The 225432-nt window shown below is 66.4% G+C and carries 200 protein-coding genes, 1 tRNA gene and 6 pseudogenes (1 of these 207 only partly in view); 89 read left to right on the top strand and 118 right to left on the bottom strand.

Translation table 11 applies throughout. The features are described 5' to 3' along the window. Window positions 1-354 carry the beginning of a sensor histidine kinase gene (locus QTI68_RS01025; RefSeq protein WP_286519050.1) on the bottom strand. The gene continues 1857 nt to the left of window position 1, outside the view, so the window shows 354 of its 2211 coding nt (coding positions 1-354); its start codon is at window positions 352-354; its stop codon lies off the left edge, out of view. Between the two features lie 289 nt (window positions 355-643). Here QTI68_RS01025 and QTI68_RS01020 point away from each other — a divergent pair, with 289 nt between their 5' ends. Then, window positions 644-1507 carry a bile acid:sodium symporter family protein gene (locus QTI68_RS01020; RefSeq protein WP_286519049.1) on the top strand — a complete coding sequence of 288 codons (864 nt, stop codon included), beginning with the start codon at window positions 644-646 and terminating at the stop codon, window positions 1505-1507. 3 nt (window positions 1508-1510) lie between these two features. Here the strand turns inward: QTI68_RS01020 and QTI68_RS01015 are convergent, their stop codons facing one another. From QTI68_RS01015 to QTI68_RS00985, 7 genes are all read right to left on the bottom strand, one after another. Further along, window positions 1511-3613 carry a site-2 protease family protein gene (locus QTI68_RS01015; RefSeq protein ID WP_286519048.1) on the bottom strand — a complete coding sequence of 701 codons (2103 nt, stop codon included), beginning with the start codon at window positions 3611-3613 and terminating at the stop codon, window positions 1511-1513. A gap of 208 nt (window positions 3614-3821) precedes the next feature. Then, complete coding sequence (locus tag QTI68_RS01010) at window positions 3822-11753, bottom strand: DUF4347 domain-containing protein (RefSeq protein ID WP_286519047.1); 7932 nt, start codon at window positions 11751-11753, stop codon at window positions 3822-3824. A gap of 47 nt (window positions 11754-11800) precedes the next feature. Beyond that, window positions 11801-12283, bottom strand: a complete 483-nt coding sequence (locus QTI68_RS01005) for a YidH family protein (protein WP_286519045.1) — start codon at window positions 12281-12283, stop codon at window positions 11801-11803. Then, complete coding sequence (locus QTI68_RS01000) at window positions 12280-12663, bottom strand: DUF1622 domain-containing protein (protein WP_286519043.1); 384 nt, start codon at window positions 12661-12663, stop codon at window positions 12280-12282. The genes QTI68_RS01005 and QTI68_RS01000 overlap by 4 nt, the downstream gene beginning before the upstream one ends. A gap of 38 nt (window positions 12664-12701) precedes the next feature. Next, on the bottom strand, window positions 12702-13085 hold the full coding sequence (locus QTI68_RS00995) for a response regulator transcription factor (protein WP_286519041.1): 384 nt from the start codon (window positions 13083-13085) through the stop codon (window positions 12702-12704). A 47-nt stretch (window positions 13086-13132) separates the two neighbouring features. After that, on the bottom strand, window positions 13133-13753 hold the full coding sequence (locus QTI68_RS00990) for a response regulator transcription factor (protein ID WP_286519039.1): 621 nt from the start codon (window positions 13751-13753) through the stop codon (window positions 13133-13135). Between the two features lie 14 nt (window positions 13754-13767). Further along, the gene (locus QTI68_RS00985) at window positions 13768-16005 is read right to left on the bottom strand and encodes a sensor histidine kinase (RefSeq protein ID WP_286519037.1); all 2238 of its coding nucleotides are present in this window, start codon (window positions 16003-16005) and stop codon (window positions 13768-13770) included. Between the two features lie 318 nt (window positions 16006-16323). On the opposite strand from QTI68_RS00985, the gene QTI68_RS00980 reads away from it, so the two are divergent. Then, window positions 16324-17835, top strand: a complete 1512-nt coding sequence (locus QTI68_RS00980) for an arylsulfatase (RefSeq protein WP_286519036.1) — start codon at window positions 16324-16326, stop codon at window positions 17833-17835. 33 nt (window positions 17836-17868) lie between these two features. On the opposite strand, the gene QTI68_RS00975 is transcribed toward QTI68_RS00980, so the two are convergent. Beyond that, complete coding sequence (locus tag QTI68_RS00975; protein ID WP_286519035.1) at window positions 17869-18888, bottom strand: methyltransferase; 1020 nt, start codon at window positions 18886-18888, stop codon at window positions 17869-17871. Next, window positions 18878-19627, bottom strand: coding sequence for a gamma-glutamylcyclotransferase (locus tag QTI68_RS00970; protein ID WP_286519033.1), 750 nt, complete (start codon window positions 19625-19627; stop codon window positions 18878-18880). The genes QTI68_RS00975 and QTI68_RS00970 overlap by 11 nt, the downstream gene beginning before the upstream one ends. Window positions 19628-19871: 244 nt before the next feature. Here QTI68_RS00970 and QTI68_RS00965 point away from each other — a divergent pair, with 244 nt between their 5' ends. After that, window positions 19872-20660, top strand: a complete 789-nt coding sequence (locus QTI68_RS00965; RefSeq protein WP_286519032.1) for a DUF2189 domain-containing protein — start codon at window positions 19872-19874, stop codon at window positions 20658-20660. A 34-nt stretch (window positions 20661-20694) separates the two neighbouring features. Here QTI68_RS00965 and QTI68_RS00960 read toward each other — a convergent pair whose 3' ends face one another. From QTI68_RS00960 to QTI68_RS00925, 8 genes are all read right to left on the bottom strand, one after another. Then, on the bottom strand, window positions 20695-21441 hold the full coding sequence (locus tag QTI68_RS00960; protein WP_286519031.1) for a FadR/GntR family transcriptional regulator: 747 nt from the start codon (window positions 21439-21441) through the stop codon (window positions 20695-20697). A gap of 72 nt (window positions 21442-21513) precedes the next feature. After that, complete coding sequence (gene arfA / locus QTI68_RS00955; RefSeq protein ID WP_286519030.1) at window positions 21514-23034, bottom strand: arabinosylfuranosidase ArfA; 1521 nt, start codon at window positions 23032-23034, stop codon at window positions 21514-21516. A gap of 41 nt (window positions 23035-23075) precedes the next feature. Beyond that, on the bottom strand, window positions 23076-24413 hold the full coding sequence (locus QTI68_RS00950; protein ID WP_286519028.1) for an extracellular solute-binding protein: 1338 nt from the start codon (window positions 24411-24413) through the stop codon (window positions 23076-23078). A 20-nt stretch (window positions 24414-24433) separates the two neighbouring features. Then, window positions 24434-25774 (bottom strand): extracellular solute-binding protein, encoded by a 1341-nt coding sequence (locus QTI68_RS00945; protein ID WP_286519027.1) that lies wholly within the window; start codon window positions 25772-25774, stop codon window positions 24434-24436. A gap of 35 nt (window positions 25775-25809) precedes the next feature. Then, window positions 25810-26646, bottom strand: a complete 837-nt coding sequence (locus QTI68_RS00940) for a carbohydrate ABC transporter permease (RefSeq protein WP_286519026.1) — start codon at window positions 26644-26646, stop codon at window positions 25810-25812. Window position 26647: 1 nt separating this feature from the next. Further along, complete coding sequence (locus tag QTI68_RS00935; RefSeq protein ID WP_286519025.1) at window positions 26648-27574, bottom strand: carbohydrate ABC transporter permease; 927 nt, start codon at window positions 27572-27574, stop codon at window positions 26648-26650. After that, a complete protein-coding gene (locus QTI68_RS00930; RefSeq protein WP_286519023.1) occupies window positions 27571-28677 on the bottom strand; it encodes an ABC transporter ATP-binding protein in 1107 nt (368 codons plus the stop codon). Before QTI68_RS00930 ends, QTI68_RS00935 begins: the two co-directional genes overlap by 4 nt. 55 nt (window positions 28678-28732) lie before the next feature. Beyond that, window positions 28733-30475 carry an IlvD/Edd family dehydratase gene (locus QTI68_RS00925; RefSeq protein WP_286519022.1) on the bottom strand — a complete coding sequence of 581 codons (1743 nt, stop codon included), beginning with the start codon at window positions 30473-30475 and terminating at the stop codon, window positions 28733-28735. A 156-nt stretch (window positions 30476-30631) separates the two neighbouring features. Here QTI68_RS00925 and QTI68_RS00920 point away from each other — a divergent pair, with 156 nt between their 5' ends. Genes QTI68_RS00920 through QTI68_RS00900 form a run of 5 tightly spaced genes read left to right on the top strand, consistent with a single transcriptional unit; the run spans window position 30632 to window position 35743 of the window. Next, a complete protein-coding gene (locus tag QTI68_RS00920; RefSeq protein ID WP_286519020.1) occupies window positions 30632-31393 on the top strand; it encodes an SDR family NAD(P)-dependent oxidoreductase in 762 nt (253 codons plus the stop codon). Then, on the top strand, window positions 31384-32268 hold the full coding sequence (locus QTI68_RS00915; RefSeq protein ID WP_286519019.1) for an SMP-30/gluconolactonase/LRE family protein: 885 nt from the start codon (window positions 31384-31386) through the stop codon (window positions 32266-32268). The genes QTI68_RS00920 and QTI68_RS00915 overlap by 10 nt, the downstream gene beginning before the upstream one ends. Continuing rightward, window positions 32265-33365 carry an aldose epimerase family protein gene (locus QTI68_RS00910; RefSeq protein WP_286519018.1) on the top strand — a complete coding sequence of 367 codons (1101 nt, stop codon included), beginning with the start codon at window positions 32265-32267 and terminating at the stop codon, window positions 33363-33365. The genes QTI68_RS00915 and QTI68_RS00910 overlap by 4 nt, the downstream gene beginning before the upstream one ends. Further along, window positions 33362-34291 (top strand): dihydrodipicolinate synthase family protein, encoded by a 930-nt coding sequence (locus QTI68_RS00905; protein ID WP_286519016.1) that lies wholly within the window; start codon window positions 33362-33364, stop codon window positions 34289-34291. Before QTI68_RS00910 ends, QTI68_RS00905 begins: the two co-directional genes overlap by 4 nt. 15 nt (window positions 34292-34306) lie before the next feature. After that, the gene (locus tag QTI68_RS00900) at window positions 34307-35743 is read left to right on the top strand and encodes an aldehyde dehydrogenase family protein (RefSeq protein WP_286519014.1); all 1437 of its coding nucleotides are present in this window, start codon (window positions 34307-34309) and stop codon (window positions 35741-35743) included. A gap of 94 nt (window positions 35744-35837) precedes the next feature. On the opposite strand, the gene QTI68_RS00895 is transcribed toward QTI68_RS00900, so the two are convergent. Beyond that, the gene (locus QTI68_RS00895) at window positions 35838-37079 is read right to left on the bottom strand and encodes an MFS transporter (RefSeq protein WP_286519013.1); all 1242 of its coding nucleotides are present in this window, start codon (window positions 37077-37079) and stop codon (window positions 35838-35840) included. A gap of 152 nt (window positions 37080-37231) precedes the next feature. On the opposite strand from QTI68_RS00895, the pseudogene QTI68_RS00890 reads away from it, so the two are divergent. The 11 genes and pseudogenes from QTI68_RS00890 to QTI68_RS00840 form a co-directional block, all read left to right on the top strand. Next, window positions 37232-37654, top strand: a pseudogene (locus QTI68_RS00890) (aldehyde dehydrogenase family protein); the annotation flags it as partial. 392 nt (window positions 37655-38046) lie between these two features. Then, complete coding sequence (locus QTI68_RS00885) at window positions 38047-38514, top strand: Ohr family peroxiredoxin (protein WP_286519011.1); 468 nt, start codon at window positions 38047-38049, stop codon at window positions 38512-38514. A 113-nt stretch (window positions 38515-38627) separates the two neighbouring features. Beyond that, complete coding sequence (gene msrA, locus QTI68_RS00880; RefSeq protein WP_286519010.1) at window positions 38628-39131, top strand: peptide-methionine (S)-S-oxide reductase MsrA; 504 nt, start codon at window positions 38628-38630, stop codon at window positions 39129-39131. A gap of 36 nt (window positions 39132-39167) precedes the next feature. Next, window positions 39168-39920: a response regulator transcription factor gene (locus QTI68_RS00875; RefSeq protein WP_353506386.1), complete on the top strand. Its 753-nt coding sequence runs from the start codon at window positions 39168-39170 to the stop codon at window positions 39918-39920. 124 nt (window positions 39921-40044) lie between these two features. Further along, window positions 40045-40437 (top strand): response regulator transcription factor, encoded by a 393-nt coding sequence (locus QTI68_RS00870; protein WP_286519008.1) that lies wholly within the window; start codon window positions 40045-40047, stop codon window positions 40435-40437. Next, window positions 40434-45941, top strand: coding sequence for a trifunctional serine/threonine-protein kinase/ATP-binding protein/sensor histidine kinase (locus QTI68_RS00865; protein WP_286519007.1), 5508 nt, complete (start codon window positions 40434-40436; stop codon window positions 45939-45941). The genes QTI68_RS00870 and QTI68_RS00865 overlap by 4 nt, the downstream gene beginning before the upstream one ends. 218 nt (window positions 45942-46159) lie before the next feature. Further along, entirely contained in the window at window positions 46160-46621 is a 462-nt protein-coding gene (locus QTI68_RS00860) for a lecithin retinol acyltransferase family protein (RefSeq protein ID WP_286519006.1), read from the top strand. A gap of 234 nt (window positions 46622-46855) precedes the next feature. Further along, window positions 46856-48166 carry an epoxide hydrolase family protein gene (locus QTI68_RS00855; protein ID WP_286519004.1) on the top strand — a complete coding sequence of 437 codons (1311 nt, stop codon included), beginning with the start codon at window positions 46856-46858 and terminating at the stop codon, window positions 48164-48166. 63 nt (window positions 48167-48229) lie between these two features. Continuing rightward, entirely contained in the window at window positions 48230-49384 is a 1155-nt protein-coding gene (locus QTI68_RS00850; RefSeq protein ID WP_286519002.1) for an epoxide hydrolase family protein, read from the top strand. Between the two features lie 194 nt (window positions 49385-49578). Then, a complete protein-coding gene (locus QTI68_RS00845) occupies window positions 49579-50862 on the top strand; it encodes an epoxide hydrolase family protein (protein WP_503011627.1) in 1284 nt (427 codons plus the stop codon). Between the two features lie 106 nt (window positions 50863-50968). Next, window positions 50969-51151 (top strand): annotated as a pseudogene (locus QTI68_RS00840) (SDR family oxidoreductase); the annotation flags it as partial. 106 nt (window positions 51152-51257) lie between these two features. Here the strand turns inward: QTI68_RS00840 and QTI68_RS00835 are convergent. Further along, complete coding sequence (locus tag QTI68_RS00835) at window positions 51258-51644, bottom strand: helicase SNF2 (RefSeq protein ID WP_286519000.1); 387 nt, start codon at window positions 51642-51644, stop codon at window positions 51258-51260. Window positions 51645-51964: 320 nt separating this feature from the next. Here QTI68_RS00835 and QTI68_RS00830 point away from each other — a divergent pair, with 320 nt between their 5' ends. After that, window positions 51965-52435: a DUF6130 family protein gene (locus QTI68_RS00830; protein ID WP_286518998.1), complete on the top strand. Its 471-nt coding sequence runs from the start codon at window positions 51965-51967 to the stop codon at window positions 52433-52435. A 111-nt stretch (window positions 52436-52546) separates the two neighbouring features. Beyond that, window positions 52547-52966: an organic hydroperoxide resistance protein gene (locus QTI68_RS00825; protein ID WP_286518997.1), complete on the top strand. Its 420-nt coding sequence runs from the start codon at window positions 52547-52549 to the stop codon at window positions 52964-52966. A gap of 122 nt (window positions 52967-53088) precedes the next feature. Here QTI68_RS00825 and QTI68_RS00820 read toward each other — a convergent pair whose 3' ends face one another. Together QTI68_RS00820 and QTI68_RS00815 are read right to left on the bottom strand one after the other, a co-directional pair. Next, window positions 53089-53229 carry a hypothetical protein gene (locus QTI68_RS00820; protein WP_286518996.1) on the bottom strand — a complete coding sequence of 47 codons (141 nt, stop codon included), beginning with the start codon at window positions 53227-53229 and terminating at the stop codon, window positions 53089-53091. 13 nt (window positions 53230-53242) lie between these two features. Beyond that, the gene (locus QTI68_RS00815) at window positions 53243-53812 is read right to left on the bottom strand and encodes a thioredoxin family protein (RefSeq protein ID WP_286518995.1); all 570 of its coding nucleotides are present in this window, start codon (window positions 53810-53812) and stop codon (window positions 53243-53245) included. Window positions 53813-54080: 268 nt separating this feature from the next. On the opposite strand from QTI68_RS00815, the gene QTI68_RS00810 reads away from it, so the two are divergent. From QTI68_RS00810 to QTI68_RS00795, 4 genes are all read left to right on the top strand, one after another. Further along, window positions 54081-54839 carry a phospholipase D-like domain-containing protein gene (locus QTI68_RS00810; protein ID WP_286518994.1) on the top strand — a complete coding sequence of 253 codons (759 nt, stop codon included), beginning with the start codon at window positions 54081-54083 and terminating at the stop codon, window positions 54837-54839. Beyond that, complete coding sequence (locus tag QTI68_RS00805; RefSeq protein ID WP_286518993.1) at window positions 54815-55612, top strand: phospholipase D-like domain-containing protein; 798 nt, start codon at window positions 54815-54817, stop codon at window positions 55610-55612. Before QTI68_RS00810 ends, QTI68_RS00805 begins: the two co-directional genes overlap by 25 nt. 134 nt (window positions 55613-55746) lie before the next feature. After that, entirely contained in the window at window positions 55747-57534 is a 1788-nt protein-coding gene (locus tag QTI68_RS00800; RefSeq protein ID WP_286518992.1) for a cytochrome c biogenesis protein DipZ, read from the top strand. A 160-nt stretch (window positions 57535-57694) separates the two neighbouring features. Then, window positions 57695-58546 (top strand): ATP-binding protein, encoded by an 852-nt coding sequence (locus QTI68_RS00795; protein ID WP_286518991.1) that lies wholly within the window; start codon window positions 57695-57697, stop codon window positions 58544-58546. A 19-nt stretch (window positions 58547-58565) separates the two neighbouring features. On the opposite strand, the gene QTI68_RS00790 is transcribed toward QTI68_RS00795, so the two are convergent. Continuing rightward, window positions 58566-59876, bottom strand: coding sequence for an ATP-binding protein (locus QTI68_RS00790; protein WP_286520179.1), 1311 nt, complete (start codon window positions 59874-59876; stop codon window positions 58566-58568). A gap of 400 nt (window positions 59877-60276) precedes the next feature. Here QTI68_RS00790 and QTI68_RS00785 point away from each other — a divergent pair, with 400 nt between their 5' ends. The 3 genes from QTI68_RS00785 (at window position 60277) to QTI68_RS00775 (ending at window position 63360) form a co-directional block, all read left to right on the top strand. Continuing rightward, window positions 60277-60648: a response regulator gene (locus QTI68_RS00785; protein WP_286518990.1), complete on the top strand. Its 372-nt coding sequence runs from the start codon at window positions 60277-60279 to the stop codon at window positions 60646-60648. Window positions 60649-60685: 37 nt separating this feature from the next. Next, a complete protein-coding gene (locus tag QTI68_RS00780; protein WP_286518989.1) occupies window positions 60686-61360 on the top strand; it encodes a response regulator transcription factor in 675 nt (224 codons plus the stop codon). Window positions 61361-61443: 83 nt separating this feature from the next. Beyond that, window positions 61444-63360 carry a sensor histidine kinase gene (locus QTI68_RS00775; protein ID WP_286518988.1) on the top strand — a complete coding sequence of 639 codons (1917 nt, stop codon included), beginning with the start codon at window positions 61444-61446 and terminating at the stop codon, window positions 63358-63360. Here QTI68_RS00775 and QTI68_RS00770 read toward each other — a convergent pair. Together QTI68_RS00770 and QTI68_RS00765 are read right to left on the bottom strand one after the other, a co-directional pair. Next, complete coding sequence (locus QTI68_RS00770) at window positions 63338-64060, bottom strand: SDR family oxidoreductase (protein ID WP_286518987.1); 723 nt, start codon at window positions 64058-64060, stop codon at window positions 63338-63340. The genes QTI68_RS00775 and QTI68_RS00770 overlap by 23 nt on opposite strands. Window positions 64061-64084: 24 nt before the next feature. Continuing rightward, window positions 64085-64825 (bottom strand): response regulator, encoded by a 741-nt coding sequence (locus tag QTI68_RS00765; RefSeq protein WP_286520178.1) that lies wholly within the window; start codon window positions 64823-64825, stop codon window positions 64085-64087. A 293-nt stretch (window positions 64826-65118) separates the two neighbouring features. Between QTI68_RS00765 and QTI68_RS00760 the strand changes: the two genes are divergently transcribed. After that, entirely contained in the window at window positions 65119-65520 is a 402-nt protein-coding gene (locus QTI68_RS00760) for a cupin domain-containing protein (RefSeq protein ID WP_286518986.1), read from the top strand. Between the two features lie 74 nt (window positions 65521-65594). Here the strand turns inward: QTI68_RS00760 and QTI68_RS00755 are convergent, their stop codons facing one another. Continuing rightward, window positions 65595-66620 (bottom strand): alpha/beta fold hydrolase, encoded by a 1026-nt coding sequence (locus tag QTI68_RS00755; RefSeq protein ID WP_286518985.1) that lies wholly within the window; start codon window positions 66618-66620, stop codon window positions 65595-65597. A gap of 119 nt (window positions 66621-66739) precedes the next feature. Beyond that, window positions 66740-67594 carry an AraC family transcriptional regulator gene (locus QTI68_RS00750; RefSeq protein ID WP_286518984.1) on the bottom strand — a complete coding sequence of 285 codons (855 nt, stop codon included), beginning with the start codon at window positions 67592-67594 and terminating at the stop codon, window positions 66740-66742. A gap of 378 nt (window positions 67595-67972) precedes the next feature. Here QTI68_RS00750 and QTI68_RS00745 point away from each other — a divergent pair, with 378 nt between their 5' ends. Further along, the gene (locus QTI68_RS00745; RefSeq protein ID WP_286518983.1) at window positions 67973-68299 is read left to right on the top strand and encodes a hypothetical protein; all 327 of its coding nucleotides are present in this window, start codon (window positions 67973-67975) and stop codon (window positions 68297-68299) included. 21 nt (window positions 68300-68320) lie between these two features. Here the strand turns inward: QTI68_RS00745 and QTI68_RS00740 are convergent, their stop codons facing one another. The 3 genes from QTI68_RS00740 to QTI68_RS00730 all read right to left on the bottom strand — a co-directional run bounded on the left by QTI68_RS00740 (window position 68321) and on the right by QTI68_RS00730 (window position 72611). Further along, window positions 68321-69352 (bottom strand): glycosyl hydrolase, encoded by a 1032-nt coding sequence (locus tag QTI68_RS00740; protein ID WP_286518982.1) that lies wholly within the window; start codon window positions 69350-69352, stop codon window positions 68321-68323. Next, complete coding sequence (locus QTI68_RS00735; RefSeq protein ID WP_286518980.1) at window positions 69352-71724, bottom strand: di-heme oxidoreductase family protein; 2373 nt, start codon at window positions 71722-71724, stop codon at window positions 69352-69354. Before QTI68_RS00735 ends, QTI68_RS00740 begins: the two co-directional genes overlap by 1 nt. Window positions 71725-71927: 203 nt before the next feature. After that, window positions 71928-72611, bottom strand: a complete 684-nt coding sequence (locus QTI68_RS00730; RefSeq protein WP_286518978.1) for a type 1 glutamine amidotransferase domain-containing protein — start codon at window positions 72609-72611, stop codon at window positions 71928-71930. 232 nt (window positions 72612-72843) lie between these two features. Here QTI68_RS00730 and QTI68_RS00725 point away from each other — a divergent pair, with 232 nt between their 5' ends. Together QTI68_RS00725 and QTI68_RS00720 are read left to right on the top strand one after the other, a co-directional pair. Then, entirely contained in the window at window positions 72844-74196 is a 1353-nt protein-coding gene (locus QTI68_RS00725) for an MBL fold metallo-hydrolase (RefSeq protein ID WP_286518977.1), read from the top strand. Window positions 74197-74212: 16 nt separating this feature from the next. Then, window positions 74213-75718, top strand: coding sequence for a thymidine phosphorylase family protein (locus QTI68_RS00720; protein ID WP_286518976.1), 1506 nt, complete (start codon window positions 74213-74215; stop codon window positions 75716-75718). Window positions 75719-75722: 4 nt separating this feature from the next. Here the strand turns inward: QTI68_RS00720 and QTI68_RS00715 are convergent, their stop codons facing one another. Beyond that, window positions 75723-76499, bottom strand: a complete 777-nt coding sequence (locus QTI68_RS00715) for a Rossmann-fold NAD(P)-binding domain-containing protein (RefSeq protein ID WP_286518975.1) — start codon at window positions 76497-76499, stop codon at window positions 75723-75725. A gap of 135 nt (window positions 76500-76634) precedes the next feature. Between QTI68_RS00715 and QTI68_RS00710 the strand changes: the two genes are divergently transcribed. Continuing rightward, window positions 76635-77366, top strand: coding sequence for a Crp/Fnr family transcriptional regulator (locus QTI68_RS00710; protein WP_286518973.1), 732 nt, complete (start codon window positions 76635-76637; stop codon window positions 77364-77366). Here the strand turns inward: QTI68_RS00710 and QTI68_RS00705 are convergent. From QTI68_RS00705 to QTI68_RS00685, 5 genes are all read right to left on the bottom strand, one after another. After that, complete coding sequence (locus tag QTI68_RS00705; RefSeq protein ID WP_286518972.1) at window positions 77360-79405, bottom strand: PAS domain S-box protein; 2046 nt, start codon at window positions 79403-79405, stop codon at window positions 77360-77362. The two genes, QTI68_RS00710 and QTI68_RS00705, sit on opposite strands and share 7 nt — an antisense overlap. Further along, entirely contained in the window at window positions 79405-80133 is a 729-nt protein-coding gene (locus tag QTI68_RS00700; protein ID WP_286518970.1) for a winged helix-turn-helix domain-containing protein, read from the bottom strand. Before QTI68_RS00700 ends, QTI68_RS00705 begins: the two co-directional genes overlap by 1 nt. Before the next feature lie 63 nt (window positions 80134-80196). After that, window positions 80197-80571 carry a TraR/DksA family transcriptional regulator gene (locus QTI68_RS00695; protein WP_286518968.1) on the bottom strand — a complete coding sequence of 125 codons (375 nt, stop codon included), beginning with the start codon at window positions 80569-80571 and terminating at the stop codon, window positions 80197-80199. After that, window positions 80568-81602 (bottom strand): zinc-dependent alcohol dehydrogenase family protein, encoded by a 1035-nt coding sequence (locus QTI68_RS00690; protein WP_353506401.1) that lies wholly within the window; start codon window positions 81600-81602, stop codon window positions 80568-80570. Before QTI68_RS00690 ends, QTI68_RS00695 begins: the two co-directional genes overlap by 4 nt. Before the next feature lie 14 nt (window positions 81603-81616). Continuing rightward, window positions 81617-82276 (bottom strand): BON domain-containing protein, encoded by a 660-nt coding sequence (locus QTI68_RS00685; RefSeq protein ID WP_286518966.1) that lies wholly within the window; start codon window positions 82274-82276, stop codon window positions 81617-81619. 164 nt (window positions 82277-82440) lie between these two features. On the opposite strand from QTI68_RS00685, the gene QTI68_RS00680 reads away from it, so the two are divergent. After that, a complete protein-coding gene (locus tag QTI68_RS00680) occupies window positions 82441-83283 on the top strand; it encodes a universal stress protein (RefSeq protein WP_286518964.1) in 843 nt (280 codons plus the stop codon). Window positions 83284-83291: 8 nt separating this feature from the next. On the opposite strand, the gene QTI68_RS00675 is transcribed toward QTI68_RS00680, so the two are convergent. Next, window positions 83292-84734 carry a trypsin-like peptidase domain-containing protein gene (locus QTI68_RS00675; protein WP_286518963.1) on the bottom strand — a complete coding sequence of 481 codons (1443 nt, stop codon included), beginning with the start codon at window positions 84732-84734 and terminating at the stop codon, window positions 83292-83294. A gap of 3 nt (window positions 84735-84737) precedes the next feature. Then, entirely contained in the window at window positions 84738-85265 is a 528-nt protein-coding gene (locus tag QTI68_RS00670; RefSeq protein ID WP_286518961.1) for a flavodoxin family protein, read from the bottom strand. Between the two features lie 203 nt (window positions 85266-85468). On the opposite strand from QTI68_RS00670, the gene QTI68_RS00665 reads away from it, so the two are divergent. Both QTI68_RS00665 and QTI68_RS00660 read left to right on the top strand, forming a co-directional pair. Then, window positions 85469-86290, top strand: coding sequence for a universal stress protein (locus tag QTI68_RS00665; RefSeq protein WP_286518959.1), 822 nt, complete (start codon window positions 85469-85471; stop codon window positions 86288-86290). 13 nt (window positions 86291-86303) lie between these two features. Next, complete coding sequence (locus QTI68_RS00660; protein ID WP_286518957.1) at window positions 86304-88676, top strand: phosphoketolase family protein; 2373 nt, start codon at window positions 86304-86306, stop codon at window positions 88674-88676. Between the two features lie 204 nt (window positions 88677-88880). Here the strand turns inward: QTI68_RS00660 and QTI68_RS00655 are convergent, their stop codons facing one another. The 3 genes from QTI68_RS00655 to QTI68_RS00645 all read right to left on the bottom strand — a co-directional run bounded on the left by QTI68_RS00655 (window position 88881) and on the right by QTI68_RS00645 (window position 91439). Beyond that, window positions 88881-89708 carry a universal stress protein gene (locus tag QTI68_RS00655; protein WP_286518955.1) on the bottom strand — a complete coding sequence of 276 codons (828 nt, stop codon included), beginning with the start codon at window positions 89706-89708 and terminating at the stop codon, window positions 88881-88883. Between the two features lie 51 nt (window positions 89709-89759). After that, the gene (locus tag QTI68_RS00650) at window positions 89760-90413 is read right to left on the bottom strand and encodes a BON domain-containing protein (RefSeq protein WP_286518952.1); all 654 of its coding nucleotides are present in this window, start codon (window positions 90411-90413) and stop codon (window positions 89760-89762) included. Window positions 90414-90557: 144 nt separating this feature from the next. Further along, entirely contained in the window at window positions 90558-91439 is an 882-nt protein-coding gene (locus QTI68_RS00645) for an MBL fold metallo-hydrolase (protein ID WP_286518951.1), read from the bottom strand. 86 nt (window positions 91440-91525) lie between these two features. Here QTI68_RS00645 and QTI68_RS00640 point away from each other — a divergent pair, with 86 nt between their 5' ends. From QTI68_RS00640 to QTI68_RS00630, 3 genes are read left to right on the top strand one after another with little or no spacing between them, the layout of a single operon-like run. Next, window positions 91526-91852: an ArsR/SmtB family transcription factor gene (locus tag QTI68_RS00640; protein ID WP_286518950.1), complete on the top strand. Its 327-nt coding sequence runs from the start codon at window positions 91526-91528 to the stop codon at window positions 91850-91852. Next, window positions 91849-92283 carry a YeeE/YedE family protein gene (locus QTI68_RS00635; RefSeq protein WP_286518949.1) on the top strand — a complete coding sequence of 145 codons (435 nt, stop codon included), beginning with the start codon at window positions 91849-91851 and terminating at the stop codon, window positions 92281-92283. Before QTI68_RS00640 ends, QTI68_RS00635 begins: the two co-directional genes overlap by 4 nt. 10 nt (window positions 92284-92293) lie before the next feature. Beyond that, complete coding sequence (locus QTI68_RS00630; protein ID WP_286518947.1) at window positions 92294-92734, top strand: YeeE/YedE family protein; 441 nt, start codon at window positions 92294-92296, stop codon at window positions 92732-92734. Window positions 92735-92752: 18 nt separating this feature from the next. Here the strand turns inward: QTI68_RS00630 and QTI68_RS00625 are convergent, their stop codons facing one another. Continuing rightward, the gene (locus tag QTI68_RS00625; protein ID WP_286518945.1) at window positions 92753-93175 is read right to left on the bottom strand and encodes an Hsp20/alpha crystallin family protein; all 423 of its coding nucleotides are present in this window, start codon (window positions 93173-93175) and stop codon (window positions 92753-92755) included. Window positions 93176-93386: 211 nt separating this feature from the next. On the opposite strand from QTI68_RS00625, the gene QTI68_RS00620 reads away from it, so the two are divergent. Beyond that, complete coding sequence (locus QTI68_RS00620) at window positions 93387-93899, top strand: universal stress protein (protein WP_286518942.1); 513 nt, start codon at window positions 93387-93389, stop codon at window positions 93897-93899. Between the two features lies 1 nt (window position 93900). Next, complete coding sequence (locus tag QTI68_RS00615) at window positions 93901-95457, top strand: bifunctional aminoglycoside phosphotransferase/ATP-binding protein (RefSeq protein WP_286518940.1); 1557 nt, start codon at window positions 93901-93903, stop codon at window positions 95455-95457. A 9-nt stretch (window positions 95458-95466) separates the two neighbouring features. On the opposite strand, the gene QTI68_RS00610 is transcribed toward QTI68_RS00615, so the two are convergent. After that, entirely contained in the window at window positions 95467-95991 is a 525-nt protein-coding gene (locus QTI68_RS00610; RefSeq protein WP_286518938.1) for a universal stress protein, read from the bottom strand. 136 nt (window positions 95992-96127) lie between these two features. Between QTI68_RS00610 and QTI68_RS00605 the strand changes: the two genes are divergently transcribed. Beyond that, a complete protein-coding gene (locus QTI68_RS00605; RefSeq protein ID WP_286518935.1) occupies window positions 96128-96550 on the top strand; it encodes a universal stress protein in 423 nt (140 codons plus the stop codon). Window positions 96551-97069: 519 nt separating this feature from the next. Here QTI68_RS00605 and QTI68_RS00600 read toward each other — a convergent pair. Further along, the gene (locus tag QTI68_RS00600) at window positions 97070-97633 is read right to left on the bottom strand and encodes a hypothetical protein (protein ID WP_286518933.1); all 564 of its coding nucleotides are present in this window, start codon (window positions 97631-97633) and stop codon (window positions 97070-97072) included. Between the two features lie 292 nt (window positions 97634-97925). Between QTI68_RS00600 and QTI68_RS00595 the strand changes: the two genes are divergently transcribed. Together QTI68_RS00595 and QTI68_RS00590 are read left to right on the top strand one after the other, a co-directional pair. Beyond that, window positions 97926-98216: a DUF1488 family protein gene (locus QTI68_RS00595; RefSeq protein WP_286518931.1), complete on the top strand. Its 291-nt coding sequence runs from the start codon at window positions 97926-97928 to the stop codon at window positions 98214-98216. Window positions 98217-98282: 66 nt separating this feature from the next. Continuing rightward, the gene (locus tag QTI68_RS00590) at window positions 98283-98612 is read left to right on the top strand and encodes a cytochrome C (RefSeq protein ID WP_286518929.1); all 330 of its coding nucleotides are present in this window, start codon (window positions 98283-98285) and stop codon (window positions 98610-98612) included. Window positions 98613-98620: 8 nt separating this feature from the next. On the opposite strand, the gene QTI68_RS00585 is transcribed toward QTI68_RS00590, so the two are convergent. After that, window positions 98621-99379 (bottom strand): acetoacetate decarboxylase, encoded by a 759-nt coding sequence (locus QTI68_RS00585; RefSeq protein WP_286518927.1) that lies wholly within the window; start codon window positions 99377-99379, stop codon window positions 98621-98623. 143 nt (window positions 99380-99522) lie between these two features. Between QTI68_RS00585 and QTI68_RS00580 the strand changes: the two genes are divergently transcribed. Then, a complete protein-coding gene (locus QTI68_RS00580) occupies window positions 99523-100224 on the top strand; it encodes an SDR family oxidoreductase (RefSeq protein ID WP_286520177.1) in 702 nt (233 codons plus the stop codon). On the opposite strand, the gene QTI68_RS00575 is transcribed toward QTI68_RS00580, so the two are convergent. The 6 genes from QTI68_RS00575 to QTI68_RS00555 all read right to left on the bottom strand — a co-directional run bounded on the left by QTI68_RS00575 (window position 100182) and on the right by QTI68_RS00555 (window position 104965). Next, on the bottom strand, window positions 100182-100415 hold the full coding sequence (locus tag QTI68_RS00575; RefSeq protein WP_286518926.1) for a hypothetical protein: 234 nt from the start codon (window positions 100413-100415) through the stop codon (window positions 100182-100184). The two genes, QTI68_RS00580 and QTI68_RS00575, sit on opposite strands and share 43 nt — an antisense overlap. 74 nt (window positions 100416-100489) lie before the next feature. Beyond that, on the bottom strand, window positions 100490-100930 hold the full coding sequence (locus tag QTI68_RS40325; RefSeq protein ID WP_503011613.1) for a tripartite tricarboxylate transporter substrate-binding protein: 441 nt from the start codon (window positions 100928-100930) through the stop codon (window positions 100490-100492). Further along, window positions 100927-101475 carry a Bug family tripartite tricarboxylate transporter substrate binding protein gene (locus QTI68_RS40320; protein ID WP_503011612.1) on the bottom strand — a complete coding sequence of 183 codons (549 nt, stop codon included), beginning with the start codon at window positions 101473-101475 and terminating at the stop codon, window positions 100927-100929. The genes QTI68_RS40325 and QTI68_RS40320 overlap by 4 nt, the downstream gene beginning before the upstream one ends. A gap of 29 nt (window positions 101476-101504) precedes the next feature. Then, entirely contained in the window at window positions 101505-102362 is an 858-nt protein-coding gene (locus tag QTI68_RS00565) for a fumarylacetoacetate hydrolase family protein (protein WP_286518924.1), read from the bottom strand. Next, complete coding sequence (locus QTI68_RS00560) at window positions 102359-103321, bottom strand: VOC family protein (protein WP_286518923.1); 963 nt, start codon at window positions 103319-103321, stop codon at window positions 102359-102361. Before QTI68_RS00560 ends, QTI68_RS00565 begins: the two co-directional genes overlap by 4 nt. A 12-nt stretch (window positions 103322-103333) precedes the next feature. Continuing rightward, window positions 103334-104965 (bottom strand): FAD-dependent monooxygenase, encoded by a 1632-nt coding sequence (locus QTI68_RS00555; RefSeq protein WP_286518922.1) that lies wholly within the window; start codon window positions 104963-104965, stop codon window positions 103334-103336. Window positions 104966-105097: 132 nt separating this feature from the next. Here QTI68_RS00555 and QTI68_RS00550 point away from each other — a divergent pair, with 132 nt between their 5' ends. The 4 genes from QTI68_RS00550 (at window position 105098) to QTI68_RS00535 (ending at window position 108609) form a co-directional block, all read left to right on the top strand. Then, on the top strand, window positions 105098-106024 hold the full coding sequence (locus QTI68_RS00550; protein ID WP_286518921.1) for a LysR family transcriptional regulator: 927 nt from the start codon (window positions 105098-105100) through the stop codon (window positions 106022-106024). Between the two features lie 190 nt (window positions 106025-106214). Continuing rightward, a complete protein-coding gene (locus QTI68_RS00545; protein WP_286518919.1) occupies window positions 106215-106538 on the top strand; it encodes an aldehyde dehydrogenase family protein in 324 nt (107 codons plus the stop codon). Window positions 106539-106570: 32 nt separating this feature from the next. After that, window positions 106571-107596 (top strand): amidohydrolase family protein, encoded by a 1026-nt coding sequence (locus QTI68_RS00540; protein WP_286518917.1) that lies wholly within the window; start codon window positions 106571-106573, stop codon window positions 107594-107596. A 26-nt stretch (window positions 107597-107622) separates the two neighbouring features. Continuing rightward, window positions 107623-108609 carry a Bug family tripartite tricarboxylate transporter substrate binding protein gene (locus tag QTI68_RS00535; protein ID WP_286518915.1) on the top strand — a complete coding sequence of 329 codons (987 nt, stop codon included), beginning with the start codon at window positions 107623-107625 and terminating at the stop codon, window positions 108607-108609. Here the strand turns inward: QTI68_RS00535 and QTI68_RS00530 are convergent. Next, entirely contained in the window at window positions 108596-109240 is a 645-nt protein-coding gene (locus tag QTI68_RS00530; protein ID WP_286518914.1) for a GntR family transcriptional regulator, read from the bottom strand. The two genes, QTI68_RS00535 and QTI68_RS00530, sit on opposite strands and share 14 nt — an antisense overlap. Before the next feature lie 228 nt (window positions 109241-109468). Between QTI68_RS00530 and QTI68_RS00525 the strand changes: the two genes are divergently transcribed. The 8 genes and pseudogenes from QTI68_RS00525 to QTI68_RS00490 all read left to right on the top strand — a co-directional run bounded on the left by QTI68_RS00525 (window position 109469) and on the right by QTI68_RS00490 (window position 115815). Beyond that, the gene (locus QTI68_RS00525) at window positions 109469-110050 is read left to right on the top strand and encodes a VOC family protein (protein WP_286518912.1); all 582 of its coding nucleotides are present in this window, start codon (window positions 109469-109471) and stop codon (window positions 110048-110050) included. A gap of 156 nt (window positions 110051-110206) precedes the next feature. After that, window positions 110207-110761, top strand: coding sequence for an NADPH-dependent FMN reductase (locus tag QTI68_RS00520; RefSeq protein ID WP_286518910.1), 555 nt, complete (start codon window positions 110207-110209; stop codon window positions 110759-110761). Then, window positions 110758-111195, top strand: a complete 438-nt coding sequence (locus tag QTI68_RS00515) for a nuclear transport factor 2 family protein (RefSeq protein WP_286518909.1) — start codon at window positions 110758-110760, stop codon at window positions 111193-111195. The genes QTI68_RS00520 and QTI68_RS00515 overlap by 4 nt, the downstream gene beginning before the upstream one ends. 158 nt (window positions 111196-111353) lie before the next feature. Beyond that, window positions 111354-112319, top strand: a complete 966-nt coding sequence (locus QTI68_RS00510) for an ABC transporter substrate-binding protein (RefSeq protein WP_286518907.1) — start codon at window positions 111354-111356, stop codon at window positions 112317-112319. A gap of 131 nt (window positions 112320-112450) precedes the next feature. Further along, window positions 112451-113610: pseudogene (locus QTI68_RS00505) on the top strand (IS30 family transposase). A 241-nt stretch (window positions 113611-113851) separates the two neighbouring features. Next, window positions 113852-113936, top strand: a tRNA-Leu gene (locus QTI68_RS00500). 112 nt (window positions 113937-114048) lie between these two features. Next, a complete protein-coding gene (locus tag QTI68_RS00495; protein ID WP_286518906.1) occupies window positions 114049-115281 on the top strand; it encodes an alpha/beta fold hydrolase in 1233 nt (410 codons plus the stop codon). A 393-nt stretch (window positions 115282-115674) separates the two neighbouring features. Further along, complete coding sequence (locus QTI68_RS00490; RefSeq protein ID WP_286520176.1) at window positions 115675-115815, top strand: LamB/YcsF family protein; 141 nt, start codon at window positions 115675-115677, stop codon at window positions 115813-115815. 108 nt (window positions 115816-115923) lie between these two features. Here the strand turns inward: QTI68_RS00490 and QTI68_RS00485 are convergent, their stop codons facing one another. Together QTI68_RS00485 and QTI68_RS00480 are read right to left on the bottom strand one after the other, a co-directional pair. Further along, window positions 115924-117093: a serine hydrolase domain-containing protein gene (locus tag QTI68_RS00485; RefSeq protein ID WP_286518904.1), complete on the bottom strand. Its 1170-nt coding sequence runs from the start codon at window positions 117091-117093 to the stop codon at window positions 115924-115926. Between the two features lie 163 nt (window positions 117094-117256). After that, window positions 117257-118204: a helix-turn-helix domain-containing protein gene (locus tag QTI68_RS00480; RefSeq protein ID WP_286518903.1), complete on the bottom strand. Its 948-nt coding sequence runs from the start codon at window positions 118202-118204 to the stop codon at window positions 117257-117259. Between the two features lie 769 nt (window positions 118205-118973). On the opposite strand from QTI68_RS00480, the gene QTI68_RS00475 reads away from it, so the two are divergent. Both QTI68_RS00475 and QTI68_RS00470 read left to right on the top strand, forming a co-directional pair. After that, window positions 118974-119528 carry a hypothetical protein gene (locus QTI68_RS00475; protein WP_286518902.1) on the top strand — a complete coding sequence of 185 codons (555 nt, stop codon included), beginning with the start codon at window positions 118974-118976 and terminating at the stop codon, window positions 119526-119528. A 312-nt stretch (window positions 119529-119840) separates the two neighbouring features. Then, window positions 119841-120278, top strand: a complete 438-nt coding sequence (locus QTI68_RS00470) for a nucleoside deaminase (protein ID WP_353506385.1) — start codon at window positions 119841-119843, stop codon at window positions 120276-120278. A gap of 446 nt (window positions 120279-120724) precedes the next feature. On the opposite strand, the gene QTI68_RS00465 is transcribed toward QTI68_RS00470, so the two are convergent. Both QTI68_RS00465 and QTI68_RS00460 read right to left on the bottom strand, forming a co-directional pair. Next, window positions 120725-121081, bottom strand: a complete 357-nt coding sequence (locus QTI68_RS00465; protein ID WP_286518901.1) for a hypothetical protein — start codon at window positions 121079-121081, stop codon at window positions 120725-120727. Window positions 121082-121590: 509 nt separating this feature from the next. After that, window positions 121591-122835 (bottom strand): cation:proton antiporter, encoded by a 1245-nt coding sequence (locus tag QTI68_RS00460; RefSeq protein WP_286518899.1) that lies wholly within the window; start codon window positions 122833-122835, stop codon window positions 121591-121593. A 304-nt stretch (window positions 122836-123139) separates the two neighbouring features. Between QTI68_RS00460 and QTI68_RS00455 the strand changes: the two genes are divergently transcribed. From QTI68_RS00455 to QTI68_RS00435, 5 genes are all read left to right on the top strand, one after another. Continuing rightward, on the top strand, window positions 123140-123634 hold the full coding sequence (locus QTI68_RS00455; protein ID WP_286518898.1) for a hypothetical protein: 495 nt from the start codon (window positions 123140-123142) through the stop codon (window positions 123632-123634). An 881-nt stretch (window positions 123635-124515) separates the two neighbouring features. After that, entirely contained in the window at window positions 124516-124914 is a 399-nt protein-coding gene (locus QTI68_RS00450) for a hypothetical protein (protein ID WP_286518896.1), read from the top strand. Between the two features lie 66 nt (window positions 124915-124980). Further along, a complete protein-coding gene (locus tag QTI68_RS00445; protein WP_286518894.1) occupies window positions 124981-125292 on the top strand; it encodes a hypothetical protein in 312 nt (103 codons plus the stop codon). A gap of 80 nt (window positions 125293-125372) precedes the next feature. Further along, on the top strand, window positions 125373-125693 hold the full coding sequence (locus tag QTI68_RS00440) for a hypothetical protein (RefSeq protein ID WP_286518892.1): 321 nt from the start codon (window positions 125373-125375) through the stop codon (window positions 125691-125693). 426 nt (window positions 125694-126119) lie between these two features. Next, window positions 126120-126608, top strand: a complete 489-nt coding sequence (locus QTI68_RS00435) for a SixA phosphatase family protein (protein ID WP_286518891.1) — start codon at window positions 126120-126122, stop codon at window positions 126606-126608. A 653-nt stretch (window positions 126609-127261) separates the two neighbouring features. On the opposite strand, the gene QTI68_RS00430 is transcribed toward QTI68_RS00435, so the two are convergent. The 8 genes from QTI68_RS00430 to QTI68_RS00395 form a co-directional block, all read right to left on the bottom strand. Beyond that, the gene (locus QTI68_RS00430; RefSeq protein WP_286518889.1) at window positions 127262-130030 is read right to left on the bottom strand and encodes an Hsp70 family protein; all 2769 of its coding nucleotides are present in this window, start codon (window positions 130028-130030) and stop codon (window positions 127262-127264) included. A gap of 25 nt (window positions 130031-130055) precedes the next feature. Then, window positions 130056-131930 carry an Hsp70 family protein gene (locus QTI68_RS00425; protein WP_286518887.1) on the bottom strand — a complete coding sequence of 625 codons (1875 nt, stop codon included), beginning with the start codon at window positions 131928-131930 and terminating at the stop codon, window positions 130056-130058. Continuing rightward, window positions 131927-132511 carry a DUF2760 domain-containing protein gene (locus tag QTI68_RS00420; protein WP_286518885.1) on the bottom strand — a complete coding sequence of 195 codons (585 nt, stop codon included), beginning with the start codon at window positions 132509-132511 and terminating at the stop codon, window positions 131927-131929. The genes QTI68_RS00425 and QTI68_RS00420 overlap by 4 nt, the downstream gene beginning before the upstream one ends. 277 nt (window positions 132512-132788) lie before the next feature. Beyond that, window positions 132789-136220, bottom strand: coding sequence for an adenylate/guanylate cyclase domain-containing protein (locus tag QTI68_RS00415; RefSeq protein WP_286518883.1), 3432 nt, complete (start codon window positions 136218-136220; stop codon window positions 132789-132791). 227 nt (window positions 136221-136447) lie between these two features. After that, window positions 136448-136612: a hypothetical protein gene (locus QTI68_RS00410; RefSeq protein ID WP_286518881.1), complete on the bottom strand. Its 165-nt coding sequence runs from the start codon at window positions 136610-136612 to the stop codon at window positions 136448-136450. A gap of 440 nt (window positions 136613-137052) precedes the next feature. Further along, window positions 137053-137355, bottom strand: a complete 303-nt coding sequence (locus tag QTI68_RS00405; protein ID WP_286518879.1) for a hypothetical protein — start codon at window positions 137353-137355, stop codon at window positions 137053-137055. A 41-nt stretch (window positions 137356-137396) separates the two neighbouring features. Then, complete coding sequence (locus tag QTI68_RS00400; RefSeq protein WP_286518878.1) at window positions 137397-137633, bottom strand: hypothetical protein; 237 nt, start codon at window positions 137631-137633, stop codon at window positions 137397-137399. Window positions 137634-137676: 43 nt separating this feature from the next. Next, window positions 137677-138525: a hypothetical protein gene (locus tag QTI68_RS00395; protein ID WP_286518876.1), complete on the bottom strand. Its 849-nt coding sequence runs from the start codon at window positions 138523-138525 to the stop codon at window positions 137677-137679. 313 nt (window positions 138526-138838) lie between these two features. Here QTI68_RS00395 and QTI68_RS00390 point away from each other — a divergent pair, with 313 nt between their 5' ends. From QTI68_RS00390 to sorU, 3 genes are all read left to right on the top strand, one after another. Further along, window positions 138839-140050, top strand: a complete 1212-nt coding sequence (locus tag QTI68_RS00390) for a rhodanese-like domain-containing protein (RefSeq protein WP_286518874.1) — start codon at window positions 138839-138841, stop codon at window positions 140048-140050. A 67-nt stretch (window positions 140051-140117) separates the two neighbouring features. Then, the gene (sorT, locus tag QTI68_RS00385; RefSeq protein ID WP_286518872.1) at window positions 140118-141320 is read left to right on the top strand and encodes a SorT family sulfite dehydrogenase catalytic subunit; all 1203 of its coding nucleotides are present in this window, start codon (window positions 140118-140120) and stop codon (window positions 141318-141320) included. After that, the gene (gene sorU / locus QTI68_RS00380; RefSeq protein WP_286518870.1) at window positions 141317-141667 is read left to right on the top strand and encodes a SorU family sulfite dehydrogenase c-type cytochrome subunit; all 351 of its coding nucleotides are present in this window, start codon (window positions 141317-141319) and stop codon (window positions 141665-141667) included. The genes sorT and sorU overlap by 4 nt, the downstream gene beginning before the upstream one ends. 351 nt (window positions 141668-142018) lie before the next feature. On the opposite strand, the gene QTI68_RS00375 is transcribed toward sorU, so the two are convergent. Then, window positions 142019-142654: a Crp/Fnr family transcriptional regulator gene (locus QTI68_RS00375; protein WP_286518868.1), complete on the bottom strand. Its 636-nt coding sequence runs from the start codon at window positions 142652-142654 to the stop codon at window positions 142019-142021. Between QTI68_RS00375 and QTI68_RS00370 the strand changes: the two genes are divergently transcribed. Next, the gene (locus tag QTI68_RS00370) at window positions 142629-144695 is read left to right on the top strand and encodes a lipoxygenase family protein (protein ID WP_286518867.1); all 2067 of its coding nucleotides are present in this window, start codon (window positions 142629-142631) and stop codon (window positions 144693-144695) included. The genes QTI68_RS00375 and QTI68_RS00370 overlap by 26 nt on opposite strands. A 28-nt stretch (window positions 144696-144723) precedes the next feature. Here QTI68_RS00370 and QTI68_RS00365 read toward each other — a convergent pair whose 3' ends face one another. Beyond that, window positions 144724-148527 carry a serine/threonine-protein kinase gene (locus QTI68_RS00365; protein WP_286518865.1) on the bottom strand — a complete coding sequence of 1268 codons (3804 nt, stop codon included), beginning with the start codon at window positions 148525-148527 and terminating at the stop codon, window positions 144724-144726. Window positions 148528-148648: 121 nt separating this feature from the next. On the opposite strand from QTI68_RS00365, the gene QTI68_RS00360 reads away from it, so the two are divergent. The 4 genes from QTI68_RS00360 to QTI68_RS00345 all read left to right on the top strand — a co-directional run bounded on the left by QTI68_RS00360 (window position 148649) and on the right by QTI68_RS00345 (window position 151637). Then, a complete protein-coding gene (locus QTI68_RS00360; RefSeq protein ID WP_286518864.1) occupies window positions 148649-150382 on the top strand; it encodes an adenylate/guanylate cyclase domain-containing protein in 1734 nt (577 codons plus the stop codon). 163 nt (window positions 150383-150545) lie between these two features. Next, complete coding sequence (locus tag QTI68_RS00355; RefSeq protein ID WP_286518863.1) at window positions 150546-150818, top strand: hypothetical protein; 273 nt, start codon at window positions 150546-150548, stop codon at window positions 150816-150818. A gap of 65 nt (window positions 150819-150883) precedes the next feature. Beyond that, window positions 150884-151309 carry a hypothetical protein gene (locus QTI68_RS00350; protein ID WP_286518862.1) on the top strand — a complete coding sequence of 142 codons (426 nt, stop codon included), beginning with the start codon at window positions 150884-150886 and terminating at the stop codon, window positions 151307-151309. 106 nt (window positions 151310-151415) lie between these two features. Next, entirely contained in the window at window positions 151416-151637 is a 222-nt protein-coding gene (locus QTI68_RS00345) for a transposase (protein ID WP_286520173.1), read from the top strand. A gap of 84 nt (window positions 151638-151721) precedes the next feature. On the opposite strand, the pseudogene QTI68_RS00340 reads toward QTI68_RS00345, so the two are convergent. The 4 genes and pseudogenes from QTI68_RS00340 to QTI68_RS00325 all read right to left on the bottom strand — a co-directional run. Continuing rightward, a pseudogene (locus QTI68_RS00340) lies at window positions 151722-152591 on the bottom strand (DUF4158 domain-containing protein); the annotation flags it as partial. Between the two features lie 252 nt (window positions 152592-152843). Next, window positions 152844-154910, bottom strand: coding sequence for a S8 family serine peptidase (locus tag QTI68_RS00335; protein ID WP_286518861.1), 2067 nt, complete (start codon window positions 154908-154910; stop codon window positions 152844-152846). 3 nt (window positions 154911-154913) lie between these two features. Continuing rightward, window positions 154914-156038 (bottom strand): phosphatase PAP2 family protein, encoded by a 1125-nt coding sequence (locus QTI68_RS00330; protein WP_286518860.1) that lies wholly within the window; start codon window positions 156036-156038, stop codon window positions 154914-154916. Window positions 156039-156091: 53 nt separating this feature from the next. Further along, window positions 156092-157876 (bottom strand): adenylate/guanylate cyclase domain-containing protein, encoded by a 1785-nt coding sequence (locus tag QTI68_RS00325; RefSeq protein WP_286518859.1) that lies wholly within the window; start codon window positions 157874-157876, stop codon window positions 156092-156094. A gap of 271 nt (window positions 157877-158147) precedes the next feature. Here QTI68_RS00325 and QTI68_RS00320 point away from each other — a divergent pair, with 271 nt between their 5' ends. Beyond that, on the top strand, window positions 158148-158384 hold the full coding sequence (locus QTI68_RS00320; RefSeq protein WP_503011611.1) for a hypothetical protein: 237 nt from the start codon (window positions 158148-158150) through the stop codon (window positions 158382-158384). 106 nt (window positions 158385-158490) lie between these two features. Here the strand turns inward: QTI68_RS00320 and QTI68_RS00315 are convergent. The 3 genes and pseudogenes from QTI68_RS00315 to QTI68_RS00305 form a co-directional block, all read right to left on the bottom strand. Continuing rightward, a pseudogene (locus QTI68_RS00315) lies at window positions 158491-159231 on the bottom strand (IS3 family transposase); the annotation flags it as partial. Window positions 159232-159647: 416 nt separating this feature from the next. Next, on the bottom strand, window positions 159648-160052 hold the full coding sequence (locus QTI68_RS00310; protein ID WP_286518856.1) for a hypothetical protein: 405 nt from the start codon (window positions 160050-160052) through the stop codon (window positions 159648-159650). Window positions 160053-160230: 178 nt separating this feature from the next. Beyond that, entirely contained in the window at window positions 160231-161316 is a 1086-nt protein-coding gene (locus QTI68_RS00305; RefSeq protein WP_286520171.1) for a site-specific integrase, read from the bottom strand. Between the two features lie 207 nt (window positions 161317-161523). Here QTI68_RS00305 and QTI68_RS00300 point away from each other — a divergent pair, with 207 nt between their 5' ends. Next, on the top strand, window positions 161524-162630 hold the full coding sequence (locus QTI68_RS00300; protein ID WP_286518854.1) for a DNA-binding protein: 1107 nt from the start codon (window positions 161524-161526) through the stop codon (window positions 162628-162630). Between the two features lie 1013 nt (window positions 162631-163643). Here the strand turns inward: QTI68_RS00300 and QTI68_RS00295 are convergent. The 6 genes from QTI68_RS00295 to QTI68_RS40100 all read right to left on the bottom strand — a co-directional run bounded on the left by QTI68_RS00295 (window position 163644) and on the right by QTI68_RS40100 (window position 169457). Beyond that, window positions 163644-164732, bottom strand: coding sequence for a methyltransferase, TIGR04325 family (locus tag QTI68_RS00295; RefSeq protein ID WP_286518852.1), 1089 nt, complete (start codon window positions 164730-164732; stop codon window positions 163644-163646). A gap of 109 nt (window positions 164733-164841) precedes the next feature. Then, entirely contained in the window at window positions 164842-165186 is a 345-nt protein-coding gene (locus QTI68_RS00290; RefSeq protein WP_286518850.1) for a copper-binding protein, read from the bottom strand. A gap of 63 nt (window positions 165187-165249) precedes the next feature. Next, entirely contained in the window at window positions 165250-165756 is a 507-nt protein-coding gene (locus tag QTI68_RS00285) for a cupredoxin domain-containing protein (protein ID WP_286518848.1), read from the bottom strand. Window positions 165757-165787: 31 nt separating this feature from the next. After that, window positions 165788-167206, bottom strand: coding sequence for a multicopper oxidase family protein (locus tag QTI68_RS00280; RefSeq protein WP_286518847.1), 1419 nt, complete (start codon window positions 167204-167206; stop codon window positions 165788-165790). Between the two features lie 23 nt (window positions 167207-167229). After that, window positions 167230-168657, bottom strand: coding sequence for a TolC family protein (locus QTI68_RS00275; protein ID WP_286518846.1), 1428 nt, complete (start codon window positions 168655-168657; stop codon window positions 167230-167232). A gap of 449 nt (window positions 168658-169106) precedes the next feature. After that, entirely contained in the window at window positions 169107-169457 is a 351-nt protein-coding gene (locus QTI68_RS40100; RefSeq protein ID WP_353506400.1) for a DUF2946 family protein, read from the bottom strand. A gap of 267 nt (window positions 169458-169724) precedes the next feature. Here QTI68_RS40100 and QTI68_RS00270 point away from each other — a divergent pair, with 267 nt between their 5' ends. Next, window positions 169725-170135 carry a hypothetical protein gene (locus QTI68_RS00270; protein ID WP_286518844.1) on the top strand — a complete coding sequence of 137 codons (411 nt, stop codon included), beginning with the start codon at window positions 169725-169727 and terminating at the stop codon, window positions 170133-170135. 357 nt (window positions 170136-170492) lie between these two features. Next, a complete protein-coding gene (locus tag QTI68_RS00265) occupies window positions 170493-171305 on the top strand; it encodes a methyltransferase, TIGR04325 family (protein WP_286518843.1) in 813 nt (270 codons plus the stop codon). Window positions 171306-171523: 218 nt separating this feature from the next. Here QTI68_RS00265 and QTI68_RS00260 read toward each other — a convergent pair whose 3' ends face one another. Beyond that, on the bottom strand, window positions 171524-173119 hold the full coding sequence (locus tag QTI68_RS00260; protein ID WP_286518842.1) for an FAD-dependent monooxygenase: 1596 nt from the start codon (window positions 173117-173119) through the stop codon (window positions 171524-171526). Window positions 173120-173285: 166 nt separating this feature from the next. Between QTI68_RS00260 and QTI68_RS00255 the strand changes: the two genes are divergently transcribed. The 4 genes from QTI68_RS00255 to QTI68_RS00240 all read left to right on the top strand — a co-directional run bounded on the left by QTI68_RS00255 (window position 173286) and on the right by QTI68_RS00240 (window position 175131). Beyond that, the gene (locus QTI68_RS00255) at window positions 173286-174092 is read left to right on the top strand and encodes a transglutaminase-like domain-containing protein (protein WP_286518841.1); all 807 of its coding nucleotides are present in this window, start codon (window positions 173286-173288) and stop codon (window positions 174090-174092) included. Between the two features lie 246 nt (window positions 174093-174338). After that, window positions 174339-174764: a S1/P1 nuclease gene (locus QTI68_RS00250; protein ID WP_353506384.1), complete on the top strand. Its 426-nt coding sequence runs from the start codon at window positions 174339-174341 to the stop codon at window positions 174762-174764. Further along, window positions 174739-174879 (top strand): hypothetical protein, encoded by a 141-nt coding sequence (locus QTI68_RS00245; RefSeq protein ID WP_286518840.1) that lies wholly within the window; start codon window positions 174739-174741, stop codon window positions 174877-174879. The genes QTI68_RS00250 and QTI68_RS00245 overlap by 26 nt, the downstream gene beginning before the upstream one ends. After that, complete coding sequence (locus QTI68_RS00240; protein WP_286518839.1) at window positions 174880-175131, top strand: phospholipase C/P1 nuclease family protein; 252 nt, start codon at window positions 174880-174882, stop codon at window positions 175129-175131. A 70-nt stretch (window positions 175132-175201) separates the two neighbouring features. Here QTI68_RS00240 and QTI68_RS00235 read toward each other — a convergent pair whose 3' ends face one another. Then, window positions 175202-177724: an LPS-assembly protein LptD gene (locus QTI68_RS00235; RefSeq protein WP_286518837.1), complete on the bottom strand. Its 2523-nt coding sequence runs from the start codon at window positions 177722-177724 to the stop codon at window positions 175202-175204. Window positions 177725-177923: 199 nt separating this feature from the next. Continuing rightward, window positions 177924-178847 carry an autotransporter outer membrane beta-barrel domain-containing protein gene (locus QTI68_RS00230; RefSeq protein ID WP_286518835.1) on the bottom strand — a complete coding sequence of 308 codons (924 nt, stop codon included), beginning with the start codon at window positions 178845-178847 and terminating at the stop codon, window positions 177924-177926. Window positions 178848-179152: 305 nt separating this feature from the next. Here QTI68_RS00230 and QTI68_RS00225 point away from each other — a divergent pair, with 305 nt between their 5' ends. Then, window positions 179153-179896, top strand: coding sequence for a helix-turn-helix domain-containing protein (locus tag QTI68_RS00225; RefSeq protein ID WP_286520166.1), 744 nt, complete (start codon window positions 179153-179155; stop codon window positions 179894-179896). Window positions 179897-180053: 157 nt separating this feature from the next. On the opposite strand, the pseudogene QTI68_RS40315 reads toward QTI68_RS00225, so the two are convergent. The 6 genes and pseudogenes from QTI68_RS40315 to QTI68_RS00195 form a co-directional block, all read right to left on the bottom strand. Continuing rightward, window positions 180054-180098, bottom strand: a pseudogene (locus QTI68_RS40315) (hypothetical protein); the annotation flags it as partial. 252 nt (window positions 180099-180350) lie between these two features. After that, window positions 180351-180854: a hypothetical protein gene (locus tag QTI68_RS00215; RefSeq protein WP_286518833.1), complete on the bottom strand. Its 504-nt coding sequence runs from the start codon at window positions 180852-180854 to the stop codon at window positions 180351-180353. 284 nt (window positions 180855-181138) lie between these two features. Next, window positions 181139-182212: a 3-isopropylmalate dehydrogenase gene (gene leuB, locus QTI68_RS00210; protein WP_286518832.1), complete on the bottom strand. Its 1074-nt coding sequence runs from the start codon at window positions 182210-182212 to the stop codon at window positions 181139-181141. Window positions 182213-182243: 31 nt separating this feature from the next. After that, window positions 182244-182837: a 3-isopropylmalate dehydratase small subunit gene (gene leuD / locus QTI68_RS00205; RefSeq protein WP_286518830.1), complete on the bottom strand. Its 594-nt coding sequence runs from the start codon at window positions 182835-182837 to the stop codon at window positions 182244-182246. 27 nt (window positions 182838-182864) lie between these two features. Then, complete coding sequence (leuC, locus tag QTI68_RS00200; protein WP_286518828.1) at window positions 182865-184289, bottom strand: 3-isopropylmalate dehydratase large subunit; 1425 nt, start codon at window positions 184287-184289, stop codon at window positions 182865-182867. A 26-nt stretch (window positions 184290-184315) separates the two neighbouring features. Then, window positions 184316-185296 carry a Bug family tripartite tricarboxylate transporter substrate binding protein gene (locus QTI68_RS00195; RefSeq protein ID WP_286518826.1) on the bottom strand — a complete coding sequence of 327 codons (981 nt, stop codon included), beginning with the start codon at window positions 185294-185296 and terminating at the stop codon, window positions 184316-184318. A gap of 103 nt (window positions 185297-185399) precedes the next feature. On the opposite strand from QTI68_RS00195, the gene gcvA reads away from it, so the two are divergent. The 4 genes from gcvA to QTI68_RS00175 all read left to right on the top strand — a co-directional run bounded on the left by gcvA (window position 185400) and on the right by QTI68_RS00175 (window position 188689). Further along, on the top strand, window positions 185400-186305 hold the full coding sequence (gene gcvA, locus QTI68_RS00190; protein WP_286518824.1) for a transcriptional regulator GcvA: 906 nt from the start codon (window positions 185400-185402) through the stop codon (window positions 186303-186305). Window positions 186306-186441: 136 nt separating this feature from the next. Then, window positions 186442-187347: an SMP-30/gluconolactonase/LRE family protein gene (locus QTI68_RS00185; protein WP_286518822.1), complete on the top strand. Its 906-nt coding sequence runs from the start codon at window positions 186442-186444 to the stop codon at window positions 187345-187347. A gap of 57 nt (window positions 187348-187404) precedes the next feature. Continuing rightward, window positions 187405-188373, top strand: coding sequence for a Bug family tripartite tricarboxylate transporter substrate binding protein (locus tag QTI68_RS00180; RefSeq protein WP_286518821.1), 969 nt, complete (start codon window positions 187405-187407; stop codon window positions 188371-188373). 16 nt (window positions 188374-188389) lie between these two features. Continuing rightward, the gene (locus QTI68_RS00175; RefSeq protein WP_286518820.1) at window positions 188390-188689 is read left to right on the top strand and encodes a YciI family protein; all 300 of its coding nucleotides are present in this window, start codon (window positions 188390-188392) and stop codon (window positions 188687-188689) included. A gap of 59 nt (window positions 188690-188748) precedes the next feature. On the opposite strand, the gene QTI68_RS00170 is transcribed toward QTI68_RS00175, so the two are convergent. Genes QTI68_RS00170 through QTI68_RS00140 form a run of 7 tightly spaced genes read right to left on the bottom strand, consistent with a single transcriptional unit; the run spans window position 188749 to window position 194858 of the window. Beyond that, window positions 188749-188937, bottom strand: a complete 189-nt coding sequence (locus tag QTI68_RS00170) for a hypothetical protein (protein WP_286518819.1) — start codon at window positions 188935-188937, stop codon at window positions 188749-188751. Beyond that, entirely contained in the window at window positions 188934-189917 is a 984-nt protein-coding gene (locus tag QTI68_RS00165) for a Bug family tripartite tricarboxylate transporter substrate binding protein (protein WP_286518817.1), read from the bottom strand. The genes QTI68_RS00170 and QTI68_RS00165 overlap by 4 nt, the downstream gene beginning before the upstream one ends. After that, window positions 189914-190435, bottom strand: a complete 522-nt coding sequence (locus QTI68_RS00160; protein WP_286518816.1) for a DUF302 domain-containing protein — start codon at window positions 190433-190435, stop codon at window positions 189914-189916. The genes QTI68_RS00165 and QTI68_RS00160 overlap by 4 nt, the downstream gene beginning before the upstream one ends. Window positions 190436-190446: 11 nt before the next feature. Continuing rightward, window positions 190447-191445, bottom strand: coding sequence for a tripartite tricarboxylate transporter substrate binding protein (locus tag QTI68_RS00155; protein WP_286518815.1), 999 nt, complete (start codon window positions 191443-191445; stop codon window positions 190447-190449). A 58-nt stretch (window positions 191446-191503) separates the two neighbouring features. After that, window positions 191504-192847, bottom strand: coding sequence for a fumarylacetoacetase (gene fahA, locus QTI68_RS00150; RefSeq protein WP_286518814.1), 1344 nt, complete (start codon window positions 192845-192847; stop codon window positions 191504-191506). A gap of 20 nt (window positions 192848-192867) precedes the next feature. Further along, window positions 192868-194097, bottom strand: coding sequence for a CaiB/BaiF CoA transferase family protein (locus tag QTI68_RS00145; RefSeq protein WP_286518813.1), 1230 nt, complete (start codon window positions 194095-194097; stop codon window positions 192868-192870). 2 nt (window positions 194098-194099) lie between these two features. After that, complete coding sequence (locus tag QTI68_RS00140; RefSeq protein ID WP_286518812.1) at window positions 194100-194858, bottom strand: enoyl-CoA hydratase/isomerase family protein; 759 nt, start codon at window positions 194856-194858, stop codon at window positions 194100-194102. Between the two features lie 168 nt (window positions 194859-195026). Here QTI68_RS00140 and QTI68_RS00135 point away from each other — a divergent pair, with 168 nt between their 5' ends. Continuing rightward, window positions 195027-195785: a TetR/AcrR family transcriptional regulator gene (locus QTI68_RS00135; protein WP_286518811.1), complete on the top strand. Its 759-nt coding sequence runs from the start codon at window positions 195027-195029 to the stop codon at window positions 195783-195785. A gap of 60 nt (window positions 195786-195845) precedes the next feature. On the opposite strand, the gene QTI68_RS00130 is transcribed toward QTI68_RS00135, so the two are convergent. Continuing rightward, on the bottom strand, window positions 195846-196730 hold the full coding sequence (locus QTI68_RS00130; protein ID WP_286518809.1) for a LysR family transcriptional regulator: 885 nt from the start codon (window positions 196728-196730) through the stop codon (window positions 195846-195848). A 154-nt stretch (window positions 196731-196884) separates the two neighbouring features. Between QTI68_RS00130 and QTI68_RS00125 the strand changes: the two genes are divergently transcribed. Beyond that, window positions 196885-197754 carry an NAD(P)H-binding protein gene (locus tag QTI68_RS00125; RefSeq protein WP_286520165.1) on the top strand — a complete coding sequence of 290 codons (870 nt, stop codon included), beginning with the start codon at window positions 196885-196887 and terminating at the stop codon, window positions 197752-197754. 34 nt (window positions 197755-197788) lie between these two features. Here the strand turns inward: QTI68_RS00125 and ggt are convergent, their stop codons facing one another. The 10 genes from ggt to deoC all read right to left on the bottom strand — a co-directional run bounded on the left by ggt (window position 197789) and on the right by deoC (window position 210215). Beyond that, window positions 197789-199381, bottom strand: coding sequence for a gamma-glutamyltransferase (ggt, locus tag QTI68_RS00120; RefSeq protein WP_286518807.1), 1593 nt, complete (start codon window positions 199379-199381; stop codon window positions 197789-197791). Then, entirely contained in the window at window positions 199374-200297 is a 924-nt protein-coding gene (locus QTI68_RS00115; protein WP_286518805.1) for a ribokinase, read from the bottom strand. Before QTI68_RS00115 ends, ggt begins: the two co-directional genes overlap by 8 nt. After that, on the bottom strand, window positions 200294-201142 hold the full coding sequence (locus QTI68_RS00110; RefSeq protein WP_286518803.1) for a BtpA/SgcQ family protein: 849 nt from the start codon (window positions 201140-201142) through the stop codon (window positions 200294-200296). Before QTI68_RS00110 ends, QTI68_RS00115 begins: the two co-directional genes overlap by 4 nt. Before the next feature lie 17 nt (window positions 201143-201159). Continuing rightward, window positions 201160-202293, bottom strand: coding sequence for an ABC transporter ATP-binding protein (locus QTI68_RS00105; RefSeq protein ID WP_286518802.1), 1134 nt, complete (start codon window positions 202291-202293; stop codon window positions 201160-201162). Then, window positions 202290-203321: an ABC transporter ATP-binding protein gene (locus QTI68_RS00100; protein ID WP_503011626.1), complete on the bottom strand. Its 1032-nt coding sequence runs from the start codon at window positions 203319-203321 to the stop codon at window positions 202290-202292. Before QTI68_RS00100 ends, QTI68_RS00105 begins: the two co-directional genes overlap by 4 nt. Before the next feature lie 15 nt (window positions 203322-203336). Then, the gene (locus QTI68_RS00095) at window positions 203337-204848 is read right to left on the bottom strand and encodes an ABC transporter substrate-binding protein (RefSeq protein WP_286518800.1); all 1512 of its coding nucleotides are present in this window, start codon (window positions 204846-204848) and stop codon (window positions 203337-203339) included. 33 nt (window positions 204849-204881) lie between these two features. Continuing rightward, complete coding sequence (locus tag QTI68_RS00090) at window positions 204882-205745, bottom strand: ABC transporter permease (RefSeq protein ID WP_286518798.1); 864 nt, start codon at window positions 205743-205745, stop codon at window positions 204882-204884. Beyond that, the gene (locus tag QTI68_RS00085) at window positions 205742-206686 is read right to left on the bottom strand and encodes an ABC transporter permease (RefSeq protein ID WP_286518796.1); all 945 of its coding nucleotides are present in this window, start codon (window positions 206684-206686) and stop codon (window positions 205742-205744) included. The genes QTI68_RS00090 and QTI68_RS00085 overlap by 4 nt, the downstream gene beginning before the upstream one ends. A 78-nt stretch (window positions 206687-206764) precedes the next feature. After that, complete coding sequence (locus QTI68_RS00080) at window positions 206765-209170, bottom strand: aldehyde dehydrogenase family protein (protein ID WP_286518794.1); 2406 nt, start codon at window positions 209168-209170, stop codon at window positions 206765-206767. Window positions 209171-209174: 4 nt separating this feature from the next. Continuing rightward, window positions 209175-210215, bottom strand: coding sequence for a deoxyribose-phosphate aldolase (gene deoC, locus QTI68_RS00075; RefSeq protein WP_286518793.1), 1041 nt, complete (start codon window positions 210213-210215; stop codon window positions 209175-209177). Window positions 210216-210312: 97 nt separating this feature from the next. Here deoC and QTI68_RS00070 point away from each other — a divergent pair, with 97 nt between their 5' ends. Continuing rightward, a complete protein-coding gene (locus QTI68_RS00070; protein ID WP_286518792.1) occupies window positions 210313-211095 on the top strand; it encodes a DeoR/GlpR family DNA-binding transcription regulator in 783 nt (260 codons plus the stop codon). A 70-nt stretch (window positions 211096-211165) separates the two neighbouring features. Here QTI68_RS00070 and QTI68_RS00065 read toward each other — a convergent pair whose 3' ends face one another. Both QTI68_RS00065 and QTI68_RS00060 read right to left on the bottom strand, forming a co-directional pair. Continuing rightward, a complete protein-coding gene (locus QTI68_RS00065) occupies window positions 211166-212002 on the bottom strand; it encodes an alpha/beta fold hydrolase (RefSeq protein ID WP_286518791.1) in 837 nt (278 codons plus the stop codon). A 162-nt stretch (window positions 212003-212164) separates the two neighbouring features. Further along, window positions 212165-213133 (bottom strand): helix-turn-helix domain-containing protein, encoded by a 969-nt coding sequence (locus QTI68_RS00060; RefSeq protein ID WP_353506383.1) that lies wholly within the window; start codon window positions 213131-213133, stop codon window positions 212165-212167. Window positions 213134-213465: 332 nt separating this feature from the next. Here QTI68_RS00060 and QTI68_RS00055 point away from each other — a divergent pair, with 332 nt between their 5' ends. Next, on the top strand, window positions 213466-214170 hold the full coding sequence (locus tag QTI68_RS00055) for a DUF1275 family protein (protein WP_286518789.1): 705 nt from the start codon (window positions 213466-213468) through the stop codon (window positions 214168-214170). Window positions 214171-214417: 247 nt separating this feature from the next. Here QTI68_RS00055 and aroE read toward each other — a convergent pair whose 3' ends face one another. The 10 genes from aroE to QTI68_RS00005 form a co-directional block, all read right to left on the bottom strand. Next, the gene (aroE, locus tag QTI68_RS00050; protein ID WP_286518788.1) at window positions 214418-215275 is read right to left on the bottom strand and encodes a shikimate dehydrogenase; all 858 of its coding nucleotides are present in this window, start codon (window positions 215273-215275) and stop codon (window positions 214418-214420) included. Further along, a complete protein-coding gene (zwf, locus tag QTI68_RS00045) occupies window positions 215275-216738 on the bottom strand; it encodes a glucose-6-phosphate dehydrogenase (protein ID WP_286518787.1) in 1464 nt (487 codons plus the stop codon). Before zwf ends, aroE begins: the two co-directional genes overlap by 1 nt. Window positions 216739-216792: 54 nt before the next feature. After that, a complete protein-coding gene (locus tag QTI68_RS00040; RefSeq protein ID WP_286518786.1) occupies window positions 216793-217422 on the bottom strand; it encodes a bifunctional 4-hydroxy-2-oxoglutarate aldolase/2-dehydro-3-deoxy-phosphogluconate aldolase in 630 nt (209 codons plus the stop codon). Continuing rightward, window positions 217419-219320, bottom strand: a complete 1902-nt coding sequence (gene edd, locus QTI68_RS00035; RefSeq protein WP_286518785.1) for a phosphogluconate dehydratase — start codon at window positions 219318-219320, stop codon at window positions 217419-217421. Before edd ends, QTI68_RS00040 begins: the two co-directional genes overlap by 4 nt. Window positions 219321-219329: 9 nt before the next feature. After that, window positions 219330-220745: a pyruvate kinase gene (gene pyk, locus QTI68_RS00030; protein WP_286518784.1), complete on the bottom strand. Its 1416-nt coding sequence runs from the start codon at window positions 220743-220745 to the stop codon at window positions 219330-219332. Between the two features lie 11 nt (window positions 220746-220756). Next, a complete protein-coding gene (locus tag QTI68_RS00025) occupies window positions 220757-222394 on the bottom strand; it encodes an NADP-dependent glyceraldehyde-3-phosphate dehydrogenase (RefSeq protein ID WP_286518783.1) in 1638 nt (545 codons plus the stop codon). Between the two features lie 48 nt (window positions 222395-222442). Beyond that, the gene (locus tag QTI68_RS00020; RefSeq protein ID WP_286518782.1) at window positions 222443-223666 is read right to left on the bottom strand and encodes an ROK family transcriptional regulator; all 1224 of its coding nucleotides are present in this window, start codon (window positions 223664-223666) and stop codon (window positions 222443-222445) included. Then, window positions 223663-224118, bottom strand: coding sequence for an RbsD/FucU family protein (locus tag QTI68_RS00015; protein WP_286518780.1), 456 nt, complete (start codon window positions 224116-224118; stop codon window positions 223663-223665). The genes QTI68_RS00020 and QTI68_RS00015 overlap by 4 nt, the downstream gene beginning before the upstream one ends. Before the next feature lie 10 nt (window positions 224119-224128). Beyond that, complete coding sequence (locus tag QTI68_RS00010; protein WP_286518778.1) at window positions 224129-224923, bottom strand: ATP-binding cassette domain-containing protein; 795 nt, start codon at window positions 224921-224923, stop codon at window positions 224129-224131. A gap of 1 nt (window position 224924) precedes the next feature. Then, window positions 224925-225432: ABC transporter permease (locus tag QTI68_RS00005; RefSeq protein ID WP_286518777.1), on the bottom strand; the 508-nt coding region annotated here is incomplete at its 5' end.

Below are 225432 nucleotides of genomic sequence, written 5' to 3'. Positions count from 1 at the left end.
AAACAGGTCGCGGTGTCGAACGAAGAACTCCAGGGCAGACTGGCCCGCTGCCACGATGACGTCGGGTCGCTGAGCCTGGTACTTGCGCAGCAGATACGCGCTCACGGCCTGCTCGAAGTCCGGACCTGAGAAAACCGGCTGGTCAAGAAATTCCGAAAACAGCGCGACTTCGCGCCCGGTCGGCAGGGCAAGCCCTTCGCGCAGGCCCCGATCGAACTCGACGTTGGCCGGCAGCAGCCTGTCGTTGGCGAATACGACCAGCACGTTGCGCAGGGGAGCCGCTTGCGCGCCCGCCATGAGCAGGCAGAACAAGGCGATCGCTGCGCGGCAGGCTCGCACGACGATGCGCCTCATGGACGTGCCGGCGCGAGGGTGGTCAGGAATCCGAAAGGCATATGGGTACGGACTGGACGGCGGCTGCACATTCGGGCGGACAGCGGCAACGTCGAATCATGGCGAAGGCGGCGCAATTTCCTTGTAAGCCACGGTCTACTTCTGCGGTGCCGACTGCACCAAAGGACAGTAGCCGGAGTTCGGTGCCGCTCGTATTCTGCGGGGGCGCCGGTCGCGGCGCTTCAACTGCCATCGAGAGCGCGTCATCCAGGAGATCGCCCATGCGCGGACCGTTTCATCTGCCCCCGCCATGACCGCCCAGGAAATGATCATGCTCGCCGTGCAGGCGAGCATCGTGATCACCGTCTTCAGCTACGGCCTGGATGCCACGCTCGACGACGTGCTGTACGTGGTGCGCCGTCCCCGGTGCTTCCTGCGTTCCTTCGTGGCGATGTTCCTGGTCATGCCGCTGCTGGCCGTCGGGCTCGACATGGCCTTCGACCTGCACCACGAGATCGAGGTCGCACTGGTGGCGCTGTCGCTGTCGCCGGTGCCGCCCTTGCTGATGAAGAAGCAGGGCAAGGCCGGTGGACGGGAGTCCTATGGCCTGGGCCTGCTGGTGACCATGGGGATACTGTCGGTCGTGATCACGCCGATCGGCATGATGCTCATGACCCAGGCTTTCGGCCGCCAGTTCGACCTGCCCCTCGGCGCCATCGCGCTGGTGATCCTGAAGGCGGTGCTGCTGCCGCTGGCTGCCGGCATGGTGGTACGGGCCCTGCTGCCCCGGGTGGCCGCGCGCATCGCCCGCCCGGCCGCCGTCATCGGCACCGTGCTGCTGGCCGTCGTGGCGCTGCTGATCGTGTTCGCCAGCCGGCATGCGATCCTGGCGCTGATCGGCAACGGCACCCTCGTGGCGCTGGTCGGCTTCATCGTCGCCGGGCTGGCCGCCGGCCACTGGCTGGGCGGCCCCGACGCGCGGGATCGCGTGGTGCTCGCGCTGTCGACCGCGTCGCGCCATCCGGGCATCGCGCTGGCGCTGGCGACCTTCAACTTTCCGAACGAGCCCGGCGTGACTGCGGCGATCCTGCTCTACCTGCTGGTCAACCTGCTGGTGTCGATGGTCTACGTGATCTGGCAGCGCAAGCGCGCCGGTTCGACGGCCGCCGCCTGAACATCAGAATCCGCTCTCGCGCAGCAGCACCGCGAACACGCGGGTCAGTCCCTCGCCGAGCAGGCTGCGCCGCGCGGCCTCGATCTGCAGGTGGCCCCGGGTTTCGCGCAAGGCCGGCGGCGGCGCTTCGAGTTGCACCAGCACATGGAACAGCGCCGGGGTCGGCACCAGCGCCTCGCCGTGCGGCGCGACGCCGAGCGGGCCGCCGAAGCGCGACGCCAGCGCCGGCTGCTCGAGCTGGTTGATGCGGGTGCTGCCGACGTCGATCACGCGGCCCTCGATCGGAGTGGGCTGCCCTTCGGGGTAGAAGCGCACCTTGCCGCCCGGCGCCAGGCGCTGCACCTCGTCCTGCCGGACATAGGCATCGACCTGCCAGCGCGACGGATCGACCAGCACGCCGATCTGTTCGCGGCTTCCGATCCACTGGCCGCCACCGCGCTCGGGATCGAGGTCCAGCCACTGGCCGGCGAACGGCGCCTGCAGCTGCAGCCGCGCCATCTCGGCACGGGCCGCGCGCGCCTGCTCGACCTGCACGCCCAGCCGCTGGCGGAGGCCGGCCTGCCGCTCGAGGCCGGAAGGGTCGGCGATCAGTCCCGCCAGGCGTTCCTGGTAGCCGCGGATGCTGGCCTCGCTGGCCTGCGAGCGGGCCATGATGTCGGGCTCGTCGAGCACGGCCAGCGTCTCGCCCGCCCGCACCGGTCCCGCGGGGCGCACCTGCTGCAGCAGGGCGGGGTAGGGCGCATAGACGCGCATCTGCACCTCGGCGCGCGCCAGCCCGACGGCATGGACCTGCGTGCGCCAGGGCACGGCGAGCAGCAGCAGCATGCCGAGCAGCACGGCGCCGAGCAGCAGCCGGCGCCCGCGCACCACCTCCTTGCGCCGCGCCCACCAGTGCCGGAGTTCGCGCCAAACCGGCATCGCGATGAACCACGAGATCTCGACCGCGAACAGGAGAACCCCGAGCGCCTTGAAGAAGAACAGGTAGACCGCCACCGCGATGCCGAGGAAGACCACCAGGCGATAGAGCCAGGTGAGCATTGCGAAGGCCACCAGCAGCCGCCGGCGCGGCGGCGCGAAATCCTCCGGCCAGGGCTCCGGCAGGCCCAGCAGGGTGCGCCGCAGCGCGACCCGGGCCAGGGCCGAGGAGCGCTCGTGCAGGTTCGGGAAGTCGAGCAGGTCCGACAGGATGAAGTAGCCGTCGAAGCGCATGAAGGGACTCGCATTGAGCCCCAGCGACAGCACCCAGCTGGTGGTCGCGAGGTAGAGCAGCGCATTGCGCAGAGGCCCCGGATCGCTGAGCGCCCAGCCCAGCGTCGCCAGCCCGGCAAGCCCGAGCTCGGTGAGGATGCCGGCCGAGGCGATCGCCAGCCGCTGGCGCGAGCGGCTCAGCTTCCAGCTCTCGCCGGTGTCGGTGTAGAGCATGGGCCACATGACGACGAAGGCGACCCCCATGTGGGCCACGCGCAGGCCGAGCCGCGTCGCCACCAGCGCATGCCCGAGCTCGTGGAGGGTCTTGGCGACGATCAGGGCCAGCGCGAAGCTCAGCAGGCCTTCGGTCGTGAAGGATTCCACCACCGCGCCCGCGAAGGTGTCCCATTGGTGCAGCACCATCACGATGCCGGCCAGGCTCAGCAGGATCACGGCCCAGGCCATGAACGGATGGAACAGCCAGTCGAGATGGCCGGCCAGGCGGGCCAGCAGCCGCTGCGGGCGCAGCAGCGGAATGCGGAAGAACAGGTAGTGGTGCAGCCACCAGCGCCAACTCGTCCAGCGCCGCGACGGGCTGCCGTGCTGCAGCCGCGCGACGCCTTCGGGTCCGGGGCGCAGCAGCTGGTTCTGCTCGAGAAAACGACGGAAGTCGAGCACCTGCCCCACCTCCGGCCGGAGCGCCGTCTGGTCCGCGATCTGGCGGCTGATCTGGCGCGGCGACTGCTCCCAGCGCAGCAGGCATTCGAACTCGAGCCAGCCGATCCGGTAGAAGCGGTTGACGACGGTGTCCTGGATCACCCAGGCCGGATCGCCGCCTGGGCCCGGCGCGGCTTCGCGCAGCCGCAGGTCTTCGCGCAGCGGCGGCGTCGGCTGGTCGGCGGCGTCGTCGTTCACCATCCGGTCCAGGCGCGCAGCGCAGCCAGCGGCCGGCGCAACAGGTAGTAGCCCAGCATCACCCGCTCGCCCTGCAGCTTGGCCGTGCCATGGAGGCCGAGCCGCGCATGGGCCGGCGTGCCCTCGATGCTGGCCAGCAGCGAGCCGTAGAGGCCGGCGAAGGGCGTGCCGATGACCCCGTTGATGACGCCGCGCGCGATGCCGGACGCGATCAGCAGCTCGCCGGAGCCATCGACATCGTGCCGTACTGGCCGACGATCACCGCGCCGGCCGCGCCGACCGGCGTGTCGGTCCCGCCGGCGGCCTCGGCGCCAGCCCGCACGAAGCTCACGGTCAGCGGATCGCCGTCGGGGTCGAAGGCGACGCTGGTGACGTCGCCCGCCGGATCGACGCCCGGCGTGGCATTGGCCACGCCGCCGCGTTCGGTGGCCACGGCCACGACGTTCTGGGCCACCGGCGGATCGTTCACGCCGCGCACCGTGATCACCAGTTGCGCCGTGTCGGTGAGGCCGCTGATGTCGGTGAGCTGGTAGGTGTAGATGACGTCGACCGTCTGCCCCGCCTGCAGGGACTGCAGCGTGAGGTTGTCGCTGTTGACGTCGAAGGTGTAGGCGCCATCGGCGCCGATGACCAGCAGGCCGAAGTCGCCCGCCACCGGCACGCCGCCGAGCAGCGCGTAGCTGCCGGCGATCGCGGTGCCGTTGCCCAGGCTGGTGCCGGGGGCGACGCCCGACAGCACCACGCCCGGCCCTTCGGGCCCGGCGCCGATGCCGCTCACGACCAAGAGCGAATTGGGCGTGTCGGTGCGGTCGACGTCGAGGTCGACGCCATTGCCGCCGGGCTGGCCGATGCTGCCGGGGCGGCTCGGGAAGAGGATGACGTTGCCGGCCGGGTTGCTCTCCGCGGCATTGCCGTTGGTGGAGGCGGCCTGGGCGTCCGCATGGTCGTCGCTGGCGACCGGGTTGTCGTTGGCCCCGGTGATCAGGATGCGTAGTTCGGCCAGGGCGTTGAGGCCGCCGGCGTCGGTGACCTGGTAGCTGAAGAACTCGGTCAGCGTGTCGCCCGGCACCAGGCGCTGCACGGTGGGGTCGTTGTCGAACACGGTGTAGCTGTAGCTGCCGTCGGCGCCCAGGGTCAGGGTGCCGTAGACGCCGATCACGACGGTGCCGTTGCCGCTGGTGGTCCCCGGATTGACGACCGACAGCGGGCCCTGCGCCAGCGGGGCCACGTTGCGCACCCCCGTCACCTGGCGCGTCTCGCCGTTGGCGGCGCTGTCGACATCGGTGTCGTTGGCCAGCACGTTGCCGGTCGCGTTGCTGCCCGGCGTGCCGTTGTTCACCCCGCCGGCCTCGACCGCGTTGCCGACGTCGATGACGCCCACCGGCGTGTCGTTGGCGCCGTGGATGGTGACGGTGAGCACGGCACCGTCGCGCAGGCCCTCGATGTCCGAGAGGGTGTAGTCGAAGCGCTCGACCAGGGTCTGGCCCGACAGCCGCAGCGCCTGGACGGCCGGGTTGTCATTGTCGACCACGTACTGGTAGCCGCCGTTCAGGTTGACGGTCAGCGTGCCGTAGAGGCCGGCGAACGAGCGCGCGCCGATCGATGGCAGTACGCCCTGCGGCGTGCCTTGCAGGCCCACCGAGATCACGCGCAGCCGGTCGGCGTTGGTGGCGATGTCGACGTCGGTGTCGTTGGCGAGCAGGTTGCCCGCCGGGTCGAGGCCGACCAGCCGGTTGGCGTTGCCGCCGGCTTCCGTCGCCGAAGCGCTGTCGTCGATCGCATCGGGCTGGTCGTTCACGGGCGCGAGGACGATCTGCAGCGTGTCCTGGTCGCTGAGGGCGTCGGCCGGGTTCTGGGTCGGGATGCCGTCGCCGTTGGCATCGCCGGTGTTGCCGCGGTCGTTGGTGAGGATGGTCAGCGTGTCGGCGCCGTTGTAGTTCGGGTTGCCGAGGTACTGGAGGCCGGCCAGCGCGAGGTTGAGCGACGCGAGGTCGCCGCTCAACCTCAAGGTGGCCGTTGCCGAGCCGGTCACCGTGACCCCGGCCGGAATGCTCGCCAGCGTCAGCGTGCCGTGCAGCACCGAGAGCGTGATGTCGAGCGTGCCGCCGGCCGCATCGACGTCGGTCACGGACAGCCCCGTCAGCGCCAGCGCCAGGTCCTCGAAGCCGCTGGCCGCGACCGCGGGCAGCTGGTTCTGCGGCGCATCGTTCTGCTCGACATAGCCGGCATCGGCGGCGGCGGTCGCGCCTTCGCCGAGGGTGACGACGATCTGGCCGAGCGGGCTGCCGGCCTCCGTGTCGATGCGCACCCGCAGGTCGCCGATCGGCTGCGGATAGCCGATGGTGCCGCTCGGCGTGTCGATGCGGAACACGCCCGACGGCAGCACGCCGAAGCGGTACTGGCCGCTGGCGTCGGTCGTGGTCGTGAAGACGTGGTTGTCGGCCGCCGTGGCGAGGTCGCCGTCGGCGCCGCCCCAGGTCAGGGTCACGCTCTGCCCGGCGAGCGCCGGGCCGTCCGGAACCGCGCTGGCGGTGGCGCTGGCGGTGTCGTTCCAGAGCGTTCCCTGGATCACGCCGAGGCCCGCGCCTTCGGCCAGCACGTAGGTGTTCGGCGTGCCGCCGATGCCGGTGCGCTCGCCGTCGCCCGCGCCATCGGTGCCCACCGGCGAGCCGCCCCAGCCGGTGAAATCCTCGGGCAGGCTGGTCCAGGTCAGCACCGCGTTGCTGCTGGCGATCGCGGTGCCGTTCGGCAGCGTGACCTGGTAGATCACGCGCACCTGCGCGCCGGGGTCCAGCTGCTCGAAATCGACCGTCAGGCCGCCGTTGGTGCCGACGGTGATGCCGGCCGGCAGCGTCGCTGCCGTGTAGAGGGTGCCATTCAGTTCGAGGCTGACGAAGGTGTAGCTGCTGCCGGTCGGGAATGAATCCACGAGATGCGTGTTGAAGGCCGCCAGGCTGCCGTTTTCGGTGAAGCTCACCGCCACGGTGGCCGTGCCGGTGCTGCCCGCCGGGTTCGGATCGAAGTCGATCACGCGCTTGTCGACACCGCTGAAGCTGGGCTCGACGATGCGCTCGCTCACGGTGTTGCCGACTGCGCGCTGGGCACCGCCGACGAGTTCGCGGGCCGTCACATCGAGCACCGTGCCGGCCGTGTTCGACGCTTGGTTGAGCACGCGCGCGTTGAACTCCAGCGAGATCCCCTCGAGGTCGGCATCGTCGCCGTTGCCGTTGACCAGGTTGCCGAAATTGAAGGTGATGGTCTGGCTGCCGTCCGCATTGACGACCACCTGGATCAGCGACGGATCGAAGACGCCGGTCGGGGCGGGACCGGACAGATCAGCCGTGATGTCCCGGGCTTCGGGGCTGTTCTCGTTGCCGTTGATGGCCAGCGTGCCGCCGACGATCAGGTTGATGTCGCTGCTCAGCTCGTTCTGCGAGATGAGGGCGACCCGCACCGCGTTCGCGAGCGCATCGGGCGTGATGAAGCCGAGGCCGTTGGGCAGCGTGACCTCGATGTGGTAGTCGGGATTGTTGCCTTCGGGCACCAGCACCAGCACCCGGTAGCGGATCACCTCGCCCACGGCGACCTGCTCCAGCGCACCCGAGGTGGGCGACGGCGCCGCCGTGTCCGGCAGGCCGCCGACGCGGGAGATCTGCATCGCCTGGGCGACGTCGAACACCAGCAGCGCGTTGCTCCGGTAGTCGTTGAGCACGCCGGTGTTGAGCGGGCCGTCGACGCCGGTGCGCTCGCCCGCGGGATCGGCGCCGCCTGCGGTGCTGCCGTCGAGGCTGGTCCATTGCACCGTCGCCAGGTTGGTGAACGAAGACTCGGCGGCGGCCGAGGCGTTGACCACGCCCGTGATGCGCAGCACGATGCTGCCGCCCTTGCCGATGTCGATGTTGGCGCCGGCGGCGGTGCGCAACTGGCCGCCGACGATCTCGAAATCGACGCCGCCGTGGTTGCTGGCGGCGCCCTGGTAGGCCACGCCGGCCAGCGTCAGGTTGTTCAGCTCGGTCGGCAGGGTGTCGAGCAGGCTGATGTCGAAGGCGTCGAAGTCGTTGCCGCCATTGCCGTTGCTGATCGTGATGGTGAATTCGACCGCATCGCCGTCGTCGAAGCCCAGTCCCGGATCGGTGACCAGGGTCTGCGCGATCTGCAGTGTGGGTTCGCGCACGGTCACCGTGGGCGTGCCGCCGGTCAAGGCGACGTTGCGGTCGACCGGCGCGGCGCCGTTGGGCGTGTCGCCGTCCGGGTCGCTGAAGGTGATCTGGGCATTGTTCTGCAGCGAGCGGGTGGCCTGGTTGCCGCTGACGTTGCTTGCCACCAGCCGCACGCGGATCACGAAGCTGTTGTTGCCGACGAGGTTGTCAGCCGCGGCGCCGGTTGCGGTGAAGGTCAGCCGCGCGCCGACGCCGTCGTTGCCGAGGGTGCCGGTGGTGCCGCCGAGCGCACTGGGCGTGACCGTGCCGTTGAAGTTCGCGGCCAGCGCGGCGCTGCCCGCCGTTGTCGTGATGAGTTCGTAGCCGAGCCCGCCGTTGAAGCCCGTGTCCAGGCGCAGGCCCGGCGGAATCAGGTCGTCCAGCCGCAGGGACTGGGTGTTGCCTTCTGGCAGCGTGACGATGATGTCGTAGAGCATGCTCTCGCCGACCACGAGGTCGCTGCCCGTGGTGTGCGGGGCGCTCGAATCGCCGTTGTCCAGGCTGCCGCCGGCGAAGTTCTTGCTGACCTCGGGCGCGGCCACCTGCTGGCCCGCGATTTCCACGATGTCCGTCGGCGCGAAATCGGTGCCGCCCTCGACGCTGGCGTAGCGGGTCAGCGCGGCGCTGCTCTGCAGGGTGCGCGCCGCGTCGATGCTGCCGCTGACCACCACGTCGTAGGTGATGACGACCAGGTTGGCGCCACTGGCATCGGCGGCCGTTCCGGGGCGCCCGGGCGCCAGCGTGGGTATCGCGTTGGCGTCGAGGAAGGTGATCTCGTTGCCCGACACGCTGTAGTCGACGCCGGCCACCAGCAGGCTGCCGTCGCCGCGATAGATCCGCAGGTTCGCCGCCGCCAGGCTGTTGCCGACGAAGCTCAGGCCGGCGGGCAGGGTGACGGTGGTGTGGACGTCGAAGGCGCCGCCGCCGCCGCGGTTCTCGATGGCGGTGGCCAGGCGCAGCGTGTCGCCGGCGTCGATGCCGGTGACGCTGCCGTCGACGGCCGCGAGATCGGTGACGCTGCCCTGGAAGGGCACGCCGGCCGAGCCGGGCGCGCTCCAGCTGCCGGTGGTGCCGCTCACCGTGCCGTGGCTGGTCGACACCACGCCGTGGCGGATGTCGAGCACCGGTTCGGCCACCGACACGATCACCGCCACGTCCGACGAGACCAGGTGGTTCTTGGCGATGGTCGCCTGCTGGTCGGACTGCGCGAGCACGTCGAGCGAACGCTGGTCGGCAAAGGGCTGGTCGCCCACGCGCAAGGTGAACTGGACCTCGACGCGGCTGCCGTTGACGGTGGAATTGACGTAGTTGCCGAAGTCGAAGATCACCGAATTGCCGGGGCCGGTGCTGACCGAGTCGATGCCGTCGGGGTTGGTGTTGCCCGGCCCCAGCGTCCACTGGCCGACGCCGCTGCCCTGGCTCCACGTGACACCAGCGAGATCGAGCAGCGGCAGCGGCAGGTAGGCCGAGAGCCGGAAGCCTTCGTAGTCACCCGTGACCAGGTCGTAGCTCAGGCGAAAGGTGACGACGTCGCCCGGGTGCAGCTCGGGCGTGGCGGCCGGCGAGCCGCCGTTGACCGTCACCAGTTGGATGTCGACCTGGCGCGTAGCGATGGTGCTGGTGGTCGTCGAACCATCGGATTCGTCGAACCCGGTCAGATTGAAGGCATCGACGAGCAGGGTTCCGGTCACCGCCGCGCTGTTGCCGACGGCGTCGCCTTCGTTGATCTCGCCGTGCGGCGGATGGGGCGTGGTGTAGCTCTGTGCGATGGTGGCGCCATAGCTGATCACCGCCGTGGTGGCACCGTCGCGGGAGTCGTCGAAGGCCAGGTCGCCGATCAGCGCGCCCAGTTGGAGGGCGCCGGGCGTGGCCCGCAGCGACGCGCCGATATCGAAGACCAGGGTCGTCGTGCCGTCGGCATTCGGGGTGCTGCTGACGATCAGGTTGAGGGTCTGCGTCACGCCGCCGCGTGTGACGCTGAGCGTCGCCGGGCCGTTGAAGGCCTGGCCGTCGCCGAGCGTATCGGTGATCGTGAAGCTGCCCTGGCCGAAGAAGTCCTCGCCGACGGCGAAGAAGTCGGAGATCGCCACGTTGAGCGTGTAGCGCAGCGTGTCGCCGGGACTGAGGCCTGTCGAGCCGACGTCGGTCTGCACGGTGGCCTGCTTGATGAGGCCGACGGACTTGGCGACGAAGCTCGCGTTGGCGCCGTTGCCGGTGCTGGTGAAGGCGATGTCGGTGGCCGGTGCGACGACGTCGCGCGGATCGATCGGCGTCCATCGGCCGCTGACCGTCGGCGAGCCGAAGACGATGGTCGTGTCGTCGCCGGTCAAGGGGGCCACGATCGCCGAGCCGTCCGCGCGCGTCTCGGGCACGTAGAAGTTGACCACCGTGTTGGTCGGGCCGCTCAGCGCCGCGTAGGTGATGGTGTAGGACGAGAGGAACACGGTGTCGCTGGCGATCGCCGCCGCGATCGCCGCCGGGTTGGTGATCACGCTGCCGTCGCTCAGCGTGATCGCGCTCAGCGTGCCGCCCGCGCCGGGGACGATCGACGTGACCTGCACCTCGCCCGGCAACTGCTGCGTGACCGATACGTTGGCGAGTGTCTGGCCAGGCGCCGGCGTGACGGTCACCGTCTGCGAATGCGGGTAGTTCGGTCCGGTGACGGTCTCGCCCTCGGGCATGTTGATCGACTGGTCGATCGTCACCAGCGTCGGATGAACGACGAAGTCGTGCAGCGATGCCTCGACCAGGCTCGGGTCCACGATCGGGTTGTCGAGCGCGTCGTTGCCGAACTCGAACCCGCCGCGGGCCCGGATCGTGAGGTCCGGCGTGCCGTTGGACAGGCCGGTGTCGGCCAGGTTGCTGAGCTGGGCCGTGACTTGCACCGCGATCGTCGGCTGGTCCTGCGACAGGCTGCCGTAGGGCAGCTGCAGCACCACCAGCTGGTCGCCGGGACGCATGCCGACGCTGGCCGCGCTGATGACCAGGGGATTGCCGTTCGCATCCCGGGCCAGCGGATGCGTGGCATTGCCGGCCGCATCGAAGGTCACGACGAAGGACTGCACCGGCTGCCCGAGGTAGCTGGCCGCGATGAAGGTGGCGCCGTCGTTGCCGTCCTTTCCGGTTGCCGGCATGAAGAGGTCGATGTACGGGGCATAGCCGACGTCCGCCGAGGTGTTGCTCATGTTGACCGTGAAGCTGAACTGGCCGCCGAGCAGCGCGTCGGTGCCGCCCGATGCGAGGCTGACGCTCGGGCCGGCGGCCAGCAGGCCCTGGAAGCCGGCCAGCGACGCGGCGTCGATCGCGATGGCCTTGTCGACGTCGCCGCTGCGGACCTCGAGCGTCCAGTTGCCGCCGGCGGCTGCGTTGCCGGTGTCGTCGGACGAGGCGCCCACGTCGGCGCCGGTCCAGTGCGCCAGCTCGCCCACGAGCATCTGGCCTGCCGGCCCTTCGCCAACCCTGCAGCCATAGAGCTGGATGTCCGCGCCGGCGATCAGTTCGCCGCGCCAGCCGCTCAGGATTTCACCGGCCTGCGCGATGTTGTCGCTCGAGAGCGTGCGGCTGCCCAGCGTGAACTGGCCGGAGGCGCCGTGCGAGAAGATCTGGATCGAGTCGACCGGACCCATCTCGGCCAGCGCTGCGGAGATCGCTGCCAGGCCGTCGGTTCGGCTGTCGATCACCAGCAGCCGGGCATCGGCGGGAAGGTGCGCCGCCAGTTGCTCGCGGTTCTCGACGCGGCTGTCGATCACGACCAGCTGATGCGCGACCGGCGCTGCCGGAACGGGCGTTGGCGGGGCTTCGGTCGCGCTGGGCATGCGGGGCCCGGCATCGGCCGGATGCGACGGATCGGCGTGCTGCTGCTCGGTGGCGGCCGCCGCGGCGGCGTCGAACAGGATGCGCGGCTCCAGCGCCAAGGCGTTGCTTTGCGGAGTGAATGCGTTCATGAGGGAGGAATCCAGATCGTCAACCTGTCATGCGTGGCCCCGCGTCCTCAGGTGAGCAGAAGCCAGACGGCGCTGACCGCGCCCATCACGATGATGGCGAGCGTCAGCAGCGTCACCGACAGCGAACTCGGCTCGAAGCGCTCTTCCACGATCTCCCGATGCACCCGGCGATAACGCAGCAGCGCCCACAGCAGCACCACCACGCCGACGATGACCATGCCGAGCCCGACCGTGGCGGCGTCGCGCAACGGGAACGAGTCCTGGTTGAGCTTCTCGGCGCTCCCGCTCTGCTGCAGGTAGATGCTGAAGCGGTTGATCGTGATGCCGAAGCTCATCAGCGACAGCGCCGTGCGCAAGTAGGCGAGGTGGGTGCGTTCGTTGGCCAGGTGCGATCGCGCGTCCGACAAGGCTGTCCGGTGCTCGGCCATCTGGGTTCGGAAGCCGGACAGCTCGGTGGCCGTGTTGGTGGGCTCCTTGCCGACCTTTTGCGCGAGGTCGGGCGGCAGGTCCGGCAGGTGCGGGGTGGTCATGACGGCCTTCTTCGCGAGGCACCGGCTGCCTCTTCGGTCTCGAGCGAGATCCGGCGCGCCAGTTCGAGGTCGCGTCCGAGGAAGAAGCCCAGCAGCGTGCGGATCGCGGCGATGGTGGCGAGGCGGCCGAGTTCGTCCCAGGTCGGCGCCACCACCGTCGAGACCAGGTCGGCCGCCAGCATGAACTCCAGCCCGACCATCAGCCAGCGCGACATGCCCTGCCACACGCTGAGGGACAGCGCGCTGGCCGACGCCCCCGTGAACGCGCCGACCAGCAGATTCTTTGTTGCCAACAGGGCGCCCACGGCGAGCAGCACCAGGGTCGCTGCCTCGAGCAGCTGGGACAGGATGATGGCCGAGGCATGCAGCAACTGTTCCATGGCGATCTGGTTGTACCGGCAAGCGACTCTGCCCGGAACTAGCCTTTGGTTAAGGTGCTGCCGTGCCGGCGGATCGCCTCCAGCAGTTCGTCGCTCGAGAAGGGCTTGCGCAGCAGGCACGACCCGTTCGCCTCGATCGCCAGCCGGGCCAGCGCGGCATCGTCGCTGGCCGTGATGAACACCACCGGGACCCGGATGTCGGCCGCCTGCATGCGCATCTGGACTTCGAAGCCGGACAACCCCGGCATGTGGATGTCGAGGATCACGCAGGCCGGGCGCTGGGTGTCCAGCGAGGCCAGGAAATCCTCCCCCGATTCGTAGGCGCTGACCCGATAGTCGGCCAGCCGCAGGACTCGCCCGAGCATCGTCCGCATGGGCGACTCGTCGTCCACCACGGCGATGAGCGGATCGATGGTGTGCACGGCTGGAAGGTACCGCGTTGCCGCCGCGGCGGGGACTGGTCTTTGGTTCAGTCCCGGGGCGCCGCCGGGATGCCGAGCCGGGCCGCGATGTGCATCAGCTCGGCCGCGGTCCGCACCTGCATGCGCTCCATGATGCGGGCCCGGTGGAACTTGACGGTCTGCTCGACGATGCCGAGGTCGGCCGCGATCTGCTTGTTGAGCCGGCCCTTGACCACGCCCGCGAGCACCTCGCGTTCGCGCGGCGTGAGCGTGGCCAGCCGCTGCTCGCAGGCCTTGTCGTCGCTCCTGGCCCGGCGGATCGCTGCCGATTCCGCGAAGGCGGCCCGCACGGCGCTCGCCAGCGCCGGCGCGCCGACCGGCTTGGTGAGGAAATCAGCGGCGCCGGCCTTGATCGCCTTGACCGACATCGGGATGTCGCCGTGGCCGGTCAGGAACACGATCGGCCAGGCTTGTCCGGATTCGGCCAGGCGCCGCTGCAGTTCGAGCCCGTCGAGTCCGGGCATGGTCACGTCCAGCACCAGGCAGCCTTCGGTGTCGGGGTCTGGCCGTGCCAGGAAAGCCTCGGCCGAGTCGAAGGTCCGCACCTCCCATTCGTCTTCCTGGCGCAGCATCCGCGCCAGCGCCCTTCGCACCGCGGGGTCGTCGTCGACGAGGAAGATGGTTGCCATGCGACGCTCCATGATCAGGCGGTCTGGCGCGCCGGCCAGGTGGCGCAGAAGGCGGCGCCGCCGTCCGGCGTATTGGCAACGGTGAGCGTGCCCCGGTGGCCCTCGACGATCGACCGGCAGATCGCGAGTCCCATGCCCGTACCGCCGGGCTTGGTGCTCCAGAAGGGGTCGAACAGGTGGGGCATGTCGGCCGCAGCGATGCCGCAGCCCTGGTCGATCACGCACAAGCGGACATCCGTGCCCCGCATCTCGGTGCGCACGACCAGCCTGCGGCTCTCCGGCGCGATGTCGACCATGGCATCGGCGGCGTTCAGGATCAGGTTCAACAGCACCTGCTGCAGTTGCACCCTGCCGCCGTCGACCAGCGCGAGCCCAGGGGCGAACTCGGTCGCCGCCTCGACGTGCCGCGTCGTCAGCTCGGTGCGCACCAGCTCCAGGGTCTCGGACACCAGCTCGTTGAGATCCAGCGGCGCCAGCGTCATCTCCCCGCGCTTGAAGAGGGCGCCCAGTCGGCGGATCACTTCCGCCGCGCGCCGGTCCTCGCTGATGATGTCGTCGCAGATGGCCCGCAGCTCGACCAGGTCGAGTGGCGCCTTCCCGAGCATCTTGCGTGCCGCCTCGGCGTTGCCGAGGATCGCTGCCAGCGGCTGGTTGAGCTGGTGGGCGATCGATGCCGAGAGCTGTCCCAGCATCGACACGCGGGTCATGTGGGTGAGCGCCGACCGGTCCTTCTGGGCCTGGAGTTCGGCTTCCTTGCGGGCCGTGATGTCGAGCGCCACGCCGGTGATGCGCTTGCCGCCATCTTTTTCGGCCCGGCCCCGTGCGGCAATCCACCGCACCTCGCCGCCGGGTTCGACAACGCGGTACTCGACGTCGAGTTCCTGGTCACGTTCGACGGCCTGCTGTGCAGCCTGGTGCAGGTCTTCTCGATCCGCCGGGTGCACGGTGTCGAGCACCTCGTCGAGCGAGCTGGCCTCGGCGCTGGCGCCGGGGGGCGTCCGGTCGACGTCCCAGCTCCAGGTCGAAAGCCGCGAGGCGCGCGCCGCCAGACTCATGCGGTCCTCGCTGCGTTCGAGCGCCAGAGCGGTGTGCCGGCGGCGGCGCCGTTCGATGAACAGGGCGGCGATCAGCAGGGCCTGGATCAGGAACAGCGCCATCGCCAGCAGCGCCTGGGTGCGATACAGGTCCCAGAAGGTCGGCTCCTTGAAGAAGACGGCCGCGTCCGGCGGAATATCGGCCTCGGCGATGCCCCATCGGCGCACCTGCCGCCAGTCGACCTGCAGGACCGCCGGCAGGACCGCGGGCTGGGCGACGGCCTGGGGCGCAACCCCATCGAGCAGCGCGTTGATCGCGTCGGCCGCGAGTCGTCCCATGTCGCGGTTCGCGGGCATGCGCCCGCCCACGATGCCGGTGCCGATGAAGGCGCTGAACGGCCCGTAGACCGGCGCGCCGGTCGATGCGGCGGCGATCTCCGCGATCGCATCGCGAGGCGAGTAGTCGCGCCCCGTGCCGTCCCGGTAGTAGCCGGGCGAGAACACCAGGTCGCCGGCTCCGAGCCCCCGGAGCCGCGCCTTCAGTGCCTCGGCCGAGAGGCCGGCGAGGTACTCGACCATCGCGGGCTTGACCGCAAGGTCGGCGAACTCGGCTCGGGCCTTGGCCTCCCAGATGCGGTCGCGCGGGCTGGTGCCCGTGATGACCAGCAGCCGGCGGGTGTCGGGATGCCAGCGCAGCGCCTGCTCGACGGTGCCGCGGAAGTCGTATTCGACCGGCACGCCGAGCAGCGGCGTCTGCGTCGGCCGGAGGGTCTGCACATAGGCCTTGTCGATCCCCACATGGACCACCGGTGTGCCCGGGAACAGTGCCGGGCGATGGAAGAGGATGAAGTTCAACGCCGGGTCGCCGATGACGACGATGGCCCGCGGCGGCCGGTCGGCATACTTCTCGTGAAGGTAGGTGGCGAGGTTCCGGTCGAATGCCTCGCCAGAGAAGGTGGGCCGGTCGAGGAATTCCTGGAAGACCTCGACCGGCCGCGCCTCGGTGCGCGCGATCCGTTCGCGCATGGCGCGATCGACTTCGATGTTGGCCGGCAGCAGGCGGTTGTTGGAAAACAGCACCAGCACATCCCTGGGCGTGACCTGCGCGATCGTGCCGGCGGAGACGCAGAGGCCGGCCATCAGCACCGCCAGACCGATGGTCGGCGGACGCTTTGCGATGGCGTCGAGGGGGGCGTGCGCGTAGGTCCGGAACGGCAAGGAAGGGTCTCGTCGAGGCGCGTCTGAATGGAACAGATCATGAGATCGCCCCGGCTTGCCGCACAGTGGCCCAAGGTGCAGCGCCCCCTGCACCTTGGGGCAATCATGCGACGGATGTCGCCGGCATTGGCGCCATGCTGGCGCGTGTCGCAGCTGGCCCGCAAGCTGGTTTTCCTGGGGTCGACGCGGGCGTCTGCTCGGGCCCTCGGGTCGTCTATACCAAAGGTCAGTTGCGTCGGGTAGCGCCACGCGGATGATCGCCCTCTCCGCAACCTGCACCCTGCAGGGCGTCGGTCGACGAATACAAGGAGTTACGGTATGGCGAAGAGCAAGAAGCCGAATATTCTGGTGATGTGGGGCGACGACATCGGCCAGTCGAACCTGAGCTGCTACACGAAAGGGATGATGGGCTACCGCACGCCCAACATCGACCGGATCGCGAAGGAAGGCATGATCTTCACGGATGCCTACGCCGAGCAGAGTTGCACGGCGGGCCGCGCATCCTTCATCACGGGCCAGTGCGGCCTGCGCACCGGCCTCACCAAGGTCGGCCTGCCCGGCGCCGAGCTCGGCCTCAAGGCCGAGGACATCACCATCGCGGAGGCGCTCAAGCCACTCGGCTATCGCACCGGCCAGTTCGGCAAGAACCACCTGGGCGACCGCGACGAGCATCTGCCGACGATGCACGGCTTCGACGAATTCTTCGGCAACCTGTACCACCTGAATGCCGAGGAGGAGCCCGAGGAGGTCGACTACCCGAACGTGAAGGACTTCCCGGACTTCAAGAAGAAATACGGTCCGCGCGGCGTGCTGCACTGCTATGCCGACGGCAAGGGCGGGCAGAAGATCGAGAACACCGGCCCGCTGACCAAGAAGCGCATGGAGACCTGCGACGACGAGTTCCTGGCCGCGGCCAAGAAGTTCATCCAGGCTGCGCACGATGCCGACGAACCCTTCTTCGTGTGGTTCAACACCTCCCACATGCATGCGTGGACCCATGTGAAGCCCGAGAGCCGCGGCCAATCCGGTCGCTGGCAGTCGGAATACCACGACGTCATGATCGACCATGACAAGTGCATCGGCGAGCTGCTCGACTTCCTGGATGAACTCGGCATCGCCGACAACACCTTCGTGAAGTACAGCACCGACAACGGCCCGCACATGAACACCTGGCCGGACGCGGGCACCACGCCCTTCCGGAACGAGAAGAATTCGAGCTGGGAAGGGGCGTACCGCATTCCCCTGATGGTCCGCTTCCCCGGGAAGATCGCCGCGGGTTCGGAGTCGAACGAGATCGTCAGCCATCTCGACTGGTTCCCCACCATCCTGGCGGCGGCCGGCGAGCCCGACATCAAGGAGAAGCTCAAGAAGGGCTACAAGATCGGCAAGACCACCTACAAGGTGCATCTCGACGGCTACAACCTGGTGCCCTATCTCACGGGCAAGGAAGCCAAGAGTCCGCGCCCGGGCTTCATCTACTTCACCGATGACGGCGATGTCGCCGCACTGCGCTACGACCACTGGAAGATGCTGTTCATGGAGCAGCGCGTCACCGGCACGCTCAAGATCTGGCAGGAGCCCTTCGTGGTTCTGCGCACGCCCTACATCTTCAACTTGCGCATGGACCCGTACGAGCGCGCGCAGATCACGTCGAACACCTACTACGACTGGATGTTCCGCCACATCTACCTGCTGGTGCCTGCGCAGGCCATCGTCGGGGAGTTCCTCGCGACCTTCAAGGAATTCCCGCCGCGCCAGAAGGCGGCGAGCTTCAGCCTGGACCAGGTGATCGAGAAGATGACCGAAGCGTCTGGCGGAGGGGGGCACTAGCGGGGCCTTGGTCGAGAATTGCCTCGACCCTGGTCATCTGGAGCCCGCCTCGATGATCCACACCGGCGACGCGGTTTCGATGGCGCGCTCGAGAGCAAACCCCGAGCTCTGCAGCAGTTCGCCGAATTCGGTTTCGGTGCGCTCGCGCGCGGCACCGAACATGGCCATCATGTGCGTGTCGACCAGGTAGCCCGATGGCCGCCCGAGGGCCGGGTCGGGCTCGATGATCTGCTCCACGATCAGCAGGCGGGCGCCGGGTTTCGTCGCGTTGCGGCAGTTGCGCAGGATTCGAATGCAGTCGTCGTCGCTCCAGTTGTGCAAGACCCGGATCAGCAGGTAGATGTCCGCGTCCTCGGGAACGCCATCGAAGAAGCTGCCGCCTCGGACTTCGATCCTTCCGTCCAATCGGGCATCGGGCGGTATGGCCGCCACGACATCGTCCCGGTCGAAGACCATCCCGCGCGGCCCGGGGAACCGTTCGAGTATTTGCCGCAACGCCTCCGCATTGCCGCCGCCGATGTCGACGATCAGCTTCGCACCGGAGAAGTCGTAGCTCACGGCCAGTGTCTGGTGCCTGCGGTCCGGAAAGTTCGCCATGAAGGCATCGAAGATGCGAGCCTCGGCGGGGTGCTCACGAAGATATTGGAAACGGTCCATGCCCCAGGCGGCTTGATTCGGATCGCCACCCGCCAGCGCGGCATCCAGGGCCCCCCATGCCTTCCACGAGCCGGGTGCCGTCCAGAACCGGGCGCCATGGTGCAGGCTGTTCGGCTCGTCCATCCGCAGGAGCAGGGAGCGCGGAGAGTGCGCGACGCTCCCGTCCTCCCCGACGCGAAAGACGCCGAATGCCGCAAGGGCCCGCAGGACCCGGATCAGTGGCGTCGGAAGAACCGAACAGGCCGTTGCCAGATCGCTCACGTTGCGGCTGCCGTCCCTCGGAATCTTGTCCGCGAGCGCGAGGTCGGCGACCAGCCGGAGCATCCGGGAGACCTGGAAACCTCGAATGAGCAGATCGAGTGCCTCTCGATCGCTGTCGGTTCCGTCATGGGACATGGCAGGTCTCCGCAGCAGGTTGGCCACTCTGCGTGAGTCGTCGGGCGACGATCTGCTGCAAGCGCCAGAGATTGGCGTCCCTGATGTCAAGGCGTTCCAGTTGGTCGATGGTCTGCAAGAGGTAGTCGGCGCCCGATCCCCAGTGTCCCGCCGCCTTGCACAGGATGTCCGCGACTTGTTCCTGCGTCAGGCCGCCCACGAAATTCGGCCCCTTGCGATTGGCGGCGAAAACGATGGCGCGCACCTCGGTGCCGCTCGCCTTGGCGGTCACCCATCGCGGCGGGGTGTTCGGCGGCTTGACGGTCATTTCCCTTCGCCAAAGCTTGCGCAGGCTGGACTGGACCGAGGCCGCATCGATGCGAAGCAGGGCGCCACGGCAACTTCCCCCAGGCGTGAGCGACATCATCAAGCCCGGCTGGTCGGGGGTGCCTCGAAACCGAGTGAGCCGGATGCAGAACGATCGATGCCAGCCGGGCAGAACCGCGGCCACCTGCTCGGCGACATCGAAGGCCGGATTCCAGAGCAGGGACCCGTACCCGAAGACCCAGACATCCTCGCCACGGCACGGGCCGCTTGCAAGAAATTGCTCCAGCGAGGCCTCGTAGTCGGCATCGCTGTGGACCACCATGCCCGGGGGCGGGCCGCTGTCCGCGACTTCACGGGCGATTCGAGAGACCAACTCCGGGGTCAGGCGGAGAGGCCTGCGCCGCCCGCCATCGGCCCCACGAAGGGAAGTCATTGGATGCTCCTGTTGGGGCAGTTGCCGCGAGCCGGTGCCGCGCGCGGAGGGGCCGGAAGGCTTCGCCGCGCCTGAGCCCTGTGGATGCGATTGGGCTCCTTATCGGCTGTTGGCGCAATCCTCGCCGCACCGTGGCGTCGGAACCTTGATCGACGTCAAGCCGCCGGCGCTGCGCGCGTCTATGCTGGCGGCAGCGCTGGCGCCGTTGGGTGTCCAGCGCGGGCTTCACGAAGGAGTGTGCGCCATGGAACACCCGCTCGGCAGTGAATCTCCTGCGCCGTCAATGGTGGCGCCCACCGTGCGCCGGGTCGGCGCGCTGCGGCCCTTGACCTGGCTGCGCTGGGGGGCACGCGATCTGGCGTTCCTGCCAGGCTTGAGCCTCGGCATCGGCGTGCTGGTCGCAGTCGCGGGCCTGGCCCTGACGGCCGCGACCTGGGAGGCCACCTACCTGGCGCCGACGTTGCTCGGCGGCTTCTTGCTGGTGGCCCCCTTGGTTGCCATCCCCCTGTACGCACTGTCGCGCCAGCGGGAGCAGTCCGCCGCGCCCGACTCCGCATCGGCTCTTGGCGCCTGGCTCGGCAACGCCGGCTCGATCGCGCTGTTCGGGTTGCTGCTCACGCTGGCCTACTTCGTCTGGGAGCGCCTGGCAGCGATCGTCTTCGCACTGTTCTTCACCGAGCAGCTGCGGCACGCGCCGCACCTGCCTGCGGCGCTGCTGCTGTCGGGCCAGTCGGTCGATCTCGTGGCGGCCTTCTTCGTGCTCGGCGCCGCGGTGGCCGCGTTGGTGTTCGCGCTCGGCGTCGTCAGCGCGCCGCTGCTGGTGGACCGCCCCGTGGACGTGATCACCGCGGTACTGACCAGCCTGCGCTGCTGCGCCCGCAATCCGCTCGCCATGGTGCTGTGGGCCGCGTTGATCGCCCTGCTGACGGCCCTCGGTTTTGCGACGCTCATGCTCGGGCTCATCGTCATCTTCCCGTGGCTGGCACACGCGAGTTGGCACGCCTACCGCGACATGGTGGACGGCGGCCGGTAGGACCGCACCGGGTCGCCGCGCGCAGCGACCGGACTCACACCGGATCGAGGTCGGAATCGAGAATGCGCGAGATGTCCTCGCGCGTCTCCTCCAGCTGAACCAGCGTCGCCTGGCGCGCCCCCAGCGGGTCCCGGTTGAGCAGGGCCGTGAGGATCGCCTTGTGCCGGGGCAGCGACAGGGCGTGGGTGTCCGGCAGCTGGCTGCTGAGCTTGATCGACTCGCGCAGCGCCAGGGACAGCATGTTGCCGATGTAGGCCAGCAGGTCGTTGTTCGTGGCCTCGGCGATGCGGCGATGGAAGGCGAGGTCGGGCTCGAGGAGTTCCTCCGGCGTCGTCGCGCGCTCCATGCCCTTGTACGCCTCGGCGATGGCCTTGAGCGAATCAGGACTCGCCACCTTGGCAGCCAGCGCAGCCGCCGCCGGCTCGAAAATGCGCCGCACCGTCAACAGCGTCTCGACGAATTCGGGTTGCGGCTTGGTCTGGATCAGCCAGTACAGCACGTCGGGATCGAGCAAGTGCCAATTGCTGCGGGCACAGACGATCGCGCCGGCGCGTTGCTTCGAGATCACCAGGCCCTTGGCGACCAGCACCCGGGTCGCCTCGCGCAGCACCGACCGGCTGACGTCGTAGGCCGCGCACAGGGACGCTTCCAGGGGCAGCCTCTCCCCGGGCTTGTATTCGCCGGAAACGATGCGCAGGCCCAGGTCTCGCACGATCTGCGAGTGCATGCTCTTGCGATCGGGCGGTTGGCGATAGCCCGGGTCTCGGTGCGATGCTTTCATCTGCGAGGTAGTCCCATGGGAGGTTGCGGTCTGCACGGGATTGTCACATCCCGTCCGCGACGGCGAAAGCGATCAGGATGGTTTGACGTTCGAGGTGACGATCAGGTTCCAGGAACCCGGCTTCAGGCGCGCCGTAATCCGGTGGCCGTCGATCTCGACTGCCGTGAGGCTGCTGGGCGAGACGTTGTCGGGTGACTCCTGGGTGTTGGTTGCCTTCATGTCCGCATGATGGAGCTGCAGCGCCTCGACCAGGTGTTGGCGGTCGCCCAGCCCGCGCAGCTCGATGCTGATCTCCTGCTCGTCGCTCAGGTGGCGGTTCAGCGCGAAGATCGCGGTCTGGCCCGTGCTGTCGTCGTGCACCACGCTCGCGCACAGGTACGGCACCTCGGGAAAGGTCTTGGCCTGGTAGGTCGGCGAATGGATCACCGGCCGCAGCACCCGGCCCCGGGCATAGCGGGCCGCCTGGGCGAACGGGTGGAAGATGGTCTGGCGCCAGGCCGGTCCGCCCGGCTCGGTCATGATCGGGCCGATCACGTTCACCAGCTGCGCCATGCAGGCGGTCTTGACCCGGTCGGCGTTGTTCATCATCACGATCAGCGCGCCGCCGACGGCCAGCGCGTCCTCGTGGTTGTAGACCTCCTCGATCAGCCGGGGCGCCTGCGGCCAGCCGGGCTTGCGCCGGTCGTCCAGCGTGCGGGCCTTGTACCAGACGTTCCATTCGTCGAAGGACAGCATGATCCGCTTGTGCGAATGCTTGCGCGCCGCCACGCTGTCGGCGACCGCCGCGATCTCCTTGATGAACAGGTCCATCTGGTCGATGTTGCCGAGGAACTCGGCCGTCGACGCGTGCGGGTTCTCGAAGTAGGCATGCAGCGAGATGAAGTCCACGTCGTCGAAGCAGTGGTCGAGCACCGTGTCTTCCCATTGGCCGAAGGTCGCCATGTCGTGCTTGGACGAACCGCAGGCGGCCAGCACCACCGTCGGGTCGACCCAGCGCATGACCTTGGCGGTCTCGTGCGCGAGGCGACCGTACTCGTCGGCCGTCTTGGCGCAGATCTGCCAGGGGCCGTCCATCTCGTTGCCCAGGCACCAGAACTTGATGTCGTGCGGCTTCTCGTGGCCGTGTTCCTTGCGCAACTCGGAGAGCGTGGTGCCGCCCGGATGGTTGCAGTACTCGAGGAAATGCCGCGCCTCGTCCGGCCCGCGGGTGCCGAGGTTCACCGCGAACATCGGCTCCACACCCGCGTCGCGGCACCAGTCCATGAACTCGTTGGTGCCGAACTGGTTGGTCTCGGTCGACAGCCAGGCCAGGTCGAGCCGCGTCGGGCGCTGGTCCTTCGGGCCGACGCCGTCTTCCCAGTTGTAGCCCGACAGGAAATTGCCGCCGGGGTAGCGCACGATGGTCGTGCCAAGCTCCCGCGTCAGCGCCATCACGTCCTGGCGGAAGCCGCGCGCGTCGGCGCTCGGATGGCCGGGCTCGTAGATGCCGGTGTAGACGCAGCGGCCCATGTGCTCGACGAAAGTGCCGAACACGCGGCGGTCGAGTTCGGAGATGACGAAGTCGTTGTCGACGACCAGGCGGGTGGAGATCATGATTTCGTGTGTTGGGAAGCGTGATGGATGGGAGCGTTGCGTCAGCGCACCGCGTCGAGCAACTTGTTGACCCGCGTCTCGGCGGCGTCCTGGGTTTCGCGCACGGTCTTCTTGCTGAGCTGCATGGTGACCAGTTCTTCGTTGATCGCCTGCTGGACCGCCGCCGCGCGCGGCACGTTGTGCGCCAGCCCGCGGCCGATGGTCGAGATCTCGATGATCTTCCCGCGCATCGGCAGCGCCTTGAACTCGGCGCTGTCGTAGACCCGCTTGTTGGCCGGCAGATGGCCGGTGCGCGACCACTCGAACTCGTTGTCCCAGAGGAACTTCATGAAGGCCAGCGCGGCCTTGCGGGTCTTGTCGTCCTTGGCGCCGCCCTTCAGCATGACCCAGGCATGGCCGTCGGCGAAGGTGGCCCGCTTGGCGAACAGCTGCGGGAACGGGATCACCAGATAGCCGTCGTGGGCCGGGGAATCGGCCTTCTCGGAGGCCGCCATGAAGTCGTCGATGCGCCAGGTGCCGGTCAGCGCCACGGCGGCGTCGCCCTTGAACCAGGCCTGGTTGACGGCACCGGAGTCGACGCCCTGCACCACCAGCCCCTCGGTGTACAGGGTGCGCATCAGCTCCAGGATGGCGGTCACGTCGGGCGTGTGCATGTCGATGCGCGGCTTGGCGCCCGGTGTGAACAGGTTGCCGTTCTGCTGGAACATCATCGAGAAGAAGGTCCAGGTGTTGGTCGGCACGCCGCCGGCGGTCGGCCAGGCGAAATAGGCCTTGCCGGTGGCCTGCTTGTACTTGCGCGCCTGGGCCAGCAGCTCGGCCGGCGACTTCGGAATCTGCACCGAACCATCGGCATTCACCAGGCCCGCCTGCTTGAGCAGGTTGGTGTTGATGTGCCACAGCCACGACCAGGTGTCGAACGGCAGGCCGTAGGTCTTGTCGTTCATGGTCACGCCGGCGCGCGCGGTATCGGTGAAATCGGCCGGGCTGATGCCGACCGATTTCAGGTCGGCGTCGATCGGCTCGATCAGCTTGCGATTGACGTAGTCGCCGATCGACGACTGGTGCATGACGGCGATGGTCGGCACGTCGCGCGCCACGATCCGCGCCGTGAGCTGGTCGTAGTACGGCCCCCATTCGGCGATCTGCGGCTTGACGACGACGTTGTCCTTGTTGGTCGCATTGAACTTGTTGACCAAGGTCGTGATGACGCCGCATTCGCCGCGCGCGGCCCGCACGTCGGTCGACTTGCCGAAGTCGGCCTCGCAGGCGCCGAAGAAGCGCGCCAGCGTGATCTCGGTCTTGTCCTGTGCATGCACGGGCTGCAGGGTGGCCGCCGCGAGGGCCAGGACCGACGCGGTCTTGAGGAAGGTTCTGATCATGGTGCTGTTTCGGTGGGCGCTCAACGCACGGAATCGAGCAGCTTGTTCACGCGCGATTCCGCGGCGTCCTGCGTCTCCGCCAGCGGCTTCTTGCTGACCATCATGTTGCCGATCTCCTGGTCGACCGCGATCTCGATCGCGCGCTGGCGCGGGATGCTGTGCGGCATGCCGCGGCCGGTCGACGACAGCTCGACGATGTTGCTGCGCATCGGCAAGGCCTTGAAGGCGGCGCTGTTGAGCGCGGTCTTGTTGGCCGGCAGGTGGCCGGTGCGGGCCCATTCGCCGTCGTTGTCCCAGAGGAACTTCAGGAAGGTGAGCGCCGCCTTGCGCTGGGCTTCGTCCTTGGTGCCGCCCTTCAGCATCACCCAGGTGTGGCCGTCGGCGAACTCCGACTTGCGGTCGAGCAGCTTGGGGAAGGGGTACACCGCGTAGCCATTGCTGAGCGCCGTGCCGGGCTTCTCGGCCTGGGCCACGAAGTCGTCGATCTTCCAGGTGCCGACCACCACCACGCCGGTCTCGCCGTTGACGAAGGCCTGGTTGGCCGCGCCGTAGTCCAGCCCGGTCATGACCAGGCCTTCGCTGTACATCTGGTTCATCAGGGTCAGCGCCTTGGTCGCCTGCGGCGACTTCATGTCGAGCTGCGGCTTGGCGCCGCCCTTGAACAGCTCGGCGCCGTTCTGCTGGTAGAACAGCGACAGGAAGGTGCGCATGTTGGGCGAGGTGGAATTCACGGTGGTCCACGAGAAGTACGGCTTGCCCGTGGCTTCCTTGAACTTGCGCGCCTGCGCCAGCAATTCATCGGGCGTGGTCGGCATCACGGGCGTGCCGTCGGGCTTGGTGAGGCCGGCCTTCTTCATCAGGTTGAGGTTGAAGTGCCAGAGCCAGCCCCAGGTGTCGAAGGGCAGGGCATAGGTCTTGCCGCTGAACTGCGTGCCGGCCTTGGCATGGTCGCTGTACTCGGCGGTGTCGATGCCGGCCGCCTTGAAGCTGTCGTCCACCGGCTCGATCAGCTTGCGGCTGACGAAGTCGCCGAGCGACGATTCGTGCATCACGGCGATCGTCGGCACGTCGCGGGCCACGATGCGGGCCGTCAGCTGGTCGTAGTACGGGCCCCATTCGACGATCTGCGGCTTGACGACGATGTTGTCCTTGTTGGTGGCGTTGAACTGGTTCACCAGCGTGGTGATCACGCCGCATTCGCCGCGCGCGGCCTTGACGTCGGTCGACTTGCCGTAGTCGGCCTCGCAGGAACCGAAGAAGCGCGAGAGCGTGATCTCGGTCTTCGGCTGCGCCTGCACGGCGCCCGAGAATGCGGCGCAGAGGCCGAGGCCGATGAGTGCGCGGGTGGCTGTCGTAGTCATTCGAGTCTGTCTCCTGGGGATGGTGGTCTGGGGGGTCACTTCGCGGCCGTGCCGGACACGGCCGCGATGATGTATTTCTGGAAGAACAAGTAGAGGATGAACACCGGGAGCCCGGCGAACACGGCCTGCGACATCAGGTAGCCGATGCCTTCGGACTGGCCGAAATTCGATTGCGTCGAGGCCAGCCCGAGGGTCAGCGTGTACATGTCGGGCTTGGACGCCGAGATCAGCGGCCACAGGTAGTCGTTCCAGGCATGCAGGAAGGTGAAGATGCCGAGCGTGGCCTGGGCCGGGATCGACAGCGGCAGGATCACCTTGAAGAAGATCTTCAGGCGCGACGCGTTGTCGAGCATGGCCGCCTCCTCGATGTCGCGCGGTATGGCCTTGAAGTACTGCGTCATCAGGTAGACGCCGAAGGGCGTCGCCAGGCGGGGCAGGATCAGCGCCGTGTAGGTGTTGTGCATCTCGAGGTCGGCGAACATCAGGTGCAGCGGCACGATGATGGCCTGCTCCGGCACCGTGAGGCCGGCGAGCACCGCGAAGAACAGCAGGTTCTTGCCGGGGAACTCGGTGCGCGCGAAGCCGTAGCCCGCGAGCGAGGCCAGCACCAGCATCGCGAAGGTCTGCACTACGGAAACGATGACGCTGTTCATGGTCCAGCGGAACACCGACGAGGTGCCGATGATGTCGGTGTAGTTCTTCAGCGTGAAAGGCCCCGAGAAGATCACGTCGGTGCGCACGGTGAGGAACTCGTTCGGCTTGAACGAGAGCGCGAAGACCCACACCAGCGGCGCGATCCAGACCACGGCCAGCGCGATGACGGCGCCGAGGACCAGGCGGTTGCCGAGGCTCTTGCCTACGATGTTCTGCATGTCAGTAGCTCTCTTTGCGGCTGGAGATGTAGACCTGCACGGCCATCGCGATCAGCATGATGCCGAACAGCACCTGCGACGCGGCGGCCGCGGCGCCCAGCGTCCAGTGCTGGAAGCCGGCCTCGTAGATGAACTGGACGATCGGCCGCGAACTGTTGTTCGGGCCGCCCTGCGTCAGCAGCTGGGCCTGGCCGAACAGCTGGAACTGCAGGATGACCTCGATCACCGCGACCAGCGCCACCGTGCGCCGGATCGCCGGCAGCGTGATGTGCCACAGGGTGCGCCAGCGGCTGGCGTTGTCGAGCGCGGCGGCCTCGTAGACCTCGCCCGGCACCTGCTGCAGGGCGGCGAGGAACAGCATCATCGGCAGGCCGATGATCCACCACACGGTGACGGCCGCGACCGTCGGCAGCGCCCAGGCCTCGGAGGTCAGCGGCGACAGGTCGGGCAGCCCGGTGGCATGCGTCAGATTGGCCAGCAGGCCCTGGTGCGGCATCAGCACCAGCTTCCACACCAGCGTGACGATGGTGACCGACAACACCGAAGAGCCGAAGAAGATCGCGCGCAGTGCCGCGGCCGTGCGGCCGGGCCGGTTCAGGGCCAGCGCCAGGCCCAGGCCGAGCGCGACGAAGACCGGCGTCGACATCGCCACGAAGGCGAAGGTGTTGCGCACCGCGCCGCGGAAGATGTCGTCGTGCCAGAGGTCGCTGTAGTTCTTGAAGCCGACGAAGTCTGCCGTCTGCGACAGCATGTCCACGTCCTGCAGGCTCATGTAGATGCCCTTGAGCAAGGGCAGCACCAGCAGCAGCAGGTAGACCACGAGAAAGGGCACGATGAACAGCGCGTTGCTCCAGCGCGATCCGCTGCGGGCCCCCGTGGCACGCCGGCGGGCGGGCGCCGGGGTGGCGGCCGAAAGGGTCGCGCTCATGGAGCCCTCCGCGCCGCCGCGTGGTGCGCGGCGCCCGAGGGATCGAACAAGTGCACCGCTGCGGGGTCGAGGCGCAGGCCGATGACGTCGCCGGCCATGATCTCGCTGTCGCGTGCCGCATGCGCGACCACGGTGCCGCCCGAGCGCAGCGCGATGTGCGCATGGGTCTGGTCGCCAAGCCGCTCGACCACTTCGGCGGTGCCGACCAGCACGCCGGCGGCGTCGGAGCGTTCGATGGCCAGCGATTCGGGGCGCACGCCCATCTCGAGGGTCGCACCGGCGGGCAGCGAGCCCGCGTCGACCGAGGTCTGCACCAGCGTGCCGTCGGGCAGGCGCACGGCCGCGCGGCCATCGGCGCCGTCGGCCCGCGTCACGTCGATGAAGTTCATCGCCGGCGAGCCGATGAAGCCGGCCACGAAGCGCGAGGCCGGATGGCGGTAGATTTCCATCGGGCGGCCGATCTGTTCGATGCGGCCCTGGTTCATCACCACGATGCGGGTGGCCAGTGTCATGGCCTCGACCTGGTCGTGGGTCACGAACACCATGGTGGATTTGAGGCGCTGGTGCAGGCGGGCCAGTTCGATGCGGGTGCGGGCGCGCAAGGCGGCGTCGAGGTTCGACAGCGGTTCGTCGAACAGGAAGGCGGCCGGCTCCTTGACCACCGCCCGGCCGATCGCCACGCGCTGCCGCTGGCCGCCCGACATCTGCACCGGCTTGCGCTGCAGCAGCGGCACCAGCTCGAGCATGCGCGCGGCTTCCTGCACCCGGCGATCGATCTCCGCCTCGGCCACGCCGACGTTGCGCAGGCCGAAGGCCATGTTGTCGTACACCGTCATGTGCGGGTAGAGCGCGTAGTGCTGGAACACCATCGCAACGTCGCGCGCACCGGGCGGCAGGTGCGTCACGTCCCGGTCGGCGATGCGGATCTCGCCGCCGGAAACCGGCTCCAGGCCCGCGATCATGCGCAGCAGGGTGGATTTCCCGCAGCCCGAAGGGCCGAGGAAGACGAGGAACTCGCCCGGCTCCACGGCCAGTGCGAGGTTCCTGATCACATCGACGCTGCCGTAGCGCTTGTCGATGCCCGTGAGTGTGATGCCTGCCATGCTTGTCTCCAGTGTTCGGGTCGTGTGCGCCGGGTCCCTCGGGGCCCCGGCAAGTTCAGTGGGAATGCCGCGGCACCCCGGCGCCGCGACTGCCCACGAGGAAGTCGAAATCGCAGCCTTCGTCGGCCTGCATGACGTGTTCGACGTAGAGCTTCCGGTAGCCCGAGCCGTCGGCCGGGTCCGTCTGCTGCCCGGCGGCCCAAGTCGCGAGCCGGTCGGCGAGCTCGGCGTCGCTCACCTCGAGGTGCAGGCGGCCGGTGTCGGCATCGAGCTCGATCCAGTCGCCTTCGCGGACCACCGCCAGCGGGCCGCCGGCGCGGGCCTCGGGGGCGACGTGCAGAACCACCGTGCCGTAAGCGGTGCCGCTCATGCGCGCATCGGAGATGCGGACCATGTCGGTCACGCCCTGCGCCAGCAGTTTCGGCGGCAAGCCCATGTTGCCGACCTCTGCCATGCCCGGGTAGCCGCGCGGGCCGCAGTTCTTGAGCACCAGGATCGAGTCGGCGGTCACGTCGAGCTCGGGATCGGCGATCCGCGCCTTGTAGTCGTCGAGGTTCTCGAAGACGACCGCGCGGCCCCGGTGCCGCAGCAGGCGCGCGGTGGCGGCCGAGGGCTTGAGCACCGCGCCGCGCGGCGCGAGGTTGCCGCGCAGGACGCGGATGCTGCCGTCCGGGACCAGCGGGGTGTCCCAGTCGCGGATGACCTCGGGGTTGTAGGAGGGGGCGTCCTTGACGTTGTCCCAGAGCGACTGCCCGTTGGCGGTGAGCGCATCGGGATGCGGCAGGCGGCCGGCCTCGCCCAGGCGGCGCAGCACGGCCGGCAGGCCGCCCGCATAGTAGAAGTCCTCCATCAGGAAGCGGCCCGAAGGCATCAGGTCCACCAGGGTGGGCGTGCCCTGGCCGATGGTCGTCCAGTCGTCGAGCGCGACCTCGACGCCGATGCGCCCGGCGATCGCCTTCAGGTGGATCACGGCGTTGGTCGAGCCGCCGATGGCGGCGTTGGTGCGGATCGCGTTCTCGAACGCCTGGCGTGTCAGCAGCTTCGACAGCCGCAGGTCCTCGCGCACCATCTCGACGATCCGGATGCCGCTCATGTGGGCCAGCACGTAGCGCCTGGAATCGACCGCCGGGATGGCCGCGTTGTGCGGCAGCGTGACGCCCAGCGCCTCGGCCATGCAGGCCATGGTCGAGGCCGTGCCCATGGTGTTGCAGGTGCCGGCCGAACGCGACATGCCGGCCTCGGCCGACATGAACTCGTGCAGGGTGATGGTCCCGGCCTTGACCTGCTCGGAGAGCTGCCAGACCACCGTGCCCGAGCCGATGTCCCGGCCCTGGTGCTTGCCGTTGAGCATCGGGCCGCCGCTGACCGCGATGGCCGGCACATCGACGCTGGCCGCGCCCATCAGCAGGGCCGGCGTGGTCTTGTCGCAGCCGACCAGCAGCACGACGCCATCGATCGGATTGCCGCGGATGGATTCCTCGACATCGATGCTCGCGAGGTTGCGGGTGAACATCGCGGTGGGGCGCAGGTTCGACTCGCCGTTGGAGAACACCGGGAACTCGACCGGAAAGCCGCCCGCTTCGATGATGCCGCGCCGCACGTGCTCGGCGAGCTTGCGGAAGTGGGCGTTGCAGGGCGTCAGCTCCGACCAGGTGTTGCAGATCCCGATGACCGGCTTGCCCTGGAATTCATGGTCGGGGATGCCCTGGTTCTTCATCCAGCTGCGGTACATGAATCCGTTCTTGTCGGCGGTCCCGAACCATTCGGCGGACCTGAGCTTGACGGGCGACTTCGACATGGATGCTTTCGTGGGGATTGAACGAAGCCGCAAATATAGTAAGACTATTAATGCCTATTGCCTCGGGGAAACCCCTAGATTTACCCATTTTCTTGTCATTAAGTATGACTACATAATCGGCTGACTGAAGCATTTCCCGCTTTCGCGGGCACCACCATGACCGCCTTTGCCCACTATCCGAGCCTGGCCGACCGCACTGTCCTGATCACGGGCGGTGCGACCGGCATCGGCGCCACCCTCGTCGAACAGTTCGCGGCGCAGGGCGCCAGGGTCGGCTTCATCGACATCGACACCGCGGGCGCCGCGCTCGCCCAGCGCCTGGCCGGTGCCCGGCACGCGCCGCTCTTCGTCGCCGCCGACCTGACCGATGTAGCCGCGCTGGAAGCCGCCATCGAGGCCGTGCGGCGTCGCCACGGCCCGATCGCCGTGCTGCTCAACAACGCCGCCAACGATCGCCGGCACCGCATCGAGGACACCACGCCCGAGACCTGGGATGCGGGCATCGCGGTCAATCTCCGGCACCAGTTCTTCGCCGCCCGCAGCGTGGCGCAGGACATGCGCCAGCTCGGCGGCGGCTCGATCGTCAACTTCGGCTCGATCAGCTGGAAGCTCAAGCAGGGAGGGATGCCGGTCTACACGACCGCCAAGGCGGCGGTGCAGGGGCTCACGCGCAGCCTGGCACGCGATCTCGGTGCTTTCAACATCCGGGTCAACACGCTGGTGCCGGGCTGGGTGATGACGGAAAAGCAGCTGAAGCTGTGGGTCGATGATGCGGCGCGCGCCGAGATCGCGCGCGGCCAGTGCATCAACCAACCGCTGATGGCGGAGCACATCGCGCGGATGGCGCTGTTCCTGGCGGCCGACGACAGCGCCATGTGCACGGCCCAGGACTTCGTGGTCGACGGGGGATGGACCTGATGAAGGCGCAGCTGCTCGTCGATGCCCGGGCCCGGCTGGGCGAATGCCCGCTGTGGTGCGAGCGCACGGGCGCGCTCTACTGGACCGACATCGAGGGCACCACCCTGCATCGCTGGGACGCCTCGCAGGGCCGGACACGGCAATGGACCCTGCCGGAGCGCCTTGGCAGCTTCGCCCTGTGCGAGGGCGGCTCGCAGCTGCTGCTGGGGCTGGCCTCCGGCATCGCGCTGTTCGACCTGGCGCAGGGGACGCTGTCGCCGATCCTGCCGGTCGACGCCGCGCAGCCCGAGACCCGCATCAACGATGGCCGCTGCGACCGCCAGGGACGTTTCGTGTTCGGCATGTTCAACCCGGCGGAGGCGCCGGTCGGGCACTTCTATCGCGTCCATCCCGACCTGCGGATCGAGCGCCTGGCGCTGCCGCCGGCGGGTGTCGGCAACAGCATCGCCTTCAGCCCGGACGGCAGCACGATGTACTACGCCGATTCGCCGACGCGGACGATCTTCAGCGTCGACTACGGGGCCGATGGCCGCATCGGGACGCCCCGGGTCTTCGTCCGGCTGCGCGAGAGCGATGGCTTCGCCGACGGCTCGGCGGTGGACGCCGACGGCGGCCTCTGGAATGCGCAGTGGCGCGGCAGCTGCGTGGTGCGCTGGGACGCCGCCGGCCGCGAGTCGGCCCGCTTCGAAGTGCCGGCGTCGCAGGTGACCTGCGCGGCCTTCGGCGGCGCGGACCTCGACCAGCTCTATGTGACCTCCGCACGGGCCGGCCTCTCGGCTGCCGAGCTGCAGGCGCAGCCCGAGGCCGGCGGCGTGTTCGTCCTGCAAACGGGTTGGCGCGGCCTGCCGGAATCGCGCTTCGCGGGGGCGCCGTGAACGTGACGGCGCGGACCGACCGGCGCGAATTCGGCACGCTGGCCGATGGCCGCGAGGTCTTCGAGTACACCCTCGACAACGGCGCGGGCCTGTCGCTGAGTGCCATCAACCTGGGCGGCATCGTGACCGCGCTGCGCGTGCCGGACCGCCACGGCAGGGCCGAGAGCATCGTGCTGGGGCTCGCATCGCTCGCGGACTACGAGGCGCGCAATCCGCACTTCGGGACCATCGTCGGCCGCCATGCCAACCGGATCGCCCACGGCCGGTTCTCGATCGACGGCGAGCCGTTCCAGCTGGCGCTCGACGCCGGCAGCCCCCACGCGCTGCACGGCGGCCCCGGCGGCTTCGGCCGCTGCTGGTGGGACATCGAGCCTGTGCCTCCCGCGGGCGACGGCAGCGTGGCGCTCGCGCTCTCACTGGTGAGCGCGCACGGCGACCAGGGCTACCCCGGGCGCGCAGAGATCCGGGTGCGCTATACGCTCACCGCGGACAACGAATACCGCATCGACTACGAGGCCCGCAGCGATCGCGCGACCATCGTCAACCTCACGCACCACGACTATTTCAACCTCGCGGGCCAGGGCAGCATCCTGGGTCATCGGCTCACGATCGCGGCCAGCCGCTATTGCCCGGTCGACGAGGGGCTGATCCCGGAGGGCATTGCCGGGGTGGCTGGAACCCCCTTCGATTTCCGCTCGGCGACGACCATCGGCGAGCGCATCCGCGACGGACATCCCCAGCTGCTGCGCGCACGAGGCTACGACCACAACTGGGTGCTGGACCCGGCCGACAGGCCCGGCCTGCGATTCGCCGCCCGCCTGGCCGACCCGGTGTCGGGCCGCGTCATGGACATCGAGACCACCGAGCCCGGCCTGCAGTTCTATTCAGGAAACTTCCTGGACGGCAGCCTGCCGGGCGCGAACGGGCAGGCCATCCGGCAGGGCGACGGCCTGTGCCTGGAGACCCAACACTTTCCGGATGCACCGAACCAGCCCGGCTTCCCCTCGACCCTGCTGCGCGCGGGGGAGATCCATTCGAGCACGACGGTGCACCGCTTCGGGCTGTGCGCCCCCCATCCCACCGAGAGAACCCCATGACTGCAACCACGACTCCCCGCTACCAAGGCCTGTTTCCGGTCGTCCCGACCCCCTTCACCGAAACCGGCGAGCTCGACCTCGAGAGCCAGAAGCGCTGCGTCGACTTCATGATCGATGCCGGTTCCAACGGCTTGTGCATCCTCGCCAACTTCTCGGAGCAGTTCCTGCTCGCGGACGACGAGCGCGAAGTGTTGACGCGCGCGATCCTCGAGCACGTCGCCGGGCGCGTGCCCGTGATCGTGACCACCACGCACTTCAGCACCCGGGTCTGCGCCGAACGCAGCCAGCGCGCGCAAGCCATGGGCGCATCGATGCTGATGGTCATGCCGCCCTACCACGGCGCGACCTTCCGGGTCGGCGAGCCGCAGATCCACGAGTTCTATCAACGGCTCTCCGATGCGGTGACGATTCCGATCATGATCCAGGACGCTCCGGCGGCGGGCACGCCGCTGTCGCCGGCCTTCCTGGCGCGCATGGCCAAGGAGATCGAGAACGTGGCCTATTTCAAGATCGAGACCGCGGGCGCCGCGGCCAAGCTGCGCGAGCTGATCCGCCTCGGCGGCGATGCGATCGAAGGGCCCTGGGATGGCGAGGAGGCGATCACGCTGGTGCCCGATCTCGATGCCGGTGCGACCGGCGCCATGACCGGCGGCGGCTTTCCCGACGGCATCCGCCCGATCCTCGACGCCTGGCGCGAAGGCCGGCGCGACGAGGCGATCGCGGGCTACGAGCGCTGGCTGCCGCTCATCAACATCGAGAACCGCCAGTGCGGTCCGCTGGCCGCCAAGTCGCTCATGAAGGAAGGCGGCGTGATCGCCTGCGAGGCGCCGCGGCATCCCTTCCCGGCCATCCAGCCGGCCGCGCGCAAGCTGCTGATCGAGACCGCGCGCCGGCTCGACGCGCAGGTCCTGCGCTGGGCGCGCTGATCGAAGGAGCGAACCATGCAGAACTTCGACAACCTCATCAACGGCGAATGGCGCGCAGCGGCCAGCTACAGCCCGAACGTCAATCCGAGCAACCTGGGCGACGTGCTGGGCCAGTACGCGCAAGGCGACGCGGCCCAGGTCGACGCCGCGGTGGCGGCCGCCACCGCCGCCTTCCCGGCCTGGTCGACCGGCGGCATCCAGGCGCGCTCCGAGGCGCTGGACAAGATCGGCAACGAGATCCTGGCGCGCAAGGAAGAGCTGGGCACGCTGCTGGCGCGCGAAGAAGGCAAGACCAAGGCCGAAGGCATCGGCGAAGCCACCCGCGCCGGCCAGATCTTCAAGTTCTTCGCCGGCGAATGCCTGCGCCTGTCGGGCGAGGTGCTGCCGTCGGTGCGCCCGGGCATCGGCATCGAGATCACGCGCGAGCCGGTGGGCGTGGTCGGCCTGATCACGCCGTGGAACTTCCCGATCGCCATCCCGGCCTGGAAGATCGCCCCGGCGCTGGCCTTCGGCAACTGCGTGGTGATGAAGCCGGCCGACCTGGTGCCGGGCTGCGCCTGGGCGCTGGCCGAAATCATCAGCCGCTCGGGCATTGCGCCGGGCGTGTTCAACCTGGTGATGGGCCGCGGCAGCGTGATCGGCGATGCGCTGGTCAACCACCCGGGCATCCACGCGATCAGCTTCACCGGCTCGGTCGGCGTGGGCCGCAACATCGCGGTGCAGTGCGCGACGAACCACAAGAAGGTGCAGCTCGAGATGGGCGGCAAGAACCCGCAGGTGGTGCTGGACGACGCCGACCTGAACCAGGCGGTGGAGCTCAGCGTGCAGAGCGCCTTCTATTCGACCGGCCAGCGCTGCACGGCGTCGAGCCGGCTGATCGTGACCGAAGGCATCTATCCGAAGTTCATCGAGGCGATGAAGGCCCGGATGGCGAAGATCAAGGTCGGCGATGCGCTGGCGCAGGGCACCGACATCGGTCCGGTGTCCTCGAAGTCGCAGCTCGACCAGGACCTGGAGTACATCGCGATCGGCCAGGGCGAGGGCGCCACGCTGGCCGCGGGCGGCGAGCGGCTGAAGCTCGAGACCGACGGCTACTACATGTCGCCGGCGCTGTTCAGCGAATCGGCGGCGTCGATGCGCATCAACAAGGAAGAGATCTTCGGTCCGGTGGCGAGCGTGATCCGGGTGAAGAACTACGAAGAAGCGCTGGCCACCGCCAACGACACCGAGTTCGGCCTGTCGGCGGGCATCGCGACCACCTCGCTGAAGCACGCGACGCACTTCAAGCGCCACAGCCAGGCGGGCATGGTGATGGTCAACCTGCCGACCGCGGGGGTGGACTACCACGTGCCCTTCGGCGGGCGCAAGGGGTCGAGCTACGGGCCGCGCGAGCAGGGCAGGTATGCGCAGGAGTTCTTCACGGTGGTGAAGACTGCGTACACCTTGGCCTGACCCTGCGGCCTCACGCTGCTCGATGCCGAGCAGGTCGGCACCGTGGGCGGCCTGACCGATGGCAAGGATGTCATCGGCAAACTGCGCGACAGCCTTAGGAACCGGGCTGAACCGTTTCCGCCGCCCGCACCGGATACAACCGCGGCAGCCACACAAAGGCGATCATTACCAGCACAACGCCCGCCAGCGCCATGGGCAACACCATCGGCCATGCACCATGGCGCATCGTCGGGTCGACAAAGCCCGCCGCCAACTGGCCGGCGCAGAAGGCCACGCACATCATCACGAAGCCCGAAAACGACACGGCCCGCCCGGCCAGCTGCGGCGGCAGGTCACCCACCGCGCCCGCTTGGCCGCAAGGCTGGTGAATGCCATTGCCCAGTGCGTACACCGCGTGCCCTACCAGCAATGGAACGGGCGAGGTCGGCGCCAGCACGCAGCCGGCAATCTGGATGCACGGCCCCAGCAGGCTGAGCGAGGCGCCCAACTGCACCGTGCGCACCGGCCCGCGCCGCGATAGCAAACGCCGGCACCATGTGATGCTGAGGATGTAGACCAGCGAGCCGCCCGCTGGAATCCAGCCGTAGAGCGCAGGCGACAGGCCAAACAGGTCGACGTACACCATCGGCGACAGCAGCAAAAAGCAAAAGATGCCGCCGTAGGTGGTCGCGGTCAGCGCCGTCCAGGCGCGAAAGCTGGGGCTGGCGAACACCTGGCGCATACCGCCAGTGGATACGGATGCGAGGACCGGGGCCGGCCCCGCCGCCATTTGCCGCGTCTCGCCGAAAGTGCGCCAGCACAACGCCAGCAACGCGAGCGAGTAGACGCCCATCGCCGCCAGCACCCAGCGCCAGCCTGCGGTCTGGACTCCCCACGCACCGGCTATCGGCCCCACCAGGGCCGCGATGCCCAAGCCCCTCAGGCCGTGGGCCATGACGTGCGGCCCTTCATGGGCCGGATACAGGTCGCGCACCGCGGCCCGAGCGCACACCAGGATGGACGCCATGGCCGCGCCCTGCACGGCGCGCCAGGCCACCAGAGCGTCCGCGCTGCCCGCCAGCGCGCAGCCGGCCGCCGCTACCGTATAACAGGCCAGCCCCGTCAGCAGCACCGGCCGGCGTCCGAAGCGGTCGGCCAGCGGCCCGCACACGAGCTGGGCGATGCCGAAGGCCAGCACGAACACGGTCAGGCTGCTGCTGGCCGAGCCGAGGTCGCGGGCGATCTCAGGCAGCGCCGGCAGATAACTATCGGTGGCGACCGGCTGCGCGGCCAGTAGCAGCGGCAGCAGCAGAGCGAAGGAGACGGCGCGGCGCGGGCCGTGATCGGAGCAGCTCATCTCAATGGAGCTTGGTCGGCACCGCCAGCGGGTGGCGCAGGTCGATCATCTCGACCAGGAGGGGGCGGAAGAAATCGGGAGTGTCGGCAGACTCGGGCATGCGGGAATCTCCCAGGAATCAGCACCCCGGGCAATCAGATCTGGGAGATTTAGGCGGCGGAAATGTCGCTCGGATCCAGCGTTCATGCGGGAGAGGAAAGATTTGCAGGGGCGACTACTACATGTCGCCGGCGCTGTTCAGCGAGTCGGCCGCGTCGATGCGCATCAACAAGGAAGAGATCTTCGGTCCGGTGGCGAGCGTGATCCGGGTGAAGAACTACGAGGAGGCGCTGGCCACCGCCAACGACACCGAGTTCGGGCTGTCGGCGGGCATCGCGACCACCTCGCTGAAGCACGCGACGCACTTCAAGCGCCACAGCCAGGCCGGGATGGTGATGGTCAACCTGCCGACGGCGGGGGTGGACTACCACGTGCCCTTCGGCGGCCGCAAGGGATCGAGCTACGGGCCGCGCGAGCAGGGCAGGTATGCGCAGGAGTTCTTCACGGTGGTGAAGACGGCCTACACGTTGGCTTGAAGAAAGGTTTGGCAGCGCTTCTCGGGTCGGACGCCGTGCCGGCTCGCCTGGTGTCGAGTCGTTCGTCCGCCCGAGCACCGCACTGAAATCTGCGCTGCCTTCCTGCGCGCCTCCTCTTTGCAAGTGGCGATCCAGACCGTCGCGTCTTTGGAATTTTCCCCCGTCAGCTCCCACTGAACCAAGGTTCAGTTCGCACAATCTTGCGCACGGTTTTCCGGCTGATGGTTGGCGACCTCCTGCATTTCGCGTGCGGCAGTCACGCTTGTCGATACCGAGGGACCGACTTGCCTGACCAGGGCGCAATACAAGCCAACCACGATGCCCGGCATCCTTGCTCCCGGGTTGTGAACATTTGCAGCCCCGCCTTCCAACCAACCGAAGAGGACTCCGCAATGACTACCAAGATCCAGACCGTGCTGCTCACAGGCAAGACCCATACGACGGCCAGCCGCCGTGAAGGTGCCCCACGCGGCGATGAACGCGTCGACATTCAACTCTCGATTCCCGGAAAGGCCGGCAACGAGATCGAGTTCAACGCGATCCAGATGCATCCGACCGCGGAGCAACTGTTCGCCGGCGCCTGGTCGGCCTGCTACACGGGCGCACTCGGCCTCGTGGCCAAGACGAAGAAGGTGACGCTCCCCACCGACATGTCGGTCGACATCGAAGTGGATCTCGGCATGACCGGCGCCGCGTACTTCATCCAGGCTCGAATCGACGTCCGCATGCCGGGCGTTGCGCCCGAGGTGGCCGATGCGATTGCGCGCGCGGCGCACAACGTCTGCCCGTACTCGAAGGCCGTTCACGGCAACATCGACGTCGTCACGAGCGTCGTTTCGACGGACGCCGTGGCGGTGTAAGGCCACCGCGCGGCCCGTTCGCCTTCTCCCGGAGCGCCGAACGGGCCGCCAGCCCGTGCCATCCCTTGCCCAACAGGCAAGCGAAGGCGAAACCACTGACCGAAAGAACTGTAATGACCACACGATCCGAAACCGCGATCCTGGCCGGCGGATGCTTCTGGGGCATGGAGGCACTGCTGAGGCGCCATCCCGGCGTGCTGTCCACGCGCGTGGGCTACACCGGAGGCGACGTGTCCAACGCCACCTACCTCGACCATGGCACCCACGCTGAGGCGCTCGAGCTCGTGTTTGATCCGCGCCAGGTGTCGTTTCGCCAGATCCTGGAATTCTTCTTCCAGATCCATGACCCGACGACGGTGGACCGCCAGGGCAACGATGTCGGCTCCAGCTACCGTTCAGCCATCTTTTATCTCGACGACGCGCAGAAGCAGGTGGCCGAGAACACCGTGGCCGACGTCGACGCATCGGGCCTGTGGCCCGGCGATGTCAGCACCGACATCGTTCCCGCGGGCCCGTTCTGGGAGGCCGAGCCGGAACATCAGAGCTATCTCGAGCGCTATCCGAGCGGATACACGTGCCACTATGTTCGGCCGGATTGGAAACTGCCCAGCCGCTAGCGAGAGCGGCGGTGGTCCCATGACCGAGACGGCACCGTGGTCATTGCCTGCCAACGCGGATTGCGTGGGAGGATCGGGCTCGAACAAGCCCCGGCCGTACAACCTGCAAGCCTGGAGCGCTTCCTGGTGGAACTTCAATCGCTGACGAAACTCGTGCCGGACTCGGATGCCTGCGTCGTGGTCATCGACGACGACACGGAATTTCGCGATTCGCTCGAACGACTGTTGCGGTCGGCGGGGCTGCACGCCCGGGCGTTCGCGTCGATTGCCGAGTTCGTGAGTTCCGAGCCGCCCGACAGCCCTACATGCCTGGTTCTCGACGTGAGGATGCCGGGAAGGAGCGGGCTTGAGTTTCAACGCGATCTTGCCGCCGCGGGTGAAACGCTGCCCATCGTCTTCATCACCGGACACGGAGACATTCCGATGACCGTGCAGGCGATGAAGGCCGGCGCCATCGAGTTTCTGACCAAGCCATTCCGGGATCAGGAACTGCTGGACGCAGTGAACGTGGGGCTCAGTCGAGACCGCGCACGCCGCGAGAACCAGCAATCGCTGGGCGCGCTCAAGGCCCGATTCGAAGAACTGACGCCTCGAGAGCGCGCCATCCTGATCCAGGTCGTGCAGGGCCGCCTGAACAAGCAGATTGCAGGCGACCTGGGCATCACCGAGACCACGGTGAAAGTTCATCGAAGCAACATGATGCACAAGATCGAAGCCGCATCTCTTCCGGAACTCTGCCGGATGGCGGACAAGCTCAACCTGTTGCCGAAGAAGGCCGAGCGCCCCTAGTCCCGCCGGCTGCCTAAACCAAGGCTTAGAGATCCGGGCACGCTTCGGCAGTATTCTTTGCTGGCGCGGTGCTCGGCCTCCTGTCGGTCAGGTTGACGCGACTGCGAATCCACCGGAGGCAGATTTGGTTGAGCCGTCCCTAGTTTCCGTCGTCGATGACGACGAGGCCTTTCGCGACTCGCTGCGAAGACTGCTCAAATCGCACGGCTATGCAGTCGCGGTGTTTCCGTCGGCTGGCGAGTTCCTTGCGTCGTCCCTCCTGCCAGCTACCGCTTGCCTGGTCACTGACGTTCATATGCCGGACATGACGGGTGTCGATCTGTGCGAGTACCTGATCGCGATGGGGCGCGCGATCCCGACGATCCTGATCACGGCCCACGCGGAAGAAGGCGTCCGGCAACGCATGTTGGGCCTGGGCGTCGCATGCTACCTCCACAAGCCGTTGGACGAGGCCGTCTTGATGGATTGTCTTCGCCGTGCCGTCGCCGGCGGCTCCAAGCCGCGAGTTGCACCATGAATGCGCTCGGCCGCGATTCCGGCGATGTCTGCTCAGAAGTGCTGTGGAAAGACGCCGAGCGCGCCTTCTGCAGACTGATCAGCGATGGCGCCGACCGCGACCGACACGCCTTCATGCCTGTGGTTTCCGGCACCGGGCATTCGAATCAAGGACAGATCCTTCGTCTCGCACACGAGTACGAACTCAAGGATCATCTCGACGCGGCATGGGCATTGCGCCCGGTAGAACTGGTGCGTGAGGCCGGACAGACGATGCTGGTCGTCGACTTTGCAGGTGGTGCGCCTCTGGATCGCCTGATGCACCAAGCCATGGAAATCGGCCTGTTCCTGCGAATTTCGACGGCGATGTCGGCCGCACTGGGTCGACTTCATGGACGTGGGCTCATCCACAAGGACCTCAAGCCCGCCCATGTGATCGTGGATTCAACGACCGAGCGCGTCTGGCTCACCGGTTTCGGCATTGCATCGCGCCTGCCGCGCGAAAGGCAGGCGCCCGAACCTCCCGAATTCATCGCGGGAACGCTCGCTTACATGGCGCCCGAGCAGACCGGTCGGGTGAATCGCTCCATCGATTCCCGGAGCGACCTGTACTCGCTCGGAGTCACCTTCTATGAGATGCTGACCGGCCGTCTTCCGTTCACGGCAACCGACCCGATGGAGTGGGTGCATTCCCATATCGCGCGGCAGCCGATCAACCCCAGCGAGCGATTGGCGAGCATTCCGGCCGCGGTCTCCGGCATCGTCATGAAGTTGCTGGCCAAGACCGTCGAGCAGCGCTATCAGTCAGCGGCCGGCGTCGAGCGCGACCTCCGCCGCTGCCTCACGGAATGGAACACGCACGGCCGCATTCATGATTTCGCGCCAGGAGGTCACGACGCGCCAGATCGCCTCATGATCCCCGAGAAACTGTACGGGCGCGAATCGGAGGTCGCCTCTCTGCTCGCGGCCTTCGATCGCACCATCGCCGGCGGCGGGCCCGAACTGGTGCTCGTCTCCGGGTACTCGGGCATCGGCAAATCCGCGGTTGTCAATGAGCTGCAAAAGCCGCTCGTCCCGCCGCGAGGCCTGTTTGCGGCGGGCAAGTTCGACCAGTACAAACGCGACATCCCCTATGCCACGCTCGCGCAGGCCTTTCAGGGGCTGATCCGGCCGCTTCTGGCAAAGGACGAAAAAGAGCTGGGCGGATGGCGCGAAGCGCTTCACGAGGCGCTCGATCCGCACGGACTCCTCATGGTCGAGCTGGTCCCGGAACTCAAGCACATCATCGGGGAACAGCCGCCTGTGCCCGAACTTGCCGCGCAAGATGCGCAAGGGCGCTTTCAGCTGGTCTTGCGGCGCTTCATCGGGGTGTTCGCACGGCCCGAGCATCCGCTCGCACTTTTCCTTGACGATCTGCAATGGCTGGACTCGGCCACCCTCGACCTGATCGAGAACCTGCTGACGTCCTCCGATGTCAAGAACCTTCTGCTGATCGGCGCCTATCGAGACAACGAGGTCAGCGCCACCCACCCCCTGGTGCGCAAGCTGGACGCCATCCGCCAGGCCGGTACTGCGTTGCAGGAAATCGTGCTCGCCCCGCTGGACCGCGACCATTTGACCCACCTGCTTTCGGATTCCTTTCGCTGTGGACCTGAGCGCGTCGCCCCCTTGGCGCAATTGATCCACGAGAAGACGAGTGGCAATCCATTTTTTGCGATCCAGTTCATATCCGGCTTGGCAGACGAGGGTCTGCTGGCCTTCGACTACGAAGAAGGTCGATGGTCGTGGGATCTGGGTCTCATCCATGCGAAGGGCTACACCGACAATGTCGTGGCGCTGATGCTCGGGAAGCTGAACCGCCTGCCGTCGGCAACTCAGAAGACCCTGCATCAGTTTGCCTGCCTGGGAAGCAGCGCCGGGTTCGACGTGCTGCGAATGGCTTGCCAGGAGTCAATCGAGGAACTGCACGATCATTTGTGGGAGGCGGCGCGGGCCGGATTGATATTCCGGTCGAACGACGGCTACCGCTTTCTGCATGACCGTGTGCAAGAGGCGGCCTACCTGCTCGTTCCCCAGGAACTGCGTGCCGCGACGCACCTGCGCCTTGGCACGCTTCTGGCCGAACATACGCCCCCCGAGAAGCGCGAAGAGGCCATCTTCGAAATTGTCAATCAGCTGAACCGCGGCGCCCACCTCATCGATTCGCTCGCGGAGCGCGAGCGCGTCGCCAACCTGAACCTGATCGCGGGCCGGCGCGCCAGGCTCTCGACGGCGTTCGAGTCGGCTCTCAAGTATCTCCATGCCGGCCTCGGCTTGCTGAGCAAGAAGACCTGGGAACGCAACTACGAACTCATGTTTTCCATCGAGTATCTGGTCGCGGAGTGTGAGCTGTTGACTGGGGACCTGCCTGCCGCCGAGATGCGACTCGCGCACCTGGCTCAACGCGCAAGCTGCCGCCACGACCACATCGCGGCCACGCGTTTGAGGATCGCGCTCTACACCACCTGGGACAAGAGCGACCAAGGGCTCGGGGTATTCCTTGACTGGCTCCGCGGCGACGGCACCGTCTGGTCGATTCATCCAACGCGCGAAGATGCGATGCGCGAGTACGAGCGGACGCGGACGCTCCTTGGCAGTCGCCAGATCGAGGATCTGCTGGACCTCCCTCTGATCACGGACTCCGAGGTGCTGGACACCTTCGACGTCTTTCTGGAAGCTGCCCTGCCGTCCTTCTACTTCGACGAGCACCTGGCGTCGCTCGTCGTCTGCCGCCTCGTCGGTCTCAGCCTCGAACACGGAAATTGCGATGCGTCGTGCTTCGGCTACGTCTGGATGGCGTTCTTTTCAGGGCCTCGCTTCGACAACTACGAGGATGGATTCCGCTTCGGCCAGCTGGGATATGACCTGGTCGAGAAACGCGGCCTGGTCCGCTACCAGGCACGGACCTATCTGTGCGTGGGTTCACTGGTCATCCCGTGGACGAAGCATCCAGCAAGCGGGCTCGAGCTGGTGCGCCGAGCGTTCGATGTCGCGTACCGAAACGGCGAGATCGCATTTGCGGGGTATAGCCTGGAACGATCGATCACAATCAGGCTGGCGGTGGGAGATCATCTCGCCGAAGTCCAGAAAGAAGCCGAGGACGGTCTGGCATTCTCGAGCAAAGCCCAGATGGGTCTTGTCCATGCGACTTGCAGCGCGCAGCTCGGGCTGGCACGGACGCTGCGCGGCTTGAACACGCGCTTCGGCCTGCTGGATCACGAGGGGTATAGCGAGCGTGAAGCCGAGCACCGCCTGGCCAGCGAGCCGAATCTGGGGCTTCCCGAGTTTTACTACTGGGTTCGCAAGTTGCAGGCGCGATGTCTTGCGGGCGACCATTCTTCCGCAATTGACGCGGCGCTGAATGCGCAACGGCTGCTCTGGCGCGCGGCGGCCAACTTCGAAGCCGCCGACTTTCATTTCTATGCCGCGCTTGCTCGCGCTGCGGCTTGCGAGTCCGCCGCGCCCGGCCAGAAACAGCTGCATCTCGATGCCTTGGCGGGTCACCACAAGCAGATCGAAGTGTGGTCCGAGCACAACCCTGTCACCTTCGAGAGTCGAGCAGCGCTCGTCGGGGCGGAGATCGCCAGGATCGGCGGCCACGTGCTCGAAGCCCAGGACCTCTACGAGCGCTCCATTCGCTCGGCGCACACCCACGGTTTCGTCAACAACGAAGCGATCGCCAATGAGCGTGCCGGGTGCTTCTACGCGGCGCGCGGCTTCGAGAAGATTGCGATGGCCTACCTGAGGGATGCCCATGACTGCTACCTCCGCTGGGGCGCCGACGGCAAGGCTCGACAGCTCGAGCAGTTGCATCCGCGGTTGCAGGCGGGCAAGGCGATCCCCGAGCCCGGCGCCTCGATTCAGACCACGGTCGAACACCTCGACCTCGCAACTGTGATGAAGGTCTCCGAGGCGCTGTCGGGCGAGATCGTCCTGGAGAAGCTGATCGACACCCTGGTGCGCACGGCCATCGAGCATGCCGGCGCCGAACGGGGTGTGCTGATCCTTGCGCGAGGGGACGATTTTCGGATCGAGGCGGAAGCGACGATCCGCAGCGACAAGGCGCAGGTCGAAATCCGGCGGACCAACGTCACCGCAGCAGACCTGCCGGGTTCGGTCTTCCGCTACACACTGCGTACCAAAGAGAGCGTACTGCTGCACGACGCCTCGGGCGAGAACCCGTTCTCGGCCGACGACTACATCCGGGAGCACCGCGCGCGGTCATTGCTCTGCCTGCCGATACTCAAGCAGACCAGGATGCTTGGGATGCTGTACCTGGAGAACAACCTGACGATCGGCGCTTTTACCCCCGCTCGAATGGCGGTCCTCAAGCTGCTGGCGTCGGAGGCCGCCATCTCGATGGAGAACGCGCGCTTGTACCGCGACCTTGCCGAACGAGAGGCCAGGATTCGACGCCTGGTGGACGCCAACATCATCGGGATCTTCTTCTGGGACCTCAAAGGCAGGATCCTGCAGGCGAACAGGGCTTTTCTTCTCATGCTGGGATACGACGAGGAAGATCTGTCGTCGGGGCGGATCCGCTGGACGGACCTGACGCCGCCAGAGTGGCGCGAGCATGAAGATCAGACCCTGGTCCCGGAGCTGAAGGCGACGGGTCGGGTGCAGCCTTATGAAAAGGAATTCTTCCGGAAGGATGGCGGACGCGTCCCCGTCCTGATCGGCGCCGCAACATTCGAAGAGGACGCGTACCAAGGCGTCGCATTCGTACTCGACTTGACGGAGCGAAAGCGCGCCGCGGACGACATGCGCGAGGTGCAGACGGAATTGGCACACGCGAACCGCTTGGCCACCCTGGGGCAACTTGCCGCATCCATCGCGCATGAAGTCGATCAGCCGATCGGTGCGGCACGCAACAACGCTCACGCGGCATTGCGCTTTCTCGCCAGGGATCCCCCGGAGCTTGCGGAAGTCGCTGAGGCTCTGGAGTGCGTGGTGAGCGACACTTACCGGGCTGGCAGCATCGTCGGGAGAATCCGCGATCAAGTCAGGAAGGCGCCTCCCCGGAGGGAAAGCGTGGACCTGAACGATGCCATCGACAACGTCATCGCACTCGTGCGGGGAGAGCTATCGAAGAATCAGGTCCTGGTAGAGACGCATCTCGCGGAGGGACTGCCGCAGATCCGCGGCGATCGGGTGCAACTGCAGCAGGTGATGCTGAACCTCATCCTCAACGCGATCGACGCAATGGGCGGCGTCGACGCGAATGAGCGGAAGCTCGTCATCTGCACCGAATCGACCCCGTCGGAAGGCCAACAACTCGTCACGGTCGGCGACTCGGGCCCCGGCATCGCGCCGGCCGATCTCGACCGGGTTTTCGACTCCTTCTACACCACCAAGGCCAGCGGACTGGGGATCGGCCTTCCGATCTGCCGCTCCATCATCGATGCCCACGGTGGCCGGCTCTGGGCAGGCGCCGATCAACCGCGCGGCGCAACCTTCAGGTTCACGCTGCCAGTGCTTCCCTGAACCAAGGTTCAGTTCGCCCAACCCTTTGTGCGGGTTCCTGGCACCCTTGTTGAAGACACCCGCGATTTGCGTGCAGCCATCGCGTGCGTCGATACCAGCAGGTCGAAGCGCTCGACCACGGCGCAATACAAGCCAACCGCAGTCCTCGGCATCCTGACTCCCGGGTTGTGAACATTTGCAGTCACACCCGAATGCAGCCAGGGGTTGCCGAGGAGTTCATGATGCAAACGACCGTTTGGCCAGACGTGGACTTTCCGCTCGGCGCGCACATCGTGACGCCTCGCCGCTGGTACACGCACCACGGCATCTACGTCGGAGCAGGCCAGGTTGTCCACTACCAGGGTCTGTCCTCGTCGCTGCGCCGCGGCCGGATCGCGAAGGTCAGCCTCGCGGAGTTCGCCGGTGGCCGCTCGGTTCATGTGCACGATGAGGCTCAAGCCGTGTTCGCCGACTTCGAAGTCGTGGCGCGTGCCTGCTCTCGCCTGGGCGAAGGCGCGTACGACGTACTGCGCAACAACTGCGAGCACTTCTGCTCCTGGTGCGCCGTCGGAGTCGCCCGCAGTTCGCAAGTGGAGCGCCTGCTGTCGAATCCGCGCGCGCTGACCTTCGCCGCTCAACTCCTCACGGCACTCATCAACGGGTGGACGTCCACCCGCGACGCACTGCCATTGCTCAATTGAAGGCGTGCCTTGAACCAAGGTTCAGAGCCTCCAACCATGTACGCATGCAATCGCTTCGCTGGTTGGAGACATCCAGCAATTCGCGTACGGAAGTCGTGCCTGTCGATACCCAAGGCCGGAACCGCACGACCACCGCGCAATACAAACCAATGGCAATGCCCTGCATTCTCACTCCCGGGTTGTGAACATTTGCAGTCACACCCGATTGCAGCCACCGGTTGCCAAGGAGTTTGCATGCATCAGGAACCCGATCTCGGTCGCCGTCTCTTTTGCGGGGCTACAGCGGCAACCGCTGCAAGCACGCTAGGTCTCTTCAGTCTTTCAGAAAGGTCTCAAGCCATGAACCAAGTCACCCAAGCCGGCACGGACGGCGTTGCCATCCGGCCCTTCCACGTCAACTTCCCGGAGTCGGACCTTGCCGAACTGCGCCGGCGAATCAAGGCGACACGCTTCCCGGAACGAGAGCCGGTCTCCGACTTCTCGCAAGGCGTGCCGGACGCCACGATCCGCAAGCTCGCCAGCTACTGGGCCACCGGGTACGACTGGCGAAAGGTCGAATCGAAGTTGAATGCCTACCCGCAGTTCATCACGGAGATCGATGGTCTCGACATCCACTTCATGCACATTCGCTCGAAACACCCGAATGCGCTGCCGCTGCTCGTCTCTCATGGCTGGCCCGGCTCGGTCGTGGAGCAGCTCAAGATCATCGAACCGCTGACGAATCCGACGGCGCATGGCGGTAGTGCGGCGGACGCCTTCGACCTCGTGATCCCGTCCATGCCAGGCTATGGATTCTCCGGCAAGCCCAGCCAGACCGGCTGGGGCCCGGAACGCATTGCGCGTGCATGGGACGTGCTGATGAAGCGCCTCGGCTACAAGCGGTACGGGGCCCAAGGCGGCGACTGGGGCGCGATCGTGGTCGACCAGATGGGCGTGCAGGCGCCCGCGGGCCTGGTGGGCATCCATACCAACATGGCATGCACGGTTCCGCCCGAGGTCGACGCAGCGGCTTTTGGTGGCGCAGCGGCTCCCGCCGGACTCTCGGTGGACGAGAAGAAGGCTTTCGACGAGCTGTCGGCTTTCTACAAGAAGGTCTACTATGCCTTCCTCATGGGGACGCGCCCGCAGACGCTGACCGGGCTGGCTGACTCGCCGGTCTTCCTCGCCAGCTTCATGATCGACCACGATGCGAAGAGCCTCGAACTGATCTCCCGCACTTTCGACGGCAAGCCCGAGGGACTCACGCGGGACGATGTGCTCGACAACATCACGCTCTTCTGGCTGACGAACACCGGCGTATCCGCCGCAAGGCTCTACGGGGAAAACAAGTTGCCCTTTTTCTCGCCGAAGGGCGTCAAGGTGCCGGTGGCGGTCAGCGTGTTCCCCGATGAGCTTTACCCTGCTCCGCGCAGCTGGACCGAGCGTGCGTATCCGAGGCTCGTTCACTACAACCGGGTTGAAAAGGGTGGCCACTTCGCGGCTTGGGAGCAACCGAAGATCTTCTCCGAAGAACTTCGCGCTGGTTTCAGATCGCTGCGCGGCTGAGTAGCTTCCAGAGGGATCCAAGGACAGTGTCCTTGGATCTCGCACCGTCCAAGGAGAAAGAAAATGGAACCGTTTCGCATCAACGTAGCCGACCAGGTCCTCGATGACCTGCGGACTCGCCTCAAGCTCACGCGCTGGGCCGATGACTTCGCCAACGACGACTGGCAGTACGGCACCAACACCGCATACCTCAAGGAGCTCATCGCCTACTGGATCGACGGCTACGACTGGCGAGCGCACGAACGCAAGATCAACTCGTACCCGCAGTTCCGCACCGAGATCGACGGTGTGCCGATCCACTTCATGCACGTGCGTGGGAAGGGTCCCAAGCCAAAACCGCTGATCCTTTCGCATGGCTGGCCCTGGACGTTCTGGGAATACCACAAGGTGATCGGCCCTCTGAGCGACCCCGCCTCCTACGGCGGCGACGCTGCCGATGCCTTCGACCTGGTGATTCCCTCCCTGCCGGGCCACGGCTTCTCCACGCCGCTGCGCAAGACCGGCGTCAACTTCTGGCGCACCTCCGCACTGTGGGTGGAGCTCATGGAGCGACTCGGCCATGCGCGCTTCGCCGCGCACGGCGCCGACTGGGGCGCGTTGATCACGGCCGATCTGGGGCACCGCTATCCCGAGCGCATGATGGGCGTGCACTTCACGATGACGCTTCCGCTGGACCTGTTCACCGGCGGCATGCCGGCGCCCGGGGACTATGACCCCGACGAGGCGCACGTCGCCGCTCGGCTGCAGAACTTCTTCGCGACCGAATCGGCCTATTCGGCGCTGCAAAGCACCAAGCCGCAGACCATCGCGGCAGCGCTCAACGATTCGCCTGCCGGACTGGCCTCCTGGATTGTCGAGAAGCAACGCAGCTGGAGCGATTGCAACGGCAACGTCGAGACCCGCTTCACCAAGGACGACCTGCTGACCACGATCATGATCTACTGGGTCACCCAGAGCTACGGCACCTCGGCGCGCTACTACTACTCGGCCGCCCACGATCCCTGGACCCCGGTCCACGACCGCCTGCCCGTGGTCGAATCGCCAGTCGGCATCTCCGTGTTGCCAGAGGAGGTTTGCAGCGCACCGCGGCGCTGGGCCGAGCGCTACTACAACCTGCGGCAGAAGCGGCTTCACCCGAGCGGCGGCCATTTCGGCGCCTGGGAAGAACCGCAAGCCATCGTCACTGACCTGCGTGATTTCTTCCGTGCGCTGAGCTGACACGGCAGGCCGGCATCAATTTGCCTTGATGGCTGATACCAAGGTATCGACGACACCTTCGTGCAATGGACCGCGATGCACCCGCCTGATCTGATGGCCTTCCGTCTGATTGGATCCGGCCACACCGGAGTTCGCAACCTCGTGGAGAGTGCTCCGTGTCAACCACATCTTCTTCTGCCTGCCCCGGTCGTCGCATGGCCATTTCAACATTTGCGGTGGCAATGAGTCTGGCATGGCTCATCGGCCCGGCTTGTGCTCAAAATGGCGTGCCGCCAAGCGACGCGAGTGCCGCACAGGAGGGAGCGATTCACCCCTTCAAGGTGAACGTGTCGGAAGAGGCGCTCGCCGACTTGCGCAAGCGGGTGCTGGCGACTCGATGGCCCGACAAGGAGACGGTGGCTGATCAGTCGCAAGGCGTACAGCGGGCCAGGCTGCAAGCACTCGTGCAGCATTGGGGTACCAGCTATGACTGGCGCAGGGTCGAGGCCAGCCTGAACTCGCTGCCGCAGTTCACGACCGAGATCGATGGGCTGAACATCCACTTCATCCATGTGCGGTCGAGGCATCCCAACGCGTTGCCGATCATCATCACGCACGGCTGGCCGGGCTCGGTGCTGGAACTGCTGAAAGTCATCGACCCGCTGACCAACCCCACCGCACACGGCGGGCGTGCCGATGAAGCCTTCGATGTGGTCATCCCCTCCATGCCCGGCTACGGCTTCTCGGAACGGCCCGCCGTCACGGGCTGGGGTCCCGACCGCATGGGGCGCGCTTGGGATGTGCTGATGAAGCGCCTCGGCTACAAGCGCTACGTCTCGCAGGGCGGAGACTGGGGTTCGGTGGTCGCCGATGCGATGGGTCGCCAGGCACCGCCCGGCCTGCTGGGCATTCACGTGAACATGCCGGCCACGGTGCCGAAGGACGTGGCCAAGGCGCTGGGCGACGGCGGTCCGGCGCCGAAGGGGCTCAGTGCCAAGGAGAAGGCGGCATTCGACTCGCTGGACACGTTCTTCAAGAAGAACGCAGGCTACGGGGCCATGATGGTGACACGGCCGCAGACCGTGGGCTACGCGCTGTCGGACTCTCCGGCGGGACTCGCAGCCTGGATGTATGACAAGTTCACCCAGTGGACCTACAGCGGCGGAGAAGCCGAGCGTTCGCTGACAAAGGACGAGATGCTGGATGACATCACGTTGTACTGGTTGACGAACAGCGCAGTTTCCTCGGCAAGGCTCTACTGGGAGAACAACAACAACAACTTCAGCGCGCAGGCGCAGCGCACCAGGGAGATCACCGTGCCGGTGGCGGTCACCGTGTTTCCCGGAGAGATCTATCGGGCACCAAAGAGCTGGACGCAGCGGGCCTATCCCCAGCTGATCTACTTCAATGAAGTCGACAAGGGGGGCCACTTCGCAGCCTGGGAAGAGCCGCAGCTCTTCGCCGCCGAGATGCGTGCGGCATTCAAGTCGCTGCGATAGCGCCGCGACGACGACGGCGCCATCGAGCCGCGCCGTCCTCGCTTTCTCACCGCTCGAGGGCGAGCGAGCGCGAGTCCGTTGAGGACCGCGATGCGTGCGCGGGCAGGGGAGCGGTCACATCGTGCAGATCACGACGAGTCTCGCCGACCAGCCGATCAACGGGGTGCCCTCGGTGCTTGCCTCGCTGACGAAGGGCGGTCTGAACGCGGCAACGAAGTCGCTCGCCATCGAGTACGCCGCACGCGGCCTGCGGGTGAATGCCGTCTCGCCCGGAATCATCAAGACACCAGATCCTCCATGTCGATGGCGGACAAGCCGCCGGCCATTGGTGAGATCGGCCGTGGCGCGCGCGATGCGAAGGTCGCACGCGCGCTCCGCGGGCCCCTGCGGAGCAACTACAGCGTGCCTTCGGTGGTGCCGCGTGAAGCTGTCGCCCTCGCTTCGGCGCGAACCGCCTGACGGTCGACCTTCCCGGTCGTGGGAGTCGTCACGCCCGCGAAAGACCCGTCGGAGTAGATGTTGCCGGCGATGGCGGCGGCCAGAGCCTCGGCGCGAATGGTCGCACGATCGCGGTGACCGATGAACGCGCTGACGCCAGCCGATGCACTTTCACGATAGGGGTCGGCGCTGCGCGCCACGGCGATGGCCTCGCTCTGAAGTTCGGCGCGGCTGGCATTCGATTCGAGCTTCAGCACACCCTGGTACTGCTCTGCACTCGCGCTGGCGCTGAATGCGACGAGCGAGGAGATTGCCGTGACGGTCAGGAGGGTAGAGATCTTCATGATGGTTCCTTTGGAGATGGAGTTCGCGCAATGGTGGCCGATGCGCCATCCGTCATTGGCTCTTGTTGGCGGACGGGTGATTGTTGGCCGCCAGCGTCGCATCCGACCCAGTCGCCGTATGGTTGTGTATCGACGGGGAGCGTTCGCCACACTACTTTTCATTCCCACCCATGCACTGTCGCGGGGTCGGTCCGCGGCAATGAAACGTAGTGTCGTGTTTCAGCAGGCTGATACAGAGGCATACATGGGTTGCGCCGGCGCACCCGTCGCGGGCCCAGAATTCCGCCGTCACCACTCATCGAACCTCGACGGAGACCTCCATGAAGCTGTCCCTCATCGCCGCCGCCAGCCTGCTCGCCGGGCTTGCGTTGGCATCGTCAACTGCCGGGGCGCAGACCGGTGCGACGGACGTCGGTCGTCCCGCGGCGGTCATTCCGCTGGCATCGGAACCGGCCGCGAAGCTCGTCGTGTATCCGCCCTTGGCCGATCCCCTCGCACGCGGGGTCGTCATCCTCCAGTATCGAACCGAGAACGTCCGGATCATTCCGGTCTTCGGCGATGGCGCCCGCGGCGTCTCGCCGCGTGTCGGCCATCTTCACGTGACGGTCGACGATCGGCCGGGCACCTGGGCTCACACCAGTGGAGATCCCATCATCGTGGTCGGACTGACGCCGGGCGTCCACAAGATGCTGATCGAGGTCGCCGATCCGACCCACAAGATCCTGACGGCCGAGAGCATTGCCGTGACCGTCCCGGAGCGTCCGGCGGCGTCCCAGCCCCACACGCATTGAGGCGATCGCCTGCCCTCATTCCCCCTTACTCCCCCTCACTCCCCCTCACTCCCCCTCACTCCCCCTCACTCCCCCTCGCATCCCCGAACCACCCACCACGGAAAAATCACCATGTCCCAAATCAACAAAATCGTCTACACCGGCAAGACCCACACGACCGGCGGCCGTCACGATGGCGCGTCGCGCAGCGACGATGGCCGTCTCGACATCCAGCTTTCCACGCCTGGCTCGACCGGCACCGGCACCAACCCCGAACAGCTGTTCGCGGCGGGCTGGTCGGCCTGCTTCATCGGCGCGATGGGCAAGGCAGCGCTGGGGATGCAGGTCACCCTTCCGAAGGATCTGGCGGTCGACACGGAGGTCGACCTCGGCCTCGGCGATGCAGGCTATCTGCTGCAAGCCCGCCTCAACGTCTCGATGCCCGGCATCGACCGCACGGTCGCGAAAGCGATCGTCGATGCGGCGCACCAGACCTGTCCTTACTCGAAGGCCACACGCGGCAACATCGAGGTGACGCTCAATCTCGCCTGAACTGTGCGGCGTGGGTTCGCCCACGTAGCCTTCGTGCTACTTGGACGCGGCAGCGAACGATGCTCAAGGTCTCGCGGCGCCATGAGCGCGCGAGCCGGGCGCGGCGCCGAAGATCTGACTTCTCAGGATCCGTCCGGCAGGTCGCAGCGCCGGCGCCTGCCGCGCTCCGCACCGATCACCTGGCGCGCCGAGATGCACTGGCAGCTCAGCGGATTGCGCCACTCGTGTGCCACGCCGCCCGCCAGGAACAGGAGCGAGAACAACAGCCTCCTCATGTCAGGAACCGACCGCGGGTTGCTCTGCGAGAAGCTGCTGGATCTTCTTCTCGGTGGCGCCGTAGCTGCCCTCGCCGAAGTGCGAGTAGACGATGCGGCCCTGTTTGTCGATCAGGTACACCGCGGGCCAGTAGCTGTTGCTGTAGGCCTTCCAGGTGGCGTAGCTGTTGTCCTGGGCGACGGCGTGCTTGATGTGCAGCCGATTGATGGCCGACTGCACGTTGCTGGTGCTCTTCTCGTAGGGAAACTCCGGCGTATGCACGCCGACCACCACGAGGCCTTGGTCCTTGTACTTTTCATGCCAGCTTTGAATGGATGGAAGGTGGTTGAGGCAGTTGATGCAGGTGTAGGTCCAGAAATCCACCAGCACGACCTTGCCGCGCAGTTGATCGAGGGCCAGTGGCTTGGAGTTCAGCCAGGTGTCGATGCCCTGGAACTCCGGCGCGGGCCTGGGCGCGTCGGTCGCACTGGCATTGCCGGCGGGGGGCGCAGCATAGGAAAGCGCACCGGCTGCAGCAAAGGCGGAAGCAACCAGGAAGGTGGAGACGATGACGTTGGATCGAATGCGCATGGTGTTCATTCATTGGGGTGGATGGCAGAAGCATGGTTTTTAGCCCCGCGATCGGCCATCGCCGGCCGGGATGTATGGTTTCGTACATTGCGCGGCTTTCGACACGATCCGATTCAATGCCCGACCAGCGGCTTGCAACTTGGTGTGTTCGGGACGCCTCCGGATACTTGTCGGTACAAGCTGTCGCGACATCCGGTGTCGAAGGTCTAAAAGTCGACTCATGCACTCCGGCCACGTTGCCTCACTCCTGTTCCATGCTGCGCTCGCGATGGCGCTGGCCGTCCTGTGCGCCTGTGGCTCGTTGCCGCCCGCGCGAGAGCGGACGCCGGACCTGGCGGGCCGGTCCGATCCCGCCACTGCCCTCGCACGAATCGCGGCAGCCTCGACGCCGCCCGGGGAGCATTCGGGCTTCAGGCTGATGCCGCTGGGCGTCTATTCGCTGGACGCCAGAATCCAGCTTGCGGCACGTGCGGAGCAGACGCTCGTCGTGCAGTACTACCAGTTCGAAAGCGATGCGACGGGGCGGCTGTTGATGCGAGCCTTGCGTACGGCCGCGGCGCGCGGCGTGAAGGTGCGCGTGCTGGTGGACGACCTCTACACGACCAGGAGCCAGCAACCCCTGCTCGCACTCTCGCAGGTGCCCAATATCGAGGTTCGGCTGAACAACCCGTTCTGCTGCGGCCGCGAAGGCTTCCTGTCGCGCTTCGCGGCATCGCCTCACGAGATTGCGCGACTCAACCATCGCATGCACAACAAGCTGCTGATCGCCGACGGAGCGATGGCGGTGGTGGGCGGGCGCAACATGGCGGACGACTATTTCCTGCTCGCCGCGACACACAATTTCATCGACATGGATGCGCTGGTGGTCGGCAAGGTCGTGCCCCAGCTGGAAGCGATCTTCGATGCCTTCTGGAACAGCGAGGAGGTCTGGTCGATCGCCGACATCGTGGCGACCGAGGGGGGCCGCGAGCCGCAGCGGAGGACTTCGACCACTGGATCGGGATGGCCGGGCCAGCCGCAAGCTTGATGCTGCCACCGTCGGACATCCTGGGGTACGGCCCCATCGCCGAGGAACTCGACGACGGGCGCATGGGCCTGCTGTGGGGCGAGGCGCTGGCGATCGCGGATCCGCCCTCCAAGCCACGCACCATGTCCGCCGAGGAGGCCCTCGCGAGCAGCGTCACGATGAAGGTCTGGCGCCTGATCCGTGATGCCAGGAGTGAGGTGTCGTTGACTTCGCCCTACCTGGTGCCGGGCGAGCGGGGGATGGAAATACTCGGCGATCTTGCCGGGAAGAAGGTCAAGCTGACGATGCTGACCAACTCGCTCGCCGCCAACGACGTGCCGCTGGTCCACACGGGCTACGTGCGATACCGGAGGCGGCTGCTGGTCAGTGGCGTCGAGCTCTTCGAACTCAGCCCCGGGCGGACCATGTCCAACCAGCGTTTCGGCGAGTTCGGTTCCTCGTTGGGGCGACTGCACGCCAAGACGCTGACGATCGATCGCCGCCAGGTCTTCATCGGTTCCATGAATCTCGATCCGAGATCGGCGACGCAGAACACCGAGATGGGGATCGTCGTCGACAGCCCCGAACTCGCGACGGAGACGCTGCGGATCATCAGCGTCAGCAAGCTCCAGAATTCGTATCGGCTGCGGCTCGCCTCCGAGACGGGCGATCTGGAGTGGTTGACGAACGACGGCGGAAAAGAGGTCGTGCTGACCTCAGAGCCCGAAACCACGTATTTCCAGCGGTTCTACATCCCGCTCGTCGCGCCGTTCGTGCCCGAATCGCTGCTGTGAAAGCGCTCCGGAATGAAATGAAATGTGTGCCCAGGCCCTTCTGACACAGAGGCGTACAGAAGGCGCGCCTGCCGGCATTCCGGCGTCTATAACCACGCCATGCGACATCCCGCATGCCCTGTGGAACGACGATCATGCTCTTCTTGATAGCTGCCTATCTGGGCGGTGTACTGACCATCCTGAGCCCTTGCATCCTGCCGGTGCTGCCCTTCGTCTTCGCGCGTGCCGATCGGCCGTTTCGCTCGCACGGGCTGCCCCTGCTGATCGGCATGGCGCTTGCGTTCGCGGCGATCGCCTCGCTGGCGGCGGTGGGCGGCGGCTGGGTGGTCGAGCTCAATGCGTACGGCCGCTACGCAGCGATCGCGGTCCTTGCGTTGTTTGGCGTCACGCTGCTTTTTCCGAGCCTGGCCGACCGGTGGAGCAGGCCGCTCGTGGCGCTCGGACTTCGGCTCTCGGAGTCCTCTCCCGGCGGGCGGCCCGCGCAAGGGTCGGTCTTTTCGCCGCTGCTCCTGGGCGTCGGCACCGGATTGCTTTGGGCGCCGTGCGCGGGCCCGATCCTGGGCTTGATCCTGACCGGAGCGGCTCTCAACGGGGCCAGCGCGGGCACCTCCCTGCTTTTGCTCGCCTATGCGTCGGGTGCCGGCACCTCCCTGGCACTGGCGTTGCTCTTCGGCGGACGGCTGATCGCGCTGCTCAAGCGATCGCTGCCCGTGGGCGACTGGATCCGCCGCGCGGCGGGCGTGGCGGTGCTGGTGGGCGTCGGCGCGATCGCACTGGGCCTGGACACTGGTGCGCTCAGTCGACTCTCGCTGGCCACCACCTCGGAGCTCGAGACTCGCATCCTCGATCGCAGCGGGCTTCGGCTGCCCGGTGGCCTGCCTTCGGACACGGGTGCCAGAGCAGATGATGCCTTCATGAAGGTGGCCGAAGTCCGGCCCGCCAGCGCCCGCGCGCTCCCGATCGAGGGCGTTCTGCCTTCGCTCGAAGGGGCGACCGAGTGGATCAATTCGCCGGCCCTCAGCCGCGAGGATCTGCGCGGCAAGGTGGTGCTGGTCGACTTCTGGACCTATTCCTGCATCAACTGCCTGCGAACGGTGCCCTATGTCCGTGCCTGGGCGGAGAAGTACAGGGCTGCGGGCCTGGTGGTCATCGGGGTCCACTCGCCCGAGTTCGCCTTCGAGAAGCGCGCTTCGAACGTACACCGGGCAGTCAAGGATCTGGACATCGGCTTTCCGGTCGCAGTCGACAGCGATTTCGCGCTCTGGCGCGCCTTCGGCAATCAGTACTGGCCGGCGTTCTATTTCGTCGACGCCCAGGGGCGTATCCGCCATCACGAGTTCGGCGAAGGCCAGTACGGGCAATCGGAACAAGTCATCCAGCAGCTTCTCGCGGAAGCAGGAAAGGACGCGGTCCCGCGAGATCTGGTGGCGCCTGTCGGGAAGGGCACCCAGGCGGCACCGGGGCCGTCGCGGGCGCTGTCGCAGGAAACCTACCTCGGGCACGAGCGGGCGAGCAATTTCGTGCCCCGCGGAGGCATCGTGCGCGATGTCGCGCATCGCTACCAGGGCGCCGCCTCGCTCGATACCGATCAGTGGTCGCTCCAGGGTGAATGGAACGTGGAACGCGAGCGGGCGGTGGCCGGCGCTGCCGGCGGTCGCATCGCTTATCGCTTCGAGGCGCGCGATCTGCACCTGGTGCTGGGCCCCGGCGCCGACGGAAAGCCGGTGCGCTTCAGGGTGCTGGTGGACGGCAAGCCGCCGCTTGCCGACCACGGCGCAGATGTCGACGCCGAGGGCCACGGAACGATCGATGCGCAGAGGCTGTATCAGCTGGTACGCCAGTCCAGGCTGCACGGGGCGCGCCTGTTCGAGATCGAGTTCGAGGACCCGGGCGCCCAAGCCTATGTCTTCACCTTCGGCTGAGGAAGGGCCGCCTGGCGACACCATCGTCCAATGGTCTCCCTGTCGCAATTGCGTTCAGATCATGCCCGTGCATCGCATCCGCAAGCCATGGGGCTCCGGGTCGCGCGATGCCCGAACAGGATCGGAGCGTGCGATGAACATCTCTCAATGGCTTCCCGCCATGCTGCTCCTGCCGCTGGCATCGTTCGCGATCGGAGCCGGTCTGGCCCTGCGGGTCGCGAACCGTTCGCTGCGGCGGCTTGCCGACGCGGCGCAGGCATGGCGGCCGGATCGTGAACGCGCGGCATCGCCGGAGAGAGGCCCGCGTGAGGCAAGGCGCGCGCACACGGCCTTCGATGCGATGCAGAACCGAGTCGCCGGCTGCCTGGCTGAAAGAACCCGGGTCCTGGCCGCCATCGCTCACGATCTTCAGACACCCATCACACGGATGCGCCTGCGCACCGACATGATGGACGACCAGGCGCAGCGCATCAAGCTGCAGCATGACCTCGACCAGATGACGGTCCTGGTGAGGGAGGCCCTGAGCTATGCCCGCACCCTGCACGGGGTTCGGGAACATCCACGCCGGATCGATCTCGACGCGCTCCTCGACAGCCTGCGCTGCGACTACGAGGACGCCGGCCACACCGTCAGCGTGGTCGGCCAGGTCGGGCGCCCGGTCGGCGTCCTGCCGTTGGCGCTGCGCCGCATCGTCACCAACCTGACCGACAACGCACTCAGGTTCGACAAGGCGGTCGAGCTCACCGTGCAACTCGACCGCCAGGCGGAGATCGAGATCTGCGTCCTCGACCGTGGGCCGGGAATCCCGGAAAGCGAACTCGATGCCGTGATGCAGCCCTTCTATCGCCTCGACGGCGCCGCGCGTCCAGGGAGTGCGGGCTCAGGCCTGGGCTTAGCCATCGCGAAGCAGCTGGCGTCGTCGATGGGGGCCCGTCTCAAGCTGTCGAACCGGCCTGGCGGGGGCCTGGCTGCGCGGCTGTCGATGCCGCACTGCGAGCAGTCGCAGGCATGACAGGCCAGGCGGCCGGGCTTCATGGGCGATTCGTATCGATCGTCAGTCGGGCTTCGAGCCCGCCTTCGTCGCGGTTGCGCAGCTTCAGCTCGGCGCTCATCGCCGTGGCGAGCTGCTGCGCGATGGCCAGGCCGAGGCCGGTTCCGCCGGTGCCACGGTTGCGCGAGCCTTCCACCCGGTAGAAGGGCTTGAGAACCGCGTCCAGCTGATCGGCCGGTATGCCGGGTCCGTTGTCGAGGACCGAGATCATGAGCCGGCCGGACTCGATGCGCGTTCTCAGGCACACCTCGCTCCCGAACTTCAAGGCGTTGTCGATCAGGTTGGTCAGAATCCGGCGCAGCGCGTTGGGCCGCGTCATGATCGGGGCACCGATCCGGCCCTCGAGCACCACCGTTTGTCCGGAGTCCTCGTAGTCCGCGACCATGCTCTCCAGGAGCGCATCGGCATCGATCCGGCAGGCCGGCTCCTTGGTGCCGTGAAGGGTTCTCGCGTAGGTGACACCTTCCCTGACCAGCGCGTGCATGGCGTCCAGATCCTGGCGGAACTTGAGCTGGTCCTGTTCGTTGTCCATCAGTTCGGTGCGCAGCCGCATGCGGGTGATGGGTGTCTGGAGGTCGTGCGAAATGGCCGCCAGGATCTCCACGCGCTCAGCCATGTAGCCCGCGATTCGGCGCTGCATGGCGTTGAATGCGCGGGCGGCGTGCGCCACTTCGGTCGGGCCGTGTTCGACGAGCTCGCGCGCCGTGAGGTCGGGCCCCAGGCCGTCCGCCGCGGCGGCGAGCCGCGCGAGAGGCCGGGTGACCAGGCGAACCGCGAGCCAGGCACAGAAGGCCAGGACGGCCAACTGGACCGCAAGCACCCACATGACCCAGTTGGAAACCGGCATGCCGACTCTTTTCGCGTCGACCACCACCGGGCTGCCGTCGCTGAGCCTGAGCAGGATCTGGAGTTCCTCGGCCGGATCGGCGGGCACCGCCACCTTGACGACTTCGAACGGATGAAGGGCCTGGACGATCGCAGCGGCAAACTCCTGCAACGAGGAGGATTCAGGTGCGAAACCCTGGACGTTGCCACCGAGCTCGAAGCGGTAGTTGCGCCTTTCGAGCCGGTTCAGCCAGCCCTCCCTTTCGGCGGCGGGCAGCCGGTCGAGGATCGCCACCGAACTGGCGATGTCCCGTTCGATTCCGTTCATCATCAATTCGCGCATCGCCACGCCGCGTTCGTAGCGGATCGCGGCGAAGGTCAGCAACTGCGCGATCGTCAATCCGATCACGATGATCAGAGTCACGCGGGAGAACAGGGTGCCGGGCAAGAGTCGACGAATGGTCATGCACCGCTTTATAGGCCCTGGCCCCGCCACCGGTCGAATCGCATGTATCCCAGTGTGTGGCGCCGCAACGGTGACATGGAAGGTTACCGCTCGGGCACCGCCGCGAGACGCCAAGGTATCGGCGACACCTTCGTCCAATTGTTGGCGCCCGGCGACTCTGGTGTAGTGGTCACCAGGTGCGGCGCTCCAGATCGTCAGCGTCGTCGTCGAGTGAACCCCTGCCGGAAGTCACGCGATGGTGGCGACCCGACACCAAGGTATGGGTTACATATCCTCCGGTTTGGTGCATCCTCAAGCGGTCGGCACGACGGCTGCCGGCGTGAGGAGGGACTGGAATGGACAATGAACCCGACCCGAGGGTTGAAGCGCTTCCCGGCTTGAGCAGAAAGGGGATCATGTGATGGTCAAGGGCTCTCTCGTTTCGGTGGTCGACGACGACGAGTCCGTGCGCGAATCGCTGCCCGATCTGCTGAGGGAATTTGGCCTCAGGGTGGAGGTGTTCTCCTGCGCGGAGGACTTCCTCGCGTCCGGCCAGGTCGAGCAGACCGAGTGCCTGTTGCTGGACGTTGCCATGCCGGGCATGACGGGCCCCGAACTGCAGCGAGAGTTGACGGCTCGGCGGCAAGAGATTCCAATCGTCTTCATCACCGCCCAGCGCGAAGAGGCCATCCGCTCGCGCTTGATGGCGCAGGGTGCGGTGGAATGCCTTTTCAAGCCGTTCAGCGAGACGGCCCTGCTCGAGGCGCTCAAGGCAGCGCTTCAGGTGCGCTGAGCCATCCTCCTTCACGCTCCGCAGATCGGGGGTTCCCATGAGATCGACGAGAACTTCGGGCGACGGTCCGCAACCGTCGCCCTTGTCGCATGCCACGCCCATCGTGTACGTGGTCGACGACGACGTCTCGGTACGCGAATCGCTCGGACCGCTGATCCGCTTCGAGGGCTGGGAGCCGGAGATCTTCGCGTCGGCCCAGGAGTTCCTGGCGAGCCCGAGGCGCCTCGCGCCGAGCTGCCTGGTGCTGGACGTCAATCTTCCCGGCCTGAACGGCCTCGAACTTCAAAGGCGGATCTCCGGCGACCGGCTCGCGTTGCCGATCATCTTCATCACGGGCTATGGCGGCGTTCCGATGACGGTGCAGGCCATGAAGGCGGGCGCGCTCGAGTTCCTCACCAAGCCATTTCCCGACGAAGTCTTGCTGGCCGCTGTCAGGACGGCGATCGATCGCAGCCGTGCCGCGATCGATGACGACGCCAGGATCGGCACGCTGCGGGAGCGGCATGCCTCGCTCAGCCCGCGCGAACGCGAGGTGATGGCCCTGGTGGTGTCCGGGCTCCTGAACAAGCAGGTGGGTGGCGAACTCGGCATCAGCGAGATCACGGTGAAGGCGCACCGGGGCAGCATGATGCGAAAGATGATGGCCGGCTCCCTGCCGGGCCTGGTGAACATGGCCGCGATGCTCGACGCCGGCTCGGGCACCAAGGGTTGATTCACCAGCGTGGAGGCGGCCTTGACGTGACGCGACCCGCGAGATCAGCGCCTTGGCGCATGCGCCTGGCCGCATGTTCGGCAGTGTTCATCATCGCCGTGGGATCGACGGCGCTGGTCGGATGGTTCACGGGCAGCCCGGCGCTGATCCAACTCCTTCCTCATTTGCCCCCGATGACGCGCAATGCGGCGCTGTGCTTCATGCTGTGCGGCGTCGCGCTCTGGATTCTCGCGCGTGGAGGCCCGCGCTGGACCGTCGTCGCATGCGCGTGCGTGGTCGGACTGCTGGCCGCACTCACGCTGTGCCAGATCTTCCTGCGTCTCGACATCGGCATCGACGAACTGCTTGGAAGCTCCTACATCGCCGTCAAGCTGGTGCGTCCGGGGCGGATGGCACCGGTGACGGCCGCCTGCTTTCTGATGGCTGCCATCGGCCTGGGGCTGGCGCCTCGAACCCTGTCGAAGCTGTCTGCTCTCTGGTTGGGGATCGATGGCTCGATCATTGCAGCGCTCGGGTTGGCCGCCACCGTCGGATTCTGGGGCGGGGTCATGCTTGCCGCGCTGCATACCGCGGTGAGCCTCTCGGTCCTCGGCATCGGCTTGCTCGCGCTGGCCTGGCATGTGGATGACGATCCGGTCGGCACGCCGCCGTGGTTGCCGGCCAGCGCTGCGATCGGCGTCGTGGCGATCACCATGGGGCTGTGGCGGGCCGTCGTCGCCGGCGGCCACTCTCCGTTCGCCCTCCTGCCTTCGATCGTGCTGGGTGGCGGGTGCCTGATGGCGCCGGTTCTGGGGTTGACGGTCTACCTGGCGCAACGTGCGCACACCCAGGCGGCCGCCCTGCGCCGGAGTGGCGAGTTCCTGACCGAGGCCCAGCGGCTCAGTCGGACCGGAAGCTTCTCCTGGCGGGTTTCGACCGACACCGTGACGTACTCGGAGCAGACCTATCGCACGCACGGATTCGATTCGACGCTGCCCGTGACGCTCGATCTGATCGCCACGCGAGTCCATCCGGACGATCTTCCGCTGTTGCGCGAGATGGTTCGGCTGGCGCGCGGCCCAGGCAGCGACCTGGACCAGGAGTACAGGCTGCTGATGCCTGACCTGACCGTCAAGTATCTGCACCTGGTGGCCCGCGCTACGCGCGACCCGGAGGGCCAGCGCGAGTACGTCGGGGCGATCCAGGACATCACGCAGCGTTGGCTCGCGGAAGAGGCCCTTGGCAAGGTTCGTTCCGAGCTGGCCCATGTGGCCCGGGTCACGAGCCTCGGGGTTCTGACCGCATCGATCGCCCACGAGGTGAGCCAGCCGCTCGCTGGCATCGTCACCAACGCCAGCACCTGCCTGCGCATGCTCGCGGCCGAGCCGCCCAATGTCGAAGGCGCGATGGAGACGGCGCGTCGCACGATCCGGGACGGCAACCGGGCGTCTGACGTGATCGCGGGCTTGCGCACGCTGTTCGTCAAGAGAGCCGCCACCACCGAGTCGGTCGACCTCAACGAGGCCGCCCGCGAGGTGATCGCGCTGTCGCGCAGCGAGTTGCAGAGAGGCCGGGTCGTGCTGCGGGTGGAACTCGCGGGCGACCTGCCGTCCGTCGCGGGCGATCGGGTCCAGCTCCAGCAAGTCATCCTGAACCTGTTGCTCAACGCTTCCGATGCGATGCACGAGGTCGACGACCGGCCGAGGCAGCTGACGATCCAGACCGCGCACGGCGAAGGCGCCGATGGCGGGGGCGTGTGCCTGGCGGTGCGGGATGCCGGTGTGGGGCTCGATCCCCGCACCATGGAAAGGCTGTTCGAGGCCTTCTATACGACCAAGAGCTGGGGCATGGGCATTGGCCTGTCGGTCAGCCGTTCGATCGTGGAGAGCCATCGGGGGCGCCTGTGGGCGGCGGCGAACGACGGTCCGGGCGCCACCTTCTCGTTCTCCATCCCGCGTGAAGCCCAGGTCCTGGCGGGCAACCTCGACGCTGCCCTCGCTACGCCAATGCCGGCAGATTGAGGTAGTAGGCGTTGTCGGCCGACGACAGACTTTGCTTGATCAACTGCGTGTTGGCGTCGACAAGAACCTCGTCCTTGCCGTTTTCGAGACCGTCGAGGACCGAGGAGACGGCGTCCTGCGGGCGGGTCTTCTTGAGCTCGTAGCCTCTCGTCATGTCGGTGTCCAGGAACCCGACATGCATTCCGAGGACGTGAATGCCTTGCTCGCGCAGATCGATGCGCGTGGCATTGGTGAAGCTCCATGCGGCCGACTTGGACGCCGAGTAGGCGGCCAGCATCGGCCGCGAGAACCATGCCGTGTCGGACAGGACGTTGACGATGGCGCCGCCGCCATTGGCGGCCAGAACCGGTGCGAAAGCCTGTGTCGTGAGGACCATGCCATAGAAGTTGGTCTCCATGATCTCCCTGGAAGTTGCGATCCAGTCCGGGTCGAGGGTGCTCGCCATCACGCGGGCAATCCCCGCATTGTTGACCAGCAGGTTGACGTCGGCGCAACGTGCTGCGGCGGCGGCCACGGAGTCTGGCTTCGTGACGTCCACCAGCACCGGCACGATCCCGGGCTCGTCCACCTCCATGCCATCGATGCTGCGTGCGCCGGCATAGACCTTCGCCGCACCTCGGGCCAGCAGCTCTCTGGCAAAGAAAAGGCCAAGACCGCGGTTGGCGCCGGTCACGAAGGCAATCGAGTCACGGATGTTCATGGGGTGCTCCTGGAAGGATGGGTTTCAGTCTCTCGGCTCCACGGTCGAAGCGAAGACATAGCCTTCGCTTCGTACGGTCTTGATGTAGCGCGGATAGCGTGCGTCGTCGCGAAGCCGCTGGCGCAGCCGGCTGATCAGCAGATCGATCGAGCGCTCGAACAGCTCTGCCTCGCGGCCCTGCGTGAGACTCAGCAACTGGTCCCGGCTCAGCACCTTGTTCGGGTGGTCGAGAAAGACGCGCAGCAATCGGTATTCGGCGCCGCTCAACGCGACCATCACGCCGTCGGCGTCGATCAGATGGCGTGCGTTCGTATCGACCTGCCATTCGCCGAATGCGAGCTTGTGGGCGGCCTCGGTGGACTGCATGTTCGGCGGCAGCATCCGCGTGCGACGCATCACCGCACGCAATCGGGCAAGCAGCTCTCGCGCAGAGAAGGGCTTGGCCAGATAGTCGTCGGCCCCCATCTCGAGGCCGAGGATTCGGTCGGCCTCTTCGCTGCGCGCCGTCAGCATCAGGATGGGAGTGGCCTTGTACTTGCCGGTGCGAAGATCGCGGCACAGGGTCAGGCCGTCCTCGCCCGGCAACATGAGGTCCAGGATGATCAGGTCGAAGGGACCGGACTCCTCGAGAGCAGCCCGCATGTGGCGTCCGGTCGGCACGGCGACCACGCGCAGGCCGTTCTTGACGAGGTAGGTGGTGAGCAGTTCGCGGATCTCCCGATCGTCGTCGACGATGAGGATGTGATCGGAGGGCCTTGGCGTCATGGCGATGGAATTGAATTGCTGGCGGAGTGAGCTGACTTTAGCCCGCCTGGCGTGCCGGGTTGACGCCTTTGTATGACAACGTATCTGGTACGCCGAGTCCAACATTGTGTTGCGCGCTCGACCCGAGATTCGCACCCGACATCGCCGAATAGCCGCCTTTTTGTACTTCAACGTGTCTCTCCATGGCCAGGACACACGGGATTTCAAAGAGGCCGGGACGTGACACATCGGAGATACACGTCGCCGATGTAATTCATTCGGTCTCGAATTCTCGGGGCACGAAAGGACATCCAATGAAAGCGACTCGAATCATGGCGGCGGCAATGCTGATCGCCGGCGGCGGTTTGATGGGCCACCTGGCGCAGGCCCAGTCCGCGGGACTGGGACGCACCGACGTCTTGCAGCACGATCTTGGCATCGCCGGCCGCGAGGTCGTCCAGGCGCGCGTCGACTTCGCCCCGGGCGTCATGGCGCCCAGGCACTCGCATCCGGGCGTGGAAGTCGCCTACGTGATGGAAGGCACGATCGAGTATCAGATCGATGGCAACGCGCCGGTGACCCTCAAGGCCGGCGACGGCTTGTACATCCCGGACGGCGCAGTTCATTCGGCGAGGAACATCGGCAGCGGCAAGGCGTCAGAGCTCGCCACCTACTTCGTCGAGAAGGGCAAGACAATCTTCGTGCCGGCCAAGTGAGCGCGCCTTGACCGCCTGCGCGCGACAGCGGAGCCTCGCCGCTGTCGCGCGCGGTCTTGCTCCTGAACGGCAGCCTATGACTTGCCCTTCTCGGCCGCTGCCCGGATCTCCGCGCTGGTTCGCGCCGGGTCCTGCAAATGCGGGTAGTGTCCGAATCCAGGAAGAACAGTCAATCCCACATGGGCCTTGTCGGCAAACTCGATTCCCATCTCCTTCTTGATATAGAAGTCTCGTTCGCCCCAGATCACCCGCACCGGCGTCTTGAGCCTGGCCAGGTTCTTCTCGAAGTACTCCTGGTCTTCCGTGAAGTGCGAATAGTAGTGATAGAAGGCATCCGCCGAGGTCATGCTGCCTTGGTTCCAACCCCGCGCCATGTCGTCCTTGAACGCCTGCGGAAGCTCGAACTGTTCTTCCTTGGTGAAGCCTCGTCTGGACGCGTTCTCCAGGATCTCGTCCCGATTCTTGTTCATGGCGGCGTTCACGACGTCGGAGGAGGGCTTCGACTTCAGGGCTTGGAGGTAGTCGACCATGTAACCGGGCCTGTCGAAGGGGGCAAAGTCGCCCACGATGATGGTCCTTGCGAGGCTTGGCTCGTCCAGGGCGAGCAGGAGCGGCGGCAGGGCGCCGATGTCCGTCGCGTAGATGGTGAGACTTGAAGCATCGATGCCCGCCTTGTCGATATACGCCTTGAGCACGCGGGCATAGTCCCTGGGCGAGTACGAGAACTTGTCGATCGGCGGCCTCGATGAAAGGCCGTAGCCCGGCCAGTCGAAGGCATGGACCTCGTAGTCCTTTCCGAGCGTCGTCGAAATATCCGTCCAGGCATAGAGCGTCTCGGGGAATCCGTGCAACAGGAGCACGGTCCCCTTCGGCTTCGAATTGTGGACAACCGACCTCCTCAGCGTGATGTCGGGACTCAATTCGATGAATCCGATCTCGGCCTGCGGCGGCTTTGCCCGGAAGTACTGATGTGCGCACCCGGTCAGCACCGAGAGGCCGAGGACGCAGGCAGCGGTGAGCAGTTTCTTCTTGCGCGAATGCGACATGGCTGGCCTTTCGAGAAACGGTCGACATTGAATGGCCAGGGCGTTGCCGCGCATGGCCTTCGGGAATTCTGGGCCAGCATCGATGTGCCGAGGTCCGTCCCGTATGCTTCTGTATCCGCTCGCTCTTCCAATACAGTACGTTTCACCTCGATGCCCTGCAGCGGTCGTGGGCTCTACGCGGCCGAAGCAAGCATGACACTGCGTGGCGAAACGCCGAAACGTTGCTTGAAGACACGGCTGAAATGCGCAGCGGTCGAGAATCCGCATTGCCACGCGATACCCTGAACCGAGGTGGCGTCCGACGCGCCGGTGCGAAGCAGGGTGTGCGCATGTTCCAGGCGTACCTGCCAGACGTGGCGCATCACGGACGTTCCCTGGGATCTGAACAGCCGCTGCAGGTGCTTGGCCGAAATATTGAGCGCCGCGCCGACGGAAGATGCATCGAGGTCTTCTTGTCCGAGGTTCTGTCTGATGTGGCTCTTCGCCCGGAAGATGAGCTCTTTGGGGCTGCGCCTCGCGGACAGGTTTCTGGCTGCGGCGAGGACCACGTCGACGATGTGGAGCAGTTGGTCGCCCAGCCAGCTTCGCATGTCGGGATTCGGCAGATTCGACTGGTTGGCAATGCACGCCACCAGATCACCGATCGCGGCTGCATCGGATGGATGCATGTCGGGGCTGATCAATCCTCCCAGCGACGACTTCCATCCCCGTGCCTGCAGCAGGTGCTTGGGAATTCGCAGCGCGATGATGCTCGACTGCTCGGGCACGGATTCGATGAACGCCTCTGCCGGATCGAGCGCGAACATGCTTCCCGCATCGAAGCGATGGAGCCGGCTGCCCTGTTCCACGAGGACGTAGCCGGACGTGATGAGCTTGAAGTAGACGCAGTCGCCTTGCCCCGGATCGATGTCTTCGACTGGCGACGGCTCCAGCGCGGCCAGATCGGACCGGATGATGCCGATGGGCCCCAGCGTCCATCCGGCGGCGCTGGAGTCGCGGGATGGTTGGGGGTAGGTCTTGAATGGCATGTTGTCGGGGCGCCTCGTCATCGGTTGCGCCTGCGGGACAAGCAGGTGCGCAAATGGGGTATGTGCTTTGGCGCGGATGCTTCTACAGTCCGTTCCATGAGTTTCACGATTGCGGCGGCCGTGGGGCCGTCGTGTGTTGTTGACGGCTTCGGTCCGCGCCTCGGCGTTCTGGTGTGGTCATGAACCGCTTTATCGGCCCGATGCGCCTGGAAGCCTGGCTTCCGTGTATCCCAATGTGGCGTGCAGGCAATCGCAACACAGAAAATTACCCACTTCCCGACGCCGATGGATGAAGTCGCGCGAGAGGACAAGCGATCGACGGTTCGGCCATCCGCTGCGAAAGCGCGGCGCCGAGCCCATCCGACCAGTGTGAATCGAATGACGAAAACGACGGAATTGTTGAACATCGAATGTGCGCTCGAGTTGCTCGAGCAGGTGCTGGTTCGCTTCGGTGACGAAGACCAGCGACAACTGACTCAGCGACGGCTCGCCATCCGGAAAAGCCTGCTGTCGGCCAATGACCTTCTCCGCATTGCGCTTCAATTGCTCTCGACTCCCGAGAATCTTTCGATGAAAGACTTCGTGGCTCGAAAAAGGGCCATGCTCCAGGACATCCGGCTCGCAGCCCGGAGAACCTACGAGGCAGGACATCTGCTGATTGGCGTCGATCTGAGCACGCCGCCGCCAGCCGGTGGTCTCGATTGATCTGCCGCCGCGCGCCCTGCATCAGTACGGCAATCCCAGGTAGTGGGTGCCGAGCGCAGTGAGCTGGCCGTTGGCTGCGAGCAAGCTCGTATGGTGCGGATCGCCGCCTTGCGTCCAGCGACCGGTGAACCATGCGTAGCGCAACACATCGGCACGCGACTCGCACAGGGCGACGAGCTCGCTCATCTGCGCCTTCTGCTTGTCTGTCGTGTCGATCTGCGCGCTGCCGTCTCCGCTGTGCCAGTTGGCGAGCTCGGTGATCCAGAACGGCTTGCCATACTTCGCGAGGCGGTCGAGCTGGGCCTGGAGACCGTAGTCGTACCAGTGAAACGCGAGGCAGTCGATCCGCGGATCGCGGTTGCCGTTGGCCGCGCGGTAGGCTGCGTAGAAGGCATCCAGCCACGCCACCGGATCGGCGAAACCCGGCATCGTGCCCCAGGTCATTGCAGGGCCGACCAGCTGGACGCCCGCTTGTGCAGCGATCGCCTCGTAGCGCGGCCACAGCTGCGCGGCCTGCGCAGGTGCCAGATTGGCCTGGTCACCCAGGTTCGGCTCGTTCAGCAGCAACAGGTGGCGAATGCCCGGATGCGCCTGCAGGAAGGCGAGTGCCTGCGCCGGATCGAAGTCGGCCCACAGCATGGGGACGAAATCCATCCCGAAGCGCTGGGCATGGTCCGCAGGAGCGCCGCTGTTCGGACGCAGGCCCCAGTCGTACCACCAGCTGACGCCCGGTTGGAGGGCAGTCATGTCCTGCTCGGTGGCGAGGTCGTAGGCGATGCCGCGCTTCGGGCTCTTGGCGGCACGTCCGGGGACGCCGCCCGACTCGGGTGGCGCCGCAGGTGACGCAGCGGGGCTGCCCGCCGATGCGGGCGGCGAGGCTGGCGCACCGGCCGCGCCGGCCACCGGCAGGGAAGCGGAGCCACCACCACTGCCGCCTCCGCCGCAGGCCGCAAGGCCCGTCGCGGTGACGGATGCCAATCCCATGGCCAGCAGGCGGCGGCGCTCCTCGAACGAATTCGGATTCATCTGCAGTCGGGTTTCGTCGGCATGCATCACAGGGAATTCAGGAACGCCAGGACGGCGGCCCGGTCGGCCTTGGACAGCGCTTCGAAGCTTGCACGGCTGGCAGCGGCTTCGCCGCCGTGCCACACGATGGCTTCCATCAGCGTGCGCGCGCGGCCATCGTGCAGGTAGCGCGCGCTCTGCTCGGTGCCCTGTACGTACCTGAGCGAGCCCAGTCCCCACAGCGGAGCCGTGCGCCACATGGCGGCCGTCGCCTTGCCTTCGGCCAGCGTGTCGGCCAGCCCGGGGCCCATGTCGTGCAAGAGCAGGTTCGTGTAGGGGTGGATGGTCTGGTTGCGCAACTCGGCGAAAGGATGCTTGCTGCCGGTCTTCATCTGCGGCGTGTGGCAGGCCACGCACTTGGCCTGCGCGAACAGGGCGCCGCCGCGAACGATCTGGCCGGGGTTCACGTCGTGCTCGGGCGAGACGCGGGTGTCGGCCGGAAAGCCGCTGCGCAGGCTGCGCTGCGCCGGCACCGCCAACAGCGAGAGGTAGTCCGTCAGTCGCGCCAGTTCGACCTCGGAGATCGATGTTGCCCCTGCCGCGTTGCGGCAACCGGGATCCAGGCGCTGGCAGTCGCGCGAGGGGAACACCGGGCTGGTGACGCTCATGTCCTTGAGCAACGCGTCGCCGATCTGCTGGCGCAGCGTGGCCTTCGCGGCCTTCCAGCCATAGCGGCCCAGGTGGACCTTGCCGTTTTCCGGATTGGTCACCCAGTTCGGCACACCCCGCACGCCGTCGCCGTCGCTGTCGGCGGGATCGGCCAAGGCGAGGATGGTGGTCTCGTCGATCGCTTCGATCAGTCCCATGCCCACGACCTGCGCCGCCTGCCGCACCGAGAATTGCGCCGGCACCGGTCCCTTGAAAGCGTAGACGGGTTTCTGCAGCTCGACCTTTTCCCCGTCAGGCAGCGTGTACGGCGTGATGGCGTATGACTGCACGCTCACCGACAAGTCCGTCGCTCCGGCGTCGCGGCTGCGCTGCTGCACGTTCAAGCCATAGGTCGTGTCCGCGACGGGATTGGGCCCGGTCGACGAGGCTGCCGCGGTGAGCACGGCCATCGAGTCCAGGCGGGCGCCGATGCCTGGCATGGCACTGCGGCCATTGAGCGTGTGACATGCGATGCAGCGTTCCTGGTTGAAACGCGGGCCGAGCTGCCCGACGTGGGCGGCGAACACCGGATTGTCGTCCGGGTGCTCGGAGTGCCTGCCGTCCAGGAACGATGTATGGAACAGGCGTCGGCCCTGCACGAAGCGCTTGGCGTTGACGATGCCGATGTTGTTGGACATCTGCTGGAAGACACGCATGGGCTCTTCCGAGTAGTTGTACGACAGGCTGGTCGATCCGCCCAGCAGCGTCGCCTCGGGCAGCGGTGCGGAATTCAGCCGCGGTGCCACGCCGTACCACGGAACCAGGCCCTGGCCGACGACATAGAGCTGCTCGAACGAGTAGTAGCGACTGCCCGCGCCGTCGACCACCGCCTTGCCCTTCAGGTTGTCCGCTGTCGGCTCGCCGGCGTGCATGCCGTCGCCGAAGCGCTCCATCCGCTGGGCCGGCGACAGCTCGATCACATCACCCAGCTGGAGCGCGCGGTGCGGCTGGCCCTTGGGCACGTCCCAGTAGGAATCGAATGTGATCTGGCAGTCGCGGGTGCCGGCCGCGCAGACCGGCTTGCCGCCCAGCCTTGGGTTGTTGAAGCCCGTATTCAGCGACCAGCCGTAGTCGCGCACGCCTTCGTCGTTGCTGTTTCGAAAGAGACTGAAGGTGGTGCCGTCGAAGGTGCCGTCATTGACGATCAGGGTCATCTCCACGAGCTGCTTCCCCGCCGGGACATGGTCGCGAATCTCGATGCCGTAGGTGCGGTTCTGGAAGTAGGCCGACGGGAAGGTGAGATAGCGCCCCGGCCCTTCGTCGGGCGCGGTCCAGGGTTCGCCGCGCTCGCGTGCATGGCGCTCGGTGGGACGCATCCCCATCAGCGTGACCAGCGTTCCGTCCGTTTCGCGGTACTGGATCTGTTCGGTGACGGGCGTGCTTGCTGCAAACAGCGGATAGAAGCTCGCTACGCCCAGGCTCGCGTCGACCGTCATGGGCAGCGTCGGGGGCAGGCGTGGCGAAGGCGGCACCGGATTCTGCGTGTCGACGTCGGTGCCGATGTTCCTCGGCTCCTCCGGAGCGCTGTCCGTCGGCAAGGCCTGCGTTGGAGTTGCCGCTACGGGTGGCGGCGTACCGCCGCCGGCCGGGAACGCGGAACTTCCCGCGCCGCCGCCGCAGGCGCTCAGCACCGCGCCGGCCGTAATCAAGCCCGCCAGTGCGAAGGGCGCACGCAGCAGCAGGCGTTTGGTGTCGATGTTCTTCTTGTCCACGGTGGCTTGTCCTCGTCGTTCGTGTCTGACCGACGAAAGGAGCAGCCTTCATGCCGTGGCGGCAATGGCGCGCAAGGACCCCCGATGAGACACAAATTGTCACAATTCTGGCGGACGATGACAACTGTGCCACGCGCGCGCCTCGCCGTGTGTCATTCACGTCACTTCGCGCACCGCGACGCTGCCGATGGGCGCAGCGGACTTCAGGCGGCGAGGAGTTTCAGCAGCGCCTGGGCGGCGGCGCTCGAGGATGCCGGATTCTGGCCGGTGACGAGGCGCCCATCGGTGATGGCCAGGACTTGCCAATCGTCCACTTTCTCGAACTTGCCGCCCAGCCGCTTGAGTTCATCCTCGACAAGGAAGGGCACGACGTGCGTGAGGCCGACCGCTTCTTCCTCGCTGTTGGTAAAGCCTGAGACTCGCTTCCCCTTGACGATCGAATCACCGTCGATCCTGACGTGGCGCAGGACGCCAGGTGCATGGCAAACGGCGGCAACGGGTTTGCCGACGTTGTAGAAGTCCTCGATCAAGGCGATCGAGTGCTTGTCCTCTGCAAGATCCCACAGCGGACCGTGCCCACCGGGATAGAAGACCGCGTCGAAGTCCGCGGCCTTCATGTCGGCCAGCTTCAAGGTGTTCGACAGCACCTTCGACGCCGCGGGGTCGCCCTTGAAGCGATTCGTCAAGGCGGTCTGGCCCTCTGGCGTGTCGCTCTTGGGGTCGAGGGGTGGCTGGCCGCCTCGAGGCGACGCGACCGTGATCTGGTTCCCTGCGTCGAGAAAGGTGTAGTAAGGAGCCGCGAACTCTTCCAGCCAGAATCCGGTCTGGCGACCGGTGTCTCCCAGCTTGTCGTGTGAGGTGAGGACCATCAGGATTTTCTTTGGCATGGTGTTGCTCCGAAGCGGTGGACGAACTTGGCGGGTATGCAGGCTCATGTGCCGCATCCAGCCTTTGCAGATCATGGCGGCCTTTGGCCGGGCGGGAAGGCATGGCGTTTCCCCATGTATCTGCAGCAGAGCCTCGACACACCCTGGGCGGAGCGGCCTGCCCATCCCTTGATCGGCGTCAAGTCGATCCGCCCGCCGAGTGCGAAGCTCCCCGCAATCCAAAGGAGCGGCGATGCGCATCCAGTTCTTCGGCGGCACGGGCACAGTCACCGGGTCCAAGTACCTGCTCGAGCACGAGGGCCGGCGCCTGCTCGTGGATTGCGGGCTTTTCCAGGGCGTCAAGCAATTGCGCCTGCGCAACTGGCATCCCTTGCCGACCAACGCCGCGGACATCGACGCGGTGGTGCTGACGCATGCGCACATCGATCACAGCGGGTTCGTTCCGCGGCTGGTCAACCTGGGCTTCAAGGGCCCGGTGTACTGCACCGAAGCCACGTTCGAGTTGTGCAAGCTGCTGTTGCCGGATTCGGCCCGGCTCCAGGAGGAAGAGGCCGATTTCGCCAACCGCCACGGCCACTCCAGGCACCAGCCCGCATTGCCGCTCTATACCGAGCGGGATGCCCGCGATGCATTGAAGCGCTTCGAGGTCGTGCCCTTCGGCGAGGAGCAAGTCCCGTGGCCGGGGTGGTCGTGGCGGCTGACGCGCGCCGGCCACATCCTCGGCGCGGCCAGCCTGCGTGTCGGCTGGACGGGCGGAAGCCTTCTTTTCTCGGGCGACCTGGGCCGCAGCGACGATCTGCTCATGCGGCCGCCGGAGCCTCCCCCGCCGGCCGACTACGTCGTCGTCGAATCCACCTATGGCGACCGGCTGCACCGCGACGTCGACACCTTGTCGGCCCTTGCCGCCGTGGTGAACCGCACCGCGGCGCGCGGTGGCATCGTGGTGATCCCGGCTTTTGCGGTGGGCCGCGCGCAGACGCTCCTGCATGCCGTCCATCTGCTCAAGCAGGCCCGGCGGATTCCCAACATGCCGGTCTACCTCGACAGCCCGATGGCCGCAGATGTCACGCGCATCTATCGTCACCATGGCGACGAGCATCTGCTGGGGCCCGAGCAATGCGCCGCGATGAGCGCGGAGGCCACTGTCGTCAACACCATCGAGGAGTCGAAGCGGCTCGATGCGCTGACCTATCCCTCCATCATCGTGTCTGCGAGCGGCATGGCCACCGGCGGGCGCGTGCTTCATCACATCAAGACCTACGCGCCTGAAGCAAGGAACACGATCCTGTTCGCCGGCTTCCAGGCGGCCGGAACGCGCGGCGCGACGCTCGTCGGAGGTGCGAAGGAGGTGAAGATCCACGGCGCCTACGTGCCGGTGCGGGCCGAGATCGCCGTGCTCGACACCTTGTCCGCGCACGCCGACCGCGCCCAGCTCCTGGCCTGGCTGGACGCACTGCCGGCGCCGAGACGGGTCTTCGTGACCCACGGCGAACCGGTGGCTGCCGATTCGCTGCGGCTGGCGATCGAAGAGCGGCACGGCTGGCCGGTGACGGTGCCGGACTACCTCGAGAGCTTCGAGCTCTGAGGCGCCGGCTCGCGCCATGGCCTTCGATCGGTTGCCCGCCCGGCGCGCCGGCATCGACACCTACCAGCAGCCCGTGGTCTACCTGCGCAGCGATTGCCCGGTATGCCGCGCCGAGGGCTTCGAGGCGCAGACGCAGGTGGAGGTGATCGCCGGGCACCGGCACGTGCTCGCCATCCTGAATCACGTGACCAGCGACTGGCTCCGGAGCGACGAGATCGCGCTGTCCGAGGCCGCATGGAGCCTGTTGGGGGTGGTCGACGGCGAGGCCGTGGAGGTGCGCCATCCGCCGCAGCTGGATTCGCTGGCGCACCTGCGCGCCAAGGTGCATGGCGGCAAGCTGGGGTACGAGGCCTTGCGGGCACTGATGGAAGACGTGAGTCGCGGCCGCGTGTCGGACATCCACCTTGCTTCCTTCGTGACGGTGTGCGCAGGGGGTGGCCTCGACTTCGACGAGACCGTGGCGTTGACCAAGGCCATGGTCGACGTCGGCGAGCGAATCGACTGGGGAACGTCGCCCGTCATGGACAAGCACTGCATCGGCGGGCTGCCCGGAAACCGGACCACGCTGCTGGTGGTGCCGGTCGTCACGGCTTGCGGCATCACGATGCCCAAGACTTCCTCGCGCGCCATCACGTCGGCCGCCGGCACCGCGGATGCCATGGAAACGCTGGCGCCGGTCGCCCTGGAGCTGTCTGCGATGCGGCGCGTGGTGGAGCGCGAAGGCGGCTGCATCGTCTGGGGCGGCACCACCCGGATCAGTCCGGCCGACGACATGCTGATCCGCGTGGAGCGCCCGCTCAGTCTCGACAGCGAAGGCCTGCTCGTTGCTTCGATCCTTTCCAAGAAGGCCGCGGTGGGTTCGCAGCGGGTGCTGATCGACCTGCCGGTGGGGCCGCAGACCAAGGTGCGCAGCGCGCCGGCCGCTGGCCGGCTCTCGCACAGCCTGGTCTCCGTCGGCGCCGCGCTGGGCCTGCAAGTGCGCACCGTGCTGACCGATGGTTCGCAGCCGGTCGGTCGCGGCATCGGGCCGGCGCTGGAGGCCATCGATGTCATGGCGGTGCTCGAACGCATGCCCGATGCGCCAGCCGACCTGCGCGAGCGTGCGCTGGAACTCGCCGGGCTGGTGCTGGAAATGGCGGGGCGGGCTGCGATGGGAAGCGGGCGGGCCATGGCGCGTGAAGTTCTGGACGACGGCCGCGCACTGGCCAAGTTCATATCGATCTGCGAAGCCCAGGGCGGCCTTCGGATTCCGCCCAGGGCGGCGCATGCCCACGTGGTTGCGGCGCCGGCGAGCGGCGTGGTGCAGGCGATCGACACCCGGCTCCTGTCGCGGGTGGCCAAGCTCGCCGGCGCGCCGCGTGATCCGGCGGCCGGGGCCACGGTGCACGTGCGCCAGGGGGACCGGGTCGAGCTCGGACAACCCCTCTACAGCTTGCATGCCGAGAGCCCGGGGGCACTGCGCTATGCATTGGCGTTCACGCGCTCGCAGTTGCCGGTCGCGCGCGTGGAGGCCGGGCCATGAGCGCTCACCCTCGGGGAATCGTGTCGAGCAGCACCGTCTGGATCACGCAACGGTGGTTTGCCGATCGGCGAAGCTCTTCGATCGGACGGCCCTCGGCATGCAGCGACCAGGTCGATGGGCGGGTCGCGTCGACGACATAGGCTGCGTCGTTCGACGCCGTGTGCCTGGCTTCGGCGACCTGCAGCGCGAAGCCGAGTTCCCGTGCCGCTGCGAGGAAGATGCGGCCGCGCCGCGTGCGCGGGTCGCCGAGGAAGATGATGCCCGTCTTCACGGCCTGCGGCGATCCGAGGTCGCAGAGTGTCAGGAGGTCAGCGATCACACGGGCCGGATGGTCGTCCAGGCCCAGCCCGGCGTAGACGGGTACCCCGGCCTCTCGCTCGATCCGGCGAACCGTCGACGACGGCAACGTGTCGCAGTCGATCGCGTCGTACATCCGCCCCAGAAGCCGCGCCAGCGCCCCGATGTCCACCTGCCTGGAAGCGTCGGCCTCGAAGGGGACTTCGGCGACGCGGGCGCCCAGGTCTTGGGCTGCGCGATGGAGTGGCGACACTTCTCGGCCCGCGGGCCTCGCCATCAGCAAGGCCAGGTTCCTGCCGCGCAAGGGGTTGCCGGTAGCCCCCGCATCCGAATCCGCCCGCAGGCGCCGGGCCGCGGCAAAGAGGGCGACGATCTTTGCGGCCGCCAGCGGTTCATCGGGTTGCCAGGTGCCGGCATGAGAGGAAGAAGGCTTCACAGCTGCAACGGTATGGCTTTTGCGGTCCGCGGATTTGACGGCGGTCAACAAAGCGGGGCCGCGGTCGCGGTTACCGATCTGACACGAAGCATTCACCCGCTGTTACCCAGACCCCCATGGCGTTGGCGCATCTGTTGCACTCGCTTCCTAAGCTGGGGTCCATCAATCTGCCAGGAGCCAGTGATGACTGAAGTGACGAACACCCCGAATCGCCCGGTATCTGTCGTCGGCCGTATCGCCGACACGCTGCAGCTGCTGCAGGACAGCATGCCCATCCAGCGGCGCATCGTTCGCGCCGGCGACTCGGTGTACCAGGTGGGCCAATCGTTCGGCTGCCTCTACATCGTGAACTCCGGCTACTTCAAGATGGTCAATCTCTCGGGCGAGGGTCGGGAGCAGGTGGTCGGCCTCTATTTCAAGGGCGACTGGCTGGGGCTGGACGGCATCGCCACATCGCACTACGCCTGCGACGCGGTGGCCATGGACACCGGGGAGGTCTGGGCCATTCGCTACGATGCGCTGATCCAGGCCGCCGTGCGGACGCCCGCGCTGCTCACCGTGCTGCACGAGGCCATGAGCCGCGAACTGACCCGTGAGCACGACTCGATGTTGTCGCTGTGCACGCTGCCCGCCGATGCGCGCGTGGCGGGTTTCCTTCGCTACTGGACCGACGCGCTGGCCCAGCGCGGCCAGCGCACCGACCAGATCACCTTGCGCATGACGCGGGCCGAGATCGGCAACTACCTCGGCATGACCCTCGAAAGCGTCAGCCGGGCACTGTCGCGCCTGGCACGCGGGGACGTGATCCGGTTCACGGAGAAGGGCCGGCGCGACATCCATATCCCGCAGGTCGAGGCGCTCACCGCCTTCATCCAAGGAGCGACGGTCGCGCCGATGGCGGGCGCGCTTCACTGAGACGATTCGAGAGCCCGGGCGATGGCCTGCTCGAGGTCGGCCCGCGTGAAGGGCTTGCGAAGCAGTTCGCGGCCCCGTGGCTCGCCCGGCAATTCGCTGGAATAGCCGGACATCAGCAGCACCCGAAGCCCGGGCCGCAGCGCGATCGCCGCATCCGCCAGCTCGGTGCCGCGCAGGCCCGGGCCGAGCAGGATGTCCGTCAGCAGCAACCCGACGGGCTGGTCCGTCGCCAGCATTCGAAGGGCCTCCTCGGCATCGGCGCAGGCGGTGACTTCGAACGCCATCGCGTCGAGGAACCGCGCGACCACGCTGCGAACTTCGGGGTCGTCTTCCACCAGCAGGACGCGCAGTCCCTCCGGCACGTGGCTGGCACCGCGTTCGAGACCGTCATCGGCGAGGCCGTCATGGTCGGCTCGCGGCAGGAAGATCGTGACGGTGGTTCCGTGCCCCAAGGTGCTCGCGAGGCTCACGGCGCCGTGCGACTGCCTGGCAAAGCCGTAGACCGTCGACAGGCCGAGGCCGGTGCCGCGGCCGGTCTCCTTGGTCGTGAAGAAGGGTTCGAAGGCGCGCGCCTTGATGGCTTCCGGCATGCCGAGCCCGGTGTCCGTGATGGCGATCGACGCGAATCCATGCGATGGTGAATCGCCCCGCTGGGCCTCCAGGCCGTCCGGCAACGCCGCCACGGCCCGGCAAGTGAATGACAGGGTCCCGCCTTGCGGCATGGCGTCGCGTGCATTGATGGCCACGTTGAGCAGGGCGGACTCGAGCTGCCCGGGGTCCGCCACGCAAAGCACTTCGTGCGCATCGAGGGTGATGCCGATGCGCTGGTCCAGCGTGCGTCGAAGCATGTTCGTCAGGGACTCCAGCAGGGCGGCGACGTCGACGATCGTCGGCTGGAGCATCTGGCGCCGGGAAAACGCGAGCAGCTTTCCCGTCAGTTCGGCGCCGCGTCGGGTGGCGCGGGTGGCGGCGCCGACGACCTGCTGCACCAGGGGGTCGCGAGCGTAGGCCGGTGCATCTTCGAGCACCTGGAGATTGCCCGAGATCACCGTGAGCAGGTTGTTGAAATCGTGCGCCACGCCGCCGGTCAGCTGGCCGACGCTCTCGAGCCGCTGGGCGTGGTTGAGCGCCTCTTCGCTGCTCTCGCGCTGCATCACCGTGGCGAGCATGCTCGACAGCGACTCCAGGAAGCGGACTTCGTCGTCGCCGAAGCGCTTCAGCACGCGTGAGCGAACGGCGAGCGTTCCGATGGTGCGGCCCCGGTCCGCCAGCGGCACCGAGAGTTCGCACACCAGGCCGGCCTCGACGTAGAGCGACGGGACCCGAAAGCGCCCCTCGTGCGCGTAGTCGCTCAGGAGCACCGGGTTGCCGTGCGCCACCACGTGGCCGGAGGGAGATCCGGGTTCGTTGGGGATCCGGTCGCCGATGGCTTCCTGGGGCAGCAGTCCCACGCCGGCGACGATGCGGAAGTGCGTGCCGTCCGGCTCGAGCAACAGGATCTTGGCCTGCTCGACCTGCAATGCTTCCGCCACGATGGTGGGAACGAGGTCGATCAGCTTCCTCGAATCGCGCGCGTCGACGGCATGCCGGCCGAACTGGGCCAGGCATTCGGCGTAGCGGGCGCGCTGCAAGGCCTGCTTCACGCGCGGGTAGGCGCCGACACCGCGGATCGCGGCCACGACGTAGGGCAGGCCGTGATCCTGCAACGGACTCAGCGCGATCTCGACCATCACCTCGCTGCCGTCGCGCCGCTTGGCCACCAGGTCCATCTGCGTGCCCATTGGTCGAGGGCGCGGATGGTCGGCGTAGGCCTTGCGATAGGCCGCGTGGCGCGGACGGATGGCGTCGGGCACCAGCGCATCGACCGGCAGGCCGATCAACTCGGTCTCGGCATGGCCCAGCAGTTCCAGTGCGGCGGGATTCGCGAGGCGGATCACTCCTTGCTCGTCGATCAGGAGGAGGGCGTCGGGGTAGGCGAGAAAGAGCGAGCGAAACACCGCCCCGTCGTCGAATCCCGAGGCAGCGAGCGGGGCCGGCATCAGGCCGCCTCGACCTTGGGGACGAGGATATAGCCGGCGCCACGAACCGACTTGATGATCTGCGGCGTCTCGGGGTCGGCCTCGATCTTCCGGCGCAGCCTCCCGATCTGCACGTCGATCGTGCGGTCGAAGGGCCCCCCGTCGCGGCCGCGCGTATGCTCGAGCAGGAAGTCGCGCGACAGCACCCGCCCCGGATGGGTCGCCAGCGTATTCAGGAGGTCGAACTCGCCCGTGGTCAGCGCCACTTCCTGGCCCTTGGGGTCCAGCAGCCGTCGCGCGGCGGTGTCGAGCTCCCACTGTGCGAAGCGCAGCATCGTGACGGGCGCAGCCGTGGCACGGGCCGGCGGCGCGTCGGAAGGCGCGAGGCGGCGCAGCACCGCCTTGATGCGCGCCACCAGTTCCCGCAGGTCGAAAGGCTTGGTGACGTAGTCGTCAGCGCCCACTTCCAGGCCGACCACCTTGTCGACCGCGTCGCCCCGTCCGGTGACGATGACCAGGCCGCATCGCCAGTGTTCGCGCAGCTGGCGAGCGATGGCAAAGCCGTCTTCGCCCGGGAGGCCCAGGTCGAGCAGCACCAGCGCCGGTACGTCGCTCGCCATCAGTTCGAAGAGCGCCGCGCCGGTGTGGACCTGGCTGACTCGAAAGCCTTGGCCCGCCAGGTAGCTGGCAAGGAGCTGCGTGATGTCCGCTTCGTCGTCGAGGACGGCAAGGTGGGTGGGGCTGGTCACCGGGCCATATTAGCCTCGGACCCGGCCGGATCGCAACAGCGCGGTTACCGGCCCGCGTGCGCGTCAGTGACGTCGCTTCGCCTCGGTCTTGGTCTGGCAGGCGGCGCAGCGTATCGCCGTGGGCTGGGCGAGCAGCCTCTCGAGGGGAATCTCCTCGTTGCAGTCGATGCACAGGCCGTAGAGTCCGTTTGCCAGGCGCTGCTGCGCCTGCTCGACGTCGAGAAGGGTGTTCCGGTCCACCTCGATCTCGGCGAAACGCACGTCGTCCAGCCGTTCGGCCTCGGCATCGTCGGCGTGGCTGTGGACCTCGTGCTCGCCGGCGAGCACGCCGCCCTGGAGCGGCGTGCCGGCCGCCGCGAGTTCGTTCAGCACCTCGCGCTTTCGGGCCTGGAGTCGCCGGGCGAGATCTTCGAGGTCTGACGGATTGAGGTGTTTCATGGGCTTCGGTCCTTCGGTTGATTCGGTCGTTGCAGCGGCGCCGGCGGCACGAGCACCGCCGCACCCTGGAGGCGGCCCGCCCGCAGGTCCGCGATCGCCTCGTTCGCCCGGTCCAGCGCATAGGTCGTGACGTGGACCTTCGGCGGATCCGCCCGCACGACCTGGAGGAACTCGCGCGCATCGGCGCGCGTGAGGTTGGCCACCGAGACGAGCTGGCGCTCTTCCCACAGCAGCCGGTACGGGAAGGCGGGGATGTCCGTCATGTGGATGCCGCCGCAGACCACGCGGCCCCCTTTTCGTACCGCCCTCAAGGCCAACGGCACCAGCTCGCCCGCGGGCGCGAAGATGATCGCGGCGTCCAGCGCGTGCGGCGGCTGCACGTCCGCACTGCCGGCCCATGCGGCGCCGAGGCTGAGCGCGAAGGCCTGGCTCGCCGCATCGCCGGCGCGCGTGAAGGCGTGGACCGTCCGGCCCTGGGCCACCGCGACCTGGGTGACCAGGTGTGCGGCGGCGCCGAAACCGTAGATGCCAAGCTGCCGGGCGTCGTCGCCGGCGGCCTTCAGGCTGCGCCACCCGATCAGGCCGGCGCAGAGCAGGGGTGCGATCCGGGCCGGCTCCTGGGCCAGGTCGCCCAGCGGCAGGCAGAAATCGGCCTCGGCCAGCACGTGGGTCGCGAAGCCGCCGTCGCGGTGATAGCCCGTGAAGCGCGGCGTGTCGCACAGGTTCTCGCGGCCGGCGCCGCAGAAGGCGCAGTGCCCGCAGCTGTGGCCGAGCCAGGGGACGCCGACGCGGTCTCCGACGGCCAGCGAGCGGACGTCCGCACCCAGCGCCTCGACCTCGCCGACGATTTCATGGCCCGGCACGATGGGCAGCACGGAGGGCGGCAGGTCGCCGTCGATCACGTGCAGGTCGGTGCGGCAGACGGCGCAGGCCAGCACGCGAAGTCGAACCTCGCCGGAGGCGGGCTCGGGCAGCGGGCGCTGCGTCATCTGCAGCGGCTGCTTCGGCCCATGAAGAACCATCGCCTGCATCATGGCGTGTGAGATCAGGCCTCGACGAGAAGGTTGTTCACGACCTTCGCCACGCCCGGTGCCGACCACGCGGCGCCTTGCGCGGCCCTGCGTTCCGCCCAGGACTTGACCGTGCCCCGCAGCGTGACCTGGGCGCCATCGACAAGCACCTGGATGTGCCTGGCCTCGCGATCGGCCTGCCGCTTCAGGGCATCGCTGATCTTCCGCTCGACGTCGACCGCCGTGAACCGGTTCTTGACCTCGACCAGGTTGGTGACGCCCTTGACGCCCAGCAGATGGCGCACGGCGACTTCGGCCGCCCGGCGCTGGTACGCCCATTCCACGCCGCCGCTCAGCGTGATCCAGCCGCCCTCCACCATCGGGTGGACCGCGTCGTCCGGCACCAGCACGTTCCATTCGAGGGCGTTCTCCGCCGCCTTGGCGATGTCGGCGTCGGTGCGTTCGCTGCCGGCCGGAAGCCGGACCGACATCTCGACGGCCAGTGCCTTCACACCCTTGACCCGCTGCACGGCGCGCTCGATGGCATGCTTCTGCGAATGGCTGGACGGATGCCCGCTCAGCGTGACGACGCCATCCTTGACGATCACGCCGATGTCGGTGGCATTCATCGTGATCGCAGGATCGAAGTTCAGTTCGGCGACGATGTCGCTTCGCAGCATGGCATCGGATTTCATGAAGGCTCCTTCGTCGATGGACGGTTCACTGTAGGGAGTGCCGGCCTGCGCGGGCTTGCGCTGGATCAAGTGCCAGTCCGGCGAGGCGGCCTTGATGGAAATCAAGGCCCGCGGCCAGTCGACGCCCGAAGATCGCCGTTCGTCTCCCTTCGCCTGGAACCGTCATGAAACTCGGAACGATCCTGGTCCATCTCGACTATTCGGAACACTGTGCCGGTCGCGTGGGTATCGCCGCGACCCTGGCCAGGCAGCACGGCAGCCATCTGATCGGCCTGGTGCCCACCGGTCTCTACGACGGCGTCATTCCCGCCGAGGCCATTGCGGGAAAGGACACCGATTTCATCGCCGCGTCGGCCGACTTCCTGCGCGTGCGCGCCGAAGGCATCGCCCACACCTTCAGGAAGCTGATCGAGGGAGCGCCGTCGATATCGTCCGAGGTCCGGCTGGTGGATCAACCCTCGGTCGATGCGGTCGTCCTGCACGGACGCACCAGCGACCTGGTCATCGTCGGCCAGTCCCAGCCTGGCGACACGGACACGACGACCGCCCGCGACCTGCCGGAGCAGGTCGTCCTGCATGCGGGCCGCCCGGTGCTCGTGCTGCCTCGCGCGAAGTGCGCTCGCGAACTCGGCAAGAACGTGCTGGTCGCGTGGGACGGCAGCCGCGAGGCCGCCATCGCGTTGCGCGATGCACTGTTGCTGCTCTCGAAGGCCGCCAGCGTTGCGCTGGTGTCGTGGCGCGCAAGCGCCGCGCCGGTCGACGACAGCGACCTGCGGATCCCTCAGATCCTTGCCTGGCTCCGGCGTCACGGCATCGAGGCGAAGGCCGTCCAGCATGTGGCTTCCGAGGGACTCGCCGATGCGCTGCTGTCGCATGCTGCGCGGGAGGATGCGGGACTGGTCGTGATGGGCGGCTACGGCCACACCCGCATCCGCGAGCTGGTGCTGGGCAGCGTGACCCGAGGAATCTTCGAGCGCATGGACGTTCCGATCCTGATGGCGCATTGAGTGCCGCGCTATGGCATGGCGGGCGCCGCAGGGAGTTGAACCGCCACATAGGCCAGTCGCCGATCACGCATGACCAGCAGGGCGACGGTCTGGCCGGACGGGGTGTTCGACAGGGTGCGGCTGAAGTCCGCGACGCGGCTCATCGGCGCGTCGTTGACCGCCACGATCAGGTCGCCGGCACGAATCCCTTCGCTGCGTGCCAGCCCGGCGGCGTCGCGCACCATCAGGCCGCCTTCGACGCCCAGCTGACGGAGTTGCGCGGGGCTCAGTTCGCCCAAGGTCAGCCCGACACCGTCTCCCCAATCCGGCGCAAGCCCGGAGGGCAGCGCGGTTCTCTGCGCGCGATGCTGGGCGAGCGTCACCGACAGCGTCTGCCTGGCGCCGTGCCGCCAGACGTCGAGGTCGACGCGGCTGCCGGGGCGGTCCTTGGCGACCCGCTGCAGCAGATCGGTGAAGTGCCCGATGGCCACGCCGTCGTACGCCGTGACGACATCGCCTCGGCGCAGGCCGGCGCGCGCGGCGGGACCGGCGGCGTCGATCCGCACCACCAGCGCTCCGACCGGTTTCCCCGCGAGGCCGAAGGAACGCGCGAGCGCGGGCGTGACCTCCTGGAATTCGGCGCCCAGCTCCGCCCGCCGGACTTCGCCGTTGGCTCGCAGTTGCTTGGCGACCTCGACCGCCAGGTTGATCGGCACGGCGAAGGACAGGCCCATGTAGCCGCCGCTGCCGCTGTAGATCAACGAGTTGATGGCGACCACTTCGCCCCGGCTGTTGAAGAGCGGACTGCCCGAACTGCCGGGATTGATGGCCACGTCCGTCTGGATGAAGGGGATCTCCCCGGCACCGCCGATGAGGCGGTTCACGGCGCTCACCACGCCGGCCGTGACGCTGCCCTGGAACCCGAAGGGTGCGCCGATCGCCGCGACCCAGTCGCCGGGCGCGAGTCGCGAGGAGTCCCCGAGGGCTGCCGGCGTGAGCCCGGTCGCGTCGATGACCAGCAAGCCGACGTCCGAACGCGGGTCGGTGCCGAGCACCCGGGCCTGGAAGCGCCGTCCGTCGTCGAGCCGCACCTGGGCTTCGTCGACGCCGGCGATCACGTGGGCGCTGGTCAGGATCACGCCGTCGCTGCTGAGGATGACGCCGGACGCGAGATCGCGAATCTGGCTGATGCGCGCGCTCGTGGGAAGCGGCCAGGCGAGCCGGTCGGCGAAGTCGTTCTCCGGAGCGAACTCGAGCTCGCCGTCTCCGGGGCTTTCATCGCGCCCGATCCGGAGCGTGCTGATCTCGACGACGCTGGCGCTGCGGCTCGCCACGAGGGAGGAGAACGAAGGGGTCGAGCGCCAACGCAGCGCGACCGGTCCGGTCGTCATGGCCGGATCGGAACTGCAGGCACCCAGCAGGCAGGCGAGACCCACCGCGGCCGCGCCCCATCCGATGGGAGCGGGCTTCACGCTTCAGACCGCCTGAGGCGACAGGGTCGTGGGACGCACCACCGCCTTCGAGTCCTTCGCCGCCCGGACTGCCGTACCGAAGGCCTGCAGCCGGGCGGCGTAGCTGCCGTCCTCGACCTCGCGCTGGGTGAAGCTGGCGCTCAGCAGCGGCGCCTTGCCGACCAGCTGGGCGATCTCGGCGGCGGCGTTGGGCGCGCCCTGGCCTCCCATGACCGATATCACGGCCACATCGGGCATGTGATCCCGCCGCCTGGCCACGAAGCTGCGCATCGGGCCGGCCAGTTGCAGCGCCCAGATGGGCGACACCAGCACCACCGCGTCGAAGTCGCGTGGCAGCGGGCCGCTGTAGCCGATGTCCGGCCGGAGCTTGAACAGCGATTCGACCAGGCAGCGCAGGCTGCCGAGCACGCCCCGGCGAGGCCGCGCGTCCACGATCTCCGCCATGGGCCAGCCTTGCTGGCTGCACAGGAGCTCGGCCACCCGGCGCGATGTGCCGGTGTAGGAATAGAAAACCACGAGGATCTTGCTCATCGACCTCTCCGCTTCGTACATCGAGCCCCCAATGTAGAAACAGCGAGTGGCCGTGAACTTGCGCTGAATCAAGGCCGATGGAAGACGGACGCAAGTAAAGGGCGTTTCGCGCCGTCGGCGCCTGGTTTGACGCCGCGCAAGGGTGCCCGGCCTGGCGCGCGATAACTTGGGTCATTCGTTCACCGCCGTCCACGGAGCTCCTCATGCAGACACCCAAGACCATCCTTCTTCATCTCGACAGTTCCCCGCGCGCCGCGGAGCGCGTCAAGCTCGCGCGTCAGGTCGCCGAGGCCTTCGAGGCCGAAGTGACCGCCCAGCCGTGCACCCTGTCGGCACTGCTGCGCTATCCCTATGCACTGGAAGCTGCGGCCGAAGCGGTGGCGATCATGCAGTCGCTCGATCGGGATTCGCGCGACAAGGCGCACGCGACCTTCATGAGCGCCGCGGCAGGGTCGCCGCGCCTGCACTGGACCGAGCCGATGGCCGACGCGCCGTGGGCCTTCGCCCGTCGGGCCCTGTATGCCGACCTGCTCATCCTCGGGCAGCCCGACCCGGATGATCCCAATGCGGGAGAGCTGCCGTCGGATTTCGTCTCCAGCGTGCTGGTCGAGAGCGGCCGGCCTGCGCTGCTGGTGCCGTATGCGGGGCCGGTCGGCACGATCGGCCGGCGGGTGCTGATCGGCTGGAAGGAGACGGCCGAGGCCGCGCGCGCAGTGTCCGCCGCCTTGCCCTGGCTCGCTCGTGCGCAGGCCGTGCAGGCGATCAGCTACGGCGAGGATGCCGATGCCTCCTTGGGCAGCCTGCGTGCCTATCTCAAGGCGCAGGGGGTGGAAACAGAGGTGCACTCAGGCGGCCCGGAGGAGGGCGAGGCCGGGGAGAGGCTTCTCTCGGCAGCCGCCGACATGAGCGCGGACCTGCTCGTGATGGGCTGCTACGGCCACAGCCGGGCGCGTGAGTGGGTGCTCGGCGGCGCCACCCGGTCGCTGCTGCGATCCATGACCCTGCCCGTGCTGATGTCGCATTGAAGCGAGCGCGACCATGACGCTCCCTGTCCATCCGCGGTCGCAGCCCGAGGACTTCGCCCTGCTCGACGCCTGGTGGCGCGCCGCGAACTACATCTCGGCCGGGCAGATCTACCTGACCGGCAACCCGTTGCTGAGCGAGCCGTTGTCGCTGGCGCACATCAAGCCGCGCCTGCTCGGCCACTGGGGCACGACGCCAGGGCTGAACTTCATCTACGCCCACATGAACCGCGCAATCAAGGCGAGGGATCTCGACGCGATCTTCATTGCCGGCCCCGGGCACGGCGGACCCGGCGTGGTGGCCAACAGCTGGCTCGAAGGGACCTACAGCGAGGTGTATCCGGCCATCGGGCGCGACGCCGACGGCCTGCGGCGGCTGTTCACGCAGTTCTCGTTTCCTGGCGGCATCTCGAGCCATGCGGGTCCGGAAACCCCGGGCTCCCTCCACGAGGGCGGCGAACTGGGGTACTCGCTGCTGCACGCCTACGGCGCCGTCCTCGACAACCCCGACCTGCTGGCCTGCTGCGTGGTCGGCGACGGCGAGGCCGAGACCGGCCCGCTGGCGGCGAGCTGGCATTCCAACAAGTTCCTGAATCCGGCGAGCGACGGCGCGGTGCTGCCCATCCTGCACCTCAACGGCTACAAGATCGCCGGCCCGACGGTGCTCGCAAGAATCGGCGATGAGGAACTGACCCTGCTGTTGCGCGGCTACGGCTACGAGCCGCGGATCGTCGCGGGTCAGGAGCCCGAACTGATGCATCGGTTGATGGCCGGCGCGCTCGACGCGTCGCTCGACGCGATCCGTGCGATCCAGGACGAAGCCCGCTGTGATGGCTTCGGCCGCCGTCATCGCTGGCCGATGATCGTGCTGCGATCGCCCAAGGGCTGGACCGGTCCGCGCGAGGTCGATGGCGTGCCGGTCGAAGGAACGCAGCGCGCGCACCAGGTGCCCTTGAGCGGCTTTGCGGACCACCCTGCGCACGTGGGGCTGCTGGAAGACTGGCTGCGCAGCTACCGTCCCGAGGAGCTGTTCGACGCGGACGGCCGGCTGCACCCCGAAATCGCCGAACTCGCACCCGTCGGCCCGCGCCGGATGAGTGCCAATCCGCATGCCAACGGCGGCTTGTTGCTCAAGGACCTGCGCATGCCCGACTTCCGGCGCTACGCCGTGGCGGTGCCCGCCCCCGGCGCGGCCACCGCAGAGGCCACGCGGGTCGCCGGTGCGATGCTGCGCGACCTCATGGCGCTCAATGCGCAGGACCGCAACTTCCGCGTCATGGGTCCCGACGAGACCTCGTCCAACCGGCTGGACGCTCTCTTCGAGGTCACCGGCCGCACCTCGACCGCGGAGATCCTGCCCGGGGACGATCATGTGTCGCCCGACGGCCGCGTCATGGAGGTGCTGAGCGAGCACCTGTGCCAGGGGTGGCTCGAGGGCTACCTGCTCAGCGGGCGCCACGGGCTGTTCTCGTGCTACGAGGCCTTCATCCACATCGTCGACTCGATGTTCAACCAGCACGCGAAGTGGCTCAAGGTGTCGGGCCAGATTCCGTGGCGGCGACCCATCGCGTCGCTCAACTACCTGCTGACCAGCCATGTCTGGCGCCAGGACCACAACGGCTTCAGCCACCAGGACCCGGGTTTCATCGACCATGTGGTGAACAAGAAGGCCGGGGTGGTGCGCGTATATCTGCCGCCCGATGCCAATTCGCTGTTGTCAGTGCTCGACCACTGCCTGCGCAGCCGCCACTACGTCAACGTGATCGTGGCCGGCAAGCAGCCTCAATCGCAGTGGCTGGACATGGAAGCGGCCGTGCGGCATTGCAGCGTCGGCCTCGGCATCTGGCCCTGGGCCAGCAACGACCAGGGCGCGGAGCCCGATGTCGTCATGGCGTGCGCGGGCGACGTCCCGACGCTCGAGACGCTGGCCGCGGTCGACCTGCTGCGCCGGGAGCTGCCGGAGCTGAAGGTCCGGGTCGTCAACGTGGTCGACCTGATGACGCTGCAGTCGCCCTCGGCCCACCCGCACGGGCTTCCCGATGCGGAGTTCGATTCGATCTTCACGACCGACAAGCCGGTGATCTTCGCCTACCACGGCTACCCATGGCTCATTCACCGGCTGACCTACAAGCGCACGAACCACGGCAGCTTCCATGTCCACGGCTACCAGGAAGAGGGCACGACCACGACGCCCTTCGACATGACCGTGCTGAACCGGCTGGACCGCTTCCACCTCGCGGCCGATGCCATCGACCGCGTGGCGCGGGTCCGCGACAGGGCGGGCCACCTGCAGCAGGCGCTGCGCGATCGCCTGCAGGCGCACCGGGCGTGGATCACGACGCATGGCGAAGACATGCCGGAGATCCGCGACTGGCGCTGGACCTCTTGAGCGCGGTCGCGCGTCAGCGCACGCGCTCCGGCCGACCCGTCGCCGGAGCGCCGCTCAGTCCAGCGTCACCAGCGCGACGACGGCTTTGATCACGAGCCACAGCACCGCGGCACCCACGAGCCCGAGCGCGGTGATGATTCCGACTTTGCGCATCATGGAAAGGCTCCATCGGTGTGGGCGTGGCTCTTCGTGCAGGCGCGGCACTCAATGGGCCATCAGAACGGGAAGCGTCATCGAATCCAGCACGGTCCGGCTCACGCCGCCCAGCAGCAGCTCGCGCGCCCGGCTGTGGCCGTAGCAGCCCATCACGAGCAGGTCCGCGCCGCAGTCCGCGGCGGTCGACAGCAGCGCCTCGCCGGCATGGTCCTGCGGAAGCCTGGCGTGCTCGTGCACCCGCTCGATGCCATGCAGATACAGGTAGTCGCGCACCTTCAAGGACAGGGGCTGCGATTCGTCGCCTTCCTCTTCGATCAGATGCACGTGGCGTGCGCTCTGCAGGAAGGGGATCGCGGCGGCGAGCGCCCGCGCACATTCGCGCGTGGGCTTCCACGCCAGCAGGACGATGTCCGGCGAACTTGCAAGCTCGCCGGAAAAAGGAACGACCAGCGCCGGACGACCGCTGCCGATCACGATCGATTCGACGAAGCCGGCGGGCACGTCGAAGCCGTTCGCGTCATCGGGATCGCGCTGGCCGAGGAACACGAGGTCCGCCAGGAGCGCCTGGCGGGTGAAGGTCTCGACCACCGGCTCGCTGGTCAGCTCGAGCCATTCGCAGGGCGCGTCCGACACGGCGCACGCCTCCTGGTAGGTCGCGATCGCGCGGCGGCGATGCTCGGCATCGATCGGTTCACCTGGCGGCAATGGCGGAAGGCCGGGCCCGACGGGCAGCAGCGCAAGGTGGTTCGGCGCCACGGCGAACAGGGCGCTGACACGGGCGCGCCACGCGAGCGCGAGCCGCAGTGCGAGATGGAGTCGGGCGGCGGCGCGGGTGGTGCCGTCCAGGTGCACCAGGAGGGATCGATACGCGGTCATGGCGTTCCCCGTGTGCGAAGAAGTTGGTGTCAAGGCGCCGCAAGCCGCGGCTCAGTCCTGGACCACCAGGTCGTTCTTCACGGAGGTCACGCCGGGTGCGGACCATGCCGCGTGCTGCACCGCGTTGAACTCGGCCCACGAATGCACTGTACCCCGCAGTTTGATCTGCGAGCCGGTCACCGCGATGTCGATCTGCTCGGCCTCGCGATCCGCCTGCCGCACGAGCGCATCGCGAAGGCGTTTTTCGACGTCGGAAGGAACGACCTTCGGCGTGAAGCCGATCAGGTTGGAGACTCCGGTCACGCCCATCAGATTGCGCACCGCCTTTTCCGCCGCCTTGCGCTGGTATTCCCATTCGACTTCACCGGTGAGCGTGACCCAGCCGTTCTCCACCATGGCCTTGACCTTGTCCGCGGGAACGAGCGCCGACCACGCGAGCCCGCGTTCGACCGCGAGGGCGATGTCGGCGTCGGTGCGCTGGTCGGAATCAGGCAACTTGACCGTGATCTCCACCGCCAGCGCCTTGACGCCGCTGACGCGTTGCGCCGCCCGCTCGGCGGCGTACTTTTCGGCGTGGCTCGCCACATGGCCGGTCAGCGTGACCACGCCGTCGCTGGCGGCCACGCCGAGGCCGGTGGATTTGATCGCCGGGTCCCAGTCCAGTTCTGCCTGGACGTCGCTTCGAAGTTCAGCGTCCGATCTCATGATGCTTCCTTTCGTTCATCTGCAATTCGCGAAGCGACGCGCGCAGCGTGCGCTTCAGTGTCACTCTAGGGCGCCTGGGCGGGGCCGCCTTGCGCTGGATCAAGCGCGCGCAATGCCGGATGTCAGCGGCCCCGCGGGCCGGCGTCATCCGCCGTGCGCTGGCAGTGCGTTCAAGGGAATGCGCAGGTAGGCGATGCCGTTGTCGTCAGGCGGCGGCAGTTGTCCGCCCCGCACGTTGACCTGGATCGACGGGAGGATGAGGGTCGGCATGTCGAGCGTCGCGTCGCGCGCGGTGCGCATCGCGACGAACGCGTCCTCGCCGATGCCGTCGCGGGCGTGGATGTTGCCGGCGCGTTGCTCGGCCACGGTGGTTTCCCACCGAGGCTGGCGAGAGGCCGGCGGGTAGTCGTGGCAGACATACATCGTCGTCTCGGGCGGCAGGTCGAGCAGCCTTCGCATCGAGCGGTAGAGCTGACGCGCGTCGCCGCCGGGGAAATCGGCGCGCGCGCTGCCCAGGTCGGGCATGAAGAGCGTGTCGCCGACGAAGACCGCGCCGTCGATCAGGTAGGCCATGTCGGCGGGGGTGTGGCCGGGCACCAGCAGCGCGGTGGCCTCGATGTCGCCGATCCTGAAGGTCTCGCCGTCCTTGAACAAGTGGTCGAACTGGCTGCCGTCGGGCAGGAAGCCGGGCTCGAGGTTGAACAGCTTCTTGAAGGTCGATTGAACGAGGCGGATGTGCTCGCCGATGGCAATCCGGCCGCCCGCATGGGCCTGCACATGCCGGGCGCCGGACAGATGGTCGGCGTGCGCGTGGGTTTCGAGGATCCAGTCGACCTGCAGGCCGTTGTCGCGGACATGGGCGAGCAGCCGGTCGGCCGATCGGGTGCTGGTGTGGCCCGACCTGAAATCGTAGTCCAGCACCGGATCGATGACCGCGGCGCGGTGGGTGGCCGGGTCCCACACGACATAGGAAATGGTCCATGTCTGGGGATCGAAAAAGCCTTGGGTGGTGGCTCGGTTTGCCATGAGGGTCGCTCCGGGTTGCGTATCAATCTATTGACAAATAATATATAAAAACATATAGTATTTCAATCGGAAAGAAAAAGCTCTTCATGAAGCGTGCACTGCCTGTCATCGACCCTGAAGCCCTGCGCGGTGCCGCAAGCCAGGCTGTCGGCGCGCTCAAGTTGCTCGCCAACGAGGACCGGCTGCTGCTGCTGTGCCAGTTGTCGCAAGGCGAGATGTGCGTGAGCGACCTGGAAGAAGCACTGGGGATCCATCAGCCGACGCTGTCGCAACAGCTGGGCGTCCTGCGCGGGGAGGGCGTGGTTCAGACCCGCCGCGAGGGGCGGACCATTTTCTACCGCGTGTCCGACCCGGCGATGCTTGAAATCCTCTCGCTTCTCTATCGCCTGTACTGCCCGAAGGAAGACCGATGACCATCGACTGGAACCACTTCACGCCGCTTGCCGCATTGGCCGGCGGTGTTCTGATCGGCATCGCCGCGGCGATGTTCGTGCTGCTCAACGGGCGCATCGCCGGGATCAGCGGGGTGCTAGGCGGACTGCTCCGGCCTGTCGCCGGCGACCTGGCATGGCGTGTGGCCTTTGTCCTGGGCTTGATCGGCGCGCCCCTGGCGTATGCCGTGTTCGCTGCGGTGCCCGAGCCCCGGATCAACGCCGGCTACGGCGCGTTGGTGCTCGCGGGGCTGCTCGTGGGCGCAGGCACCCGCTACGGTGCCGGCTGCACCAGCGGTCATGGCGTGTGCGGTCTGTCCCGCCTGTCACCGCGCTCGCTCGTCGCGACGGCGGCCTTCATGGGCGCCGGATTCGTGACGGTGTTCGTGATTCGCCATCTGCTCGGAATCTGAGGTCTTCGCCATGTTCATCGTTCTCGCTTCGCTGCTCTCCGGGCTGGTCTTCGGCCTGGGCCTGATCGTTTCCGGGATGGCCGATCCGGCCAAGGTGCTCGGCTTCCTCGACCTGGCTGGCCCCTGGGATCCGTCGCTGGCGTTCGTGATGGCGGGGGCCATCGCCGTCGGCACGGTGGCATTCATGGTTGCGAAGCGGCGTGCCGCCTCGCTGCTCGGCGCTCCGATGCGGCTGCCTTCGTCGCGCCTCATCGACCGCCGTCTGGTCGGCGGCAGCCTGCTGTTCGGCGTTGGCTGGGGCATCGCCGGCTTCTGCCCCGGGCCGGCGCTGGTGTCGCTCGGCATGGGCGAGGTCAAGGCGGTGGTCTTCGTGGCCGCGATGCTGGCGGGCATGGCGGTGTTCGAGTTGCTCGAACTGCGCCGGCGCGCGCCAGCATCCCGAACCGCCTGAACCTGAGCGGCCTGCCGTCTATTGGATCTTCAGGGTCCGGCTGCCGGAGCCTTCGCGCTTGGGCAGGGTGAGGCGCAGCACGCCGTCGTCGAGCTTCGCGACGGCGGCCTTGTCGTCGACGTCGCTGGCGAGCGTGAAGCCGCGCGAGACCGTGCCGTGGTAGGTCTCGCGAACCAGCGAGCGGCCGTGCGTTTCTTCCTGCTCCTTCTTGACTTCGGCGGCGATCGAGACATAGTTGCCATCGATCGAGACGCGAATGTCTTCCTTCTTGGCGCCGGGCAGTTCAGCGCTCACGAGGTACTCCTTGTCGTTCTCGCTGATGTCGACGCGGATGTCTGCCGGCAGCGTGTGCTCGTCGATGAGTTGCATCGGGCGTGCCCAGCGGCGGAACAACTCGGGAAACAGATTGTCGATTCGATCGAAGCGGGTCAACGTGTTCATTTGAGGTACTCCAGTACGGGTTGGACGGTATCGATCGGCGGTCCCGGGGACGGCTTTCGACCGACGCAGCCAGTCTATGCACGGGGCAGGGCGGCGAATTGCGCCCGGTCAAGGAACCGTCATGTCGATGACGAACTTGCGCTGCGTCAACTCGCGGGTGCGGAGCGCGCCAATACTCTGGTGCCTCGATCCACTTTCGAAGGAGGTTCCCATGTACCAGCGAATCCTTGTTCCCGTCGATGGCAGTTCGACCTCGGACCACGGCCTCGACGAAGCGATCCGCATCGCGAAACTCACGCAGGGGCGGATTCGCCTGTTCCACGTGATCGACGATCTTTCGTTCGCGTTGGCGCTCGGCAGCGAACCGCGCCATGCGGACGACCTTCTGAAACAGCTGCGCAGCGAAGGCTCGCGGATCCTGGACGAGGCGCAGGCCACCGTCCAGGCCGCCGGGGTCGATGTGGATACTTGCCTCGGCGACAACTTTCCCGGCTCGGTGCAGGACAAGGTCGCTGCCGAGGCGGTGGACTGGGGCGCCGAGCTGATCGTGCTCGGCACCCACGGGCGGCGCGGAGCGGCGCGGCTGATTCTGGGAAGCGGCGCGGAGCGCATCCTCCGGCAGGCGCCCGTGCCCGTCCTGCTGGTCCGCGCACCCGCCGGCAAGGATGCCGCTGCCGAATTGCTGCGAGCGAGCGCGTCCGTGGCCGCGATGGCCGCCGCCTGAAGTGGAATCCTTTCACACCGCCTTCCAGCCCGTGGACCGTACGCTGGTGACCGCGCTGCAGCAACACCTGCAGGCAGAAGCTGGCCGGGCGGTGTCGCTGATCGAAACCCACATCTCCTGGGTGCTGCTGACCGACCGCCTGGCCTACAAGCTGAAGAAGCCGGTGGGCCTGCCGTTCGTCGACTTCCGCACGCTGGCGGCACGCAAGCATTTTTGCGAAGAAGAATTGCGGCTCAACCGCCGACTTGCGCCCGAGATCTACATCGACGTGACGGCGGTGTGCGGCACGCCCGATGCCCCGCACCTGGGCGCCGGCGAGCCGATCGACTATGTGGTCCGCATGAGGCGCTTTCCGGAGGCTTCCCTGCTGCGCAACCTGGTCCTCGATGGCCGGCTCCGGATCGAGCAGCTGGCGCGCTTCGCGCAGCACCTCGCCGAGTTCCACGACCGGGCGGACGCAGCGGCGCTCTCCTCGGCATTCGGTACACCCGAGCAAGTCCTTCGGACGATGAAGACCGCGCTTGCAGGCCTGGCCGACGAGCCTGTTGCCGGACCGCTGGCGGCGTTGCGGGCCTGGGTGGAGGCACAGGGAAGCGCGCTATGGACCGCGTGGGCCGAACGGCACTGCAAGGGCTTCGTGCGTGAATGCCACGGCGATCTTCACTTGTCCAACGTGGTGCTCATCGACGACGCGCTGACGGCCTTCGATTGCATCGAGTTCGATCCGGCGCTGCGCTGGATCGACGTCATCAGCGACGTCGCCTTTCTCTCGATGGACTTCAAGGCCCACGGCCGCGAGGATCTCGCGTTTCGCTTTCTCGATGTCTATCTGCAGCACAGCGGCGACTATGCCGCCATGCCGGTGCTGCGGGCCTACGAGGTCTATCGCGCGCTGGTGCGTGCCATGGTGGCGAGGCTTCGGGATCGGGAGTGCGCGGAGCGCGCGACGAGGGCCGGCCCCGACTATCTTGCCTGCGCGGCGGGCCTCGCCAGCCAGGCCGGCCGTCCGACAGCGCGACTGATGATCACGCATGGCCTGTCGGGGTCGGGAAAATCGACGATCGCGACGGAAATGCTGGCGTTGGCCGGGGCGATACGCATCCGGTCGGACATCGAGCGCAAGCGGCTCTTCGGCTTGGAACCCCTGGCGCGCTCCGTGGGCCATGACATCTACACGCCCGAGGCGACCCGGCGCACCTTCGATCGGCTGTGGGCCTGCGCCAGGACCGCACTGCAGGCCGGCTATCCGGTGATCGTGGATGCCGCGTTCCTGCGCCGGGACGAGAGGCTGGCGTTCCGCGCCCTGGCCATCGAACTGGGCGTGCCTTTCGCGATCCTCCATTGCGAAGCGACCGCAGCGCAGTTGCGAGAGCGGGTCGCGGCGCGCCAGGCCAGCGGGAACGATGCGTCGGAAGCAAACCTGCAGGTGCTGGAGCGGCAAATTGCGACACACGAACCACTCGACGAGGGGGAGCGTGCGACGGCGTTCCATGTGGTGAGCGACGCGTCGCTGAAGATCGCGCCGCTGGTGGACCGCTGGCTCGCGCTGAAGCGCTGACGGGGGCGCCTATTCGAACAACAGCGCCGCGGAGGGCAGATCCACCTTTGTCGACGCGCCCGGGGATTCGGTCTTCGCCTTCGATTCGGCCGGCGCGCGCACCAGCAGCACCGGCACGGTGGCGTAGCGCAGGATGTTCTCGGCGCTGCTTCCCATCACCACTCTGCCGACCCCGCGGCGGCCGTGGGTGCCGAGCACGATCAGGTCGGCGGGCCAGCTGGCGGCCTCGGTCGTGACCTGTTCGTGCACTGACCCCGAGAAAGTGTCGCGCAACGCGACGTCGGCTTCGACTCCCGCGGCCTGCGCCGTGGCCCTGCTTTTTTCGAGGAGGGCCCGGCCCTGTTCACGCAGGCTGTCGAGCCAGTCGCCCGCATAGCCCGCATAGGCATCCATGGCAAGGGCGAAGGACAGTTCATCGATCACGTGCAGCAGCCGCAATTGGCCGTGGGTGAGCTGGGCGATGCGGAGGGCTTCGTCCAGCCCGCGCTCCGATGTCGGACTGCCATCGACGGGTACAAGAATTCGTTGATACATGTCAGGCCCTTCTGAAATCCAGTGATGAGGGTCTTCAGTATCCTGACATTGCATGTCGGAGATTTGATCTGGCGCAACTCCGCCCGCTCGTTCGCATTGAACATTGGGGACCCCAGACCTTTCTCCGGAGTGCACCATGAAGATTCTTCTTGCCGTCGACGGCAGCGACTACACGAAGCGAATGATTTCCTACCTCGGAGCGCACAGGGACCTGTGGGTGACGGGGCATGCGTTCACGGTGCTGCACATCGTCCTGCCCGTTCCGCACCGGGCCGCGGCTTTCGCCGGGCCGGACATCGTGCACGCCTACTACGAGGACGATGCCCGAGTCGTTCTCGAGCCCGTGCGGGCGCAGCTGGCCGAACAGGGGATCGTCGCGGAGGTGGTCCACAAGGTGGGCCACCCGGCGGACGAGATAGCGTCCTATGCGGAAAAAGGCAAGTTCGACCTCCTGGTCATGGGATCGCACGGGGTGGGCGCGCTGAAGAACCTGGTGCTGGGCTCGGTCGCCACCAAGGTGCTGGCGAAGTGCGCGGTGCCGGTATTGCTGGTGCGTTGAAATGAAGGCGTTCATGTTCGTCGCCGCGACCTTGCTCGCGACACTGATTTTGGTCGCAGCCGGACTGGGGGAGGCGGACCAGGGGCCATCGATCGGATGGGTCGGGTTATCGCAACGATGAGGTTCCGGGAGTTCCTGGCGAGCGCGTCCGACTGCGAACAGGGGGCGCCAAGGCCCAGTCGGGGCCGGCGTCTATTCGAAGGGCGTGGCCTTCCTCACGACCGACTCGGCCGTTTCGATGCCGCCCGCCTTGTCATCGCGTGACGCGCTCTCGATCGAAGGGTCCGGCAGCTCGTTCGGCCGCTCGATGTCGGTTCGGTCCGGATCCCATACGGGCCGGGGGAACTCGCCTGCAGGCTCTTCGTCAGGGGTCGGGGCTGCGGATCGGCGTGTGCGTCCTGGCCCGGGGCGGGGCTTCGAGTGCTTCTTCATGATCTGCTGCCTTTGGCTCAAGGACGTGAGGACGCGGTGGGGGCAATCAGTGGGCTATGAATCGGCGGCTGCTTGACGGGCAGGCGCTCATTTGCCGGTCGTCCTGGCCACCGCATCCTTGGCCGCCTGCGCCGCCTGCCGCGTGGCCTCTTCGGCCTTCTGCAGCGCCTCACGCGTTGCGCTGGCGGCCGCCTTGGCTTCTTCCTTGCTGGCGGCCACGGCGCTCCGGACCGCCGCCTCGGCCTTCGCGAGAGCTTCCCTGGTGGCCGCAGACGCCTTCTTGCTTTCCTCTTCGGCCTTGAGCGCGGCTTCCTTGCTGGCGTCGAGTGCCCGGCTGACGGATTCCGATGCCTTCTCCTCGAAGCGGTTCGCCGAATCCGCCGCCTTCTTCGCGGCGCGGCGGATGGCCTCGGCGATCGCCTGGGAGACCTTGCCGGCGTTCACCTTGCTTTGCTCGGCGGCGGCCTTGGCTGCGTCGGCGGCCTTCTGTGCGGCGATTTCCGCATCGCGGGCGGCCTTGCTTGCGGCATCGCGAATCTTCTGCGTCGGCGTCGATGCGGGACTCAGCTGGCCGGGTGCCGTGTAGTCGGCGGCGGTCGCTCCAGCGCATGCCACGGCAACCAGCATCGCAAGCAGCATCTTCGGTGACATGGCATGGTCTCCCGGGTTTCAAAAGCCGCCACTCAGGCGCCCACGTGCACCGAGGCGATCTCCGCGTCGGTGGACGTCGGATTTCAGGTATTTCCTTTCATGGCGGACCGACTCTCGTTGCGGTACCGCTGAGGCAACTGTAGGCAGGGGGCCGCGACACGGCTTGCGCTGGATCAAATGGAAGCCAACTCTCGTCATGCGGAGTTCTTGATCTGACGCAAGGCGCGAGCGTCGGTTCGGAGCCACGCTGCCACTCTCGCCGCGCAGGCGTGAAAAGACACAGGAGCCGCCCATGACAACCGATGCGATCTACTGTTTCGATCGAGCGAGCGTCCTGTTCGCAATCCATCCAGAGGGCAGCGCAGGACCTCGCGTCGTTGCGGAGATAACCGAAGACGCGCTGCGCGACATCTTCGGCGCCCAGGGAGGGGGCGACGGCCTCGTCGAGGCGTGTCGGGAGCACGCCGACCGGATCGAGGAGTCGGCGATGCGGCACTACCGGCGCGATCCGGAGAAGCCGGTGATGCTCCAGACCGCCGACTTCGAGCTTCCGTGGTCGCTGGCGACCGATTCGGTACATTGAGCGGAGCCAGTGAGGACCACATGGTGCACGCTTTGCTCGACCATCTTCCGCAATGAGAGGGACCCCATGGCTGTTCGATCCTTGGCAAGGTGCCTCCTGGCGGTCTCGGCGCTCTCCGGCGTGCCGGCCGCTGCCCAGTCACGCGGAGAACTGCTGTATACGACGCACTGCGTCGCCTGCCATACCACGCAGGTTCACTGGCGAGAGCGGAGGCTCGCGAAGGACTGGAACAGCCTCCAGGCGCAAGTGGCGAACTGGCAAGCCGCAGCCTCGTTGAACTGGAGCGAGGACGACATCGCCGCTGTCACGCAGCATCTCAACGAGCGCTTCTATGGATTCAAGGCGCCCTCGGGCCCGCCGGTGGTGTTGGGGCCGACGGGGCGCGAGCGGCCCTGATCGCACCATCAAGAAGTGGGTGCGAGATAGTCGTGTTCGACGGTGCCGAGCGCGAGCGTCATGTCGGCGATGTAGTGCACCGCCGATTCGACCTTCAGCACCGGCAGCTCGGCCACCGGCGCCAGCGCGTGCGGATGCAGTTCGAGCGAGGCAGGGCCGCTCCAGGCGCCGTGCAGCGTGACGTCGACCATGTGGTAGCGCACCAGCTCGCAGATGCGCGGGGTGCCGTCGACATGCGGGATGATCTTGAGCAGGAAGTTCGGCTGCGCGATCGCTGCGAGTATCGGCGCGTGTTCGAGCGTGCGGTGCTTGAAGCCCATCGTCGCCTTGGCGACCCGCACCTTCCCATAGTCGAGGGTGCCGACCACCACGTCGGTCTCGTAGTCGAGTACCGGCGAGGCCAGCTTCTTGGGAAAGCCCCACAGCTCGCGGCCGCCGGCGATCGGCGGATGGTCGTCGAGGTACATCGCGTGCACGTAGGCGCCTTGCTCCATCCCCTTGTCGGTGCGCAGCTGCACCGGGATCACCTGGCCCGATTCGGTGTAGTCGCCGAAGCCGGTGGAGTCTGGCATGCGGATGAATTCGTACTTCACCAGCGGCTCGACCACTTCGAGCGGTTCGGGCACCACGGCACGCAGCGCATCCATGTCGGTGCGATAGGTGATGACGACGAACTCGCGCCGCGTGAAACGGTACGGCCCCGGTGGAAATGCCGGACTGGTCAGGGGCATGGCGAATGCGGTCCGGCGTATGTCGGCGATGTTCATGGGGGCTCCGGGTTGGTTGCGTGAGAATTCATCGGCCGCTAGATGCGAACCTCGGGAGGCGTTGCCGGATGTTCATGGGGGTCCGTCATTTGGATGCTACAACGCACAGCATGCGGCGCATTCACAACCGAAAGGAAAAAGCGATGTCAGGAAAAGTTGCAGTGGTCGTTGGCGGCGGCAGCGGAATGGGTGCCGCCGCCGCCCGCAAGCTTGCGGGGAACGGGTTCGAGGTGGCGGTCTTGTCTTCGTCCGGCAAGGGCGAGGCGCTCGGCAAATCGTTGGGCGGCATCGGCGTCACCGGGTCCAACCAGTCGAACGAGGACCTTGCGCGCCTGATCGATCTGACGATGGCGCGCTGGGGCCGCATCGACGTACTGGTCAACGGTGCCGGTCACGGGCCCAAATCGCCCTTGCTCGAATTGACCGATGCGCAGTGGATTTCAGGCATGGACATCTACCTGATGAACGTGGTCCGCGCGGTGCGGCTGGTCACGCCGGTGATGGAGAAGCAGAAGGACGGCGCGATCATCAACATCTCGTCGGCCTGGGCCGTGGAACCCAGCGCGATGTTCCCGGTTTCGGGTGTGTTCCGTGCCGGGCTTGCCGCCTTCACCAAGCTCTACGCCGATCAGTACGGGGCCAGCAACGTGCGCATGAACAACGTGCTGCCTGGCTGGATCGACAGCCTGCCGGCCAAGGAGGAGCGCCGCCAGAGCGTGCCGCTGCAGCGTTACGGCACCAGCGAGGAAGTCGCGGCGACCATCGCCTTCCTTGCCTCGGACGATGGCGCCTACATCACGGGTCAGAACATTCGGATCGATGGTGGGCTGATGCGCTCGTTGTAGGTGCGTGCCTGACGCGCAGCATCGGCGAGCTTGAACGCGAACTGCAAGGGCGTGGTGGCGGTGGGGATCGCAGCCAGGGCGATCGACGCCTGTCGCGATGCGGCCTCGATGCCGGTCTTCGATGGCGTCACCGAGAACCCCCTTTTCGCGGACATTGACAGCAGTGCGGCAACCTGTTCGCGCCCGTTCATCCCTCCGCCTCCGAGTCCGCCGCGATGCTCGCTCGCTGGCGCTGCGCTAGGCGGGACTTGCCGCGCCGCGGCGGTCAGTCGACCGACACCTTGACGTGCTTGAGCACTTCGGCGTAGCCAGCGCGATCGGCTTGCATCAGGTCCGCTACCTGCTGTGCAGGACCAGGGCTTGCCACGAAGCCGAAGGTCGCCAGGCGATCCTTCACCTCGGGCTGCGATAACGCCTCGTTGACGCCCTTGTTGATCGCGTCCGCGGTGGCGGCGGGCGTGCCGCGCGGCGCCATCAGCCCGACCCACGACAGCGAACTGACGCCCTTGGGCCCGCCCGCCTCCTCGAGCGTGGGCACCTCCGGCAGTGCCGGCGAGCGCGCGGCGTCCGCCACCGCCAGGAAGCGCAGCTTCCCTGCGCGCGCAAGGGGCCCCGCGGTTGCGATGCTGGCGTAGGCCCAGTCCACCTCGCCGGTCGACACCGCCGCGTACAGCTGCGAAGTCTCCTTGTACGGCACGTGCATCATCTCGACGCCCAATGCGTGGCCGAGGCGGGCCGAGCCAGGTGGATCGGCCCGCCTACCGCGTTCGAGCCGTAGCTCAGTACCCTGGACTTGCTGCCTGCTGCGTCGAGCAGGTCCTTGAGTGTCTTGTAGGGGCTGTTCGCGCCCACCGCCACGAAGAAGGCGGTCTTGTAGAGCAGCGCCACGGGCACCAGGTCCTTCTCGGGGTCGTAGGCCAGCTTCCTGAAGATCAGCGGGTTGATCGACAGGTTGCCGACGTCGGCCACCACAAGATCGTTGCCGGTCGGTGGCGCGCCCTTCACCGCATTGATCGCGACCACGCCCGCGCCCCCCGGCTTCGGGTCGACGACCACGGGGCGACCCCATGTCGCCTGCAGCCTCTCCGCCACCACCCGCGCGATGGTGTCGGGGCCGCTGCCGGCCGGCAGCGTGCTGGTGATGCGCACCGGGCCCGCGCTCAGGCCTGCGGGGGCCTGTGCGTTCACCAGCGGCGAGAGTGCGAGGGCGGCGAGCGTGGCTGCGGTGGCCACGAAGCTTCTTCTGTGCATGCTTTGTCTCCTGTGGGGCCGTGTCAGGCTCAGGCTTCGTCGACGATCGGGTTGCGAAGCACGCCGATGCCCTCGATCTCCACCTCGCACACATCGCCGGCCTTCATCCACACGGGCGGCTTGCGCGCCATGCCCACGCCCGAGGGCGTGCCGGTGATGACGATGTCGCCCGGCTGCAGCGCCATCGCTTCGGAGCACACCGAGACCAGCGTGGCGACGTCGAAGATCATGTGGCGAGTGTTGGCGTCCTGCAGCGTCTCGCCGTTCAGGCGGCAGGTCAATTGCAGTCCGCTCGCACCTGCAGGCAGCTCGTCGGCGGTCACGAACTCCGGCCCGAACGAGCCGCTGGCGTCGAAGTTCTTGCCCAGCGTCCACTGGTTGGTCCGCAGTTGGTAGTCGCGGATCGAACCGTCGTTGAACAGCGAATAGCCGGCCACGTGATCGAGCGCCTTCTCCTTGGGGATGTAGCGCCCGCCCTTGCCGATGACCGCGACCAGTTCGGCCTCGTAGTCGAACTGCGTCGACACCTTCGGGCGCAGCAGCGGCTGCTCGTGGCCGACCCACGAAGAGGGATAGCGCTGGAACACGACCGGGAACTTCGGCGGCTCGAAATTGCTTTCGGCCGCGTGGTCGATGTAGTTCAGGCCGATCGCGAAAGCCTTGGCCGGGTCCCGCACCGGCGGCAGGTACTTCAGGCCGTTGATCGAGCGCCGCGTGCCCGCGCGCGCGACCGCGTCGCGGGCCGCCTGCATGCCGGCTTCGCCCAGGCGCAGCAGCGCGTCGAGCGTGTCGGGCAAGCCGAGGGCGGTGAGGTCGACAAGTTCGTGGCCGATGCGCACGCCCAGCACGGGTCGACCCTGGTCGTTGGCGAATGCGATGAATCTCATGAGGGGGCTCCGGAAACGGGTTCGTGGTTGGTGATGAAGTCGTCGGGGAGCGGCGGCCCCCAGACGTAGAGCGAGTCGTGCGGCGGATGGTCGGCAGCGGGCCAGTCGAGGTCGTGGGGCACGAAGTCGATTTCGTGCGAGTACTCGGCATAGCTGCCCCAGGGATCACGCACGTAGTAGAAGTAGTTCGATCCCAGCACATGGCGGCCCACGCCCCAGCCCTTGTCGTGGCCGGCGGCGCGCATCTGCTCGGCGCCGTTGCCGACCTCGTCGATGCTGCCGACGTCCCAGCTCGAGTGGTGAAGTCCTGGCGCGTGCGATTTCGCGAACGCCACCAGGTGGTGGTCGCTGCCGTGCGGCCCATGCATGAACGCGATCACATCGCCCGAATGGTCGGACATGCGAAGGCCCAGCACCTGGGACGAGAATTCGGCCATGCGCCGCACGTCGGGCGTGAAGAACAGCAGGTGCGAGAGATGGCGCGGGCGCACCTGCGGCACGGCGCTGCGTGCCGGGGCCGCGCCTTGCCCCGGTGCGGCATCGCTGCGGGCCGCGGCGCGCGACTTCTCGCTCGGCGAGACCTTGGAAGCGACGATCAGCTGCAGCGGCGTGCCGTCCGGGTTGCGCAGCCACAGCCCGTCGCCGTCGGACAGCCGGTGCGCGGGGCAGGCGAGGCCGTGGCCTTGGATGCGCTCGCGCCATGCGGGCAGGTCGGCCTCGTCGATGCCGTAGCTCAGGTATTCGAGGCGCTTGGCCTCGTCGCTCTCGAAGACCGAGCCCCAGCAGTGCGGGTGGCCCCAGGTGTGGAGGTCGATACGGTCGGCTGAGCGCCGGACCTCGAGCCCGAAGGCAAGGTAGAAGCGCTCGGCCTCGTCGAGGTCAGGCACCGAGAACACGAAGCGGTTCAGCGAATGGACGGCGACGACGCCGGCGCGGCGACGCAGGTGGGCTGCGGTCATCGGGGCGCTCCTTCAGCCGGCCTGGCCGGTGATGTGCTTCAACAGGGCCCCGCCGTCAGCGGGCCACGTATCCGCGCGCCATGCCACGTGCTGGTCGGGGCGGATCAGCGTGTAACGCGCGCCGTACAGCTGCTTGAGCACGCGCTCCTGTGGCTGGATCACGGTCAGCGGAATGCCCGCCGCGCGGGCCGCCTCCTGCGCCTGCGTGAGCCCCGCCGCATCGGCGTCGTGCGACGCCAGCAGCGTGAAGCCCTGGCCGAAGTGGTCGTAGAGCGAGCTGCCGTCGTGCAGCCAGGCGTGCGGCGCGAGTGCACCGGGCCGGGCGCTCGGGATGTAATTCAGGAAGTCGAAGACCGGCGCCTCGCTGCCGTCCGGCACGATCACGGGTGAGCCCTCGTAGCGGTAGCCGAGCACCACGCCGAGCGTGTTGAACTCGCGCAGCTTCGCGACCTGGATCCGCATGCCGACCTCGCGGCGCATCTGCTCGCCGGCCTCTGTCGCGTCCTCCAGCCCTTCCTGCCAGAGCTGGTTGCCGAGCACCGAGTGGTTGGCGACCGCTTCGTCCATCACCATGTCGTGCACCGGGCGGCGCTCCTTCTCGTAGCTGTCGAGAAGGGCCGGTGCGCCCCAGCCCTGCAGCACCGCGGCGATTTTCCAGCCGAGGTCGACGCCGTCGGCCACGCCCATGTTCATGCCATAGCCGCCGAAGGGCGGATGCAGGTGGCAGGCGTCGCCCACGAGGAACACGCGGCGGTCGGCGTACTTGTCGGCGATCAGGCGGCTCGCCACCCATTCGTCGGTGCTGAGGACTTCGACCTCCAGCGCGTCGAGCCCGGTCGCCCGGCGGATCAGGTCCGGCGCGTCTTCGGCGCTGAGCTTCTGGCCCTCGCGCAACTGCGTGGGCATGAAGAACCACTTGTCGCCGCTGTCCATCGGGCCGATCAGGCTCGGCACGTCGCCGTTGATCTGCCAGTACATGATCGCCGGCCCGTGCCGGTGCGCCTGGGCGAGACCGGGCGCGCGGAACACCACGTTGTAGTTGCGCGAGAGGCCATAGCTGCCCTCCAGCCTGGCGCCGATGGCCGCGCGCACCGTGCTGCGCGCGCCGTCGGCGCCGACCAGGTAGCGGCAGGCGACCTCGAAGCTGCCTCCGTTCTCGAGGTCCTTCACCTGAGCGACGACGCCGGCGTCAGCCTGCTCGAAGAGCGCGAGCTCGCAGCTGAAGCGCAGCTCGACGCTGGGCAGCGTCTGCACGTGCGCGCGCATCACTTCCTCGACCGAATACTGGGGGATCCACTGCGCGTGCTCGGAGTACAGCGGGTTCTTGCCCGGCGCGCAGTACATCGCGTTCTCGATGCTCGCCAGGCGCGGGCCGTTCAGGCGGGTGCAGAACACCACGTTCGAGGGATAGTCCAGCCCCAGCGGCGATGCCGCGCGTAGCGCGTCGGCGATGCCCCAGCGCCGCATGTGCTCGCGGGTTCGCACGTTGGTCGTCTTGGCGCGGGGCGCGTAGCCGACGCGGTCGTTGCGCTCGATCAGCAGGCAGGGGATGTCGCGCTGCCCCAGCTCGATCGCGAGCGCCAGGCCCGCGGGGCCGGCGCCGACGATCAGGACCTGCGGCTGCGTATTGGGTTCTTGCTTCACTCTCGTCTCCTTCGCCCCATGGACATTGGCATCCACGGCGCTGTTGGAGGCGGATGGTAGGAAGGCGGCCGAAATAACAAAAGATGGCAGAATCGTCGAACCGATACCTCTTTCGTATCGGTCTCCAGTTTCATGAAGTTGCACCACCTGCGCGATCTGCTGGCTGTCGCCGACCATGGCAGCCTGCGCGCCGCCGCCCGCGAGATCGGGATCGCCCAGCCGGCGATGACGCGGAGCATCCAGGAACTCGAAAGGGAACTGGGCGTCGCCCTGTTCGAGCGAAGGTCGCGCGGCATCGTGCCCACCGCGATCGGCGAGGCCTTCATCCGGCGGGCACGCAGCGTCGACAACGAGTTGCTGCGCGCGCGCGACGAGGTCGCGCAACTGCGCGGCCTGACCCACGGCAGCGTGCGCGTGGCGCTGTCGATGGTGCCGCACATGGCCTTGCTGCCCGAGGTGCTGCGCCCCTTCCGCCAGCGCTTTCCGGATGTGCGGCTCGATGTCCTCGACGCCGTGTTCCCTACGGTGGCGGCCGAGGTGCAGGACGGAACGATCGACTGCTACGTCGGCCCCCCGCCCGAACAGGTGCCCGAGGGCCTTCTTGTCGAGAAGCTCTTCGACAACACCCGTGTGATCGTCGGACGCAGGGGCCATCCGCTCGGCCGCGCCAGGTCATTGAGCGAGCTCGTGGCGGCGGAGTGGCTCACCACCTCGATCACGGCCCAGGCGGAGCACGAACTCGGCCCCCTGTTCGCGCAGCATGGCCTGCCGCCGCCGACCCTGGTCATGCAGGCGCATTCCGCGCTGACGCTGATCGTTACCTTGCTCTATTCGGACCTGCTCGCCATGCTGCCCTCGCAATGGATGAGTTTTCCGTTGACGCGCGATGTGCTGCAGGCCTTCGACATCTCGGAGCCGCTGGCGGCGCCCCCGATCTGCATCATCCAGCGCGCGGGCCTGCCGTTGACACCGGCCGCGGAGCATCTGTGCGACCTGTTGCGGCGCGCCGCCGGCCACATGGAAAACGGGAACATGGGCGAGGCCGTCGGCGTGCCCTGACCCGCTCACGCCGCCGGCGTGAAGCCGCACCGCGCCCGCGAAGCCTCGCCACGATGGCGGCGTCCGATTCATTTCAGGTATCGATAGCGCAGGTTTGGCATCTTCTGCGTTCGCTCGCCCGCGACTAGGATCCGCGGCGGCGACGGCCATCGTGTCGCCGGCAGCCGAACCCTATCGAAGGAGACAAGACATGACAGCAGCCGTAGCGGCGCTACCCCGGAAGTTCCGCCAGCTCATCGCCGGTGAGTGGGTCGAGGCGGAGGGCGGCCGGACTTTCGACGACATGAACCCCTTCAGCGGGGACGTCTTCGCCGAGGTACCCGTCACGACCGGCGGGCGGATCCAGTCCGGCATGGTCAACGTCAACGGGCCGACCATGGGCGGCGAGCCGCAGATTCCGTTCGGCGGCGTGAAGGACAGCGGCTGGGCGCGCTTCGGCCGCTGGGCCATCGACATGTTCACCGATCTCAACTTGGTCACGGTGAGCCAGAACAAGCGCCAGTACCCGCTGTAGGCACGGTCGACTCTCCCCCGGAAAGAAAGCACATGAAAAAGATAGACATCTACAACCACGTTCTGCCGCCGGCCTATTTCGACCTGGTCAAGAAGCACTCGAAGGACGCCGGCATCGTCAAGCGCATGGCTGGCCTGCCGATGCTGTGGGACCTCGAAGCCCGCGCGAAGATGCTGGACGAGAAGTTCCCCGACGTCGTCCAGGTGCTGACTCTGAGCGCCCCCGCGCCAGAGTACCTCGGCGGCCCGGACCAATCGCCCGGCTTCGCCCGCGTCGCCAATGACGGCATGGCGGAAATTTGCAAGCGCTGGCCCGACCAGTTCCCGGTCTTCGTGGCCTCGTTGCCGATGAACAACGTGCCGGCGGCGCTGAAGGAAATGGACCGCGCCATCGAAGAACTCGGCGCCCGGGGCGTGCAGATCATCACCAACGTCAACGGCCGGCCGCTGGACGATCCGGAGTTCTATCCGATCTTCGAGCGCATGGCGAACAAGCATCGCTTGCCGATCTGGATGCATCCGTTCCGTCCGGGCACCACGGCCGACTACAAGGGCGAGGAGCGCTCCAAGTACGAGATCTGGCAGGTGCTCGGCTGGCCCTTCGAGACTTCGGTGGCCATGTCGAGGATGGTGTTCTCGGGCCTGCTCGAGAAGCTGCCCGACCTGCGGATCATCACGCACCATTGCGGCGGGATGCTGCCCTATTTTGCCGGTCGGGCCGAATCGCTTTGGGCGCAACTCGGCAGCCGCAGCGCGGACGGCAGCGAGGCCGACGTGCTGAAGCGGCTGTCGAAGGCGCCGATCGAATACTTCAAGATGTTCTACGGCGACACCGTGCTGGGTGGTTCCCGGGCGGCGCTGCGCTGCGGGCTGGACTTCTTCGGTGTCGATCATGTGGTGTTCGCATCGGACTGTCCGTTCGACCCCGAAGGCGGTCCGATGTTCATTCGCGAAGGCATCCGCTCCGTCGAGGACTTGGGCCTCAGCGACGAAGACCGCGAGAAGCTCTACCTGGGCAACGCCCTTCGGCTGATGCGCCTGCAGCGCATCGGCAAGTAACGATCACAAGCCCGAGGCCATTCGAAATGATCACTTCGATCCGACTTCTTGCCGCCGTCGCAACCGCGGTCTTCTCATTGGCGTCGCCAACGGTCCATGCACAGCCCGCAACCACGTTTCCGGGCAAGCCGGTCACGCTGGTCGTGCCGTTCACCTCCAGCAGCGGCAGCGACATCATCGCGCGCATCATCGCGCCGAAGCTCGCCGCACGCTGGGGCCAGCCCGTCGTGGTGGACAACAAGCCCGGCGCGAGCGGCAACCTCGGCGCCCAGCAGGTGGCGACGGCCGCACCCGACGGCCACACGTTGCTCATGGCGATCAACACCTTCACGATGACGCCGTCGATCTACAAGAAGATGCCCTTCGACGCCGTGGCGGACTTCGCCCCGGTGGCCCTGCTCGCCGAGGCGAGCTTCGTCTTCGCGGTCAACCCAGGCGTGCCGGCGACCGACATGAAGTCCCTGGTCGCCTACGCCAAGCAGAACCCCGGCAGGCTCAACTACGCCACGCCGGGCAACGGAACGCCGCAGCATCTGGCGATGGAACTGCTCAAGTCGAAGACGGGCATCGATGTCGTGCACGTGCCCTACAAGGGCATTGCCGGCGCGATCACCGACCTGATGGGCGGCCAGGTGCAGATGATGTTCGCCACCGTGCATTCGATGCGCCCGCACGCGCAGGCCGGCAAGGTGCGGCTGCTGGCGGTCACGGGCCAGACGCGCAGCACGTTCGCGCCGGACGTGCCGACCTTCAAGGAGCAGGGCATCGACGTCATGGACGGCGTCGATGCCTGGTTCGCGGTCATGGCGCCGGGCCGCACGCCGCCGGAACTCGTGGCGCGGCTGAACCGTGACTTCGTCGCGGTGCTGAGTTCCGACGAGGTGAAGGAAAGCCTCGCGAAGCAGGGGCTGGTGGTTCGGACCAGTTCGCCGTCCGATCTCGCGGCGCTCGTGAAACGTGACCTCGCGCGCTGGCGCCAGGTCGTCAACGATGCCAGGATCACGCTGGACTGACCGCCTTGCCGTTCGCGTCGGACGGCTCCCGCCGCGTGATCAGCGTGTCTATCGAGTCATTGAGCAGCTTGATCGTGAGGGGCACGTCGCGGCTGAGCGCAGCCTCCATGATCTCGCGGTGCTCCACACGCGTGAACTCCGGGTCGATCCGCCGCACGTTGAGCCGCCGGTGCCGGTCGGCGGAGTCGAACAACTGCTCATGAAAATCGAGCAGCCACTTCGAGGGGCAGGCCGCGATGATGGCCGCGTGGAACTTGCGATGCAGCAGTTCCCATTCGCGGTTCGTGTGGCCGGAGGCGACCGTCATCGGGCAGCGCCACATGCGGTGATACGCGAACACGACCTTTTCTTCCCATCCCTCGTCGCCGTTCAGCAGCGACTCCCGGACCACCACTTCGTTCAGCAGCCGGCGCGCGCGGACGAGGTCGAGCAGATCGTCGTTCGACAAGGTCGCCACCCGGAAGCCGCGGCGCTCGACCTGCTCGACGAGGCGCACGGAAGTCAGTCGGTTGAGGGCCTCCCGGATCGGGCTGGCGCCCACCTGATAACGCTCCTGCAGGGTCTCGATGCGCAGCTTCTCGCCCGGTGGCCACTGGCCTTCGAGGATGTCTTCGCGCAAGCGCTCGAACACCCTGCTGGCCAGGGTGGATCCCTGCCCGTCCTCGGTGCTCGATGGTGGTTGTCGACTCATGGCTGTGTGCGGGGGGCTGCGGTCGATTCTAGGGTTGCGTCCCGGTCGGTCCTTGTCGCCTTTAAAGGGTTAGTACCGAGCAAGTTTGCACCGGGTTTCAATATTATCGATAAAACGTCGATGAAGACCTTGATATCTCATATTTATCGATAAGAAAAGAGGATCGTCATGACCACGAGCATTCGTCCCAAGAGCTTCGCGCATGTCGTCTATCGCACCTACCGCTTCCAGGAGATGCTGGACTGGTACGTCAAGGTGTTCGGCGGCAAGGTGCAGTACCAGAGTCCGGTGATCGCCTTCGTCACCTACGACGACGAGCACCACCGCGTGGCATTGCTGAACCTCGGCATCGTCGTCGGGGAGTCGGACGCCCGCACGCCGCGCGGCCAGCCGGGCATGGACCACGTGGCCTACGGCTACCGCTCGCTCACCGAACTGCTCGGCAAGTACGTCGAACTGAAAGCGGCGGGCGTGCTGCCCTACTGGTGCATCCACCACGGCATCACGGTCTCGCTCTACTACGCCGACCCCGACGGCAACCAGATGGAGTTCCAGGCCGACAGCTATGCGTCGAACGACGACGCCAACGCCTTCATGCACGGGCCGAACTTCGAGCTGAACCCGATCGGCGTCGAGTTCAATCCCGAGGTCATGCTCGCCCGCCTGCGGGCCGGGGAGAGCGAATCGGCGCTGCTGTTGCGTACCGAGCACCTGCCGGTCTCCGCGATTCGCGGCTCGATGATGGGCTGAACGGTCAGCGCACCGCGACGCCTTCGACGCTGCAAGAAACGACCAGACGACGAATGATCATCGGGTCGTGCTGATGTCGGTGCTCGGCGCAGCGGCCGGGCACGCGGCATGGCAGTGGCCCGAATTCACCGATCAGAAACCCAAGGAGTCCACGCATTGAGAACCTATGACATCGCCGTCCTCGTCGGCAGCCTGCGCCGTGAATCGATCAACCGCAAGGTGGCGACCGCCATCATGCGCGTGGCGCCGCCTGCGCTGCGCTTTCGCCCTGTCCCGCTGGACAACCTGCCGATGTACAACGGCGACCTGGAGGCCCTGCGGCCCGAATCCGTCAACCATTTCACCGCACAGTGCGCGGCGGCCGATGCGTTCCTGATCGTCATGCCCGAGTTCAACCGGTCGCTGCCGGCGGTGCTGAAGAACGCGATCGACTGGGGCTCCAAGCCGATGGATCGCAACGTCTGGCGCGACAAGCCGGTGGCCATGTCGGGCACTTCGCCCGGCGCCATCGGCACGGCGGTGGGGCAGCAGCACCTGCGGCAGATCATGGGCATCCTCGGTGCCGCGGTGCTGGGCGGGGAAGCCTACCTGTCCTTCAAGCCCGACATGCTCGATGCGCAAGGCAATTTCGCGGACGCGTCGACCCGCAACTTCATGGCCGCCTACATGGAGCGCTTCTCGGTCTTCGTCGGCAAGCTGGTCGGCGCATGAGCGGTGACCGGATGATGACCGGCCGCATGGAGGACGAAGCCGCGTGCGCGCGCCTGTGCGTCGACTTCGCGAACCATCTCGATGCGCGGCGCTACGACTCGGTGCTGGATCTGTTCACGGAGGACGGCACGCTCGACCGCATGGGGACGATGTTCGCGGGCCGCGCCGCGCTGGCTGGCTTCCTTGCGTCACGTCCAGCGGCCGTGACGACCCGGCATCTGTGCACCAACATCAGTGTGTACTTCGATGCCGCGGATGAAGCCACGGGTTTCTGCTGCGTGCTGTTCTTTCAGGGCAGGGCGGAGGCGGGGCCTGCGACTGCGCTGGGACCCCCTTCGGTGGTCGAGTACCACGATCGCTTCGTTCGTACCGCGTCGGGCTGGCGGATCCAGGAGCGGCGCATCCGCATGGCGATCCAGGCGTCGTCATTCTGATCGCGGCACCATCGCAGGCCATCGACCAGCCGCGCCCTCCGTAGGGGCGTCCGGAGAGATAGCCGGTCGGGAGCGATTGCGGTTGCGCTTGGTTCGGGCTACGCTCCCAGGGCGCGATGGGAGCGCTCACCGGTCGCGCCTGCGCCAAAGGAGGGGACATGCTGAAGCGTACCCTGTTGATCGGCGCCCTGTGCTACGGAGCTGGGGCCATTCATGCCCAAAGCGATGCGCAGAAGCCTCGAAAAGTCCACCGCATCGGCTACATCTCGGCAGCGGCTGACCTCGAGCATTTTCAAGAAGCGATGCAGAAGTTGGGCTACGTCGAGGGGGTCAATGCAGTCTTGGTGGTGAGGATGGCAAGAGGTCACCTTGAGCTCCTGCCATCGATGGCTGCCGACATTGTGGCGCTGCAGGTCGAGGTCATCGTGGCCGCGAGTCCACCGGCGATCCAAGCCGCCAGGAGCGCTACGTCAACGATCCCCATCGTGATGGCCATGACCTCGGTTGATCCGGTGCGATCCGGTTTCGTCGCCAGTTTGGCACGGCCCGGAGGCAACGTTACAGGCGTCGCCATGATCTCGGACGTCATCGCTGGAAAGCGACTCGAACTGTTGAGCGCGGTGCTGCCCAGGTCCGAGCCCATTGCCATCCTTACGCAGACCGGGCATACGGCTGGCCCAGGTCAAGTCGAGGCGGCGAACGTGGCAGCCCGTTCATTGGGAAGAAAGCTGCTCGTATTCGAGGTCCGCGACGCCAAGGACTACGAGTCGGCAATCTCGCAAGCCGCCAGCCTGTCGGCGGGACTCTTCGTCGTGTCGAACCCAACATTCTTCGACGATCGCGACGCCATTGCGGCGCTTGCCTTGCGAAATGGTCTACCGACTCTTTGTGAGTGGCGAGAAATGGCAGCAGTTGGATGCCTGATGGCCTACGGCCCCAACGTCGAGGTGCTGCATCATCGCGTCGCCACCTTTGTGGATCGAATCCTGCGCGGCGCACGCGCGAGTGATCTGCCGGTTGAGATGCCCATGAAGTTCGACCTCACAATCAACTTGGCGACCGCCAGGGCCTTGGGAATCAGCATTGACAAGTCGCTGCTGGTACGGGCTCAACTGATCCGTTGAGGCCTCGAAGCATCGACCGGGGTCGCGTAACGTCGTCCGGGTGCATGCTTCCGAACGACGACTTCAGACTGCGGATTCAACCGGTCGATGCAACACACTGATGACTGCCGTAGGCAGAAGGAGTGTTGCAGATGGCTTACCGGACGCGAACCTACTACACAGACAGCCAGAAGGCGTTGATGTGGGAGCGATGGAGGCAGGGATGGACCCTGCATCAGATTGCTCAACTGTTCAATCGGCCCCACACGTCGATACAGGGAATTCTGTCCCGTACCGGCGGCATTCGACCGCCGGAGCGAACTCGTTCACAAAGGCGCTGACGCTGGCCGAGCGCGAGGAGATCTCGCGTGCCATGGTGGCTGGCTTCTCGATTCGCTCGATCGCGGTGATCCTCGGGCGAGCGCCATCCACCATCAGCCGAGAGATCAAGCGCAACGGTGGTTCCGGGTGCTATCGGGCGACCCGGGCCGACCAGGCGGCCTGGGATCGGGCTCGTCGACCCAAGCGCTGCAGGCTGGCTGAGAACCGGGACTTGGCGCGCATCGTCACGGAGAAGCTTCGGTTGCAATGGTCTCCGGAGCAGATTGCCGGATGGCTCAAGCATACTTACCCGAGCGACGAGACCTCCCACGTGTCCCACGAGACCATCTACCGTAGCCTGTTCATTCAAGCCCGCGGGGCGTTGAAGAAGGAGCTGTTGCAGCATCTTCGGCGTACCCGGGGCATGCGCCGCTCACGTCAGTACACGCAGAAGACAGACGTCCACGGAAGAATCGTTGACGCCATCACCATCAGCGAGCGGCCAGCCACGGTTGAAGATCGAGCAGTTCCCGGACACTGGGAAGGCGACCTGCTCTTCGGAAGCGCCAACAGCCAGATCGCCACGCTGGTTGAGCGCCAAACGCGATACGTGATGTTGGTCAAGCTGGATGGCAAGGTCTCTCAGACCGTCGTCAACGCACTCATCAAGAACGCCCGCAAGCTGCCGCAGGAGCTCTACAAGTCACTGACCTGGGACAGGGGCACGGAGATGCACGCTCACAAGAAGTTCACGTTGGCCACCGACATTCAGGTGTACTTCTGCGATCCGCAGAACCCATGGCAGCGTGGAAGCAACGAGAATACGAATGGATTGCTCAGGCAGTACATGCCGAAGGGCATGGACATCTCAGGGTTCTCACAGCCTCAACTCAATGCGATCGCGAGACAATTGAACGAGAGGCCGCGCAAGACGCTCGGCTTCCATACACCTGCTGAGATGTTCAGCGAATGTGTTGCATCGACCGGTTGAATCCGCACCTGAAAGCAGCCGTTGAGAGGTGTCCGCGCGACTGACTGCTTCGTGAAGGGGTCCATCGACCACCCAGTAACGCAACTGCGGCTAACCTGGAGCGGCGACTGACAACTGGTTGGAATTGTCGAATTCCGCGTTAAGCGGCTTGCCGCTTTCAACCCCGGCTCGCGCAAACGGCAGCGCGACATCGAACCGGTCGCGCTTGCTGGTCGATATAGAATCCACCGCTTCCTGAAATGCCCAGGTGGCGGAATTGGTAGACGCACTAGTTTCAGGTACTAGCGAGTAACATCGTGGGGGTTCGAGTCCCTTCCTGGGCACCAGAGCACTGATGAAGCCGATCAACATCGCGTTGGCCGGATTTGTTTTTTGCAGCTGGCAGATGAAGAGCGCATGGCTGAGAAGCGGGCGTACGTTCGGGTTCTAATGCGAGCCATGAGTACGACCTACCGCATGCCCGGGGCAGTTTTTACCGAGCGCGAGCACTCGGTTCCTTTGGTTCACGGCGACCCGCTGCGTGGCACGATCAGCGTGTTCACGCGCGAGCTTGCTGCCCCAGACGGTCTTGATCGCCCCTACCTCGTGTTCCTGCAGGGCGGCCCAGGCTTCGAGGCCGCCCGCCCGACGAGCCCGCCCTCAGGGTGGATGGCGCGTGCCCTTGAGGACTTCCGGGTCCTGCTGCTTGACCAGCGGGGCACAGGGCGCTCCACGCCGGTAGGGCCAGTCATCCCAGGGGCAGCGCCTGCCGACCAAGCCGAGTACCTCACGCATTTCCGCGCCGACTCGATCGTGCGCGACCTCGAACTGATCCGCGCTGAACTCGGCGTCGAGCGCTGGAGTCTGCTCGGTCAGAGCTTCGGGGGATTCACCTCGCTCACCTATCTGTCGCTGGCGCCCGAGGGCCTGCGGGAGGTACTGATCACCGGCGGCCTCGCGCCGATCACGAATCGGCCGGTCGACGAGGTCTACGCGGCGACATGGGCGCGCGTGCGCGAAGCGAACCAGCGCTATCACGCGCGATACCCAGGAGACCTCGATCGTTTGCGGACGATCCTGCGCCGGCTCGACGAGGAAGATGTCCGGTTGCCCAACGGCGACCGCCTCACATCGCGTCGGTTTCGGCAGACCGGAATGTGGCTCGGCGATAGCGCCGGGTTCGAACGGCTGCACCACCTGCTCGAGTTGCCCTTCGGCTCGGCCGCATTCATGGTCGACGCGCAGATGGCGTCATCTTGGGAGCGCAATCCGATCTACGCGACGCTCCATGAGTCCTCGTACGCCGACGGGGGTGCCACTCGCTGGTCGGCACACCGGCTCGCGCCCGAGGAGGCGATGATCGGCGACCTCCTCGGCGCAGAGCAAGTCTTCCCTTGGATGTGGGACGACTACTCGGGCTTACGCGCGCACCGCGAGGTGGCGCAGCTTCTGGCCCAGCATCCATGGCCGCGCCTGTACGACGCTGACCGCCTCGCCCGCAATGAGGTCCCAGTGGCAGCGACCGTGTACGTCGACGATGTCTACGTGGAGCGATCATTTGCCGAGGAGACGGCCCGTGGCGTTCGTGGGCTGCGGGCCTGGGTTACCAACGAGTACGCCCACAATGGCCTGCGGGCCGATGGCGAGCGCATCGTGGGTCGCCTGCTCGACATGGTCCGCGGCCGGGCGTGAGCCGATGGACGTGGCCTTCGCGTACCCGGCAAAGGAATGCCTGCAGAGCGCTGGCTAGCGGTCTTCCGTGCTTGCCTTCCTGAAGGGCTGCTTTCGCTGCCTAGGAGCCGCACGATGGGCGCTCGTGGAGGGCAGGGTAGGGCCCATAGCCGTCTCACGCTCTTCGCCAAAGCAGACGTTCAATTTCGAGACCGCGAGCGACGAGGCGTTGGCCAACGCCTCGTCGAGCAGGCCTTCTCCGACCGCAGTTGCCTGTTCGATGGCAGCCTAGTGCCACGCAGCCACGCAGCCACGCAGCCACGCAGCCACGCCGGTGCGCCGATCGAGGACGAAGAAGCCTCGATTGCGCGCACGCTGTCGCTGTCGCTGATGCGCGACCACTAGGCGACCGCGATCGATGGCAGCACGGTGCTCGTAGATGCCCAGAGCGTGTGCGTGCATGGCGACGGTGTGCATGCGTTGGCATTCGCGCGGCGTATCCGCGACCGCGAGCAACTCACGGCCAAAAGCATTGCGATCAGAGCCCTCACGTGACCGTGCGGCGCGTTCAGTTCACCGGCTTCGATTCGTTCGGCGGCGAATCCATCAACCCTTCGTGGGGGGCCGTGCGTTCGGGGCCCGTCACGATGGTCGCGCGCAGATTCAGGCGAGCGCGTCGTAGACCCCTTTCTCGAAGGCGTACAGGAGGTCCATCACACCCGCGTCCGCGAACGGGAAGGTCTGCGTGGCCAGCATGCCCGCGATGCCGGTGGACGGGTCGATCCAGAAGAAGCTGTTCGCCAGCCCCGCCCACGACAGGCTGCCTGCGGACCGCCCAGTGGGCGCGGCCTCTTCGTTGATCTGGAAAGCCAGGCTCCAGCGCTTGGTCAGGCCGGGAAAGAACTCGGCATCGGCGGTGAGCGGGACGGCGGCCTTCAGCAGGCTCACGCGGGCATTGCCGATTTGGTTGAGCATCAGGTGCGAGGTCACCGTCTCGGGCTTGAGCACGCGCGCGCCATCGAGTTGGCCGAGGTTGAGCACCATGCGCATGAAGCGGGCATAGTCGCCCACGGTGCTGTAGATCGCACCGCCGCCCATGTCGAATTCGGGCTCCTGCGGGAGCTCGAAGGGGAAGGGCGCGAAGGCCTTGTCCTCGCCGCGCAGGTGTACGCCTGCCAGGCGCTCGCGCATCGTAGGCGTGATGCGAAATCCCGAGTCGTGCATGCCCAGCGGCTCCAGCAGGTTCTGGCTGATGAAGTCGCGCAGCGGGAGGCCGCTCACCTCCTCGACCATGCGGCCGGCCCAGTCGATGCCCAGGCCGTATTCCCAGCGCTCGCCGGGGTCGGCCACCAGGGGCAGCTCCAGCGCCTTGAGGCGGCATTCGATGATGCCCGGGATGCCAAGGGCCGCCTGTACCTTCTGCATGTCCGGATTCCACATCTCGTAGCTGCAGCCGGCGCTGTGTGAGAGCAGGTGCCGCAGCGTGATGGGGCGTTTGGGCGGGCGGGTGAGGGGGCGGCCTTCGGCGTCGAAGCCCGTCAGCACGCCCAGCTCGCCGATGGCCGGCAGCACCCGGGCGGCTGGCGCGTCCAGATCGAGCAGGCCGCGTTCCGCGCACTGCACGGCAGCCACCGAGGTGATGGCCTTGGTCATCGAGGCGATCCACACCACTGTGTCGGGCGTCATTGCGGTGCCACCGCCGAGCTGGCGCTCGCCGGCGGCGCCTTCGTAGAGGCTGCCGTCGCGGTCGGCCACCAGCGCCACCACGCCGGGGGCCTGGCCGCGGGCGACGCCGTCGGCGAGGATGGCGTCCAGAGTCTTCGTCATGCTCATGTCTATCTCCTTTTTCTAGCGATGTCGTTTGCGCGCCGCGGCACAGGGGCCGCGTGGGCGGCTCGCCAGAAAAAGTTTAATCAGCGCGCGGTGCTGCCGCGCGCCGCATCGCGCCATGATGCTGGCCGCTGCGTGCCAGCGGTGCAAGCCGCCGGACGGCGGCTCAGCGCAGGGCCTGGGCGCGGAAGGCCGCCGGCGTCGTTTGCCGTCGCTGCAGGAACTGGCGCGCGAAGTGCGAGGCATCGGCGAAACCGCAGCGGCGGCCGATCTCGGCCACGGCCAGGTGGCGCCAGCGCGCCTGGGCCAGCAGGCCGGCCGCCGCGTCCACGCGCAGGGCCATCAGCGTGGCCAGGAAGCTCTGCCCCTGCGCGGCCATCGCCCGATGCAGCGAGCGCAGCGACAGGCCGGCCTCGGCCGCGACCTCGGCAGCGCTCAGCCCCGGCTGCATGAAGCGCGCGCGCATCACGGCCAGCGCGCGCGCGTTGGCCGCCGATGCACGCGCCGGGCCGGCGGCCTCGCCGAGCAGGGACAGCAGGCCGCCCAGTTGGGCTTCGATGAGCGCGTCGCAGCCGTTGTCCGGGGCGCTGGCAGCGCCGGCGCCGGGCGTCAGCGCCTCGTGGGTGCCGCGCAGGGCCCGGCCCCAGCCTGCGTCGCCCCGCACGGGCTGTCCGATCAGGCGGCCCGGCGCCAGCACCCAGTGTTCGACCCACTCGATGGGCATTTCGATGGAGAGGCACTCCAGACCGGCGCTGAAGTCGAATTGGTACGGCTCGCGCGAGTCGATCAGCACGGCGTCGCCCGGTTGCACCAGCTGCTCCGCGCCGGCCTGCATGACGCGCCAGGGCAGCCGCGGCTGCGAGATCAGGTAGTAGGCATTGCGATGGCCGCGGGCAATGTCAGCTGCGCAGCGGGAGATCTTCTGCGGCGCGCCGTGCACCTGCTGCGGAAGCACGGTGTGCAGCGTGCAGCGCTCCAGGCTGCTGAAGAAGCCGTCGCGTTGCAGCGGCACTGCGTCCATCTCCAGCATGGTGGCATGCAGCGCGTCGCGCCACCCGCGAAGCCGCATCGCGTCGGGCAGGCTCTCCGATGACCAGGAAATCAGGCTTCTCACGAGGGACCTCTGCGCAGTGGAACCGGGCGAGAGCATACCTGTAGCGCGGGGACGCGGCGCCGACGGCGATACGGCATGGACAACGACGGGGTCTATGCCCATCGACCTGCTGCGGCAGCTTAGACCATCACACCAAGGCAAGCTACTTCGACCTCGAAGGGCGGCCGACTGGCTATGTCTGCAACACCCTGGTACCGGCCTTCGATACCAGCGGCTCCTTGACCCGTGGAAGACCGGAATAGGCTCCACAGCGTGAGTTCACCCACCAACAGGGAAGGACCGGAACCGCTGCGAGGCCGACATCCAGCCTTGGCGACTATTTAGAACCTCATGCGAACCAGCATTCGGAGCGAGACGTCAATTGCGCTAGGTTTCGCGGCGACTTTTCGCGCTCCGTCTGCCTAGCGGCGTGCCGGTTCCCGAGTGAGGAGCGCGATGGGCAGATGGGATCAGCGCATCAATTCGATTGAGGACGCGAGAGCCTCGTGGCGTGCCACAGAATTGGCGCCCTGTCATGCAGCGTTTGCAGCCATTGAGCCGGGAAGTTCCTGCGGCGGTGCATTGCCCTCGCAAGAAAGCACCGGAGGCCTCAATGCTGATCTTCACGAACCGAGTGATGAAGTCGGGTGCCGTCAATGAGTCGGTGTTGACGACCAGCTACACCCAAGGCCGCAGAGGACGGCTCGACGTTCTATTACAACGCGTAGAGGCAGGGCGATTCACGAAGTGCGAGTAGGGCGGGGCTTGTTCGCTTTGGGGAGGGTTTCCCATGAGGATTTCACTATGGCTTCGGGGTGCGATCGTTGCCGCGGCTCTTCTATCGATCGTGGGGATCTGGTTGTGGCTTGGAGCTGAGCACAGGGCGGGCGTAGACGACGACGTAGTGGTCAAAGCGCTCGATGGCTTCAAGGACCGCGGTGCAGCAGCAGAAGTCGCAGCCAACATCAAGGACAACTACATTGCGACGCGAAAGACTTCAAAGAACTGGAGCATCGCTTCGTGGTCGTGGACCGTCTTGGCCTCGGCGCTCAGTTTGTTCTCAGCCTTCATCCTGAAGCTGGAGTCGAAACTGATGAGCGAGAGCGCAAAGAAGGATTTCGCTGCGCTCCTCGCTGTCCTCGCAACACTGCTGATCCAGGTAGGAACTGCGTTGGACTTCAAGGCCTTGTGGGTGGCCAACCGACTTGCGTCCGCGGAGATTGAGGCAATCGCATATCAGTTTCTGCGCACGGATGGTGCCGACCCGAAGGAGTTTTACGACAACGTTGGCCAGACCCTTCATCGGAAGAACCAAGCGATCGTTGGCAAGTCCCAAACTCCGTAGGGTGCGGCAAATCTGCGACAGGTCCGGCCTGAACGTGACGCTCTGGCGGCATGGGCGTGAAGTGGTCCACTGCAGCGTACAGTAGTGGACCACAAAGCTGACATTGCGCGCGTGGCTAGCGAGCTTCGGCTTTCGCTGCGAAGCACTCCGTCGAGACTTGCCGCGCGAGACTTCAAACGATCTTTCGCCGCAGACGGCGACAATGCTCGGACATTGATTTCCATGTAGAGTTGGGTGGCCGCATGCGGGCATGCTTCGGCCAAGCTCAGCGGCTCGGGCGAACGATTGGTCGTGGAATTGAGATGCATTGATATGCCACCGAACGGCCGGAGAATGTTGCTAGGAAGTGGGGCGGCGCTGCTCGCCGGCAGCATGTTGAGGGTATCCGCCCAGCCCCGGATTCCTTCCAACGAGGCAAGCGCTCGCTGGTACGAAGCCGCTGTCGAGATGAAGCGCCTTGCTGAGTCTTGGGGTGACCAACCGTACGGCGCCGTGCTGGTGCTGGATGGCGAGCTCGTGGGCCAAGGGCCAAGCCGGGTCGTGAAGAATCAGAATCCCGATGCTCATGCGGAACGAGAGGCAATCCGCGATGCGCAGCTCAAGCTGGGGCGCGAAAGCTTGCTGGGAGCAGTTCTCTACTCCACTTCGCGGCCGTGCAGTCGGTGTGAAGCGGTAGCGGCAAAAGCGGGAATCTCGCGCATGTACTTTGGCCCATCGCTCACCGACGCCGGAGTTCCGGAGACGACATGACCGTGGTCCCCTTCGCGGATGGCGCGCCGATCGTTGCTAACACATTGCGGGACACGCCTCCAAAAGCGAGCCAATGGCAAAAGCGGAGCCGGCCATGGCGCCGCGAGGCCTTAGCAGCAGCCGGAACGGTATACGGGGGGCGCAGCGCCGAAGGGCTGCATGGGCAAGAACTCCGGAGCGACTTTGGTCGCTGTCTGCTGTCCTTCGAGTTTGGCTGCCGAATGACGGCCGTCGCCGAAACCCGACCTTGGGCCTTTGTTCGACGAACGGCCGGTCTACTTTGGAACTTGACCTCGCCGACGTGGAATCCGAAGCGCTACTTTGAACTCACAAGGCAAATTCGCGAAGCATGGATACGAATATGTTGCCGAGCCGACTCGTACATTCGGTCGAGCGAGGAGCGCCACCATCATCCGCTTGATACCCAGCGATACGGACAGGAACTGTCAGGCGCAACGTGCGTAGACCAAGGCCAGATAGTCCGAATGCTTGCGGAGCGCTTCCAGTTGCTGGAGCGTCGAGCCCGTCACGCGGTCGGACGGGTCGAACTTCAGGCTGCCGTCTGGCAGCAGGACGAAATGCGTCGTTCCCTGGGGCAGGCCGCGGCTGTTGCCAGCGTTGACATAGCCGCAGCCGGCGCCAGTGACCCGGTTGTACTTCACGCCGGAGAAGGTCGCAGTACCCACTCGAAGCTGCTCGCGCACATGTGCCTCCACTTTCCACGCTGGCCAGTAGAACCACCACGCGGCTAGACAGCCGGCAAAAACTGCAATCCCCGCCAGGATGGATGCCACTGCTTTCATGCTCTCGCCCCCGCTGCAGAAGCGACCGATGATATGGCAAGAAAGAGTACTTTTGTGTTCTTTTGTGACATGGGCTCGAGGCGAAGCGAGCCCGGCGTATGTCGACCACTCTCCGCCATGGACGGCCTCGGTCACGGACGTCGATGCGCAAGACCCAGGCAAATGACAGACTCATCTGGCCCGCCGCGCGATCGAAGGTCTCGATCAGTTCCTGGGCGACGGTCTCCGGCGCATCGCTCAGGCCCCCCTGGGCCGATAGAAGGCGGCGAACTCGGCTCCGCCTAGCGACCGACCACGCTGTGGTGCCGATTTCGCTCGGCGACCTAGGTGGCGGCGCCGCAACCCAAGCGGGGACACCTACCCCCGACGGGTCCCTACCTTCACTCGGGCGACGCTACAAGCCGCAGTTCGATCGGGCTTCGAAACCCGGCTGGCATAGTCGGTATCCTAACGCTCGCCTCCACGACAGGGAGCGCGCCGATGCCTTGGCGCACACCGTTCGCTCCATGCTATTGCGAGGGCAACGGAGCCATCGCAGAGCGCGCGCCGGAGAAAAATGTCATGAGCGGCGTCGTCATCGCAGTGGTGACCAATGCCATCACCAACAGCATTGTGAACATTTCCTGACCAATCAAGCCTGCGTCCAGCCCGATCTTCATGACGATCAGCTCCATGAGTCCCCGGGCGTTCATCAATGCACCCGTTGCCAAGCTGTCGCGCCATGGATAGCCCGCTATCTTGGCTCCGACTGCGCTGCCAGCGACCTTGCCGATCGTGGCCATGGCAAGCACAAGCAACATGGCCCCCAGGCTTCCGCCCACGAAAGCACTAGACGTTGTGTTGAGGCCCGCTAGTGCGAAAAACAGCGGCATCAGCACAACGATCGAGAATGGCTCGATGCGTTTTGCGAGAGAGTCGAGCAACCGGTCGTCTCGTGGTAGTGCAGCACCGAACAGGAACGCCCCGAAAACAGCGTGCAGGTGGAGCCACTCCGTCACCATGGCGGACGTCAGCACGCCTACCATGAGACATGCAAGCACGGGCAGGGTGGGCTCACCGCCTGGAGCGTGGGTGCGCAAGAGCCGCGCAAACAGCGGACGAATAGCGCCAAACAGGACCGCGAGCAAGATCGCGACGCCCGCGACGATCTTCGCCAGACCTCCGTAGCCGTCGCCCGCACCAACGAGCGCCACGACGAATGCCAGAACTATCCACGCGCAGGCGTCAGCTACCGCCGCAGATGCTAGCGAGAGCTGCCCAAAACGGGTGTGGGTGAGCCCGCGATCCTTCAAGATGCGCGCCATCACTGGAAAAGCCGTGATGGACAAGGCTGCAGCAATGAACAGCGAAAACGTCCATCGCCCGATGCCGGCAGGAGCGAGGCTGGAGTGCAGCGCAGGCGCGATCGCCAAACCCAAGGCCATGGGCGCTGCGACGCTGAGCAGCCCCACCCCGCCCGCGGAACGCAGTTGCTCACGAACCCCCTTGTGCGCGCGCAGTTCGAGGCCGACGATGAACATGAACATCACCAGTCCGATGGTGGAAAGCGCCGACAGCCCGGCCAGGGAGTCTTTCGGAAAAAGCTGGGCGTGGAACGCTGGGAACAAAGCACCCGTCACTACCGGTCCGAGCACAAGCCCAGCAGTCATTTCGCCCACAACATTCGGCTGCCCCACGAAGCGCAGGAGCCATCCGCAGGCTCGAGCAGTCACGAGGATGACGATGAGCTGCAAGAGTAGGAGGGTGGCGGACATGGCGTTCCCGAGGTAACAAAAGTCTCGATGTTAAAGCCAGGCCCTGCAAGTCGAACTCCATGAATCTCAGCGGGCCATCTCGTCGCGGAGCTCGCACACATGGGTCGATGCAAACTGCTGATTACCGCAGGCTGCTGCTGTCGCTGGAGCTGAGGAAGGGCTCTGACCGGGTGCGGATTCAACCGGTCGATGCAACACACTGATGACTGCCGTAGGCAGAAGGAGTGTTGCAGATGGCTTACCGGACGCGAACCTACTACACAGACAGCCAGAAGGCGTTGATGTGGGAGCGGTGGAGGCAGGGATGGACCCCGTCGTCCATGGCCGGCCAACGGCCAGTCAGCTCAGATTCGCCGACCACGACTGGTTATCGAGTCTGGCCGGCGGATTGAAGTGGCGGCTTTGGCATGGTCGAGCGCCAGAAGCCATGCGGCGCCTGGCCACGATGTTCTACGTCTTGGGCAAGTCGACGGTGCGCCGCAAGCCCGCCGCGCGTCAGATTCGAAAGCTCACGCTCGAACTGCTCGGCTACCTGCGCAACAACTCGGATTCGCTGCCCAACTACGGAAGGCGCTACCGAACGGGCCGACGCATCTCCAGTGCGTTCATGGAGTCCGCGGTCAACCAACTTATTGACAAGCGCATGTCGAAGTCGCAGCAGATGCGCTGGGATCCTCGCAGCGCGCACATACTGCTGCAGGTGAGGGTGCGCGTCATCGACGGCCAACTCCGCGATGACTTCGCCCGCTGGTATCCCGGGTTCCCGTCCAACGCGTCGACGATGTCGCTGGCAGCGTGACCCCACCATGTGAATCGCTCTCATTGCCTCAAGAGGCGGTCCTGGCATTACCAGGCTCTGCTGCTTTTCCTATCCCGTGACGAGGAGCATGGCCACGCTGCTGCCCCAAGTCCAGCCGCTTCGTGACCTGCAAGAGAGGCCGAGGCCGCTCATCTACCTCATGGCACTCTGTGCGGGTGACCGACCGGATTCCTGCCCTCACTTCCAAGCGCACCTGCGTCGGGTGTGGATCCGCTGTAAGTCCCGTCTGGACTGGTCTAGGGGAGGGCCGGACCCCCAGGCGGGCAGCCCCAGGTCTGCCATGCGCGCCGGGCTTGCCGAGAAAGTCTTCCTTGACGATCGCAACGTGGTGCTCGATGCGCGCTTCGCGGCGGGCCGGCCCGAACGTTATGCGGAGTTGTTCGCCGAGCTCTCGCGTCCCCTCCGAGCGCCCTCGTCGCGGCCGGTACTAAGGCATCACCGCTGCGCGTGATGCGAGCAGCGGAAGTATCGCGTTCGTTGCGTGCTTCTGCGGCAGTGACGTCAAGAGCAATTTTCACCTCGACGAGGACAGCAAGGTCCTCGTTGCCCGCTTCGGCGGACTTCCTCATGTTCTCCATGTGGCCCTTGATCAATCGCGTTCCAGGTCGAGGGATGGTCACCGCGGCGTTGCGCCGGCCCTGAAGCCCAGCCCCACCCAGTCGGTGGCGCTCCTCGACTTGCTACTGCGCGTCATGAACGACCACACGAACACGACCGGGCAGCGCATCCGCGCAGCCATGGCTGCGAGCGCCACGCGTGGAGTCGAGGCATGGGTCGCGGCCCCCCCTTTTTGGAGTTGACGACGGTAACGCGAAAGCGCTCAATCGAGTTTTCCCCGAGCGCGCCCTGGAAGGTCAGCCATGAAGTCGTCGTCCATGATGGCGGTCGTCGCCAGTTGCACGATCCTTCTCGGCTGCGACTTGCAGCCGCACGTTCTCTTCGTGGCCAGCGCAAGCCCGTACCAGGTCATGCAACTGACCGATGCCGAAGAGGGGTGCCCCGCGCCCAGCCGCGTTTGCTTTCTCACCCTTTTGGATGGTGGCACGTCGCGCGGATGCTGGATCCGCGAGCATGCCTATATTCGCGCCCATTTTCACGATTTAGGTGACCGCCTGATACCTGTGACCGAGTTCCGTCGCACGATGCTGGCCGAGTATCGGAACGCCACCCTGGAAGAAGCGGCCGCGGCGGATCTTCCCGAGGTCGGAACCCCGTCGACCACGGACCCATCCGTCAACGTAAATCTCCGCTCCCGGTGAAAACCTTCTCCTGCTGCATCGGAAGCGTTTAGCTCCAGCGAACGGCCACGCCCTGGATACGGAACAATGCTTCAGAGCTCAGCGCAAGTCGGCTGCGCCCCCGTTGCTGTCCTTCAGCGCCAAGAGACGCTGCCCTTCGTCAAAGCGCTGCGGCGCGGCCAGTTCGAACTGAACTGCCCCGCGGCGACGGCGCAGATGCTGTCGCGCGAGACCCTCCAGCCGCTGGTCCAGAACTGGCGCTTCCAGGGCACGGTGCGTGCCGAATACACGATCGGCGTCTCGGGCTGCGGCCAGCGCACCACCTACGTCGTGTTCTGCCCGCAGGACGGCGCCAACTGCTACCCGGCCGGATCGCGGCTGGGCATCCTGGGGCAGTAGCGCGCCTGCGCGGGTCTGCCGGCAGCGCTGTACCGCGACGCTGCACCCCATCCACGTACGCCCTGCCTTAGGATGTGGGAATGCAATTCAGCGAGTTGCCTGTGGGCGCCAAGTTCCGATTCTTTCAGCGCGGCACCCTACTGACGAAGTCGTCAAAGGGCGGATACACCACGCCTGGCGCCGCGGAGCAGAAGGCAGCGCCCGACGTCGAGGTGATTTCCGAGGAGGACATGCCCGACCCCGTGAAGCGCGCGCCGGCGAAGCCCGATGACCTCGCCCTGATCTCGAAGGCGCTGGACGACCTCGAGGCCCAAGCCGGCAAGACGCCAGAACTGGCCGCCGCCCGGCAGGCGCTCCGCCGGCTTGATGCACTGGCCAGAATGAAGAGCGGTGGCGGCTGATCAATTGTGGGCGTCCGGATCGCCTGGCTAGAGCAGCAGCCCGGCCTTTACCGGCTCCAGAGGACAAACAGTCCAGAATACGTCTGACCCGCTGTCGATGTATGCAGGCCGTGCGCGTTTTCCGCGTTAAGGCCTCGTTCACCCAGCGAGCTCAACATTTGATCTTCCTCCTCCAAGAGGACTTCAGATTGTCCTCATTGCCCGCTTTGGCGGGCTTTTTTCGTGGCGACTCCTTGCGGCATCCACTTTGCTGTCATAGGTGCGGGCGACCCTTCGCGGGCCGCGAGCCGCTGACTCTTTGGGGATAGGGAGGACGCAACCTCGAGATCGGCCGGTAGCATCCAGAACGAGATCGGGATGATCTCTCGATCAAGGTCAGCGTTTGGCGTGGATTACCGGTGTAGAGTTGAATGAGATCGAAAGTTGATGGTGAAAACCCTTTATCTAGTGCGGCATGCTAAATCGAGTCGCGACAATACGTCCTTGTCGGATCTGGAGCGACCATTGGACGAGCGTGGTCGCCAGGACGCGCCCACGATGGGCAAGCGTCTCAGTAAGCGCGGGGTAAAGCCCGATCTGCTTGCATCGAGCCCGGCGCTGCGCGCGCTGACGACGGCGCAACTTGTCGCCGACGAGATCGGCTATCCACGCAAAGACATCGTCGTCGATGAACGCCTCTACGCCAGCAGCCCGCACGACTTGCTCGCCGTCATTTACGCGCTTGATGAGAAGCTGGACTGCGTGATGTTCTTCGGCCACAACCCGGAGTTTGCCGACCTCACCCACCGGCTATCGAGCGAGATGATTGACCTGCCTACTTGCGCCGTCGCCGAGTTCCGCTTCGACACAAAGGCGTGGGCGGATGTCGGTAGGATTGGCCCGGCGAAGGTGAAACTGGACGCGCCGAAGAAGTGAAGTAGTCCAACTTCCGGAGTTGGCGATTTCGAAGCCTTCAATCGCAGGGCATCGAGACGCGCGGTGTTTCGAACCACGACTTCATCAACTCCATCTACTTCCGCGATCCCAACGGGTACGTGATCAAGTGGTGCGCCAAGCGTGCCGGTCACGATGCTTTGATGTACCCGGCGACCAATGGACCAATGGCGCGCGCGACGCGCTGCAGCGTTGGACAACCGCCAGGGCGAAGGGGTGGGGGTTCGAACTGGACGACTCGAACGCGGCACGGTCGGCCAGTACAGGCGGGCCTCAAGGTCCGAGAGGGTCTAGACAACGCCCCAGTACTCGCCGCCGGCGCGCGCCCAGCATGAACTTGCCGACGGTTCCCTTGCCGATTCCGACGGCGCGGGCGACCTTGGGCTTAGCTCAGGCCGGCTTCAGGCTGCGGGCGCAGGGCCTGGCGCATATGTCCCATCGTGATCCCGCTGGTAGGCATGGCAGGCCGAAAAATCAGCCTGCCATGCCCACGGTCGAGATCGCCCGCGCAACGGAGAGCCTCCAGAAGTTGGGGGTGTGCGGTGCATGCGGATCCTTCGGAACCTCGCATTCCGGACGACCGGATGACCGTGTCGCCCCCCGATCGGCCAACCGAGGCCTCTTTGGCTCAGCATTCAGCCGATCAACCTCAAGCCCGGCGGCAAGGCTTCGCCGAACACGCCGCGTTCACCGGCTTCGTCGAGCGGAACGACCTCGCGCACTCGGGCGATCCACGGCGCCGGAGCCCGATGGGCCTCGAGCCGGGCGATGACTCGTTCGCGCGCTTCGAGCGACAGGTCGCGAGCACGATCACCGCTCAGACGGGCCAGGTTGGCAGCAGAGGCGGCGGCGCCTTCGACTCTTTTCCAGTCCAGCGCGAGCAGGGCGTCGAGCCAGGCGACGGCGGCGGCGGCCGGCACCACGCCATGGGCGCTGCCGTACAGGGGGGCGCGCGCACCGATGCGGCCGATGGCCCACAGCGTCCAGGTGTCGCGGGCCTGAGGATCGCCTGCGGCGCCCGGTCGCTGCAGGCGCTCGACCAGCCAGTCGCCGATCTCCACCTTGTGATCGGCCGGGATGCGTTCGAGCGAAGCGCCCATACGCACCATGTCGTCCCAGCCCCCCTTGACGAGCCGCGGTGGTCTTACGTGGATGCCCGCCTCTTCGCCACGCAGGTTGATCGCGAAATCCTCGAGCAGCCTCGCCTGGGCTGCGTCATCCAACCCGCCGGCAACGCGGCGCCACAGCGTCCACCATTCGGCATCGACTTGGCGATCGCGGCGGTGCTGCACGCCCAGCTCGAAAATCGACCACAACTGTGCGATGCGCCAGCCGTCGAGCGCGTCGCCGAATCCCGGCCGCAGGCACCAGCCGGCCAGGCTCAGCCACAGACGTTCGTGGTCGGCCGATCGGTGGCGGCCACGCGCGCGTTGCCACAGCGCATCGAACAGCGGACGCAGCAGCGCGGTCGGCCAGCGCTCGCGGCTGCCGAGCAGGGCTTCGAGTTGCGTGCGCAACTGCTTGACGGCCTTGGGTCCGACCTCGCGGTCGCGGGCGCCGAAGACGCGCTCGATGCATTCGAGCGCCTCGCCAAAGCGCGGTGGCAGTCCGGCCCCGGCGGATGCCGGGGCAGTCGAATCGGTGCGCAGCTGGAACTCGAGCTTCCAGCGCTGCATCGGGTCGCTGGCGGAGATGCAGTGCACCTCGAGCGTCCCAACCTCAGTCAGCATCGTCACCAGCTGCACGGGAATGTGGCGTCGCGCTGTGCCGCCATCGGCCCGCACGACGGTGGCAACCGGCGGCAGCGGCTGCACATCGCGCTCGCCGAGATCGACCAGTTCGCCGGCCAGCGGCGTGGGCTGGCCCGCGCCACCGGCCGTGGTCGAAACGAGGTGGAAGCGCACCGGTTCGCCGACGCGCAGCTCGAAGTTCCGGCCTTCGAGACGAATCTCGCGGCCTTCTTCGCTGCCCTGCGGCAGCACGCAGACTGCTCGCCCCTTGCCATCGTCGAGCGGCAAAAAGTAGCTGCGCGCCGAACCGCCGCCGATCTTCGGCGCCAAGCCGCGCCGCGCCAGCGCGTAGGCAACCGCGCCGCGCGCGACCGCGACGTCCGGGTCGGCGTTGTGCAGCGTCTGCAGCGGCGCGCCGCGCCACGCGCCGAGAGTCGCGTGAAGACGCGCGGCGATCGCATCGGCACGGAACACGCCGCCGTTGAGCAGCAGCGCGTCGGGCAAGCCGGCCGACGCGTGCTGTTGCAGGAAGCCGGCGATATGGCGCGTCACGGCCGGGTCGCTGGCGTAGGGCAGGCCGAACGCGACCAGCCCGCTGGCGCGCTCGCGCCGCGGCAGTTCGGTCGCCGCCACCTGCGGAAAGAAGCCATCGACCACGATGCGCTCGACCTCTTCGCGGCTCAGCGTCACCGAGCGTGCGCCGCCGACCAGGCGCGAACCCGCGCCGAGCAACGTGACCTGCGCGCTGGCCGGCGCGTCGGCGGCCAGGAGCCGTTCCTTGGCGGCGCGACAGCGCTCGACCAGCTGAGACAGCTGGCCGGCCGACAGGCGTGCCGCGGTCTGGCCCGCCGCCGTGTCGAGTCTGGCTTCGGCCAGATGCGCGAGGGCCAGGTCCATGTTGTCGCCACCGAGCATCAGGTGGCGGCCGACCGCAATGCGCTCGAGCCGTGGCTCGGCCCCGTCCCAGTCGACGCGCACCAGGCTCAGGTCGGTGGTGCCGCCGCCGACATCGCACACCAGCACCAGCCGAGTGCGCTCCAGCGCCTTGCCGAGCGCGTCGCGGTGGCGGAACAGCCAGTCGTACAGCGCAGCCTGGGGTTCTTCGAGCAGGCGCAGCAGCGGCAGGCCGGCGTCGCGTGCCGCTTCGACGGTCAGGGCGCGCGCCGCGTCGTCGAACGAGGCCGGCACCGTCAGCACCAGTTCCTGGTGCTCGAGCAAGGCCGTCGGATAGCGATGGTTCCAGGCCGCGCGCAGGTGCGCAAGGTAGCTCGCGCTGGCCTCCACCGGGGAGACCTTCAACACATCGGCCGCTGCGCCCCAGGGCAGGATGGGCGCCAGCCGTTCGACTGCGGCATGCGACAGCCAGCTCTTCGCGCTGACCACCAGCCGCCCGGGCACCTGGGCACCGAGTTGACGCGCCAGGCTGCCGATCACGGCCGCGTAGCCGGCGGCGGGCGGCGCCCAAGGCAGCGCCAAGTCACCCGGCGCCAGTTCGCCCGGCGCCGGGTGGTAGCGCATCGAGGGCAGCAGCGGCCGCGCCGCCACCTCGCCGGGCGCGACCAGCTGTTCGATGTCGAACAAGCGGATGGTGTCCACGCGGCCTTGCGCTGGCGCGCAGGCGACGACGGTGTGCGTGGTACCAAGGTCGATGCCGACCGTCCAGGCGGCGCTCATGAGAAGACCAACCGGCGGCGGCCCGCTACGCGTCCTGCCGGCGCTCGCCGCGCACATCGAATTCGATCTTCCAGCGTTCGTCGCCACTGCGCGGCACCGCTTCGAGTTCGAGCGTGCCGGCTTCCGTCACGCGGGCGTGCAGCCGCACGGGCACCACCTCGCCGGGGCTGCGGCCTTCGGGCGACAGCGTGGCCGTGAGGGGGGCGAGCTCCTGCAGTTCGTCGGGCGCCCAGGCGCCGAGCAGCGTGCCGACCGCGTCCTGGCGCCGCACCGATGAGGCGTAGAAGCGGAAGTGCACCGGCTCACCGACCACCAGCCCGAGTTCGAGCCCGGGCAGCTCGGCCTCGGTGCCTTCTTCCATGCCGAACGGCGCCACGCACAGCGCCTCCACCGGCGGTTCGATCCCGGGCACCGCGGGCATCGACGATTCGACCCCGACGTAGTACGCGAACGCGGTGCCTCCGCGGATGCGCACGCCGTGGCCGCGCCGCACATAGCCGTAGTAGGCGGCGCCGCGCGCCACCGCCAGATCGAGGTCAGCGCCGGCCAGGAGCCGCGCCGGCGCGGCCCCCTCGGCGGCGAGCCACCCGTTGACGGTCGCCAGCGTGCGATCGGCCAGCAGCGCCGACTTGAAGACGCCGCCGTTGAACAGCACCGCGGTGGGATGCAGGAAGCTGGCGCCTTCCGCGCCCTTGCCGATGCGGTCATCGAAGCCCTCCAGTTCGGCCACCGCGCCGAGCTGCCGGCCGAGGAACGCCGCCAGGTGGCGCGTGACGGCCGCATCCTGTGCATACGGAAGACCGAGCTGCGCCAGGCCGGCGCGCACGCGACTCATCGGCCGTGCCGAGGCCTCGACCTGCGGGAAGAAGCCGTCGACGATCGTCATGCCCACTTCGTCGGCCGTCAGCTCGGTACGGATCGAGCCGCCGATCAACTTGCTGCCGCGGCTGGGCACGACGATGGGTTGCGCGGCGGTGTCGGCCGGCCCGTCGGCATCGCCGAGCAGGTCTTCCTTCGCGCTGCGGCAGGCATAGGTCAGCGCGCGCAGCTGCCACGCATCGAGGGTGGTGCCGGCAGCGGCCAGCTTGCGGGCGACGCCATGCGCCAGCGCCAGGTCCATGTTGTCGCCGCCGAGCAGGATGTGCTCGCCGACCGCGACTCGATGCAATTCGAGGTTGCCGTCGCGTTCGAGCACGGCGATCAGCGAAAAGTCGCTGGTGCCGCCGCCGACGTCGATCACCAAGATGATGTCGCCCGGCTGCACCTGCTTGCGCCAGGCGCCGCCGCTGGCCTCGATCCAACTGTACAGCGCGGATTGCGGCTCTTCGAGCAGCGTCAGCGAACTGCAGCCCGCGGTCTTGGCGGCTTCGACCGTCAGCTCCCGCGCGGCGGGGTCGAACGACGCCGGGATCGTCACCGTCACATCCTGCTGCGCGAACGGCGCCTCGGGGTGCGCGTGGTCCCAGGCGTTGCGCACATGTTCCAGGTAATGCGTCGAGGCGTCGAGCGGCGACACCCGAGCCACCTCGGGCGGCGCGTCGTGCGGCAGGATCGAGGCGCGCCGGTCGACGCCAGGGTGGCAAAGCCAGCTCTTGGCGCTCGACACCAGCCGGATCGGCGTCGTCGCGCCGCGGTTGCGCGCCAGTTCGCCGACCACCTGCTGGCCGTCGGACGGCCAGGGCAACATCAGCTCCCCGGCCGCCATTTCATCGGCATGCGGCAGGTACAGGAAAGACGGCAGCAACGACATCGATTCGACCGCACCGAGCGCGGTGAGCTGCGGAATCGGCAGCGTGCCGTGAACGGTGGCCTCGCTGTCGCTGCCGGCAATGTCGACGTAGGCGAGTGCACTGTGCGTGGTGCCGAGATCGATGCCGATCGCAAAGCGCGGCCCGGTCACAGCTCGACCTCCGCCGGCGCCACCACGCGCGCGTCGTGTCGCTCGGCCAGCTTGGGCAAGCGCACCTCGGTGACGCGCCAGCCGCGATGCCTCAGGCTGCCGGCAAAGGGCGGTTGACCGACCACGTTGCCAGTTACCCGGACCGCCGCGGCGTCGAAGCCCGCCTGCAACGTGACGCGGCTGCCTTCGGCCTCGTCGCGCACCGGTACGAGGCTGAAATGCTCGCGCAGCACCTTGGCGCAGCCTTCGTGCACCAGGCGTGCCGCCGCGCCGATCTGGGCGTCGGCATAGCCGCTGAGTTCCTCGCCAACGAAATCGATCAACCGCGCGTCACGCTGCAGCAGCGCGAGCAGCTGCAGCGCGGCGTCGGGGCTCAGATCCTTCAGCACCGACGATGGGGGCGCCGTTGCAGCCGTTGGCGAAGCCGGAGTCGGTACAGCAGCGCCATCGCGCAGCGCGGCATACCGTGCAGCCAAATCTGCATTCGCCAACAAACCGAACAAGGCGCCGAATGCCAGTGGAATGCGGCGCAACAGGGAGGGCTTGACACCGTCGGACGATGGGGATTGCGTGCGGTTCATTGATTGCTCCAAATCGGCCGATCGGGCAGCTGCAGCCGCGATCGCCGGTTGTCAGGGCCCGGGCTTGCTGACGAGGTCAGGGCCGGGAATCGGATGTCGCCATGGACACATGGTGCAGCGCAGCATTGTAGGTGGGCGACAGAAGCGAGTCGCCACTCTTGACCGGGCCACGTCAACGGCTCAAGCCGTTCTGTCTAGGCTGGGCGCGTTCTCGAGCAGCGCGACGACTTCAGGCTCGGGATTGCGGTAGGAGGTCCGAACCGAACGTCTCCAACGATTATGTCAGCGCCAGGTCGATGCCCGCGAGAGCCCAGCCATTGCCTGCCGCGATAGCCGTTGCGCGAACCGCTCGCAGCCGAGCCGTGGCCGCTGCGTCATTGCCCGATGCCGCCGCCGCGACGATCGCATGCGCTCGCTCGACCATCAACTCGACCCAGGGCAGGTGCTCGACCTGGAACATCCGCTCCAGCAAGGCCGCATGGTGCAGCGCGCACGACCAGTCGCGCGCTGCGAGGCAGGCCTCCATGGCGTCGCGGTAGAACCAGAGGTAGTTGTGGGCAAGACCAGTGTTTTTCAGCAAGGCTTCGCCTGCGGCCAGGTGCGCGGCCCGCTCTTCGGCTGAATCTGCCACCCGTCCCAGCCGCCCCTCGAGCGCGGCGCCGATGAATCCGAGGCCGGTCTGCCGTGCGAGCGCGAGTGCCTGCTCCAGATCGTCGCGCGCCCGTGCGCGATCTCCCTGCCGCAGCTTGTGCTCGGCGGAAAAGTACAGCACGGTCGCCTCATAGCGCCGTGAACCGGCCAGCCGCGCGAGCACAAGCGCCTTGTCGCCTGACGCGCGGGCCTCCTCGAAGCGGCCAGCTTCGGTGAGCACCTGGGTCAGCGTGGCCTGTGCGAAGACCCGCACGGGCACGACGCCGAAGCGTTGCGCGTCCTCGCAGACCGAATGGGCCTCGGCGATGGCCGTGTCCAGCTGGTTGGCGTACCACAGACAGTGCCCAATCATGCAGCGGTTGGGCCCGGCGATGCGGATCTGCCCCTCGCACAGCGCGACGCAGCGTCTGAAGTAATCGAGCGCACTGGCCATGGAGCCTTGAGCGTAGCGCGCGTCACCGAGGCCGCTCAGCGCCCGCGCTCGGCTCTCCGCGTCGCCACATTGCTCGGCAGCCTCCAGCGCAAGCACATGTTGCGCGTCGCACTCGGAAATTCGGCCCTGAGAAAAATAGAGATTGCCCCGCGTGTGATGAATGCGCGAACGCTCCATGGCCAGTTCGAGCCGTTCGGCGATCGGCTGGGCCTCGCCGAGAGCTTGCATCGCCGCCTCGAACTCGCCCGTCACGCGATAACCCGCGGCGATGCCCATCCATCCACGGCAGCGTCGCAAATCATCGCCGGCCAGTTCGCGCGCACGCTGGAATGCGGCAATCGATTCGGTCGAGCGTCCGATCTCGCGTAACGTCTCGCCGCACAGCAAAGCGAGTTCGCAGCCCGCCTCGGCATCGCTTCGCGCAGGGTCGGCTGCCAGCGTGCCGCCGCGCTCTGCCAGGCGCAGGGCGCTTTCGAAGCGCAACCGCCCGGCCTCCTGGGTCGCCGCACGCAAGTAGGCCGCCGCGGCCGCCGCGTCGTCGGCGCGGTCGAGATGCTCGGCCTGCAGCACCGGATCGTCGCCGCCGAACCATCGCGCGGCGGCCTGGTGCAATTCGCGTCGCCGGCTCTTGAGCGTCGACGCGTAGACGGCCTCCTGGATCAGCGCGTGCGCGAACAGAAAATCCGGGCCGTCGGGCCGCACGATGTCGGCGGCCACCAGGACGTCGCAGCTTGCATCCGGTGCGCCTGCGACACCGCGCAGGTTGACGAGCGAGAAGCGCTTGCCGATCACCGCGGCGGCCTGGAGGGCAGCGCGATCGGGCGCGGCGAGGCGGTCCATGCGCTCCAGCACCAGACTCTGAATGGTCGGCGGCACGGCTGGCACGAGCCCAGGTGTCTCGCCGGCGCGCGCGGTTCGCAGCAGTTGTTCGAGGAACAGCGGATTGCCTTCCGCGCGTTCGATGCACATCAGCGCAAATCGGCTCGACGCCTCCACCAGCCCGCCGGCCAGCAGGCGCGCTTCCTGCGGCCGCAGGGGTGCGAGATCGATGGTCATGAAGGCGCTGCCGTGGATCGATGCCCGCCAGGCTTTGTCGAGCGGATCGCCCTCGATGCGAGAGGTCAGCAGCAGGACGATCGGCGCCCGGGCGGCCGCACGGGCGGCCGCCGCCACCAGCCGCAGCAACTCCGACGAGGCCCAGTGGAGGTCCTCGATCAACACCAGTTGCGAACGCGCCGCGGCGGCCCGCTGCAACAGGGAACCCAGCGCCTCGCTCGCGCGCCGCAGCCGGGTGTCATTGTCCATCGCCTCGAAAATCGCCTCCAGCGACTTCGGCTGCGGCAGGTCGAGCCACTCGTTGACGAACAGCATTTCGTCGTCCGTCACCAGGCCATTCGCGGCGGCAGCCAGCACCGCCGCGCGGCGCTGGGCCTCGTCGTCGCGCGCGTTCACCTGCAACACCGTCTTCAGCAGCGTCGAGATGGCGTCCTGCCCCTTGCCGACGCCAAAGTCCAGCACCTGCCCCGAGGGCGTGTCGAATCCCTGTTCGCGCGCGCGCGCCTGGAACTCTTCCACCAGCCTGGATTTGCCGATACCTGCGTCGCCGCGCACCAACACTGTCACTCCGACGCCGGTCTCGCGAACGGCGTTGAGCGCACCGACCAGTTGCCCGAGTTCGGCTTGCCGGCCAACGAAGGGCAAGCGTTCGCCGCGAGCCACGCGAATGCCGAGCACCCGCCAGATCTCCACCGGCGCGGCGAAGCCCTTGACAATTTGGTTGCCAGCCGACTGCACCTCGATGCTGGCGGCGACTTCGCGGTAAAGCGCGTCGGAAATCAGCGTCTCGCCCGCCACGGCCAGCGCATCGAGCCGGGCGGCCAGATTGACCGAATCGCCTGTGACCGAGTACTTGGCCTTGCCACCGCCGCTGATCACCGAGGCCACCACCTCGCCCTTGGTGATGCCGATGTGCAGCCGCAGCGGCGCGCCGTGGCAGTCCGGAACGCCGGCGGCCGCGCTGTGCATCGCGAGCGCGGCATGCAGCGCTCGCTGCGCATCGTTGCCATGGGCCACCGGCGCGCCGAAGACCGCCATGACGGCATCGCCGGCCCGGTCGATCACGCGGCCGCCATGGGATTCGACGACCTTGTCCATCGCGTCGAAAAAACGCCCGAGCATCTCCTGGATCTGCTCCGGGTCGCTGCTGGCACACAGCGCGGTGTAGCCAGTGATGTCGGCGAACAGCACGGCCGCCTGCCGCCGGTCCGCGGTCGCCGTGGCTGCTGTTGCCGGCCGACGCTCGTCCTGCGTGGGCTTGTGCGTCGCCTCTGGCATGGAAGGTGCGGGCGCCGCGACTCGCGCCGGCGTGCCGCATTGGCTGCAGAACTTCGCCTGTGCCGCAAGTTCATGGCCGCAGTTGGAGCACGGGCGTGGCAGCGCAGCGCCGCATTCCTCGCAGAACTTTGAATCCAGCGCACTGGGATGGCGACACTGTGGGCACCGCATGCCCTGAGTTTCATCGCTGGCGCGCGCCGTGTCGAGGGCCGGAAGGGCGAAGCTGCTGCGGCTCGGATGCATACTCGCGGAAAGCGAAACGCCTTCAGTCTGGATGACGTTGGCCGGCATGCCCCGGCTGACCAAGTAGTCGCGCAGGGAGTTGGCACGCGCCAGAGACCGGGGAGGGACAGGCAGTGGTCGAATTCCAGGCTGCCGAACCGATTGGTGTGCCCGACGATGAGATCGCGCGCAACCGGATGCCCGAGGACTCGAGGGTCACTCGTTAATGCTCTGCCGGTTCGAAGTCCTGCTGTTGTTGGCACTATCGACATAGCGGTAGTGCATCGGCCACCTTTTCAGCCGCCCTTGTCGCGGTCGTGCCTGGGCCAGAAGACCGGGATGCACTCACTCGTGCAAAGCGCGCGCGCTTCCAATTCGGACAGCTCGCCGATCAGGGCTTCGTGTGCATCGGTGCTCCGCAGCACTGCGCGCAGCTGCAGGTCCTCTTGCCCGGAGGACACCCCGGTTTCCATCTCATTAAAGCTTACTTTGCTGCACTGCACGCCCCCAGGAAATGGATGGACTCCTTCAATCGGGTTGGTCGAGGGTCATGGGGTCAGGCACCGATGTCACTGAAGGAGGGCTGCGACGAACGGAAGGTGAGTCAAGTCTCCGCAAGGGCGTTTGTCCTTCTTCAAAGCCGCCGCTGCATCGGTCTTCCAGTTTGCCGTGCGCGAGTAGATGTCTGCGGTAGGTAGTGGGCGACGAGCGTAGGAATGGATATTCGCTGTGACAAATGCTTGGTCGCCATTGCTCGCGGCAAGTGCGGCCCCCCGCGTAGCAGCGATACGACCCAACAACACAGAAGGCGAGGAGACCGAACCACCGATTGCTCAGGCAATCACGCAGTGATGGCAAGACAGGCTAGACCGTGGTTGGCGCGTCCATGTGCGGAAGTTCGTTACAGGCTCTCGGGTTTCATGCGACGAGGCTCGGCGGCCTCGAACGCTCGCCGGCGCCGAGCGGCCACCAGGGTCACCGCTGCACAACTCACCAGGTTGAGCATCGCGATCAGCGTGAAGAACAGATCGCCGGCGACGAAGGCCCCGTAGGCAACAGCCGTCGCATTGGCCACGACCCAGGAGCCCCAGGTGAGCAGGGAGATGTCGCGTGCGCCGTCAGCGCTGCGCCAGACCGCCCTCAGTTGCGGCACGTAGGTGAAGATCCGCGCCGCGTTGGTCAGGATATAGAGCCCGGCGATCATTGCGTCCGACGCGTGGGGCGCCGATATGGGGAGTGCCGGAATCACTGGGTGGAGCGAAGGTAGGATCGGGCGGGCATGCTCGCATCGGCATGCGAGAGAGATGCCGCGCGCGCCTCGGCCGCCTGACCGGTCGGCGGCAGCGCCGCTTCGATATCAGTCAGGACCTGCGGCAGTGCAAGCGCCTGCCATCGCTGGGAAGTGGTCAGCGCGAGCAGTGCAACCACCACCAGCGCTGCCAACCACACGCGTGCTTGAAGGACCCATGTGGCGAGGATCATGACGAAGCTTTCGATCCACGGCGGTGGTCGCAGGCGTGTCGATTCACTGGCGAGCCTCCGCATTGAAGAGCCAGGTGTCGAGAAGCGCCGTTCCCTCCGGGCCTACGCGCAGCGCCCGGCCCTTGCCCGTGCGCGAATTGAGCGTGTAGACCCACAGCGCCGTCGTGCCGCGCGCCGTTGCGAAGACCGATTCGCCTTCCGACTCGGCAAGTGCGAGTTGGTTGCCCAGACCCGCGCAGCCTACGCCCGCGCGTGAGGCGAATCCACAGTCCGGATGCTCGGGTCCCTTCAGCAACGACGGAACCGAGGGTTGTTCGGTCGGCCAGAATGTGACCTCCTCGAGACGTTCGCGCACGCAGACCTGCTCCGCGCCATTCATGACCCCATCGAGCCCGTCGCGGGGAAACTCGTATTTGCGCACCAGCAGGACGCCGCTTCGGGTCGTCGGATGGACCATCAGCGCAAGCCACGATGCACTGGCGTGCGAACGCAGCAGACTGGCGCGCAATCGTTGCCGGAGCTGCGCGACGAATCGGTCTCGTTCGCCGGACTGGATGGCGCCGCTGTCCATCGCCTGCTCGGCCATGGTTCCGGCGTCCAGGGACTTTGCGGCCATCGCCTCCAGCTCGACGCGGACCCGCGAATTCAGAGCGCTGCGGGTCGAGACCCCATCGGAGGCGCTGCCATCGCTCGCGATCTCGTTCGCATAGAACAGGCCCGTATAGCCGGCTTGCGTCGTGCCGCTGATGGCGTGCTTGAGCGAACGGCATTCGCCATCCGCATGCGCCGTGCCCAAGGCCAACATGCCAGCCAGCAAGAGCAGAACGATACGCAGCCAACTGGTGGCGACGCGCGGACCGCGGCGATCTACGAAACCGAGCAGGGATTTCATCGTGGGCTCTCCTCCTTCAACGGTCTGCGGTGGCTGCCCGTGGAAGGCATGGTCGCGGCGCCTGGGCTGCCCGGCCTACCAGCGGTCAATACTGACCGGCGGGCCTGGTGATGGACGTGGAACTGGAGGGGCGTGGCGAATCGGCCTGGGCCGTCACGCCGAGCAGCTGCTGTGACGCTGCGCGTCGTCGGATGATTGTTTGAATGCTTAAGTTCTCATTCAACACAAATTGATTGAGTCGGAGCTCTTCGCGCTGCCCCGATCGGCATGTAGCATCCTGAAACTGCGATCGATTAACTCTTTCGAGGGTCTCATGTTCGATTCTTCGCGCGTCCGAAAATCTGCCTTGTATTTGATCCTGGCGGCATCGATGAGCGTAGGCGTCGTCGCTGCGCACGCAGATGTCACCATCCTGGTGAACCCCGGGGATCAAGGCGAGCAGTCGCGCGCGTCCGTGCTGACGAGCTGGAGGTCCGCAGTCGAACAAGGGCTGCGCAAGCAGCGCGTTTCAGACCTCGCAGCGAGCCCCATCTCGCCCTTCGACATGACTGCTGATCTGAGCGCGGTACGTGCGCGGGTGCCGGATGTGGTGGTCGGTCCATCGCACCTCATTGGCTCGGCGGTTCGCTACGGCTATACACCGGTGGTGATGGTCGACCAGCCATCGCGCGCCGTGATGGTCACGATGACCTCGAGCGACATCGGTTCGTTCGAGCAGTCGGTTGGCAAGCGCCTGGGCCTTCCAGAGCAGGACAGCCTCGTCACCTATCTGATCCGAGGCGAAGCGACCGCGGCCAACACGACGCTGAAGCGCCAGTTCTCGTCGATCTACCAAACGCGCTTCCAGGATGCGCTGCTGATCTGCCTGCAACTGCGTCGCTGTGATGTCGTCGCAGTGGAGCGCGTCGTCTTCGATCGCTGGGTGGCCGCCGGTAATCCTGTGAAAGTCATCATGGAGTCGCACGAGGCGCCAGGGATGAGCGTTGCCGTGAAGGACGATCTCAAGCTCAACGTCGACGGATTGCGAAGCGCGATTGCGGAGGCGATGCCGGGCACTGTCGGTGCCAAGCCCGCGACGGTCACTCGCGACAACTTCACCTATGTCTCGACGCTCGGCTATTTCACGCCGCGTGCGCTCGCAAACGCGAAGGTGGTCGATGCCAACACCGTTGCCTCGATGCTTCGAGGCAAGCAGGGCCGCTACATCGACACTCGCAACAACGCCGAGTTCAATGAAGGGCATGTACCGGGCGCTACGTTGATCCCGTATGTCGAGAAGTCGAGCAAGGATCCGGACTTCAATGCCGCTGTCGACGAGTTCAATGTCGCTCGTCTCGGACCTGACAAGGGTGCTTTGCTGATTTTCGGCTGTAATGGCCCTGAGTGCTGGAAGAGCCATAAGGCGAGCATCGCCGCCATCAAGGCCGGCTACACGAACGTCGCCTGGTTCCGCGGTGGCGTTCCCGAATGGCGGTCCGCCGGCCTGCCGATCGAAACCGGCGATCCTCTGGTCGCCAACCCCTGAGCGTGTGTTCCGCAGTTATGGCGCAGCAGCACGATCAGCCTGTCAACATCAACCTCCATCACCACGCATGACATCACAGCACGCAGTTGATTCCGCGCGCCGCGCCCTTCTTGGCGCGTCTGCCTCCGCCGCAGCACTGACCGGCCTCGGCCCGTGGCAGCACGCGTTCGCGCAGGGAGCCCGCCCGTTGCCCGGCTATGCGGCGTGGAAGGATGCTGGCGCCATGATCGTGCACAGCCCCAACACCATCGAGCTGCGTCGCAGCGCGATGGGCGATGGCGTGATCACGCCGGCCAGTCAGCTCTATGTACGCAACAACCTGACGCCGCCGAACGCTGACATCCTGACCCATGGCGATGCATGGCAAGTGCAGATCGAGGGTGTCCGCAAGCCGCGCCCATTCACATTGGCCGAGCTCAAGAAGATGCCGACCGAGACGGTGACGATGGTCTTGCAATGCAGCGGCAATGGCCGCGGTATGTTTCCTTCCAAGCCCGCCGGCACCCCCTGGCAGGTCGGTGCAGCCGGCTGCGTCATGTGGACCGGTGTGCCCGTGCGGGATCTGGTGCGCGTGCTCGGCGGCACCGATGCCGCGGCGAAGTTCCTCACCGGCACCGGCGGCGAGGTGATTCCGCCCGGGGTCGATCCGAAATCGCGCGTCGAGCGCAGCGTTCCGCTGTTGGCGGCGAACGACGCGCTGGTCGCGTGGGAGCTGAACGGCCAGCCGATTCCGCTCGCCCATGGCGGGCCCGTGCGCCTGATCGTGCCCGGCTTCACAGGCGTCAACAGCGTGAAATACGTGAAACGGATCGCCTTCACTGCGACCGAGTCCGATGCGTCGATCCAGCAGACCGACTACCGCATGAGTGCCCCGGATGCAAAAGGAATGAATCCGTCGGACCCCTCTGTCTGGGAGATGCCTCCGAAGTCCTGGATCAATTCGCCTTTGCCCGAGAGTGGCACCTTGCGCGCCGGCGCGGCGGTCATCAAGGGTGTCGCGTTCGGCGGCACCAAAGCAGTCAAGCAGGTCGAAGTGTCGACCGACGGCGGCGCCACCTGGAAGGTGGCATCGCTCGTCGGGCCTGACCTCGGTCGTTTTGCGTGGCGCGAATTCGTGGCGAATGTCGACCTGAGCGCCGGAACCCATCGGCTGGCCAGCCGGGTGACCGATGTCATGGGGCGCACGCAACCGGAAGCGCGCATCGAAAACAAGGCCGGCTATCTCAACACCAGCTGGCGCGACCACTCCGTCACGGTGACCGTGGCATGAGGGCGATGCCGGCAGCAAGCCGGCTGCGAGGGCTTGCTGTCGCAGTGGTGTGGCTGTGCGCGGGAGTCGCCGGTCCGTCCTTCGCGGCCGATCCGGCGCTTGCCGAAGGGCGGCAACTGTTCATCGACGGCGTGGGCCCCCAGCCGAAATGCGCGCTTTGCCATACCTTGAAGGACGCTGGCGCGACGGGGCAGATCGGCCCGAACCTGGACGAACTCAGGCCGGACATGGCCCGCGTCGCCGCGGTCATACGCAGCGGCATGGGACCCATGCCGGCATACGTCGCTTTGACGGATGCGCAAGTGGCTGCGTTGGCGCATTACGTCTCCACGGTCGCGAAGCCCTGATCGGTTCGATGCTTCGCCGGTCTAGACCCGGCGTTCCTTGCAGGGGGCGCTTGAACCTCCTATGCTCCGCGGGGCGCTCGAAGCTGGAACCGGGTCGCTTTGGCCGTAGCTTGTGCAGCGTCAAGGATGGCGCAGCCGACAACTGACCTTGGAGGGGATTCGTGATCAGACACTTGATTGCCGCCACGCTGCTCGCGGCCACCACGTTCGGCAGCCCAGCCGCTGACGTTACCAAGAAGGACAAGTGCTGAACGCCGTGCGAGTCAGGATGCCTCGTGCACCTGGCGACGCCCTGGCCATGCGCGCGTCGCTGCACTGGCCATGGCAGTGACGTCTCGATTCGCGAGTGACTCACCACTTCGGCGGCAGCTTTCTGAGCAACACAATGCGCTCGCGCGAGACTTCGATGTAGCCACCCTTGGTCAGGTCGGTCAGCAGCCGGTTGACCATCGCCTTCGAAGCGCCCAGGCGCTCGGCGATGCGCTGCTGGCTCAACGGCCCGGGCACCACGCGCAGGCCCTTGTCTTCGACCGCCAAGGCGTCGAAGAGCCCCACGAGCCGGCCGTAGACGTCCACCGAACCCAGGCGCCCCACCGTGCGCGTCAGGGTGCGCACGCGCTGCACCAAGCGCTGGATCAACTGGAACGCGAGCTCGGGCCGCTGCGCCAGCACGCGTTCGGCCTGTGCCCGTGTCACGCGCGTCAGCCGCGCTCGGGCAGTGACCTGCACCGTGGCGGAGCGCCGTTCACCGCTGAGCATGAGCTCGCCGAAGAGTTCACCCGCGTGCAGCGTATTGAGCTCCACCACGCGCCCGCCGTCCCCGGCCACGAACGCGCGCAGCTCGCCTTCGTGGATGAGATACATGCAGTCGGCAATGTCGCCCTCGGTCACCACCGAGGCACCAGGCTCCCAGGTGCGCGTCTCGCCCAGCCGCGCCAACTCGGCCAGGAAGTCGCCGGATTTGTCTGCGCTCGACCCTTCGAACATGCCTGCTCCTAGCTTGTGTAACCGTCTGCGGACCCGGAGAACCATCATGCCAGCGATGATCGTACCTGTTGCCACCTTGCCAGATCCAGACAACGCGGCGCAACGGGAGGCGCAGCTGGCGTTGTCCCGCACGGCCTACAACTACGTTCGAAGCTACCCGAATCTCGAGGCGGTGCCGATGTGCGCGGGCGTGCCGCCTGGCGAGGAGTTCAGCGCCGCCTACAACGCGCTGGTCGCGCAGACCAGCGCGCAGATCGCCGAGAACTTCGCCGTCAATGTGCGCAGATTGCTGGAGCAAGAAATCAAAGCCGACTTGGACGTCAAGGGTGCGCTTGGCTTGCTCCTACTCAAGATCGATGCTCAAAAGCTGGTCGAAGGCATGTTTGCAGCCGCCGCCGAGGCGGTCCAGGAAGGACCGACGGCGATTCTGAAGTCGACCTTGTTCAACATTTTGCGGCCGGACCAGCTTCAGGCCAAGGACGAGTCGGACTACGAAAAACTGGTCGACACGCTGCCCAAGCCCCAGATGATGGCGCTCGAGGAAAAGGCCTGGATGCGGGGGACAGACAGGCAATGCGAGCAGGATTGGTTCTTCGGCTATCTGCAATTGGCCGGCTTCAACACGACCAACTTGCGCCGCGTCGTTGACGACAAGGCGACGGGCAGCAAGGCCCTGGCCTGGAGCGAGCTGAAGGCGAAGATGATGATCCCCGATGTGGTGGAAGTCCTGTGTCGATACGGCTCCGCCTCCCTCTCGCTGACCAAGATGATCAGCGACGGCAAGCTCTACGCCTGCGACTACGCCGCGCTGATTGGCGACGGGGATCTGGAACCCAAGGAGAGCTGCCTGCACGACAAGCACCGCTTCCTGCCGTCGCCCATCGCCCTGTTCTATTGGAACGAGTCTCCCCCCGAGGGCTATCCCTCGGACTACGGGCAGGTCAATGGCCGAGCGGGCGTGTTGCAGCCTATCGCGATCCAGTTGGGGCAGACCCCGGACTCGGCCATCTTCAGCCCGAACGATGCTTTCGGAGCGAAAGATGGCAACAAGCTGAAGTGGAAAGTCGCCAAGTACTTCGTCAACGTGGCCTGCGCGATTCAACACGAATCGGTCGCCCATCTCGGGGATTGCCACTTGATCATGGAGGCCGTCGCGGTGGCCACGCACCGCCAGTTGGCGAAGGAACACCCGCTGTTTTGCCTGCTCGAACCGCATCTGCGGTTCACCATCAGCATCAACGATGGCGCCTCGCACAACCTCATCGTCCCGGGTGGCGTGGTGGCCGCCAACGTCGGCGCCAACATCGCCTGGACGCTGCAGATGGTCAACGACGCGCGCAAGGCCTGGCGCTGGGGCGAGAACAGCCCGGACCAGATCTTCGCCCTGCGCGGCTTGGACGCAGACCAGCTGGCGGCCTACCCGTTTCGCGACGACACGCTGCTGCTGTGGCAGGCCATCAAGGATTTCGTCGCCGACTACGTGGCGATCTACTACACCAGCGACCACGCGGTCAGTACCGACCGGGAACTCAAGGCCTGGGTGGACGAACTTGGCTCCCCGGAGCACGGCAATCTGCCAGGGTTTCCCGTGACGCTGAAGACCCGGGACCAACTTGTTGAAGTCGTCGCGCAGATGATCTACACAGCAGGCCCTCTGCACGCGTCGGTCAACTACGGCCAGTATCCCTTCGCGGGCTTCGCGCCCAGCGTGGCCGCGGCGATCTACAAGGCCGCGCCGACGCGCGACGACCCGATCGACCAGGAGACGCAGTACCTGGAGTGGCTCCCGCCGCTGGACGTCGCGCTGTACACGGTGTCGTTCGTGTACCTGCTCAGCAGCATCCAGTTCGACGCGCTGGGGCACTACGCCAGCAACCCGCAACACCCGCACTTCGCGCACCGCCCGGCCCAGAAGGCCCTCGAGGCTTTTCAGGCGGCATTGGCGCAAGCCGAGGTCACGATCCGCCAGCGCAACCTCGAACGGCCGATTCCCTATCTTTTCCAGTTGCCGTCCAGGGTACCAAACAGCATCAGCATCTAGCGTGGCAACCCGCGTGGCGCGCGGGTTGTCAGCGGGCCTCCGGCCGGCAGCCCGGTGCCAGCATCTCGGTCGTCGCTTCGACGTCGATCACGCCTTGGCCGTGCATGACGGCCTCTGCAGCGAGCACCAGCGCGTGGCCTGCTTCGCCGCCCGTCCACTGCCCCTGCCTGCGCCGCGCGGCGGCGCTGTACAGCTTCAGTCCCGTGGCGTCGAAGGTCACTGTCGCGGCCTGCAGCCACGCTGCCGCCCGAGCCGGTCGCCGCCCTTCGCACGCCAGGCCGGCTTCGAGCACCGCGGCCCAACCGGGCAGGTGGGGCAGGCGGGTCTTGTTCATCAGCCTGACAGTTGTTCTGGCAATCTCCAGACCTTCGTCGACGTCCGTCGAGCGTTGCCGAGCGGCAGCCAGTGCACAACCGGCTCGGTAATAGCTCATCAACCCGAACGCAGTCTTCATGCGCAGAAGCTGCGATTTTTCAAGCGCCGACCACTGTTGCGCTGTCAGCAGGACGCCTCGCGCCGGCTGGCCCTCGTAAAGCGCCAGGTTCAGATCGGCCAGGAGGATCAGGTAGTCAGCCCATTGATAGATGCTTTGAACTTGATAGCAGGCCTTGGCCTGACCGATCCGCGTGCCCGCGTCGGCAAGACCGCGGTGCGCCAGCAAGGCAGGCGCCGCAAAACCGACCACGCCGCAAGCCAGATACTGGTCGCCTCTTCGCAAGGCGTTCTCGACAATGCCAGGCGCCGTAGTCGAGGTCCGGGCATAGTCGCCAAGATGATTCGCCGCATTCACGCAGTAGAGTTGGGTGCCGGCCAATTCGAACGGCACCTCCGTGCATTGAGAGCCCAGCCATTCCAGGGCGTCTTGCAGTACCGGTTGGGCTTCGGCAAAGCGACCTTCATGAGCCAGCACGCAGCCGCGAATCTGGCGCACCCAACCCGTCAATTCGTTCTGCGACACCTCGCTGGCCAAGCGCTCCGCTTGCAGCATGATCGGGTCCGTCTTTGCGCGCGTCCCGAGGCCATCGAGGCTGACCATGTAGGCCTCCATGGTCAGGGCCCGCGCAGCATGCGCACGTGAGCCCGTGTTCAGGGCCAGCCGCGCATAGCGGGCCGCCATGTCGACCATCACGAATGCATTGTTGCCGACCGAGCCTTGGACCACCGACCACATCGCGCCCAGCCGGGCTTGATCGCCTGGTCCGGGTGCTGCGTTTGGGTCGATCTTCAGCCCTCTGCACATCAGCAGGAAGCGCGAAGCCAGCGCCGCGACGATCGCGGCCCGGGGCGACCGCGGCATGGACAGGCCGATGGCGGCAAGCACCTCGCCCAACAGAACCCGCGCCTCGTCGGTAAAGCCGCTGGTGCTGAGCAGATGCGCCGCTGCGCGCGTGTATTCGAGCGCTTCCTGCGGCGCAGCACCGATGCTCGCAGCGCGATAGACCTCTGCGGCCTCGCGGCTGTTGCCCATCGACGCCAGCATGGCGGCGAGCTTGACTTGCACCTGCCGGAACCGCGTCGCGGCCACACCGATGAGGTCCAGGCACTGTCGGTACTGGCGGGAAGCGAACTCGAACGCCAGCGCGGCTGCAAAGACATCGCCCGCCTTCTCGTAGTAGACGCTGGCGCGCTGGCTGTCCCCGGCGCCATGAAAGTGCAATGCCAGGTGCTCGGGCTGCGAGTCCTCATCCACGGACAGCGCTTCGGCCAGGCGGGCGTGAATGCGGCGCAGGGCGTCGGGAGCCAGGGCGTCGGCCACGGACTCGCGAATCTTGTCGTGGTAGCACTCCAGCACGCGACTGTGCGCACTGACCCTCGCGGTGCGTGCGAGCCGCTCGAACAACAAGCCGTCGAGGTCTTCATGCGTCGCATGGGCCGCGTCCACGGCCAACTTCGCTGAAATCGGGCGCCCTGCCACTGCCAGCACATTCAGCACATCGCGCGCTGTCGCCGGCAGCAGGCCGACGTGCCTGTCCACGGTCTGGCTCAGCGTGAGCGAGGTCGGGCCGGCCCCCATCCGCCCGACCGAGAGCGCCTGGCGAACCAGTTCACCAACGAAAAAGGGGCTGCCCCCGCCCTCGGCGGCGATCGACCCGGAGTCCGCGGTACTGGCCGAACCGAGCAGCCGCTGCGCCAGCAGCACCGACACTGCCGGCGGCAGCGGGCCGACGTGCAGTGAACGGCACTCCACCCGGGGACTCCTGGCCGGGATGCTCAGGATCTGCTGCAAGAGCGCGTTGTCCTTGGCGCCTTCGCTGCGGTGCGTCGCCACCCACAGGAACGGCGTCGGTTCCGGCTGGCTCAGCAGGTACTCGAAGACGACGAGAGAATCGCTGTCGGTCCATTGCAGGTCGTCCACGAAGATGACCAAGGGCCGCCGGTCTCGCATGCGTCCGAACAGTTCACTCAGCGCGGCGAACGCGCGCAGCCGCAGTTCCTGGAGATCGGGAATGACCTTCTTCGGTCCCCGCGCCACGGCGTCGACACGCTCGAGCACGGGAAAGAGACGGGCCAAGGCGTACATCTCGCGCGGCATCAGATCGCCGGCTTCTTCGCGCGTCAGCTCGCGCAGGTGGCTGCTGAGCTCGTCCATCACCGAGTCGAAGGCCTTGAAGGGCACGCTTTCCCGGTCGTAGCAGCGTCCCTCGAGCGCGACTGAGCGTCCCGTGGCTCTCACCTGGTCGAGAAACGCATGCAACAGCGCACTCTTACCCATGCCTGACTCGCCGCTGACGAACATCACGACCGGACGGCCGGCCAGCATCGACGCATGGGCGGCGTGCAGTGCGGCCAATTCGCCCTCGCGTCCGAGCAGGATGTCAGCCCGCGGCGCCATGCCCGTCAGTTCGGTGTGTGCAGGGCCCGATACGGGGGCCACTTGGCTCGGCGCGTCCGCCCGGTCAAGGGCTGCCTGCACCTGGGCCGCACCAGGCCGCGCTGCGGGGTCGCGCTGCAGCAGCGCATCGCACAGCTCGGCGAGGTCCTTCGGCGCGTCCGCACACAGGCTGTGCACGCGGGGTGCGGCCTGGTGCCGTTTGAGCTCGAGCACGTCACTCAGCGGCCCTTCGAACGGAAGCCTGCCGGTCAGGGCAGCGAACAACATCGAGCCGATCGCGTACAGGTCGCTGGCGGTCGTCGGCGCCGAATTCGCCGCGCTCGAAGTTTGCTCGGGTGCCAGGTAGCCGGGTGTGCCGCTGAAGCCGACTTCGACCGCCGGACGCCCGGCCGCGCCGGCATGCCAGTCCACGACCAACCCGAAGTCCAGAATCACGACCCGCCCGTCCGCTTGAACGAGGACGTTCGACGATTTCAGGTCCCGGTGCAGCATGCCGGCGCCATGGATCGCCACCACGCCCTGCAGCAACTGTTTCAGGGCGGCACGCAGCCGCTGCTCGTCGAGCCGCCCGTTGGGGCGCACCCACTCGTTGAAGTGCTCGCCGTCGACGAGCTCCATGCTGAAGAACCAGCCCTCGTCGCTGAACAACTCGTGCAGACGGCACAGGTTCGGGTGGTTCATGTCGGCCAGCGAACGGAACTCGCTCTTCAGCCGGTAGACGCTGCCCGGGTCGAGCCAACTCAGGGTCTTGATGGCGACGACGCTGCGCCTGAGGTCGTCATAGGCTTCGAAGACCACCCCCATGCCGCCCTCGCCAATCAGGCGCCGGATGCTGAATCTGCCGTCAAGCACGCTGGTTCCGGGCAGCGGTCGAAAGCCCGAGCCCAACAACTGCGCCCCGGGGATCGGCGAGGCTTGCGCAAGCACGTCCATGAACGACCCGCCGCGACCCTCGACCGTCAGATCGAGCCGGGCTGGTTCAGTTTCTTTTTTGGACATGATGCCTTCGCAACCACCATGGAGTGCTTAAATCATTATCAATGAACATCGACACAGGCTGTGACGAGTTGCGGGGTTTCGCTGCGGATTCACCCCCGCCGCCATCCTTCTCGGGTTTGCCGTGCGCCTGATCCTGGAAGCCACTGCCGCAGGTGCCGTCAAGCGCCTGGACTTCTGGACCGCAGAACCTGTGACGATCGGGCGCTCGCCCGACTGCCAGATCCAGATCGACGCCGACCAGGGCAGCGTGTCCCGGCTGCATGCCCAGCTCGTCCCGACCGGACGAGGCTGGGTCGTGGAGGATCGCAGCAAGGTCGGAACCCTTGTGAACGGCATGAAGCTTGGGCATGGACAGCGTTTCGCGCTGCACATACACGACGAGTTGCGGGTCGGACCCCTGCGCCTGCGGGTGCTCGAGCTTGGGGGCCAGATCGAGCAGACGATGGCCACCGAGCTCAAGCTGACGGCGGTCGACTTGGCGACGCTGGACCCGCAATTGATCCTGAAGTCGGCTCTGGAACTGCCTCGCTTGTTCGGTGAGGCACACGCCGAAGGCGAAGTGCTGCAGAAGGCTTGCGCCTTTCTGGTCCAGGTGCTCTCGCCCGTCGTCAGTTCGGCCTATGTCGTGGAAGCACATCCGGAGAACATGGAGTCGTCCCGCATGCTCGCGACGTACTCGCTCAACGGGGAACGCGCCCCGGTGCTCAGCCGCAGAGTCATAGCCGACGCGCTCCAGCTGGACGGTTCGGTCGCTTTTTTCAAGCACGCCACCTCGACCGAAATCGATGCCACCGTGCACGACACGACGCGCACGGTCGGGGCCTGCCTGATCGAGCGCAGCACCGCCGGCGAGCCCATCGTGATCTATGTGGTCGGCGAACGAACCTTGCCGAACGACAACACCGACATCGCTGCCGGCTACCTCAGCCTGGTCAGCACGCTCACGCGCCAGCACCTGGTGGCCCAGAGGCAGGCCCATCTGGCCCAGTACTTTTCGCCTAAGGTCGTCGATCTGCTGATGCGCCCCGGCGGTCGCTCGAGTGCCGAAGGCGACCCTCGCATCATGGAGGCCACCAGTCTGATCTTCGATCTTCGAGGCTTCTGCCTTTCCACCGAGGCGGCGGCGACAGACCTGCTCCGATGGCAGAAAGAACTGCGAAGCACGATGGACACCGTCTCGCGGGAAGTCTTTGCGCACGAGGGAACGGTGATCGACTACCAGGGCGATGGGTGTTTCGCCGCCTGGGGGGTGCCGTTCGAGCAACCCGGCCAGGCCCAGTTGGCCGTGGACTGCGCGCTGCGGATTCTCGAGCAGTTGAAGACAACCCCTTTGCAGTCCTTGTCGTCGCCGTCCGGCCCGGTGTGTGGCATCGCCATTGCCAAGGGGCAGGTGCTGGCCGGTTCGATGACATCGAGCCGGCATTTCAAGTACGGGTTGCTGGGCACTTCGGTCAACTGCGCATCCCGTGTGGAGACGCTCACCAAACCCGGCCGACTCGACGCGCCGCTGCTCGTCACCGAAGAGGTGGCGAGGCTTCTGGACGTGACACGCACGCCATTCGTTCGGGCAGGCCGCGTGGCCTTGGCAGGCATGGAAACCCTCGTCGATGTCTACGAGGTGCTCGATCCCGCTAGAGCGCTGTCGTCGGCCGGCCCGGCAGCACGCTGGGAGGCCCTTCTGTGCCTGCTGGAAGGGGTGCGCCAGGTCGCCGATCTGCAAGAACTCCAGGCGGCGATCGGCGCGCCCGCGTGGGCGGACGATCCCCGCGTGCGCTGGCTGCAGGCACAGTGCAGACAGTTGGAAGACCCACAGCAGCTGTCCCGGTGGGACGGCGTCGTGCGCTACGAAAAGTAGGGTCGTTGCCAGCGGAGTGGCAAGCGCTCGACGGTCGATCGGGCCGACTCACTCCGCCGGTCAGTATTGAACGCAGGCGTGCCGGGCAGCCCAGGCGGAACGACCATGCCTTCAACGGACAGCCACCGCAGACTGTTCCGCCGTTCAACCCGAGGAGGTTTTCATGATCACCGCCAAGACCATCCCGTCCGTCGCCAGCTTCGAAGTGCGCGACGCCGGCCACGAGACCACTCCGCGCATGCCGGAAGCCTCCACACTGATGGCAGAACTGCGCAAGGCGGTGGTCCACGCCAGCCAGTGGGTGGCCGGCCCGGACCCCGAACTGGCGCGCGACCGCTTCCTCGGCGAGGCCAAGGATCCGGCCGACCTGGAGCGCCGCAGCATCGCTTGGGAACGCGCGCAGGAGACGCGCCGCGCGCTGCCGCCGGTGCTCTGAAGGCGTGCCGATCATCGGACCGAGGTCGCTCAACTTCTCATCGGATCTCCCAAGGAGAGCATGCAATGTTCGATGAACCCCTTCGATACCTGGCCGCTGCCGCCAAGCGAACCTCCCCACACTTCGTCGTGGCGCTGCTCGCCTGCGTTCTGCTGGCGCTTGCCTGGCGCGGTCCGACCGGGCATGTCGAGGCAGCGATGCAGCATCCCGTGCCCAAGGGCGGCGCCGCATCCGTCGCCCCGGATTCCCGCCTCGATTCGCTGCGCAAGGAGGCGGCGAGCGGTGACGAACGCGCCAACTTCCAACTCAGCAGTGCCTTGATGGACAGGTTCGACCTCGCGGGCGATTCGGACGACCTCTATGAGGCGTTGGAATGGGTCGACCGGCGCTGGGACGCTTCCGACCATGTGGAACTGGTCGGCCGCATCGTCGCGCACTACTGCGGTCATCGCGTCGTGCAGTGGCATCGCCTGTGCGTGCTGGGCGAATGACCGGGCTTCGCAGGCTTACCCAGGAGAAGAACTTTGCCATGGTCAAGTTGCGTGTGATCGTGCTTCTGGTGCTTCTGCATACTGACGTCTCCCCCGCGCACTACGGCTGGCCGAGTCGGGCACGCCGGTGGTCGTCGATGTGTGCCGCCAGATCGGCGTGTCCGAAGCGACGTACTACACCTGGAAGAAGAAGTTCGGTGACTTGGGCGTGACCGAGCTCAAGCGCTTGAAGATGCTCGAGGACGAGAACGCCAGGCTGAAGCGCATCGTGGCGGACCTGACACTGGACAAGCAGATCTTGCAGGAGGTCGTCCGAAAAAGGCTCTGAAGGCTGCCAAGCGGCGTGAGCTGGCAGCCTGGATGCAGGAGCGCTTCAAAGTGAATGTGCGCAGGTCGTGTCGATTGGCGCTGCTGAGGCGGTAAGCAGGCAGTAGCGCAGGAAGCAGGCGACCTCTACGGTGCGCGCTGGTTCCTTGATCTTGGCGCCGGCCGACGGGGGCCTGGAGGCCAGGCGACGTGCGTAGCGCCGCACGATGAGGTCGGGCAGGGCCTCCAGGTACTGGTGGACGTCAAGGCTCCGAAGCCAATTGATCCGTTCGAGCACCTCGCTGATCTGACGCGTCAAGTGCCGAGTTGGCGCCGTCCAAAGCCAGCTTTGATGGGTCATGCCGGTAGCGTGTGGCAGCGCGATCATTCGACCCCATTGCTCCAGGGTGTCAGATGGCACCACGCTGCAAATGGACGCCGACGTCTCGGCCTCGAAACGGGCGAGGGCGGTGGCAATCAAGGCGCGGATGGCCCGATCGCGGACGATCAGCAGTCGATGCTCGTACAGCCAACGTCGAGCAAAGACAACCAGTTGCTCGCGATCGGCGCATCGCGCGACCTCGTCACTCATCGTCCGAACGAGAGCGCGGCGCTGGTGCTCGGTCATCCACCGGAATCCAAGGGCTTCACAGGCTACTTGCTGATGGTCGAACAGGGTGCGGCCTCGCCCATATAGGGCGCGTAGCGACGCGATCTCGGGAGCATCGACCCCCAACTCATTGCTTAGATGGCGCCACAGCGCTGGCGGAACGATCCGAAAGGCGTCGAGCACACGGCCGCTCAAGCGCAGGAAGCCGATGTGCAATGCCAGGCCGAGCTTTAGGGACTCGCCGCGGCGCGCGTCGATCAGTTCACGTTCGGCCTGGCTGAAGGTGAAGAACGCCTGCAACTCGAAGCCACTGATTTCGCGCGGAAGTTCGCGCATGCCCAAGTATGTCGTCTGCCAGCCTTGCATCGCGCGCCTCCGTCCGTTGGGGCAGGGGACGATACGCCGCTGAAAAGTGAACAGCAACGTCAAGAAAATCAATGACTTGCGACCCAAGCGCCGCGCCGTTGTTGGCCTTGCGAACCGTCACTCAGTGCACGGAAAACGAGGGGACCCCAACACCGCTCTCGGAGCCTCCCACACTTTTGCACACTCTCTGGTGGGACGGCTGGACCGCCCGCTGCGGCGGCGGTGTGCCGCTGGACGCCTGAGCCCTCTGGGCTAGGGCTGCAACGACTTGATGCGGCCCACGCCGACGCGCTCCGGTCCTTCGGAAGAGGCGCGCGGGGCGTACGTGAGCTTGGCCTTGATCTGGCTCGGGCTGTTTCCAGTTGATTTGGAGAGAACCTCGTTCACCACGTGCCGCGTGACGACGGCTGCTGCGATGCTGGTGCCGCCCAGGCGTATCGTGTCTGCGCTGTGAGTTGCCGCCGCACGCAATCCTGCAAGCATGAGGCTTTCGTCAGCCCCTGCCGCGAAATCGGGACCGATTCGTGCATTTGGCAAGCGGCTTGGACCGGCGCTGCTGTAGGGCGAGACCGGGCGTCCGGAATCCAGGTCGTCTACGCAGGCGCCCACCACGATGGCTTGCGCCGCATGAGAGAAGCTGCCCAGGGTGCTCGTCGACTTGAGGTACTCGAGCGTCGGGTCCTCGAAGCGCGACTGTTTGCTCAACTGGAAGGACGGGTCATCACGCTCGACCCAGGCATGGACCGTCAACGGCGCGTTGCCCTGGTTGTGTATTTCAACCTCCCATGTGCCCGAGGGGGCGACGGCAGTGATTGATGCGTCCCCTTCAGTGGCCGCAACAGCCAGCAACGCCATGGAGCCGTTTGTTCCCTGGGGTGCCGTCGTCGGATGGATGACAGCGCAGATGGGCAGGCCAAGCGGGCTGTCGTCGGGCACGCCGAACCATCCCTGGCCGGCGCCGGTCAAGGGCGAGGCCGGGGCCAGGCCCGCGGGTGGCACCAGGCGCACGTCCACGACCGGCGCGCCGCCGGCGTCGTCGCCAGGCGGCAGCCAGATCTCCATGAAGTTGTGCGTGTCGTCTCCGGGGGGAACACGCCAGCGCAGCGTCTTGCAGTCGTTGGGGGCAATCCTGGTTTCGGCATGGATCTGTGCGTCGTACGCGTTTCCTGCGGAGACCATCACCGCGCAATCCTTGCGACCCGACAGAAAAGAGTCGATGGCCACTTCGACGGGCGAAGTGCCGTCGTGCGGACCGGCAAAGGTGCCATACGAGAGATTGATGGCGACCGGATGCTGTACGCCCTTGCTGTCTTTCGTGCGCGCTTCGATGTAGCGCAGGGCGTCGACGACGTAGCCGGGCAGGCCGCCGCCCGACGGGTCTTCGACGGCGCCGCGCGGCAACTGAACAAAGATGATCGGCGCCGTCGCTGCCGCGTCCGCCGGGGATTGCGGCTGTGCAATTGGATCGGGCGAACCGGCGGCTACATCGGTAATGGCGGTGCCGTGTGTCCAGCGCCGATTCACCGACTCGTAGCGCGCCGTGGAATAGCATGCGTCTTCGTCCACCTCGAGTGTTGCGGCATCCGTGTTGGCTTGGAGGAATCCCTCGATGTCCTGCTGGACGACCTCGCGGCCGTAGCCAAAGCCGTCAGGCGTTTTCCAGTTGACGGGGTCGTCGTTCGCCCGGCTGCGGCTCTGGTCCCACAGGTACGCCACACGCGACTTCCACTTGCCCTGGTTCAGGTACCTGAACTTCACGTTGGCGAATGGACAACCGTCGTCAATGACTGCCACCGTGGGGTCTGCATTCAGGACGCTCGTGTCCAGGACGCGCACGTTGTCCCACTTCGGAGAGATGCGAGGCAACGACATGAGTGCCCGTACGCCCAAGCGCCCAACGCTCGGAACCGGCCACCAGCCTTTCATCTTGGGCACCAGCGCCCCTGGAACCATGGCGTGCACAGTGAACTGGGAGCCGCCAGCCTCGAGGACCGGCTTGTAGGCGCGAAGCATCTCGATGCCCAGTTCGCGATTGAGCTGCTCCCAGAGCGAGAAGGGGGCGTGCGGCCTGGACAGAAGCGCCGACGCCTCGGGCGTCGGTTGCGCGCGCGCCTGCGCCTGCGAGGATGGGGCGGCGCCACTGAGCGTCAGCTCGATGAGAAGCGGAACGCCTTGCTTGAGCTCGATCGGGCCCATGCCGTGGAATGCTGTGGCGTCGGCCCAGACGGCGTAAGGATCGACACCGTTGATGTCCGAATCGTCCTTCCAGCCGAACTGGGTCTGGCTCAGCTGTGTGATGGATTTCCAAAGCAGCGACATGGCTCAGCTCCATTCGGCAAGGGCACGGTTCCACAGCCAGGTCAGCACGGGCTTGCGTGGCATGACCGGGCTGTGTGCTGCACCACAGTCGATGTCGTCGCTAGGCGCGAAGTCCTTGTTCGCGTCGGCTACCTTGAACTCGAACTTTCGCTCGACCCACGCATTTGCCGGCACGTTTGTCGTGGGGTTGCGCGCCAGCTCTGGCAGCACATTGCCACTGCACATGCATGCGATGTATTCGCCAATCGAGGAGCCGAGAATGCGGCCGGCCTTGCTGTCCATCGGGAAATGAACCCCAGCGACAGTCCGGTTGATTGCAATGCGCGCCGCGAGCGCGTTGAGTTGCCTGAAAACGACGGGGCCGTTCGGTGCGGGAATGAGACATCCCAGCAAGTGCGCCACCGAATACGCTTCCGTCGAGTGTCCGCTGGGCAACGTGCTGTGCTCAGGCGTGGGCACCATGGGTTGGATCTTCGGGGTGAACGCCACAGGCCTGGGACAGTTGAAGGCCTGCTTGAAGCGCATCGCCGACATCGAGGCAACGGCCAGGGTCACTTCGATCAACTCGTAGGTGAACTTGTTGCGCGTGGGCTGCAGGTTGGCCACGGCGCTCCAGAACGGCGTTTGCGGAACCAATTGGCTCAGGATCTCGTTCGCCTGGTCGGCACGCTTGTCGGCGTAGTCGAAGACCTTGCTCAGTTGTCCGGCGTAGATTGCGGGATTCTCCGGCCGCTCCATCTGCACGATCAGCTGCGCGGCAGGTGTGCCCCCACTCGAATCGCGATGCACGTAGGAAAGCTTGGCTCCGGTCGGTTTCGAGGCACTGACCGGCGTGGTCTCGAACACCAGGTCAGACACCAGCTCCATTAGGCATACGTTGAACCGGATCAACGGCTCCCAGCGGGCCATCGGCTCGGGGTCATCGATGTTCGAGAACGCAGGCACAGTGAGCTGCACCCCCGTTGGCGGCTTCACGATGCCGCCTCTGCTTTGAATCAACGCATTGGCCAGTATCGGGTCGGCGGCCGGATGGCCTGCCGAGGCGCCGCCATTGCCGGCACCCCAGCCGCCCCAACCACCCCATCCGCCCCATCCGCCCCATCCGCCCCATCCGCCCCATCCGCTCATGATGTTCTCCTTCTTCTTTGCCCCGACGAGGGGGCTCGCGCGGGTGACCGGCGCTAGGCCGGAATGCCCGCATCGCGCAGTGCATGCGCAATGCGGGTGCTGATGCCGAAGGCGCGTCCTGGTGTTCGATCCAGGAATTGGCTGACAGTGAATCCGGGGTCGCGCGCCAGCAGTTCGGCGGCGCAGGTGCGGGCCTCGTCCGTGCGGCCCGCAAGGGCGAGGGCTGCAGTCAGCGCACGATGCGTGGAGAGGTGGCTGCGATTGAGCTGCAGCGACCGCCGCGCGAGCAGCACCGCGCGTTCGTACTGGCCTGCCGTGAGCGCTGCCGACGCCGAAAGCGCATCGAAGAAATAGCGCAGGGGGTCCAGCGGGGACAGACCTTGGGCGTGCTCGCAGGCTTGAACCGCCGCTTGCCCCTCATCGCGAAAGGCGTGCAACATGCCGCTGAGCAGCCATGCCAGGGCGTCATTGGGGTTGAGGTCCAGGGCGCGTGTATAGCAGGCGCCCGCCCGGTCGAAGTCGCGCAACACATTTGCACGCACAAAGCCTTCGATGGTGTGCGCCAGGTGGCAAGCTGGATCTGCCTCCATTGCCCGCGCCGTGTGGTCCAGCGCCGCCCGGGCGTCGGAAGCTGGATCCGCCGACCAGCCTTGCTGGACGTTCAGAACGTGCCACTTGGCCAGCCAGGCGCGCGGCAGCGGATGCCTGCCGCTGCGCTCGAGCAGGTGTTCGAGGATGAGGCGCGCGCGGGCGAAATCTGCGCCTGCGGTGCGATGCATCATCGTGACGCCCGCGATCATGAGTGTGTAGCTCTGCAGGGTCGGCAGGGGAAGCATGCGCGCCTTCTCGACCTCGGCGTGGTCGATTGCGTCCATGATGCCCGCCACGATTGCGCCAACATGGCCGCTGTCGGGGTCGAACAGGGCGGCCAGGGCGGGTTGCAATACCTCGCTCCACAGCACGTTGCCCGACACCACGTCGCTGAGCTCCGTCACCACCGTCGCCGTCCCGCTCACGGCAGCCAGCGTGCCGGAAAGGACGTAGCGCGCACCCAGGCGCTTGCCGATCTCGTCGCACAGCATGCCGCGCGATGCGACGGCCCGGGTAGAGAGCTGGGAGATGACGCGAATGCGGCGGCTGCGCGACAGCACCGAGGCAACCTCGCCGGCCAGGGCTTCGCCCAGGCCGGCGATCAAGTCCCCGCCGCCATGATCCAAGGGCATGACCGCTATGGCGGGGCCGATGAACGCATCGTTGGACAAGAGGGGAAGAATGGGCGGATGGTGCTGGGGCTCCTCGATCGAGAAGCAGCGCACCGGTGTCGTCAGGTGCTTGACGTAGCACTCGCCCAGGTCGTGCACCTCGCCGTCCAGCGAAGGCACGAGGGCGTCGCGAGCCTCCGCCGAAATAACGATCTGCGAAGGCTGGGCCAGGGCCATGATGCGCGCGGCCAGATTGACGCCGCTGCCATACACATCGAGCTCGTCGACCAGCACGTCGGCCAGGTGGGCACCAATGCGAAGGCAAAGCTGTTCGCCGTCTGAAAAGCCTTCGCTGCAGCGCGCGATGACGCGTTGCGCTTCGAGGGCTGCGGCAAGAGCCGGCGGCGTTTCGGCGAATTCGAGCAGCATCCCGTCGCCCAGGCTTTTGACAAGCCGGCCTCCGTATTGAGGCAAGACCCGCGTGCGCATCTCGTCGACAAAGCGCCGCCAGCGGGCAATGAACTCGGCCTCGTGCGCCTGCATGAGCCGAACCGATTCGACGACATCCACCACGACGATGGTTCGCCGAGCCCGCAGTTCGGGCCACGACACCCCCGCATCAGTGGTTGACCCCATTTTGCAGTCCCTCGTGTGCTCCGCGCATCACCATTCTGGTGGATCGCCTGCGCTGCTGGCAAGGGCGGCGTAGGCATAGCTCGCGGACGGTGCTGGCCGGGCCCCGGCGCGCACTGGGTCTTTGTGCCTTCGGCTGGCACCTCTGGGTGCTTGGCTGGCTTGGTGCTCCTGCGCAGGAAGACTCCGTGATGACTGATTCGCTTAGTTCCACGAAGAAGGACCGGGCCGCGCCCGGTGTTCCCGATCTGTCCCACCAACCCATCAGCCAGACGTGCTGCTCGAGAAATATGCCAAGGGCGACGAACGCACCATCGGCGATGTGCAGTGGCGCGTGGCCCGCGCATTGGCGCAGACCGAGGTGCCGGAGCAGCGCGCCCGCTGGGAGCCGCGCTTCCTGCAGGCGCTGGAGGCCGGCTTTCTGCCGGTCGGGCGCATCCAGTCGGCCGCCGGCGCCGGGGTCAAGCGACTGGACCCCACCTTCGAACTGAACGAGTGGACTTGGACTTGACCCTGTTGCGCGGACGGGTTGGGACTTGATTCTCAAGTCGAATTGATCGACAGCGCAGACTTGTCCACCGGCGGCGTGGCGCATGCCACGCAGACGCCGACGGTGGTCAAGTCGTGTTCGAGGCGAGGCGGTTGCTTGAACATGCTTTGTAGTTCCTTTCAAACGTTGCCGGCGAGACCTGCCCGAGTGCGCTGTGACGTCGGCGCGGGTTGTACCAGCCCTCGATGTAGGTGAACAGCGCCAGCCGAGCCTCGGTCTTGGTCTGCCAGCTGCGCCGGTCGATCAGCTCGCATTCAAGCGTGGCGAAGAAGCTCTCGGCCATCGAGTTGTCGTAGGCATCACCGACGGTGCCCATCGACGGGCGCACGCCCATCTTTTTGCACCGTTCGCCGAAGGCGATGCTGGTGTACTGGCTGCCTTGATCGCTGTGATGGATCACGCCGTCGGGCTTGCGCTGTTGCAGCGCCATGTTCAGCGCCGCGAGCACGAGATCGGCGGTCATCTGTTCGCCGATGGCCCAGCCCACGATGCGCCAGCTCCAGACATCCAGCACGACGGCCAGGAAGATGAAGCCTGCCCAGGTAGGCACGTAGGTCATGTCGGCGACCCACAACTCCTTCGGGCCGGCGGCAATGAATTCGCGCTTGACCAGATCAGGCGCAGGGCGTTGCCGCTCGTCGCGTCGCGTGGTCACGATGAAGCCACGACGCCGTCTGACGCCTCGAATGGCGTTCACACGCATCAGCCGAGCCACGCGCTTGCCACTGACGCGTATGCCTTGATCGAGCAGTTCAGCGTGCACGCGTGGCATGCCGTAGGTGGCGTCGGATTCGGCGTGGATCGCTCGGCGAACGGCGGCGCGAGGCTCGCGATGCCAAAGCACGCATGCCACCGCAAGAGATCTTATACAGCGAAGCCGCTTGCGTTGGTATGCCGTTTTCAGCTAGTCCTTGTGCTTAATCGTCACCGTTCGGATGGTGCCGGAGAAGGCGTTGTCCCACGGGTCGAAGTCGTCGCACACTGGCAAATACGCGTCCAATGTCCGTCGTCTCGGCATCCAGCGAATACAGCGCGCCGATGCTCAGCGGTCGAAGCGTCACTTTTTGAACTGAAGTCAAATGGACCCCGCCCAGCACCAAAGCACGGGAGGACCGGGCCCTATCGTCTGGGCTGCGATCGCTTCTCGGCTACATTCCGAGTTCGAGGCTGGAGTTGCATCGATGGACCGTGCCCGCGGCGAACGGCGCTGCAGCGGCGCCGGATTCAGGGGAGGCCGACGTCTGTAGCATCGGTTGGCACCTTCAGTTCTACGCAATCCGAACCGCAGGCCCCCTGTTCGATCGGGTCGGGTCGGCGGGCGGGTCGATGTAGCACCGCTCGGCTCGGCGTGATCCGCAGGATTTCGCCATCCGGGGCTGCTTGCCCGTCGACGATGAGGGAGTAATCGGACTCTTCCCGCGGCGGCCAGATGAGCCCTACAGCGGGCTGCTGGATAAGGTTGTTGCGTGTGCGGCGGCCGATGCCGTCAATCACTAATACGCTACCTTCGAGCATCGGCACCACAGCGACCGCATGCGGGGCGCCATGCGCGCTGGCCGTCAGCAGGTAGGCAAAGCGGTACCGCGTCATCACCTCCGCCAGGTTTTGCAATTCGACTGGAATGCTCATGTTTGTCACCATCAGTTGGCGTTCGCGCCGAACGGCCCTTGCTTCCCGGCCTAGCCTCGCGAGGTCCGATAGCGCGCACAAATGGACTGATTCGATTATCGGCCTGACGCCTCTGTCGACGCCTGGCTCCGCCAGCTTCGGCGTTGAACACCGGACATCTCCGGGCACATAGCGCCACTCAAGCTTTGTCGGACTTCTGCTTGCCCGAGTCCATCATCCTCGCCACCGCGCTCACCTGGGCGGCTCCAGTGCGGAAGTATCCCGCGACGGTATCCGTGCTCCGATGCCCCGTCATGGCCATCGTCTCCTGCAGCGGCATGTTCTGCCGTCCGGCCTCGGTGACAAACCCCGATCGCAGCGAATGCGCCGAGAAATCCTCTCCCACGCCCGCGAGCGCACACCGCGCCTTCACGAGGTCGCGAACCGCCGTCCCCGAGAGCCCGTCAGTGCCCAGTTTCCCGTTCTTGAGAATCCGCCGGAAGAGGGGGCCCGACGTGATCCCGCTCGCCTCGAGCCAGGCCTCGAGCGCCTCGGCGGCCAACCCGACCACTGGCTTCACATCCTCCGGCCGAATCTTCCCGTTGTGGTTCGTTTTCGAGCTCGCCAGCGTGTATAGAAATGCGCCTTCATCCCCGCGGTGCAGGTTCTCGAACACTGCCTCTGAGACTTCCGAGCGCCGGCGTCCGCCCGAGGCCCAGGCAAAGAGGAGGAGGGCGCGATCGCGCTTGCCCTTGAGCGAGTCGTCGCAGGTTTCCAAGACCGCCTCCAGCGGCTCCTTGGTCAGCGCCCGCTGCTTGTGGGGCAGGGCGTTGCGCTTCGCATAGGCCTTTCGGGTCTTGCTCAGCAGCGCCTTGACCGCGGGGTCCACGCATGGATTAGTTTGCTTGGAGACGTGGTGCGCCATCGAGAGCACCGAGATCCGGTGCATCAGGGTGTTCAGCGCCGGCGCGCCGAGTTTTCCCTTGAAGCCGGCCTCGACCAGCGCCTGGTCGATCTCGGGCGGCAACTGGTGCTCGAGGCCCGCCTTGGTCGAGCGCTGCGCATGGTCGACGATGAACTGAACGACCACAGGGACTGCAACCGGAAGCGCCATCTGGCGCCCGTAGCGCGCGCCGAACCAGGCGGCCCAGTAGCGCATGGCGGCGCGGTACGCCAGCCGGGTGTTGTCGGATTCGCCCTCGGCCATCAGGTCGTGGGCGGCTTCCTCGGCCATCCCTGACAGCTGGCCGGGATCGAGCAGCGCATGGTCACGCTTCAGCGGCATCAAGGCCTTCAATGGCGGCACTTTTTCAGCGGATTTCATGGACGACCTCCAGCGGCATTGGCTTCACGGACGGCGACGGGCGAAGTCCGCATCAAGCCGCTTTGGCGTTAGTTATCACACATGCCATGTATGATGTCTTACGTATACTCTACATCACTTCCGATAATCTCTTATTATCGCAAGTAAAAGACGGAGAGGAAGGCCGACATGGATCCGAAAAGTTCGAGCGACAACATTCATCCGATCCGAAGCGGCCGGGGCATCCAGGAGGCCCAAGTCTGGGAAGCGGCCGACTGGCTGCTGCACGAAGGCCTGCGCCCGACCATCGAGCGCGTCCGCCAGAAGATAGGCAGCGGCTCGCCCAACACGGTGAGCCCGATGCTGGAGCGCTGGTTCGCCACGCTCGGCAAACGTCTGGACGGTCATGGCGCCAACCTGGCCGACGGCGAAGCACAGCGGCTTCCACTGGTCATCGTCCAAGCTGCTCAGCACATTTGGGAAGTTGCCCGCCGCGAGGCCGACGAAATTCAGCTCCAGAAGACAGAAGCCACGCGGCGCGAATTTGATCTTGAGCGCGAGGCTTTCATTCAGAAGGAAGCGAACCTGCAGCAGCGGGAATCGACTTTCGAGCAGGCCCGCTTGAAGCTCGACGAGGCTTTGGCATCGTCGCGCCAAGCCATTGTGGCAATGCAGGCGCAGATGCATGCCCAACAGCAAGAGTCAGCACGCATCCTCCATGCTTCGGAAGCGGAGATACGACGTCTGCGCAAGGCACTTGACGACGCCGTGGCCAGCAAAGAAGCCTTGAGAGAGAAAGCCGCGATGGAGCTTGAGGTCAAACGGCGCGCTGTAGAAGAAGCTGAAGAGCGCCACCTCGCGCAGGAGCGACGCCTTCTGTCCGAGGTCGATCGGGAGCGCATGGCCACGCGGCAGTCAGCAGCGGAACTCGACAAGGAACGCAAAGCGCGCGCAGCCGAAGTCGAAGCCGCGCGCAGGGCCCAAGACGCAGCGAAGGAGGAACTTGAGGGCGAAAAGGCATTGCATCGTGACGCGGCAACTGCTTGGGCGCGCCAGGATCAGGAAGCGCGGCTCGAGCTGGTGACCCTTCGCGAACGCGCCGCCGGCGCGGAACGACGCATCAGTGATCTCACCTCTCAATCGCAGCGAACCCGAGATCAGTCCGAGCGTGAGATCGCACAACTCAGGGAAAGCCATGCTTCGGCAGTCGCCGCGCTGCGCCGGTTTGAGGCGCGAGCTGAGCCGGCGGGCAAGGCACCGCGGAAGCGAGCGACGAACGTTTCCAGGGGAGATTGACGGCCTACTGCGCCAGGAAGTGGGCATGCGACTGAGCGCGTGGCGGGTGGCTCGTTTGAAAAAGTCGGGCCAATCGGAGGCTGACTACGATCCACGCGTCTTGCACAACCTGTTCGGCGCCAGAAAAAATCTATATAAATCAACCACTTAGTAAATACAATGTGGGTTATGTCAAATGCCAATTACCGATCACCCTTTCCGTGTGACAGACCTCCTTCGCCCCAGACGAGATGCTGGCTTGTGCGCTCAATAGTGAGCTGACAGGAACCTCAGAAGAAATCGACCGTTCACTGCAAGCATCCTGGAAAGTGGATCCGTTGAGAGCCGACTTCGAACTTTGCCGCCAGGGCTCGGAATGTATGAGCACATCAAATTTGTTCTGATGGCGCACCCGCGAGATCAAGTCGTCCCGCATATCCGGAGTGGCTTGAAGGAAGGAAATGATGGCGTCCGCTCTCGGTGCTGCTGGTGGGCTGCCGATGTCGATGCTTGGGAGTTGATTGATCTCATCGAACCGTTGACCGCCCATTCCGATCCATGATCACACACCGCAACGACGACGCTGGACGACACCGTTTGGAGAACCGCTTCGATTTCTTGGTTGAGTCGGTCGGCGGGGATTGTGATCATCCGAATTCCTAAGCAACTACAGCCTCGAGGGAGTCGAGTCGATGCGCCTGCGGAGGTCCACGGCGGTCGTGCTCATCCCCCGAACCATCCGCGATGTGGCTACGGCTGTCAACACACCCGGGGCGGAGCCGCGATGACGCCCGTCTCACCGGGACCGCCTGCAGAGCGGATTGAGATTGATAAGACTCCTTTATCGCCCCCCGAACCCGAACCGCTGACGCCCTCCCCTGGCGCGGCGCCTTGAATCGCGTCTTGGGCGTTGACACGATGCCATCGAACCACCGTTGGCGCCATGGCGGCAGCAGCCACGACTGGCGATAGCAGGATGCCGAAGAATGGATAGTGGCTTCGCCAATCGGCTTGCGACCGCTTGCTCTGAGGACTCATGCTCGACGCTCTTCAATCCAAAATGTTGCGTGGCCGAAGCGATCTGAGGCCAGCGCCAGTGCCTCGAGTAGCTTGCGTCTGTTCTGCGGCGTGTCCGGCAGCCATACGTTTGGCGGAACGATGGTCCCAGGAATGGGCTTGACGACATCGTCGCCGCTCGCCAGCCTGATTTCGTATGGCACACGAAACGACCAGTGGTCCTGGACAGGCCGACTTTTCGACGTCGATTCAGTAGGCGGCTTGGTCACACCGTGCAGTTCGTTGCTGACTCTATGGCGGGTGCGTCTGTCTTCTTTGCAGAAATACAGCCCCGTAAAGTGGGGGATCGAGCGTTCGGGGAAGCCCGGCAAGTAGAGGGCACGCTCATGGACTGACCATTCATCCTTCAGGACGTACCCCTGCGCCTCAACGGCATCGATGAAGGCATTGCGGTTGTAGACACGCATCGGGGCAAAACAGCCTTTTCCCAAGTTCTGCGTGGTGATGAAGCCGTCACCGTCAAACAGAGGCAGGTTGTTCAAGAGAAGCCGCGAGGGTTCATGCGCCATTCGCTCGATGAGACTGGCCGGTCCGACATCTTCGAGATACTGAAGGGTCCCCGTGCACATCAATAGATCGGCACGAACGCGGGACAGGCTTTCGTTCAGGTTTGGAAAAAACTCAAGCGCAGCTGCTTTGCGCACAGCTGCCAACGTTCTGCCCATCGCAACGACCGATGGAACCTCGACGACGTTCCAGCTCATCGTCTCCGGCATGTCGATGAATGGAAGGTAGCGGTAGTAGTGCACGCCCACAGACCCGCCGATGTCCAGAATGCTCTGAGCACCATCTCGGAACGCAGTGGAGAGCCACCACATCACGGGATAGTCGCAAGCGAAGACTCTTCGAGTGCGGGCCTCGACATGCTCCCTGTGCAATGCATCTGTGTTGAACTCCGAGCTCACCGGCAACCAGCGTCGCGCACTGGCGAAACTGTCAAAGACCCCAAAATGCAAGCCAGTTCCGCGTGCGGAAAAAAAGTGTTTTCGCCCCCAATGCATCAGGGCTGGTCGCGTCAGCGGACCAGCCAGGAAGTCGCGGATCATCTGTGCTGTACTCGCATTTCTCATCGGGATCTTTTCCGCCAGCGTACCAATAGGGTTCTCTTTTCATGAAAGCGGCATCCGCCGCCGCGTCTGCGGCGGATGCCGACGGCTAGCGTTGAGGCTCCAGCCTTGTGACGGTGAACTTTCCGTCGATCTTTTCGGCCAAGAACTCGACCTTGTCTCCGACTTGGACCTTGTCCAGGACCGTCTCGTCCTTCACCTGGAAAACCATGGTCATCCCAGGCATTTCAAGATTCTTGAGGAGCCCGTGCTTGATCGTGAGCTTCTTGCCATCCTTGTCCACTTTGCGGACCTCGCCCTGTGTGAGTTCGGAGGCGTCCGAGGCGCTTGCGTTCGAGACCGCCGTCAGTGCTCCGCTTGGCTGCCCAGTCGCCAGACCGGGGACTGCCAATAAGGAGACGAGAAGTCCTAGAGAGATTGGAGTCTTGAACATGACTGTTTCTTTGATGTGTATTGGCAGGGCGCCGGGCTGGCGTGTGGCAAAGGTGAGCGGTGCCTAATGTTGCTTCGCGGAATTGGCGGACTTGTCGACCATCACGGTGCCATTCATACCTGCGTCGTAGTGACCGGGCTGGAGGCAAGCAAAGTCCACCTTCCCTGCCTTGGTGAACTGCCAAACGATCTCGCCAGTCTTGCCAGGGGCGAGTGTCACCATGCTCGGGTCGGCGTGCTCCATCTCCGGATTCTTCTTCATCGCTTCGTAGTGCTCCTTCAGCTCCTTCTCTGTGCCTAGAACCAACTCATGCTTGACCTGACCGGAGTTGCTGACGACGAAGCGAACGGTCTCACCTTGTTTGACGGCCAAAGTCGATGGGTTGAATCGCATGCCGTCCGTCATCTCGACCTTGACGCGGCGATCAGCTTTGGTGGCATCCCCAGGCTTTCCGAAGGCGTCGACGGCGTCGTGTGCATGGCGGCCGGCGTGGTTACCAGATGCGGCAGCCATGGCGGAAAGAGTAGTCGCGAGGACCGCGACCATGGTGTGGCGATAATGGGCGTTCATGGGATCTTTCCTTGATTGATTTGAGGAATGGTCAGTGGCCGGTATGGCCGCCATCAGTTGGTTTTCGAACTTGAACTTCAATGTTCTTGGCGGGCATTTGCTGCGCCGGCATGGAACTCGGGCCTGCGTTGCTGGCGCGGGCTGGTGCCTGCGGTTTACCAGTGAACTCATAAGCAACCGTCCGCTGCGGATGCTTGAACCAGCCTGGATTTGAGTAGTCACCGGGCTTCTGGCCCTTGCGTACCTTGACGACGCTGAACATACCGCCCATCTCTACCGAACCAAATGGGCCCTCGCCTGTCATCATTCGCGCGGTGTTGTCGGGAATGGGCATTTCCATCTCCCCCATGTCGGCCATGCCGCGCTCCCCCATGACCATGTAGTCAGGGACCAGGTTTGTGATCTTCTTGACCACATCCTTGTGGTCGACGCCGATCATCGTGGGCACGTCGTGACCCATTGCGTTCATCGTGTGATGACTCTTGTGGCAATGGAACGCCCAATCACCTTCCTCGTCTGCCAGGAACTCGATCTGCCGCATCTGGCCAACCGCCACATCGGTCGTGACTTCGGGCCAGCGAGTGCTCTTCGGCGTCGGTCCGCCATCGGTGCCTGTGACCACGAACTCATGCCCATGCAGGTGCATTGGGTGGTTGGTCATCGTGAGGTTGCCAAATCGAATGCGAACCTTGTCGTTGTGGCGGACGTTCAGCGAATCGATGCCAGGAAAGATGCGGCTGTTCCACGACCAGAGATTGAAGTCGAGCATGGTCATGACCTTGGGCGTCGCACTGCCAGGTTCAATGTCGTAGGCATTGAGCAGAAAGACGAAGTCGCGATCGACTTCTTCGATGAGCGGGTGCCGCTCCCTCGGGTGGGTCACCCAGAAACCCATCATCCCCATCGCCATCTGTACCATCTCGTCGGCATGCGGGTGGTACATGAATGTCCCCGGCCGCCTCGCTGCGAACTCGTAGACAAAAGTCTTTCCAGGTTGAATGCCCGGCTGGGTCAGGCCGGTGACGCCATCCATTCCATTGGGCAGGCGCTGGCCATGCCAATGAATGCTGGTGTGTTCCGGAAGCTTGTTGGTGACGAAGACGCGCACCCGGTCACCCTCGACCACCTCGATCGTCGGCCCTGGAGACTGGCCGTTGTAGCCCCAAAGGTGGGCTTTGAAGCCCGGCGCCATCTCGCGAACGACGGGCTCTGCCACCAGGTGAAACTCCTTCACGCCGCCGTTCATGCGCCAAGGAAGCGACCAACCGTTGAGGGTCACCACAGGGTTGAAGGATCGCCCCGTCGACGGTGCGAGCGGTGGCATGGTGTCAGGCTTGGTTTGCAGCACTGGCTCCGGCAACGCTGCCATGGCGACCTTGCTGACCGAGGCCGCGGCCAGGGCACCCGTGATCGCGCCTGCTCCGCCTAGAAAGTTTCGTCTGTTCTTCATCTGAATCGGATTGAGTAAGGAGATCAGTGAGCAGCGCCCGCGCTCAGGGTTGAGGCGGGGCTGGAAGAGGAGACGGAGGTCATGCCTGCCATGGGCCTTCCAATGACCGCAGCCTTCAGAGATGCATCGGCGAGCCAGAACTGCTGCTGGGCGTTAATGGCACTTGTAACGCTGGCTATCTGGTCCCGCGCCTCCGCAAGAAGCTCGAAAGCGCCGATGAGCATTCCGTTGTATCGAAGGACGTTCTCCTCGGCCATCGATTGCCTCAGAGGCACGATTTCGTCGCGGTAGTGGCGCGCGATGTCGTACGCCGTTCGATAGGCCGAATAGTTTTCCCGCAGCTGCGAGGTGGCACCGCGCACTGCGGCGTCGTACCGGTTGGCGGCGGCGAGTGCCTGAGCGTTCAGCGCGTCTCGGCGTGCAGTTCCCCAGTCGAACAGCGGCAACTGAATGTCGAATTCCCAGCCACGCCGTGTAGCGCTGCCGCCGCCGGCGTTGTCGAAGACGGTGTCGTGCCGATAGCCTGCCTCCACGTCGACGAAGGTTGAGAGCAGGTTGATGCCCTGCGACCTGCCAGCAACCTCCAGTTGGGCCTTGGCTTGCTGAATGTCCAGCCGCTGCTCCCCTGCGGCAGACGCGACCTGACTCGCTTCGCGAGGAGCCCTGGGGAGATCCGGCAGGCGCTCAGGCAGCTTCAGCTGGGCAGCCTGAACATCGGTCAGGCCCAGCGCCCTCGTGAGTTCTTCGCGGGCAGCGGTCGTGGCATGGCGCGCCGAAGCCAGTTGGGTAGTCGCATCCGCATAGAAGACCTGCTGACGCGCTCGCTGCAGCCTGCTGAAGTTGCCGACCGCTTGCATCCGGCGTGCCAGCTCGGCACTGGCTTCAGCAGATTCCTTCACCTGCTCCGCATACTTGAGGGACTGCTGAGCCGCGACCGCTCGGACCCAGACCTGGCGCACCTGAGTGATCTGGTCGACGACCGCGCCGGTCAACTGTACTTGCGCCTGAGCCGCCAGACTCTCGGCAATGGACACGCGCTTCGGCAGAAGCAGCAGATCCGCCAATCCAAACGACAGCAGTCGACCGATTTCGAGCTCATCACCCAGACGAAATCTCTCGAACGTGAAGACCGGGTTGGGCATGCGGCCCGCTTGATTGGCCGCAGCGATGTCAGCCCAGCCCTGCGCGACCAAAGCTTGCATCGTGGGGCTATTTGCAAGTGCGAGGCGCACCGCGTCGTCCTGAGCCAAGGGCTTGCTCAGCAGCTCTTGCGAGAGGCCTGCCCGGGCCTTTTGCTGCTCTTCGGTACGACTGAGTTCCAGATTCCCGCCGGTGAACTGCGAAGCTGAAGTGTTGGTCGAATTCAGCGCGTCATTGATTCCGAGCGATGCACAGCCGGCGAGGTAAGCCGCCCCGACCAAAGCCGAAGCAACGCGGACTGCGCGCCTCATGGCTTCTCCTTGGCAGGCGCCGCAGGTGGCATGGGTGTGGAGAGAGCCCCGTGGGCGTCCGATGGCAAACGCTCACCGTCAGCCTCTCCCGACGCTTCTTTGGCGTACGCCTGCCAGCCGCCTCTTTGGTGGACCGTTTCGTTTGCCTGGCGCCACGGGACAGAAGATCCATCCGCGAAGGGCTTGTAGCCCTCCATCGCCGACTGGAAGGGTAGTGCGGGGACAGCAGCGTCTTGCGCTTGGGCCTCGCCGCCCGACTGAGCGGCCGCTGCCAACGCCACAAGAACCGGCAACGCTGCCAGCCACCGGGCTGGCGAAAATTTGAACATGGAATCCTCGCGTGTTCATGGACGAAGTGCCATCAGCGGCCGGCGGCGGCCGTGCGACAACAAGCGGTACATGCGCGTCCATCCATCAGCAACCGAAGATCGCTGATCGTTCAGACGCGGTCAGACGCGAGGAGGCTTCTGGGGAACAGGGGGCGAGATGCTTGACACCGGATGGAACGGCTCCAGCAGGTCCGCCTGCGGGAGCCCCTTCCAGAGAACCGGTTCCAGCGTTGGAGCCATGCCGACGGCGTGACACGCCGCGCAGTTGCCGCACGTGTGTGAGGCGCTTTGATCGTCTTGGTCGTGCTGATGGGGAGCCTGATCGCCCGCTTCATGCTCGTGCGCAGTTGGCGACGCAGCATGGTCGTGACTGGCGTGCTCATGCACCAGCCCAGCCTCGAGTTCCGTTCCCGACGGCGCGCAAAAGGCCATGGCTGCCGCCGCGTAGCCCTGAAAGGGTACGGCGAGCATCAAGAGCCATAGCAGGATTGCGCGCAGTCGAACCATCCAGAAAAATCCATACGTTGCCCGCAAAACTGCAGGAAAAACCGAGTTTGAACCTTCCTATGGGGGGAAGGTCAAGAGAAAGGTCCTGCGCCATTGGGTTGGAGGCACTGGGGATACACCTGTCGGCATATCACCCGCATGGATTTCGCCCACATGCTTGCAGGCGCGCTGAGGCGGCCAGTCCCAGGCACTGCGTTGGCAAAGGCCAGGCAACCTCCTACAATTTTCTCGATGGCCAGTCTCCGCGCATTTCTGCTGTGGTTTGTGGTGCTCGCGGTGCCCTTTCAGGGCTACGCGGCGGCAGCCATGACCTTTTGCGCACCTGAGCCGGCGCACGCGAACTCGGGCGCCGTCCACGACCACAGTCGGCACGATCACGGCGCACAAGGCGCTGAGCATCACCATGCAAAGGTGACCGGCGATGACAGCGCGGGCCACCATGATGCCCTGGGCTCGCACGACGATCCCTCGGACGCGTCTCCCCACAAATGCGGCAATTGCGCCGCGTGTCATTCGGTCGGAATGACGCCGACCCTTGGCACGGCCATTCTTCGCGGTCTGCCTCAGGCCGATTTCGCCGAGCCTCTACGCGTTTTGGCGACCGTGTCACCTAGCGTTCCCCACAAACCACCTCGCGTCTGACCGCGTCTGAACCGTCAGCGATCTTCGGTTGCTGACGCGTCGACGCGCAGGTACCGCTCGTGTGGTCACGCCTTGCCCGGGCTTGACGATGACACGCCGTTCATGAATTTCGCGAGGTCACCATGCTCACTTTCTTGCCAGTCCAGCCGCTGGCTGCCTTGGCGCCGGGCGTTCGGCTCGGCTCGGCTCTGCCCCCTCGATGCCGCAGCCGAAGCTGCGTCCGCATCTTCCCTGCGATCGGTGATGGATGGCCTCAGGCCCTGCGCCGACGAAACCTTGAGGAGAAACCGCAAAGCGGCTGCCACAGCACGTGTCGATCACGCGCGCCGTACAGGCTCTGAAGACTAGGAGGCGAGGATGACGATGCTCAATTGGGCGAGACGGTTGCAGCAGCTGCCGAATGCCCCGGTGCTTCGCTCGGCAATCCTCCGGTTGAAAGCCCAGGAGTTCCTCACGCCGGAAGGATTCTGCAAGTATTTTGGCGTCTTCGAGAGTTTCGACGCGGCACGTGCCTGGCTGCCCCGCAATGATGGATTCGATCATGCGGCATTGGCCCGAGGCTACGATGAGCATGTCCGTCACGTGTTTGCCTATGACTATCCCGTCATGTGGTGGCTTCAGCACGCTTTTGACGATGGCTTCAGAAAGTTGCTGGACATCGGTGGCGCCTATGGCGTGCACTACTATGCCTATCGGCGCTATATCCAAATGCCGGATGACCTGATCTGGGAGGTAGCCGAGTTGCCGGCAATGATCGCCATCGGCAAGGAGTTTGCCGCTCAGAAGGAAACCGCGCTTCGTTTCACTGGCGATGTCCAGGAGGCCGGAAGGCGCGCCAGCATCTGGCTCTCCTCTGGCACCCTCCAGTACATGGACGGAGGTCGACTAAGTCGCTTGCTCGGGGTGTCCGGGGCGCGACCGCCTCACATCCTCCTGAACAAACTTCCAATTTATGAAGGAAGCGACTTCGTCACGGCTCAGAACATCGGCTATGGCTGCTACTCGCCGGTGCAGGTCTACAACCGCGCCAGCTTCATCCGGGAGGTCGAGGACCTTGGCTACACGCTGAGGGACGAATGGAAGGTTCATGAGAGAAGCATGTGGATTCCAGGACACCCGGAGTGCACCGTACAGGCCTTCTCCGGATTCTATTTTTTGCTGGCAGGTTAGTTTCTCTCGTTGCATGGAAAACAAGATGCTACGTTGGCTGCTGTATTGATCTATCGGAGCGCGGCGCCCGAGACTGGCGTCGCTCCGCATCTTGCAGCGCCGTGCCACACCCGAGCAGACCACGGCCGAGATCCGCGCGGAGGTCAAGCGGGTCGGGGACATGGCACTAAAGATCGGTTTGATCCGATGAGGCCGCTCCTGCAGGCACCGAGAGACGCCTATTGCAACAGCGCCGCCGCGGCGGCGCACGCATCCGGTACCACGTCGTAGGTATAGAGGTGCTTGCGGAATTCGGCGTGCGCGGCGAGCGCGGCGTCACGGGTGCTGAGATCGATGTCGGTAGAGTCGAGGCGCAGCCCATTCTGTCGGGCACCCAACTGAATCTGCGCCACACGCTCGCGACGCAATCGCTCGTAGGCAAGCAACGACGCCGGGACCGCCGATGTGTCCACTTGGGCCAGAATCGTCGCGAGCGCCATGCCGTCCTCGATGGCCTGGTTCGCTCCCTGACCCAGATGCGGAAGCATCGGATGTGCCGCGTCGCCGAGCAGCGTCAACCGCCCCCTGGACCAAGCCGGCAACGGCTCGCGGTCATAGAGCGCCCAGCGAAACGTCTTGTCAACCTGCTGGAGGACATCGCCGATGCGGGGGTCCCAGCCTTCGAACTCGCGGCGCAGCACCGCTGGATCGCCAGGCGCGGACCACGATTCCTTCATTTCCTCATCGGTCGGCACAAATCCGACGTAGTTGACCATCGTCCCATGACGAACAGGGAAGACCAGGAAGTGCCTGGACGGACCGGCCCACATTTGCCAGCGGTCCATCGGCCAGTTCGGCAGGCGCACTCGCGAAACCAGACCTCGATAGGAGACGGTGCCGTGAAAAACCGGGCTCGAGGGCGGAAAGACGTAGGGGCGCAGTTCGGAATGTATGCCGTCGGCGGCAACCACAACGTCGGCCTCGGCGATGGCGCCGTTGCCGAATCTGACGCGGGCCACGTCGTCCGTCTGCTCGAAGGCGACGGCACGATGGCTGGTATGGACGATGCCAGCGGGCAGGTGGGCAGCAAGGAAATCGACAAAGTCGGCGCGGTGCATGCCAAACGTCGCGTTCCAGCCGGAGGCATCCGACACCTGCACCGGAGCGATCGGGGTACCGTCGTGGCGAAAGTAGCAGGAGCCGGGACCCACTCGCGCACCCCATCGCTCGACGGCAGGTCCGAGGCCCACACGCTCCAGGTGGCGCACCGCATTCGGCGTCACGAACACACCAGCGCCGATCTCGCCCAGTGCGGACGCCTGTTCAAACACTGAAACGCGCAGCCCCAGTCGGATCAGGGCATTGGCGGCGAACAAGCCGCCAATGCCGCCTCCGATGATCAGCACGTTTGGTCGAGATGCCATTTCAACCCTATCGCGTTGGTCAACAGGGCATTGTGCGAGCATGAAATGCGAAGGGCAACGGCAATTGACGAGGACTTTCTTCCCGCCATGTCGGGCGACTGAGGCGGTTTGGGAAGATCGCGAATGGCCGTTCTGATCCGCCGCTTTCTGCTGTTTTGGCCGGATCGTCAGTTCGCGGCTCTCGGCAGCAGTCGGTGACAGGGGCTTTCGCCCTCCCCTGGTCACCGTACGAGTAGGGAGGTCAGGATTCGGCGTGAGGCCGACGCTCATCCAAAACGCGCGACCGGCAGCGACCAGTCTTGAACGGTCTTTGGCTCCGAGGCGGGCGCAGCCGCCTTGCGTTTGCGAACGCTCGCAATCGGCCGATACGGCCATCGACGACAGACAGCTTCTGGGATAGGTGTCGGCCATGGATGCCCGGCCTGGGCACATTCCTTGTGGCGAAGTTGCCGGAAACCGCGCCCCCATTGCACATGGTGAACGTAGAGCTGATCGGCACGACCCAGGGGCAAGGAGAGTTTGTGAACCGAACCGGGCATTCTCTGCAGAAGTGCGAATCAAGGCGCATCATGGGCTGATGAATTTACAGCTCGGTTTTGAAATCGCCTATCAGTTTCCCCGGCCGACGCCAATGATTCTGACCCTCAGCATTCATTACTCGCGCGCCTCGGATCTCCTGCGCCCGGACCATCTGCTCACGAAGCCGGCCGTACCCACCACCGCGTATCGCGATCTGTTTGGTAACTGGTGCACACGCCTGGTCGCACCCGCGGGCCGCTTTGTATTGAGTACGGATACCTTGATCCACGACAGCGGCGCGCTGGACATCGTCGTGCCCTCGGCGCCGCAGACGCCGGTGGAGTACCTGCCCGAGTCCACCTTGCTCTATCTACTGGGCAGCCGCTACTGCGAAACCGACCTGCTGTCCGATTTTGCTTGGCAGCGCTTCGGGACCGGCCCGACCGGCTGGGGCCGCGTGCAGGCGGTCTGCGATTTCGTGCACCAGCACATCGAGTTCGGCTACCAGCACGCCCGGCGCACCCGTTCGGCCTTTGAAACCTTCAAGGAAGGGCAAGGCGTGTGCCGCGACTATGCGCACCTGGCGGTCACCCTATGCCGCTGCCTGAACATTCCGGCCCGTTATTGCACCGGCTACCTCGGCGATGTTGGGACCCTGCCGCCGTACGGCACGATGGACTTTGCGGGTTGGTTCGAGGCTTTCCTGGGTGACCGCTGGTACACCTTCGACGCGCGCAACAACGTGCCCCGCATCGGCCGGGTGCTGATCGCGCAGGGGCGCGACGCCAGCGACGTGGCGTTGTCCAGCACCTTCGGCCCCAACGAGTTGGACGGATTCAAGGTCTGGTGCGACGAGGTTCACTGATTGAAGAGGAACGCAGCGAACTTCCGTTGTCACCTTGGTGCCGCTGGCCGCTTGGCAGGCAGCCGACGTTGAGCGCCATCATGTCGCCGGTCAGGTCTGGGCCAACGAGAGGTTCTGCGGGGCATTCGCCGAGCGCGCCTGCGATCAACCGACACAGAGACCTTCAGCAGCTTCGTCGCACTCAATCGCGCTGTTCTTGGGAGCAATCTGCGCACCTCCTCGGTCTGGGCCGATTGCGCCAAGGGCGTGAGTCCCACGACCTTCAAGTATGGCGGCGAGGGCAGGTTCGCCGAATGCGCCATCTACGAAAATCCGGCCTGCGAGCGGCAGATGGAATCCTTCGTACGCCGCAACGTGGGCAACTGCACCTCGCGATTCAACACCGATCCCTGCCATAAGCAGTACCACTACACCGACGTCGCAGTGCAACGCGTGGCCTACGAGAAGGGACCGGTCGGAACCACCGACCAGGACGTGGTCTCGGCCATTGCCGCGACCATCGCGGTGCTTCAGGGCAAGCCGTGCCCACCACCCTTCAACATCACGAGCAAGAAGGAGGCATTGCGCCTGCTGTCTCACTACGTCGGCGACATCCATCAGCCGCTGCACGTGGTCGCCGTCTACGTAGATGCCACGGGAAAAGGTAGTGGACCCGGACGAAGGCGCCTTTGATGCGAACACGGAAACGCACGGCGGCAACGACCTTCTCATCGGCTCGAAGAAGCTCCACGGCGAATGGGACGCGGTGACGTCGAGCCTTGCGTCGCAGCCGCCATCGGCGGCCTAGATGAAGCTCGCGCGGGCCGTTCCCGTGACCGAGGGAGACATGTCGGGCTGGTCGACAGCATGGGCGACTGAAACGCTCACCGACGGGAAAGTCGCGTTCGACGGCATCACGTACTCCGCCGAGGATGCCCATCACCGACACGCTATCAACCTGCCCGCCGGCTACGCAAAGATGAAGGCAGATGTCCAGCGCGAGGAGATCGCCAAGGCAGGTGCTCGGCTCGCGCAGGTGCTCACTGCGATCTGGCACTGAGCCACGGCTTCCCGGGCAGACAGCCCTTCGCGTCTGGGGCGGAGTGAGCGAGCGGCAAGCGCACCCGGACTCAGTCGTAGTTCGTGAAGCGGCTTGGGCCTGGGGCGGGCTGTCGCAATGGCGTGTATCGTTGAATGTTCTGAGTCAGCGTGCGCATTGGACTGCGCCCAACGCTCGCAAAGCCGACGAACTCGAGCTGGAACATGATGCGGTTGGTCGCTGTGGCCTGCCCGGTGGTGACGCGTTCCAGCGCCACGCGACCAATCCAGCAGCAACCGTCGTACTCAAGGCCGAGCACACCGTCGGTCAGCTTGCGATCCTGCAAACTGTAGTTCAGACGGCCCACCGCATACCAGCGACCGCCGCTCTGGCCCCGTCCAGGCCCCAAGTCCTTGCCCTTGTCGCCCCACAGGTCATTGAGCGGCCATTGCCAGCTGAGGTCGACCGACTTGGTGCCGTCCTTGGAGGTCGGCGTGCCGGGCGCCTGATAGCTGTAGGCGACGCCGACGGAACGATACGGCCCCGGGTTGTAGCGGGCGCTGAACGCAGAGCGTGCCGACTCGTGCGTGTCCGGGTTGTACTGCAGGATTCCATCCACGCTCCATTTCGGCGACCAGTTGATCTGGGTGCCCAGCAGCACGTCGCTGAGCCGGTCGCTGACTGGCACGCCGCCCGGCAGGGTGACAAGTTGGTCTGCGAAGCGCAGCCGCTGGGCGACACCGAGGCGCGCGGCCTCGGCGCCGGTGTCGGGGTCGATCAAGCGCGTGGTTGCGCCGAGTGTGAGCAGGTTGCTGTCGGAGATGCGGTCGTTGCCGGAGAAGGCGTTCTCCGTGTACACGGTCGCGAAGTTGAAGTTGTTGGCCGCCGAGTCGTAGTTCGGCAACCGGTCTTGGTTGCGGAAGGGCGTGTAGACGTAGAACGCGCGCGGCTCCAGCGTCTGGCGGAACGCGCGACCGAAGAAGGTGGCATCGCGCTCAAACACCATGCCGTTGTCGAGGCTGAAGGTCGGTACCGCCAGGGAGGAGTTGGGTCTCATGATCGGCAGCTCGACCTGGTCCGGCTGGAGCACGGGCGTCTTGAACTGGTAGGCCCGAGCGTTCACCATCACTTTCGGGATGACGAAGGTGCCTGGCGTGAGAAGCGGCCGGCTCAGGGACAGCTGGCTGACAACGCGTTCGCCATTCGGCTGCATTTGCTCGATTGGGTCAGCACGGAATCGCGTGTAGTCGTTGCTAAAAGCCAAGTCAACGCTGCCTCCCCAGTCGTAGCGGTTGTAGTCGGCCGTGATCTGCGGCAGCCGGTCGTAGGGCGGAACAATGGGCGACGGCACATACTGCAAAGTCTGATAACTCTGTGTGCGCGCGACGCCGCTCCAGTTGCCCTTGCGCCAGTTGAGCGAGCCGTCGTTCGAAAGCAGCCGTTGTGTCAGCGATGGTGTCCTAGTGAAGTCGCGCCAGTAGTCGTTGTCACTCACCCGGTTGAGGTTGAGCGTGCCGATCAACGAATCGAAACCGAGGGCGTTGGGGTCGAAGGTTTGCTCGTGATGGGTCCAGAGACCCCAGCGAGAGCTGTTGGGTGGCTTGAAGATCGGCATGTCCTTCAAGGTCGCTTCGCCTTTGCCGAACTTGTCCAGGTAGTCGTTCAGCGCCTTGTTGTACTGTAGCTGGTAGCGAGGTCCAGGCAGTCCGTCGTAAGGCATGTAGTCGAGACGGGCCTCGCCGCCGTACTTCTCCTCCAGATACCGGAACTCGTTGCCGAGGTTGACGCCGCGCTTGCTCATCACTGTGGGATAGAAGGTCGCGTCGCGGTTGGGCGCGATGTTCCAGTAGTACGGCGTGGTGGTCTCAACTCCGTTGATACTATCGATGCCGAAGGTCGGCGACAGCAGACCACTCTTGCGGGCGCCGGTGAGCGGAAAGCTCAAAGACGGAAACGGCGGCGTGCTCATGCCCATGAAGCGCAGCCGCGCGTCGGTGGCGATGCCGACGTTTTCTTCGGTGTCGGTGGTGAGCGTCGCGGCGCTCAGGAGCCATGCGGGCATCCAGCCCGGGTAGTCCTCGGGACGGCATGTGGTGTAGGTCGCAATGCGGGCGACCGACACGTGGCTGTCGATGAAATCGATGCGCTCGGCCTCGCCCTGGCCGCCATTCGCCAGAAAGCGATAGCGCACCCTGTTGAAGAAGCCCTCGAAGGTTTCGAGCTTGAGCTCGAGTTCCGGACCCTCATAGATGTTGCCGGACTGGTTCACGTGCACGCTGCCGCGCGCGTTGATCCGGTCCTCAGGCTGGTCGTGTTCGAGGCGGTCGGCGCGGATCACGGTATCCCCGCGACGCAGCGAGGCATTGCCTTCGACGACCGTTTCCAGGTCGGGGCGGCCGGAGATACGATCGCCGTCCATGAGACTCGGGAGTTGGCCGCGCCGCGAGGCGGGGATGGTTTCTGCGAGCTGCGACGTTCGCCTGAGCGAGAGCGGCGCGTTCAACTCGGCGTCGTGTGCCGAAGCGTCATGCGCATGCAGCAGGGCAAGCGACAGCACCGCCAGCGGTAAAGGCGGGCGGCACCGGGGCCAAGCAGCGCGGGTCGGGTTGGGCATCGGCTCGAAATGAATATCGGGCTTCCCGTGATGCGGCGAACATGTCGGCCACCGCACACGCAGACCAAGCTCGACCCTCACAGCGCGCAGCCGTGTGCGGAAATCCGAGCACGGCCACTTCCCGCGTGTCTAAAGGCGCAAGCGAGCTTGCGCGTCAAGATCGGCTCGTGGCGCGTCTGCCAAGCCCTGGATGCTGTTGCTACCAGCGCACCTTGACCCCGAGAGAACCTTCTGTGGAGGACTTGACCGTCGCATCCCCGCCAACGTTCCAAAGGTGCCCGATTTCGCCGTAGAGGCTGGTTGCGGGCGTCAGCGCCAAGGTCGCTCCGACGGCAGCCTTGGCGTTGCTGTAGCTGCTCCGGTTCGAGTCGATCAATGTGTCCCAAGGGAACGAAGAGGCAATCACTTCGGTACCGGCGCTCCCGCGGTACACGTCCAGGCCCGCATACGGCTGGAAACGTCCTGCACCAGTGGCAAAGTCGCCCTTGACGCGCGCGCCAAGGCGACCGATCCAGCCGCTGGTGTCGGCGTCTGCGCGCCAGCCGCCAAAGCTTGAAGAATCTTCTGCCCGGGTGTTCTGGTAAATCAATTGCGCCTGAGGCTCGATGCTCCAGTGCTCGTTCAAAGCGAAGGATTTGCCGGCCTCGATCGAGGCAGTGAGACTGCTGGCCTTGCCAGAGTCACCGTAGCGCTGGCTGCCACCTTGCAGCACGCTGTCGACGTAGAAGCCGCTCGCATCCTTCCAGGTCGCATAGGCGCCGAGGTAGCGCGACTTCAAGTGATCGCCAAGGCTGTAGTCATCGCGGATCTTGCCGGCGCCGCCCGTGAGGTAGCCCGCATAGACACCCGCGCGCCAGGAACCGTCGGCCCACAGGTCGGTGCCGGCCTGTACGCCCTCCGAATGCGCGCGGCCGGCCCAGTTGAAGTCCCAGTCGGAATATATGCCGCGCGCCCAGGCGCGCCGCACCTGCGTGTCTGAAAGCGGTGCCGAAGAACTTTCATCACCAATGCGCTGATACAGGGTGCCTAGCATCGCCAAGTCGGAGTTGCTTAGCGCGACAGTCGATTGGGCGTGTGCCAATGAGAAAACCATGCATGAGAGACCGGCGGCCAGAACGTGCATGACACGCATTCGTTTGGGGGGCTGAAGAAGCTCTAGATCGCCGAGGTTGACTTTGGGAAGGAGAGGAAGATTCACTAACTTCATTACATGGCTACATGGAAAAGTCGAAGAAGACGGGTCGCTACGAGAACCAGAACCTACGGCTCAAATGGCTAAAAAGCGACGAGTCACCAAGATGAAACATGATCATCGAGCGATTGCTCAGGCGAATGGATCAGACAAGTCTGAAAGTGGGCGCCAATCGATCCTTCGACATCAAAGGTGGCTTAATCTGGCCCGACCAGCATCATTTCTCGACACCTTTTATGTCTGAAGTTACCCACCTCGTCGCGACCATCAAGCGCAAATTGAAAAGTCAGGGGCTCACTTACCGTGACGTAGCCCACGCACTCAAACTATCGGAGCCGACCGTGAAGCGGCTCTTTTCCGGCAAGCGCCTGAGCGTCGAAAGGTTGGCCCGCATAGGTGAGCTCCTGGGATTCACGATGGCTGAACTTCTCGAAGAATCGGCGTCTTCCGTTCGGCAACTGCGCATGCTGACCTGGGATCAAGAGGCGCATTTGGTCTCGGACATGGATCTGATGCTTGTGGCCACGTGCGCGCTCAATCACTGGACGCTGTCGGACATCGTGGCTACCTATCGAATGAGCGAGGCCGAATGCTTGAAGCAACTGCTCGTCCTCGACAGGATGGGCCTGATCGAACTGCTCCCAGGTGATCGAATTCGATTGCGCATCGCGCGCGACTTCGATTGGATTCCCACCGGCCCGATCCAGACATCTTTCGTCAGCAAGGGACTGAGCGACTTCCTTGATTGCAGACTTGATCAGAGTGACACAACCCTGCACTTTTCGCACGGAATGTTGACCGACGCGGCGTTCGCCGAGTTTCAAGGGGACCTGCGCGTGTTGCGTGCCAAACTGGCCAAGCTTCATCAGGAATCGGTCGCTGCGCCTCTGGCGCTGCGACGTGGAACAGGTGTTTTACTCGCGATGCGCGAATGGGAGCCGCGCACATTCGAAGGATTGAGACGCTCGAGCACTCCGTAAGACGGAACAACCTGGCGGCGTCAGCAGCAGTCTTTTCACCTGCGTCCACGAACTGCACAACTTCCTTTTGCTGACGCGGCGTGAGCTTCGGGCGTCGGCCACCGATGCGGCCCACGGCGCGTGCGGCCACCAGCCCGTTGCGCGTGCGTTCGCGAAGCATGGCGCGCTCGAACTCGGCGAACGAGCCGATGATCTGCCTCATCATGCGGCGGGGTGGTATTGCAGTCATAGGCCGCCACTTGCACTCCGGCGACCGCGCCCTCGAAGTACCGAGCGTCCGCTCTGCCAGCCATCGAAGTGGGAGTTCGGGCCCTGACCTCCATTTCGCGGCATGGAACGGCAGCAACCAGCTGAAGCACGCGTTCGAGCTTGGAACGCGGACTGGAACTGTCGGCTACTTGCTCCCCGTCGCGGGGGTCCGCTGTCGGGTACGGCTCATCTCCCGCTGCCGCAGCTACCAACTAACGCGCGATCCGGTATCCGTGAGGCAGGTGTGCGCCAGTATGTTTCCCGCGGCATCGGTGATCTGACCATTTACCGCGCCTGTGAAACTGTTTTCATCCTCGGACAAGGTGCGCGTTCCCTTTGACTTCTGCATGCCGACGAGCGCTCCATCGGGGCTGAATCGATAGAAGACCAGCGTAATGCTGTAGGTCCGACGGGACTCGCGCCTCCAGGTTCCCATTGAAGCGCTCGTCAAGGCGGGAGGGGAATTGCTTCCATATGAAGCCGTGCCTCCAACGTTGAACGTGGACAACCCCTTGAAGCTGGTGATCGCGACGCCGTTATTGCAGTCTCTGACTGTCGCCGTCGACTCCCAGACTCCGACGATGCCCTCCGGGCCTTTCTCTCTTTGACGGTCGTCGTCCGAGGCGAAGGCGTTGCCTTGGATCAGGAGAATTACAGCGAGCGAAACGTTCACACGGGTGAATGTATGGAGGGCGCCGGGCTTGGTCATGAGTTTCTCCTCAAGTTGGGTCGCCGAATTCCAACCCTTTCTCGTGAATCTTTCAAGATGTCTCAAGCATGAGACGACCATCGAGCCCCCATCCCTCGGTCGCCCCCCTGCCCTCGCCCTCAATTCCGTCATCGCATGCATTTCCGGCATCGGATGCGGAGTATTTCAACGAAGGCGCGGAACCCTTCATCAGTGAAGCCACCAGCGCCAAGCAATCACACAGCAAGCTCTGAGTGCATCTCGCAGATCCCCGGCAAGGGGACCCGGGGTGCGAGTGCTGATTGCTACCTCGTGTTCAGGGCCGCAACCACCGCGGCGCCCATCTCCTCAGTTCCCACCCGGGTGCAGCCGGACTGGTAGATGTCCCCGGTGCGCAGCCCGTCGGCCAGCACTCGGCGCACGGCGCGTTCGACGCGCTCCGCGTTGGCCGCCTGATCGAACGACAGGCGAAGCATCATCGCCAGCGAGAGGATCGACGCCAGCGGGTTGGCCAGGTTCTTGCCGGCGATGTCCGGCGCGGTGCCATGCACCGGTTCATAGAGTCCGAAGTTGCCGGCGGCCAGCGACGCCGAAGGAAGCATGCCGATGGAACCCGTGAGCATCGCGGCGGCATCGGACAGGATGTCGCCGAAGATGTTGCCGGTGACGATGACGTCGAACTGCTTCGGCGCGCGCATCAGCTGCATCGCGGCCGCATCGACGAAGAGATGCGTGAGCTCCACGTCGAGATAGTCCCGCCCCACGCGCGTGACCACCTCGCGCCACAGCTGCATGACCTCGAGCACGTTGGCCTTGTCGACCGAGCAGAGGCGGCGCTGGCGCGAGCGCGCGGTGCGGAAGGCGACGTGCGCGACGCGCTCGATCTCCGACTCGGAATAGCGCATGGTGTTGAAGGCCTCGCGCTCGCCCATCTCATTGATGACGCTGCCGCGCGGCTCGCCGAAGTAGACGTCGCCGGTGAGCTCGCGCAGGATCATCAGGTCGAGCCCCTCGACCACCTCCGGCTTGAGGGTGGAGGCGCCTAGGAGTTCGGGGAACAGGAAAGCCGGCCGGAAATTGGCGAACAGGCCGAGCTCCTTGCGCAGCCGCAGCAGGCTGGCGCCTGGCCGCATCATGAATGGAATGGCCTCGTCGCCCGGCATGCCGGCCGAGCCGAAGAGGATGGCGTCGGCCTTGCGTGCGATCTCGCTCGTCGCGGCCGGCAGCGGATCGCCGGCGGCGTCGATGCCGGCCTGGCCGATCGCGGCCTCGACGAGCTCCAATGGCTGGGTGTGGCCCACCACCGCCTTGAGCACCTTGACCGCTTGCGCGGTCACCTCGCGGCCGATCCCGTCGCCGGGCATCACTGCAATCTTCATTTCTGGATCCTTTCTGGAAATTGAGGGGAGGTCATTGCGGCGCGTGGTGGCGTTCGAATTCCTCGATGCGCGCGCGCTGCGTCAGCGTGTAGTCGATCTCGTCCAGGCCCTCCAACAGGCAATGGCGAGCGAAAGGGTCAATGGCGAATGGTTCGGTGCGGCCCTGCGGCCCGGTCACCACCTGGGCTTCCAGGTCCACGCGCAGCTGCGTGCCGGGCGCCGCCAGCAGCGCCGCCAGCAACTCTTCGACCACCGGCTCGGGCAGGCGCACCGGCAGCAAGCCGTTCTTGAGCGCATTGGCGTGGAAGATGTCACCGAAGCTCGGTGCGATCACGGCGCGGAAGCCGCCGTCGTGAAGGGCCCAGACTGCATGTTCGCGCGAGGATCCGCAGCCGAAGTTGTGGCCTGCCACGAGGATCCGGGCCTCCGAGTACACGGCGGCATTGAGCACGAAGTCGGGTCGGCGCTGGCCCAGCGCATCGTGCCGCACGTCGTGGAACAGGTAGTGACCGAAGTTGTCCGAGCGCGGCTTCTGCAGGTAGAGCGCCGGCACGATCTGGTCGGTGTCGATGTTCGCGCGGGCCAGCGGCGCCGCGACGGCTTCAACTTGACTGAAGGCTTGCATGGTTGCGAGTCGGTGCGTTTCTGTTGTTCAGTAGACGGAAGGCAGGGCCCGCACGTCGGCGAGTCGCCCGGTGACGGCTGCAGCCGCGGCCATCGCCGGGCTCATCAGATGGGTGCGCGAACCCGGGCCCTGGCGGCCGACAAAATTGCGGTTCGAGGTCGAGGCACAGCGCTGGCCGGCGGCAACCTGATCGCCGTTGGTGCCCAGGCACATGGAGCAGCCCGCATGCCGCCACTGGAAGCCCGCTGCCCGGAAGACGGCGTCCAGCCCTTCGGCCTCGGCCTGCCGCTTCACAAGGCCGGAACCCGGTACCACCCAGGCTTCCACGCCGTCGGCCACGCGCCGCCCGCGCGCCACCGCCGCGGCGCTGCGCAGGTCTTCGATGCGGCCGTTGGTGCAGGAGCCGATGAACACCCGGTCGACCGACAGCGCCGTGAGCGACTGGCCCGGCTCCAGGCCCATGTAGGCCAGCGTGCGCTGCAGGGCGTCGCGCCGCTCGGCGCTGGGCGCATCGGCCGGGTCCGGCACCCGGCCCGTGATCGGCAATGCGTCCTCGGGGCTGTTGCCCCAGGTGACCATCGGCGCGATGTCGTCGGCGTTCAGTCGCACTTCCTTGTCGAACACGGCGCCCTCGTCGCCTGGCAGCTCTCGCCAGCGCGCCAGCGCGGTGTCCCAGGCCGCCCCGTGAGGTGCATGGGGGCGGCCCGCCAGCCATTCGAAGGTGGTGTCGTCGGGCGCCACGAGGCCGGCGCGAGCCCCGGCCTCGATCGACATGTTGCACACCGTCATGCGGCCTTCCATCGAGAGCGCGCGAATCGCTTCTCCGGCGTACTCGACGACATGGCCGGTGCCGCCCGCGGCCCCGACCTTCGCGATCACGCCGAGGATGATGTCCTTGGCCGACACGCCCACCGGCAGCCTGCCGTCGATGACCACGCGCAGCGTCCGCGGCTTGCGCTGCCAGAGGGTCTGCGTCGCCAGCACGTGCGCCACTTCGGAGGCGCCGATGCCGAAGGCCAGCGCCCCCAGCGCACCGTGGGTGGCCGTGTGGCTGTCGCCGCAGACGATCACCGCGCCGGGCAGGCTCAAGCCCTGCTCGGGGCCGACGACGTGGACGATGCCCTGACGCTCGTCGTCGAGGCCGAAGAAGCGGATGCCGGCGGCGGCGCTGTCATCCTGCAACGCCTGCGCCATCGCGCGCTTCTCGGCGTCGGCGATGTCGGCCAGCACGCGGCTGCCGGTGGGCACGTAATGGTCGGGCGTCGCGAAGGCGAGGTCCGACCGGCGCACACCGAGGCCGCGCTGGCGCAGCATCTCGAAGGCGGGTGCCGAGCCGTCCTGCACGAGGTGGCGATCGACATACAGCAGGCTCTGGCCGTCGTCGCGCTGCATGACGACGTGCGGCTTCCAGATCTTGTCAAAGAGCGTAAGTGGAGCGGGGGCGAGTGACATGGGAGTGACCGGCGTGCGGAAATGGATCAGTCGAGCTTGGCGCCCGAGATGCGGACGATCTCGGCATAGCGCTTGGTTTCGCTGGCCATGAAACGGCCGAAGTCCTCGGGCGTGCCGCCGCCGACTTCGGCGCCGAACGCCAGCATGCGCTTTTGCAATTCGGGCGACTTGAGCACCGCGTTGGCCTCGGCGTTGAGCTTGTCGATGATGGCGCGCGGCGTGCCGGCCGGCGCCGACAGGCCATACCACGACGAGGCATAGACGTTGGGCAGTCCCACTTCATCGAAGGTCGGCACATCAGGCAGGGCCGGGTTGCGCGTCTTGGAAGCGACCGCCAGCGCGCGCATCTTGCCGCCGGCGATGAAGGGCAGGCAGGTGGTGGTGTCGAGCATCAGCGAGACGTGGCCCGCCGCCACGTCGGTCTCGGCCGGCGCGGTTCCCTTGTAGGGCACGTGGACGATGTCGATCTTGGCCGCCAACGCGAATTGCACGGCCGCCAGGTGCTGCGAGGAGCCGACGCCGCCCGAGGCATAGTTGAGCTTGCCCGGGTTGGCGCGCGCCGCGTCGATCACGTCCTTGACGGACTTGAACGGCGAATTGGCGGGCACCACAAGGATGTTGGGCACGGCCGAGACATAGATGATCGGCTCGAAGTCCTTGACCGGATCGAAGCCCAGCTTGCCGTAGAGACTGATGTTGACCGCGTTGGGGCTGATCGAGGACATCAGCAGGTTGTAGCCATCTGGCTTCTGGCGGGCTGCCAGCTCGGTGCCGATGTTGCCGCCTGCGCCGCCGCGGTTGTCGATCACGAAGGGCTGGCCGAGACGGTGGCCCAGCAGATCCGAAACGATGCGCGCGGTGGTGTCGACGCCTCCGCCCGCGGGCCACGGGACCATCAGCTTGATCGGTTGATTCGGATAGGACGCCGCGGCGTCCTGCGCCGGCGCCGCGGCATGCCATCCGAGCAGGCTGGACGCGAGCAGCCAGACATGCAGTTTCTTCATCATTCGGTGTCTCCTGGTTGTAGGTTCTCCGCTGCGATCCTATGTGGGGCGCCGGGGCGCAGCAATCACAATAAAGGCATGCGAGGTATGAGTAAAATTCAGTCCCATGAGCCGTCGTCTGCCTCCTCTCAATGCCTTGCGCGCCTTCGAGGCCGCAGCGCGCTGCGGCAACTTCACTCGCGCCGCGCAGGAACTCTTCGTGACGCAGGGGGCGGTCAGCCGTCACATCGCCACGCTGGAAGGCTGGCTCGAGGTGCAGTTGTTCGATCGCGGACGGCATGGCATCCGGCTGACTTCCGCAGGCCAGTCGTACTTCGCCAGCATGCGCGTCGCGCTGGACCAGATCGAGCACGGCACGCGCCAGTTGCAGCAGCGCTCCGACGAGCGGCTGCTGCGCATCAAGGTGCCGCCCACCTTCGCGATCCGCTGGCTGATCCCGCGGCTGGCACGCTTCCATGCGCTGCATCCACAGGTCGACGTGCAGATCACCACCTCTCACAAGCCGGCCGACTTCGATCGCGACGACGTCGACGTCAGCATCCATTCCGAGTCCCGTCCGCCCACCGGCGCGGGCTTCCGGCTGCTGTTCCGCGAGACGCTGCTGCCGGTCTGCGCGCCGGGCCTGATCGATCGCGACCCGCCGCTGCGCGAGCCCGCCGACCTCGCGCAGCACGCGCTGCTGTGTTCGCTGAACCGGCCGCAGGACTGGCCGACCTGGCTGGCGGCCGCCGGGACGCAAGGGATCGACGGCAACCGCGGCCTCAAGTTCGAGAACGCGGCCATGGCCTACCAGGCGGCGGCGGAACAACTCGGCGTGATGGTGGCGCTGCTGGCCTTCGTGCGCGACGACCTCGCGAGTGGCCGGCTGGTGGCGCCTTTCGACTTGCGCGTGCCCACCGAGGGCGGCTATTTCATGGCTTGGCGCGCGGACCGGCCGGTGCCCAAGCGCGTGAGCGACTTCGAGGCGTGGATCGCGGCCGAGGCCGAGGCGGCCGAGGACCATCCCCTTTGAATGAGTTTTACTCATTTCTCACATGACTTAATTGTCATTGAGGTGGCCGCGTCACTTCGATATCGTCTGCGCAGCATTCATTGGAGACAGAAGCCTTCTTTCGGCGCTCGGCGCCGGGTTGGTTCGCACGACGTACATGAAAATCCTCGCCGAAGGTCTGCAATTTCCTGAGGGGCCCGTGGCCTTGGACGACGGCTCGGTGGTGCTTGTGGAGATGCGTGCGGGCAGGATCATCCGCGTCACGCCCGAAGGTCGCGTCGAACAGATCGCCGATTGCGGCGGCGGGCCGAACGGAGCGGCGATCGGACCCGACGGCGCGCTCTACGTCTGCGACAACGGCGGCAGCGCCTATGCGCCGGGGCGCTTCACCTCGATCGGCCCGGCGCCCGGCTACCAGGGCGGCAGCATCCGAAGATTCGATCTCGCGACCGGCGACGGCCGCGTCCTCTACACCCACTGCGATGGCCATCGGCTCTCGTCGCCGAACGACCTCGTGTTCGATGCGCTGGGCGGCTTCTACTTCACCGATTTCGGCAAGAAGCACGCACGGTCGCGGGACAACGGCGGCCTCTACTACGCGCTACCCGACGGCTCCCGCATCGTCGAGGTCGCCTATCCCCTGCTGGCCGCCAATGGCGTCGGCCTCTCGCCCGATGGCGCCACGGTCTACGTGGCCGAGACGGAGACCGCCCGCCTGTGGGCCTTCGACCTGGTCGAAGCGGGATGCATCCGCAAGCATCCCTTCCCCTCGCCGCACGGCGGGCGCCTGGTGTGCGGGCTGCCGGGCTTCCAGCGCTTCGACAGCCTGGCGCTGGACGCCGAGGGCCAGATCTGCGTCGCCACGCTGATCACGGGGGCGATCTCGGTCATCGCGCCGAGCGGTGAACTGAGGTCCCAGGTCGCGTTTCCGGACACCTACGTCACCAACATCTGCTTCGGTGGGCCCGATCTCAAGACCGCCTTTGTCACCCTGTCCGGCGCCGGTCAACTGGTCTCCCTGCCGTGGCCGCACAGCGGCCAGCGGCTCCATTTCAACGCCTAGACGGGCGTCTCATCCACACACCGCGCTGACCATTGCAGCTGCACCGAGGAGATTCACATGAACCGTCGCGAGATCGTGACATTGCTGGCGGGCGGATGCCTGTCGGCTGCCGTGCTGCCGTCGCGCGCGGCGGCCGGCTACCCGACCCGCCCCGTGAAGGTCGTCGTGCCGTTCACCGCCGGCGGCGGCACGGACGTGGTCGCGCGTGCGCTCGCCTCCGGACTCTCGGAGGGCTTCGGCCGGACCTTCATCGTCGAGAACAGGCCTGGCGCCAGCACCGTGATCGGCTCCGAGTACGTGGCCGGTTCGCCGCCCGACGGCTACACGCTGCTGCTGGCCAGTGTCCCGCATGTCACCAATCCGTGGCTCATGAAGGCGCTGCCCTTCGACACGCTCAAGGCCTTCGCGCCGATCAGCCTTGCGGTGCAGTCGCCTTTCATCATGGTGACCTCGCCGGCGTCGCCGGTCCGGTCGCTGGCGGATGTCCTCGCGCTCGCGAAGACCCGGCGGCTGGCCTTCGCTTCGACCGGCAGCGGCACGGCCGACCACCTGGCGATGGAACTGCTGGCACTGGATGCGGGCATCTCGATGACGCATGCGCCCTACAAGGGAACCGGTCCGGCGCTCTCGGACGTCATGGGTGGCCACGTCGACCTGATGTTCGCCAACGTCGTCGCGGCGGCGCCGCTGGTGAAGTCCGGCAAGCTGCGTGCCCTTGCGACCTCGACGCAGCAGCGTTCGCCGTCGCTGCCCGACGTGCCCACTGTCGCCGAGATCACGGGCAAGGCCTTCGACGTCAGCGCCTGGGCCGGTCTGCTGGCCCCGGCGGGCACGGACGCTTCGATCGTGGAACGCCTGGGCGCCGAAGTGCGCAAAGCGCTGCAGACCAAGGCCACGCGAGAGGCCCTGGTCTCCAACGGCGCGGACCCGGTCGGCAGCACGCCTGCCGAATTCCGGGCCTTCATTGCACGCGAGATGGACACCTGGGGCGCGATCATCAAGAAGGCCGACATCACGACCAGCTGAGCCCGGACCCGCCACCATGCCCTTCATCATCCTTGCGTACGACAAACCGGACGCCGAGCGCCTGCGGGCCGACTTGAGGCCGCGGCACCTCGCCTACCTTGCGGCCCGCCAGGACCAGATGCTGGCCGGCGGCGCCGTGCTGGACGACGACGGCAAGGCGATCGGCGGCATGATCATCGTCGACACCGACGATCGCGCCGCGGCGGAGCGCTTCGTCGGCGACGACCCGTTCAGCACCGGCGGCTTGTTCGGGTCGGTCCAGATCCTGCCTTGGCGCAGGAGCTTCTTCGATCGCCAGCGGGTCCCGGGCCTCTGAACGACTTGCGTTCGTCACGACGCACGAGGAAGGCCGCGCCGAGAAGAGAGAACGAAGCCTCAGTTCAGAAGGTAAAGCAGCACGGGCAGGCAAACGAGGCCGAGCAGCGCCACGTACTTCTGCGCGCGGTAGTACTCGGCTTGTTGCGCCGCCGGGATGCAGTGCAGGCCGTTGCAGCCACCCACGATCACGCAGGCCTCCGGCGGTACCATCGCGAGCGGCTTCGCGGTCATCGCAGCGTTGCTCATTCGACCTTGATGCCGTGCTTGCGCACGACAGCCGCCCACTTGCTGCGTTCACGATTCGTCAGGTCGACGACGTCCTGCGGCGAGCTGCTGCCGAGCTCCATCGCCATGACGCTGAACCGCGCCTTCATGGCCGCATCGTCGATGGCCTTGACGACCTCCTTGTTCAGCCTGGCCACCACCTCGGCAGGCGTGTTCGCGGGCGCCACCAGTGCGAACCAGACCGCAGCATCGACCCCGAGCAGCCCTTCTTCCGCCAAGGTCGGCACGTCGGGAAGCGCTGCGACGCGCCGGGGTCCCACGATGCCGATCGGACGGAGCTTTCCCGCCTTGATCTGCGGCATCGAGTTCAGCACGATGTCGCAGGTCATCTGCGTGTCGCCGGCAAGCACGCTCGCAAGGGCGGGCGCGGTGCCGTTGTAGGGCACGTGCAGCATGTCCACGTTGGCCATCGATGCGAAGAGCGCACAGGCCAGGTGCAGCGGATTGCCGTTGCCGTTGGAGGCATAGGCAAAGCTGCCTTCGCGGCTGCGGATGTAGGGGATCAGGTCCTTCAATCGGGTCGCCGGCGTGGCGTTTCCGACCACCATCACCAGCGGTGCCGACGCGACCAGGGACACGGGGGCGAAGTCGCGATCCGGGTCGTAGGCAAGCTTGCTGTAGACCAGCGGATTCACGGCCAGGCTGGCGGACGAAGCCATGAACAGCGTATAGCCATCCGCCGGCGCCTTGGCGACCATCGATGCGGCCACGATGGTGTTGCCGCCCGGCTTGTTCTCGACGATGAACGGCTGCCCCGTCGATTTGCCTAGCCGCTCCGCGAGGCCCCGCGCCAGCTGGTCGACCGGCCCGCCGGCGGTGTACGGCACGACGATCTTGACGGGCCGCGAGGGATAGCCTTGCGCGGACGCGATCGGCGAGGCCAGTGCCAGCACGCTCGCGGCGGCGACCAAGGCCAGCGTCTTGAGGCAACTGGTCGTCATGGCGTCGCTACCTTGAGCAGGACTGCCTGGAGCCGCTCGTCGAGGATCGCCGCGATTCGGTCGATCTCCGGCTGGCCGAACTGGCCGAACTGCGTGGACGGCTTGTCGTACTCGAAGGTCGAGCCGCCTTCCGCGTTTTCATAGAGAACCACCCGCAGCGGCGCATAGAGGCCGGCCGCAAGGTCGACGCTCGTCATCTGCACGGCGTACAGCACATTGCCGATCAGGTACGCGGTCGCTTTCCTGCGTTCGCCTTTCAGCGCCAGCCAGTCTCCGTGCGGGCCGACGTAGTGGATGGCGAGCCCGTCTTCGCCAGCCGCCTTCTGCAGGGCAACGCGCACGGCTTCGATCTCGTTCTTCTTCAACAGATCCCGAATCGAGTCGTCGAGCCGGCCCAGCCTGGATTCGAGCGCGGTCTTGACTTCGGCATAGGGCTTCGGCGTGGTGATCCTCACGTGGTCTACGGGAATGACTGAGGTCGTCACCGAGATGTCTGTCAACTGGGGGGCGTTGGTCATGAAAACTCCTGCTACTGTGGTTCGAGCTTGACGAGCTTGGCGATGCGGCGGAACTTCTCGACTTCCTGCTGGTAGAAGGCAGCAGACTGATCGAGCGTCATGGGTTCGACGGGCAGCGCGGCCGAGTCGCGAAGAAAGCGCTGGAATTCGTCGCCCTTCACAATCTCCGCCAAGTCCTTGCTGAGGCGGGCCGCCGCAGCGGGAGGCGCCGAGGCCGGGATGAAAACGGCCGCCCATGCGCTGTAAACGAAGTTCTTGAGGTATTTGCCCTCGCTCAGCGTGGGCACCTGCGCCAGGAAGGGATTGCGCTTGGTGTTCGCCACGCCGATCGCCTTGATCTTGCCCGTGCGAACCAGCTCCAGCACGTTGGGCGCCAGCGGCACGAAGGCCATGTCGATCTCCCGGCTGAGCAGCGCCTGGACGACCGGCGCCGCGCCCTTGTAGGGCACGTCCATCAGTCGGGCACCCGTGGCGGCGCCAAAGTCCGCCGCCACGAGGTAAGGCGCCGAGCCGTAGCCCCAGCTGCCGACCGTCATCTCCTTGCTGCCCGGCTTCTTCGAATGCTCGATGAGCTCGTCGACATTGGCGAAGGCGTGCTCGGCACTCGTGACCAACGTGAAGTCGGTGGGCAGGATGGTCGCCAACAGCCGGTAGTTCTCGGGCTTGTACTTGACCTGCGACATCGCAAGGGGCGAGAGGATCATGTCGTTGCCGGTCGTCACCAGCAGCGTCTGGCCATCGGGCGGCGCGTTCAGCACGCTGGCCGCGGCGATCGATCCGCCCGCGCCGGGCAGGTTCTCGACGATGACCGTCTGCCCGAGCGCCGACTGCAGCGGTACCTGGACCTTGCGGGCCGCGACATCGGCGGGTCCGCCGGCGGGATAGGCGACGCGCAGCACGACCGGCTTCGAGGAGAGCGACTGCGCCTGGGCGCTGCCGAAGGGCTGCAGGACGGCGGCAGCGATGATCCAGCCGAGGAGGCGGCCGGTTCCTTGGTTGCTGTTCTTCATGAAGGGCTCCGAGGTGATTGCCAGTTGGAGAGACCGGAAAGCGGATGGCGGCGAGAAACTATTCGGCGGATGGCGACACGGCGGGGAGGACCCGCCCATGATTGAAGCCGAAGCCGATGCGATTGAATCCCTCCCGTTCGCACCACCCTTGGAAGATGATCGCGTCCCCATCCTCGAGGAAGCTTCGGCGCTCGCCGTTGCCGAGTTGCACCGGCTTGCTGCCGGCAAGGGCGAGCTCCATCAATGCGCCGGCTTCGGAAAGCTCGGGCCCCGAGATCGTGCCGCTGCCCAGCAGGTCGCCCGGCTGCAGGTTGCAGCCCCCGGCCGCGTGGTGGGTGACCATCTGCGCAATCGACCAATAGTGGTGAGAGAAGCTGGTGCGTGACATCGTCTCGGCAGGGAGTCCGGCTTCGCGCATGCGATGGGTCTCGATCGACACTTCGAGACGGATGTCGATGGCGCCCTGCGCGCGGTGGGACTCGCTCTCCAGATAAGGCAGCGGCTGCGGATCGGCCGCGGGGCGGGTCCACGGCGTCCTGTAGGGCGCCAGGGCGTCCATCGTGACGATCCAGGGCGAGACGGTTGTCGCGAAGTTCTTTGCATGGAACGGGCCGAGCGGCGCCATCTCCCAGGCCTGGATATCCCGCGCCGACCAGTCGTTGAGCAGCGAGATGCCGAAGACGTGGTCCTCGGCGCGCGAGAGTGCAATGGGCTCGCCGAGCGCGTTGCCCGTGCCGACATAGATGCCGAGTTCGAGCTCGTAGTCGAGGCGCTGCGAAGGTCCGTATTCCGGCGTCCTGCTCCCGTCCCGCAGCGCCTGGCCATGTGGGCGCCGGAACTTCTGCCCGGCCACACCGATGGAGGACACGCGGCCGTGGTAGGCGGTGGGCACCCACTGGAAGTTCCGGGGCACGTCGCCCTTCGGGTCCAGCAGGCGGCTGATCGTTCGCGCGTGATGGATCGACGTGTAGAAGTCCGTGTAGTCGCCGATGCGAGCCGGAAGCGCGTACTCGACCTCGGATTGCGGCATGAGACAGCCCCGGACCGCATCGACCTGAGACGGCCTGGTGGCGACCGCGTCGGTGTGGAGAAGCTCGAAGAGCGCGCGCCGCAATGTGCGCCATGCCACGGGTCCCAAGGCGAAAAAGTCGTTGAGCGCCGGTGCGGCACACGACTGCGCGGCTTGCAGCGCCAAGCCGTCGAGGCATTGCGTTCTGCTCAAGGCGGCCAGGTCCATGACTTCGTCGCCGATGGCAACGCCGCCGCGCAGCGGTTCGCGGGTCCCTGCCCTTCGAAGCACGGCAAACGGCAGGTTCTGGATCGGAAAGTCGGTGCCCGCCCTGTTGGCGCTCGCCAGCCAGCTTGTCGCTGCGGCATCGTGGGTGTGATCGATCGTGCGCATGGGTTCGCCTCGGCCTCGGCTCAGTCGAACGCGCCCGCCGGGCTGCGGCGGCTTCGCAGCACGCCTTGCTGGCGCAGCGTCTCGATGCGCTCGGCGGAGATCCCCAGTTCGCCGAGCACCTCGGCATTGCTCTCGCCCTGGAAATAGGGCAAGCCCGGCTTCGGCAGTTCGGAACGGCCGAAGCGCCATGGGGGCCCGGGCATGCGCACGGTGCCGCCTTCACGGTCTTCGACCTCGACGACCGCACCCCAGTCTTTCGCCCACTCCGAATCCGCGAGGTCCTGCGTGCTGCGCACGACGCCGATCGCCAGGCCCGCTTCGCTGACCTGCGCCTGAAGCTGGTCCAGGTCGGTGAAGGTCAGGATCCAGGCCTTGACCTCGGCCATCAAGGGGGCGAGATTGGCTTTGCGAAGGGTGGCCGTGGCGAAGCGCGGATCCTTGAGGAGGTCCGTGCGGCGCATCATCGAGCAGTAGCGAATGAACATCGGCGAGAACACCGGACTTGTCGCGATGGTGAGGCGCCGGCCGTCCGGCAGCTCGAACAGCGGAGATTCGTTGGCGCTGAGTGCGTACGGTTCGTCATTGACTTCCAGGCCTGACAACTGCGCGCCGGCGCGTTCGTTGGCCGACAGCATCGTCGCGGCCATCGAGACGTCGACGTACTGCCCCTCGCCGGTGCGCGACCGGTACTGCAACGCGGCCAGGACGGCAATGACCCCGTGGAGGCCCGTGTAGACGTCGGCGTGGCTGCATGCGTCGTTGCGCATCTCGACCATGGCGCCCTCGTAGTGCTTCTGGAGGATGTCGGTCAGACCCGTCTCGGCGTGGACCGTCGGTGCGAATGCCGGCCGATTGCGCCACGGGCCGGTCTGGCCGTAGCCGCTGATCGAGACGTAGACGACCTTCGGATTGAACTTCACGACGTCGTCGTAGCCGAAGCCGAAGCGTGCGAGCGTTCCGGGGCGGAAGTTCTCGACGATCACGTCCGCGTCGGCGCAGAGCTTCGCCACGATGTCCCGCGCCTCGGGCCAGTTCAGATCGAGGCTGATGTTCCGCTTGCCGGCGTTCTGCTGTGTGTAGTACGTCGACATGGAACCGACATGCGGTACGCCCGCGCGGCCCACATCGCCTGCAGGGGGTTCGATCTTGGTGACGTCGGCGCCCAGATCGCGCAGCGCCTTGGTGCAGCCCGGACCGGACAGCACGCGGGTGAAATCGATGACCCGCAGACCTTCGAGTGGCGCGCTCATGCTCAATTCCCTTCGAAGACGGCGGAGCCCGGCCCGGTGGCCACGAAGGCGGCCAGGCCGCGCGCCTGATCCGCGCTGTTCCACATGGACGTGTTGACCTCTTCCTGGCGCGCATCGCCGGCCGAGATGCCGCCGCGGGCCGACAGGTTCGCGACGGTCTTGATGCCGCGCAGCGCCACCGTCGCTCCGGCCGCCAGTTGCCTGGCCCACGACATCGCAACGCCGGCAAGTTCGGCTTCTGCTGCAACCAGGTTGACGACGCCCCAGCGCTCGAGCGCCCGAGGATCGTGGCGACGGCCGAACATGGCCATTTCCTTTCCGCGGGCCAGGCCTGCGCGCTGCACGACTCGCTGGACGCCGCCGAGGAGCGGCAACAGCCCGAGCGAGGCCTCTGCCATGCCGAACGAGGCCGTGTCCGCGGCAATGATCATGTCGCACATCAAGGCCAGCTCGAAGCCGCCGCCCAGGGCCGCGCCGTGAACGGCCGCGACCGTCGGGACCGGCACGTCCTCGAGCGACGCCCAGAGCCTCGCAAGCGCCTTCTGGTCCCAGCGCTCCGAGGCGAGCACGTTGAGGTCGGCGCCGGCACAGAAGTGGCGCATCGAGCTTCGCAGCAGGATGGCGCGGCAGCCCTCCTCGACCGCTCTCGCGTAGGTGGACGCAAGCGCCTGGAGCATGGCGTTGTCGATCAGGTTGTGCGGCGGCTTGGCCATGGTGACGACGCCGACGGCACCGTCTTTTTCATACGAAATCGAGCTCATCGATCTTCTCCTTGAGGTGACATCGCCGGGATGGCCGTTTTGCACCGATGGGAGAACGATAACGGTGTTAACTTGATTTGTTATCAGTGTTAACCCGAAGCTGCGCGATCGGATTCGCACGAGTTGCCCCTGTAAGATCAGTCGCGTTGCAAGGAGCCCTTTTCAGCGATGACCAGCAAGGCGTCACAGACACCCACTCGTAGCGCCTCGCGGCCCGCTGCCAGGAAGCTGCGCGCGTTGCCGCCGCAGCTGCGCGAGCCGACCTACGAGCGGGGCGGATTGCGCAACGCCCTGGTGGAGGAAGGCCGCCGGATGTTCGAGGAGAACGGTGCGAGCGAGCTGAGCCTGCGCGCGCTGGCACGCCGGCTCGGCGTTTCCGAGGCCGCGCCGTCGCGCCACTTCAAGGGCAAGGAGGAGTTGCTCGCCGCGATCGCGATCAGCGGCTTCAAGGAGCTTGCCGAACAGCGCATGGAGATCTCCGCGCGGCACCTGCCCGCGCTGCCGAAGGCGCGCGAGATGATGCTGAGCTATGTGCGCTTCGCGCAAATGCACGCGGGGCTGTTCGACCTGATGACCGGTCCCCGGCTGCTGCAGGAATTCGTGCGCGGCGATGTCGAGGCAACGAGCAACATCTCGTACTCGTACTTCTCGGACTCGGTGTTCGAGCTGGCGCTCGAGAGCGGCTGGGACAGCGAGCGGCTCCACTACCTTTCGCATGCTGCCTGGTCGACGGAGCACGGCGTCGCGGCGCTCATCCTGGGGGGGCGCATCCCCCGCACCGACAGCAACCTCGACACACAGCGCATGATCGAGTTCTCGATCGATCTGTTTCTTGCTGCGGTCGTCTCGGGTCCGGAGAAGTTCGAGCAGACCCGGATGCAGCCGCCCGATAGCGCAGCAAGACCGCCCTCTCCGCGTCGCTCTTGAACCTCGGGGCGCTCAGCGTTCACGGCAAGCGGCCGAACTCCGGCGGCTTGCGCCCTCGCGTCATCCGACGTCGCCGGCTTCCTCCACGAGGCTTGCCACGAAGTCGAGCAGCGCCCGCGTCTTGGCCGGTACGTGATGGCGAGTGGGATAGTAGGCATACAGCGGGAAGCGCTCATCCGGCCAGTCCGGAAACAGGGGCACGAGTTTCTTCCGGGCGATGAAGGACTCGGCCCCCAGCTCGAAGAGCTGAGCGATGCCGTGGCCGGCCAGGCAGGTGCTGTAGAGGGTACCGGCGTCATTGACGGTCAGTGCGCCACGCGCCGCGACCGTGAGCTTGCGGCGACGCTGGTGGAACTCCCAGGGGAAGGGCCGGCCCGTCGCCGAGTCGCGGAACAGGATGCACCGGTGATGCCCGGCCTCGAGTTCACGCGGGTCGGATGGGCAGCCATGACGCCGGACGTAGCCCGGCGACGCCACCGTCAGCACCCGGGTGTCGAGCAGCTTTCGCGCCACCAGGGACGAAGGCCGGGGATGTCCGAAACGAATGGCCAGGTCGAAGCCATCGGCCACCATGTCGCCCAGGTCGTCCCGGCTGCGGAGTTCCATTTCCAGGTCCGGATGGCGGTCCAGGAAGATGCCGAGTCGCGGACCCAGGATGAGACGCGAAAAGAAGGGATCGACGTTGACCCGAAGGCGGCCTCGCACAGCCGCACCGCCGCCTGCGGCGCTGCCGGTGGCTTCCGCCAGCGCGCCGACCAGCGGCATGACCTGCTCGTAGAAGCGCCGTCCCTCGTCGGTCAGCCGCACCGACCGGGTGGTGCGCTCGAACACGCGGATGCCCAAGCGCGTCTCCAGCCGCGCGATGGCGCGGCTGACACCGGACTGGGACATGTCGAGCGCTTCTCCGGCGCGTCCGAAGCTTGCGGTGTCGACGACCGCCGCCATGACGTCGATGCCTTCGAGAAGTTGTGTGCTGAAACCTGCCATTGATGACTGCCAAGCATGAAACAAATGAGTTTCATGCTATCGCCTTTCGCCCGCAGCGTGCCCAGAATTCGTCTCAACCCGGCGCACGGTGCGCCGCATCAGGAGAAATATCATGTTTGTTGTCACGGGAGTCACTGGCAAGGTGGGTGCTCAGGTCGCGAAGAAACTGCTGGCCGCGGGCTTGCCGGTACGGGCGGTGCTGCGGGATCAGGCCAAGGCTGCGAGCTGGCGTGCGCTGGGTTGCGAGACAGCGTTCGCATCCATGGATGACGCGGGTGCCCTGGCGACCGCCTTCGATGGTGCAGAAGCGGTCTTCGTGCTGTTGCCCCCGGTGTTCGACCCGTCGGCCGGCTATGCCGAAACGCGGGCCAACGTCGCGGCGCTGGTGGCCGCCTTGCAGCAGGCCCGGCCCCGGCGCGTGGTGGCCCTGTCGACCATCGGCGCCCAGGCGACGGAAGAAAACCTGCTGACGCAGCTGCAGATGATGGAGCGCGCCTTTGCCGCGCTGGCCATGCCGGTCGCCTTTCTGCGCGCTGCGTGGTTCATGGAGAACGCTGCGTGGGATATCGACGACGCCCGGTCGCGCGGTGTCGTGTCGAGCTTCCTCCAGCCGTTGGACAAGCCGGTGCCGATGGTCGCGACGGCAGACGTCGCCGCCACCGCGGCGCAGATGCTGCAAGACCATTGGGAAGGGCGCCGGGTGGTCGAACTCGAAGGACCGGTTCGGATCACGCCACAGGTGCTGGCCGCGACGCTGGGCCGCGTTCTGGCGCGCGATGTCCTCGCCCAGCCGGTGCCGCGGTCGAAGTGGGAAACGTTGTTTCGTTCGCAGGGCATGGCCAACCCCTTGCCGCGCATTCGAATGCTGGACGGCTTCAACGCAGGCTGGATCGAATTCGAAGGCGGGCCCGCCGCATCGCGCAAGGGTGCGACAGAACTCGAGACCGTCTTGCGCGGCCTCGCAGACCCCGAACACGCCTGAGGAGGCCCTTCAGCGGCGGACCGCGGGCATGCTTTCAGAAAGCCAACGCAGCCCCATCCTTGCGCGGGTCGCTCCCTGCCGAGATGAGCGGCCGGCCAGGATCGATGGCGATCATCTGTCCGCCGCCCCACGGCACCTGGACGCGCCCCACAGGATGGCCCCTGGCGTGGAGATCGGCCAGGACGGCGTCGGAGATCCCTCGCTCGGCCTCGAATGCGCCCGTGAAGCGGAAACCTCGCGGCGCATCGAGGGCCTCCTGCACATTCATGCCGAAATCGACGAAGTTCTGCAATGTATGCACGATGCCGGTCGCCTGGTAGGGCCCGCCCATCACGCCGAAGGACAGAGCCGGGCGGCCGTCACGCATCGCAATGGCGGGAATGATGGTGTGAAGCGGCCGCTTGCGCGGTCGAACGCTGTTGGCGTGGCCGGGTTGCACCCGGAATCCCGCCCCGCGGTTCTGGAAGGCCACGCCGGTCTGGGGGCACACCTTCCCCGAGCCGAAGGCATGGAACAGCGAGCTGATCAGGGAACAGACGTTGCCCTCGCCATCGACGACCGACAGATAGACCGTGTCGGACTGGCCGATCCCGGGCAGCACGATCTGCGCCGGCATGGCCCGCCGGGGATCGATGCGCTCACGCAAGCGCGCCGCGAAGCGCTCGGACAGCAGCTCCTGCACCGGGACCTCAGCGAATGCGGGGTCAGCGACATAGGCGTCGCGCGCGCCGTAGGCCAGCCGGCACGCCTCGATCTGCAGGTGAAAACGATCGGCGCCGGCCGGCTCGAAGCCCGAATGATCGAAGCCCGCCAGGATGTTGAGCATCAGCAGGGCCGTCAAGCCTTGCCCGCTGGGGGGCATCTGGACGATGTCGAGGCCTCGATAGCGCGTCTGGATCGGCTCGACATAGAAGCTGGCAAAGTCGGCGAAGTCGGCCGCGGTGTGCGTGCCGCCGAGTCGTTGGAGCGAGGACACCATCGCCTTGGCGAGCGAGCCGCGATAGAAGGCGTCGATGCCCTCGGAGGCAATCGTGCGCAAGGTCCTGGCGAGCGCGGGGAAGCGCACGAGATCGCCGGCGCGCGGGGGCTCGCCCGCCGGCGTCAGCAGGTGGCGGCATGCGCCCTCGTCGTGCCGCAGCTTGGCGGCTTCGGCACGCCAATCTTCGGCCGCGCGCTCCGCGAGCACGATGCCGTGTTCGGCATAGTCGATCGTCGGCTCCAGGATCTCGGCCAGGGACCGGGTGCCGTGGTCGCGCAGCAGCCGGCCCCAGCCATCGAGCGCGCCCGGGATCGTGACCGAATGGATGTCCTCCGTACCGATGCGGTCGATGCCTTCCGCCAGCAGGCCCGAGTCGCTCAAGCCCTGCGGTGCGTAGCCCGCACCGTTCAGCGCGTGCAGCGACTGCGTGTCGGCCCGCCACACCAGGGCGAAGCAGTCCCCGCCGAGCCCGGTGTTGTGGGGCTCCAGCACCGATTGCAGCGAACAGGCCGTCAGCGCCGCATCGACGGCGTTTCCGCCCGCGCGCATCACTTCGATGGCGATCGCGCTCGACAGCGGATGGGAGGTCGCCGCCGCGCCGCGCGAGCCCATGGCGACCGAACGTCCGGGTCTGTGGAGATCACGCATGCGCGGATCCTGGCATGGGGCGCCGGCCTCGTTCGAGAAGCGAGGCGATCTCGCTGCGCGTCGGAAAGGAAGGCATGGTGTTGCGCCGCGTGACGGACAGCGATGCCGCGGCCACGGCGGTCTGCGTGGCCAGCCCGAGCGGATGCCCCGTCGACAGCAGGCCGACCAGCGTGCCGGCGAAGACGTCTCCCGCACCGGCGGTGTCCACCGTTTCGACCTGCGGTGCGGCGATGGTCGCCTGGCTCGCCTCGGTGGTGATCAGCGCGCCCCGCGGACCCAAGGTGACGATGCCCGTCCCGGCGCCACGCTCGCGCAAGGCCTGGCCGACATCGGCCGCGCCAGCCGTCAGGATCGCGGCCTCACCGGCATTGGCGATGACGATGTCGCAGAGCCTCAGCAGCGCATGCATGTCCCACGCGATCGGCGCCGTGTTCAGGACGCACGAGGCGCCTCGCGCCCTGCCCGCTTCGGCTGCCGCATGCGTCGCCTGCGCCGAGAGATTGCCCTGCAGCAGCAGGAAGTCGCCGGGCGCCAGCCTGTCGCACAAGCGCCTCGCCTGCTCCGGCGTGATCGAACGCGCACAGCCCGCACTGCTGACGATGACGTTCTCGCCGCCTTCGGCCACCCAGATCGACGAGAGGTCGGTGGGCGCGTCGCCGGCCAGCCACAGCGCCTCGAGCTCCGCCTCGCCGGCCAGGCTTTGGGCGAGCAGGGCCGCGTCCGCATCGCGCCCCACGGGCGCCGCCAGCGTCACGCGGGCGCCGGTGCGGGCCGCCGCCACCGCCTGGTTCAGGCCCTTGCCGCCGGCACAGCGCGCGATGCTGGACGCCAGAACGGTCTCGCCAGGCGCTGGCAGGCGCTCGACGCGATGGACCTGGTCGACGGTCGCATTGCCCAGCACGAAGACGCGGCTCATCCCCGGGCCTCGCGCACGACCGCCATGAACGAAGCCAGCCGCTGGGGATCGACGGCGTTCCACCAGCCGCCCGCGTGCTTCAAGGCGCTGGCGACGATGACCGCGTCGGCGTGGCCGAAGATCGCCGCGACGTTGTCCGCGTTCACGCCGCTGCCCACCATGACGGGCAGGGCCGTGGCGCCGCGGACCGTCGCCAGTTCGTCGAGCCTGGCGCTGTCGCCGGTACGCTGGCCGGTGACGATCACGGCATCGGCGTCGAAGAACTCGCAGTCGCGGGTCAGCTCCTCCAAGGTGCGGTCGGCCACGATGGCGTGTGCGCCGTGCTTGACGTGCACGTCCGTGAAAATCGCGACATCCTTGGCGCGCAGCCAGCTGCGGTAGCGGCTGGCCTCGCCCGACTTGCCTTCCATGAAGCCCTCGTTGGCGACATAGGCGTTGGCCCATTGGTTGACGCGGACGAAGGCCGCGCCCGACGCCTTGGCAACGGCGATGCCCTGCACGGCGCCGTTGGCGAGCACGTTGATGCCGATCGGCAGGCCGCACTCACGTCGCACGATGTCGGCCATGGTGGCCATGCAGGCGGCGGTCTCGGGTCCGAGCTCGTCGGGCTTGGCGAAGGGAATGTCGCCGTGGTTCTCGACGATCAGCCCATCGACCCCGCCCTCGCGGTAGCGCTCGGCCTCGGCCCGCGCGAAGTCGTAGATGCGCTGCACCGGCTCGCCGTCGTAGTGCGGCGAGCCAGGCAGCGGCAGCGAATGGATGACGCCGATCACGGCCTTGCCGCGCCCGAAGATCCGCGCGATGGCATCGTCCTTGGCGCGGTAGATGGAGGTGTTGACAGACAAGATGGAGACTCCGGAGGTCAGTGGGGGGAAAGAGCGGAAACGGCGGAAGCAGCCGCCTGCCGCGGCGAGGCACAGGCTTCGGCGTCTGCCGCCGCGCGGGCATGGCGAAGCAGGCCCAGGCGGGTTCGGTAGGCCGCCGTCATGCGCTCCTCGCCGTCGTCGACGGCGGTGAAAGTCGGCAGCTCGGCGGCACGCAGGCAGGCCGACAGGCGCGGCCCGGGTGCGGCCTGCGCCAGCATCGGCTCGCCGGCCATGCAGGGCTCGATGCGATGCGCACAGCGCGAGGCGAAGCGGCACTGCGACCAGGTCGAGAACGGACTGGGCGGTTCGCCGGCGATCGCCTCGCGCTGGCGCGCGACGTCCGGAACCGGGCTGGGCGTTGCCGCGAGCAGCATGCGCGTGTAGGGATGCCGCGGATCGGTGAAGACCGTCTCCGAAGGTCCGGTCTCGACCAGCCGGCCGGCATACAGCACGCCGATGTGCGTTGCGAGATGCCGCACCACGGCCATGTCATGCGAGATGAACACGTACGAGACGCCCAGCCTGGCACGCAGCTCGCCCAGCAGGTTGACCACCTGCGCCTGAATCGAAAGGTCCAGCGCCGAGACAGGCTCGTCGCAGACGATCAGCTCGGGCTCCACCGCCAGGGCACGGGCGATCGCGATGCGCTGGCGCTGCCCGCCGGAGAACTCGTGCGGATAACGCGCCGCATGGCGACCATCGAGCCCGACCAGCGTCAGCAGTTCGGCGACACGGTCCGCCACTTGTGCGCGCGGCCGCAGACGGTGCAACAGGATCGGCTCTGCGATGGCGGCCCCGATGCGCACGCGCGGATCGAGCGAGCCGAACGGGTCCTGGAAGATGATCTGGACCCGGCGCCGCAGACGCCGAAGCGCCCCGGCATCGAGTGCGCGGACATCGATGCCGTCGAAATGGATCCGCCCGGCATCCGGCTCGATCAGCCGAAGCAGCATGCGCCCGATCGTGGTCTTGCCCGAACCGCTTTCGCCGACCAGCGCGAACACGTCGCCGCGATCCAGCGAGAAGCTGATGTCCGAAACCACTCGCGCCGATTTCGACTGGCCGAAGAGGCCGCCGCCCGACACGTAGGTCTTCGAGATGTGCTCGACCGAAAGAAGGGGGTTGCTCATGAAAGGTGCTCCTCCAGGGGCGCGCGCCAGCAGGAAACCCAGTGCGCGGGCGCGATCTCGCGCAGCGGCGGATAGTCTTCGCGGCACCGCGCCGCGGCGAACGGGCAACGCGGCGCGAAGCGGCAGCCCTTCGGCATCGCGCCGGGCGCGGGCACCTGGCCTTCGATCGTGGCCAGCGGCCGGCCGCGCTCGTCGGCGCGCGGCATCGCGGCGAACAGCGCCAGCGTGTACGGGTGCATCGGATCGCCGAACAGCGCCGCGCGGGACGCCCGCTCCACGATGCGCCCGGCATACATGACGGCGACCTCGTCGGCGATCTCGGCGACCACGGCCAGGTTGTGCGTGATGAAGAGGACGGCGGTCCCCAGCTGTGCGCGCAGGTCGTCGATCAGCCGCAGGATCTGGCTCTGGATGGTCACGTCCAGTGCCGTGGTCGGCTCGTCGGCGATCAGGATCGCCGGCTTGCAGATCAGCGCCATCGCGATCATCACCCGCTGGCGCATGCCGCCCGAGAGCTGATGCGGATAGGCCCGCAGTCGAGCCTCGGGCGCGGGGATCTGGACCTGCCGGAACATCGCCAATGCGACCTCCCGCGCGGCTTCCTGGCGCAGGCCCTGGTGGACTTTCAACGTCTCCGTGATCTGGTCGCCCACGGTCATCACCGGGTTCAGCGCCGTCATCGGCTCCTGGAAGACCATGGCCATGCGATTGCCACGGATGGCGTTCAACCGCTTTTCGCTGGCCTGAGCGAGGTCTTCGCCGTCCAGCACGAAGCGGTCCGCCGCGAGGCGCATGGCTGGCGACAGCAGGCGCATCAGCGAGAGCGCGGTCAGGCTCTTCCCGGAGCCCGATTCACCGACGAGGCAGAGAATGCTCCCGCTGTTCAAGGCGAGGTCGACGCCGTCCACGATGGCCGGGCCGTCACCCACGCCCACGCGCAGGTTGGCCACGGCCAGCATCGGGTCGGATTGCGTCGCATTCTGCCGGGCAGGTTCGGCCGGCGGGCGGGCAAGCTCTGGCGGTTGCATGGCTTTCATAGGTCGCTACTGGAAGCTCGCGAACTGCAGGTGCAAGGCGCCGTCGGGATACTGCTGCCAGTTCAGCCGCTTGACCGAAGCCTGCAGCGTTGCCGGGAAGGTCAGGAAGAGCATCGGCGCATCGTTCGCGATCTGCGCCTCCGCTTCGCGATAGAGCCTCGAGCGCTCGGCCTGCGCCGGCGTGCTGCGTGCGCTGTTCAGCAAGGCGGTGACCTTGTCGCTGCGGTAGTCCATGAAGTTGTTGGAGCCGGCCTTGACGAAGAAGTTGTAGAGGTTGCCGTCGGGGTCCGTGCGGCCCGTCCAAGGGGACATGCACAGATCGAAATCCTTTTGCCGCAGCACGCTGATCAGGCTGGTGGCGTCGATCTGCCGGATGTCGACCTTGAACCCGGCCTGGTTGGCCTGCGCCTGCAACACCTCGGCCGTGCGGACCTGCGCGGGCGAGTTGGTGACGGTGATCGAGACGGGCACGGGGGCGGTCTTGCCCGCGTCGGCCAGCAGCTTGCGCGCCGCCGCCGCGTTCGCCTTGTAGGGTGCGAAGGCCGCGTCGTGGGCCCAGCCCATCGTGGGCGGGATCGCGCCTTGGGCGATGCTGCCGGTACCGAAGTAGACCGCGCGCAGGATCGCCTGCTTGTCGATGGCGGTGGTGAAGGCTTGCCTGACCCGCACGTCGTCGAAGGGCGCCTTGGCCGTGTTGAACGAAAAGGCGTTGAAGCCCAGCCCCGGCGTCTGCTTGAGCGTCAGGTTGGCCTCCCGGCCGAGCTGCGTGGCGTTCTGCGCCGGCACGGCATCGACGAGTTGCACCGTTGCCGAGCGCAGGTTGGTAAGCCGCACGGTCTCGTCGGCGATCGGGCGAAAAACGATCCGCTCGATCTTCGCGGGGCCGCGCCAGTAGCCGGGGAAGCGCTCCAGCACGAGCTCGGAGTTCTTGGTCCAGCTCACCAGCTTGTAGGGGCCCGCGCCCACGCCCTTTGTCGCGAAGTCGGCGCCCAGGGCTTTCAGCGCACTCGGCGAAACCATCATGCCCGACCGGTTCGAAAGCACCTGGAGCAACGGCGCATAAACCGTTTTGAGCTTGATGGTGAAGGTCAGGGGGCCCGTGACCGTGACGGTGTCGATCGACGACAGCTCACTGCGGCGCGGCGAGCCGGTGGCCGGGTCGAGCATCCGGTCGAAGTTTGCCTTGACGGCCGCGGCGTCGAGCGGCGTTGCGTCGTGGAAGCTCAGGTTCGGCCTGAGCGTGAAGAGGTAGGTGAGCGGGTCCGGCGTCTCGACGCTCGCGAGCCCGGGTTCGATCTTGAGATCCGGCGTGACGTGCACCAGCGGCTCATACAGGTTGTACTGGATGGAGAGCTCGAAGAACGAGGCCATCAGGGCGGGGTCGAGCGTGACGGGATCGGAGACGATCCCCACCGTGAGCGTGCGGGTCTCCTGCGCCAGGGCGGGGAGCCCCGACAGCACGATCGGCGCGGCGGAGAGAAAGGCGGCGAAGCGACGCCGATGGATGGGGAACTGCATGGCACATCTCCAGGTTGAACTGTCGTCGAGGCACTAGTCGCGCGGATCAAAGCGGTCGCGCAGACCGTCGCCCAGCAGGTTGCAGCCGAGCACCGTCAGGAAGATCGCGGCGCCGGGAAACAGGGCCAGCCACGGCGCCTGTTCCATGAAGCCGATCGCGTTGCGCAGCATGTTTCCCCAGGTTGCGGTGGGCGGCTGTGCGCCCAGCCCGAGGAAGGACAAATACGATTCGGTGATGATGGCCGAGGCGAAGAGCAGCGACCCCTGCACGATCACCGGCGCAAGGATGTTCGGCAAGATCGTGCGCAAGAGGATGTTCGCAGTGCGGAAGCCCAGGGCGCGCTTGGCCTCGACGAACTCGAGCTGCCGCACCACCAGTGTCTGGGCCCGCGCGACGCGCGCGAAGACCGGAAGATTGACCACCGCGATCGCAAGCACGGCATTGGTCAGGCTCGGGCCGAGCACGGCCGTGATCGCAAGCGCCAGCAGGATGCTCGGAAAGGCGAACACCACATCCATCACACGCATGATCAGCGCCTCGGTCCAACGGCCGAAATAGCCCGCCACCAGGCCGAGGCCGGTGCCCGCCAGGGCCGCGACCACGACGCTGAGAACGCCGACGAACAACGAAGTCCGCGCGCCATAGATGATGCGCGTGAGCACGTCGCGGCCCAGTTCGTCGGTGCCCAGCCAATGTGCGGCGGAAGGCGGCGACAGGGTGTTGACGAAATCGGGGAAGTCCGGCGCATAGGGTGCGATGAACGGCGCGCCCAATGCGGCGATGGCCGCCAGGAGGACGAGGCCCAGGCCCAGCGCCGCGCGCGGATCGCGGGTCATCGTGCGCAGGAAGGCGGCCATGCCGGCCGGCCGATGGATGGCGTTCGCGCTCGCGCTCATGACAGCCTCACCCTTGGATCGAGCACCGTGTAGACCAGGTCCGTCGCCAGGTTGATCAGCACGAACGCGACCGCCGTCAACAGCACCGCGCCTTGAACGACGGGGTAGTCGCGCGCGAAGATCGCATCGACCGTCAGCTTGCCGATGCCCGGCCAGGAGAACACCGTCTCGGTCACGACCACGCCGCCGAGCAGCTGGCCGAGCTGGATGCCGAGCAGCGTCACGATCGGAATGCGCGCATTGCGCAGAGCATGCCCCCACACCACGCGGCGCCGCGGAAGTCCCTTGGCGCGCGCCGTGCGCACGTAGTCGGAGCGCAGGACTTCCAGCATCGTCGCGCGCGTCATGCGCATGGTGGCGGCCGCCAGCGCCGCTCCCAGGGTCAGCGCCGGCAGCACGAGATGGCGCAGGTGCTCCAGCGGATCGGCCATCAGCGAGACGTAGCCCGAGGCCGGCAGGATCGGCCAGTAGATCGAGAAGGCCAGGATGAGCAAGACGCCGAGCCAGAAGCTCGGCATCGACAGGCCGCACAGCGCGAGGAACGAAGCGGCGTAGTCCGCGCTGGTGTTGCGGCGGGTGGCGGCCACGATCCCGGCGGGAATGGCGATCACCAGCGAGATCGCCAGCGCCGCCGCGGCCAGCAGCGCCGTCGGTCCCAGCGCGCCCAGCAACAGCGGCAGGACTGGACGTCCGCCCTGGACCGAACGTCCGAAATCGCCCGCGAAGATGTGGCCGATCCAGGTGACGTACTGAACCACGATGGGCTGGTCGAGCGCGAGTTGCTGCCGCAAGGCGGCGATCGCCTGCGGGTCGGCGTCCAGCCCCAGCAGCGCGATGGCGGGGTCGCCCGGCACCAGCCGGATCAGGAAGAACGCCACGACCGAGGTGCCGAGCAGGATCGGCACGAGCGCGATCAACCGTGCGAGCAGATAGCGGGCCATGGCACATTTTCCAATCCGGGGTTGCGTCCGAGGGAAGGCTTCGGCACGGACACGGCGGCCGCGAAGCTGGCGAGGGCGTCATTCGCCATAGGGAATCCAGATGTTCTTGACCTGCGTGGCATGCCGCAGGAAGGGCGCACCCTCGGCCGCGGCGCCGTCCTGCCAGTCGGTGGCCAGGCCATGGTCCACCAGCGTGCGCTTGAGGTTGCCGACGGACAGGCGTTCGGCATCGCGCGACAGCGACGCCGCGCCGAAGACCCAGAGCGCGTCCACGTCGTCGTGCCGGGCCAGTGTCTGCATGAGGCTCTCGGCCGGGCCAGTGACGATGTTCACCACGCCGCCCGGCAGGTCGGAAGTTTCGAGCACCTGGTAAAAGTCGGTCGCGATCAGCGGATGCGTTTCGCTCGGCACGATCACCGTGCGGTTGCCCATCGCCAGCAGCGGCGCGAGCAGGCTCACGAAGGACAGCAGCGGCGCTTCGTCCGGGCATACGACACCGACCACGCCGATGGGCTCCACCGTTGCCAATGCCACGCCGCGCAGCGGCGGCACGTGCACCGTCCCTTCGTACTTGTCGGCCCACGCACCGTAGGCGAAGAGGCGGCTCACGGCGGCGTCCACCTCGGCGCGCGCACTGCCTGCCGCCACCTCCGTGAGGCGGACGAGGCGTGCGGCGAATTCCTCCGCGCGTGCGGAGAGGTTTTCCGCCAGGTAGTAGAGGGCCTGCGCGCGGCGGTGCGGCGTGGCACTGGACCAGCCGTCCGCCGCACGCGCCGCGGCCACCGCGTTGCGGATGTCCTTGCGGTTGCCCGTGCCCACCTCGCCGAGCCGCTTCCCCGAGACGGAAAACACCGCGTGCGACAACTCGCCATCAGGTCGCGCCTGTTTGCCGCCGATGAAAAGCTTGGCGGTGCGATCGATGGCCGGCAGTGTCGATGAGGTGACCGGCGCCCGCGCCGTTTCGCTGGCTACGCCCGATACCGCCTGCGCGGCACGCGGCTTGCGCGCGGCCCAGGCGTGTGGCTTGAGGTACTCATGGCAGCCTTCGCGTCCACCCTCGCGGCCGTAGCCCGACTCGCGATAGCCGCCGAAGCCGACGCCCGCATCGAACAGGTTGGTGGCGTTGATCCATACCACGCCCGCCTGCAGCTGCGGTGCGATGCCCAGCGCAAGTCCGATCGTCTCGCTCCAGATGCTGGCTGCCAGGCCGTAGCGCGTGTTGTTGGCCAGCGCCACCGCCTCGTCCGGGGTGCGGAAGGTCATGGTCACGAGCACCGGGCCGAAGATCTCTTCGGTCGCTACGGTCGATGCCGGTTGCACCCCCGTCAACAGCGTCGGTGGATAGAAGCTGCCGCCCGTGGGCAGCGCGCATGGTGGCTGATAGCAATGCGCCCCCTCGCGCACGCCCGCGGCCACCAGCGAGCGCACTCTGTCGAGCTGCGAGCCGTCGATCAGGCTGCCGAGGTCGATCGCCTTGTCCAGCGGCATGCCCACGCGCAGCTGCTGCATGCGCCGCTTGAGCCGTTCGATGAAGTCGGCCGCGATGCCTTCCTGCAGCAGCAGCCGCGAGCCGGCGCAGCACACCTGGCCCTGGTTGAGCCAGATGGAGTCCACCACGCCTTCCACCGCCGCGTCGATGTCGGCATCGTCGAACACGATGAAGGGCGACTTGCCGCCGAGCTCCAGCGTGAGCGACTTGCCCGAGCCGGCAGTCGCCTCGCGGATGAGGCGGCCCACCTCGGTCGATCCGGTGAAGGCGATCTTGTCGACCCCTTCGTGCGCGACCAGTGCAGCGCCCGTGGCGCCGTCGCCCGTCACCACGTTGAGCACGCCTGCAGGCAGGCCCGCCTGCGCCGCCAGCTCGGCAAACAGCAGGGCGCTCAGCGGCGTGAGTTCCGCCGGCTTGAGCACGACCGTGTTGCCAAGCGCCAGCGCCGGCGCGATCTTCCACGCCAGCATGAGCAGCGGGAAGTTCCAGGGAACGATCTGCCCGATCACCCCCAGCGGCACCTGGTCCGCGAATTCGCGTTCCTGCAGTTGCGCCCAGCCGGCATGGTGGTAGAAGTGCCGCGCCACCAGCGGCACGTCGATGTCGCGGGTCTCGCGGATCGGCTTGCCGTTGTCGAGCGCCTCCACCACCGCAAGCAGGCGCGCATGGCGCTGCACCGTGCGCGCCAATGCATACAGATGGCGCGCGCGCGCATGGCCGCCGACCGCCATCCAGCCCGGTTGCGCGGCGCGCGCGGCGGTCACGGCGGCGTCGATGTCCGCCGGCGAGCCTTGTGCGATGCGCGCGAGCAGGAGTCCGGTGGCCGGCTCCACGGTCTCGAAGTGGGCACCGGAGTCGGCCCCCGTGAAACGACCGTCAATGAAGTGGCCGAACCCCTGCGCATGGCGCGAGAGCCATTGGCGGGCATCGGTGTCGCTCTCGGGCGCGGGGCCGTAGTCCATGGTGTCGAAATAGCGTGCGACGCTGTTGCTCATCGGTTCATCCGATCGGGTGGCGGTTGAAGGCCGAGTAGCGGCCCGTGACGTGGTGTTCCAGCTGGCGCTCGATGTCGGCCAGCAGGCTGGAGGCGCCGATGCGAAACAGGTTCGGCTCCAGCCAGGCGCGTCCCAGTTCTTCCTTCATGAGCGCCTGGTAGTCCAGCGCCAGCCGTGCGGTGCTGACGCCGCCGGCTGGCTTGTAGCCCACTCGGAAGCCGGTGCGGGCCTCGTACTGGCGGATCATGCGCAGCATGACCAGCGTGACCAGCGGCGTGGCATTGACGCCTTCCTTGCCGGTCGAGGTCTTGATGAAATCCGCGCCGGCCATCATGCAGACCAGGGAGGCCTTCGCGACGTTGCGCAGTGTCTTGAGTTCGCCGGTCGCCAGGATGGCTTTCACGTGCACCGCGCCGGCGGCTCGGCGGAAGTCCAGCATCTCGTCGTAAAGCCTCTGCCAGTGGCCGCCGAGCGCATGTTCGCGCGTGATGACCACGTCGATCTCGGAGGCGCCGTCGCGCACTGAAGCCTCGATCTCCTTCAACTTGAGCGCGTGCGGGACCAGCCCCGCAGGGAACCCCGTTGATACGGCCGCCACCGGGATGCCGGTGCCCGCGAGCGCGTCGACCGCTGTCGCGACGAAGCGGTGATAGACACAGACAGCGCCCGTGTGCAGTGGGCGATCGGCAAAGCCGAGCGCTGCCAGCACTTCCGGGCGCACCGGCATCACGGCCTTGGCGCACAGGCGCCGCACACGCTCGGCCGTGTCGTCGCCATTGAGCGTCGTGAGGTCGATGCAGGTGAGGGCCTTCAACAGCCACCCGGCTTGGGCGTCCTGCTTGACCGAGCGGCGGCCGCGCAACGTGGCGACGCGGCGTTCGGCAGCCGAGGGGTTGATGCGGATGCCGTCGATCCAGCCCGCGTCGAACGGCTGCGCGACATTGCGGGCAATTGCGCCCGGGTTGTCGGCCGCCGGCGTGGCTGTCACGGATTCGGAGGGTGGGCGCACCGCGCCTCTGGTGCGGACCAGTGCAGAGGATGTCATGATTAATGTTATTCCAAGAACATGACGTTGCGCAAGATGTTCTTGCAGTAACATTTTGATGAGCGATACTTGGGCTGGTAGACGAGAGGAACAGAACATGCGAAAGACCGCCGGCGCGGGGGTATTGCGCCTTTCACGGATGCAGGAACTTGTTGAAGCCCGCGGGCCCTTGCCAATCAACGAAGCCGCCCAACTGCTGGCCGTGACCCCGATGACGATCCGCCGCGACCTGTCGGCCCCCGACTCGCCATTGACCGCTCTCGGGGGCTACGTGCTCGCGACCACCCTGCCCTCGGCGGATCGATACTCGCTCGACGTGGCGGGCGACCAGCATGCGGCGCACAAGCGCGTGGCATGTCAACGGGCGGCCAAGTGGGTGCAGGCGCATGACAGCCTGTTCATCGACTGCGGCACCACCATGGCTCATTTTGCAGAGGCCTTGCCGCCGGACATGCCCCTGAGCGTCGTTTGTTACTCCACGAACATCGCGTCGATCCTGAGCCGCCGCCCGAACACGCAGCTCATGCTGCTCGGCGGGCTGTACCACCCCTCGTCGGCCAGTTTCCTGTCCGACGAGGGCTTGCAGTACCTCAATCGCCTGGGCGTGAACAAGGCCTTTCTGTCAGCCGGGGGGGTGGACCCGCTACGCGGCGCGAGTTGCTCGAACTTTCACGAAGTACCGGTGAAGCAGGCGGCGATGCGCAGCGCATCGCAGACTTTCCTGGTCGTCGATGAAAGCAAGCTCGGCCTGTTGCGGCCGGCCTTCTTCAGCCCCCTCGACGCCTTCGGGCACATCGTCGTAGGCGGGGCGCCGGCGGCGGGTCTGCGCAAGCAGTTCAAGGATTTTTCGATGGTGTTCGCGCAACCTGCCGCTGACTGATCCGGGCATCGAAGGTCCCCTCTTCGGCCGGCAATCCGGGGGAGACGTCAGCGTGCTTGCGCCCGATGACTCAACTTTTGAAGAACGCCAGCAGATCTGGGTTGATGACATCCGCGTGGGTGGTGAGCATGCCGTGCGGGAAGCCCTTGTACACCTTGAGCGTGCCGTTCTTCAGCAGCTTGACCGACTTCAGCGCCGCATCGGCGATCGGCACGATCTGGTCGTCGTCGCCATGCATGACGAGCGTCGGCACCGTGATCGCCTGCAGGTCCGCCGTCTGGTCGGTCTCCGAAAAGGCCTTGATGCCTTCGTAGTGCGCCTTGGCGCTGCCCATCATTCCCTGGCGCCACCAGTTCTGGATCACCCCCTGGTAGACCTTGGCCCCTTCCCGGTTGAAGCCGTAGAACGGACCCGCCGCGACGTCGAGGAACAGTTGTGCCCGGTTGTCGGCCACCCCTTTGCGGAAGCCGTCGAAGACCTCGATCGGCAGGCCTTCCGGATTGCCCGCGGTCTTGAGCATCAGGGGCGGCACCGCGCTCACGAGCACGGCCTTGGCGGCACGGCCACTGGGCTCGCCGTGCTTCGCGACGTAGCGGGCGACCTCGCCGCCGCCGGTCGAGTGGCCCACGTGGAAGACCTTGGTCAGGTCGAGCGCCTCGACCACCGCGAAGGCATCGGCGGCGTAGTGGTCCATGTCATGGCCATCGCTGACCTGCGACGACCGACCGTGCCCGCGGCGGTCGTGCGCGATCACCCGGTAGCCGCGCTGCACGAAGAACAGCATCTGCGTGTCCCAGTCGTCGCTGGAAAGCGGCCAACCGTGATGAAACATGATCGGCTGGCCGTCCTTGGGGCCCCAATCCTTGTAGAAAATCTCTACGCCGTCCTTGGTCTTGATCGTACTCATGTGCTGATGGCCTTTCTGATAGTGCGCTGCTGCGCGGTGCTTGGTTCAATCGGTTGCATGGGCTGCGATCGGGTTGCGCCAAACTGTGAAGGGTAGCGCGGCGCAGGTATTGCACGATTGCCTTGCGAATTGAACGTTTGTGTGCGGCGCCGATCCGCCGGCTCAGTTGCCGACCCTCACTCCTCGGCGCCAACTGCCAGGTGGCGTGCCCATGCTGCGCGCGAAGACGCGCGTGAAGTGACTCTGGTCGGCAAAGCCGCACGCTGCGGCGATGTCAGCGAGCGGGCACTCGAAGTCCATCAGGAGCGCGCGTGCACGCTCCAGCCGTTGGGCGATCAGCCACTGATGCGGGGTCTGGCCCGTGGTTTCCCGGAAGGCGTGGATGAAATAGCTGCGCGAAAGGTTGCAGGCGCCCGCGATCTCGGTGATAGAAATGCTGCCGTCGAACTTGCTTCGCAGCATTTCCTTCGCCCGCGCCTCCTGCGAACGCGAAAGGAGCCGATTCCTCCTCGCGCCCGCCGTGGGCGCGCCACCGTACTTCTCGAGGAGGTAGGTCCCCATCGCGACGCTCATCTGGTCGACGAACAGCATGCTTGCCTCGGCAGGCCGGTCGAGCGCCGGCGTCAGCGCCAAGGCGAGACTGCCGAGCACCTCGTCCTTGACACCGGTGACGCATTCAAGCCCGCTGACACGGGCGCCGTCCCTGTCCTCGATTGCGCGCTCGATCGCGGCATGCGAGATCTCAAGCAGCACGAAGTCGAAGGACGATTTCATGTCGGCACGATAGCGATCGCGGAAGTCACGGATGTAGATGGCGCCTCTGTCGAATTCATGGCATGACGCATGGTGCTCATGAAGAATCCGCCTCCGGTGGCCGTCGCGCAGCGAAATTCCGACGAGCACGCCACGTCCGGTCGCCGGTGTCTCCACGTAGTCGAGCCGCGTGCCTTCGGTCGTCTTGCGGTAGACCCTGACGCCGCCGGCCGAGAGTTCCTGGTCCTTGCGGAGTTGCGTGGATGTGCAACCCAGCGTGTCCTTCGGACTGACCGAAAGATCGGGCCCCGACGATGAGGGTTTCGGTGCCTGGGGAGGGCGTCCCTTCGTCCCGAGAGAGCGGGTTTCAGCGTGCATGGCCTGACAGAGCAAGAGTGGAAGACAGAAGGCCTTATTGGCCGCCCGGCGCCGAACTTCGGATAGAAGGCAGGCCAGATTTCTTGAATGAACGTGACATCGGCCCATCGCGCCCAACGCCCGTGCGCCGGGAGTCCAGGGATCAGCACAAAACGTACCAGTGACTTTCGCGTTCATGCCATCGCTCCGCGTCGGCGGAGCCTCGTCAGGCCGGGCCACGCCAGCGCCCCAATGTTCAAATCGTCAGTCAACCCGACAAGACGGCGCCCGCGCCGAAGGCGCACCATGGCGCCCTGCGCACAGAAGCGCTCCCCCACCCACGAGGCCTTCCCATGAAACCGTCCCTTCCTTTGCTCATGAGCCTCAACGGGGGCTTCGTGGATACCGCCGGCTTCCTGGCGCTCCAAGGCCTGTTCACCGCCCATGTCACCGGAAACTTCGTGACCTTCGGCGCGGCGCTGGTGCACGGCACCTCGGGGGCATTGACCAAGCTCCTTGCATTGCCGGTGTTCTGCGCCGTCGTCATGCTGACGCGATGGCTAAGCTACGCCCTGCCCGGCTTCGGCCTGCCGGTCTTGCGAACGATGCTGGTCCTCAAGATGCTGTTGCTCGCCGCGGGCGCCGCCCTCGCCGTCCGTTTCGGTCCTTTCAGCGACGGCGACAGCGGACTCGCGATGCTCACCGGCATGACGCTGGTGTCGGCGATGGCCATCCAGAACGCGGCCCACCGCATTCATCTGGCGAGCGCCCCGCCGACCACCCTCATGACCGGCACGACCACGCAGGTCATGATCGACCTCGCCGATCTGCTTCGAGGCCTGCCACCGGAAGACGCCCTGGCCGCACGCGCCCGCCTGCGACGCATGTCGAGCAGCGTCGCGGTCTTCGCGGCGGGCTGTGCGGCTGCCGCGCTCAGCTTCACATTGGTGAACAACTGGTGTTTCGTGATTCCGCCGGTGCTGGCCGCCTGCGCCGTCGTTCTTCAAAACAGCACGCGCGAGGGTGAAGCCGCAGGACCGGCCGTCGTCGGCCGCTGAGGGTCGACCAGCCCCGAACAGGTCTCTGCCGCTCGACGAACAGCGTAGATCGCCTGGGGTCGCCCGTAGGCGCGGCCGCTGTAATTCTCTGACGAGAGGCTCGCGATCTCCGCGGCGGCCGACGGCTGCAACACCTGGCAGCGCACCTCGCCACGGGAGACGGTTGAATGAAAATACTTCAACGGGTTGAAGCTGAGCAGCCAGAATCGCGCAGCAGGATCCGAGCGTGAGGCGGATCAGGCCGCTCTCAGGGACTGAACAGCCCCTCCAACGTCGCCCGCATCACGGCAGCGTCGGCCGTACATCCCGTCCAGAGCGCGATGCTGATCAACCCCTGGTTCACCAGCATTCCCAACCCATCGAGCGTGACACAGCCGCGCTGCGCCGCCGCTTCGATGAGCGCTGTGCGCGGCGGATTCGGAATGACGTCGGCCACCACCATGCCGGGGTGCAAGCTGTCGGTGTCGAGATCGGGCATCGCGCTGACGTTCGGGAACAGTCCGACCGAGGTCGCATTGACGACGATGTCGGTCTGCCTGTCCACTCGGTGATGCGGTGTCCAGGGTACGGCGCTCGCCTGCGCGCTGGTGCGCTGGGCGATCAGTTCGGCCAGTTCGCGCGCCGGTGCGGCACGCCTGTTCACGATCGTGATGTGACCCGCGCCAGCCAGCGCGAGTTCGACCGCGATGGCACGCGCTGCGCCTCCCGCACCGAACAACGTGACCCGGCTGCCGCTCGGTTCGGCCACCGTGCGCAGTGAATCCAGGAAGCCCCGGCCATCGGTGTTCTCGCCCACCAGGCGGCCTTCTCGCAGCACCACGCAATTGACGGCGCCGATCAGGGCCGCCGAAGGTGCCAGGGCATCCAGATGCGAGATCACCGCGAGCTTGTGCGGAATCGAGCAATTGAACCCGGCCCATCCCATGGCACGCGCGCCTCGCACGGCGTCGCCCAACATGGCGGCAGGCACGTCGCAGTTGATATAGCGGGCATCGAGCCCCAGCGCGCGGTATGCCGCCTCGATCATTGCCACCGTCGGATTCTCGTCGGCCGGAGACGCGAGGGATCCGGTCAGCAGGCTCAGGAAATGGTGTTCGGTGCGCACTACGACTCCTCCCGCCATGAAGCGCCGTCGCGTCCGACCAGCGCGCTGGAAGCGGCGGGCCCCCACGATCCAGCGCTGTAGGGCCGGGGTGCCTCGCCCGCGTTGCGCCAGCCGTTCAGGATCGGCTCGCACCAGCGCCAGGCGGCGTCGAGTTCGTCGCGGCGCATGAACAGCGTCAGGTTGCCCCGGATGGCGTCCAGCAGCAGGCGCTCGTAGGCTTCCATCGGACGCTGCTTGAATTGCTCGGCGAAGTCCAGGTTCAGGCCGACCGGCCGGAGGTTCATGGTGTCGCCAGGCACCTTGGCCATCATGAACAGCTTGAGGCTCTCCTCCGGCTGCAGCTGGATGACCAGGCGATTGCCCGCCGATTCGGTGCCGTTGGACGGAAAGATCGAATGCGGAACCGATCGGAAGTTGACCACGATCTCGGCCGAGCGCTCGGCCATGCGCTTGCCGGTCCGCAGGTAGAAAGGCACGCCCGACCAGCGCCAGCTCTCGAGCTCCGCGCGGATCGCCACATAGGTCTCGGTGGACGTGTCGGGCGGAATCCCGGCTTCCTCGAGGTAGCCCGGCACGGCCTGGCCGTTGACGGTGCCGGCGCGGTACTGGCCGCGCACGGTGCGCGAGCCGACGTCGGCCTGCGTGAAGGGCGTCAGCGCCCGCAGCACCTTGAGCTTCTCGTCGCGCACCGCATCCGGATGGATGGAGGTCGGCGGCTCCATCGCGACGATGCACAGCAATTGCAGCAGATGGTTCTGCACCATGTCGCGCAGTGCGCCGGTGCGGTCGTAGAACTCGCCTCGGGTCTCGACCCCGACCTGCTCGGCGATCGTGATCTGCACGTTGCGAACCCAGGTCCGGTTCCACAGAGGCTCCAGCAGCGCATTGGCGAAGCGAAGCGCGAGCAGGTTCTGGACCGGCTCCTTGCCCAGGTAGTGATCGATGCGAAAGATCTGCGGCTCGGCGAACACGCTGCCCACATCCTCGTTGATCTTCTGCGCGGAGGCCAGGTCCCGTCCGAGGGGCTTCTCCAGCACGACGCGCGAGTTCGCATTGACCAACCCGGCCGCCGCCAGGTTCTTGCAGATCGGCGCGAAGAAGTCCGGCGCGGTAGACAGGAAGAAGACCCGGACCTCGGCCAGCGATGCCTTCATCACCTCCGCCAGCGCATTGAAATCCTCGGGTGTGTTCGCCTCCACCTTCGCGTAGTCAAGGCGTTCGGCGAAGCTCGCAAAGGTCGCTTCGTCCATGTCCGCGGCGGCCACGAAGCTGGCAAAGCTCGCCTTCACCTTCGCGATGAAGTCCGAGCGCCCGAGCTGCTCCCGCGCCAGGCCCAGGATCCGGCCGTGCGGAGGCAGGTCGCCATCGCGGTGGCGGAAGTACAGGGCCGGCAGCAGCTTGCGCATGGCGAGGTCGCCGGTGCCGCCGAACAGCAGCAGATCGAATGAATTGACTTGGGGCATGGAAGAATCCTGAGGTTGCGTCGCAGAGAGGCGCGCGAAGTCGTCGGTCGGGGTTCAGGCGGTCTGGCCGAGACGCGCGGCGTGCCGTGCCAGCGCGGTGATTCGGCCCCAGTCGCGATCGGCGACCGCGTCGCTTGGCGTCAGCCAGGAGCCGCCGACGCAGACGACGTTGGGCAGGGCCAGGAAATCCGGCGCCGTGGCGGCGCCGATGCCGCCGGTCGGGCAGAAGCTCAGCTCGGGAAAGGGTCCGCCCAGGGCCTTGAGCATGCCCACGCCGCCAGCCTGCTGCGCCGGGAAGAGCTTGAGTTCGGTGAAGCCCGCCGCCCGCGCGGCGATCACGTCCGACGGCGTCATCACGCCGGGCAGCAAGGGCAGCGAACTGTCCCTGGACGCCGCAACCAGCTCCGGCGTCAGGCCGGGACTGACACCGAACAAGGCGCCGGCCTTGACCGACGCATCGAAGTCCTCCGGCCGCGTGATCGTGCCGACGCCGATGATCGCGCCTTCGACCTCGTTGGCGATGGCCTCGATCGCCTTCAGCGCCACCGGCGTGCGCAAGGTCAGCTCGAGGACCCGGACGCCGCCGGTCACCAGCGCGCGTGCCAAGGGCACCGCATCCTCCAGCTGGTCGATGACGATGACCGGGATCACCGGACCGCTGCGCATGATGCTCAGGATGTTCATTTCGCGGCTCCTTGTGCAAATGCAAAATGGTCGTGAACGGGCGTGACGTGCGCCGCGGCGGCCGACGTGCCGGGCTCGGCCGCGTGGAAGGTGATGGCGCCCTCCTCGGCACCCAGGGCGTTGGCGCGGAACACCGCGAACAGCTCGCGGCCCATGCCGTGGCGGGACTCGCCGAGATCGGCGACCGCCGGCTGGCGCGACTGCCACTCGGCAGCGGCGATGCGGACCCCGAGCACGCCGCGCTCGCTGTCCAGCACGACCAGGTCGCCGTCGCGCACCCGCGCGAGCGGCCCGCCCGCCAGGCACTCGGGCGTGACATGGATCGCCGCCGGCACCTTGCCCGAAGCGCCGGACATGCGCCCGTCGGTGACCAGCGCGACATGGAAGCCCTGGTCCTGCAGCACGCCCAGGATCGGCGTGAGCTTGTGCAGCTCGGGCATGCCATTGGCCCGCGGTCCCTGAAAGCGCACCACGGCGACGAAGTCGCGCTGCAGCTCGCCGCGATCGAAGGCGGCGATCACCGCCTCCTGGGTGTCGAACACGATCGCCGGCGCCTGCACCACGCGGTGCTCGAGCTTGACCGCCGAGGTCTTGATGACGGCGCGGCCGAGGTTGCCGGTGAGCAGTTTCAGCCCGCCGTCGAGGCTGAAGGGTGCCGATGCCGGCGCCAGGATGGCGGCATCGGCACTGGCGCGCGGCGTGTCGCGCCAGGCCAGCCGGCCGGCGGCGTCCAGGACCGGCTGCTGACGGTAGCGGGCCAGGCCGGGGCCGGCCACCGTCAAGGTGTCGCCGTGCAGCAGCCCGGCATCCAGCAGTTCGCCGATCACGTAGCCCATGCCGCCGGCGGCGTGGAACTGGTTGACGTCGGCCTTGCCGTTCGGATAGACGCGGGCAAGCAGCGGCACCGCCTCGGACAGGTCGCGGAAGTCGTCCCAGTTGATGAGGATGCCGGCGGCGCGCGCGATCGCCACCAGATGGATCGTGTGGTTGGTCGAGCCGCCCGTGGCCAGCAGGCCGACGATGGCGTTGGCAATCGCGCGCTCGTCGACCACCCGGCCGATCGGCGTGTACTCGGCGCCCTCGGCCGTGATCTCGACCGCTCGTTGTGCCGCCGCCGCGGTCAGCGCGTCGCGCAGCGGCGTGCCCGGATTGACGAAAGCCGCGCCCGGCAGGTGCAGGCCCATCACTTCCATCAGCATCTGGTTGCTGTTGGCCGTGCCGTAGAAGGTGCAAGTGCCCGCGGCGTGGTAGGACTTCTCTTCGGATTCGAGCAAGGCGTCGCGGCCGACTTCCCCCTTGGCGTAGCGCTGCCGCACGCGCGCCTTCTCGTCGTTCGAGAGACCCGAAGGCATCGGCCCGCCGGGCACGAAGAGCGTCGGCAGATGGCCGAACTGCAGCGCGCCGATCAAGAGGCCGGGGACGATCTTGTCGCAGATGCCCAGGCACAGCGCGGCATCGAACATGTTGTGCGAGAGCGCCACCGCGGTGGCCATCGCGATCACGTCACGGCTGAAGAGCGACAGCTCCATGCCGGGCTCGCCCTGCGTGACGCCGTCGCACATCGCCGGCACGCCGCCGGCAAATTGCGCGGTGGCGCCCACCGCGCGCACCGCCTGCTTGATCAGGGCCGGGAAACGCTCGAAGGGCTGGTGCGCCGACAGCATGTCGTTGTAGGACGAGACGATCGCGATGTTGGGTTGGCGCAGCTCGCGCAGCATGATCTTGTCGCCGGCCGGCGCCGCGGCGAAGCCGTGGGCCAGGTTCGTGCAGCCGAGGGCCTGTCGGACCGGGCCCTTGGCGCGGGCTTGTTCGAGGCGAGCAAGGTAAGCCGCGCGCGGATTCGCGCTGCGGTCGCGGATGCGGTCGGTGACCGCAGCAAGCACTGGATGAAGAGGCATCGAGGTTCCCTAGGTTCGGGTGATGTGCAGCAGATTGGTGGTGCCGGCCTTGCCGAAGGGCATGCCGGCCGCGATGACGACGAAATCGCCCGGCTTCGCGTAGCCCTCCTTGCGCGCCACGGCGCAGGCGGTCTCCACCATCCCCGCGACATCGCTGACGTCGTGCTCCACATGCACCGAGTGCACGCCCCAGACCAGCGCCAGCCGCCGCGCGACGGGCATTTCGGGCGTGATGCTGAGCACCGGCACCACGGGGCGCTCGCGCGCCGCGCGCAGGCTGGTAGAGCCGGAGCGGGTGTAGGTCACCATCGCCGCCACCGGCACCAGGCTCGCCGTCTGCCGCAAAGACGCGCAGATCGCATCGGCGACGGTCGACGCGGGTGCGCTGTGGGATGCATCGATCACCGTGCGGTAGTGCGGATCGCGCTCCACCTCGGCAATGATGCGGTCCATCATCGCGACCGCCTCTCGCGGGTACTGGCCCGAGGCCGATTCGGCCGACAGCATCACCGCGTCCGCGCCGTCGTAGATCGCGGTCGCGACATCGGAGGCCTCGGCGCGCGTGGGCACCGGCGCGCTGATCATCGACTCGAGCATCTGGGTGGCGACGATCACCGGCTTGCCAGCATCGCGGCAGGACCGGACGATGCGCTTCTGGATGCGCGGCACCTGCTCGGCCGGCATTTCCACGCCGAGGTCGCCCCGCGCGACCATCACCGCATCGGACAGCGCGACGATGGCGTCGAGCCGCTCGATCGCCGCGGGCTTTTCGAGCTTGGCGAGCACCCCCGCGCGCCCCTGCACGATGTCGCGCAGCTCCTGCATGTCCTCGGGCCGCTGCACGAAGGACAGCGCGACCCAATCGACCCCGAGCTGCAGGCCGAAGTCGAGGTCGCTGCGGTCCTTGTCGGTCAAGGCCGAGATCGGCAACAGGACTTCGGGCACGTTGACGCCCTTGCGTTCCGACAGGATGCCGCCCGCGACAACCCGGGTGTCGGCGAAGTCGGCGCCGCAGGCCTCGACGCGCAGGCGGATCTTGCCGTCGTCGAGCAACAGATCGGTGCCGGGCTTGAGTGCTGCGAAGATTTCGGGATGCGGCATGGGCGCGCGCGTGGCATCGCCCGGCGTGCGGTCGAGATCCAGCCGGAAGGCGCCGCCGGCGGCGAGCTTCACCGGGCCGTCGGCGAAAGTGCCGACGCGCAGCTTGGGCCCCTGCAAGTCGAGCAGGATGGCGATGGGCCGCCCCGTGTCCTGTTCGATGCGCCGGACGATGTCGTAGCGCGCGCGGTGCTGCTCATGGCTGCCGTGGCTGAAGTTGAAGCGGAACACGTCCGCACCGGCCTCGAAGAGCGCCCGGATGGTCTCCGCGTCGGAGCTGGCCGGCCCGAGAGTGGCGACGATCTTGGCGTGGCGGTGGCGATGCATGGTTCGCTCCCTCAAAGAATGAAGCCGGTGTTGATGAAGCTGGACTTGTGGTCCTGCACGATGGCATTGAGCAGCCGCTTGCTCGGCTCGGTCTGCTTCGCGGCCACCATCGAGCGGATCGAGAAGGCCCGCAGCGCATCGGCCACCGACAGCGTGCCCTCGGCCGAATCCTTGCGGCCGGCGAAGGGAAAGACGTCGGGGCCGCGTTGGCACTGGCAGTTGATGTTGACGCGGCAGACCTGGTTGACCAGCGGGTCGACCAGTGCACCTATCTGGCCGGCATCCGAGCCGAAGATGCTGACCTGCTGGCCATGGTCCGACGTGATGACGTAGTCGAGCGCGGTCTCGATGTCGTCGAAGGGCATCACCGGCACCAGCGGGCCGAACTGCTCCTCGCGGTAGAGCTTCATGCCTTCGCTCACCGGATACACCACGGCGGGGTAGAACAGCGTCTGGCAGAACTCGCCGCCGCCCTCGTTGACGATGCGCGCGCCCTTCGCCTTTGCGTCTTCCAGTGCCTCGGTCATGTAGGCCGTGCGATGCAGGCCCGGCAGCGGCGTGATGCTGACTCCCGCCTCCCACGGCATGCCGACCTTGAACTTGGCGAGCTCCTCGGTAAAGCGCTGCAGGAAGCGGTCGGCGATCGAGCGGTGCACCATCAGCATCTTGAGCGCCGTGCAGCGCTGCCCGTTGAACGACAACGCGCCGAGCAGGCACTCCTTGACCGTGAGTTCGATGTCGGCGTCGGGCAGGATGATCGCGGCGTTCTTGGCGTCGAGCCCGAGGATCGCCCGCAGGCGGTGCGACTTCGGATGCTGCTTCTTCAGGTGATCGGCCACCTTGCTCGAGCCGATGAGTGCCAGCACGTTGACCTTGCCGGAGGCCAGCAGGCGCGGCACCACGACCGCGCCGGGCGCGTAGATGGTGTTGATCACGCCCGCGGGGAAGGCCGAGCGGAACGCCTCGAGCAGCGGTTGGAACAGCAGCGTGCCGTATTGCGGCGGCTTGAACACCACGGTGTTTCCCATCAGCAGCGCTGGGATCAGCGTCGCGAAAGTCTCGTTCAACGGGTAGTTGTACGGGCCCATGCACAGCGCCACGCCCAGCGGCGTGCGCCGAATCTGTCCAATGGTTCCCTCGGCGACGACGAAGCGCGAGCTGGCGTTGTCCAGGTCCTTCAGCGCCTCGATGGTGGCCTGGATGTACTCGACGGTGCGATCGAACTCCTTGCGCGAATCGGCCAGGCTCTTGCCGATCTCCCACATGATCAGCTTCACGATCAATTCGCGCTGCTGCGCCATGCGGCGGACGAACTCCTGCATGCAGGCGATGCGGTCGGCCACCCCCATGGTCGGCCATTCGCCGCGGCCGTTTGCGTAGGCGGCCACCGCGGCGTCGAGCGCAGCATCGCTCTCGGCCTCGCCCATCACCGGGTAGCTGCCGATCCCGACCTGGCGCACTTCGCCGGTGCCGGCGTCGCGCGTGCACACCGGCGACAGCACGGTCTTGCTGGGGCCGTTCCATTCGATCAGTCGACCGGCGACCAGGGAGTGGCGCTGGTGCACCTGTTCGGCCAGCCGATGTTCTGCCGGGATGTCTTCGAGCACGGGGAAGTGCTGCGCAAGCTGCGCATTGCGGTCGGTGGTCATGGAATCTCCGAAGGGATGTGGATTTCAGGTCGACTCAGCGAGGCTGCATCAACGGTCGAGTTTGAGGAACAGGTTGCGATCGGGGGCGAAGTTGGCGTAGAGCGGCAGCAGTGCGCCGCCGATCGCGCCCGCATCGGCGCCCATCGTTCCGGCCAGGACCTCGGGGCGGGAGACGCCCTCCCAGTTGCAGCGATCGAGTGCGACGCCCAGCTCCGCTTGCAAGGCTGCGAGCATCTCCCTGCTGAACGATCCGTCGATGACCACGCCCTCGAGATCGAGCAGCGCGGCAGCGCCATTGATCGCCATCGCGAGCGCCGGGGTCGACTGCTGCAGCCACGCCTGCGTCACGGGCAGCCAGGGAGACGCGACCGCGCGCGCGTCCGCCAGGGCTCCGGCATCGAGCCCGGCCTGCGCGTACATCGACTCCAGCGTGAACAGCGATGCCACGTTGAGCAACTGGCGCGGCGGGCCGCCGCTGGCGTCGCCCGGGCCGAGCGGCATCGACCCGACAGCGCCTGCGTTGCCGGAGCCTCCGCTGCGCAGGCGACTGTCGATCACCAGCCCGCCGCCGACGAAGGTGTCGACGTAGAGATAGAGAAAGCTGCGGATGCTGCGTCCGCGCCCGGACACCAGTTCGGCCACGCAAGCCGCCGCCGTGTCCTTGACCAATTCGACGGGCAGCTTGGTCATTGCCGTCACCTGCGCGCGGATGTCGATCGCGATCCACTTGCCGGCCTCCTCCGGCGCCACGCCGAGCAGCGATTGCCAGCCGCCGAGCGACAAGGGGGCGGCGACGCCGACGCCGTGCAGCAGTTGCGCGCGCTTGGGCCCGAGCGTCTTGCGCAGCGCCTGGACGCGGGTCCGAATCTCATCGAACAAGCTGTCGGGATCGGGAAACTGATAGTCGAGCACGAGGCGTTCGCGGACCTGCGCGGCGAAGTCGACCAGCAGCACCTCGAGGCTGCGCCGTCCGATCTTGATGCCGATCGAGTAGGCGCCGTCGGGGTTCAGCGCCATCGGTACCGAGGGCTGGCCGATCCTGCCGCGCAAGGGTGCGTGCTTGAGCACCAGGCCGTCGGCCTCGAGTCTCGCGATGATCAGCTGCACCGTCTGCGCGGTCAGGTTCGTCAGCCGTGCGATCTCGGCCTTCGGCAGCGCGCCGTGCAACCGGATGGCCTGCAGCACCACGCGCTCGTTGAACTGGCGCGTGCCCAGGTTGTTGGAGCCCCGTGGCCGCAGCTTGGCAGCGAATTCTGCGTCTGCCGTGCTCATGGCAGCAGGTCGTGAGCGATCACGCCTTTTTTTAGCAGGAAGTTGGCGAACGGTTGCATTTCCCCGGTTTGCACGATGGCGTAGGCGCGCGAGACGCGCTCGTAGAAGACAAATCGTTCCATGGCCTCACATTGCGCGTCGCCCGCATCGCCGCTGGCCTGCATTCGGTCGATCACGTCGCGCTGCAATGCGCTGCGATAGCCCTCGGGCTTGCCGCTGACCTGCATGTACGCGACCGGCTGCGCGACCGCCGCGTCCAGCGGCAGTACCGAAAGCACCGCGGCGCAGGCCTCGCGCATGCCGACGCCGGGCAGTCGCACGATCGGCTTGCCGTGGCCCAGCGACTCGGCCGTGAAGTTGGCGTCGGCCAGCACGATCTCGTCGCCGTGGCCCATCTCGCCAAGCACCTTGAGAAGATCGGGGCTGAGGAGAGGATCGATGTTCTTCAGCATGGGCGATCCTTCACGCCAGGCATTCGGCAGGCAATTGCTCGGGCGGCAAGGCCCCGGTCATGACCGCGACCGTGTCGCTCATGCTGATCTTCTTCGGGTTCAGCACCGCGCCGCGCTTGCCCAGCCGGGCCACGTGGATGCGGTCGGCGATCTCGAACACGTGCGGCATGTTGTGGCTGATCAGCACCACCGGCAGGCCCTTGTCGCGCACCCGCCGGATCAGCTCGAGCACCATGTTGCCTTCCTTGACGCCGAGCGCCGCGGTCGGCTCGTCGAGGATCACGACGTGGCTCGCGAAGGCCGCCGCCCGCGCCACCGCCACGCACTGGCGCTGGCCGCCCGACAGCGTCTCGACCGCCTGCGTCATCGAGCGGATGCCGACCTTGAGGTCGTTCATGCGCGCGATGCTCTGCTCCAGCATCTTCTTCTTGTCGAGCATGCGCAGCACGTTGCCCAGGAAGCCCTCGCGCCGGATCTCGCGGCCCAGGAACAGGTTCTCGGCGATGGTCATCGCCGGCGCCACAGCCAGGTCCTGGTAGACCGTCTCGATGCCCTCGCGGCGGGCGTCGATGGGGGCCTTGAAATGGATCGGCTTGCCGTCCAGCAGGATCTGGCCCTCGTCGGGTACGGTGGCGCCCGACAGGCACTTGATCAGCGAGGACTTGCCGGCGCCGTTGTCGCCGATCACGGCCAGGATCTCGCCGGCGCGCAGTTCGAAGTCGGCGCCGTCCAGCGCCGTGACCTGGCCGTAGCGCTTGATCAGGCCCTTGGCCTGCATCACGAGGGGTGCGGTGGCGGTGGTCATGTCAGCGGCCCCCCTTGCGCGAGAGTTGGTCGACGGTCACGGCGACGATCACCAGGATGCCGGTGATCAGCACCTGGTAGACCGACGACACGCCCATCAGCGTGAGGCCGTTGCGCAGCACGCCCACCACGACGGCGCCGACCAGCGAGCCGAGGATCATGCCGCGGCCGCCGAACAGGCTGGTGCCGCCCAGCACCACCGCGGTGATGGCGTCGAGGTTCTCGGTCTGGCCCGCATTGGGGTCGCCGACGCCGGTGCGCGCCACCGACATCAGCGAGGCGATGCCGTAGAACACGCCGGCCAGCACGTAGACGCCCAGCAGCACGCGCTCGGGCGGGATACCGACCAGCCGCGTGGCTTCCGGGTTGTTGCCGACCGCGTACACGTGGCGCCCGGCACCGGTCTCGCGCAGCCAGAACCAGACGCCCAGGTAGAGCAGGATCATCAGCACGGTGCCGTAGGCGATGTTGGTGCCGCCCAGCGCGAAGGTGCTGCCGAACCAGGTCATC

Source organism: Variovorax sp. J31P207, from assembly GCF_030316965.1.
Classification (GTDB): Bacteria; Pseudomonadota; Gammaproteobacteria; order Burkholderiales; family Burkholderiaceae_C; genus Variovorax; species Variovorax ginsengisoli_B.
Note: the sequence above shows the minus strand (reverse complement) of the source record. Positions and strands in the feature narration are given on the sequence as shown.

What these genes read in the sequence shown, in the direction of transcription:
- QTI68_RS01020 (WP_286519049.1), top strand. Translation starts at nt 644, where the DNA reads ATGACCGCCCAGGAAATGATCATGCTCGCCGTGCAGGCGAGCATCGTG.
- QTI68_RS01015 (WP_286519048.1), bottom strand. Translation starts at nt 3,613, where the DNA reads ATGGTGAACGACGACGCCGCCGACCAGCCGACGCCGCCGCTGCGCGAA.
- QTI68_RS01010 (WP_286519047.1), bottom strand. Translation starts at nt 11,753, where the DNA reads ATGAACGCATTCACTCCGCAAAGCAACGCCTTGGCGCTGGAGCCGCGC.
- QTI68_RS01005 (WP_286519045.1), bottom strand. Translation starts at nt 12,283, where the DNA reads ATGACCACCCCGCACCTGCCGGACCTGCCGCCCGACCTCGCGCAAAAG.
- QTI68_RS01000 (WP_286519043.1), bottom strand. Translation starts at nt 12,663, where the DNA reads ATGGAACAGTTGCTGCATGCCTCGGCCATCATCCTGTCCCAGCTGCTC.
- QTI68_RS00990 (WP_286519039.1), bottom strand. Translation starts at nt 13,753, where the DNA reads ATGGCAACCATCTTCCTCGTCGACGACGACCCCGCGGTGCGAAGGGCG.
- QTI68_RS00980 (WP_286519036.1), top strand. Translation starts at nt 16,324, where the DNA reads ATGGCGAAGAGCAAGAAGCCGAATATTCTGGTGATGTGGGGCGACGAC.
- QTI68_RS00975 (WP_286519035.1), bottom strand. Translation starts at nt 18,888, where the DNA reads ATGTCCCATGACGGAACCGACAGCGATCGAGAGGCACTCGATCTGCTC.
- QTI68_RS00970 (WP_286519033.1), bottom strand. Translation starts at nt 19,627, where the DNA reads ATGACTTCCCTTCGTGGGGCCGATGGCGGGCGGCGCAGGCCTCTCCGC.
- QTI68_RS00965 (WP_286519032.1), top strand. Translation starts at nt 19,872, where the DNA reads ATGGAACACCCGCTCGGCAGTGAATCTCCTGCGCCGTCAATGGTGGCG.
- QTI68_RS00960 (WP_286519031.1), bottom strand. Translation starts at nt 21,441, where the DNA reads ATGAAAGCATCGCACCGAGACCCGGGCTATCGCCAACCGCCCGATCGC.
- arfA (WP_286519030.1), bottom strand. Translation starts at nt 23,034, where the DNA reads ATGATCTCCACCCGCCTGGTCGTCGACAACGACTTCGTCATCTCCGAA.
- QTI68_RS00950 (WP_286519028.1), bottom strand. Translation starts at nt 24,413, where the DNA reads ATGATCAGAACCTTCCTCAAGACCGCGTCGGTCCTGGCCCTCGCGGCG.
- QTI68_RS00945 (WP_286519027.1), bottom strand. Translation starts at nt 25,774, where the DNA reads ATGACTACGACAGCCACCCGCGCACTCATCGGCCTCGGCCTCTGCGCC.
- QTI68_RS00940 (WP_286519026.1), bottom strand. Translation starts at nt 26,646, where the DNA reads ATGCAGAACATCGTAGGCAAGAGCCTCGGCAACCGCCTGGTCCTCGGC.
- QTI68_RS00935 (WP_286519025.1), bottom strand. Translation starts at nt 27,574, where the DNA reads ATGAGCGCGACCCTTTCGGCCGCCACCCCGGCGCCCGCCCGCCGGCGT.
- QTI68_RS00930 (WP_286519023.1), bottom strand. Translation starts at nt 28,677, where the DNA reads ATGGCAGGCATCACACTCACGGGCATCGACAAGCGCTACGGCAGCGTC.
- QTI68_RS00925 (WP_286519022.1), bottom strand. Translation starts at nt 30,475, where the DNA reads ATGTCGAAGTCGCCCGTCAAGCTCAGGTCCGCCGAATGGTTCGGGACC.
- QTI68_RS00920 (WP_286519020.1), top strand. Translation starts at nt 30,632, where the DNA reads ATGACCGCCTTTGCCCACTATCCGAGCCTGGCCGACCGCACTGTCCTG.
- QTI68_RS00915 (WP_286519019.1), top strand. Translation starts at nt 31,384, where the DNA reads ATGGACCTGATGAAGGCGCAGCTGCTCGTCGATGCCCGGGCCCGGCTG.
- QTI68_RS00905 (WP_286519016.1), top strand. Translation starts at nt 33,362, where the DNA reads ATGACTGCAACCACGACTCCCCGCTACCAAGGCCTGTTTCCGGTCGTC.
- QTI68_RS00900 (WP_286519014.1), top strand. Translation starts at nt 34,307, where the DNA reads ATGCAGAACTTCGACAACCTCATCAACGGCGAATGGCGCGCAGCGGCC.
- QTI68_RS00895 (WP_286519013.1), bottom strand. Translation starts at nt 37,079, where the DNA reads ATGAGCTGCTCCGATCACGGCCCGCGCCGCGCCGTCTCCTTCGCTCTG.
- QTI68_RS00885 (WP_286519011.1), top strand. Translation starts at nt 38,047, where the DNA reads ATGACTACCAAGATCCAGACCGTGCTGCTCACAGGCAAGACCCATACG.
- msrA (WP_286519010.1), top strand. Translation starts at nt 38,628, where the DNA reads ATGACCACACGATCCGAAACCGCGATCCTGGCCGGCGGATGCTTCTGG.
- QTI68_RS00865 (WP_286519007.1), top strand. Translation starts at nt 40,434, where the DNA reads ATGAATGCGCTCGGCCGCGATTCCGGCGATGTCTGCTCAGAAGTGCTG.
- QTI68_RS00860 (WP_286519006.1), top strand. Translation starts at nt 46,160, where the DNA reads ATGATGCAAACGACCGTTTGGCCAGACGTGGACTTTCCGCTCGGCGCG.
- QTI68_RS00855 (WP_286519004.1), top strand. Translation starts at nt 46,856, where the DNA reads ATGCATCAGGAACCCGATCTCGGTCGCCGTCTCTTTTGCGGGGCTACA.
- QTI68_RS00850 (WP_286519002.1), top strand. Translation starts at nt 48,230, where the DNA reads ATGGAACCGTTTCGCATCAACGTAGCCGACCAGGTCCTCGATGACCTG.
- QTI68_RS00845 (WP_503011627.1), top strand. Translation starts at nt 49,579, where the DNA reads ATGGCCATTTCAACATTTGCGGTGGCAATGAGTCTGGCATGGCTCATC.
- QTI68_RS00835 (WP_286519000.1), bottom strand. Translation starts at nt 51,644, where the DNA reads ATGAAGATCTCTACCCTCCTGACCGTCACGGCAATCTCCTCGCTCGTC.
- QTI68_RS00830 (WP_286518998.1), top strand. Translation starts at nt 51,965, where the DNA reads ATGAAGCTGTCCCTCATCGCCGCCGCCAGCCTGCTCGCCGGGCTTGCG.
- QTI68_RS00825 (WP_286518997.1), top strand. Translation starts at nt 52,547, where the DNA reads ATGTCCCAAATCAACAAAATCGTCTACACCGGCAAGACCCACACGACC.
- QTI68_RS00815 (WP_286518995.1), bottom strand. Translation starts at nt 53,812, where the DNA reads ATGCGCATTCGATCCAACGTCATCGTCTCCACCTTCCTGGTTGCTTCC.
- QTI68_RS00810 (WP_286518994.1), top strand. Translation starts at nt 54,081, where the DNA reads ATGGCGCTGGCCGTCCTGTGCGCCTGTGGCTCGTTGCCGCCCGCGCGA.
- QTI68_RS00805 (WP_286518993.1), top strand. Translation starts at nt 54,815, where the DNA reads ATGGCCGGGCCAGCCGCAAGCTTGATGCTGCCACCGTCGGACATCCTG.
- QTI68_RS00800 (WP_286518992.1), top strand. Translation starts at nt 55,747, where the DNA reads ATGCTCTTCTTGATAGCTGCCTATCTGGGCGGTGTACTGACCATCCTG.
- QTI68_RS00795 (WP_286518991.1), top strand. Translation starts at nt 57,695, where the DNA reads ATGCTGCTCCTGCCGCTGGCATCGTTCGCGATCGGAGCCGGTCTGGCC.
- QTI68_RS00790 (WP_286520179.1), bottom strand. Translation starts at nt 59,876, where the DNA reads ATGACCATTCGTCGACTCTTGCCCGGCACCCTGTTCTCCCGCGTGACT.
- QTI68_RS00785 (WP_286518990.1), top strand. Translation starts at nt 60,277, where the DNA reads ATGGTCAAGGGCTCTCTCGTTTCGGTGGTCGACGACGACGAGTCCGTG.
- QTI68_RS00780 (WP_286518989.1), top strand. Translation starts at nt 60,686, where the DNA reads ATGAGATCGACGAGAACTTCGGGCGACGGTCCGCAACCGTCGCCCTTG.
- QTI68_RS00770 (WP_286518987.1), bottom strand. Translation starts at nt 64,060, where the DNA reads ATGAACATCCGTGACTCGATTGCCTTCGTGACCGGCGCCAACCGCGGT.
- QTI68_RS00765 (WP_286520178.1), bottom strand. Translation starts at nt 64,825, where the DNA reads ATGACGCCAAGGCCCTCCGATCACATCCTCATCGTCGACGACGATCGG.
- QTI68_RS00760 (WP_286518986.1), top strand. Translation starts at nt 65,119, where the DNA reads ATGAAAGCGACTCGAATCATGGCGGCGGCAATGCTGATCGCCGGCGGC.
- QTI68_RS00755 (WP_286518985.1), bottom strand. Translation starts at nt 66,620, where the DNA reads ATGCGCGGCAACGCCCTGGCCATTCAATGTCGACCGTTTCTCGAAAGG.
- QTI68_RS00750 (WP_286518984.1), bottom strand. Translation starts at nt 67,594, where the DNA reads ATGCCATTCAAGACCTACCCCCAACCATCCCGCGACTCCAGCGCCGCC.
- QTI68_RS00745 (WP_286518983.1), top strand. Translation starts at nt 67,973, where the DNA reads ATGACGAAAACGACGGAATTGTTGAACATCGAATGTGCGCTCGAGTTG.
- QTI68_RS00740 (WP_286518982.1), bottom strand. Translation starts at nt 69,352, where the DNA reads ATGCATGCCGACGAAACCCGACTGCAGATGAATCCGAATTCGTTCGAG.
- QTI68_RS00730 (WP_286518978.1), bottom strand. Translation starts at nt 72,611, where the DNA reads ATGCCAAAGAAAATCCTGATGGTCCTCACCTCACACGACAAGCTGGGA.
- QTI68_RS00725 (WP_286518977.1), top strand. Translation starts at nt 72,844, where the DNA reads ATGCGCATCCAGTTCTTCGGCGGCACGGGCACAGTCACCGGGTCCAAG.
- QTI68_RS00720 (WP_286518976.1), top strand. Translation starts at nt 74,213, where the DNA reads ATGGCCTTCGATCGGTTGCCCGCCCGGCGCGCCGGCATCGACACCTAC.
- QTI68_RS00710 (WP_286518973.1), top strand. Translation starts at nt 76,635, where the DNA reads ATGACTGAAGTGACGAACACCCCGAATCGCCCGGTATCTGTCGTCGGC.
- QTI68_RS00705 (WP_286518972.1), bottom strand. Translation starts at nt 79,405, where the DNA reads ATGCCGGCCCCGCTCGCTGCCTCGGGATTCGACGACGGGGCGGTGTTT.
- QTI68_RS00695 (WP_286518968.1), bottom strand. Translation starts at nt 80,571, where the DNA reads ATGAAACACCTCAATCCGTCAGACCTCGAAGATCTCGCCCGGCGACTC.
- QTI68_RS00690 (WP_353506401.1), bottom strand. Translation starts at nt 81,602, where the DNA reads ATGCAGGCGATGGTTCTTCATGGGCCGAAGCAGCCGCTGCAGATGACG.
- QTI68_RS00685 (WP_286518966.1), bottom strand. Translation starts at nt 82,276, where the DNA reads ATGAAATCCGATGCCATGCTGCGAAGCGACATCGTCGCCGAACTGAAC.
- QTI68_RS00680 (WP_286518964.1), top strand. Translation starts at nt 82,441, where the DNA reads ATGAAACTCGGAACGATCCTGGTCCATCTCGACTATTCGGAACACTGT.
- QTI68_RS00670 (WP_286518961.1), bottom strand. Translation starts at nt 85,265, where the DNA reads ATGAGCAAGATCCTCGTGGTTTTCTATTCCTACACCGGCACATCGCGC.
- QTI68_RS00665 (WP_286518959.1), top strand. Translation starts at nt 85,469, where the DNA reads ATGCAGACACCCAAGACCATCCTTCTTCATCTCGACAGTTCCCCGCGC.
- QTI68_RS00660 (WP_286518957.1), top strand. Translation starts at nt 86,304, where the DNA reads ATGACGCTCCCTGTCCATCCGCGGTCGCAGCCCGAGGACTTCGCCCTG.
- QTI68_RS00655 (WP_286518955.1), bottom strand. Translation starts at nt 89,708, where the DNA reads ATGACCGCGTATCGATCCCTCCTGGTGCACCTGGACGGCACCACCCGC.
- QTI68_RS00650 (WP_286518952.1), bottom strand. Translation starts at nt 90,413, where the DNA reads ATGAGATCGGACGCTGAACTTCGAAGCGACGTCCAGGCAGAACTGGAC.
- QTI68_RS00645 (WP_286518951.1), bottom strand. Translation starts at nt 91,439, where the DNA reads ATGGCAAACCGAGCCACCACCCAAGGCTTTTTCGATCCCCAGACATGG.
- QTI68_RS00640 (WP_286518950.1), top strand. Translation starts at nt 91,526, where the DNA reads ATGAAGCGTGCACTGCCTGTCATCGACCCTGAAGCCCTGCGCGGTGCC.
- QTI68_RS00635 (WP_286518949.1), top strand. Translation starts at nt 91,849, where the DNA reads ATGACCATCGACTGGAACCACTTCACGCCGCTTGCCGCATTGGCCGGC.
- QTI68_RS00630 (WP_286518947.1), top strand. Translation starts at nt 92,294, where the DNA reads ATGTTCATCGTTCTCGCTTCGCTGCTCTCCGGGCTGGTCTTCGGCCTG.
- QTI68_RS00625 (WP_286518945.1), bottom strand. Translation starts at nt 93,175, where the DNA reads ATGAACACGTTGACCCGCTTCGATCGAATCGACAATCTGTTTCCCGAG.
- QTI68_RS00620 (WP_286518942.1), top strand. Translation starts at nt 93,387, where the DNA reads ATGTACCAGCGAATCCTTGTTCCCGTCGATGGCAGTTCGACCTCGGAC.
- QTI68_RS00610 (WP_286518938.1), bottom strand. Translation starts at nt 95,991, where the DNA reads ATGTATCAACGAATTCTTGTACCCGTCGATGGCAGTCCGACATCGGAG.
- QTI68_RS00605 (WP_286518935.1), top strand. Translation starts at nt 96,128, where the DNA reads ATGAAGATTCTTCTTGCCGTCGACGGCAGCGACTACACGAAGCGAATG.
- QTI68_RS00600 (WP_286518933.1), bottom strand. Translation starts at nt 97,633, where the DNA reads ATGTCACCGAAGATGCTGCTTGCGATGCTGGTTGCCGTGGCATGCGCT.
- QTI68_RS00595 (WP_286518931.1), top strand. Translation starts at nt 97,926, where the DNA reads ATGACAACCGATGCGATCTACTGTTTCGATCGAGCGAGCGTCCTGTTC.
- QTI68_RS00590 (WP_286518929.1), top strand. Translation starts at nt 98,283, where the DNA reads ATGGCTGTTCGATCCTTGGCAAGGTGCCTCCTGGCGGTCTCGGCGCTC.
- QTI68_RS00585 (WP_286518927.1), bottom strand. Translation starts at nt 99,379, where the DNA reads ATGAACATCGCCGACATACGCCGGACCGCATTCGCCATGCCCCTGACC.
- QTI68_RS00580 (WP_286520177.1), top strand. Translation starts at nt 99,523, where the DNA reads ATGTCAGGAAAAGTTGCAGTGGTCGTTGGCGGCGGCAGCGGAATGGGT.
- QTI68_RS00575 (WP_286518926.1), bottom strand. Translation starts at nt 100,415, where the DNA reads ATGAACGGGCGCGAACAGGTTGCCGCACTGCTGTCAATGTCCGCGAAA.
- QTI68_RS40325 (WP_503011613.1), bottom strand. Translation starts at nt 100,930, where the DNA reads ATGATGCACGTGCCGTACAAGGAGACTTCGCAGCTGTACGCGGCGGTG.
- QTI68_RS40320 (WP_503011612.1), bottom strand. Translation starts at nt 101,475, where the DNA reads ATGCACAGAAGAAGCTTCGTGGCCACCGCAGCCACGCTCGCCGCCCTC.
- QTI68_RS00565 (WP_286518924.1), bottom strand. Translation starts at nt 102,362, where the DNA reads ATGAGATTCATCGCATTCGCCAACGACCAGGGTCGACCCGTGCTGGGC.
- QTI68_RS00560 (WP_286518923.1), bottom strand. Translation starts at nt 103,321, where the DNA reads ATGACCGCAGCCCACCTGCGTCGCCGCGCCGGCGTCGTCGCCGTCCAT.
- QTI68_RS00550 (WP_286518921.1), top strand. Translation starts at nt 105,098, where the DNA reads ATGAAGTTGCACCACCTGCGCGATCTGCTGGCTGTCGCCGACCATGGC.
- QTI68_RS00545 (WP_286518919.1), top strand. Translation starts at nt 106,215, where the DNA reads ATGACAGCAGCCGTAGCGGCGCTACCCCGGAAGTTCCGCCAGCTCATC.
- QTI68_RS00540 (WP_286518917.1), top strand. Translation starts at nt 106,571, where the DNA reads ATGAAAAAGATAGACATCTACAACCACGTTCTGCCGCCGGCCTATTTC.
- QTI68_RS00535 (WP_286518915.1), top strand. Translation starts at nt 107,623, where the DNA reads ATGATCACTTCGATCCGACTTCTTGCCGCCGTCGCAACCGCGGTCTTC.
- QTI68_RS00525 (WP_286518912.1), top strand. Translation starts at nt 109,469, where the DNA reads ATGACCACGAGCATTCGTCCCAAGAGCTTCGCGCATGTCGTCTATCGC.
- QTI68_RS00515 (WP_286518909.1), top strand. Translation starts at nt 110,758, where the DNA reads ATGAGCGGTGACCGGATGATGACCGGCCGCATGGAGGACGAAGCCGCG.
- QTI68_RS00510 (WP_286518907.1), top strand. Translation starts at nt 111,354, where the DNA reads ATGCTGAAGCGTACCCTGTTGATCGGCGCCCTGTGCTACGGAGCTGGG.
- QTI68_RS00495 (WP_286518906.1), top strand. Translation starts at nt 114,049, where the DNA reads ATGAGTACGACCTACCGCATGCCCGGGGCAGTTTTTACCGAGCGCGAG.
- QTI68_RS00485 (WP_286518904.1), bottom strand. Translation starts at nt 117,093, where the DNA reads ATGAGCATGACGAAGACTCTGGACGCCATCCTCGCCGACGGCGTCGCC.
- QTI68_RS00475 (WP_286518902.1), top strand. Translation starts at nt 118,974, where the DNA reads ATGAGGATTTCACTATGGCTTCGGGGTGCGATCGTTGCCGCGGCTCTT.
- QTI68_RS00470 (WP_353506385.1), top strand. Translation starts at nt 119,841, where the DNA reads ATGCCACCGAACGGCCGGAGAATGTTGCTAGGAAGTGGGGCGGCGCTG.
- QTI68_RS00465 (WP_286518901.1), bottom strand. Translation starts at nt 121,081, where the DNA reads ATGAAAGCAGTGGCATCCATCCTGGCGGGGATTGCAGTTTTTGCCGGC.
- QTI68_RS00460 (WP_286518899.1), bottom strand. Translation starts at nt 122,835, where the DNA reads ATGTCCGCCACCCTCCTACTCTTGCAGCTCATCGTCATCCTCGTGACT.
- QTI68_RS00455 (WP_286518898.1), top strand. Translation starts at nt 123,140, where the DNA reads ATGGACCCCGTCGTCCATGGCCGGCCAACGGCCAGTCAGCTCAGATTC.
- QTI68_RS00450 (WP_286518896.1), top strand. Translation starts at nt 124,516, where the DNA reads ATGAAGTCGTCGTCCATGATGGCGGTCGTCGCCAGTTGCACGATCCTT.
- QTI68_RS00445 (WP_286518894.1), top strand. Translation starts at nt 124,981, where the DNA reads ATGCTTCAGAGCTCAGCGCAAGTCGGCTGCGCCCCCGTTGCTGTCCTT.
- QTI68_RS00440 (WP_286518892.1), top strand. Translation starts at nt 125,373, where the DNA reads ATGCAATTCAGCGAGTTGCCTGTGGGCGCCAAGTTCCGATTCTTTCAG.
- QTI68_RS00435 (WP_286518891.1), top strand. Translation starts at nt 126,120, where the DNA reads ATGGTGAAAACCCTTTATCTAGTGCGGCATGCTAAATCGAGTCGCGAC.
- QTI68_RS00430 (WP_286518889.1), bottom strand. Translation starts at nt 130,030, where the DNA reads ATGAGCGCCGCCTGGACGGTCGGCATCGACCTTGGTACCACGCACACC.
- QTI68_RS00420 (WP_286518885.1), bottom strand. Translation starts at nt 132,511, where the DNA reads ATGAACCGCACGCAATCCCCATCGTCCGACGGTGTCAAGCCCTCCCTG.
- QTI68_RS00415 (WP_286518883.1), bottom strand. Translation starts at nt 136,220, where the DNA reads ATGCCGGCCAACGTCATCCAGACTGAAGGCGTTTCGCTTTCCGCGAGT.
- QTI68_RS00405 (WP_286518879.1), bottom strand. Translation starts at nt 137,355, where the DNA reads ATGATCGCCGGGCTCTATATCCTGACCAACGCGGCGCGGATCTTCACC.
- QTI68_RS00400 (WP_286518878.1), bottom strand. Translation starts at nt 137,633, where the DNA reads ATGATCCTCGCCACATGGGTCCTTCAAGCACGCGTGTGGTTGGCAGCG.
- QTI68_RS00395 (WP_286518876.1), bottom strand. Translation starts at nt 138,525, where the DNA reads ATGAAATCCCTGCTCGGTTTCGTAGATCGCCGCGGTCCGCGCGTCGCC.
- QTI68_RS00390 (WP_286518874.1), top strand. Translation starts at nt 138,839, where the DNA reads ATGTTCGATTCTTCGCGCGTCCGAAAATCTGCCTTGTATTTGATCCTG.
- sorT (WP_286518872.1), top strand. Translation starts at nt 140,118, where the DNA reads ATGACATCACAGCACGCAGTTGATTCCGCGCGCCGCGCCCTTCTTGGC.
- sorU (WP_286518870.1), top strand. Translation starts at nt 141,317, where the DNA reads ATGAGGGCGATGCCGGCAGCAAGCCGGCTGCGAGGGCTTGCTGTCGCA.
- QTI68_RS00375 (WP_286518868.1), bottom strand. Translation starts at nt 142,654, where the DNA reads ATGTTCGAAGGGTCGAGCGCAGACAAATCCGGCGACTTCCTGGCCGAG.
- QTI68_RS00365 (WP_286518865.1), bottom strand. Translation starts at nt 148,527, where the DNA reads ATGTCCAAAAAAGAAACTGAACCAGCCCGGCTCGATCTGACGGTCGAG.
- QTI68_RS00355 (WP_286518863.1), top strand. Translation starts at nt 150,546, where the DNA reads ATGATCACCGCCAAGACCATCCCGTCCGTCGCCAGCTTCGAAGTGCGC.
- QTI68_RS00350 (WP_286518862.1), top strand. Translation starts at nt 150,884, where the DNA reads ATGTTCGATGAACCCCTTCGATACCTGGCCGCTGCCGCCAAGCGAACC.
- QTI68_RS00335 (WP_286518861.1), bottom strand. Translation starts at nt 154,910, where the DNA reads ATGTCGCTGCTTTGGAAATCCATCACACAGCTGAGCCAGACCCAGTTC.
- QTI68_RS00330 (WP_286518860.1), bottom strand. Translation starts at nt 156,038, where the DNA reads ATGAGCGGATGGGGCGGATGGGGCGGATGGGGCGGATGGGGCGGATGG.
- QTI68_RS00325 (WP_286518859.1), bottom strand. Translation starts at nt 157,876, where the DNA reads ATGGGGTCAACCACTGATGCGGGGGTGTCGTGGCCCGAACTGCGGGCT.
- QTI68_RS00310 (WP_286518856.1), bottom strand. Translation starts at nt 160,052, where the DNA reads ATGAGCATTCCAGTCGAATTGCAAAACCTGGCGGAGGTGATGACGCGG.
- QTI68_RS00305 (WP_286520171.1), bottom strand. Translation starts at nt 161,316, where the DNA reads ATGCCGCTGAAGCGTGACCATGCGCTGCTCGATCCCGGCCAGCTGTCA.
- QTI68_RS00300 (WP_286518854.1), top strand. Translation starts at nt 161,524, where the DNA reads ATGGATCCGAAAAGTTCGAGCGACAACATTCATCCGATCCGAAGCGGC.
- QTI68_RS00295 (WP_286518852.1), bottom strand. Translation starts at nt 164,732, where the DNA reads ATGATCCGCGACTTCCTGGCTGGTCCGCTGACGCGACCAGCCCTGATG.
- QTI68_RS00290 (WP_286518850.1), bottom strand. Translation starts at nt 165,186, where the DNA reads ATGTTCAAGACTCCAATCTCTCTAGGACTTCTCGTCTCCTTATTGGCA.
- QTI68_RS00285 (WP_286518848.1), bottom strand. Translation starts at nt 165,756, where the DNA reads ATGAACGCCCATTATCGCCACACCATGGTCGCGGTCCTCGCGACTACT.
- QTI68_RS00280 (WP_286518847.1), bottom strand. Translation starts at nt 167,206, where the DNA reads ATGAAGAACAGACGAAACTTTCTAGGCGGAGCAGGCGCGATCACGGGT.
- QTI68_RS00275 (WP_286518846.1), bottom strand. Translation starts at nt 168,657, where the DNA reads ATGAGGCGCGCAGTCCGCGTTGCTTCGGCTTTGGTCGGGGCGGCTTAC.
- QTI68_RS40100 (WP_353506400.1), bottom strand. Translation starts at nt 169,457, where the DNA reads ATGCTCGCCGTACCCTTTCAGGGCTACGCGGCGGCAGCCATGGCCTTT.
- QTI68_RS00270 (WP_286518844.1), top strand. Translation starts at nt 169,725, where the DNA reads ATGGCCAGTCTCCGCGCATTTCTGCTGTGGTTTGTGGTGCTCGCGGTG.
- QTI68_RS00265 (WP_286518843.1), top strand. Translation starts at nt 170,493, where the DNA reads ATGACGATGCTCAATTGGGCGAGACGGTTGCAGCAGCTGCCGAATGCC.
- QTI68_RS00260 (WP_286518842.1), bottom strand. Translation starts at nt 173,119, where the DNA reads ATGGCCGACACCTATCCCAGAAGCTGTCTGTCGTCGATGGCCGTATCG.
- QTI68_RS00255 (WP_286518841.1), top strand. Translation starts at nt 173,286, where the DNA reads ATGAATTTACAGCTCGGTTTTGAAATCGCCTATCAGTTTCCCCGGCCG.
- QTI68_RS00240 (WP_286518839.1), top strand. Translation starts at nt 174,880, where the DNA reads ATGAAGCTCGCGCGGGCCGTTCCCGTGACCGAGGGAGACATGTCGGGC.
- QTI68_RS00235 (WP_286518837.1), bottom strand. Translation starts at nt 177,724, where the DNA reads ATGCCCAACCCGACCCGCGCTGCTTGGCCCCGGTGCCGCCCGCCTTTA.
- QTI68_RS00230 (WP_286518835.1), bottom strand. Translation starts at nt 178,847, where the DNA reads ATGCACGTTCTGGCCGCCGGTCTCTCATGCATGGTTTTCTCATTGGCA.
- QTI68_RS00225 (WP_286520166.1), top strand. Translation starts at nt 179,153, where the DNA reads ATGTCTGAAGTTACCCACCTCGTCGCGACCATCAAGCGCAAATTGAAA.
- QTI68_RS00215 (WP_286518833.1), bottom strand. Translation starts at nt 180,854, where the DNA reads ATGACCAAGCCCGGCGCCCTCCATACATTCACCCGTGTGAACGTTTCG.
- leuB (WP_286518832.1), bottom strand. Translation starts at nt 182,212, where the DNA reads ATGAAGATTGCAGTGATGCCCGGCGACGGGATCGGCCGCGAGGTGACC.
- leuD (WP_286518830.1), bottom strand. Translation starts at nt 182,837, where the DNA reads ATGCAAGCCTTCAGTCAAGTTGAAGCCGTCGCGGCGCCGCTGGCCCGC.
- leuC (WP_286518828.1), bottom strand. Translation starts at nt 184,289, where the DNA reads ATGTCACTCGCCCCCGCTCCACTTACGCTCTTTGACAAGATCTGGAAG.
- QTI68_RS00195 (WP_286518826.1), bottom strand. Translation starts at nt 185,296, where the DNA reads ATGATGAAGAAACTGCATGTCTGGCTGCTCGCGTCCAGCCTGCTCGGA.
- gcvA (WP_286518824.1), top strand. Translation starts at nt 185,400, where the DNA reads ATGAGCCGTCGTCTGCCTCCTCTCAATGCCTTGCGCGCCTTCGAGGCC.
- QTI68_RS00185 (WP_286518822.1), top strand. Translation starts at nt 186,442, where the DNA reads ATGAAAATCCTCGCCGAAGGTCTGCAATTTCCTGAGGGGCCCGTGGCC.
- QTI68_RS00180 (WP_286518821.1), top strand. Translation starts at nt 187,405, where the DNA reads ATGAACCGTCGCGAGATCGTGACATTGCTGGCGGGCGGATGCCTGTCG.
- QTI68_RS00175 (WP_286518820.1), top strand. Translation starts at nt 188,390, where the DNA reads ATGCCCTTCATCATCCTTGCGTACGACAAACCGGACGCCGAGCGCCTG.
- QTI68_RS00170 (WP_286518819.1), bottom strand. Translation starts at nt 188,937, where the DNA reads ATGAGCAACGCTGCGATGACCGCGAAGCCGCTCGCGATGGTACCGCCG.
- QTI68_RS00165 (WP_286518817.1), bottom strand. Translation starts at nt 189,917, where the DNA reads ATGACGACCAGTTGCCTCAAGACGCTGGCCTTGGTCGCCGCCGCGAGC.
- QTI68_RS00160 (WP_286518816.1), bottom strand. Translation starts at nt 190,435, where the DNA reads ATGACCAACGCCCCCCAGTTGACAGACATCTCGGTGACGACCTCAGTC.
- QTI68_RS00155 (WP_286518815.1), bottom strand. Translation starts at nt 191,445, where the DNA reads ATGAAGAACAGCAACCAAGGAACCGGCCGCCTCCTCGGCTGGATCATC.
- fahA (WP_286518814.1), bottom strand. Translation starts at nt 192,847, where the DNA reads ATGCGCACGATCGATCACACCCACGATGCCGCAGCGACAAGCTGGCTG.
- QTI68_RS00145 (WP_286518813.1), bottom strand. Translation starts at nt 194,097, where the DNA reads ATGAGCGCGCCACTCGAAGGTCTGCGGGTCATCGATTTCACCCGCGTG.
- QTI68_RS00140 (WP_286518812.1), bottom strand. Translation starts at nt 194,858, where the DNA reads ATGAGCTCGATTTCGTATGAAAAAGACGGTGCCGTCGGCGTCGTCACC.
- QTI68_RS00135 (WP_286518811.1), top strand. Translation starts at nt 195,027, where the DNA reads ATGACCAGCAAGGCGTCACAGACACCCACTCGTAGCGCCTCGCGGCCC.
- QTI68_RS00130 (WP_286518809.1), bottom strand. Translation starts at nt 196,730, where the DNA reads ATGGCGGCGGTCGTCGACACCGCAAGCTTCGGACGCGCCGGAGAAGCG.
- QTI68_RS00125 (WP_286520165.1), top strand. Translation starts at nt 196,885, where the DNA reads ATGTTTGTTGTCACGGGAGTCACTGGCAAGGTGGGTGCTCAGGTCGCG.
- ggt (WP_286518807.1), bottom strand. Translation starts at nt 199,381, where the DNA reads ATGCGTGATCTCCACAGACCCGGACGTTCGGTCGCCATGGGCTCGCGC.
- QTI68_RS00115 (WP_286518805.1), bottom strand. Translation starts at nt 200,297, where the DNA reads ATGAGCCGCGTCTTCGTGCTGGGCAATGCGACCGTCGACCAGGTCCAT.
- QTI68_RS00105 (WP_286518802.1), bottom strand. Translation starts at nt 202,293, where the DNA reads ATGAGCAACCCCCTTCTTTCGGTCGAGCACATCTCGAAGACCTACGTG.
- QTI68_RS00100 (WP_503011626.1), bottom strand. Translation starts at nt 203,321, where the DNA reads ATGCAACCGCCAGAGCTTGCCCGCCCGCCGGCCGAACCTGCCCGGCAG.
- QTI68_RS00095 (WP_286518800.1), bottom strand. Translation starts at nt 204,848, where the DNA reads ATGCAGTTCCCCATCCATCGGCGTCGCTTCGCCGCCTTTCTCTCCGCC.
- QTI68_RS00090 (WP_286518798.1), bottom strand. Translation starts at nt 205,745, where the DNA reads ATGAGCGCGAGCGCGAACGCCATCCATCGGCCGGCCGGCATGGCCGCC.
- QTI68_RS00085 (WP_286518796.1), bottom strand. Translation starts at nt 206,686, where the DNA reads ATGGCCCGCTATCTGCTCGCACGGTTGATCGCGCTCGTGCCGATCCTG.
- QTI68_RS00080 (WP_286518794.1), bottom strand. Translation starts at nt 209,170, where the DNA reads ATGAGCAACAGCGTCGCACGCTATTTCGACACCATGGACTACGGCCCC.
- deoC (WP_286518793.1), bottom strand. Translation starts at nt 210,215, where the DNA reads ATGACATCCTCTGCACTGGTCCGCACCAGAGGCGCGGTGCGCCCACCC.
- QTI68_RS00070 (WP_286518792.1), top strand. Translation starts at nt 210,313, where the DNA reads ATGCGAAAGACCGCCGGCGCGGGGGTATTGCGCCTTTCACGGATGCAG.
- QTI68_RS00065 (WP_286518791.1), bottom strand. Translation starts at nt 212,002, where the DNA reads ATGAGTACGATCAAGACCAAGGACGGCGTAGAGATTTTCTACAAGGAT.
- QTI68_RS00060 (WP_353506383.1), bottom strand. Translation starts at nt 213,133, where the DNA reads ATGCACGCTGAAACCCGCTCTCTCGGGACGAAGGGACGCCCTCCCCAG.
- QTI68_RS00055 (WP_286518789.1), top strand. Translation starts at nt 213,466, where the DNA reads ATGAAACCGTCCCTTCCTTTGCTCATGAGCCTCAACGGGGGCTTCGTG.
- zwf (WP_286518787.1), bottom strand. Translation starts at nt 216,738, where the DNA reads ATGCCCCAAGTCAATTCATTCGATCTGCTGCTGTTCGGCGGCACCGGC.
- QTI68_RS00040 (WP_286518786.1), bottom strand. Translation starts at nt 217,422, where the DNA reads ATGAACATCCTGAGCATCATGCGCAGCGGTCCGGTGATCCCGGTCATC.
- edd (WP_286518785.1), bottom strand. Translation starts at nt 219,320, where the DNA reads ATGCCTCTTCATCCAGTGCTTGCTGCGGTCACCGACCGCATCCGCGAC.
- pyk (WP_286518784.1), bottom strand. Translation starts at nt 220,745, where the DNA reads ATGCATCGCCACCGCCACGCCAAGATCGTCGCCACTCTCGGGCCGGCC.
- QTI68_RS00025 (WP_286518783.1), bottom strand. Translation starts at nt 222,394, where the DNA reads ATGACCACCGACCGCAATGCGCAGCTTGCGCAGCACTTCCCCGTGCTC.
- QTI68_RS00020 (WP_286518782.1), bottom strand. Translation starts at nt 223,666, where the DNA reads ATGAGCACGGCAGACGCAGAATTCGCTGCCAAGCTGCGGCCACGGGGC.
- QTI68_RS00015 (WP_286518780.1), bottom strand. Translation starts at nt 224,118, where the DNA reads ATGCTGAAGAACATCGATCCTCTCCTCAGCCCCGATCTTCTCAAGGTG.
- QTI68_RS00010 (WP_286518778.1), bottom strand. Translation starts at nt 224,923, where the DNA reads ATGACCACCGCCACCGCACCCCTCGTGATGCAGGCCAAGGGCCTGATC.